The sequence below is a fragment of the Streptomyces sp. NBC_00887 genome (assembly GCF_045207585.1).
Genome location: NZ_CP108788.1, coordinates 7,205,496 through 7,436,181 on the forward strand (window position 1 = coordinate 7,205,496; position 230,686 = coordinate 7,436,181).

Genomic DNA, 230,686 nt, shown 5'->3' on the forward strand with positions numbered 1-230,686 from the left:
TTCGGCCAGGAGCCCGGCGATCCGCTCGTCCAGCCGTGTGTGCCGCGCGGCGAGGACACTGCCGCCCAGCACCACCGGCACCTCCTCGTCCAGCAGTTCCAGTCGGCCCAGTGCGACCGACGCCAGGGCGACGACCTCATCGGCCAGCCGGTCCACCAGGGCGCTCGCCACCGGATCCCCGGCCGTACTCGTCGCGAAAAGCACCGGAGTCAGCTCGTGCCTCCGCTCGTACGGGATCCGCCCCCGGTGCAGTGCCTCGATCAGCTCGTACACCGAGCCGAGCCCGAAGTGCCCCGGCAGCGTACGGACCAGCTCGGTCGGCCCACCACGGCCGTCCTCGGCCCGCGCCGCGAACCACATGGCCTCCTCGGCGAGCCCCGAACCGCCGCCCCAGTCACCGGATATCCGGCCGATGGCGGGGAAGCGCGCGGTACGCCCGTCCGGCACCATGCCCACGCAGTTGATCCCGGCGCCGCAGACCACGGCCACACCGCGTGGCTCGTCGACCCCCGCCCGCAGGATCGCGAAGGTGTCGTTGCGCACCTCCACCGTGCGGCCCCACCCACGCTCCAGCAGAGCCCGGGTGAGTTCCTCCTCCTCCACGGGGAGATCGGCGTTGGCCAGGCACGCCGACACGTGCCCGATGCTCCCGACGGGTTCGACGGCCGCAGCGAGCGCCCCGTCGAGCACCGAGGCCAGCACGTCCACCGCTGCCTCCACGCCGACCGTCGGCGGCTGGAAGCCGCCTCCGCGGGCCGTGGACAGCACCGTGCCGTCCTCGCCGATCAGTGCCACATCGGTCTTGCTGTTCCCCGCATCGATGGCGACGACCGAAGCGTTCACGCCCACGCGAGGTGCTCCCGGTTGTGCGCGACCAGCCGGTCGGTGAGCGCCTCGGCGTACTCGTACTGGCCGATGAGCGGGTGCGAGAGCAGCGCCTTGAAGACGCGGTCCCGGCCGCCCCGGAGCGCCGCTTCCAGGGCGAGGTCCTCGTACGCCGTCACATTCGCGATCAGTCCCGCGTAGAGGGGGTCGAGCGCCGGCACCGCGAGCGGCGTGGCACCCGTGCGGTCCACCCGGGCCTGCACCTCGATCACGGCGTCGTCCGGCAGGAACGGGAGCGTCCCGTTGTTGTACGTGTTGACCACCTGTACCGCGGAGCCGCCCCCGCCGAGCAGGGCGGCGGCCAGGTCCACGGCCGCCTCCGAGTAGAAGGCGCCGCCGCGCCTGCCGAGCAGCGCGGGTTTCTCGTCCAGTGCCGGATCGCCGTACATGGCCAGGAGTTCCTTCTCCATCGCGGCGACCTCGGCCGCCCGCGAGGGCTTCGTGCCGAGCTCCCGTACGACCTCGTCGTGCGCGTAGAAGTACCGCAGGTAGTACGAGGGGACGACACCGAGCCGGTCGACGATCTGCCGGGGCATGTGCAGATCGTCGGCGATCGTGTCGCCGTGCTCGGCGAGCAGCTTCGGCAGGACGTTCTCGCCGTCCGGACCGCCGAGCCGCACCCCGAGCTCCCACGACAGGTGGTTGAGCCCGACATGGTCCAGGTGCACCTCGGCCGGGGTGACGTCGAGCAGCCGCGCGAACTTCCGCTGGAAGCCGATCGCCACGTTGCACAGGCCGACGGCCTTGTGCCCGGCCTGCAGGAGCGCCCTGGTCACGATGCCGACGGGGTTGGTGAAGTCGATGATCCAGGCGTCGGGATTCGTGCGCCGGACCCGCTCGGCGATGTCGAGCACGACCGGCACCGTACGAAGGGCCTTGGCGAGGCCGCCGGCCCCGGTGGTCTCCTGTCCGACGCAGCCGCACTCCAGTGGCCACGTCTCGTCCTGGCCGCGGGCGGCCTGTCCGCCGACCCGCAGCTGGAGCAGGACCGCGTCGGCGCCGTCCACCCCGGCGTCCAGGTCGGTCGTGGTGGTGATCCTCCCGGCGTGGGCCTGCTTGGTGAAGATCCGCCGGGCGAGACCGCCGACGAGCTCCAGCCGGTCGGCCGCCGGGTCGATGAGCACCAGCTCCTCCACCGGCAGGGTGTCCCGCAACCGTGCGAATCCGTCGATCAGTTCAGGTGTGTAGGTGGACCCGCCACCCACTACTGCGAGCTTCATGTCAGCCTTTTACTCCGGTCAGTGTGACGCCCTCGACGAATGCCTTCTGGGCGAAGAAGAAGACGGCGATCACGGGGGCCATGACCAGAACGGTCGCGGCCATGGTCAGGTTCCAGTCGGTGTGGTGTGCGCCCTTGAAGGATTCCAGGCCGTAGCTGAGTGTCCAGGCGGCCGGGTTCTCGGAGGCGTAGATCTGCGGTCCGAAGTAGTCGTTCCAGGCGGCGAAGAACTGGAACAGGGCGATCGCCGCGATGCCGGGCTTGGCCATCGGCAGGACGACCCTGACCAGGGTGCGGAATTCGCCGCACCCGTCGACCTTCGCCGCGTCCAGGTACTCGTCCGGGATGGTGAGGAGGAACTGCCGCAGCAGGAAGATGGAGAACGCGTCGCCGAAGGCCATCGGAATGATCAGTGGCCAGAGCGTTCCGGACAGGTCCAGTTCCTTCGCCCAGAACAGGTACATCGGGATGATGACGACCTGCGGCGGCAGCATCATCATCGAGATGACGAGCATCAGCGAGAGCTTGCGACCGCGGAAGCGGAACTTGGCCAGCGCGTACGCGACGGGTACCGATGACACGACGGTCAGGAGGGTCCCGACCCCCGCGTACAGCAGGGTGTTGCGCCACCAGGTGAGGAAGCCGGGGGTGTCGAGGACCCGCCGGTAGTTGCCCCACTCCCAGGTGTCGGGGGTGAGGTCGCGGGTCAGCGCCTGCTGGTCGCTCATCAGCGACGTCAGGACGACGAACACGAACGGGAGCACGAAGAACAGCGCGGCCGCGATGCCCAGCGAGTGGACGGCGATCCAGTGCAGGAGTGCCCTGCGGCGGGCGGTGCGCAGGGCCGGCGTGGAGGTGCCGGTGGCCGGCACCGGGCTTGGCTTGTCGAGGAGCTGGGTCATGGCTCAGTCACCGGCCTGGATCAGGTTGTTGCGGCCCCGCATCAGCAGTGCGGTGAAGGCCATGGCCAGGGCGAACAGGACGAGGGCGACGACGCAGGCGGAGCCGTAGTCGAAGCGCTGGAAGCCGAGGTTGTAGACGAGCTGGGGAAGCGTCAGGGTCGACTTGTCCGGGTAGCCCGGTTCGAACTGCTGCCCGGAGCCGCCGATCACGCCCGAGGCGACCTTCCCCGCCACCAGCGGCTGGGTGTAGTACTGCATCGCCTGGATCACCCCGGTGACCACGGCGAACAGCACGATCGGTGAGATGTTCGGCAGCGTGACGAAGCGGAACCTCTGCCATCCGGACGCGCCGTCCAGCTCGGCCGCCTCGTACTGCTCCTTCGGCACGTCGAGCAGTGCGGCCATGAAGATCACCATCAGGTCGCCGATGCCCCACACCGCGAGCATGGTGAGCGCCGGCTTCGAGAAGGAGGCGTCGTTGAACCAGCCGGGCGTCGGCAGCCCCAGGTCGCCGAGGATCGAATTGACGGGCCCCGTCCCCGGGTTGAGCAGGAAGACGAAGGCCAGCGTCGCGGCGACCGGCGGTGCCAGGTAGGGCAGGTAGAACAAGGTGCGGAAGAGCCCCGTCCCCGTCCTGATCTTCGTGATCAGCATGCCGATACCGAGGCCGAACACCACCCGGCAGGTGACCATGACGAGCACCAGCCACAGGGTGTTGCGCAGGGACGGCCAGAACATCGGGTAGTCGCTGAAGACGTACGTCCAGTTGTCCGGCCCGTTGAAGGTGGGGGCCCCGAAGCCGTCGTACTTCATGAACGAGAAGTACACGGTGGAGACCATCGGGTACGCGAAGAAGACGGTGAACCCGATCAGCCACGGCGACATGAAGGCTGCCGTCCGCAGCGCCGACCGGCGGTGCTTGGAGCGGAGTGTGTGCGTGGTCATCGGGAGCTACTTCGCCTTGGCGATGTCGGTGTCGATCTGCGCGGCGGTCTTCTCCAGACCGGCCTTCAGGTCCTTCACCGCGCCCTTCTCGTACTGGAAGCCGAAGTCCTGGAGGGTCTGCTGGTACGCCGACCCGTTGACCGCACCGTCGGGGGTGTTGGACTTCGGGTGCTGGGCGATGTCCAGGAAGGTCTTGAACCGCGGGTCGAAATTCAGGTCGGGGGACTTCAGCGCCGCAAAGGTGGAGGGCACGTTGCGGATCCCGTTCGCGAAGTCGACCACGGCCTGCGTGTCGCTCGTCATGAACTTCACGAGCTCCCATGCCGCGTTCTGCTTCTTGCTGGCCGGGGCGATCCCCATGATCGTGCCGGAAAGGAATCCCTTGCCGTAGCTGTCGGCCTCGTCGTCGGCCACCGGCATCGGCGCCACACCGATCTCGAACGGCACCTTGGCGTCGGTGGCCATTCCCAGCCGCCACTCGCCGTCCAGCTGCATCGCGACCTGACCGGTGTGGAACGGGTGCTTGGCGCCCCACTCGTCGCCGAAGGTGCCGCGGAACTTCTCCAGCTTCGCGTAACCGCCGAGATCCTCGACCAGCTTCTTCTGGTAGGTGAACATCTTGGCGAAAGCCGGGTCCTTGGCGATGTTCGACTTGCCGTCGGCGTCGAAGTACGTGTGGTCCCACGAGGACAGGTAGTGATCGGCGACCGTCTCGTAGCCGTGGTAGGTCGGCATGAAGCCGAGCTGCTCGTAGCCGTCGCCCTTGGTGACCGTCAGCTTCTTCGCGACGGCGGCCAGCTCGGACATCGTCTTCGGCGGCGCGGTGACACCGGCCTTCTCGAAGGCGTCCTTGTTGTAGTAGAGGCCGTAGGCGTCCGCGAGCAGCGGCAGGGCGCAGCGCTTGCCCTCGAACTGGGTGTAGTCGAGCAGGACCTCGGGGAAGGTCCTCTCCAGATCCAGCTTCGACTTCTCTATGAAGGGCGTCAGATCGGCGAAGGCGCCGGACGAGCAGAACTTGCCGACGTTGGAGGTCGTGAAGGACGACACCACGTCGGGTCCGTTCGAACTTCCGGTGCGCAGCGACTGGTTGAGCTTGTCGTCGTTGATGTTGCCGACGACGTCGACCTTGATGTTCGGGTGGGTCTCCTCGAACCGGTCGACGTTGTCCTGGACGGCCTTCACCTCGGAGGGCGCGCTCCAGCCGTGCCAGAAATTGATCGTGGTCTTCGCGTTCGGGTCGTCGTTCGCACCGGACTCGGCCTGGCCCGTACAGGCGGTGGCGAGGACCGAGAGCGCGGCGACGGCGACAGCGGCGGTGGTGGTCAGTCGGTTTCTGCGCATGGCAAAGCTCCCAGGGGCAGGGGGAAGACGAGAAGGCAGGAGTGGGACAGGTTCAGCGGGAGGTGTCGAACACTTCGTCGCGGGTGTCCGCGAGGGCCCGTTCCAGGGCACCTCGCAGGACCGGGTGCCGGCTGATCCCGCCGAGTACGAGACGGGGCCGGGACGCCGCGAGCTCGGCGAGCTCGGACTGGATCAGGGAGCGCAGCAGCTCGCCCCCCGAGGCGACGAGCTGGCCGGAGAGCACGATCAGGCCGGGGTCGAGCACGGCGGTGACGGACGCGAGACCGGTGGCGAGCCGCTGGGCGTACTGGCGCAGCAGCTCCGTCAGCGCGGGGTCCTGTTCGTACGCGGCGGCGGCCCGGGCCAGCAGCCCGGCCGCGACCTCCGCGTACGGCTGGTGCGGGGTGTCGATGCCGAGCGAGGTGGCGAGCCGGGGGACCGCCTGCGCGCCGGCCAGCTCCTGGAAGCCGCCGGCGTTGGCCTTCACGACCTGGCGCACGAGAGGGGTGCCCGGCACCGGCAGGAACCCGACCTCGCCTGCGCCGCCGGTGAAACCGCGGTGCAGCCGGCCGTTGATGACGAGGGCGGCACCGAGGCCCTCCTCGTTCCACAGCAGGACGAAGTCCTCGTGGCCCCGGGCCGCTCCTAGCCGCTGCTCGGCCACCGCGACCAGGTTCACGTCGTTCTCGTACTCCACAGGCATCGGCAGGGCGGCGGCCAGCTCGTCCAGCAGCGTGGAGGAGTGCCAGCCGGGCAGGTGCGAGGCGTAACGCAGCCGTCCCGTGCCGGGATCGAAGGCGCCCGGGGTGCCGATGACGACACGGTGCACATCGGCGCGGGCCAGCCCGGCCTCCTTGACCGCGCCGTCCAGGGCGTCCGTGACCTGCCGCACCACGCTGTCGGCGCGCCGCCCGGGGGTGCGCAGCTCGTACTCGCCGACGGTCCGGCCGGTCACATCGGCGACCGCCGCGACGATCCGCCGGGCGGTCACATCGAGCCCCGCCACGTGCGCGGCCCGGGCGTTCACCGCGTACAGCTGGGCGCTGGGACCCGGCCGCCCCTCGCTCGTACCGGTGGCCACGACGAGCCCGGCCGCTTCCAGCCGGGCGAGGAGCTGGGACGCGGTGGGCTTGGACAGGCCCGTCAGGTTGCCGATCCTCGTACGGGAGAGGGGGCCGTGCTCCAGCAGCAGGTCCAGGGCGGCACGGTCGTTCATGGCGCGAAGGACGCGCGGTGTGCCCGGAGTGACTGGTGTGGTTCCCGCCATGAACGGTGCGCCTCTATCTGTTAGGAAAGTTTCCTTTTCGGTGAGAGGAAGGTAAGGCGCGCGTCACCTGGACGTCAATGGGTTCGGTCGTGCGGCTGTCGGAGTGCTGTCCGCGGATGGGGGCTCCCCTGTCGAGCGCAGGTGGTCCACCGGTGAAACGGGCATGTCCGGCGGTACTGGAACGATCCGGACCGGCTGTCAGGGGCCGGTGAGTCCGAAAGTCGCCCTTGACGGTCGAACTGGTGCCCGTTTGAATCCCCGGCAGTCTGTGATGATCGTGCTGGGGTGGAGGGCTGTGCGGTTGAGGTCAAGATTTCGGTTTGCCCGAAAGCGACTCCCGACCGAACCGGCCGATCCACCGACGCGGACCGGGACAGGCTCGGGAAGCCGAATACACGGACGGCGACTACACGTGCGGGCCCTGACCACGAGCTCGCGTTCCGCGCTCATCTCACTGGTGGCCGTCACCACGCTCTCCTCGTGCCAGCTGGCGGATGGGCCCGTGCCCATGGAGTTCGGTTACCGGATGGAGGGCGGGGAGATCGCGGTCGCCGCCCCCCTGTGTCCGACCGGGAGGATCCACGGCGCCCGGATCGAGATCGGCGTGGACGGCGAGGGCCGGGGCGACGGCTTCGAGACCTTGTGGAGCGCGAGCGGTCCGCGGTCGCCGGAGGTCCGCCTCGGTGTGTTCTTCGTGGACAGCATGAGCAGTTTCGACACGCAGGAGCAGCCACGGTCCAAGCCCTTGCCGAAGGTCTTCTACGTCAGCACGCGCACCGGATCTGCCGGAAAGGTGACGGAGGCGGATAGCGGGTCGGTCGACCTGAGCAGACTGAAGTCGGCGAAGCTGGGTGACGACGAGTTCCTGACCTACGGGGGCAAGGTCATGACGCGCAAGGAGATCAACGCGCAGCGCCGGTGCAAGAAGGACTGACCTTCCACCGTCGGACGACCGAGGGCCCCGCGATCCATCCCACGGGGTTCTCGTGCCGGTGCTACTTCGTCAGGTTCGGCGGCGCTATCGGGGTGGCCGCCAGCGACTGCGGCGACGTCGTCGACGCGTACGCCGACGGGGCGGCGACGCCCGCCGTCGGGTCCGGGGCCGACTCGCCCTCCACCTGGAGGGGGACGGCGCCGACCATGCGGATGCCGGCCGAGTCGAGTGCCTGCTTGATCCGCCAGCGCAGCTCGCGCTCCACACCCAGCGCCTTGCCCGGCATCGTCTTCGCGGTGACCCGTACGGTCATCGAGTCGAGCAGGACGGCGTCCAGACCCAGGATCTCCACCGGGCCCCACAGACGCTCCGACCAGGGGTCCTCCTTGGCCATGACCTCGGCCGCCTCGGTGATCGACGCGCGGACCCGGTCCAGGTCCTCCGTCGGGCGCACCGTGACGTCGACACCGGCCGTGGACCAGCCCTGGCTGAGGTTGCCGATCCGCTTCACCTCGCCGTTGCGGACGTACCAGATCTCGCCGTTGTCGCCGCGCAGCTTGGTGACGCGCAGACCCACCTCGATGACCTCGCCGGAGGCGACACCCGCGTCGATCTGGTCGCCGACCCCGTACTGGTCCTCGAGGATCATGAAGACGCCGGACAGGAAGTCGGTGACCAGGTTGCGGGCGCCGAAGCCCAGTGCCACACCGGCGACGCCCGCGGAGGCCAGCAAGGGCGCCAGATTGATCTGGAACGCGCCCAGGATCATCAGGGCGGCCGTGCCGAGGATCAGGAACGACGTGACCGAACGGAGTACGGAACCGATGGCTTCCGAGCGCTGACGGCGGCGTTCCGCGTTGACCAGCAGGCCGCCGAGAGCCGTGCCCTCCACCGCTTGGGCGCTGCGGTTCATCCGGTCGATGAGATTGGTCAGGGCACGCCGGATCACGTATCGCAGTACGAGCGCGATCGCCGCGATGAGCACGATGCGCAGACCGGTGTTTACCCAGGTGGACCAGTTCTGCTCGACCCAGCCGGCGGCGTTCCCGGCCCGCTCGGCGGCTTCGTCCAGCGAGCCGCCGGGCGCCGGTGACGGGGCTGCGGCCAGGAGGGCGGACAGGGACACGACAGGGACCTCCAGGTGGGGCGACAGCAGACCAACCACAGTAACGAAGCCGGGGGAGTGGTTCGTTGCCGCTGCGAGGGGAGAGACACGTCTCACCCGGGGATACAGAGGGTGTGGCCGATCGCACAGAGCGATCGGCTGCCGCGGTGAAGCGCCTGTTCCGCCGGATTCCGGCGGTGCGTCCGGCGGGTGGTGAGAAAAATCCCTCCGGCCCGTTACCCGGACGTGGTGGCGCTTCGACCAGGCATGAGGAGAGACTGAGATCGGATCGTCCCGGCGCGAGCCACGCGCCGCCGGCGTACAAGGAGGCATCCACCGTGCCGCATGTCCTGGTTCTCAACGCGTCGTACGAGCCCCTCGGCGTCGTACCGCTCCGCCGCGCGCTCGTCCTCGTCCTCGAGAACAAGGCCATCTGCCTCGAGGAGTCCGGCGCCTTCATGCACAGTGCCACCCGTGCCGTGCCGGCGCCCAGCGTCGTCCGCCTCAAGCGGTTCGTGCGGGTCCCGTACCGGGGGCCCGTTCCACTGACCCGCCGGGCGCTCTTCGCCAGGGACGGCGGACGCTGCATGTACTGCGGTGCCGCCGCGACCAGCGTCGACCACGTCATTCCGCGCAGCCGTGGCGGACAGCACGCCTGGGACAACGTCGTGGCGGCCTGCCGCCGCTGCAACCACGTCAAGGCCGACCGCCATCTGCCCGAGCTCGGCTGGCGGCTGCGCCACGCGCCCGCCCCGCCCAGCGGCCTGGCGTGGCGGATCATCGGGACCGGGCACCGCGACCCGCGCTGGCTGCCCTACTTGCAACCGTTCGGCGCGGACGACGTGATGGCCCGGATCGATGGCGTTTCCGCCTGAGAACCCGGGCCTCTGTCGTCCTGGGGCAGATGGCGGGGCGGGCCCGGAGGCCCGCCCCGCTACTCGGCCACGGCGTAGGCCTCCACCGACCAGAGCGAGTAGCCGTACTGCGTGGCCCGGCCGTCGCCCTGCACCCTGACGAAGCGGGTGTCCTCGGCGTCCATCCGGACCGATTCGCGCCCGCCGCCGCCCTCCCGCACGGTCGCCGCCGTACGCCAGGTGCGGCCGTCCGGGGAGACCTGGACGCGGTAGCGGGAGGCGTACGCGTCCTGCCAGTGCAGCACCACCTGGCCCAGCCTGACGGGCCGGGACAGCTCGGTCTGCCACCATGCGTTGTCCTCCACGGGTGAGGACCACCGCGTCCCGGGATCGCCGTCCGAGGCCGCTGAGGCCGGGAAGTCCGGAGTCTCGTCGCCGGACGAGGAAGCAGTGGCCGTACGCGCCAGATCGGGGCCGGCGGTGCGCGGGTAGGCCCGCACGGTCAGCGTGCTCTCCTCGCCTCCGAAGCTCAGCGGCACCTCGTACTCGCCGGCCGGGGTGTCCGCGGGGACGGTGATGTCCACCGGGACATCCGTACGGGATCCGCGCGGCACCGTCGTCTGCTTCGGCACCGTCACCTTGATGCCCTTGGGCGCCTTGGCGGTCAGGGACCCCTTCACCGCGGCGGGCCGTCCGCCGGCCAGCCGTGCCTCGACACGCTGCGGACCGCCGCCGATCACGGCGTCCGTCTCGCCGCGTACGAGATCGAGGCGGGCAGCCGGCTCGTCACCGAACCACGGTACGAGCGCGCGCACGGCCCCGGAGCCGGGGCCCGCACCCGGCACGACCGGGGGCGTGCCCGTGAAACCCGGGGCCAGGGGCCCGGTGAGGACGGGGCGTGCCGCCGGGACCGTGACCCGGAGCGCGTCCGCCCGCAGGTCCTTCGCCGGTGTGTGCGTCCAGCCCGCTGTCGACAGCGGGCCGAGGCCGCGCCAGCCCTCGCCCGGCACATGGGCCTCCAGGACCGCGTCCGCGGCCCCGCCGCCCGGCTCGGCCAGCGTGGTGACGGCCTGGACCGGGCGGGCACGGTCCAGGCGGACCGTATAGCTGTTCGTGTCCCGGCTCACCGTGCCCGAATCGCGGTCGGTGCCGTTCCAGCCGTCGGCCTCCTTGCGGACCCGGTCCAGGAACGGGCCGAGCACTCCCTTGCCGACCGTCGCGCCGCTCGCCTCGATCTCCTTGCGCAGCGGCTCCAGCGCCAACTGGGCCTTCCAGGCGGCCGCTCCGTCGCCGCCCGCCTGCGCCTGCAGGAGATCGACGGCGAGCTCACCCGCGCGGCCGTACCGGGCCAGCTGCTCGGTCCACGGGCGCACCTCGTCGTCCAGCCGCCCGTCCGCCGGGGTCCTCAGTTGCTGCGGGGCCCGGCGCATCACGGAGAAAGCTGCCCGCAGCTCACGCGCCGCGTCGTCACGGGCCGTCGCGTTCGTCGTCGCGCGGGATGCCCAGAACGCGGCGAACAGCGGTTGCAGATAGGCGGACTCGTCGCCCCCGAGCACCGAGGTGGCGCTGTTGCCGGCCAGCGCCCGCAGCGCCGCCCTGGTGCCGGCGTCGGCGCCCGCCAGGTCTTCTGTCGCCGCCTGCCAGGACTCCTGCGGCCGGTACCCCTTCGGGTTCCAGGCGAAGTCCGCTGCCGTGAAGAGCGGAATGCGGGAGGCCGACGACTGCTCCATCGCGTTGGCCAGCAGTGCCGCGGAGCCGATGGCCACGGCCGGGTCCCGGCCGGTGTACGGACCGAGGAAGATCCGGTCCTGTGCGTAGTCGTTGACCGGGTAGTTGTCCATGGTGACCAGCGGATGGCGGAAGGTCGCCCGCGCACCGGCCAGCTCACGCCCGGTGATGGTCCTGGGTACGACGCCGACCCCGGTCCAGGCCACCTGCACCCGGTCGTCCAGTTCGGCGGCGAGCGCGGTGCGGTAGTCGGTGGCACCGTCCTGGTAGAACTCGGTCGGCATCACCGACAGCGGCTCCGAGCCGGGGTGGCGCTCCGCCAGATGCCGGGCCACCGCGCTCGCGACCCGCGCCTGGGCCCCGGCAGCCGCCCGCGGACCGCTGCCGAACGTCTCCGCGTCCCGGTCGCAGTGCCACTCGCTGTAGCTCACGTCCTGGAACTGCAGCTGGAAGACCCGGACGCCCAGCGCCCACATCGCGTCGATCTTCCGGGTCAGTGCCTTGACGTCCGCGTCGGACGCCATGCACATCGCCTGCCCCGGGGAGACGGCCCAGCCGAGCGTCACGTGCTGCGCTCGCGCCTCCTCGGCCAGCGCCCGGAAGTCCGCTCGGCGCTCGGCGGGGTACGGGTCGCGCCAGCGGGCCTGCCGGTAGGGGTCGTCGCCGGCCGCGTAGAGATAGCGGTTCTGCTTCGTACGCCCCATGAAGCCGATCTGGGCGAGCCGCTCCTCCTGGGTCCACGGCTGTCCGTAGAACCCCTCGGCCATGCCGCGCACTGCGGTGCCCGGCCAGTCGCGGACCACGGCCGGGGCGACGGTGCCGTCGCTGATGAGCTGGCGCAGGGTCTGGACGCCGTGGAAGAGGCCGTCCTCGCCGATGCCGTCCAGGGCCACGGTGGAACGGCCCCGGAGCTCGCCCACGGCGATCCGGTAGCCGCCGGACGGAAGGTCGGCGCGCTCGGGCGCGCGGAGGTCCCGCAGCGCCTGACCGGCCCCCGTACCGCCCAGCCTGATCAGCGGGCCGCGGCCCGGCAGGGCGGCGTGCACCGTCCGCACTCCGGCGTCGCCCAGGACCTTCCTGAGCTCGGCCACGGAATGGCGGTCGGCGTCCGCGTCGGCGAGGAGGGTGACCTCCGTGCCGAGCGGCACGGCCCGGCCGGACGCCTTGATCGCCTGGGGCCGTGGCCAGACGGAGGGCAGCTGTGCTCCGTCGGCGCGGTCGGGCGTGGTCGCTGCGGGGACGACGGGGGCCGCGACAGCCGCCGGTGCGAACGGGCCGAGCAGTCCGCCGATCACGGCGACGGCGATTGCCGTCGCACGCCTTCTGCGCCCGAACTGCACGCCGTTCTCCCTTCGTCCGTCCGTGGGCCCCGAGCCCATCACCGGGGCGCGAGGGTGTCAATGCGCGTGGCCGTTGTGACGTATATGCCGGATGTGTCGCATGATGCGGTTGGCGCGCAGGGGCAGGAGATGTCGAGTGGCCGAAAACAGCCCATACCCGACGTATGCGGGAACGGTATGTGACCCACGGCACGTTGGGCTCGTTGTCATAACGCCTACGTCACGTCCACGCCTGCACCCGCGCCCGCTGGGTAGGCCTGCTGTGTCCTGTTGTCCACGGCCAGGAGGCCACCGTGCCCGCTTCCGCGCAGCTTCTGCTCTCCGCCCTCTCCAAACAGGTACCGGGCCCCACGGGTCCTGATCCGCTGGCCGGTGATCCGCTGACCAGCGAACCGCCCCTGACCGATGTCGCGCCCCTCATGATCAGCGGGCTGCCGCTCGCCGACGTCTCCCACCTCGTAGGCGAGCAAGGGTTCGCCGACGACGCCCCGCTGACCAGCGAGCCACCGCTCGCCGATGCCACCCCGCTCACGAGCGAGCCACCGCTCGCCGCCGTCGCCCCTCTGACCAGCGAGCCGACAGCACCCGGCACCGCAGGGGGCATGGAGTCCCCAGGAGTCTGAATGGGCTTGTCCCGGCTCGCCGCACTGCACGGCGTCGCCACCTCCTTCTCCCCGTCCGCGGATGTCACGGTGTCCGTCCCCGACGACACGGTCAAGGCCGTGCTTGCCGCGCTGGGCGTCGACGCCGCCACCCCCGCGGGGGTGGGGAGATCACTCGTCGCCGCCGAATCGGCAGCGGCCTCCCGACTGCTCCCGCCGACGGTGGTGACCTGGGCCGGGGAGCCGCTGCCGCCCGCCCTGGCCGCGCTGCCGCCCGGCGCGACCCTGACGATCGAGACCGAGAGCGAACCGGGAAGCACCGAGACGCCGCCACCGCTGCGGATGCAGGTCGCGGCGGCCGCCGCGACCCCCCGGGCCGGGAACGTGCCGCGCACGCCCTCCTGGTGGAGCGAACCGCCCCTGGGCGTCCACCGGCTGACCGTCCGTGCCCCGGGCCACCGCTACGCCACGGCCACGCTCGTCGTCGCACCGGACCGCGTACCCCAGCCGCCCGCCCGCACGCACGGTTTCCTCGTCCAGCTCTACTCGCTGCTCTCCGCCCGGTCCTGGGGCATGGGCGACCTGGCGGACCTGGCCGACCTGGCCGCCTGGTCCGGACGGACCCTGCAGGCCGGCTTCGTCCAGGTCAACCCGCTGCACGCCGCCGTGCCCGGCAGGCCCACCGACCCGTCCCCCTACCGCCCCTCCTCGCGGCGCTTCCCCGATCCCGTACATCTGCACATCGAGTCGGTACCGGAGTACGGGCACGTGTCGGACAGGGCAACGCTGGACGACCTGCGCCAGGACGCCGCCTCGCTCTGCGAGGCCGTCCTGAACAAGGGGGCGCTGATCGACCGCGACGCCGTCTGGGCGCTCAAGAAGCAGGCCCTGGAGCTCATCGTCCAGGTCCCGCTGCCCCCCGGCCGCCGCGCCGCCTACTGCGACTTCCTGGCCGCGCAGGGGCAGGCACTGGAGGACCACGCCCTGTGGTGCGCCCTGGCCGAGGTGCACGGCTCGAACTGGCGCGACTGGCCCGAAGGGCTCCGCGATCCGCGCTCCCCGCAGAGCGCCCGCGCCCGCACCGATCTCCTGGACCGGGTCGACTTCCACTGCCGGCTCGCCTGGCTGACGGACACCCAGCTCGCCGCGGCCCAGAGCGCCGCGCGGGACTCCGGGATGGCCGTCGGGATCGTCCACGACCTCGCGGTCGGCGTCCACCCCGACGGTGCCGACGCCTGGGCGCAGCAGGACGCCTTCGCGCACGGCATGTCCGTCGGAGCGCCCCCGGACGCCTTCAACGCGCACGGCCAGGACTGGGGGCTGCCGCCCTGGCGCCCGGACGCGCTCGCAGCGTCCGGCTACGCGCCCTACCGCGGCCTCCTGCGCGGTCTCCTCGCCCACGCGGGCGCCCTGCGCATCGACCACGTCATGGGGTTGTTCCGGCTCTGGTGGGTCCCCGAGGGCAGCCCGCCCACCGAGGGCACCTATGTCAGTCATGACGCGGAGGCGATGCTCGCCGTGCTCGTTCTGGAGGCGCACCGCGCGGGCGCCGTCGTCATAGGGGAGGACCTGGGCACCGTCGAGCCCGGCGTGCGCGAGGCGCTGGCCCGGCGCGGGGTGCTCGGCACGTCCGTGCTCTGGTTCGAGCGCGACTGGGACGGCACCAGGCGCCCCCTGCCCCCCGAGCGCTGGCGCCGGGACTGCGTGGCCACCGCCACCACCCACGACCTGCCCTCCACCGCCGCCCGGCTGACGGGTGAGCACGTGACGCTGCGCCACCGGCTGGGGCTGCTCACCCGCCCCCTGGAGCAGGAGCTGGCCGAGGACGCCACGGACACCGCCGAGTGGCTGGCCTATCTGGCCCGGCTCCGGCTGCTTCCCGAGGGCGACGGCGACGAGGAGGCCGCCGTGCGCGCCGTCCACCGCTTCCTGCTGCTCACCCCGGCCCGGATGGCCGGGGTCTGGCTCCCGGACACCGTCGGCGACCGCCGCCCGCAGAATCTTCCCGGCACCTGGGACCAGTACCCCAACTGGCGTCTGCCCATCGCCGATGCGGAGGGCCACCCGGTCACCCTGGAGGAGATCGCCGCATCGCCCCGGCTGCACAGGCTGATGGAGGTTCTGAGACCTGGCCCGGACCGGCCGTAGGGCCCGTACGGCACCCCCGGGCGCGCGCCGCCCGCAGGCGTTCGCTACGTTTGCACCGTGGACAAGAAGAACGCTATGCGCGCCGGCGCCGTCGCGGCCGGTACGACGCTGATGATGCTGCTCATGTCGTCCCCCGCGCTCGCTCTCACCCGCGACGACGGTGACGACCCGGGTCCGGGGCTGAACGTGATGGAGACCCTCGGTCTCTTCGTCGTGGCGCCCATCGTCCTGTTCCTGGCGATCGCGGGCCTCGTCATGGTCCTCGACAAGTCCGAGAAGCAGGCCTAGCACCTCTCGTCACACCGCTCTTCACGGGTGCGCCGCCGGTACGAGGTATCGCGCGGCGCACTCGCATGTCCGGATCCCGATAGGTTTCGGCCATGACCGAGTGGGACGTCAAGAAGCTCCGCATCCTGCGCACCCTGCGCGACCGGGGCACGGTGACCGCGACGGCGGAGGCCCTCCTGATGACTCCGTCGGCCGTCTCGCAGCAGCTCACGAACCTGGCCAAGCAGCTCGGTGTCCCCCTGCTGGAGGCGCAGGGCCGCCGCGTCCGGCTCACCGACGCCGCGCACCTCGTGCTGCGCCATGCCGAGGCGGTCTTCGCCCAGCTGGAGCGGGCCGACGCCGAGCTGACGGGCTATCTGCGCGGTGAGGCCGGCCAGGTGCGGGTCGGCGCCTTCTCGACGGCTGTCCCCGCCCTTGTCGTACCGGCCGTCCGGCTCCTGGACGAGGACCGCCGGCCGTCGCCCCAGGTGCGCGTACGGGAGGCGGAGGCGGCGCAGGCGTACGAGCTGCTCTCGGCGGGCGAGGTGGACCTCGCGCTCTCCCTGGCGGCGCACGCCCCCACGGCCCGCGACCCCCGCTTCACCCTCGTACCCCTCCTGGCCGACCCGCTGGACGTGGCACTGCCCGCGGACCACCCCCTCGCCCGGACCCCGGGCCTCCGCCTGGCCGACCTCGCCGCCGAACCCTGGATCTTCGGCGGCTCCGGCCCGTGGTCACAGATCACCACAGCCGCCTGCGAAGCGGCCGGCTTCGTTCCCGAGCAGGCCCACAGCGCCTCCGGCTGGACCGCCATCCTCGCCATGGTGGAGGCGGGTATGGGCGTGGCACTGATTCCCCGCATGGCGTCGGCCGCCGACCGGCCGCGCGAGGGTGTGGCCATGCGGGTCCTGGACGCCGACCGGCCGCGCCGCCATGTGGTGGCGGCGGTACGGCAGGGGGCCGAGCGGGGCCCGGCGGTGGCACGGGTGCTGACGGCGCTGGAGCAGGTTTCCGTTAAGCGGAACTGAACGAACTGTACAAAAACTTTCGATGGACCTGATGGGTCTCTCCGTACGAGAGTCGTCGCATGACCTTCGACGCGAACGAGAGCACATTCCAGGACACCGACCCCCACGCCAATGACGCGGCCCCTTACGGCGGCGGCGACCCGTACGCCGACTACCGCACCGCCACCGGCCTCGCGTTCACCGACCTCGTCGACCTCGCGGACCGCCGCCTCGGCGCGGGCGTGATCGCCGCCGACGACGAGTTCTTCGCCGAGCGCGAGAACCTCCTGATCCGTGAACCCGCCGTCTTCGACCCCGAGCGGTTCGGCCACAAGGGCAAGATCATGGACGGCTGGGAGACGCGCCGTCGCCGTGGTGCGGACGCGGACCACCCCTTTCCCGCCCCCGAGGAGCACGACTGGGCGATCGTCCGTCTGGGGGCCCCCGGCATCATCCGCGGCATCGTCGTCGACACGGCCCACTTCCGCGGCAACTACCCGCAGCGCGTCTCGGTCCAGGCGACGGCCGTCGAAGGCGCCCCGAGCCCCGAGCAGCTCCTCGCCGACGACGTGAAGTGGGAGGAGATCGTCCCGCAGACCCCCGTGCGCGGCCACGCGGCCAACGCCTTCGAGATCACCGGCGACCGGCGGTACACCCACGTCCGCCTCTGCCAGCACCCCGACGGCGGCATCGCCCGCCTCCGCGTCCACGGCGAGGTCGTCCCCGACCCGGCCTGGCTCGCCGCGCTGGGCACGGTCGACCTGCTCTCGATCCTCAACGGCGGTACGTACGAGGACGCCTCCGACCGCTTCTACTCCTCACCGGCCCAGATCATCCTGCCCGGCACCTCCCGCAAGATGGACGACGGCTGGGAGAACCGCCGACGCCGGGTCCGCGACACGAACGACTGGGTGCGCTTCCGGCTGCCCGCCCAGGGCGCCGTGCGCGCCGTCGAGATCGACACGGCCTGCCTCAAGGGCAACGCCGCGGGCTGGATCGCCCTCCACGGCAGGGACGGCGACACGGGCGAGTGGTTCGAGATCCTCCCGCGCACCCGCCTCCAGCCGGACACCCTGCACCGCTTCGTCCTGGACACCGAGGCCGTGGTCACCCACGTCCGCCTCGACACCTTCCCCGACGGCGGCGTGGCCCGGATGCGCCTGCACGGCATGCCGACGGAAGCGGGAGCGGCCGAACTGGCGCGCCGCTACCAGGAGTCGGCCGGCTGACGGCCGCACTCCCGGCCGACTCCCCCCGACCCCGCCCGGCGGACGGCTGCGCAACAGCGCCTGCCCGCCGGGCGGTTCCACCGCCTACGCGGTCGCTGCCGCCGAGTCGGCCGCCTGAGCCCTGAGCGCGCGCTCGACGCCCGCCCTGGACTCCGACATCAGCCGGCGCAGCGCAGCGCTCGGCCCGGCCGAGTCCAGCCATGCGTCCGTGGCGTCCAGCGTGGCCCCGGAGACCTGGAGGACCGGGTACAGGCCGACCGCGATCTGCTGGGCCATCTCGTGGCTGCGCGAGTCCCAGACGCCCTTCACCGCAGCGAAGAACTTCTCCGTGTACGGGGCGAGGAGCTCACGCTGGTCGGTCTGGACGAAACCGCCGATGACCGCCTCCTGGAGGGCGTTCGGCAGCGTGTCGGACTCGACGACCGAGGCCCACGCCTCGGCCTTCGCCTCCGGGGACGGCTGCGCCGCACGTGCGGTCGCCGCGTGGCGCTCGCCCGCGGCGGTCCTGTCGCGCTCGTACTCGGCGGCGATCTCCTCCTCGTCCAGGAGGCCCGTCGCGGCGAGCCGCTGCACGAACGCCCAGCGCAGCTCCGTGTCGACGGCCAGACCCTCGATCTCCTCCGTGCCGTCCAGCAGGGACTGCAGCAGGTCGAGCTGCTGGGGGTTGCGCGCCGTGGCCGCGAAGGCACGGGCCCAGGCCAGCTGGTGATCGCTGCCCGGCTCCGCCGCGCGCAGGTGCGCGAGCGTCGCCTCGGTCCACTGGGTCAGACCGGCCTCGCGCCACTCCGGCGCCGCGTACAGGTCCAGCGCCAGCTTCACCTGGCGGTGCAGCGACTGGACGACACCGATGTCCGTCTCCTTGCTGATCCCGGAGAGCACCAGCGCCAGGTAGTCACGCGTCGCCAGCTCGCCGTCCCGCGTCATGTCCCAGGCGGAGGCCCAGCTCAGAGCGCGGGGGAGGGACTCGGTGAAGTCGCCGAGGTGCTCCGTGACGAGGGCCAGCGACTCCTCGTCGAGGCGGACCTTCGCGTACGACAGGTCGTCGTCGTTGAGCAGGACGACCGCCGGGCGTGCCGTGCCCGCCGGGAACGGCACGGTCGTGCGCTCGCCGTCCACGTCCAGCTCGATCCGGTTCGTACGGACCAGCTTCCCGGCCGCGTCGAGGTCGTAGCAGCCGATCGCGATCCGGTGCGGACGCAGCGTCGGCTCGCCCTTCGCGCCGACGGGGAGGGCGGGAGCCTCCTGGAGAACGGTGAACGAGGAGACGTGGCCGTTCGCGTCCGTCTCGATCTCCGGGCGCAGGATGTTGATGCCGGCCGTCTCCAGCCATGCCTTCGACCAGGTCTTCAGGTCACGGCCGGAGGTCTCCTCCAGTGCGCCCAGCAGGTCCGACAGGCGCGTGTTCCCGAAGGCGTGCGCCTTGAAGTACGCCTGGACCCCCTTGAAGAACGCGTCCTTGCCGACGTACGCCACGAGCTGCTTCAGGACCGAGGCGCCCTTCGCGTACGTGATCCCGTCGAAGTTCACCAGGACGTCGTCGAGGTCCCGGATGTCCGCCATGATCGGGTGCGTCGAGGGCAGCTGGTCCTGCCGGTACGCCCACGTCTTCATGGAGTTGGCGAACGTGGTCCAGGAGTGCGGCCACTTCGATCCCTCGGCGTCCGCCTGGCACGCGATGGAGGTGTACGTGGCGAACGACTCGTTCAGCCAGAGGTCGTTCCACCACTCCATGGTGACCAGGTCGCCGAACCACATGTGGGCCAGCTCGTGGAGGATCGTCTCGGCGCGCGTCTCGTACGCGGCGTCCGTCACCTTCGAACGGAACACGTACTGGTCACGGATGGTGACCGCGCCCGCGTTCTCCATCGCGCCCGCGTTGAACTCCGGGACGAAGAGCTGGTCGTACTTGGCGAAGGGGTACGCGTAGTCGAACTTCTCCTGGAACCAGTCGAAGCCCTGCCGCGTGACCGCGAAGATGTCGTCCGCGTCGAGGTACTCGGCGAGCGACGGACGGCAGTAGATGCCGAGCGGCACCGACTGGCCGTCCTTCTCGTAGCTGCTGTGCACCGCGTGGTACGGGCCGGCGATCAGGGCCGTGATGTACGTGGAGATGCGCGGCGTCGGCTCGAAGGACCAGATGTCGTCCTTGGGCTCCGGCGTCGGCGAGTTGGAGATCACGGTCCAGCCGGACGGCGCCTTCACGGTGAAGGTGAAGGTCGCCTTCAGGTCGGGCTGCTCGAAGCTGGCGAACACCCGGCGGGCGTCCGGCACCTCGAACTGGGTGTAGAGGTAGGCCTGCTCGTCGACCGGGTCGACGAACCGGTGCAGTCCCTCACCGGTGTTCGTGTACGAGCAGTCGGCGACGACCTTCAGCTCGTTGGTACCCGCCCGCAGGTGCTTCAGCGCGATCCGGGAGTCGCGGAAGACGGCGGCGACGTCCAGCGCCTTGCCGTTCAGCACGACATCGTGCACGGCCGGGGCGACCAGGTCGATGAAGGTCTCCGCACCGGCCTCGGCGGAGTCGAAGCGCACAGTGGTGACGGACCGGTAGGAGCCGCCCTCCTGCGCTCCGGAGAGGTCGAGATCGATCTCGTACGCGTCCACGGTCAGCAGGCGCGCCCGCTCCTGTGCCTCTTCGCGGGTCAGATTCGTGCCAGGCACGCGGTCATCTCCTTGATATGCGATGTTTTTGGCCATCCTTCCACGTGGGGTACGCGCAGCGCGATGTCCGTTTTCCGCCGGACCGGTGAAGACGTTCGGGCCACCCTCGGAGCATGACCACCTATGAGGCACGACCGATCGCCCCCACCGCCCTCGACGAGCTCCGCAAGACGGACGACGCGGACCGTCCCTGCGTCCCGTACACGGCGACGGAGGGCGGCGAACCGCTGCGCTGCTGCCTGCGCGCCGCCGGGCCGGGGGAGCGGATCGCCCTCGTCTCGTACGCGCCGCTGAGGCGCTGGGCGGCGGAGACCTGGGCCAGGCCGGGGGCGTACGACGAGCAGGGTCCGGTCTTCATCCACGCCGAGGAGTGCGAGGGGCCGGCGGGTGACCGGGACGGCTACCCGTTCGCGCGGGCGGGCGCGCTGCGCACGGTCCGCCGCTACGACGCGGACGGTCACATCGTCGGCGGCCGCCTGCTGGAGATCCCGGCCGACGAGGCGCGCGGCTACGACGACGCCTTCGCGGAAGCCTTCGCCGACCCCGAGGTGGCGCTGGTGCATGTGCGGGCCGTGGAGTACGGGTGCTTCCACTTCGAGGTGCGACGCGGGTAGTACCCGAACCGCAGTTCGGGTGGCCAGGCTGCTCCTACTATTGGTAGCATTGGGGTCATGAAGATCAGTGTGAGCTTGCCGCAGGAGGATGTCGCCTTCGTCGACGAGTACGCCGCGAAGACCGAAGCGGATTCCCGGTCGGCGGTGATACACGCCGCCATCGAGTTGCTTCGTTCCGCCAACCTGGAGGCCGATTACGAGGCCGCCTTCGCCGAGTGGGACGCGAGCGAGGACGCCGCGTTCTGGGACCGGTTCTCGGGGGACGGAATCGCCGATGAAACGCGGTGATATCTATTTGGTCGACTACGAGCCCGTGCGTGGCGGCGAGGCCGACAAGGCCCGCCCCTCGGTGATCATCTCCAACGACGGAGCGAACGCCGTGGTGGCGCGAACGGGGCGAGGAGTGGTCACCGTCGTACCACTGACCGCGAACGTTGCTCGGATCTACCCCTTCCAGGTGCTGTTGCAGGCTGGCGAGACCGGTCTGACGAGGGACTCCAAGGTGCAGTGCGAGCAGGTACGCGCGATGGCTGAGGAGCGGTTCGTACGGCAGGTGGGTACCGTCCCCCGTCAGCGCATGGCGGATATCGACGCGGCCCTGCGGCGGCACCTCGCCCTCTGAGGCATGCGAAAGGACGGCCCCCGGACATCGGGGCCGCCCTTTCACGAGTGGAAAATCAGGAAAATCAGCCCTTCAGCTCCGCCGCCACCAGCTCCGCGATCTGCACCGCGTTCAGCGCCGCGCCCTTGCGCAGGTTGTCGTTGGAGACGAAGAGCGCGAGGCCGTGCTCGACGGTCTCGTCGACCCGGATGCGGCCCACGTACGAGGCGTCCTGGCCGGCAGCCTGGAGCGGGGTCGGGATCTCGGAGAGTTCGACACCCTCGGCGTCCTTCAGCAGCTCGTAGGCGCGCTCGACGCTGATCGGACGGGCGAAGCGGGCATTGATCTGCAGGGAGTGGCCGGAGAAGACCGGGACCCGGACGCAGGTGCCGGACACCTTGAGCTCCGGGATCTCCAGGATCTTGCGGGACTCGTTGCGGAGCTTCTGCTCCTCGTCCGTCTCGAACGAACCGTCGTCGACGATCGAGCCGGCGAGCGGCAGTACGTTGAAGGCGATCGGACGCCTGTAGACGCCCGGCTCGGGGAAGTCGACCGCGCCGCCGTCGTGCGTGAGCTTGTCCGCGTCGGCGACGACCTTGGACACCTGGCCGTGCAGCTCCGCGACACCGGCGACACCGGAACCCGACACCGCCTGGTACGTGGCGACGGTCAGGGTCTTCAGACCCGCCTCCTCGTGCAGCGGGCGCAGCACGGGCATGGCGGCCATCGTCGTGCAGTTCGGGTTGGCGATGATGCCCTTGGGGCGGTTCCCGATCGCGTGCGCGTTGACCTCGGAGACCACCAGCGGGACCTCGGGGTCCTTGCGCCAGGCGGAGGAGTTGTCGATCACGACGGCACCCTGGGCGGCGACCTTCTCGGCCAGTGCCTTCGACGTCGCACCCCCCGCGGAGAACAGCACGATGTCCAGACCCGTGTAATCGGCCGTGGAGGCGTCCTCGACGGTGATGTCGGTGCCCTCGTAGGCGATCGTGGAGCCCGCGGAACGGGCGGAGGCGAAGAGCCGCAGTTCGGCGACGGGGAACTTCCGCTCGGCCAGGATCCTGCGCATGACTGTGCCGACCTGACCGGTGGCGCCGACGATTCCGACCTTCACAGGGACTCCTTCAAACGTACGAACGGGCACGGTTGCCGCTCCATGATGCGTATGTCCCCGCCCACCTTGTCCAATCCATTGTCCGTTCCTCGGACGGCGACCGTCCACGGCGGGCGAACGTTCTGCCGCGCTCCCGCGTCAGAGGGGAAACACATACAGGGGGAGGCACTCCTTGCTGGGAAGGAAGGCGGCCGGCGCGGGGGACGACCCCCTGGGCCCGGCACTGGTGAACCGCGTCAGAGCGGTTCTTTCACTGGGCGGAGTTCCGTACTCCGACCTGCAGGACGGTGTGCAACAGATACGGCTGCGCCTCCTGGAGCGCTCGGCGAGCGGCCGGGAGGCCCCCCGCGAGATCGGCGCCTGGGCGGCCGTGGTCGCCTCGAACCTGGCCGCCGACTGGCACCGGAGCAGGAACCGACAGGCACGGGTGGGCGCCCGGCTCGCCGCGCTGAGCCCGGCCGCCCCCGGCACCGAGGGCGGTCAGGAGGCCCGCCTGCTGGCTCTCACGGTGGCCGAGGGGCTGGACGAACTGCCGGCACCGCAGCGCCAGGCCCTGGTCCTGCGGTTCTACGCGGACCTCTCGGTACGGCAGATCGCGGCGGAGCTGGGCATACCCGAGGGAACGGTCAAGAGCCGCCTGCACGCGGCGGCCCGAGCGATGCGCGAGCGGCTCGCGCGGGTTCACGCGGACGAGGTGGTGTGACGATGGACACGGACGGGTCCGACGAGCTGATGGCCGTACTGGTGGGGCAGTCCGCGCCCGACCCGGGCGACGCACCGGCCGCCGCGCGGTACGACGCCGCGAGGCGTGACATGACGGTGCTCCGCGAGCAGCTGCACCTCATCGGGGACCACCTGGCCGCCCCGGACGGCGCACCGGGCACCCTCACGTCTTCGCGTCCCCGGTGGGTGCGGAAGGGGCCACTCGCGCTCGCGGCCTCCGTGGTGATCGCCGCATGCCTGGCCGGGACCGGAATCCTCTGGTCGGTCGCCCAGCCGTCCGGGGAGCACGGCGACGCCAAACTGGGCCGGGAGGGAATGATGGCCTGCGCGCGGGTCGTCGCGGACGGCACGGTCAGCCGGACGGAACGGGTCGGCGGCCTCGTACGGGTCGTACTGACGGTCGACCGGTACCTCAAACCGGACCGGGGACCGCGGGAGACCTCGTTCGTCGTCCCGGGGGAGGAGGCGGACTACTTCCGGTCGGGCAGGCCCATGGTCGTGATCGTCTCGCGCTTCCCGGGCGAGCCGGTGAACTCCTTCACCGGTGAGGACCGGGCCACCGCCTGGCAGTGGATGTCGGCCGCGCTGCCCGCCTCGCGCACCCTGGAATGCACGGACCCCGGATGACGCACAGCGGGGCGGGAGCTCCCGGAAGAGCGCCCGCCCCGCTGCTCAGGTACTTCGGACCGTTACGGCGTGACCTTCTCGATCACGACGCTGCCGGTGCCCGCCGCGGTGCCGCGGGAGTTCACCAGGTGCACCTCGCCGAAGAACTGCCGGCCCTCGGGAGCCGCTCCGGCGACCACGACCTCGGCGCCGACCTGCGCGGACGCGCCGTTGGCCAGGGTCACGGCCTTCGACTCGTCGACGTTGATCGAGCCGAGCGACGGTGCGTAGTACACGTCGCGGTAGTCGTACTCGGTGGTCCCGGCCGGGACCGCGTAGCCGTCGATGACGACGGTGTACGTACCGGCGGCCGGCTTCACCAGGCTGACCGACTCCTCGGAACCGGCCGTCGTGGACGCACCGACCTCCGTGTCGCCGTTGTAGACGTACAGGTCGATGTCGGCATTGGCGTCCGACGTGCCACCGATGGCGAAGTCGAGCTTCTCGACACCCTCACCGATGGTGACCGTGGTCTCGTACGTCTCGCCCGTGGAGATCGACGGACGCTCGACCTTGGCCGAACCCAGCGAGCCGCCCTTGAGTGAGCCCTCGAGGTCACCGGCGTTGTTGGTGACCGTCCAGTCCACCGCGGCCGGGGTGCCGATCTTCGCCTCGGCGATGGTCTTCACCGCCGGGTCGAAGGACGCGCCGAGCAGCGAGACATCCAGCTTGTACGGGTTGTCCAGCAGCGGCGACGTACGACGGGACTCGACCTCGATCTCCCAGACGCCGGGCTGCGGGGCCTTGTAGGACCGCGTGTCCGGACGGCAGGTGTTGGCCGGGTTCTCGTAGTTCGGGTAGCAGAAGATCGTGGAGCTGTCCTCCACCGCGACCCCGTAGGGGTGGATGGAGATGAACCGCGTCTGGCTGCCCGAGCGCAGGGCGCTCATCGCGACCTCGAGCGTCTCCGCGCCCTCGGGGACGTTCACGAAGTACGACGTGGTGCCGTTGCGCTGCACCGAGCCGGTCGTCGAGAACGCGTAACCCGGCTTCACCAGGTCCTTGGAAACGATGACGGTGGCCAGGATCTGCTGGTCGACGCCGACGGTCTTGGCATCGTCCACCTGCAGGATCGCGCTGTGCACACCGGCGGTGCCGGGCTTCGCCTCGACCTTGACGGTCACGGGCTTGCCGAGCGGCAGCGAGACGGTGCTCGAACCGGTCAGCCTGAAGGTGCCGTCGTTGTTCTTCCACGACAGCTTGTGCGCGACCGCGCCGTCCGGACCCGTGGTGCGGGTGACCGTGACGTCGTACGACTTCTTCTGGCCGGCCTTGAGGCCGCCCTCACGGTCGTACAGGCCGGTGCCGAAGCCCGGGGTCTTCAGCGCGAAGTCGATCGCGGTGTCGACCGGGGCCTTCACCGAGAACTCGTGCGCCGGGGCGCCCTGCTTCTCGATCTGCTTCCAGGCACCGACGATGTTGATCAGACCGGCACCCTGGGCGTGCGCGGGCACGCCGTCGATGTGGGTGGCGGTGCTGGTCAGCGCGGTGCGCAGGTCGGCAGGCGGCAGCTCGATGTTCTTCTGCTTCGCGGCGGACAGGAGCAGCGCCGTGGCGCCGGCGGCCTGCGGCGAGGACATCGAGGTGCCCTGCAGCATGGAGTAACCGGCGGGCAGCGTGTAACCCGCCTCCTTGACCGGGCCGCCGGGGAACCAGGTCTGGGTGGTGTTGATGGACGCACCCGGAGCGGTCAGGATCGGCGCGAAGCCGCCGTCCTCACGCGGACCGCGCGAGGAGAAGGGCAGCATGTCGTACTTCTTGGTGACGTTCGAGCCGTAGTTCGCGGCCCAGGTCTCCTTGGAGATGGACGCGCCGACCGAGATGACGTGGTCGGCGAGGCCGGGGTCACCGATCGTGTTGACACCCGGGCCCTCGTTGCCGGCCGAGATGACCAGCTGGACGCCGTAGATGTCGATGAGCCGCTTGTAGAGCTCGGCGCGCGCGTTGTTGCCGTCGTTGAGCGGCGGCAGGCCGCCGATCGACATGTTGACGACGTCGACACCGCGGTTCACGACGAGGTCGATCATGCCCTCGGTCAGCGCGATGTTGGTGCAGCCGCCGGACCAGGTGCAGGCACGCGAGGAGACGACCTTGGCGCCGGGCGCCGCGCCGTTCATCTTGCCGCCGAACAGACCGTTGGCCGCGGTGATGCCCGCGACGTGCGTGCCGTGCTCGCTCTCGATGACACCGATGTTGACGTAGTCGGCCTTGGTGCCGGCCGCGTCGAAGACGACGTCCTTGCGGGTCTCGACGACGAACGGGATGCGCTCGACGATCTGCGTCGCCGGGTTGTCCGTGCCGAAGTAGCCGACCTGGTGCTTGTCCTTGTACGGCTGGAGCACGGCGTCGTTGCCGAAGTTCGCGTCGTCGTTCAGGTCGACGCGGACGGTACCGGCGGTCGGGTCGTAGAGCACGGCCCACTTGTCGGTGGTGTCGCCGTCCCGGTTCAGGTCCCCGGCCATGTCGCCGCCCAGGGTGGCGGCCTCGGAGAAGAGCTGGATCTTGTAGGACCCCTCCGGCGCCGAGTAGGTGCGGCCGCCGATGGTGAACGTCGGACCCGCCACGGTCGCGGTCATCCGCAGCCAGGTGCGGTCGCCGTCGCTCACGGGGTCGGTGGCCGTCACCCAGTCGACGATCTTGCGCTCGCCGGTGGTGGTCTTCTGCAGCGCCGGGTGCGCGATGTCGACACCGGAGTCAAGGACACCGATGGTGATACCGCGGCCGTCGGCCTTCGGGTGCTGCTGGACGAAGTCGACCGCGCCCGTCTCGAAGGACGGGTTGTACGGGTTCTTCGCCGGCGTGTTCTTGCCGGGCGCAGGGTAACTGCCCGTGGACTTCGTCTGCTTCGCACCGGCGGCCCGGTCGCCCGAGGGCGTCGGGTCGTCGAGCTTGATCTCCTGCTTGAGATCGATGCCGTGCACGGACGACAGCTTCTGGGCCGCCTTGATGGTGGCCTCGGCCGTCGCGGTCGGCACGGTCGCCCGGACGTAGCCGAGCTTGTCGTACGTCTGTCCCAGCACGGACCCCTTGACGGCGTCCAGTTGCTCGGTGACCTGCTCGGTCGCACCGGGGGCGGTGGCGACCATCATCGTGATGTTCTTCTCGCCCTTGGCCTCGGCCTTCGCCAGCACATCGGCGTCGGCCTCACCGAGCTTGTCGCCCTTGTCGCTGGTGGCGGCAGGCTTCACCGGCGTGGTCACCGGGGCGTCGGCGGCGAAGACCGGGGCGGCGCCGGAGGCGGCCAGTGCGGCCACCAGACCGGCGGCGGCAGCGATGCGCGCCGCGCGTCTCGCCCCGGGTATGGAGCTGGGGGATTCCTTGGTCATCAGCATCCCTGTAGGTGAAAGAAAGAGAGAGTCCGGAATTCGGTACCGGATGACCGCTCAGCCTTTCTTAAAAGGCAGGGGTTTGTGGAGACTTGGCGGCGGCGAGTAGTGGACATGGCGTACATTCGCCACCGGTGCTGATGCGTCATGTGGGACGAAAAGGGTGAATGTTCCGCTCATCGCGGCAGGACCACCACGTACGCTGCCGGTTCACGGTCGTCCGCCGCCATCAGCGCCGTACGCACCACCACCGTCTGCTGCGCCATCCTCTCGCGCAGCTTCTTCGCCGTGACGCGGACGACGGTCACCCCGAGCCGCTCCAGGTGCTCCCGTTCCGCGGTGTACGTGACGTGCTCCTGGCGAGGGCTGCGGGTGCCGAGTTCGAGCGCGACGGCCTGTTCCGGCCAGTACGCGTCCACCCCGCCCAGGAACGTGCCGCCCTGCAGGTACAGATCCACGTTCCACAGCGGTTCCGGCAGACCGTAGCTGCGCACCATCTCGTACAGCCGGTCCTCCGCCACCGCCCTGCCCTCCATGAGCAGCGCGTCGACGGCCTCCACCACATGGGGCCTGCCCAGCAGCTTGGCGGCACTCAACTCCCGTACGACCGTCGCCGGTTCGCAGTGCCCGCCGCGCACCGCCTCCGTCAGCATCCGGCGCACCGTGGGGGCATCCGTGAGCTCGGCCACCGCATCCGCGAGGGCCCGCTCCACCGGGGCCACGGGCACTCCGAGCCGCCGGTCGGGCGCGGGGAGCGAGGCCGCCCGCTTCACACCGACGAAGCGGGTGGAGCGCAGCCGCCTCGCGCGCGGCACCAGCACGTCGATCCGGTGGAGGGCGATCATCGGCGGTGCGGACGCGAAACCGTGCAGGGCCAGCGCCGCCAGCCCGGTGACCATCGCCTCGCCGTACCCCGGACCGGACTGGGCCGGTACGGTCCGCCGCGCGGAGACCGGTGGCCGACCGGCGTACAACAGGGCCCCGTGCAGGCGCTCCTGGCTCGTGGGCGGGCCAGGGTGCAGGAGGTACACGCCGGGCAGCAACTGCTGCCACGGCCCGCCCGGCAGGCACTGCGCGGCGGTCTGCGCGGCGGACACGCCCTGAGCGCGCAACTGCGCGGCGGACTGGACGCGTTGACGCACATCGTGAAGGGGACGGGGGGTCAGCGGGGTGTTCTGGGTCATGCCCCGGAGGTTTCCGTACCTCTCAGGAGCGCTGATCCCTGTTACGAAGCCGTCGGCATTTCAGGACAACGCCGTCCTAAAGTACGGCAGTTCGACTGCCGAAAAGAGCGGTCGCGCCGGGGATTGTGCGACGGCCTCCCCGCACAGATGTGCGGGGAGGCCGTCGCACCACATCAGGCTGCGGCGTCGCACTCCTGGCCGCGCAGCGCCCGCGCCAGGTCGTCGCGGGCCTCCAGGACCAGCCGCCGCAGCGCCGGGGCCGCGTCCGGGCGGGAGGTCAGCCACGCGTCCGTCGCCGCCAGCGTCGCGGGGTCGTCCTGCAGCCCCGGGAACAGGCCCTTGACGACGTCCATGCCGATCTGGATGGACCGCGCGGCCCACACCCGCTCGATCGCCTCGAAGTAAGAGGCGGTGTACGGCGCCAGCAGCTCGCGCTGCGAGGGCTGCACGAAGCCCGCGATCGTCGCCCCGGCGAGCGCGTTGGACAGCTTGTCCGACTCCACGACGGCCGCCCATGCCTGAGCCTTGACCGCGGCCGAGGGGCGCGAGGCCAGGCACCGTACGTGGTGGCGCTTGCCGGACGCCGTGTCGTCACGGGCCAGTTCGGCGTCGATGGCCGGCTCGTCGGCCACCCCGTGCGAGACCAGCGGCGACAGGAACGCCCAGCGCAGCTCCTGGTCGACATCCAGGCCCTCGATCACGGCCGTGTCGTCCAGCAGGGCCGTCAGCAGCTGGAAGTCCGCCTCCGAGGTGGCGACCGCCGCGAAGAACCGCGCCCAGGCCAGCTGGTGCTGACCGCCCGGCTCCGCGAGGCGCAGCTCCCGCAGCGCGCCCTCGGCCAGCGCCCGGCCGCCCTCCTCGCGCCACGCCGGAGCGGCGTAGTGCACGAGCGCGGACTGGGCCCAGGCGTGCAGCATCTGGAGCACGCCGATGTCCGACTCCCGGCCGGCGAACGCCAGGACCAGGGAGACGAAGTCGCGGGCCGGCAGCAGTGCGTCCCGGGTCAGGTTCCACAGCGCGGACCAGCACAGCGCGCGGGCCAGCGGGTCGGTGATGTCTCCCAGGTGCTCCCGCAGGGTGGTGAGGGACCTCTCGTCGAAGCGGACCTTGCAGTACGTGAGGTCGTCGTCGTTGACCAGGACGAGGTCGGGCTTCTCGGCCCCCGCCAGCTCCGTCACCACGGTGTGCGGCCCGGCGACGTCCACCTCGGCGCGGGCGTACCGCACCAGGCCACCCGCGGGGGTGCGGCGGTACAGGCCCACCGCGACCCGGTGCGGGCGCAGTTCCGGGTGGGAGGCGGCGGCCCCCTGGAGCACGACCAGCTCCGTGATCCGGTCCGCGGCGTCGTACGTCAGCGCCGGCGTCAGGACGTTGACGCCCGCCGTCTGCAGCCAGGACCGGGACCAGGACGTCATGTCGCGCCCTGACGTCTCGGCGAGCACCGAGAGCAGGTCGCCCAGCTGTGTGTTGCCGTACGCGTGCTGCTTGAAGTAGCGGCGCGCACCCTCCAGGAACGCGTCCCGTCCCACGTACGCCACCAGCTGCTTGAGCACCGAGGCGCCCTTGGCGTACGTGATGCCGTCGAAGTTGAGCTTGGCGTCCTCCAGGTCACGGATGTCGGCCGTGATCGGGTGTGTGGACGGCAGCTGGTCGGCGCGGTACGCCCAGGCCTTGCGGTAGTTGGCGAAGGTGATCCAGCCGTTGGTGAAGCGGGTGGCCTCCACCATCGAGAAGGACCCCATGAAGTCGGCGAAGGACTCCTTCAGCCACAGGTCGTCCCACCACTGCATGGTGACCAGATCGCCGAACCACATGTGCGCCATCTCGTGCAGGAGGGTGTTGGCGCGGCGCTCGTAGGACGCCGAGGTGACCTTGCCGCGGTAGATGTACTCCTCGCGGAAGGTGACACAGCCCGGGTTCTCCATGGCGCCGATGTTGTACTCGGGCACGAAGGCCTGGTCGTACTTCCCGAACGGGTACGGGTAGTCGAAGTGGTCGTGGAAGAAGTCCAGGCCCTGCTTGGTGATCAGGAAGATGTCGTCCGCGTCGAAGTGCCGCGCGAGCCCCTTGCGGCACATCGCGCCCAGGGGGATCTCCAGCTTCGAACCGTCGTCGAACGTACGGGTGTAGAGGTCGCTCTCGCAGTGGTACGGACCCGCCACGACCGTCGTGATGTACGTCGAGATGGGCTTCGTCTCCGCGAACCGCCACTCCTCGCCCTCGTGGAACTCCTCGGCGCCGTTCGACCGGACCGTCCACCCCTCGGGCGCCGTGACCTGGAAGCGGTAGGGGGCCTTCAGGTCGGGCTGTTCGAAGTTCGCGTAGACGCGCCGGGCGTCGGCCGGCTCGTAGTGCGTGTAGAGGTAGACCTCGCCGTCCTCCGGGTCGACGAAGCGGTGCATGCCCTCGCCGGTCCGGCTGTACGCGCACTGCGCGTCGACCACCAGGACGTTCTCGCCCGCGGCGAGGCCGTCCAGTGCGATCCGGCTGCCGTCGAAGACGGCCGCCGGGTCCAGGGCCCTCCCGTTCAGCGTCACCGTGGATACGGCCGGGGCCACCAGGTCGGCGAAGGTCGAGGCCCCCGCGCGCGCGGCGCGGAACCGGATCGTGGTCAGCGAGCGGAACGTGCGCGGACCGGCGCTCCCGTCGGGCTCACCGACAGCGGAACGCAGGTCGAGGGCGACCTCGTAACCGTCGACGGTCAGCAGCTCGGCCCGCTCACGGGCCTCGTCGCGGGACAGGTTCTCACCGGGCACGGAACACTCCTTTGTGTCTCATTCGAACAGCTTTGATCCTCGCACGCGGCCGGAGAACCCGGCACCCGGGAATGGCCGGAGCGCCCCGTGGCGTTCTGGAACTCAGGTGCGAGACGACCTCATGAGGAGAGACATGCCCGAGAACAGCACGTCGAACGGCAGGACCCCGGCGGACTTCTGGTTCGACCCGGTCTGCCCCTGGGCCTGGATGACCTCACGCTGGATGCTGGAAGTGGAGAAGGTCCGCGACGTAGAGGTCCGCTGGCATGTGATGAGCCTGGCCGTGCTCAACGAGGACCGGCTGGACGAGCTGCCGGAGGAGTACCGGGACATGCTGGCGAACAAGGCGTGGGGCCCGGTCCGGGTCGTCGTCGCCGCCCAGCAGAAGCACGGCGACGCTGTCGTCGGCCCCCTTTACACAGCGCTCGGTACCCGCATCCACAACAAGGGCGAGGGCCCGACCCGTGAGGCCGTCGTGGGTGCCCTCGAAGATGTCGGCCTGCCGGTGGAGCTCGCGGAGTACGCGGACTCGGACACGTACGACAAGGAGCTGCGCGCCTCCCACAAGGAGGGCATCGAGAAGGTCGGCCAGGACGTCGGCACGCCGGTCATCGCCGTGCCCGGCGCCGACGGCGAGCAGATCGCGTTCTTCGGCCCGGTCGTGACCCCCGCCCCGAAGGGCGAGGACGCGGCGAAGCTGTGGGACGGCACGCTGCTGGTCGCGTCGGTCCCCGGCTTCTACGAGATCAAGCGCACCCGTACGCAGGGCCCGTCCTTCGACTGACGTACCCGCACGACCCCGCACAGCCATGGAAGAACCCCCGCGAGTCATGTCCTCGCGGGGGGTTCTTCTTTCATCCGCCTGCCGGGTGAAGGTTGAGAAGACGATCACGAGGCAGGACGTCTGCACACCGTCAGGGAGCGAGCAGGAGCACGTCCGCGCGCTCCTTCGCGGCCGCGTACCGCTTCGCCACGTCCTGCCAGTTGACGACGCGCCACATCGCCTCGATGAAGTCGACCTTCTGGTTCTTGTACTGGAGGTAGAAGGCGTGCTCCCAGGCGTCGAAGACCAGGATCGGGACCGAGCCCTGGCCGACGTTGCCCTGGTGGTCGTAGACCTGCTCGACGATCAGCCGGCCGCTGACCGGCTCGTAGGCGAGGACGCCCCAGCCGGAGCCCTGCGTGGTGGCCGCGGCCTTCGTCAGCTGGGACGTGAAGCCGGCGTACGAGCCGAAGGACTCGGCGATCGCGTCGGCGAGGTCGCCCACACCGTCCGCCGCGAGGGGCTCGCCGCCGCCGTCGCCGGTCATGTTGTGCCAGTAGATCGAGTGCAGGATGTGGCCGGAGAGATGAAACGCGAGGTTCTTCTGGAGGCCGTTGATCGCGCCCCAGGCCTCCTTGTCGCGGGCCTCTTCCAGCTGCTCCAGGGTGTCGTTCGCGCCCTTCACGTACGCGGCGTGGTGCTTGTCGTGGTGGAGCTCGACGATCTGCGGGTTGATGACCGGTTCGAGCGCCGCGTAGTCGTACGGGAGTTCCGGAAGCGTGTACGTGGCCATGGGTTCGAACCCTCCAACTGCTGTCCTGTTGTTATTGCAAGTCATTCGCAATTGCAGGCTAGCAGGAGGAGGGTCCGAAAGTGATCAGCCCCTGGTCCCAGGACCCCGGACCGTCGCGTGCGGCCGCCGCGAGGTCCGGGAAGTCGGTGACGACCGCGTCCACGCCCTGCCCGAAGTGGAAGACGTACTCGGCGAACGCGTCCCCGAAGTCGTCGGGCGCGGTGCCCCTTCGGTACGGGGCCGGGAGGTACCGGTTCTCCGCGCGGAAGGTGTACGCGCCGACCTTCAGCCCCGCCGCGTGGGCATCGGCCAGCAGGGTCAGCGGCGGGACGAGCGAGGACTTGTCCGGGCCGATCCACTGCGCGTACGAGGCGATCTCGCGCAGCCCGGCCGGCGTCATCATCTCCTTGTACGTGGCCGGGTGGCCGTACGGGCCACCGCTGGTGCCCAGCGCCTGCCAGAGCGGGAGACCGAGCCGGGCCTCGGCGACCCGGTGCAGGCTGGACGGCTCGAAGGACTGGACGACGCAGTCGCGGGCGGTCAGACGGTTGCGCCGGATCACCCGGATCAGTTCGGGCTCCAGCGGCAGGCCGATCGAGCGGAAGTACGTCGGGTGCTTCGTCTCGGGGAAGACCGCGATCCGGCGGCGGTGCTCCCTGGACAGGGTGCGGGCCAGATCGACGACCTCCTGGAACGTCATGATCTGCTCGCGGCCGTCGAAGACCGTATTGCGGTTACGGATCAGAGGCAGCCGCTCCACGGCGCGCAGCGTCTTCAGTTCCGCCAGGGTGAAGTCCTCGGTGAACCAGCCGGTGACGGCCCTGCCGTCGACCGTCTTCGTGGTGCGGCGGCCGGCGAACTCCGGGTGCCCGGCCACATCCGTCGTGCCCGAGATCTCGTTCTCGTGGCGCACGACCAGGACGTGATCCTTCGTCGGGACGAGGTCGGGCTCGATCCAGTCGGCTCCGGCCCGCACCCCGAAGGTGTAGGCGGCGGCGGTGTGTTCGGGCCGCCAGCCGGCGGCGCCGCGATGGCCGATGACGACGGGCCCGCGGGGGCGTCCGGGGCCGGACGACGCGGCGGCGGGGGTCGCGGCGGCGGCCGACACCGCGGCCGTGGCCAGGAGGATCGAACGGCGTCTCGGGTGCTGGGACATGCGAGCTCCTCGTGCGGGCCGGATCGTGCGGAGGAACCACCAAAGCCACGAGGGGTTACAGCAGGGCGGACAGAGGCTTGCCGCCTCATGCACGGACGTGGGTAGGGGCGCCGGACGCCGACGGCGCGGAACGGGAGACGGAGCCGGGTGAAGGTACGGAAGGGCCGCCCCGAGGAAGCCGCGGCACTGACCGAGCCGGCGCTGCGGTCGAAGGGGCACTGGGGTTACGACGAGGAGTTCCTGGCCGCCTGCCGCGACGAACTCGCCGTCCGCCCCGCCGAGACGGGCCCCCGGCGGACCGAGGTCGCCGAGGAGGACGGGCGCATCCTGGGGTTCACCACCCTGGAACGGGGAGCCTCCCCGGGGAGCCAGGAGCCGCGGCGCACTGCACCTACTTGGACATGAGGCGCCGTTCCCACGGCGCGAGTTCACTGTCCGGGCGGAAATCTCTCCCAGCCGAATGAGAGGTAGAACCTACTGAGACATCGAGCACGTGAGAGGTGAGGATCAAGAAGAATCTCTCTTTTTTGATCCTTGCGCGCCCGGAGAAGATCTGTGTCAGAAATTCTTCCACGTGGCCTGCGAGCACATCCTCGAAAGTCCAGTCGTCAAGCAGCACGCGGACTGTCTTCCCTTCAGGCGAGCCTCCCATGATCCCGATGTACACATCGGAATCGGCCAGCATTCCGTCCCAGTCTGCGAACCAGCTCTGGTTTTCGACGTCACGCTGGTCAAAGGCCGCTCCCTGCACACCGAGATGTTCCAGAGCTTTCTCTGCTTGCATGACCGGGAGATATTTCTTGAGGCGCCTTGGAGGCATTACAACCACCTACCCACTCTCCAGTCCCAGTGCCGCTTCCTGAACTTCACCCTGAGAACGGTGCGGGTCCACGCCGACCCGAACGCCGAGCCGTTCCGCGTGGCCATGGGGGCGGTCCGCATCGGCGCGACCCCGTCGGGCTCGATCCCGGGGCGCGAACTGCCGTCGCTCCGCATCGAACTCGGCTGATTCCCCCGGGGGCTCAGCGGCCCGGCCGGGCGGAGCCCCCGGGTGCGGCCGCCTCCAGCTCGTCGATGCTGCCGGACATGATCGTGCGGACGTGCTCGGTGATGTGCTCGGCGGGCCAGTCCCACCACGCGACGGCGAGCAGCCGGGCGATGTCCGCGTCGTCGTACCGGGTCCGGATCAGCTTCGCCGGGTTGCCGCCGACGATCCCGTAGTCCGGGACATCGGCCGTGACCACGGCGTCCGCGGCGATGATCGCGCCGTTCCCGATCCGTACGCCCGGCATCACCGTCGCCCGGTAGCCGAACCAGACGTCGTGGCCGACCACCGTGTCGCCCCGGACCGGCAGGCCGGTCAGCAGGTCGAAATGGTCGGCCCAGGAGCCGCCGAGGGTGGGGAACGGGAACGTCGACGGGCCGTCCATACGGTGGTTGGCGCCGTTCATGATGAACCGCACCCCGGTACCCAGCGCGCAGAACCTGCCGATGACGAGCTTCTCCGGACCGTAGTGGTACAGCACGTTGCGGGTCTCGAACGCGGTCGCGTCCTCGGGGTCGTCGTAGTAGGAGTACTCGCCGACCTCGATGAGGGCCGAGGTGACCAGGGGCATCAGCTGCACCACCCGGGGCTGGCCGGGCATCGGGTGGAGCACGGCCGGATCGGCGGGGACGTGGCTCATGCGGGCACTCTCCCAGAAGACCCGTGCGGTGTGCACGGGACTTTCGGGCGCGTGATTTTCAGGCGCGCGGTTCGCGCCCCGCACGCTTCTGCCGGACGAGACCGGTCACGATCAGCACCGCGGTCAGCGCGCCGGTCGCCAGCAGTTGGTCACGGGTGTCGGGCTGACGCAGCATCAGGAAGAAGATGCCGGCCATGGCGAGCAGCGCCACGATCGTCAGGACCGGGAAGAGCCACATGCGCACGACGAGCTTCTCGGGTGCCTCGCGCTCCATCCGGCTGCGCAGGATCAGCTGGGAGACGGCGATGAAGATCCAGACGACGAGGATCACCGCGCCGATCATGTTGAGCAGCCAAGGGAAGACGTCATCGGGACGCCAGTAGCTGAGCAGCACGCACAGGAAGCCGAACACGGAGGAGACGAGCACGGCGTTGCGCGGTACACCGGACGAGATCGTGCCGATGCGCTTCGGGCCCTGGCCGCGTGCGACGAGCGAGCAGGCCATGCGCGAGGCGCCGTAGATGTTGGCGTTCATCGCGGAGAGCAGGGCGACCAGGATGACCACGTTCATGATCTCCGCGGCGCCGCTGATGCCGAGGTGGTCGAGGGCCGCGTAGAACGGGCCGACCTCGGCGACCGCCGGGTCGTCCCACGGGACGAGGGCGACGATGACCGCCATCGAGCCGACGTAGAAGACCGCGATCCGCCACATCGCCGTGCGCACGGCCTTGGCGACGCCCTGGACCGGGTTCTCCGACTCGGCCGCGGCGATGGTGACGGTCTCCAGACCGCCGTACGCGAAGACGGACGCGAGCAGTCCGATGATGAACCCGTCGGAGCCGTTCGGCAGGAGCCCGCCCTCTCCGGTGAGGTTCGAGCCGCCGGGTGCGTCCGTCCCGGGCAGCACGCCGAGGAGCGCGAGTACGCCGAGTACGAGGAAGAGCGTGATCGCGACGACCTTGAGCGCCGCGAACCAGAATTCGAACTCGCCGAAGTTCTTCACGGCGGCGAGGTTCGTGCCGAGGAAGACCAGCATGAACAGGGCGACCCAGGCCCACTCCGGCGTGCCCGGCAGCCAACCCGTGACGATCTTCGCGGCGCCGATGCCCTCCAGACCGACGGCGACACAGAGCAGCACCCAGAACGACCACCCGGCGGTGAAGCCCGCCCACGGTCCGATCGCGCGGTCGGCGTGCACGGAGAACGACCCCGACACCGGATTGGCGGCCGACATCTCGCCGAGCATCCGCATCACGAACATGACCAGCAGACCGGAGATGCCGTAGGCGATGACGATCGACGGACCGGCGGCGGCGATCCCGGCGCCGGAGCCGACGAACAGGCCGGCACCGATGACACCGCCCAGGGCGATCATCGACAGATGGCGCTGCTTGAGCCCGTGGGTGAGCGCGGAGTCGACGGTGGGGGAGGGTGGGCCAGCAGTGGGGGGAGGCGCGGAGGTCCGGGACATGGAAAAGCTCTGTTCAGTAGCCGAGACGGGGAGAGCCAACAGTCTGTGCACGCACCCCGCCTACAGGGAACGACTGTCCGCTATACGGTCACGAGGTGTGCACGAGGTGCACACTCGACTACTCGGGAGTAGGGGCGACAGGGTCGACCCCTGGCGGGTCCTGAGCGACACGGCCGGACTGGTGGCGTGTGCATGGAGTGTACGGACAACTGTTCTATGCATCCTCGTTTCGGGGGTTTGATACCAATGAGGCCACATGGCTGGATTGTAGGAATGTTAGCTTTCCGGTCATGAAGCTCGTGGTGCGGGTCAAGCTCCTGCCTACGCCTGTACAGGCGGCGGCATTTGAGGCGACCTTGCGCGCGTGCAATGAGGCGGCGACCTGGGTGTCGGCCACCGGCTTTGAGGAGCAGAGCACTGCCAACCGGGCGTTGCGGGACCGCTGCTATGCCACAGTGAAGGAGCGGTGGGGCCTGGGGGCGCAGGCCGCGCAGCACAGCATCAAGAAGACCGCCGACGCGTACACCGCCTTGCGGGCGAATCTGAAGGCCGGGAACTACGGCCACCCCGGCGGCAAGCGCTACGAGCGGACGGCGGGCAAGCCGGTCGCCTTCCGGAAGGACGCGGCGCAGCCCTACGACGACCGGATGCTGTCCTGGCAGCACGAGGCGCGGACGGTCTCGATCTGGAGCACGGCCGGGCGGCTGAAGGGCGTGGCGTTCACCGGACAGGCCGAGCAACTCGCGGTGGTAGCCGCGCGCCGCCATGGCGAGTCGGACCTGATCCGGCAGAACGGCACCTGGTACCTGCTGGCGACCTGCGAGATCGCTGAGGCGGAGCTGAACTCTTACCCGGTCGGCTTCCTCGGGGTCGACCTGGGCATTGTGAACATCGCCAGCACCTGTGACGGCGACCGCTATGCCGGACGCCGCCTCAACCGTCACCGCGCACAGGACCGCAAGCTGCGTACCAAGCTGCAGAAGAAGGGCACCAAGTCCGCCAAGCGGCGGGCGATGAGGCACGCGGGCAAGGAGAAGCGGCGTGCCCGTGACATCAACCACAAGATCAGCAAGCGCATCGTGGCGGCGGCACAACGCACCGGTCGCGGCATCGCCCTGGAGGACCTGGGCGGTATTCGCGAACGGGTACGGCTGAGGAAGCCCCAACGCGTCACTCTGCACTCCTGGTCGTTCCACCAGCTGGGCGCCTTCATCGGCTACAAGGCCAAGCGCTGCGGAGTCCCGGTCGTGTACGTGAATCCGGCCTACACTAGCCAGGAATGCTCGAAGTGCCATCACACCGAACGAGGGAACCGGCCCTCCCGGGCCGTCTTCACCTGCCGGGTCTGCGGCTTCGTTGAGCACGCGGACCTGAACTCGTCCCACAACATCGCCGCACGCGGCTGGTGGATGTGGGTTCGCGGGGCCGAGTCACAGGCCCCTGCCCTCATGCTCATCGCATAGAGGGCTGGACGCAGCCGGGAGCCCTCACCGCCAGTGATGACCCGAGCAGCAAGCCCGGGACTCCACTCCCGGGTAGTTGACATTGAGCAGTACGAGAGTGCCCACCCCGACTTAGGCCCCCCATTCCTCCTTCACCTCAGTGACGAGAGTCACCCCGATCCACGACTGCGTACGAATCTTTGTGTGAACCCCACCAATCCTCCAACCACCGCTTTGTGAGCGGCTGACGGTGATCGAGCGTTAACCCGTGGGCTAACGTCGGCCGGAGTCACCCGTCCTGTTGCCCTCACCTGCGGAGTCCCCCGATGAGCACTGCTGCCGCCCCCATCCGTTCCGGAGCGGTCCTCGCCGACCTGCTGCCCGCAGCCCGGCACCGCTACGCCGTGGACACCGCACTGGTCCTCGGCGGCGCCGCACTCACCGGTATCGCGGCCCAGATAGCCGTCCCCGTTCCGGGCTCCCCGGTTCCCGTCACCGGCCAGACCTTCGCCGCGCTGCTCATCGGCACCGCCCTCGGTGCCCGTCGCGGCTTCCTCTCCCTCGCGCTGTACGCGCTCGTCGGGATGGCCGGCATGCCGTGGTTCGCCGAGGGCGGCTCCGGAGCCGGCAGCGCCTCGTTCGGCTACGTGCTGGGCATGCTGCTCGCAGCAACGGTCGTCGGCGGCCTCGCCCGCCGCGGCGGCGACCGCTCGGTGCTGCGCACCGCGGGCACGATGGTGGTCGGTTCCGTGATCATCTACGCGGTCGGTGTGCCGTACCTGGCCCTCTCCACCGGGATGTCGATGAGCGCCGCCGTCGCGGCGGGCCTCACGCCGTTCCTGATCGGGGACGCCCTCAAGGCGGCGCTGGCCATGGGCGCGCTGCCCGCGTCCTGGAAGCTCATCGGGCGTCACGGCTGATGCCGTAGGCCCCACAGAGGCCCGCCGGTCGTACTGCCACAGCGGTACGACCGGCGGGCTTCTCCCGTGTGCCCGGGGGACCGTCGGAACCTCCGGGCAGGTCCCGGGTCCACCGTGACCCCTCGTACAGCGCCCGTACGGCCGCCACGGCCGCACCGTCGCGCGGCGGGAGCAGCCGCAGCAGGGCAACCCCCGTGTGTGCGGCAAGGAGAGAGGCCCTCCCTCCGCTCGCTGGACGCGTGCGGAGGGAGGGCCTCCCGGGGTGAATCCGACACCGGCCGTCAGGTGTCCGTGCCGACTACTCGACCGGGGCCGCCGCCTTGCGGCCGCGCGCCTCGCGTACCAGCGAGACGGCCACGACCAGCGCCGCGACCAGCAGCGACAGCAGCACCTGCTCACGCCCGGCGTCGTCGGTCAGCATGTAGACGAGGACGAACGAGATCATCGCGATCGTCGCCCAGGTCAGATACGGGAAGAGCCACATCCGTACGACGAGCTTCTCCGGCGACTCGCGCAGGATGATGCCGCGCATCCGCAGCTGGGTGAAGCAGATCACCAGCCAGACGAACAGGGCGATGGCACCCGAGGAGTTCAGCAGGAACTGGAACACCGTGTCGGGCCACTGGTAGTTGAAGAAGACGGCCACGAAACCGAACACGACGGACGAGAGGATCGCCGCCTGCGGAACACCCCGCTTGTTCACGCGGGCGAAGGCCTTCGGGGCATCGCCGCGCCGGCCGAGCGAGAAGGCCATCCGCGAGGCCGTGTAGAGGCCGGAGTTGAGGCAGGACAGCACGGCCGTCAGCACGATGACGTCCATGACCTGGCCGGCGTGCGGAATGCCGATGGCGTTCAGCGCGGCGACGTACGAGCCGTCCTTGACGATCGACGGGTCGTTCCACGGCAGCAGCGTCAGGACGATGAAGATCGAGCCCAGGTAGAAGATGGCGATACGCCAGATCACGCTGTTGGTGGCCTTGGAGACGGCGCGCTGTGGGTCCTCCGACTCACCGGCGGCCAGGGTCACGATCTCGCTGCCCATGAAGGAGAAGACGACCATCAGCACACCCGTGAGGATGGCGCCCGGCCCTTCGGGGAAGAACCCGCCGGTGTCGGTGAGGTGGGCGAGACCCGACCCGGAGCTGTCCGAGCCCGGCAGCAGGCCGAAGACGGCGAGCATGCCGACGACGACGAAGGCGCCGATCGCCACGACCTTGATCCCGGCGAACCAGAACTCGAACTCACCGTACGAGCCGACGGACACCAGGTTGGTCGCGGTGAGTACCACCATGACGATCAGGGCCCAGGCCCACTGCGGAACGCCGGGGATCCAGCTCTCCAGGATCTTGGCACCCGCCGTGGCCTCGACGGCGAGCACCACGACCCAGAAGAACCAGTACAGCCAGCCGATCGAGAAGCCCGCCCAGCGGCCCAGGGCTTGGTCCGCATAGGCGGAGAACGAGCCGGAGCTGGGCCGGGCGACGGCCATCTCGCCGAGCATCCGCATGACGAAGACGACCATCAGGCCGACGAGCGCGTACGACAGGAGAATGGCCGGTCCGGCGGCGGCGATACCGGCACCGGAGCCTACGAAGAGGCCCGCGCCGATCACGCCACCGATGGCGATCATCGAGAGATGACGGTTCTTGAGACCGGCCTGAAGCCCGTCCGTGCTGTCCGGCTTGTCCGGCCTGTCGGGCTGTTGGCCCGGCTCAACCAGAGTCGTCTGCGACGTCATGGATCGAATCCTTACGTTTTCTGATCGCGTGTGTCGGTCCTGCCTCGGCGGGGGTGGTGCGAAGGCAAGGCCACGCATTCAAGCCCGAATGACACCGGAAGGGGAACCCCCTCTTCCGGATCGTTGACCGGATCGTTGCCCGAGTGGCATTGCACACAGGTCCCGAGGCCGTACCCGGGCCCCGGACCGCCAGATGGGTCCCGACCCCGCTGACGGCTACCCCGCCCGGTCCGTGCCACACTTCGCACCATGCGCGTGTACCTCGGCTCCGACCATGCCGGCTACGAACTCAAGAACCACCTCGTCGAGTGGCTCACGGCCCAGGGCCACGAGGCCGTCGACTGTGGTCCCCACCTCTATGACGCCCAGGACGACTACCCGCCGTTCTGCCTGCGTGCCGCCGAGCGGACCGCAGCGGACAAGGGCAGCCTCGGCATCGTCATCGGCGGCTCCGGGAACGGCGAACAGATCGCCGCCAACAAGGTCAAGGGCGTCCGCGCCGCACTCGCCTGGAGCGAGCAGACCGCCGCGCTCGGCCGTGAGCACAACGACGCCAACGTGGTGGCCATCGGCGGCCGGATGCACACGACGGAGGAGTCCACGAAGTTCGTCGAGATCTTCCTGGGCACCCCGTACTCGGGCGAGGAGCGGCACACCCGCCGCATCGAGATGCTGTCGGCGTACGAGGTGACCGGCGAGCTCCCCCCGATCCCGGCCCACCACCCGCAGCAGGGCTGAACGGCCCGCACCCGCTCCACTGTGCCGCCGGGTCCCGTACCCGGCGGCACAGTCGTGTCACCGAGGAGATCCCCCGTGCCCGAGGGGCATACGATCCACCGCCTCGCTGCGGACCACCGTGAGCGGTTCGAGGGCGGTCCGGTGCGGGTGAGCAGCCCGCAGGGCACGTTCTCCGACAGCGCGGCGCTGCTGGACGGCCGGACCCTCACCGGCGTGGACGCGCACGGGAAGCACCTCTTCCTGGGCTTCGACGGTCACGGCTCCGACGGTCACGGCTCCGACGGGCAGAACTCCGACAGGCGGAGCTTCGACGGGCCCGGCTGGGTCCATATCCACCTCGGCCTCTTCGGCAAGCTCGGCTTCGGTACGACTCCTGCGCCGCCGCCCACCGGTACGGTCCGGCTCCGCCTGGTCAACGACGCCCACTACGCCGACCTGCGCGGCCCCACCACGTGCGCGCTGATCACCGAACCCGAGAAGCGGGCGATACACGACCGGCTCGGCCCGGACCCGCTGCGCACCGGTGAGGACGGCGAGCGGGCCTGGCAGCGGATCTCCCGGAGCCGCGTCACCGTCGCCGCCCTGCTGATGGACCAGAAGGTCGTCGCGGGCGTCGGCAACGTCTACCGCGCCGAGGTCCTGTTCCGGCACGGCATCGACCCGTACCGCCTCGGCAAGGACCTCACGCGCAGGGAGTGGGACGCGATCTGGTCCGACCTCGGCGAGCTGATGCGCGAGGGCGTACGGAACAACCGGATCGACACGGTCCGCCCCGAGCACCTGCCCGAGGCGATGGGCCGCCCACCGCGCGTCGACGACCACGGCGGCGAGGTCTACGTCTACCGGCGGGCCCGGCAGGCCTGCCACATCTGCGGCACCGGAATCCGCACCGCGGACCTCGCGGCCCGCAACCTCTTCTGGTGCCCGTCCTGCCAGAAGGGTGCATCCGGTCCGGGCACGACCGCATCCGGACCGTCCCGCGACTGAGGACAAAGCGGCTCCGGAGCGCTTCCGGAGTGCGCGCCCCGGACCGGGTCGGCCCGATTTCGAACGCATTGTCACAGGGGTCCCCCTGCACCGGAGGCTGTCGGGTGGATAGGGTCCCGGCAATGGCCCGTCGCAGAGGAGTAGACGCGTACCCGGCCCGGTGGCGAAGATCGGTCCACCGGGTGCGCATCGCGCTGCGCAAGTCCGGCGTCGACTACTTCCGCGGTGACGGCTCCGACTGGATAGCACTCGTCGGCCTCCTGCTCATCATTCCGGCGATCACCTGCGCCACTCTGCTGAACCCCGTGTGGTTCTCACCTGCCGCACTGGCCCTGCCCATCGTCGCCGGCGGTCTGCTGCTCCGGCCGGCCAGCCTGCTGAGCCTGTACGCGGCCGCGGCCGCCGCCCTCATCGTGGAGTCGCTCAGCCTCGGCCCGTACATGAAGGAACCGGCCGGGGTCACTCCGGGCACCGTCCTGGTCGTCGCCGCCTGCGGCTTCTTCGGGCTGGTCCTCGCCCAGTTCCGGGCGAGAGTCGGAGTGCCGTGGAGGCGCGGCGGCACGATGCTCTTCGACCTCCGCGAGAGGATCCGGGTCCAGAGCGCCCTGCCCCTGCTGCCCCAGGGCTGGCACCGCGAGATGGCGCTGCGCCCGGCCGGCGGCCAGTCCTTCTCCGGCGACTTCGTCGTCGCGGCCCGTACCAACGGCGGGCGCACCCTCGAAGCGGTCCTCACGGACGTGTCCGGCAAGGGCATGGACGCGGGCTCCCGGGCCCTGCTGCTGTCCGGCGCCTTCGGTGGCCTTCTCGGCTCACTGCCCCCGCACGGCTTCCTGCCCGCGGCCAACGGCTACCTCCTGCGCCAGGACTGGGACGAGGGCTTCGCCACGTCGATCCATCTCGTCCTGGATCTGGAGTCGGGCGACTACGAACTCCTGTCCGCCGGCCACCCGCCGGCCCTGCAACTGCACGCGGGCAGTGGCAGGTGGGAGGAGAAGGCTGCGGAGGGGCCGCTGCTGGGCGTGTACGACGGAGCCCAGTTCGACGCGGTGAAGGGCTCGTTGGCGCCCGGCGATGTGCTGATGCTCTTCACCGACGGACTGGTGGAGGCCTCCGACCGGGACCTGGCCGAAGGCATCGACCGGCTGACAGGCGAGGCCGACCGCTATGTCGCCACGGGCTTCGAGGGCGCGGCCTGGCACCTCATCGAGGCATGCGCGAAGGACGTCAACGACGACCGTGCGCTGTTGCTTCTGTCCCGCCGCGCCTGAACCGTACGAAAGCGTCCGAAAAGGTACAACCGTCAATGTGGCCACCCGCCTTCACTCGGACGTGGATCTCCGGGGGCGAGGTACGGGTACGGAGAGGCGGCTCCCCGTACCCGTGAGCGGCGGTCGGACCGGCACCGCGGTCTTCTCGGTCTCCTGGTCCTTCGCCGGTCCTCCGGGCAGGAAGCGGGCCAGCCGGTCCGAGCGGCCGGCCGCCAGCGGCGCCAGGACCGCGAGCAGGAGCACATAACCGGCGATGAACGGGGGGAGCCGTTCGTCCAGCCCCGCGCCCGCCGCCATGGTCGCGAGAATCAGGGCGAACTCGCCGCGGGCCAGCAGTGTGGTCGAGATGTTCGCGGTGGCCCGGGGGCCGAAGGTGTAGATCCTGGCGGCCGCCACTCCCGCGACCACGTTCATCGCCATGGTCACCGCGACCGCGGCGAGCACCGGCCACACGACGCTCGGCAGGTCGCCCGGGTCGATCGAGAGGCCGAACGCGAAGAAGAAGATGGCGCCGAAGGCATCCCGCAACGGATGGACGAGCTTGAGGATGCGCGGGCCCGACGTGGTGCTGCCGAGCATCAGGCCGACCATGAACGCGCCGATCGCGTCGGCCACCCCGAACCACTCGGAGACGCCTGCGACGAGGACGGCGGCGCCGAGGAAGGAGATGACGAGGAGTTCGTCGTCCTTGGTGTCGAAGAGCCGGGAGACGACTTTGGTCCCGAAGCGCGCGGCCAGTGCGAGGAGCAGCAGGAAGCCGAACGCCTTGCCCCCGTCGCGGGCCGCGGCGGAGAGGCTGTCCGCGCCGGAGAGGATGGGCTGGAGCGCGGCGAGGTAGAGGGCGAGGAAGACGTCCTCGACGACGATGATGCCCAGGATCGGTTTGGTCTCGGCGTTGCCGATGCGTCCGAGGTCCACCAGGACCTTGGTGACGATCGCCGAGGACGAGATCCCGAGCACGCCGGCGAGGACGAGCGCCTCGGACGTGCCCCAGCCCAGCACGAAGCCGAAGCCGAGCCCGGCACCGACGTTCAGTACGAGGTACGTGCCGCCGGCGAGCGCCATCTTGCGCCCGCCCGCCCTGAGGTCGTCGAGGTGGAACTCCAGGCCCAGGTAGAAGAGCAGCAGCACCAGGCCCAGCGCGGAGAGCATCTCCAGCTCGTGGGGGTCGTCGACGAGGACGACACCCGGTGTGTGCGGGCCGAGCAGGATCCCGGCCAGGATGAACAGGGGAATGGTCGGCAGTCCGATCCGGCCGCCGACGCGGGCGAGGACGGCGGCGGCCAGGAAGGCGCCGCCCATGGCGATGAGCGTGTCTGCGTGTCCGATGAGCCTGATCCTTCGTTAGGTCAAGAGAGCGTCAAGAAATCGTCAGTAATTAGTTTACCGAACGATTGACGCTGCAACTATGAACCTGTCGAACTCCGGCCCCGAGGCGTACAGTCGGGCGCATGCCGACCCCGTATCTGACCCTGGCCGAGGTCGAGTTCACAGCTCGCGAGGCCCATCGCACCCAGACGGACAAGGCGGGGCGCCCCTACGCCGAGCACCTCGCCGCGGTGGCCGAGGGCGTACGGATCCGGGGCGGGAGCGACGAGCAGATCGCCGCCGCCTGGTTGCACGACGCCGTCGAGGACGACGCGCTGTCCCGGCAGTGGCTGGACGAGGCCCCGCTCCCGCGGCAGGTCAAAGAAATGGTCCTCGCCGTCACCAAGCGGGACGGCGAGGACCTCTCCGCGTACACCGGGCGGATTCTCGCCACGCCCGGCGCGCTGCTGATCAAGGAGTCGGACCTGGCGCACAACGCCGATCCGGACCGCCTCGCGGTCCTGGATCCGGCGACCCGTACCCGGCTGACGGCGAAATATGCGCAGGTACGTGGGCTGTTGGGGCTCCCCGGCGGCGAATTGCCCACCGACCGGCCGGATCCGGCCAACCCCGCAGCGGGCTGATCCCGGACCGGCCGGCGCCGGTCCGGGGCCGGACCATGCGACGGCCGGAACCTGTCCGGGCCGGACGGGCTCAGCGCTTGGCGGCCTTCCGGCGGAAAGCCCAATGCAGATCCGGCTCGGTGGCGAACCGCAGTACGCGCCGGACCGGGGGAGTGCACATCAGGGTGACGGCGGCAGCCGCGACCACGGAGACGACCATCAGGCCGGCAGGCCCGGTGAGCCACTCGTACCGGTCGAACAGGCCGAAGTATCCGGCGCCCTTCACGAGGAAGCCGTGCAGCAGATAGCCGCAGATCGTCCCGGCTCCCAGCACGGTGAACCACATGTGACGGCGCGGCACCCAGGCCAGGAAGCCGATCGTGAGGACGAGCGCGCACCCGAACATCGCCAGGGACATCACGGCCCCCGACCACCACGGTGCGCCCAGTTCCTGTGCGGCACTGCTCCGGTAGAACCAGCCGAGCTGCATGCGCGGCGCCGCCCAGTAGGCGAACAGCAGGGCCCCGGCGAACAGAGGCAGGGCGAGCAGCCGCACCTCACGCCGCCGGACCAGCTGGAAGTGCTCAGGCTTCAACAGGAGACCCAGCACGAAGAACGGCAGGAGCTGCAGGACACGCTGCAGATCGAGATCGTCACCGATGCCCGGAGTCACCGACGCGAGCACGGCGATCGTGAGGGCGACGGGCAGCGGGTGGCGCAGTGACTGCCACAGCGGCGTGGTGACCCGCCAGATGAACAGGGCGATCAGGAACCAGGTGAGGAACAGGGGGTCGAGCAGGGTGACCGGGACGTCCTCCGAACCGCCGCCCGCGTACCGCTTGAACAGTGAGTACGCCGTCTCGAAAAGGACATAGGGCACGGCCACCCCGGTGACCAGACGCTTCACCTTGGCGGGGCTCATGTCGAACGACCGTGAGAAGTAGCCGGAGATGAGGATGAAGGCCGGCATGTGGAACGTGTACACGACCATGTACAGGGCGCGTGCGGCGCGGCTGCCGTCCATCACCGGTTCCCAGGCGTGGGCCACCGCGACGAGCACGATCGCGAGGTACTTCACATTGTCGAAGTAGGCATCGCGCTGCTTGGCCGGAGCGGGGCCCCCGGAGGCCGCGGGGGCTGCGGAGCGGGCCGGGGCGGACACCGGGGGAGTCCTGACGGCCGTTGACGTCACGCGCTCGTGTCTGGGCTCCGATTCCCGGGTCTCCGGGGGGATCGGGGCCCTCTTGAATTCGCTCGGAGCTTGGAACATCTAAAGCACCTTAGACCTGTTGATTGCCATGCGTGAAACCCTCAAGAGATTTCGCGTTTTCCCGCTCGTCCGAAAATGAAACCACCGAAAACCACCCGCTATGAGGCGGTTAATCCCGCTTAAACGGGGCGTATCGTCGCGTAGTCGGGGAGAGTGAATTTCGTCGCACGCACACACGGCAAAATGCTGTGAATGAAGTGTGGGGGTATGGAAACGATCACAGTGGCCGATATTCGAACTGCCTCGCGCGCAGTCGGCGCGCGGATTTCCGGCTGCGCCCCGGCGTGCCTGCTCCGGGCGCCCCGTGCACCGATCCGCCCCGGGGTGCGCGCGGGCGTGAGGATGGCGCGATCCGGACAGTGCCATCCGTCACCTGGCAGCAACCACAGGGGAGTTGGTGGCACGATGGAGTCAACGGAGGTGTGCTGGGCTGCACACCCTCCGGGCCGGCAAGGCGGACCGACCAAGGGTGTGATCAGTCGTGGCCATTTCACTGTCTGTGGTGCTGATGCTGGGGATCATCCTGGTGGTGCTGATCCGCGGCGGGTCCATCAAGGGCGGGCCGGCGGTCGTGGCCGTGCTCTTCGGCTTCTTCCTGGCATCGACGGGCATGGCGCCGTCGATCAACAGATTCATGAACTCGATAGCCGAGACGATCAACCAGATCAGCTTCTGATCCACGCACGCAAAGAGCCCGGTCCGACGAGTAACCGTCGGACCGGGCCCTGGCATGGAGCGGGCGACGGGAATCGAACCCGCGTAGCTAGTTTGGAAGACTAGGGCTCTACCATTGAGCTACGCCCGCAAGCGGTGCACCGCAGGTCCTGTGGACCGCGGCACGAAAAGCATCGTAGCGGGTCGGGGAAGGTGCGCGCACACCCGTATCGGTGTGACCGTCCGTGACCGCCTTCGAAAAGCGTGCTGCGCACTGCTTGTGGGCATGTACCCTACGTGTCGCACCGACGGGGTGTGGCGCAGCTTGGTAGCGCGTCCGCTTTGGGAGCGGAAGGTCGTCGGTTCGAATCCGGCCACCCCGACCACCAGCAAGATCTCCAGGCAAGATCGCGTTGTGGGAGTCATCCCGCTTGCCGTTACTATGCAAATTGCGTGCCCGTGTGTCTGATGTACCGGGCTCGATCCGCGAAGCCGCCTCTCGGCGGCCCAGCAGAACCCCAAGAAGTCAGCCACCAAGGAGACCGAACCGTGAAGAGCGCCGTGGAGACCCTGAACCCGACCCGGGTTCGGCTCAGCATTGAGGTGCCCTTCGAGGAGCTCAAGGACAGCCTCGACGCGGCGTACAAGAAGATCAACCAGCAGGTCACGGTGAAGGGCTTCCGTAAGGGCAAGATCCCCAACCGCGTCATCGACCAGCGGTTCGGCCGTGGTGCTGTGCTGGAGGAGGCCGTCAACGACGCCCTTCCGAAGTTCTACACCGAGGCTGTCAACGAGGGTGAGCTCAATGTTCTGGGCCAGCCCGAGGTTGACATCACCGAACTGAAGGACGGCGAGCTGCTGGCCTTCACCGCCGAGGTGGATGTCCGTCCCGAGATCGAGATTCCGGACTACTCCGGCATCGAGGTCACCGTGGACGCACTCGAGGTCACCGACGAGGACGTCGACAAGGCCGTGGAGCAGCTCCGCGAGCGCTTCGCCTCGACCAACCCGGTCGAGCGCGCGGCCGCCGAGGGCGACGTCGTCACGATCGACCTGGAGGCCAAGGTCGACGGAGAGGTCCTGGAGGACGGCGTGGCCGCCGGTGTCTCGTACACCATCGGTTCCGGCGAGCTCCTCGAGGGCATCGACGAGGCCGTGACCGGCCTGGAGGCCGGTGGCGAGGCCACCTTCACCTCCGAGCTGAAGGGCGGCTCCGCCGAGGGCAAGGAAGCGGAGGTCACCGTCAAGGTCACCACCGTCGCCTCCCGCGAACTGCCCGAGCTGGATGATGACTTCGCGCAGATGGCGAGCGAGTTCGACACGCTCGCCGAGCTCCGCGAGGACAGCCGCAAGCGCCTCGAGAACACCAAGCAGTACGACCAGGCCACCCAGGCCCAGGAGCGCGTCCTCGACGAGCTGCTGAAGCTGGCCGAGGTCCCGATCCCCGAGAAGCTTCTCGCGGACGAGGTCCAGACCCGCAAGCACAACCTCGAGCACCACCAGCTCGGCCAGATGGGTCTCGACCTCGAGAAGTACCTGGAGATCCAGGGCAAGACGCTCGAGGAGTTCGAGGCCGAGACCTCCGAGCAGGCCATCAAGGGCATCAAGACCCAGTTCATCCTGGACGAGCTCGTCAACAAGGAGAAGCTGAACGTCAACCAGGAGGAGCTCACCGAGCACCTCATGCGGCGCGCTGCTTCCTCCGGCATGAGCCCCGACCAGTTCGCCCAGGCCGTCGTCGAAGGCGGCCAGGTGCCGATGCTCGTCGGCGAGGTCGCCCGCGGCAAGGCGCTCGCGGTGGTCGTCGAGGCCGCCAAGGTCGTCGACACCAACGGTGAGGTCGTCGAGCTCGAGGACGACGAGGAAGAGGCCGTCGAGACGGTCGAGGCCGTCGAGGGCACCGCTGACGCGGTCGCCGCCGACGAGAAGACCGAGGCCTGATCCTCGCGCTGATCGGCTTTTCTGATCCGTACACGACGGGCTCCGGACGTACCACGTCCGGGGCCCGTCGGCGTATCGGTCCACACCCCCAGAACCCTTGTGCGGACTGCTGACCTTGCGCTCCCAGCGAACAGTTGGGGAAGCGGGATGGCGTTGTCCCACCTGCGCGTTAGGGTCCATGAAGAGGAAGGGTCGGGTTCAGTCCCGGCCCACCCGGTACGAAGACGCTGAGACGGCCGGAGCCGTCAGAGACGAGCAGGTGGATACGTGACGAATCTGATGCCCTACGCCGCCGGAGAGCCGTCCCTCGGTGGAGGCCTCGGTGACCAGGTCTACAGCCGACTGCTCGGCGAACGCATCATCTTCCTCGGTCAGCAGGTCGACGATGACATCGCCAACAAGATCACCGCACAGCTTCTGCTCCTTGCCGCAGACCCGGACAAGGACATCTACCTCTACATCAACAGCCCCGGCGGCTCGGTGACGGCGGGCATGGCGGTCTACGACACCATGCAGTACATCCCGAACGACGTGGTCACCATCGGTATGGGCATGGCGGCCTCGATGGGCCAGTTCCTGCTCACCGGTGGTACGGCGGGCAAGCGCTTCGCGCTCCCGAACACCGACATCCTCATGCACCAGGGCTCGGCCGGCATCGGCGGTACCGCCTCGGACATCAAGATCCAGGCCCAGTACCTGCTCCGCACGAAGACGCGGATGGCGGAGATCACCGCCCATCACTCCGGCCAGACCGTGGAAACGATCATCCGCGACGGCGACCGCGACCGCTGGTACACGGCGGAGGAGGCCAAGGACTACGGCCTCATCGACGAGATCATCACGGTCGCGTCGGGCATCCCGGGCGGCGGCGGCACCGGCGCCTGATCCGGCCCCCCGGACAGGCACCACGTCGCACCCTCTCGTACGCCACTCGTACGCCGAGACTCCCAGCCCACATGAACGCCACCAGGATGGTGAACACCCACATGAACAACTTCCCCGGCGCCTCCGCGAGCGGCCTCTACACCGGCCCGCAGGTGGACAACCGCTACGTCGTCCCGCGCTTCGTGGAGCGCACCTCGCAGGGTGTGCGTGAGTACGACCCGTACGCGAAGCTCTTCGAGGAGCGTGTGATCTTCCTCGGTGTGCAGATCGACGACGCCTCGGCCAACGACGTCATGGCGCAGCTGCTGTGCCTGGAGTCGATGGACCCGGACCGCGACATCTCGATCTACATCAACAGCCCCGGCGGCTCGTTCACCGCGCTCACCGCGATCTACGACACGATGCAGTTCGTGAAGCCGGACATCCAGACGGTCTGCATGGGCCAGGCGGCCTCCGCCGCCGCCGTCCTGCTCGCCGCGGGCACCCCGGGCAAGCGCATGGCGCTCCCGCACGCCCGTGTGCTGATCCACCAGCCGTCCTCGCAGACCGGCCGTGAGCAGCTCTCCGACCTGGAGATCGCGGCCAACGAGATCCTGCGGATGCGCACCCAGCTCGAGGAGATGCTGGCCAAGCACTCCACCACCCCGCTGGAGAAGATCAGCGAGGACATCGAGCGCGACAAGATCCTCACCGCCGACGACGCACTCGCGTACGGTCTGGTGGACCAGATCGTCTCCACCCGCAAGACCACAGCCGGCGCGGCCGTCTGACGTCGGTCTTTCCCCTTGGCACATTCCACCAGCACGGCCACGGCCGTGTGAACCGTGCCAAGGGGGGCCCGAACGGGGGGCCAGGCAAGGTACCGTCGGATAGAGGCACCAGGAGCCGCTGAACCAGGCTGCTCCCAGGCGAAGGGGAAGCACCTCGTGGCACGCATCGGTGATGGCGGCGACCTGCTCAAGTGCTCGTTCTGTGGAAAGAGCCAGAAGCAGGTGAAGAAGCTCATCGCAGGACCCGGTGTGTACATCTGCGACGAGTGCATCGATCTCTGCAACGAGATCATCGAGGAGGAGCTCGCGGAGACCTCCGAGGTGCGGTGGGAGGAGCTCCCCAAACCGCGCGAGATCTACGAGTTCCTCGAGGGGTACGTCGTCGGGCAGGAGCCCGCGAAGAAGGCCCTCTCGGTCGCGGTGTACAACCACTACAAGCGGGTCCAGGCCGGTGAGAACGGCGGCGGCGCGAATCGTGACGACGCCATCGAGCTCGCCAAGTCCAACATCCTGCTGCTGGGCCCCACGGGCTCCGGCAAGACGCTCCTCGCGCAGACGCTGGCCCGCATGCTCAACGTCCCGTTCGCCATCGCCGACGCGACGGCGCTGACGGAGGCCGGCTACGTCGGCGAGGACGTCGAGAACATCCTGCTGAAGCTGATCCAGGCCGCGGACTACGACGTCAAGAAGGCCGAGACCGGGATCATCTACATCGACGAGATCGACAAGGTCGCCCGCAAGAGCGAGAACCCGTCGATCACCCGCGATGTCTCCGGCGAGGGCGTCCAGCAGGCCCTGCTGAAGATCCTGGAGGGCACCACGGCCTCCGTACCGCCGCAGGGCGGCCGGAAGCACCCGCACCAGGAGTTCATCCAGATCGACACGACGAACGTGCTGTTCATCGTGGGCGGTGCCTTCTCCGGTCTGGAGAAGATCATCGAGTCGCGCGCCGGCGCCAAGGGCATCGGCTTCGGCGCGACGATCCGCTCGAAGCTGGAGATCCAGGCGAGCGACCAGTTCCAGGAGGTCATGCCGGAGGACCTGGTGAAGTTCGGGATGATCCCCGAGTTCATCGGCCGCCTCCCCGTACTGACCTCGGTCCACAACCTGGACCGCGAGGCGCTGCTCCAGATCCTGGTCGAGCCGCGTAACGCCCTGGTGAAGCAGTACCAAAGGCTGTTCGAACTCGACGGTGTGGAGCTGGACTTCGAGCGTGAGGCGCTGGAGGCCATCGCCGACCAGGCGATCCTGCGCCAGACGGGCGCACGTGGTCTGCGCGCGATCATGGAGGAAGTCCTCCAGTCCGTGATGTACGAGGTCCCGTCCCGCAAGGACGTGGCCCGCGTGGTCATCACCCCGGACGTGGTCCGCAACAACGTCAACCCGACGCTGGTCCCGCGCGAGCCGCGCACGATCGGCAAGAACGACGACGGCGGCCGCCACGAGAAGTCCGCGTAGCGGCAGCGATACGTACGCGAAGGGGCGCCCGGCCACAGGCCGGGCGCCCCTTCGGCGTTGGGTCAGATCTTGGTTCGCGAGGTGTTGTAGAGCTTGGCGGCGAGGGCCGCCACGTCCGCCTGCGGCATGGACTTGTTGGTCATCATCGCGCCGACGTCGATGCCGACGACGATGCCGACCGTGCTGTAGTCGGTCCACACGCACACGGGCGTCGTGATTTCCTTCGGGCCCTTCTCCACCGAGCCGTCAGCTTCCTCGTTGACCGTCTTGAGGCTCTGGCACTTCATCAGCGCGCCCTCGAAGCCCTCGGGCTTGACGGCCTCGGGGCTGCCGACGAGCGAGACGTCCTCGTTGTCCTCGCCCTTCGCCATCTCCAGCTCGGCGTTCTTGAAGGCGTTGTCCACCACGGCCGCCGGGTCGGTGACCTCTCCCCAGAAGCCCATGAGCATGAGTGACTTCATGGCGAGCGGGTTCTCCTTGCCGCCGCTCATGTACTGGGCGCTCACCTGGTTGGCGTTCTTGATCCCCATGGCTTCGGCCTCGGCCTTGTCCTTGCCCGTCACGGGCTTCGAGGGGGTCGCCTCGCCGGTGTCCTGCTTGTAGTCGTCCACCGAGGCGGCCGGTGTCAGCTTGTAGCCCTTGGTGGAGTCCGAGACATCGCTGTTGCTGGAGCCGCCCGACGTGAGGAAGTACACCCCGCCCGCGATGACCGCCAGCGCCACGACGGCGCCGCCGATGATCAGACCGGTCTTCTTCTTCGGGGCGCCCGGCTGCGGAGGCCCGCCGGGGTACGCCTGCTGGCCGCCGTACGGGGGCGTGGGCGGCTGCTGGCCGTACGGGCCCGGCTGCTGGCCCTGCGGGTAGCCGTAGCCCTGCGGGGGCTGCTGCGGCGGGACACCCTGGGGGGCCTGCTGCGGGTAGCCGTAACCGGGCTGGCCCTGCGGCGGGCCCTGCGGCGGCTGGCCGCCGTACGGGCCCGGCTGCTGGCCGTAGGGTCCGGGCTGGCCCTGCGGCGGCTGACCGCCGTACGGGCCCGGCTGGTTGTAGCTCATTGGGCTGTCCCCTCCAGAATGCTTATGCGTTCCGAACATCCTGGCGGATGGGGCCGTGACATGGGGCACCGGGCTGCACACCGTTACTGAACTATCCCGTTTCAGTGCACGACTGTGACGGCCCTAAACTGTGGTGCGTGACCGAGAACGCATCGCAGCAGCCAGTCAGCAACCCCGAACTGCCGACCCAGTACGCGCCGGCCGAGGTAGAGGGGAAGCTGTACGAGCGCTGGGTAGAGCGCGGTTACTTCACGGCCGACCCGGACAGCGAGAAGCCCCCGTACACCATCGTCATCCCGCCGCCCAACGTCACCGGTGCGCTCCACCTGGGACACGCCTTCCAGGTCACGCTCATGGACGCGCTGACCCGGCGCAAGCGCATGCAGGGCTTCGAGACCCTGTGGCTGCCCGGCATGGACCACGCCGGGATCGCCACCCAGAACAAGGTCGAGCAGCAGCTTGCGGAAGAGGGCAAGTCCCGTCAGGACCTCGGGCGTGAGCAGTTCACCGAGCGTGTGTGGCAGTGGAAGGACGAGTTCGGCGGCCGGATCCTCGGCCAGCTGCGCCGTCTCGGTGCCGGCCTCGACTGGTCCCGCGAGCGGTTCACCATGGACGAGGGTCTGTCCAAGGCCGTCCAGACCATCTTCAAGAAGCTGTACGACGACGAGCTGATCTACCGTGCCGAGCGCATCATCAACTGGTGTCCGCGCTGTCTGACCGCCATCTCCGACATCGAGGTCGACTACCAGGACGACGACGGCGAGCTGGTCTCGCTGACGTACGGCGAGGGCGACGAGACGCTCGTGGTCGCCACCACGCGTGTCGAGACGATGCTCGGTGACACGGCGGTCGCGGTCCACCCCGACGACGAGCGGTACGCGCACCTCATCGGCAAGCGGATCAAGCTGCCGCTGACCAACCGTACGATCCCCGTCGTCGCCGACCACCACGTCGACCCGGAGTTCGGTACCGGCGCCGTGAAGGTCACGCCCGCCCACGACCCGAACGACTTCGCGATCGGTCAGCGCCACGGCCTGGAGTCCATGACGATCATGGACGAGCGCGGTGTCATCACGGTTCACGGCCCGTTCGAGGGTCTCGACCGCTTCGAGGCGCGCTCCGCGATCGTCGCCGCCCTGCGCGAGCAGGGACGTGTCGTCGCCGAGAAGCGCCCCTACGTCCACTCCGTGGGTCACTGCTCGCGCTGCAAGACGACCGTCGAACCGCGTCTTTCGCTCCAGTGGTGGGTCAAGGTCGAGACGCTCGCCGGCGCCGCGGGCGACGCCGTCCGTGACGGCCGCGTCGAACTCCACCCGAAGGAGATGGAGCGGCGTTACTTCGACTGGGTCGACAACCTCAACGACTGGTGCATCTCGCGCCAGCTCTGGTGGGGGCACCGCATCCCGGTCTGGTACGGGCCGGCGGGCGAGGTCATCTGCGTGGGACCCGACGAGGAGCCGCCGAGCGGTGACGGCTGGACCCAGGACCCCGATGTCCTCGACACCTGGTTCTCCTCCGGACTGTGGCCCTTCTCCACGCTCGGCTGGCCCGAGGAGACTCCGGACCTCAAGAAGTTCTACTCGACCGATGTCCTGCTCACCGGACACGACATCATCTTCTTCTGGGTCGTCCGGATGATGATGTTCGGCCTGTACGCGATGGACGGCGAAGTCCCGTTCAAGACCGTCGCGCTGACCGGTCTCGTCCGTGACGAGTTCGGCAAGAAGATGTCCAAGTCCAACCCCAACGCCGTCGATCCGCTCGACTGGATGGACAACTACGGTTCCGACGCTGTCCGGTTCACCCTCGCCAAGGGTGCCAACCCGGGCGCCGACGTCCCGATCGGTGAGGACTGGGTCCAGGCCTCCCGCAACTTCGCCAACAAGATCTGGAACGCGACCCGCTTCGCGATGATGAACGGCGCGACCCTCGAGGGTCCGCTGCCTCCCGTCGAGCAGCTGTCGGCGACCGATCGCTGGATCCTGTCGCGCCTCAACGCGACCGTCGCCGAAGTCGACGCGTTCTACGACGACTTCCAGTTCGCCAAGCTCAGCGAGACGCTCTACCACTTCGCGTGGGACGAGGTCTTCGACTGGTACGTCGAGCTGTCCAAGACGACGTTCTTCGCGGGAGGCGAGCAGGCGAAGGTGTCCGCCCGGGTCCTCGGTGAGGTCCTCGACGTGACGCTGCGGGTCCTGCACCCGATCGTCCCGTTCGTCACGGAGCAGCTCTGGACGACTCTCACCGGCGGCGAGTCCCTCGTCGTCGCCGACTGGCCCGAGGACTCCGGCTTCCGCGACGACGCGGCCGAGAAGGAGATCGAGCTCGTCCAGCAGGTCGTCACCGAGGTCCGCCGGTTCCGTTCCGACCAGGGCCTCCAGCCCGGCCAGAAGGTCCCGGCCGAGCTCGCTCTGGACGGTACGGTGCTCGCCCCGCACGAGGCGGCCATCCGGCAGCTGCTGCGTCTGCAGCCCGCCGGTGACGGCTTCCACGCCACGGCCACGCTCCCGGTCGCGGGGGCCACGGTCGCCCTGGACCTCTCCGGCACGATCGACGTCGAGGCGGAGCGCAAGCGCCTGACGAAGGACCTCGGCGCAGCCGAGAAGGAGAAGGCGCAGGCCAACGGGAAGCTCAACAACGAGGCGTTCCTGGGCAAGGCACCCGACAACGTGGTCGACAAGATCCGCGGCCGGCTCGCCAAGGCCGAGGCCGACATCGAGCGGATCACCGCCCAGCTGGCGAATCTGCCGCAGAGCTGATGATCTGAGGACGAAGCCCCCGCACCCCTGACCGACCGGGGGAGCGGGGGCTTCGCCGTACCCCGGGGAAGCGGGCCAGCGGGCGCTGCGCGCGTTGTCGGTGCACATCCGTAGACTGGCCCTGTGAGTGAGCCCCGCCCTTCAGACCGGCACGACGCGTCAGACTCCGACGACACCTTCGAGGAGATCGTCGACGAAGCGACCCAGCGCGACCCCGACCTGGCGGTGATCGAGGCCGGGAGCCGCACGCTGCGCACCCAGTCGGGACCGCCCCAGGGCGATGTGGTCCCCGCCCGCCCCACCGACCCCGAGATCGACAAGGCGCTGCGCGCCGTGGAGCAGGAGCTCGCCGGACGCTGGGGCGAGACCAAGCTCGAGCCGTCGGTGACCCGCATCGCGGCCCTGATGGACGTACTCGGCGAGCCGCAGCGCGCCTACCCCTCGATCCACATCACGGGGACGAACGGCAAGACCAGCACGGCCCGCATGATCGAGGCCCTGCTCAACGCCTTCGAGCTGCGCACCGGCCGTTACACCTCCCCGCACGTCCAGTCGATCACCGAGCGGATCAGCCTGGACGGCGCCCCGATCGAGGCCGAGCGCTTCATCGAGACGTACGAGGACATCAAGCCGTACGTCGAGATGGTCGACGCCCAGCAGGAGTACCGGCTGTCGTTCTTCGAGGTGCTGACGGGCATGGCCTACGCGGCCTTCGCCGACGCGCCGGTGGACGTCGCGGTCGTCGAGGTCGGCATGGGCGGCACCTGGGACGCGACCAACGTCATCGACGCCTCGGTCGCCGTCGTCACCCCCATCTCGCTGGACCACACCGACCGCCTCGGCACGACCCCCGCGGAGATCGCCGGCGAGAAGGCCGGAGTCATCAAGCAGGGCGCGACGGTGATCCTGGCCCAGCAGCCGGTCGACGCCGCGCAGGTCATGCTGAAGAAGGCCGTCGAGGTGGACGCCACGGTGGCCCGCGAGGGCATGGAGTTCGGCGTCGTCTCCCGTGAGGTCGCGGTCGGCGGCCAGCTGCTGACGCTCCGGGGCCTCGGCGGAGAGTACGAGGACGTCTTCCTCCCGCTGTACGGCGCCCACCAGGCGCACAACGCCGCGGTGGCGCTCGCCGCCGTCGAGGGGTTCTTCGGTATCGGCGCCGAACAGGCCCGCAGCCTCGACATCGAAGCGGTCCGCAAGGCCTTCCTCGCGGTGCTCTCGCCGGGACGGCTCGAAGTCGTACGGTCCAGCCCGACCGTCGTCCTGGACGCCGCGCACAACCCGGCAGGCGCCGTTGCCGCCTCCGCGGGGATCTCCGAGGCCTTCAGCTTCTCCCGGCTCATCGGGGTCGTCGGCGCCAGTGAGGGCAAGGACGTCCGGGGGCTCCTCGAAGCCTTCGAACCGGTCTTCGCCGAGGTCGTCGTCACCCAGAACTCCAGCCCGCGCGCGATGGACGCGGACGAGCTGGCCGCGGTCGCCGTCGAGGTGTTCGGCAACGAGCGCGTGCAGGTCGAGCCCCGCCTCGACGACGCGCTGGAGGCCGCCATCACCCTCGCCGAGGAGGACGCGGAGTACGCGGGTGCCGGAGTGCTGGTGACCGGATCCGTGATCACTGTCGGCGAGGCCCGGCTGCTTCTGGGAAGGCGCTGACCTGTGCGTACGCTCTGTGCATCGACGCTGATCGGCGAGTTCTTCGTGATCGGCTTCGCCGGACTCGTTGCGATGAAGTCCGACGACATGTCCATGGCCGCCGTCTGGACGGTCTGCGGCATCGGCATGCTGCTGTCCGTCCTGCTCTGCGGTGCCATCACCCGCCCCGGCGGGATACAGCTCGGCTGGGCGCTGCAGGTCGTCCTGGTGCTGAGCGGCTTCGTCGTCCCGATGATGTTCATCCTCGGTCTCGTCTTCGGGGCGCTGTGGTGGGCCTCGGTGCACTACGGCCGCAAGATCGACGAGGCGAAGGCCCGGTGGGCGGCGCAGGCTGAGGCCCAGGAGGGCACAGAGGCTCCGGCCTGAAGATGACGCAGCGTGAGCCCGGCCGCCGGCCCGTTCCCGCATCCCTGTAATCTCGCCTCACCGCACCCGCAGTCTGCAAGGAGCCGCACATGACTCAGCGCACCCTCGTCCTTCTCAAGCCGGATGCCGTACGGCGTGGGCTGATCGGCGAGATCGTCGGCCGCATCGAACGCAAGGCCGGCTGGACGATCACCGCGCTGGAGTTGCGCACGCTCGACCACGAGACCCTGGAGCAGCACTACGGCGAGCACAAGGGCCGCCCGTTCTACGAGCCGCTCGTCGAGTTCATGGCCTCCGGCCCCGTCGTCGCTCTCGTGGCCGAGGGCGAGCGGATCATCGAGGGTGTTCGCGCCCTGGCCGGCCCCACCGACCCGATCGCCGCCGCGCCCGGCTCGATCCGTGGCGACTTCGGGACGGTCACCCGGGAGAACCTCATCCACGCCTCGGACTCCGAGGAGTCCGCGGAGCGAGAACTGAAGCTTTTCTTTCCCGGACTTTCCTGACTTCGGCTCGGCCAATCAGCGCTCATGACCTGGGGCGACCGAAGTAATTCGGTCGCCCTTCGGTATAGGGCCCCGGATCGCGGGAACGCATCCCTCCGACGTAACGTCACCATGGGTGGGACGGGCAGCCGTTCTGCTCACATTGGCGAAGGACCCTCGCGCTGTGTCCGTGCTCACGGCACTACGATGGAAGCTTCCACGCCCGCAGCGCCAACCCTCGCCTACCTAAAACAAGCCATTCTTCGCTTCTTGGGAAGGCCCGACGCATCCTCATGGGGAACAAGGGGAACTCAATGTCGTTCATCGGCCGTGACATGGCTATCGACCTCGGGACTGCCAACACGCTGGTGTACGTCAGGGGGCGCGGCATCGTCCTGAACGAGCCGTCCGTCGTGGCCATCAACACCAACACCGGTGGAATCCTGGCGGTCGGCTCCGAGGCCAAGAAGATGATCGGCCGTACGCCGGGCAACATCGTTGCCGTACGGCCCCTGAAGGACGGCGTGATCGCCGACTTCGAGATCACGGAGCGCATGCTCCGCTACTTCATCCTCAAGATCCACAAGCGCCGCTACCTGGCCCGCCCGCGGGTCGTCGTCTGTGTACCCTCCGGCATCACAGGGGTCGAGCGACGCGCCGTCATCGAGGCGTCGACGCAGGCCGGTGCCCGTCAGGTGCACATCATCGAAGAGCCCATGGCTGCGGCCATCGGCTCCGGCCTGCCGGTCCACGAGGCCACCGGCAACATGGTCGTCGACATCGGTGGCGGCACCACCGAGGTCGCGGTGATCTCGCTCGGCGGAATCGTCACTGCCCAGTCGATCCGGGTCGCCGGTGACGAGCTGGACAACGCGATCATCCAGCACATCAAGAAGGAGTACTCGCTCCTCCTCGGTGAGCGAACCGCCGAACAGATCAAGATCACGATCGGCTCGGCGTTCGACCTCGAGAAGGAGGAGCACACGGAGATCCGTGGGCGCGACCTGGTCTCGGGGCTGCCCAAGACCGTGGTCATCTCCGCCACGGAGGTCCGCAAGGCCATCGAGGAGCCGGTCAACGCGATCGTCGACGCCGTGAAGACGACGCTCGACAAGTGCCCGCCGGAGCTCTCCGGCGATGTCATGGACCGCGGCATCGTCCTCACCGGTGGCGGCGCGCTCCTGCGCGGCCTCGACGAGCGGCTGCGCCACGAGACGGGCATGCCGATCCACATCGCCGAGGACCCGCTGGACTCGGTGGCACTCGGGTCAGGCAAGTGCGTCGAGGAGTTCGAGGCGCTCCAGCAGGTGCTGGACGCCCAGCCCCGACGGTAGAACCCGACGTTCCGCCGTACGGGTGCTGCCGCTCCCGTACGGCGGAACGTTGATATACAGGCACCAATATTCCGACGAGGAAGGCACGGCCGCCGCACGTGAGGGACACACGAGAGAGCCGGCTGCTCCTGGTGCTGCTGATCGCCATCGCGTTCGCTTTGATCACGGTGGACATCCGCGGTGGCGAGGAGTCGCCGGTCGACGGCGCCCGGCAGGCCGCCGCCACGGTCTTCGGACCGGTCGAGAACGGCGTAGCAGCGGCGGTGGACCCGGTGGGCAACGCCATAGGCGCCGTACGGGACTCCGGTGAGAGGCACGACCGGATCGCGGCACTGGAGCAGGAGAACGCCGCGCTGAAGGCGAAACTGGGCAGCGACGACCGCAACAGCAGCAAGGTCCGCCAGCTCGACAGCATGCTCAAGGCCGCCGGAGCCGGCCAGTACGGCATCAAGGGCGCCGAGGTCATCGCCATAGGAGCGGCCCAGGGCTTCTCCTGGACGATCACCATCGACGCGGGATCCGACGACGGCCTCAAGCGCGACATGACCGTACTCAACGGTGAAGGGCTCGTCGGCCGCGTCACCACCGTCGGTCCGAACACCGCGACCGTCCTGCTGGCCAACGACCCCGACTTCACCGTCGGCACCCGGATGGAGAAGACCGACGAGCTCGGCTTCGCCACCGGACAGGGCTCCCGGCCGCTCTCGGTCCAGTTCCTCAACGGCAAGGCGAAGGTGAAGAAGGGCGACCGGCTGGTCACCTTCGGATCGAGCAAGGACAAGCCCTTCGTCCCCGGCGTCCCGGTCGGCGAAGTGGTCCGTGTCGACCCGTCGGGCGGCGACCTGACCAGGACCGTCTACGTCCGCCCGTACGTCGGCTTCACCAAGCTCGACATCGTCGGCATCGTCGTCCAGGCACCCCGTGAGGACCCCCGCGACATGGTGCTGCCGAAGCAGCCCAAGAAGCCGGAGAAGCCGAAGCCCACCCCGACCGTCACCGTCACGGTCCAGCCGAACGGCGACCTGGTCGACGGCAGCGGCAAGGTCGTCGGGAACATCAACGAGAAGCCCGACGCGGACGCCTCCGGGAACGCCGACGCGAACGCGTCCGGCAACGCCGACCCGAACGCCGACAACGCGGCCGACGAGCAGGAATAGAGCTGATCCCCATGCGCTTCAACCGGACTCTGCTCTCCGTCACCCTGGTCGTGGTCGCCCTCGTCGTCCAGGTCTCCGTACTCGCCCGCCTCCAGCTCCCCGGCGCCACCCCCGACCTGCTGCTGCTCGTGGTGCTCGGACTCGCCTTCGTGTACGGGCACGTCAGCGGCGCGCTCATCGGGTTCGGCGCGGGCCTCCTCGCCGACCTGGCGCCGCCCGCCGACCACGCCGCGGGTCGCTACGCCCTGGTGCTCTGCGTCATCGGATACCTCGCCGGTCTGGTCCGCCCCGAGAACGGCCAGCTCAGGTCGGCCTTCGCCCCGATGGCCGTCGTCGTCGCCGCGGCGATCGGGTCGACCCTGCTGTACGCCGGCGTCGGCGCCCTCGTCGACGACACGGCGGCCCGTCATGTGGGGCTGGGCAGCCTGCTGTTCACCGCCGCCGTGTACGACCTGCTCCTCGCGCCGTTCACCGTTCCGCTGATCATGGCACTCGCACGACGCACCGAGAGCGATCCGATCGCCGACAGTTCCGGTGGCGGCGATGTCGCCGCCGGCTGGCTGGCCTCGGGCACCGGGCTGCGGATCGGCAGCCAGCGGGGCGGACTGCGCGTCAAGGCCGCCCGTAACCGCGCCGCACGCGCAGGAAGGATCAAGGGGGTCAAGCGACTGTGAGCAACATCCCGGAGACGGGCCGGACCCAGCGGGTCCAGATCCGACTCGTCGTCATCCAGGTCCTCGTCTTCTCCCTGCTCCTGACGCTCGGCGGCCGGCTCTGGTACCTCCAGATCCGAAACGGCCAGGAGTACACCGACGAAGCCAAGAACAACCACGTCCAGCAGGTCGTCCAGCCCGCCGTCCGCGGCGCCATCCTCGACGCGCGCGGCGTACCCCTCGCCGACAACGAGACCCGCCTCGTCGTCTCCGCCAGCCGTACCGAGCTGATGAAGATGAAGGACGACGGCGTCGGCGTCCTCACCCGGCTCGCCGGCGTCCTGGACATGAAGCCCAAGGACGTCCGGGACAAGGTCCGGCTCTGCGACGCCAAGACTCCGCAGCCCTGCTGGAACGGCTCGCCCTACCAGCCGATCCCGGTCACCGACGAGGCCACCACCCAGCAGGCCCTCACGATCCGTGAGCGTGCCGAGGACTTCCCCGGCATCACCGCCGAACCCACCGCCGTACGCCGTTACGCCGCGCCCGGCAAGGCCAACACCGCCCAGGTGCTCGGCTACCTCTCGCCCGTCACCGACGAAGAGGTCACCAAGGCCCAGGACAGCGACTCGCCCTACCTCCGCTCCGACCAGGTCGGCCGCTCCGGCCTGGAGCGCACGTACGACAAGGAACTGCGCGGCAAGGCCGGCGTCACCCGCTACGAGGTCGACAACCTCGGCCGTGTCATCGGCCAGGCGCAGAACGACGAGGCCGAGCCCGGCGCCAGCGTCGTCACCTCCATCGACGCCCGGGTCCAGGCCGTCGCCGAGTACGAGCTCAACAAGGCGATGGAGACGGCCCGCAAGGAGATGGACCGCAACACCAACGAGCTCTACAAGGCGGACTCCGGTGCCGTCGTCGTCATGGAGGCCAAGACGGGCCGCATCGTCTCGATGGCCTCCCTGCCGACCTACGACCCCAACGCCTGGATCGGCGGCATCTCCGCCAAGGACTACGCGAAGCTCACCGGCAAGAAGTCCAACTTCCCGCTGCTGAACCGCGCCATCCAGGGAACCGCGGCCCCCGGGTCGATCTTCAAGGTCATCTCCTCGACCGCCGCGGTCAACGCCGGATACGAATTCGACGGCAACTACCCGTGCCCGAGCTCGTACTCCATCGGCGGCCAGGTCTTCAAGAACTTCGAGTCCCAGGGCTACGGCAGCATCAGCCTCGGCCGCGCCCTTGAGGTCTCCTGCGACACCGTCTACTACGGCCTCGCGCACAGGGAGTGGCAGAAGGACGGCGGCAACAAGCCGAAGAAGAACACCGACGACTGGTTCTACAAGACCGCGCACCAGTTCGGCCTCGGCAAGGAGACCGGCATCGACCTCCCCAACGAGGTCTCCGGCCGTGTCCCCGACCGTCAGTGGAAGCAGAACTTCTACGACGCCAACAAGACCTCCTGGTGCAAGCAGGGCAAGAAGGACGGCACGTACGTCGAGAAGATCGCGTACGAAGGCTGCCTCGAGGGCTACAAGATGCGCGCCGGTGACTCCGTCAACTACTCGATCGGCCAGGGAGACACCCTCGTCACCCCGATCCAGATGGCGACCATCTACGCCGCGATCTCCAACGGCGGCACGCTCTACGACCCGACCGTCGGCAAGGCCGTCGTGAGCGGCGACGGCAGGACGGTCCAGGAGATCAAGCCGCAGGCGCACGGCAAGCTGCCCTTCAAGGGCGACACGCGCGACAAAATAGACGAAGCCCTCGCGGGTGTCGCGACCCGGGGCAGCGCCGCCTGGCGATTCGGCGGTTGGCCCCAGGACAAGATCCCGATGCACGCCAAGACGGGCACGGCCGAGGTCTACGGCAAGCAGACGACCTCCTGGTTCGCCACGTACACCAAGGAATACTCGATCGTCATGACGATCTCCCAGGGCGGTACGGGCTCCGGCGCCTCGGGCCCCGCCGTGCGCAACATCTACAACGCGCTCTACGGACTCGACTCCGCCGGGAAGCAGGACCTCAAGAAGGCTCTGCTGCCCAAGCCCCAGAAGACCCTGCCGAAGATCCAACCGGACGGGCAGATCGAGTCGCCGAAGATCAAGCCCTACGTCCCCGAGCCCCCTGCCGAAGAGGGCACCCAGGCACTCGCACTCGCCGGAGTGCCGTGGAGGCGGGACTGATGGCCGGATTCTCCGTTTCGCGCTACGCCCCCGAGCGTTCCTCCTGGGCCAAGCTCACCGCACGCGACTCCGTCGTCCGGCGGCTGGACTGGCCCCTGCTCGGGTCGGCGCTCGCCCTGTCCTTCATCGGATCGCTCCTCGTCTGGTCGGCGACCCGCGGCCGTGACTCGCTCACCCACGGCGACCCGTACTACTTCCTGTTCCGGCACGCCCTCAACACCGGCATCGGTGTCGCCCTGATGGTCGGCACGATCTGGCTCGGCCACCGCACCCTGCGGGGAGCCGTCCCGGTCCTCTACGGCCTCTCGGTGCTACTCGTCCTGGCGGTCCTCACGCCGCTCGGCGCCACCGTCAACGGCGCGCACGCCTGGATCCTCCTTCCGGGTGGCTTCTCCCTCCAGCCTTCCGAGTTCACCAAGATCACGATCATCCTGGGCATGGCCATGCTGCTCGCCGCCCGGGTCGACGCGGGCGACCAGCTGCATCCCGACCACCGGACCGTCGCCAAGTCGCTCGGCCTGGCGCTCATCCCGATGGCCGTGGTCATGCTGATGCCCGACCTCGGGTCCGTGATGGTCATGGCCGTCATCGTGCTCGGCGTCCTGCTCGCCTCCGGCGCGTCCAACCGCTGGGTCTTCGGACTCCTTGGCGCGGGGACGACGGGCGCCGTCGCCATCTGGCAGCTCGGCCTGCTCGACGACTACCAGATCGCCCGCTTCGCGGCCTTCGCCAACCCGGCGCTGGACCCGGCCGGTGTCGGCTACAACACCAACCAGGCGCGCATCGCCATCGGCTCCGGAGGGCTCAGCGGCACCGGGCTCTTCAAGGGCTCCCAGACCACGGGCCAGTTCGTCCCCGAACAGCAGACCGACTTCGTCTTCACCGTAGCGGGTGAGGAGCTCGGCTTCCTCGGCGCCGGTCTGATCATCGTCCTGCTCGGCATCGTCCTGTGGCGCGCCTGCCGGATCGCCCGCGAGACGAGCGAGCTCTACGGGACGATCGTCGCCGCCGGCATCATCGCCTGGTTCGCCTTCCAGTCCTTCGAGAACATCGGAATGACGCTCGGGATCATGCCGGTGGCGGGACTCCCGCTGCCGTTCGTGTCCTACGGAGGATCATCGATGTTCGCCGTCTGGGTGGCGATCGGGCTGCTCCAGTCGATCAGGGTGCAGAGGCCGATAACGGCCTGAGCCGGTACCGGCCGCCCGCGGGGTCCCCTGCCCATCGGCGGGGAACACGTCTAGATTCGGTTTATGGCGGACTCGAAGCGTGAGATCGAGCGTAAGTACGAAACGACGCCCGGAACCCGGCTGCCCGACCTGACCCGTGTGGCCGGGGTGTCGGCCGTCGTCCACCGGGGCCTCAGGGAACTCGACGCCGTCTACTACGACACCGAGGACCTCCGGCTGGCCGCCGACTCGCTCACCCTCCGGCGCAGAACCGGCGGGGACGACGCAGGCTGGCATCTCAAGTTCCCGGTCTCCACCGGCATCCGCGACGAGATCCACGCCCCGCTCGCCGACACCCTGCCGCACAGCCTCGCCGCGCTGCTCCGCTCCCGGGTCAGGGACGCGGAAACGGTCCCCGTCGTCCGGCTGCTCTCCTCCCGGGACGTCCACCACCTGCTCGACGAGGACGGCGCCCTGCTCGCGGAGCTCAGCATCGACGCGGTCCGCGCCGAACGGCTCACCGTGGAGGCGCACGGCGCCGAGGCCGCCTGGACCGAGATCGAGGTCGAGCTGGCCGACGACGGCGACCCCGCCTTCCTCGACGCCGTCGAGCGGCGGCTCCACAAGGCCGGCGTACGGTCCTCCGCCTCGACGTCGAAGCTGGCCAGGGCCCTGGCCGAGACCGCCCCGAAGAAACAGCGGCGGAAGAAGAAGGACGGCGCGGCGGCCCCGCTCACGGCAGGCGACCACGTACTCGCCTACGTACGCGACCAGATCGAGGCCGTCATCGGACTCGACCCCGCCGTACGCCGCGACCTCCCCGACTCCGTACACCGGATGAGGGTCGCCACCCGACGGCTGCGCAGCGCCTTCAAGACCTACCGTAAGGTGCTGGACCGGACCGTCACCGACCCCGTCGGCGAGGAACTGAAATGGCTCGCCGCCGAGCTCGGCATCGACCGCGACCAGGAAGTGCTCGACGAGCGGCTCGGCGACCGGATCTCCGCACTGCCCCGCCCCCTCCTCCTCGGTCCCGTCCGCGGCCGCCTGCGCCTGTGGTCCGTGGCCCGGCGCGCCGGGTCGCGGCGCCGGATCCTCTCCGTACTCGACGGCAAGCGGTATCTGGCCCTGCTGGAGACCCTCGATGCCCTCCTCGCCGACCCGCCCCTGCTGCCCGGTGCCGGGAAGGAGCCGCAGAAGACCGTGCCCCGGGCCGTGCTCAAGGACTACGAGCGCCTCGCCACCCGGATCGCCCGCGCCCTGGAGCAGCCCCCGGGGGAGGAGCGGGACCTCGCCATGCACGAGGCCCGCAAGGCCGCGAAACGCGCGCGGTACGCGGGAGAGGCCGCCCGGCCCGCCCTGGGGAAACCGGCCAAGAGGTTCGCCAAGCGCATGAAGGCGGTGCAGACGGTCCTCGGGGAGCACCAGGACAGCGTGGTCGCCCGGGACGCGTTGCGCACGCTGGCGGTCCAGGCGCACGGGGCGGGGGAGTCCGCCTTCACCTGGGGTCTGCTGTACGGACAGGAGGAGGCATCGGCGGCCGACCGGGAGCGCGAACTGCCCGAGGTATGGGCCCGGGCATCGGATCCGGGACTGCGATCGGCGCTGAAGGGCTGAGCACCGGGTTACGCTTGATGGTCACCCCTGCCAGCTCACGAAGGTCCCCAGATGTCTGCCGAGTCGGTCTTCCCGCAGCTCGAAGCTCTGCTCCCGCATGTGCAGAAGCCCATCCAGTACGTCGGCGGTGAGCTGAACTCCACCGTCAAACCGTGGGAGGAATGCGACGTCCGCTGGGCACTCATGTACCCGGACGCCTACGAGGTCGGACTCCCCAACCAGGGCGTCATGATTCTTTACGAGGTGCTCAACGAGCGCGAAGGCGTCCTCGCCGAGCGCACGTACAGCGTCTGGCCGGACCTCGAGGAGCTGATGCGCGAGCATCAGGTGCCCCAGTTCACCGTGGACAGCCACCGCCCCGTCGGAGCCTTCGACGTGTTCGGGCTGAGCTTCTCCACCGAGCTCGGCTACACCAACATGCTCACGGCCCTGGACCTCGCGGGCATCCCGCTGGAGTCCAGGGACCGCACCGTCGATCACCCGATCGTGCTGGCGGGCGGCCACGCCGCGTTCAACCCCGAGCCGATCGCGGACTTCATCGACTGTGCGGTCATCGGCGACGGCGAGCAGGCCGTCCTGGAGATCACCGAGATCATCCGCGCCTGGAAGGCCGAGGGCCGGCCCGGTGGGCGAGAAGAGGTGCTCTTCCGGCTGGCGAAGACGGGCGGGGTCTACGTCCCGGGCTTCTACGACGTCGAGTACCTCCCCGACGGCCGTATCGGCCGCGTCGTGCCCAAGAAGTCCGGCGTGCCGTGGCGCGTGTCCAAGCACACGGTCATGGACCTCGACGAGTGGCCGTACCCGAAGCAGCCCCTCGTGCCCCTCGCCGAGACCGTCCACGAGCGGATGTCCGTGGAGATCTTCCGCGGCTGCACCCGCGGCTGCCGTTTCTGCCAGGCCGGCATGATCACGCGCCCCGTGCGGGAGCGAAGCATCACCGGCATCGGTGAAATGGTCGAGAAGGGACTCAAGGCCACCGGTTTCGAGGAGGTCGGCCTCCTCTCGCTCTCGTCCGCTGACCACACCGAGATCGGTGAGATCGCCAAGGGCCTGGCCGACCGGTACACCGAGGACAAGATCGGTCTCTCGCTGCCCTCCACCCGCGTCGACGCGTTCAACGTCGACCTGGCCAACGAGCTGACCCGCAACGGCCGCAGGTCCGGTCTCACCTTCGCCCCCGAGGGGGGCTCCGAGCGCATGCGCAAGGTCATCAACAAGATGGTCTCGGAAGAGGACCTGATCCGCACGGTCGCCACCGCGTACGGCAACGGCTGGCGCCAGGTGAAGCTGTACTTCATGTGCGGCCTGCCCACCGAGACCGACGAGGACGTACTCCAGATCGGCGACATGGCGGTCAACGTGATCGCCAAGGGCCGCGAGGTCTCCGGCCAGAACGACATCCGCTGCACGGTCTCCATCGGAGGCTTCGTCCCCAAGCCGCACACGCCGTTCCAGTGGGCACCGCAGCTCGGGGTCGAGGAGACCGACGCCCGGCTGAAGAAGCTCCGCGACAAGATCCGCGACGACAAGAAGTACGGGCGCTCCATCGGCTTCCGCTACCACGACGGCAAGCCCGGCATCATCGAGGGCCTGCTCTCCCGGGGCGACCGCCGGGTCGGATCCGTGATCCGCGCGGTGTACGAGGCGGGCGGCCGATTCGACGGCTGGCGCGAGCACTTCAGCTACGACCTCTGGATGAGCAGCGCCGAGAAGACGCTGCCCGCATTCGGCGTGGACGTCGACTGGTACACCACCCGCGAGCGGACGTACGAAGAGGTCCTGCCTTGGGACCACCTGGACTCCGGCCTCGACAAGGACTGGCTCTGGGAGGACTGGCAGGACTCGCTCGACGAGACCGAGGTCGAGGACTGCCGCTGGACCCCCTGCTTCGACTGCGGGGTGTGCCCCCAGCTCGACCTGGACATCCAGATCGGTCCGACGGGCAAGAAGCTCCTGCCGCTCACCGTGGTGAAGTAGCACCGAAGCAACCGTCCGGGTGACAGCCCGGTGAAGAAGGCCCGGCCGGGGAAACCCCTGGCCGGGCCTTCGCGTCATGTACTGCATGGACCACGACAAACGGCGGACGCCCGAGCCGTACGAAGGCGGGGAGGGCTGTCTGACCACCCTCATCAGGATTCCGGTACGGATCGTCGTGCTCGTCCTCGTCCTGCCCGTACGTCTGATCTGGGACGTGCTCGTCGCAGGGCTGCGGGTCCTGGAGCGCGTGCTGCTGCGTCCGCTGGGACGCGGCCTGGAGTGGCTGTACGACACCGTGCTCGCGCCTGGCGGACGGGCCCTCGCGTGGCTGGCCGTCGCCGTCCTCGTGTGGCCCTGGATCGGGTTGTGGCGGTACGTCGTCGACCCCGTCGTCCGCTACGGGATCGTCGCCCCGCTGGTGTGGCTCCACGGGACCGTCCTCACCCCGGCCGGGCACGGGCTGCGGTGGGTGTACCGCAGGCTGCTCGTCCCGGCCGTCCGTGGGGTCGGCGCCGCTGTTGCCCGGCTGTTCACCGTGCTCCTGGTATGGCCGGTGGTCGGCCTGTGGTGCTACGTCCTGAAGCCGCTCGGAATCGCCGCCGACTGGCTCGTCACGCACCTGGTGGTGATGCCCGTCGCCTGGGCGTACCGGTACGTGCTCACCCCGGTCGGGCACGGCATCGCGTGGGTGCTCACCCAGCTGGGGCACGGGATCGCCGCCACCGGGCGAGGGCTCGTGACTGCCGCCGTCCGGCTGATCATGACGCTCCTCGTCCTGCCCCTCGCCTGGACGTACCGGCATGTCCTGGCTCCCGTCGGCCGGGAGATCGCCGCCGCGGTCGGGGTTGCCTGGCGGATCGCCGGATACCTCTCCCGGGCCGTCGGCCGCGCCCTGGCGTGGCTGGCATGGCACCTGGTCGGCGCGCCGGTGACCTGGGCCTATCGCACGGTGTGCACTCCGGTAGGACACTTCGTACGCGACGCGGTGTGGGCGCCCGTCGGACAGGGCGCCCTGGAGGCGGGGCGCGCGGTCCGCAGTGCGCTCGGAGCTGCCCGCGAGAGCGTGCGCACGGCCCGCCGCGACGCATGGCGCGCACTGGTGGGACCGCCGCAGGTCGCAGAGGTGCGGGAACTCCAGGGGTCCGCTGCGCGTACCCTGGGTGGAACAACGACTGTCCCCAGCGAGGCGCTCGCGCCCGAGATCTCCCTGCTCGCCGACAAAACCGTCGAGCGGGGGTGAGCCGGAGCGGCACCCCGGGGCACCCTGTACTTCGTGGGCGGTGCGCCACCGCGTCCGCCCCGCACCGAGGAGAAGAACCACTGGGCAAGCGACAGCCCGAAGGCCCGCCGCCCGCACCGGCGGTGCAGCGCATCAGACTGCGCTACACCAAGCGGGGCCGCCTCCGGTTCACCAGCCACCGAGACTTTCAGCGCGCCTTCGAGCGGGCACTGCGCCGCTCCGAGGTGCCCATGGCCTACTCGGCGGGCTTCACCCCGCACCCGAAGGTGTCGTACGCCAACGCCGCCCCCACGGGTACGGGCAGCGAGGCCGAGTTCCTGGAGATCGCCCTCACCGAGGCGCGGGACCCCGGAACGCTCCGCGAGCTGCTCAACGCCTCGATGCCGGACGGCCTCGACATCATCGACGCGGTGGAGGCCCACACCTCGGGCCTCGCCGACCGGCTGACCGCCTCCGTGTGGGAGATGCGCCTGGACGGGGTCGACGTCGAGGACGCCCGGAAGGCCGTCGCCGCGTTCCTGGACGCCGAGACCGTCGAGGTCCAGCGGCGTGCGAAGAACGGGATGCGGAGCTTCGACGCCCGTGCGGCCGTCGCCGAACTGCAGGCCCTTGATCCACAGCCTGATAGGTCCGGGGACAGGCCCTGTGCGATACTGCGCCTGGTAGTGCGGCACGTGACACCTGCCGTGCGACCCGACGACGTCCTGTCCGGTCTCCGAGTTGTGGCCGACCTGGCGCCGCCGGTCCCCGCAGCGGTGACCAGGCTGGCGCAGGGGCTCTTCGACGAGGAGTCCGGCACGGTGACCGACCCGCTCGCGCCTGACCGCGAGGCAGCCACGGCCGTTCTTGTTCCGGCCGACCGGCCCGCCGTCGCGACGGCGCCGGATGGTGCAGGTTCCGCGTAAGGCGGTCGTTGTAGCGCAGCCCTTGGACTCGGGAGCCACCTGGGTCGGGCCGCGCACCGCCCCATAAGACTTTCGCCAGGCCGTGCGTCATCGCGTACGGAACCGGCGAGCCAGACATCAGCTCCCGTGCGGCGCCCGCGCCCCGGACGGCGGTATCGCGCACATCACGCGTACCGTGCCGGACCGGAATCAGGCGCGGCGCCCGGGAGCGTGACGGGAGAACCGCCCGCATGCTTGAGCCGATCGAACCCGGTACCGCCGGGAACACAGAGGACAACACCCCCGGGGACAAGCTGCCGCCGCGCCGCAGGCGCCGCGCGGCTTCCCGCCCCGCGGGCCCGCCGTCGGGCGCACCCGGTGCGGCCGTCGCCGAGGACGCCACGCCGGCCATACCGGCCGAGGAGGCCGCGGTGACCGGTACGACCGGAGCCGGGACGGCCGAGACCGCCGAGGCGGCGCCTCCGGCACGTGCCCGCCGTCGCGCGGTGCGCAAGGCGACCGCCCCCGCGGGTGCGCCGCAGCCCCCCGAAACCGTCGAGCCCGCCGCCGCGGCACCGGTGGAGACCCCGGCCGAGGCCGAGGAAGCCCCCGAGGTCGCAGAGCCGGCTCCGCCGGTACGTGCGCGCCGTCGCGCGGTCCGCAAGGCCACCGCCCCCGCGGGTGCGCCGCAGAGCGCCGAGGCCGCGGAGACCGTGGCCGAGCCGGTCGCGGAGTCTGCCGAGCCGGTCGCGGAAGTCACCGAGCCCGTTGCCGAGGCGCCTGTCGTCGAGGCCCCGCGCGGTCGTCGTCGTGCCACCCGTAAGGCCACCGCTCCGGCAGGTGCCCCGCAGAACGCGGAGGCCGCCGCCGAGGACATCGTCGTGGCCGAGCCCGCCGAGCCCGTTGCCGCCGAGCCCATCGAGACCCCGGAGCCCGTCGCCGCGCCGCGCGGCCGTACCCGGCGCCGTGCGTCGGCTCCGGCCGGTACGCCGCAGGGCACGCAGGCCGCCGAGGTTCCGGCCGAGGCCGTGGCCGAGCCGGTCGCGGAAGTCGCCGAGCCCGTTGCCGAGGCGCCTGTCGTCGAGGCCCCGCGCGGTCGTCGTCGTGCCACCCGTAAGGCCACCGCTCCGGCAGGTGCCCCACAGCCGGCCGAGGAGGCTGCCGAACAGGCCGCCGCCGAGACCGGTGAGAGCCTTCCCGCGGCTGTCGCCGAGGAGCTCGCCGCCGAGGCCGAAGAGGTCGAGGAAGCCGCGCCGCGAGGCCGCCAGCGCCGCCGGGCCACCGCCGCCGCGGGCAGGCCCGAGTTCACCGGCAAGGTCGAGGAGCCGGCACGCAGGAGCCGTCGTGCGACGCGCCCCGCCGTGGCCGTCTTCCAGGCACCGGTCTTCGCCGAGCCGATGTTCCAGACCCCGGAGACCGCGGCTGCCGCGGCGGCTGCCGCCGGTTCCGGATCGCAGTACGAGGACGACGACGAGTTCGAGGAGCCGAAGGCTCCCGAGCGCGCGCCGCGCAAGGCCGCGCCCGCACAGGCCGTCGAAGCCGAGCCCGAGGCGGAGACCGCCGCACCCGCGCAGGCCGCCGAGGCCGCGCCGCAGGGCGGTTCACGCCGTCGTCGCCGCCGTCGCGGTGAGGCAGTCGAGACCGAGCCGGCGGCGACGCCCATCACCCTCCCGGTGGAGGAGCCCGTCGAGGACGAGCAGGAGGCCGAGCCCGAGGCGGAAGCCGAGCACGAGGACGACTCGGACGAGTACGGCGACCGCCCCTCGCGCCGTCGCCGTCGTGGCGGCCGCCGTCGCCGTCGCGGTGAGACCAACGACGCGGACGACGCCGAGCAGCACGACGAGGCCTCCGAGGACGAGCAGGAGCAGGACGAGGACAACGACGAGGACAACGAGTCCTCGGTGTCCGGATCCAGCAGCAGCCGTCGTCGTCGCCGTCGCCGTCGCCGCAGCGGGGACGCCTCGGGCGAGGACGTCCCCTCGGGCCAGGACGACCCGGAGCGCACGGTCGTCAAGGTCCGCGAGCCGCGCAAGAAGGAAGCCGAGCGCGAGCCCGGCACCGGCTTCGACGAGGTCCAGTCCATCAAGGGCTCGACCCGCATGGAGGCCAAGAAGCAGCGTCGCCGCGAAGGCCGTGAGCAGGGCCGCCGTCGCGTCCCGATCATCACCGAGGCGGAGTTCCTGGCGCGCCGCGAGGCCGTCGAGCGCGTCATGGTCGTCCGCCAGAGCGGCGAACGCACCCAGATCGGTGTCCTCGAGGACAACGTGCTCGTCGAGCACTACGTCAACAAGGAGCAGGCCACCAGCTACGTCGGCAACGTCTACCTGGGCAAGGTGCAGAACGTCCTGCCGTCCATGGAGGCCGCGTTCGTCGACATCGGCAAGGGCCGCAACGCGGTGCTGTACGCCGGTGAGGTCAACTTCGAGGCGCTCGGCATGGCCCACGGGCCGCGCCGCATCGAGACCGCGCTGAAGTCCGGCCAGTCGGTCCTCGTGCAGGTCACGAAGGACCCGATCGGCCACAAGGGCGCCCGCCTGACCAGCCAGGTCTCGCTGCCCGGCCGTTACCTGGTCTACGTGCCCGAGGGCTCCATGACCGGCATCAGCCGCAAGCTGCCCGACACCGAGCGGGCCCGGCTGAAGACCATCCTCAAGAAGATCGTTCCCGAGGACGCGGGCGTCATCGTGCGCACCGCCGCCGAGGGCGCGAGCGAGGACGAGCTGCGCCGCGATGTCGAGCGGCTGCAGGGCCAGTGGGAAGAGATCCAGAAGAAGTCGAAGAGCAGCGGGAGCACCAACGCCCCGACGCTCCTGTACGGCGAGCCGGACATGACCGTCCGGGTCGTCCGCGACATCTTCAACGAGGACTTCTCGAAGGTCATCGTCAGCGGTGAGGACGCCTGGGAGACCATCCACGGCTACGTCTCGCACGTGGCACCGGACCTCACGGACCGTCTGTCGCGCTGGACTTCCGAGGTCGACGTCTTCGCGACGTACCGGATCGACGAGCAGCTGATGAAGGCACTGGACCGCAAGGTCTACCTGCCGAGCGGCGGCTCGCTCGTGATCGACAAGACCGAGGCGATGGTCGTCGTCGACGTCAACACCGGCAAGTTCACCGGGCAGGGCGGAAACCTCGAGGAGACCGTCACCAAGAACAACCTGGAGGCGGCCGAGGAGATCGTGCGTCAGCTGCGGCTGCGCGACCTCGGTGGCATCGTCGTCGTCGACTTCATCGACATGGTGCTGGAGTCCAACCGGGACCTCGTGCTGCGGCGACTGCTGGAGTGCCTGGGCCGGGACCGTACGAAGCACCAGGTCGCCGAGGTCACGTCGCTGGGCCTGGTCCAGATGACGCGCAAGCGCGTGGGCCAGGGTCTGCTGGAGTCCTTCTCCGAGACCTGCGTCCACTGCAACGGCCGCGGCGTGATCGTGCACATGGAGCAGCCGACGTCCGTCGGCGGCGGTGGCGGCGGCAAGCGCTCGAAGAAGCGCGGACGCGGTGGCGCCGGCCAGGAGCACGAGCACGACCACGACCAGCACGTCCAGGACCACGAGCACGACGAGCACGCGGTCGAGAGCGAGGACGAGGTGGCGGCCGAGGTCGCAGCCCCGATCGCGCTGCCCGAGCCTGAGTTCGTCGCGGACGAGGAGCTGTACAGCAGCCCGGCCGAGGCGGAGGCGGCGGCGACACGCGGTCGTGGCCGTCGGCGTGCGACCCGCAAGGTGTCGGCTCCGGCCGGCGCGCCGCAGGCCGCAGCCCCTGCTCCGGTGGCCGAGCCGGCCCCGGCCGTCGAGGCCGAGCCGCAGGCGGAGCCGGTTGCCGAGACCCCGGAGGCCGCCCCGGTCCCCGAGGCCGAGACCGCACCCGCGGGGCGTACGCGCCGCAGGGCGACCCGGAAGGCGACCTCTCCGGCCGGTTCTCCCAAGCCGGCCGACGTCGCGCCTCCGGTCACCCCGGCCGAGCCCGCCGCGGAACCCGTAGCGGTCGAGGACCCGGTCGTCGAGGCCCCCGCGGCCAAGGCTCCGGCCCCTGAGGCACCGGCAGCCGACGAGGTGTCCGCTCCGGCCGCCCCGCCGCGTGCCCGCCGCCGGGCGACCCGCAAGGCCACCGCCCCGGCAGGTTCGCCGACCGGTGCGGACGAGGCTGCGGTCGTCGTGGTCACGGGCAGCTCCGCCGCCGAGCCGGCTCCGTCCGACGCCCAGGCGGCGGACGAGTCCGGGACGGAGACGGAAGCCCCGGCCAAGAAGGCGGTCCGCAAGGCCGCCAAGAAGGCCCCGGCCAAGAAGGCGGTCACCAAGACGGCCGCGAAGAAGACGGTCGCGAAGAAGACCACCGCGAAGAAGACGACCGCGAAGAAGGCAACGGCCAAGAAGACCGTCGCCGCCGAGCAGTCGTCGCCTTCCGTGACCGCTTCCGCGCAGGCCGACGAGTCCTGACCAACGGTCGACTGAGCATTTCGTAACCGGTTGTTCATCGATCTGTGTCCCGCCCCGAAGCCTTCGGGGCGGGACACCTGCTTTGTTTCAGAACTGATGCACTGGCGGGTTAACAGGCCCGAAATCGCCTGAGAAATCCCTGATAATGTGACGGCGGTCGTCGGCCTGTTCAGGTCCCTTCGCGGGACTACGGTCGGTGACCGACCCGGTTCAGGACAGACCGGGCCCAGATTCCTCGGTAGGGCGTCGGCATTGTGCCGGTGGGGTTATGCGCGGCCTCGTAAGACGTCCCGCACCCCAGACCTCTGCCTGTAAAGAGCTCTTGCGGTGTTGTTCAAGGAGGACGTCCATGACGAGCATCAACGAGCAGCCGATTCCTGCTGCCCGCCCGGTCATCGGTGAAGAAGAGATCGAGGCTGCGGTACGCGTGCTGCGCAGTGGCCGCGTCGTACAGGGGCCGGAGGTCGCGGCGTTCGAAGAGGGCTTCTCCGAGCTGGTCGACGGCCGGCACTGCGTCGCCGTCAACTCCGGTACCTCCGCGCTGCATCTTCTGCTGCTTGCCCTCGGCGTCGGCCCGGGCGACGAGGTGATCGTTCCTTCCTTCTCCTTCGCGGCCTCCGCGAACGCGGTCCGCCTCGTCGGTGCCGATGTCGTCTTCGCCGACATCGAGCCCGGCAGCTACGGTCTGGACCCCGCCGCGGTCGAGGCGGCCATCACGCCGCGCACCGCCGCGATCATGCCGGTGCACCTGTACGGTCACCCGGCGGCGATGGACAAGCTCATGCCCATCGCGGCGAAGCACAAACTCGCCGTGGTCGAGGACGCGTGCCAGGCCCACGCCGCCGCCCTGAACGGCACGCCCGTGGGCGCGTTCGGCGAAGGCGGAACGTTCAGCTTCTACCCGACGAAGAACATGCACTCCCTCGAGGGCGGCATGGTCACCACGGCCGACGCCGAGCTCGCCCGCACCCTGCGCCTCCTGCGCAACCAGGGCATGGAGCAGCGGTACGCCAACGAGATCGTCGGCGCCAACGTGCGCATGACGGACGTGGCCGCGGCCGTCGGCCGCGTCCAGCTGACCAAGGTCGGTGGCTGGACCGAGCAGCGCCGCTCCAACGCCGCGTACCTCGACGCGCACATCACCGCGCCGAACGTGACGACGCCGCCGGTCGCCGAGGGCGCCCGCCACGTCTACCACCAGTACACGATCCGGGTGCAGGGCGACCGCGACGCCGCGATGGCGAAGCTCACCGAGGCGGGCATCGGCAACGCCGTCTACTACCCGACCCCGATCCACCGGCTGAAGCCCTACTGGGAGCCGGACCAGAAGGCCGGCCGCACCTGGGACCTGCCCGAGACCGAGCGTGCGGCCGCCGAGGTCGTCTCGCTGCCCGTCCACCCGTCGCTCAGCGAGGGTGAGCTGGAGCGCATCGCCAACGCCGTGAACGCACTGGGGGAGAGCCTGTGACCGCCGCCGTACTGAGGGCCGGGCTCATCGGCCTGGGCTCCATGGGGCGCCACCACGCCCGTGTGCTGGCCGGACTCGACGGCGTGAGCCTGGTCGGCGTCGTCGACCCGATGGGCGACAAGAACGGCTGGGCGCAGGGCGCCCCCGTCCTGTCGACCGTCGAGGAGCTCATCGCCCTCGGCGTCGACTACGCGGTCGTGGCCTGCCCGACCGCGCTGCACGAGACCGTCGGCCTGCAGCTGGCCGACGCCGGTGTCTGCGCCCTGATCGAGAAGCCGCTGGCCGACACCGTCGAGGGCGCCCGCCGCCTCGTCGAGGCCTTCGAGTCGCGCGACCTGGTCGCCGGAGTCGGCCACATCGAGCGCTGCAACCCGGCCCTGCTTTCGCTGCGCAGCCGCCTGGAGGCCGGCGAGCTCGGCGACGTCTTCCAGGTCGTCACCCGGCGCCAGGGCCCGTTCCCGCACCGGATCGCGGACGTCGGCGTGGTCAAGGACCTCGCCACGCACGACATCGACCTGACGGGCTGGGTGACCGGCCAGACGTACACGTCGATCGCGGCCCACACCGTGTCGAAGTCCGGTCGCCCGCACGAGGACATGGTCTCCGCCGTGGGCCAGCTCTCCGACGGCACCATGGTCAACCACCTGGTCAACTGGCTGAGCCCGCTCAAGGAGCGCTTCACGTCGGTCACCGGTGAGCGCGGCTGCTACATCGCCGACACCCTCACCGCCGACCTCACGTTCCACTCGAACGCCGCGGTGACCACCGAGTGGGAGGCGCTGCGCGCGTTCCGCGGTGTCTCCGAGGGTGACATGATCCGTTACGCGATCCCGAAGCGCGAGCCGTTGCTTGTCGAGCATGAGCTCTTCAGGGACGCTGTGCTGGGTGAGGACGCCGATATCTGCACCCTGCGGCAGGGTCTGCGTACCGTTGAGGTGGCTGCCGCGGTACTCGAGTCGGCCGTGAGCGGCACGACCGTGCGCCTGGACACCGACATCGCGGCGGGCTGAGGCTTTGGCAGCGGGCATATCGCTCATCTGCTCGGTCCGCTGCGCACTCCTGGGGAGTGCGCAGCAGGTGCCGGCTCGCTTGTCTTCCACCGGAGGAAGTACAGAATGAAATCCCCTGCCCGCCGACCGCGGCTCGCCGTGATCGTTGCCAACGGCATCACGGGTGACTCGCGGGTCCAGAAGACGGCTGTGGCCGCCGCCCGCGACGGCTGGGACGTCACGCTGATCGGCAGGAGTGACACCAAGCGTGTCCAGCGGTCGAGGATGGGACCGATCAAGGTGGTCCGGGTCCCCGTGTCCGCGGAGTACGTACGGTCGGTGAAGGCCCGCAGAGCTCATCCGCTGCGCGGCGCCATGACCCAGTTCCGTATCCACGACCAGGCGGCTCTGAGCCACTACCGTGCCTCCTACCGGGCCTGGGTGCGGCAGACGTCGGCTGAGACGACCTGGGCGGGCGCGCCCCGGCGGGCGTCCCTGAAGGCCGTGCTGCGCGCGCGCCGCGCCGTCTACAAGTTGCGGGTGCGAGCGTTCAAGTGGGAGCAGCGCCGGACGACGAAGGATCCGGTCCGCGACTGGCGCCGGGACTGGCCGCAGCTTGTCGATCTCGACCTGGCGTTCGGTCCGGTGATCGAGGAACTCAAGCCGGACGTCATCCACGCCAACGACGCCACCATGATCGTGACGGCCGCACGCAGTGCGGCGCGGCTCCGGGCGAGCGGTCACCGCTGCGCCTGGCTCTACGACGCGCACGAGTACATCCGCGGCGTCGAATGGCCCAATCCGCGCCAGGGCTACGCCCTTCCGGCGGCCGAGGCCGAGTACATCGGCCGCGCGGACGCGGTGGTCACCGTGTCCCCGCAGCTGGCCGAGCTGCTCAAGAACGACCACAAGCTCTCCGAGGCTCCCCTGGTCGTGGGCAACTCCCCGGTCCGCGAGGTCATCGGCTCCGGCTCGGTGCGCTCGTCCGTCCGCGAGGTGTGCGGCCTGGGCCCCGAGGTCCCGCTGATGGTGTACTCGGGCTGGCTCGGCCCGGAGCGCGGTGTGGACGCCGTCATCGACGGGCTTCCCGAACTGCCCGGCGTACACCTGGCGCTCGTCTGCAGCCGTGTGACCCCGCTGCTGGAGCAGTTGCTGGCGACTGCCGAGTCGCTCGGTGTGCGCGACCGCATCCACCTGGTGCCCTATGTGTCGCAGCACGAGGTCGCGGACTACCTGTCCTCGGCGGATGTCGGCCTGACCCCGTTCAAGCGGGTCCCCAACTGCGAGGTCTCGCTGCCGACGAAGGTGTCCGAATACCTTCAGGCGGGTCTTCCCCTGGTCACCAGCGATGTACGGGTGATCAAGGCGTACGTGGAGGAGAAGGGCCTCGGTGAGGTCTTCACCTGGGACGACCCGACCACCTTCGTGGCCGCCGCGTCCCGCGCGCTGAAGAGTCGCAGCGAGCTTGCCGCGCACATCACCGAGGACGTGCTCAAGGAGCTCTCCTGGGAGCAGCAGAGCGCCGGGCTGCTCGAGCTGTACCGCACGCTGTCGAAGAAGACGCCGCCGGTGCCCGTGGCCGAGGTGTCGTGGACCGTCCAGGAGACCCCGGAGGCCGAAGCGCTCGGTGCGAGCAGTGGCAAGTCCGGTGTACCGGTCTGGACCCCCCTCGGCTCGACACCCGTGAAGCTGGGCATCGGCCCGGCCAACTACGCAGGTCAGGGTGCCGCGTTCGCACAGGCCGTGTCGCAGGCGAATCCGGATGCGTCCGTCGAAGTGGTCATGAACCAGCGGGCGGACACCTTCGACTACCCCGCGGACGTCTACGTCGACGCCTCCAGGCTCGGCGAGCTCGACGTCCAGCTGGAACAGGTGAAGCGGGTGGTCGGGCGCTACAGCCACCTGATCGTCGACGCCTTCATGCCGGTTTTCGGACGGCTCAACGGTGACTCGATCGCCGGCGATCTGGCCGCGCTGCGCAAGGCCCGCATCAAGGTGGCACTGCTGTCGCACGGCAGCGACATCCGCAACCCTGCCCGTCACCTGGAGCGCCACGAGTTCTCGTTGTTCCGGGACGCCCCCGAGGGCATCGCCGAGAAGCTCCAGGCCAAGGCCGAGGCCAACCGGCGGATCGCGGACGAATGCCGCCTTCCGCTCTTCGTCACGACCCCCGACCTGCTGGACGACCTGCCGTCGGCGAAGTGGGCGCCGCTCGTCGTCGATGTCGCCTCGTGGGCGGCCGACCGTCCCGTGATGGAGCGCGAGCGGCCCATCGTGCTGCACGCCCCGTCCAAACGCTGGACGAAGGGCACGGACCGGATCATGCCCGTGCTCACCGAGCTGCACGACAAGGGCGTGATCGACTTCAGGCTTGCCGAGGAGATCCCCTGGGCCGAGATGCAGGCGCTGGTCAAGGAGAGCGACCTGGTCCTGGACCAGTTCACCACCGGCAGCTACGGCACTTTCGCCGTGGAGGCGATGGCGGCCGGGAAGCCGGTCGTCGGCTACATCAGCGACGCGGTGAAGGCCACGACGAACGGGGAACTGCCGATCGTCAGCGCCACTCCTGACACCCTGCGCGAGGTGCTGGGCTCCCTGATCCAGGATCGCGAGGGGACTGCGGCCATCGGCCGTGCCTCGGTGGAATTCGCGCGTACTTACCATGACGGACGCTGGACCGCCCAGGTACTGAGCGGTTTTCTCAAGTGACGCGTTCGGGCGAAAGGTTGTTGATGGAGACGCAGGAACTCGGCATCGACAGGCCCGTCAGGGGCCGGGTCGTCATGCTGGTCGACAACAAGGTCGAAGGCGATTCGCGCGTACAGAAGGCTGCCGAGTCCATGGCCGCGGCCGGCTGGGACGTGACGCTGCTGGGCCTGGTCCGCTCGGGCAGCGGGCGCAGCTGGAAGCTGGGCGACGCCGACGTGCGGCTGCTGCCACTGAAGACGCCCCTGGCGAAGCGGCATGCCGAGCGGCACCGCTCGCTGTTGCGTCGTCCCCTGGCGTATCCCCCCGGTCCGCTCGCCGCCTATCGCCGGCAGTGGGCCAAGGCGTGGCGCGCCGATGTGGCGACACGTCGTGCCGCGCTCAAGGTGGCGCCGCAGGCAGTCGGTACCCCGGGCTTCCGCCGGACGGAGCAGGCCCGCCTCCAGGTGGCCGGGCCTGCGTCGAAGGTCATGCAGCGCTGGATCGAACTCCGGTCCCGCCAGTCCACCGAGGCGCAGAAGGCCGGCCGCCGACTCCAGGGGCCGCTGGACCGGGCGTTCACCGCGGCCTGGAAGAGGGTCAAGGGAAACAGGGCCTGGCGCAGGCTCGAGCCCGCGCTGTGGGACTACGAGCTCACGTACGGCAAGGAGATCGACGCCCTCAAGCCGGACCTGATCCATGCCAACGATTTCCGGATGCTGGGTGTCGGCGCCCGCGCGGCGGTCCGCGCCAGGGCCGCCGGCCGGAAGGTCAAGCTGGTCTGGGACGCGCACGAATTCCTGCCGGGCGTCCGCCCGTGGGAGGACAACGCGCACTGGATTCCTGGCAACACGGCGCACGAGAGCGAGTTCGCCCCGTACGCGGACGCGGTGGTGACCGTATCGGAAGGCCTCGGCGATCTGCTGCGTGAGCGCCACTCCCTGGCTGAGCAGCCGACGGTCGTCCTCAACGCGCCCGACCGGCCGGTCGAGCGACTCGACGAGGACGACGCCGACCCGGTTCCGGATCTGCGTGAACTGTGCGGCATCGGCCCGGATGTTCCGCTGGTCGTCTACAGCGGCTCGCCCGGTCCGCAGCGTGGTCTCGGTGACCTGGTCGAGGCACTGCCCCATCTCGACGGCGTGCACATGGCGTTCGTCGTTCCCAGTCCGGCCGCAGGCTACATAAAGGGCCTCCTGGCCCGGGCCGAGGAGCTGGGGGCGGGCGACCGTCTGCACGCGGTTCCGTACGTACCGCACTGGCAGGTCGTGAAGTTTCTGTCCGCGGCGGACGCCGGCTGCATCCCGATCCACCACTGGCCGAACCACGAGATCGCTCTGATCACCAAGTTCTTCGAATACTCGCACGCCCGGCTGCCGCTGGTCGTCAGCGATGTGAAGACCATGTCCGAGGTGACGCGTTCGACCGGGCAGGGCGAGGTCTGCACCGCTGAGGACGTTCCCGATCTGGTCCGCGCGATCAAGCAGGTGCTGGCCGATCCCGAGCGCTACCGCGCCGCTTACGACAAGCCCGGGCTGCTGGACACCTGGACCTGGGAAGCACAGGCCGAGGTTCTCGACGGTCTGTACACCAACCTGCTCTCAGACCGCGAAAAGGCGGAAAACAGACTATGACGACGGCTCCTGACGTCAGTGTGGTTGTCGCCGTTTACAACACGATGCCCTACCTGACGGAGTGTCTGAACTCGCTCATCGGGCAGAGCATCGGTCTCGACCGGCTCGAGGTCGTCGCGGTCGACGACGGATCGACGGATGAGAGCGGCGCCGAACTCGACCGGTTCGCCGAGCTGTACCCCGGTACGGTCAAGGTCATCCACCAGGCCAACTCGGGCGGTCCCGCCGCGCCCAGCAACAGGGCGCTGGAGGTGGCCACCGGCCGGTTCGTCTACTTCATAGGTTCCGACGACTACCTGGGCGAAGAAGCCCTGGAGCGGATGGTGGCCTACGCGGACGAACACGAGTCCGACGTGGTCATCGGCAAGATGGTCGGAACCAACGGCCGGTACGTCCACCAGAAGCTGTACAAGAAGAACGACCCGGACGTCAGCCTGTTCCACTCCAGCCTGCCTTTCACGCTGGCGAACACCAAGCTCTTCCGCCGCGAGCTGGTCGAGAAGCACCGACTGCGATTCCCGGAGGACCTGCCGGTCGGCAGCGACCAGCCGTTCACCATCGAAGCGTGTTTCCGGGCCCGGAAGATCTCGGTGCTCTCGGACTACACCTTCTACTACGCGGTGAAGCGCGGTGACGCCAGCAACATCACCTACCGGGCCAATCACCTGTCCCGGCTGCGCTGCACGGCCGCGATCATGAAGCACGCGGCCTCACTGGTCGAAGCGGGTCCGGACCGGGACGCCCTCTTCCAGCGCCACTTCACCTGGGAGCTCGCCAAGCTCGTCCAGGACGACTTCCCCGCTCTCGACGCCGGGACGCGGCGCGAGGTCTGCGAAGGCATCGCGGCGCTCGCCGACGAGTACCTCACCGACGCGCTCAGGGACTCCCTGGACGTCAAGCGCCGGGTGCGGATCTGTCTTGCGCGCGCGGGTGCCGTCGACGAACTGATCCGGGCGATCACCGAGGAGGCGGAGCAGGGCGCCCCGCCCTTCCGCATCGAGGGCGACAGGGCATTCGCCCTGTACCCCGGCTTCCGCGACGAGTCCCTCGGCCTGCCCGACCGCTGCTACGAACTGGTCGGCGAGGCCGTTCCCGGGCGGCTGGCGCAGGGGACGGAACTGCTCGCTGCCGAGTGGGACCAGGCGGGCGACAACCTGTACCTCGTTCTCTCGGCACGGATCGGTGTCCTCGGCGACACCGGTTCGGTGACCGTGCGGATGGCCAAGGGGGCCATGCCCAAGAGCGCGGACAAGCCCGGCGCGCGACGCCTGCAGCCGGGCCACGAACTGCCGCCCCCGGAGGGTGAGTTCACCCTCGGCACCACCGACGACGGACGGGCGACGACGCTGCGGGGCCGGATCCCCGTCCACGCGGTGAAGTCGAAGCTCGGTGTCCGCGTGTACGTGGACCTGGCAGGCTCGACGTACGAGATCCCGGTGAAGACCGGCGGCAGGCCGCTGCCCCTGGCCCGCCGCTGGCGTCAGGCCGTCCCGTACAGGGTCGCGGCGAACCAGAATCCCAAGGGCCGTCTCGTGATCACGACGGCACCCCTGTGGGAGATCAAACCCGGTGCGGGCAAGCGGCTGCGCCACATGCTGTCCAGGCTGAAGAGGAAAGTAACCCGATGAACATCTGTGTAGTCGCGCTCGGCAAGATCGGCCTTCCGCTCGCCGTGCAGTTCGCCGCCAAGGGCCACAAGGTCATTGGCGCGGACGTCAACGAGAAGGTCGTCGAGCTGGTCAACGCGGCCACCGAGCCGTTCCCCGGCGAGCACGACCTGGACGTCAAGCTCAAGGAGACCGTGGGCGCCGGCCTGCTCTCCGCGACGACGGACACCACGGCCGCGGTGGCCGCGTCCGACGCCGTCGTGGTGGTCGTACCGCTCTTCGTCGACGCCGAGGGCACCCCCGACTTCGGCTGGATGGACGCCGCGACGAAGGCGATCGCCGCGGGCCTCAAGCCGGGCACCCTCGTCAGCTACGAGACCACGCTGCCGGTCGGCACCACGCGTACCCGCTGGGCGCCGATGCTCGCCGAGGGCTCGGGCCTCACGCCGGGCAGGGACTTCCACCTCGTCTTCTCCCCGGAGCGGGTCCTGACCGGCCGCGTCTTCGCGGACCTCCGCCGCTACCCGAAGCTCGTGGGCGGCATCGACGAGGCGTCCGCGCAGCGCGGTGTGGAGTTCTACGAGGCCGTGCTCGACTTCGACGACCGTGAGGACCTGCCCCGTGCGAACGGTGTGTGGGACCTCGGTACGGCGGAGGCCTCCGAGCTCGCCAAGCTCGCCGAGACCACCTACCGCGATGTCAACATCGGTCTGGCCAACCAGTTCGCCCGGTTCGCCGACAAGAACGACATCGACATCAAGAAGGTCATCGAGGCCTGCAACAGCCAGCCCTACAGCCACATCCACCAGCCCGGCATCGCCGTCGGCGGCCACTGCATCCCGATCTACCCGCGGATGTACCTGTGGAACGACCCGGAGGCCACCGTCGTGCGCTCGGCCCGTGAGGCCAACGCCGCGATGCCCGAGTACGCCGTCGACCTGCTGGCCGCCGCCTACGGCGACCTGAACGGTGTCGGAGTGGTGGTGCTGGGCGCCGCCTACCGCGGTGGCGTCAAGGAGACCGCGTTCTCCGGTGTCTTCGGAGTCGTGGAGGCGCTCAAGGCGCGCGGCGCGGTGCCGTTCGTCTCGGACCCGATGTACACGGCCGACGAGCTGACCGCCCACGGCCTCGTGCCGCACGAGGGCCAGGCCGTCACCGCCGCGATCCTCCAGGCCGACCACGCCGAGTACCGCGAGCTGGCCGCCGCCGACCTGCCGGACGTCCGCGTCCTGGTCGACGGCCGCCGTACGACCGACCCGGCCAACTGGGCCGGCGTCCGCCGCGTCGTCATCGGCGGCTGACCGCCTCCCCACCACGCGAGGGGCCCCACCGGGCAATGCCGGGTGGGGCCCCTCGTCCGTTCCGCAGGGATGTCAGACGGCCTCGGACCGCTCGGTGCGGGCTACCGCTTCCCGTGCCTCCCGGTCCAGCCTGGCGCGCAGCCAACGCTGTGAGGGGCGTTCCACCAGCCGGTGCAGCAGCCAGGCCGCCAGCAGGATGACTGTCGTGGTCACCAGGAGCGTGGGCCAGGCGCCCAGATGTCCGTACAGGTTCCGGATCAGGGCCCAACCGAGCTCTTCGTGCAGCAGGTACAGCGGGTAGACGAGTGCGCCCAGGGCGGCGAACCCGGTCCAGCGGATCCTGTCGAGCTTGTGGAGAGCGACGGCCAGCACGAGCAGGTAGAAGACGGTCACCAGTGCCAGCGCCACGTACGGCTGACGGTCCATGCCCCGGTCGTGGCGCAGACCGTCGGCGTGCTGGACCAAGTCGCTCTGCATGACCAGCCAACTCGCGGCGAGCAGGCCCCAGAGCTTGAGGTCCGGGCCGAAGCGGTACATCAGGTACATGGCGATGCCGCCGACGAACAGGGCGGTGTTGAGCGGCTGGGCGAAGATGCCGAGGATCGGCACCTGGTTGTTCTCCTGCTGGATCAGCACACTCGCCAGCAGCCACAACCAGCAGAAGACGCTGACGCGGCGGTAGTCGAGGCCTTTCCAGATCACCAGAAGGAAGATCAGGTAGAAGGTGAGCTCGGCCCAGAGCGTCCAGTAGGCGCCCACCAGATGCTGGGCGGACAACGGCACCTGGAGCATCGTCAGGTTCGTCAGCGACTCACTGATGCTCGGACCCGTACGTGTGCCGTCCGGCAGCGCGCGCCAGACCGCGAATGCGACGGCGGCCGAGAACCAGTAGGCAGGGAACAGCCGCAGGAACCGGGCCCGCACGAACTGGCCCGGGGTGCGGTCCCACGCGGACAGACAGATCACGAAGCCGCTGATCAGGAAGAAGAGCTGGACACCGTACGAGCCGTAGGACGTGACCGGGAAGAGCCACGGGAACAGCTCCTTGGGATTCACCCCCCAGTTGGCCTTCGTCGCGGCGTCCACCCCGGTGAAGTGGAAGGCGAGCACGGCGAGCGCGGCGACGACCCGCAGCGCGTCCAGGGCGTGCAGCCGCGGCCCGGGTGCCCTGGCGGGACTGGGCTGAACGGCAGTCGCGGTGACAGCCGGCTGGCTTGGCACCTGGACCTCGGTCTGGGGCATGGCGGCCTCGTTAGGCTTGTACTGGGCACGTGATGACGGTGCTGTGTCCGGTCATCCTAAAGAGCGTATGAACAGACCGTGACCGGGGTGCGTGCGCTCGCGGCCCGGCCGCACGTCACTCCGCCGTGGTCCGCACGGCCCTTTGGGCGGGGATCTCCGCGGACCTGGTGATCAGCAGCCGGTCGAAGTGCGGACCCACCGTCTGCCAGTCCCAGGTCGAGATCGCCTGCTCCGAGGCCTCGTGACCGGCCTTGAGCCAGGTCTCCGCGGATTCATTGACCGCGAGGATCCGCTCGGCCGCCTCGGCGGGCGAGGACACCACCCAGCCGGAGGGGAAGAGCGAGCGGGCGCCGTGCGGCTTGCCGGCGAAGAAGGGCCAGTCACGGACCACGGGCACCGCGCCGCTCGCGGCGCCCTCCATGATGCTCAGCGGCCAGCCCTCGCGGACGGATGTGCTGATGACCGTTCCGATGTCCGTCAGGGCCGTGGGCACATCGTTCGTGTGCCCGTGCACCTGCACGGCACCGGCTGCGACGAGTGGTTCCAGTTCCGTGGCGAACGTCTTCTGATAGCGATGGAGCGCCGGACTGGCGGACGGATTCAGCGCTCCTCCGATCAGGTGCAGTCGGTAGCGCTCGTCCGACTGTCGCAGGATGCGCAGCACCTGCAGCGCCCAGCGGGGGTCCTTGGCGACCTGTCCGGCGCCCACCAGACCGAGCGTGAACCGGGCGCCGGGGTTCTTCGGCAGCGCGAAACGGGTGAGTTCGACCGCGTTGTCCAGGACGTGGATGGCAGGGGCGCCGGGGTCGCGCAGTTGGGGAAGTGAGGCCACGGCCAGTTCCCGCAGGTGCTCGCTGACGAAGACCAGATCGTCGACGCGGGAGAAGTCCACGAGATGCGGCCAGTAACTGAACGCCTCGAAACTGTGCAGGCGCATCACGACCCGGGTGGTGCCGGGGTCTACGAGCGTGAGGAAAGCGGCGGCAGCCGTGCACCACTCGACGAACACGGTGTCGGCCCAGTCCAGGTGAGGTCGGAGTGCCTGCTCCGCCTGCTCCACGTATTCGTTCCGGGCCCCGAGACCGCCGGCGATCATTCGGCCCATGCCCTTGGCGAGCGGGGCCGTCGACGCGTCCTCCGCCGTGTTCAGGACACGCACTTCGACATCCGCGTGGTCTCGGTAGCGCTTCAGGATCACTGGCAGGAAATTGTCGTTGCCGCTGTGGACGAAGAGCAGACGTACGGGCCGGCCGGCCGGCGGTGCCGCCGCCGGGGCCTCGCGGCCGCGAGGTGCCCGCAGGGCTCGAAGCACACGGCTGCGGCGCAGAGGTGCGGTGTACCCGGCCGGGTCGGTGGCGAGCGGAGAGGTGAGGCCGTCCAGGTGGGCGACCCGGTGGAAGGCGAGGATCAGCGCCTTGGCGGCCGATGCCGCGGCAGCCCTGCGACGGCCTGCCTTGTGGTGCTGATCGGCGCACACCAGTTCTGCGGCATATGCCTGCGCCAGATGCCTGGGTACGTATCCGAGGTCCAGCCTGACTTCAGCGGCCGCTATGAGGACGTCGGCCCGGGTCCGCGGATCCTGGATGCGGTGACCGGCCACGCCGAGCACACGCTCCGCCAGGACCGGGTTCTTGACGCGTGCCATCCGGTCGGTGGCCCAGCGTGCGAGACCGACGAGGCGTTCGTCGGAGAGGCGAGGTGGTGTCAGCACAGCGAAGCTCCACGTTCGAGTCAGGAACTCGGACCGTACGGGCTTCGCGTGGGTAACGGAAGAGTGGCTGCTGACCAAACGTGTGGCAGACGTCCGGTGGCTCGACTGCAACCCGCCCCGATGCCCGTCGGGGCATCGGGGCGGGGTCGCGCGACACCCTCGGGTCAGAGCGCCCGGGCGCCACGCTCCGTGAGTACGCCGTCGCTCTCGTCGTGCAGGGTGCCCGTCTGCGGGCACTCCCAGACACCGGGCTCGTCCGCACGCTCGACGAGCTTCACACCGGTGCGGCCCACCCAGCCGATCCGGCGGGCGGGCACGCCCACGACCAGGCCGAAGTCCGGCACGTCCTTGGTGACCACGGCACCCGCGGCGACCATGGCCCAGCGCCCGATCTGCAGCGGCGCGACACACACGGACCTGGCACCGAGCGAAGCGCCCTCGGCGACCTTCACGCCGACGGCCTCCCAGTCGCCGCCGCGCTTCTGCTTGCCGTCGGGGTCGACGGAGCGCGGGTTGTGGTCGTTGGTGAGAACGACGGCGGGGCCGACGAAGACCCCGTCGCCGAGCTCCGCCGGCTCGTACACCAGGGCGTAGTTCTGGAGCTTGACGTTGTTGCCGATCTGCACACCCGTACCCACATAGGCGCCGCGGCCGACCACACAGCCCTCGCCGAGCCTGGCTCCCTCACGGATCTGAGCGAGCTCCCAGACACTGCTGCCGTCGCCGATCTCGGCAGTCTCGGCGACCTGGGCGGTGGGCTGGACCCTGTAGTTCACGTGTTGCGCCTTCCGGAGAGTGGACCTTCCCGGCGAGCATACGATTTCCCGTGAACCGCGGGCGTGGGCGCGGGTGGAATGCACGCGTGTTCGCCCTCCGGGGCGACTGCGGCTTCGGTCACAGCAGTACCGGGTTCGTCCTTCGGCTTCTGCCGCCTTCCGGACACCGACAGAGTCAGCCGCGATTGAAAGCGATGCCGTTGGTGAGTGAGGTCGCTCCGTTCCGGAGGCCGTCGACCTTCACGGTCTGGCCCGACACATGCTTGATGTAGACACGCATGATGAAGGTCCGGGTGCCGCACGCGGCCTCGACACTCATGCTCGGCAGCGAGAAGTAGGCGACGTAGTGGTGCCCGTCATCGCCGATCGTCTTCCGTGATGCGGTGCTGTGCGCGCGACACACATGACCGGTTGTATCGAGCTGGACGAATTCGAAACGGGTGTCCACGACCGCGTTCGTGCCGCGTTCGTACTCGTCCATCCCGTCTGCGCAGGAGGCAGTTCCCTTGTAGCAGGTCGTCAATTCGACATTGGCCTGAGCCGTCACGTCGGTGGCAGAGGGATCTGCCTTCCACCGGTGGACCGGAGTCCCGTCGTCGTAGAAGACCCAGGCATCGGGGTCGGCCGCACCATCGCCGACATAAGTGCACGAGCCCGTGGTGTCAGCACTTTCACAAGCGGGGTTCTGCCACCATGGGGCGCCCTTCTGGTCGGAGTCGCTGACCTCCAGCCATGTGCTGTCGGCGACAGCGCCGTACGGTCGGAGCGCTGCCCTTCGGTCGGCGGGAGACGGGCGGCATTCGCTCCGTCCGCTCGTCGCACGCCGGACATGCCGGGCTCTGGCCGGCACGGGACGATGGACCGCGGTCCGGCCCCGGCGGCCCGGTTTGACCCCCCGCGCCCCGCCCCGTAGCCTTGACCTTCGGCGTGTTTCCGTGCGCCTACCCCTGAGCACATCCCTCGCGGTGGATTCGTCCCCGTGAGAGGCCGCTCATCCTTCCGGACTGTCGTGGGCCCCGGCCTGCGCGAACGGCTGGCTTCAGGGGGATCCGTTCCGAGTGAGAGAGAGATCCGCGTGTACGCCATCGTGCGCAGCGGTGGTCGCCAGCACAAGGTTGCTGTCGGCGACATCGTTGAGGTTGACAAGATTCCCACCGCCAAGGTTGGCGACACGGTCGAGCTCTCGACCCTGCTCGTTGTCGACGGCGACGCCGTGACCAGCGACCCCTGGGTCCTGGACGGCATCAAGGTCCAGGCCGAGATCGTGGACCACCACAAGGGCGCGAAGATCGACATCCTTCGCTACAAGAACAAGACCGGCTACCGCCGTCGCCAGGGTCACCGCCAGCAGTACACGGCGATCAAGGTCACCGGTATCCCCGCGGCTGCGAAGTAAGGGACTGAGGAGACATGGCACATAAGAAGGGCGCATCGTCCACTCGGAACGGGCGCGACTCAAATTCCCAGCGGCTCGGCGTGAAGCGCTTCGGCGGTCAGGCCGTGAACGCCGGTGAGATCCTGGTCCGCCAGCGCGGTACCCACTTCCACCCGGGCACGGGCGTCGGCCGTGGCGGCGACGACACGCTGTTCGCGCTGACCGCCGGTGCGGTGGAGTTCGGTACGCACCGTGGCCGCAAGGTCGTGAACATCGTTCCCGTCGCTGCCTGATTTCAGGTTTCGGCTGAACGACACAGCACCTTCCGAGGGCGGATCTCAGCTTTCCCGATAAATCGGGGAAGCGGGTCCGCCCTCGGCGCGTTACGTCTAAAGACATTCCTGTATGTATCCGCATTACCTGGAGGCACCAACCATGACCACCTTCGTGGACCGCGTCGAGCTGCATGCCGCCGCAGGTAACGGAGGCCACGGCTGCGCCTCCGTCCACCGTGAGAAGTTCAAGCCGCTGGGTGGCCCCGACGGGGGCAACGGCGGACGCGGAGGCGACGTGATCCTCGTCGTCGAGCAGGCCGTCACCACGTTGCTGGACTACCACCACAGCCCCCACCGCAAGGCCACGAACGGCCAGCCCGGTGCGGGCGACAACCGCTCCGGCAAGGACGGCCAGGACCTGGTGCTGCCCGTCCCGGACGGCACGGTCGTCCTCGACGGCGACGGCAACGTGCTGGCGGACATGGTCGGCCAGGGCACCACCTTCGTGGCGGGCCAGGGCGGCCGCGGCGGCCTCGGCAACGCGGCGCTGGCCTCGGCGCGCCGCAAGGCGCCCGGTTTCGCGCTGCTCGGCGAGCCGGGAACGAGCCGGGACATCGTCCTGGAGCTCAAGACCGTCGCCGACGTCGCTCTCGTCGGCTACCCGAGCGCCGGCAAGTCCTCGCTGATCTCGGTGCTCTCCGCGGCCAAGCCGAAGATCGCGGACTACCCGTTCACGACCCTCGTACCCAACCTGGGCGTCGTCACCGCCGGCTCGACCGTCTACACCATCGCGGACGTCCCCGGGCTCATCCCGGGCGCCAGCCAGGGCAAGGGCCTCGGCCTGGAGTTCCTGCGGCACGTCGAGCGCTGCTCCGTGCTCGTGCACGTCCTGGACACCGCGACGCTCGAGTCGGACCGTGACCCCGTCTCCGACCTCGACATGATCGAGGAGGAGCTGCGGCTGTACGGCGGCCTCGAGAACCGCCCGCGCATCGTCGCCCTCAACAAGGTCGACATCCCTGACGGCCAGGACCTCGCCGACATGATCCGCCCGGACCTGGAAGCGCGCGGCTACCGCGTGTTCGAGGTCTCGGCCATCGCGCACAAGGGCCTCAACGAACTCAGTTACGCCCTCGCGGGCATCATCGCCGAGGCGCGCGCCACCAAGCCGAAGGAGGAGTCGACCCGGGTCGTCATCCGTCCCAAGGCCGTCGACGACGCGGGCTTCACGGTGAAGAAGGACGACGAGGGCATCTACCGCGTGCGCGGCGAGAAGCCCGAGCGGTGGATCAGCCAGACCGACTTCAACAACGACGAGGCCGTCGGCTACCTCGCGGACCGCCTCAACCGCCTCGGTGTCGAGGACGCGCTGCGCAAGGCGGGTGCCCAGGCCGGTGACGGTGTGGCCATCGGGGCCGAGGAGAACGCGGTCGTCTTCGACTGGGAGCCGAGCCTGACGGCGGGCGCCGAGATGCTGGGCCGCCGTGGCGAGGACCACCGTCTCGAGGCACCGCGGCCCGCCGAGCAGCGCCGCCGCGAGCGGGAGACCGAGCGCGACGAGGCACAGCGCGAGTACGACGACTTCAAGCCCTTCTAGGCACCCCCGCCGGGCGCCTTCCGCACGGAGGGCGCCCGGTTCTCACAGGAAACTGCCAGGTGGCGGCCGTTCCGTGGCCAACGATGTGCGGATTGCGGAACACGTCTGTGGAGTCCGTCACTCCGCGTATGGGACCGGCAGGGCCCAACCTCCCTGGCCAGGCAGTGAACTGCGGGTTTCGCGGAGGCGAGCAGCGGTGGACGTCCGCCTTGCGAGACGGTCACGGAGAGTGCGACCATCACACTGTTCCCCCCTGTCATCGCAAGGTAGGTCGTCTGTGTCTTTGCCGCATGAAGCCAAGCCCCGGACCACAGCGGTCGTGCTCGCCGGTGGTACCGGTCAGCGCGTGGGACTGGCGATCCCCAAGCAGCTGCTGAAGATCGCCGGTAAGGCAGTCATCGAGCACACGCTGTCCATCTTCGAGAACGCCGAGGACATCGACGATGTCATCGTGCTGATGGCGCCGGGCTTCGTGCCCGACGTCGAGAAGATCGTCGCCAAGGCCGGGCTGACCAAGGTCACCAAGATCATCGAAGGCGGCAACACCCGCAACGAGACCACCGAGCGTGCCATCGCGGCACTCGGCGAGGGGCTCGCGGAGGGCGAGGACCGCAACGTCCTCTTCCATGACGCCGTCCGTCCGCTTCTGTCACAGCGCGTCATCAAGGACTGCGTCGACGCCCTCGACCGCTACCAGGCCGTCGACGTCGCCATCCCGTCCGCGGACACGATCATCGTGACCCGTACGCACGGCGAGGACGGGGAATTCATCACCGAAGTCCCGGACCGGTCCCGGCTGCGCCGCGGCCAGACCCCGCAGGCCTTCAAACTCTCCACGATCCGCAAGGCGTACGCGATCGCGGCGGGTGACCCGAACTTCCAGGCCACCGACGACTGTTCGGTGGTCCTGCGGTACCTCCCCGACGTGCCGATCTACGTGGTCGCGGGCGACGAGTACAACATGAAGGTGACCCAGCCGGTCGACGTCTTCATCACCGACAAGCTCTTCCAGCTGGCCTCCACCGCGGCCCCGCGCCAGGCCGACGAGGCCGCCTACCGGGAGCTGCTGTCGGGCAAGACCCTTGTCGTCTTCGGCGGTTCGTACGGCATCGGCGCGGACATCGCCACACTGGCCGAGCAGTACGGCGCCACCGTGTACGCGCTGGGTCGTTCGACCACCGGTACCCACGTCGAGAACCCGGAGCACGTGGACGACGCGCTCTCCAAGGCGTACGCGGAGACCGGTCGCGTCGACTACGTCATCAACACCGCGGGCGTGCTGCGCATCGGCAAGCTCGCCGAGACCGACAACACGACGATCCAGGAAGCGCTGAACGTCAACTACCTGGCGCCCGTCCAGATCGCCCGCGCCTCCTACAAGTACCTGGCGGAGACCCGGGGCCAGTTGCTGCTCTACACCTCCAGCAGCTACACCCGCGGCCGCGCCGAGTACAGCCTCTACTCCTCCACCAAGGCCGCGATGGTGAACCTCACCCAGGCCCTGGCGGACGAGTGGGCCGGCGACGGGATCCGGGTCAACTGTGTGAACCCGGAGCGCACCGCGACCCCGATGCGGACCAAGGCGTTCGGCCAGGAGCCGGACGGGTCGCTGCTCTCCTCCGAGGCAGTGGCACGCACCTCGCTGGACGTCCTGCTCTCGGCGATGACGGGCCACGTCATCGACGTGCGCCAGCAGGACCCGACCCGTGACGTCGCCGAATCCTCCGGATTCGAGCAGGCACTCGCCTCGGTGCTGGACCGTCAGGAAGATGTGTAATAATTCTTGACAAATGTACTTTAACGGGCCTCTGCTTTCGCTGAAACGCGACTGCAGAGGCCCGAGTGCGTGAAGCCGCATCTTCACATTTCCCTCAATACGTGAAACAACCGGCACCCCCCTTGGAGCAGGTTCTTCGTGATTTCGACAGCCATTCGCCTGGCCCGTGTGGGCAGTCGGTCAGAACTGGCGGCAGCCGTACTGATGACGCTGGGATACCCCTGCGTCATGATTGCCGCCCTTCTCCCCGACATCTGGTTCTTCGCGGCGGCCACGGCTGTCACGTACATCACGGACTGGTTCCTGCACCAGCGTGGCAGTTATCTGGTCAACCGGCTCGGCAAGGTGCGGGCGGGACTCTCGATCCGGTTCCTGCTCCGCCAGTTGATGATCATCCTGCTGCTGGCGCGGCTCGATCTCGCCGAGGAACCGCTCTTCTACGCGGCGGTCGCCTGCTTCCTCGCCTTCTACGGTCTCCAGGCACCGCACGGCGCCCTGACGACGCTCATCCGGCTCCGCCGCACGATGCCGATCGTCACCCGCAACGTGGACCTGCACGCCGTCCGCATCGCCGACGCCCCGCCGCGCGCGCTTCTGCACCGCTCCGCCGAGAAGATGCTGCACCTGGACATCCCCGCGGTGGCCGGCATCCTGATCGCCGCCGGAACGGGGCAGGAGATCATCGGGTTCGTCGGAGCCGGAGTGACGGTTCTGCTGGCCGTCGTCTACAACGCCCTGCTCGTCCCGTACCTGCGCCGGGCCCGCCGGGTGCCGACGGCCCCCGCCGTGCTCAAGGCCCTGGACACCTGGCTGACCGAGTACCAGCCGACCGTCGTCCTGTACTTCTCCGGCTCCAACGAGTCGGCGTACCAGGTCAACATGTGGCTGGACACCATGGCCGGCATAGAGGGCCGGCCGCTGATCGTCATGCGGGAGCGCCCGCTGGTGTCCATGCTCGCCGAGACCTCCGTACCGGTGGTCTGTATCCCCGGGGGCACGCACCTGATGAATCTGAACCTCTCCACCGTGCGGGTCTGCCTGTATCCGGCCAATGTCGGCAAGAACATCCACATGCTCCGCGTCCCGACGATGAAGCACGTCTTCGTCGGGCACGGCGACAGCGACAAGCTGGCCAGCGTCAACCCGTACTCCAAGGTGTACGACGAGGTGTGGACGGCCGGCCGCGCGGGTCGCGACCGCTACGCGCTGGCCGACGTCGGCATCCGCGACGAGGACATCGTCGAGGTCGGACGTCCGCAGCTGGCGCCCATCACGCGCTGGAGCGGCACCGCGAAGAACCCCATTCCGACGGTGCTGTACGCCCCGACCTGGGAAGGCTGGGACGACAACCCCGGCAACACCTCCCTGCTGCTGGCCGGCGAGAACATCGTCCGCAGGCTGCTCGACGCGGACGAGCCCGTCCGGGTCATCTACAAGCCGCACCCCTTCACCGGCATCCGCAGTGCCAAGGCCAAGGCCGTGAACGCGCGGATCGCTGCCCGGGTGGCCAAGGCGGCCCAGGCGCGCGCCGCCGACCCCCGTTGGGCCGGGGAAGCCGGCACGGCCGCCGCGGATCAGCGTGCGGCGCAGGCCGAGCTGGCGCGGATCGGGGCACGGCTGGACGTACTGGCCCGGCCCGGCCGGGCCGGTGGGGACGAGTCGGAGGAGTCGCGGGTCTCGCTCGCCGACCCGGCACGCCAGGCCGAGATGGCCACCCTGCGGGCCGAGTGGAACGACGCGTACTGGCGTTCCTTCGGCTGGTGGGAGCACCGGACGGTGACCGGCTCGCAGCCCAAGCTGTACGACTGCTTCAACCAGGCCGATGCCATGGTTTCGGACATCTCCAGTGTGGTGTCCGACTTCATCGCGAGCGGCAAGCCGTACGCCGTCACGGACTCGGCGGAGCTCGGCGCGGATGAGTTCAAGCGCCAGAACACCGCCGTACGGGCCGCCGTCGTCCTCTCCAACAGCGCCGAGGAGATCGGCGAGTTGCTGAGCGCGGTCCGCGACCCGAAGACGGACCCGCTGGCCGATGCCCGCCGTGAGCTGAAGAGCTATCTGCTGGGCCCGGACGAGCCGACGTCCCTGGAGCGGTTCGACGCGGCCGTGCGGGCGCTCTCGGCCAAGGCCGAGGCGCGCAACGCGGGCGTCGCCCAGCGCATCGGGGAGCAGCCCGCCCCCCTGGTCGACCCCGAGGCCTCCTCCAGCGGCGTCGGCGACGGTGCGGCCGCGGTGACCGCGGAGGCAGTGGCAGCGGCCGACCCCGATGAGACAGCCGCTTCGCAGGCCGACGCGAGCATCGGTGCAGGTCCCACCATGTCTCGTTGATGGCCTGATCGATATCGGCCAACAGATGTAATCCAGCCGTCATCCAGATGTTCGAAAGTCGTCCGGATGACGATGCAACCCCCTCGACGGCCCGTCCGTCTCCTCCTTCGGGAGGGGAACGTACGGGCCGTTCGGCGTGCCCGTACACAGAGCAGGTGATCGAACGGCGCTCTATCGTTTCTCCTGATTGATGCGTAAATGTACAGACCGGGGAGAGATGAGCAGCAGCACGCCAGATGTCAGCGTCATAATCGGGGCCTATGAGGCGATGCCCTATCTGATCCGCTGCCTGGAATCCGTCGAAGCGCAGACGCTTCCCGCCGGGCGCATGGAGATCGTCGCCGTCGACGACGGCTCCACCGACGGGACGGGGGAGTACCTGGAGGAATTCGCCGCCAGGACCGCGATCGACATGCGTGTCGTCCGCCAGGAGAACTCCGGCGGGCCCAGCGGCCCGCGCAATGTCGGCCTCGGACTCGCCCGTGGCCGGTACGTCTTCTTCCTCGACGCGGACGACTACTTCGGCGAGGAGGCCCTGGAGCGGATGGTCGCGATGGGCGACCGGGCCGGCACGGATGTGGTGCTGGGCAAGGTCGTCGGAGTCAACCGCGGTGCAGCGAAGTCGATGTGGAAGGAAACGGTCGAACGGACCGACGTCCACTCCTCCAACATCAAATTCACGCTGAGTGCCCAGAAGCTGTTCCGGCGGGAACTCCTCGTACGGTTCGGAATGGCCTTCGACGAGGGACTGAAGACCGGCGAGGACGCGCTCTTCACCATGGAGGCGTACCTGCGGGGCAACGGCGTATCCGTCGTCGCCGACCACGTCTGCTATTACCTGGTCGGCAGGGAGGACGGCAAACACGTGACGAAGAGCGGCAGTTACCTGCTGCGCTTCGATTCGGCCCGCGCGTTGATGGGGCTCATCGCCGAACACGTCCCGCCCGGGCCCAAGCGGGACGCCCTGATGGTCAGGCCGTTCGTCGTCACGCTGCTCCCGCAGTTCGGCCCGGTGCTCCTCAAGCAGTCCGAGGCCGTGCGGGCCAAGAAGATGGAACTGGGCGCCCCGTTGCTGGAGACCTACTGGTCGGCGGGGCTGGCCGGACGCCTCAGGGTCCAGGAGCGGTTGCGCATGCTCTGCGTGTCCAAGGGCCGGCTCGATCTGCTCCTGGACATCCTGCGGTTCATCAGGGACAAGCACGAGCCGAAGGCCGTCCGGAAGGGGCTCAGGGGTCGGCTGTACCTGGCCTATCCGCACTTCGGGGAGGGCGCGGGGCTGCCCGACTCGGCCTACGAGGTGACCGTGACCGAACGGTTCGCCGGCGGGCGGACCGAGGCGCCGCCGGTCACGCAGTCCACTGCCGTCTTCGTGCGGCGCCTGGCACGCAAGGCCCGCAGGGTGGCCCGGACCACCCTGCGCATGCCGCAGCGGGCGCACAAGGTCTGAGCCCGCGCAGGCGTGGGGCCCCGCGTGCCCGCCGCGACAGTGGACTTCCTTCCGTTACTGCTCGGGGCGCAGCAGCTTCCTGACGGGACGGCCCACCACGCGTCGGGCGCGCCGGTAGGCCGACGGCCGGGCGGCCGCACCGTCACCCGCCTGCACCTTGATGCTGACGGGGCCGCTCTTCCTGTCGAGCTGGCTCCTCAACATGGTGTTCTGCGCGGTGAGTTCCTCCATGCGGCTCTGCATCCAGCTGAACCGGCCGCTCAGCGACTCCGGATCACTGTCGATCCAGGGGCGCACGGCAGGCGGGAAGGAGAGCTTGCCCAGCTGCGCGTCGAATGCCGCGCCGCCGTCGCCGTGGGTGAAGGTGTTCTCCAGGCCGTTCCTCTCCATGAATCCGGTGAAGCGGAGGAAGCGTTCCTTGTGACCGTTCACGAGCTCACCGAAATCGGCCGCCGCGTACAGATCGGCGGGGTCGATGTCCTTGGGGGTGTCGGTGATCTTGCGGTGCGGGATGCCGAAGTACCTGCACAGCTCGAGGGTGCGGGAGTCGCTGCAGAGCACGGTGCTCGGCACGCCGGCCAGCAGCGCAGAGATGTTCCCGTGGATGCGGGAGCCGAACGAGAAGTCGTACGCGCGCAGTTCGTCGATCCAGGTGACCGGGTCGACGTAGAGCCTGACCTTGCCCTCGCGGTACATGGGGTGGGACGGGTGGGTCGGCATCGAGGTCTGGGCGCCGATGGGGTTCGACGTCTCCCGCCAGTGCAGCAGTTGGGCCTCGAGCAGGTTCTGCCCGATGAACCGCAGGTGCGGATAGCGCTCGTGCGCCTGCCGGATGATGGCGTCCAGGCCGTGCGCGCGTACGGCGCTGTGCGAGCCGTTCACCGAGATCAGGGAATCCGCGGTCAGCGCCTCGGTCTTCTTCTCGACCCGGAACGTGTCGCCGTTCAGGAACATGGAGGGGCAGCCGATGACTTCGACGTCCCGGAATCCCATGTCCTTGAGGTACTGCTCGGTGAACTCGCCGCGCACACCGATGGACGCGCTGCGGTTGAGTACTTCTGTGACGAATTCCCTGACGGTCGGCTCCATCGGCTTCAGCCGGGACGCGTCGTAGGTGAGGGAGGCCTGCGCCCCGACACCCAGAACGACGACGGGAATGCGCAGCTTCTTGATCAGCTGCGTCATCCGCTTCAGCGGCCGCTCGAAGGTCGGGCGGAAGGCATTGGCGAGAGGCACGACGAATGCGTCGTACTCCTCGTTTATGCGCTCGGCCGCCGACGGGTCCGTACGGATTCCGTTGGAGAACACCTCTGCCCGCGGAGTCGTCAGAATCTTGTGCGCCGCGTCGCTGAAGATCAAGTTGCCCGCGTTGGTCGCGAAGACATCTCTGTGGAGGGATTGTTCGAGCGAGGCCACATCGAAGGGGCTTTTGCCCGATCTGAGAAGAATGCGCCTCTTGCGGGAAGGTTCATCTGTCACGTGTAAAGCGTAGCCCGATGAATGACCGGTGGAGATTACGTAAATGGCTCACTTCGGTGGCATGTCACAGGGCGTCACCGAGAGGTCCGTCGGCCCTGAGACGGCACAGCGCCACTCAGGCCTCCTCGCGTAGATTGTGGTCACCGAGCAGGACGACGTGATGGGGACGGGCGTACGTGTCAGGGGCAAGGGATACCGAAGGCGCACTCCGCACACCCTCCGGGGACGGCGCGGGGCGGAGGCCGGGCGTGACCGACGCCCGCAGGATCGTGGTCAAGGTCGGATCCTCCTCGCTCACCACGGCGTCCGGCGGTCTCGACGCCGACCGGGTCGATGCCCTCGTCGACGTACTCGCCAAGGTCAGGAGCGGCGGGGAGCGCGAGATCGTCCTGGTCTCCAGCGGAGCCATCGCGGCCGGACTCGCCCCCCTCGGACTCGTCCGCAGACCCAAGGACCTGGCCCGCCAGCAGGCCGCGGCCAGCGTAGGGCAGGGCCTGCTCGTCGCCCGCTACACGGCGTCCTTCGCCCGCTACGGCGTACGCGTCGGCCAGGTGCTCCTCACCGCCGACGACACGAGCCGGCGCGCCCACTACCGCAACGCGTACAGCACGCTCGACCAGCTCCTGGAGATGGGCGCGTTCCCCGTCGTCAACGAGAACGACACCGTGGCCACCGACGAGATCCGGTTCGGCGACAACGACAGGCTCGCCGCGCTCGTCGCCCATCTCGTCCATGCCGACCTCCTCGTCCTCCTCTCCGACGTGGACGGCCTCTACGACGGGGACCCCAGTACCCCCGGCACCTCCCGCATCGCCGAGGTGAGCGGTCCCGCGGATCTGGAAGGCGTCACGATCGGCAGCGCGGGCAAGGCCGGCGTCGGCACCGGCGGCATGGTCACCAAGGTCGAGGCCGCGCAGATCGCCACCGCCGCCGGGGTCCCCGTCGTCCTCACCTCCGCGAGCCGGGTCGCGGACGCCCTCGCCGGCCGCGACACCGGCACGTACTTCCACCGCACCGGACGCCGCTCGGCCGACCGGCTTCTCTGGCTGGCCCACGCGTCCACCCCGCTGGGCGCGCTGACCCTGGACGACGGAGCCGTCGAGGCCGTCGTGGAGCGCCGCACTTCTCTGCTGCCGGCCGGCATCTCCGCGGTGGAGGGCGAGTTCTCCGCAGGGGATCCGGTGGAGCTGCGGGATTCCGGCGGCCGCGCCGTCGCCCGGGGGCTCGTCAACTTCGACGCCAAGGAGATCCCCCAGCTGCTCGGCCGCTCCACCCGCGACCTGGCACGGGAGCTCGGCCCCTCGTACGAGCGCGAGGTCGTACACAGGGACGATCTCGTCGTCCTCGCGCCCCGCCTCACCCCCTGAAACGGCTGAAAGTCCAGCCTTCGGGCAGAGACCTTCACCAAAACCGCCCCACACCCGGCCCCGGGCTGGTCAACTTTGTCACGGGGATACAAGGGGTCAGCACAGCTACACATTCACAGGAGGCCGCCGGTGAGACGAGCGCGCCCGGGGGCGCTGCCCCGCGGAACGGGCAGCCGCGCCCTGACCAGCGTCGGAGCGGGGGCCGATTTCGGCGGTCCGCGCAGCGACCAGACCCTCGAGCAGGAACCGGCGGTGACGGAGGAGGAGCGGACCCAGTCGAAGCTGTGGCACATCACCCTCAGCGTCTCCGGCAGCGAGACCCCGCTGAAGGAGGTCAGACGCGGCCTGGAGCAGCTGGCCCACGACCACCCGTTTCTGCTGACCAGCCGGTACGCCAACGACCATGCGGAGATCCGCTACTGGGAAGAGGCGCGCGACCTGCACGACGCGGCGGCGGTCGCGCTGCGCCTGTGGGGTGAACACCGATCGAGCGCCAGGCTTCCGCCATGGGAGATCGTCGGCCTGGAGGTCATCGACCGGGAGACGTACCACCAGCGCATCGCCGAGGGCTACGGCCCGCCACCGGCGGCCCCGGTCGGGGTGCACCCGTACTGACCGGGCGTACGTTGCAGGGTGCACAGGTACCGGCGTGCTTGTCTCGCATCACGGGATACGTGACGGATGCCCGCAGTGTGCGCACTACCCTGCGGGCATGACCACGCTTTCGCCGTACGACAACATGTCCCCGGTCGCCAAGGCCGCCTACCGGGCACGCGCCGCCGCCGCCGACATCGCCCCGCTGCCGCGCTCGGCGAAGGACGATGCCCTGCTGGCGATCGCGGACGCGCTCGAGGTGCGTACCAGCGAGATCGTCGCGGCCAACGCCGAGGACGTCGAGCGCGCACGCGAGGCCGGTACGAGCGAGTCGATCGTCGACCGGCTCAGCCTCACCCCTGAGCGGATCCGCGCGATCGCCGCCGATGTGCGCGATGTGGCGGCCCTGCCCGACCCGGTCGGCGAAGTGGTACGCGGATCCACCCTCCCCAACGGCATCGACCTCCGCCAGGTGCGGGTACCGCTCGGCGTCGTCGGCATCATCTACGAGGCCCGGCCCAATGTGACGGTCGACGCCGCCGCCCTCTGCCTGAAGTCCGGGAACGCCGTGCTGCTGCGCGGATCGTCCTCCGCGTACGCCTCCAACACCGCCCTCGTACGGGTACTGCGCGACGCCGTGGGCGGGTCGGGCCTCCCGGCCGACGCGGTGCAGCTGGTTCCCGGGGAGAACCGCGATTCGGTCCGCGAGCTGATGCGCGCCCGCGGCCTGGTCGACGTGCTGATCCCGCGGGGCGGCGCCTCTCTGATCCGTACGGTCGTGGAGGAGTCCACCGTCCCCGTCATCGAGACCGGCACAGGCAACTGCCACGTGTACGTGGACGCGCAGACGGACCTCGACATGGCCGTCGACATTCTGATCAACTCCAAGGCTCAGCGCCCCAGCGTCTGCAACTCCGCGGAGACGCTCCTGGTCCACCAGGACGTCGCCGCGGACTTCCTGCCGCGGGCCCTGGAGGCGCTGGCCGAGTCCGGGGTCACCGTGCACGGTGACGAACGGGTGCTGGAGTACGCGGAAGGTTCCAAGGCCACCGTCGTCGCGGCGACGCCGGAGGACTGGGAGACCGAGTACCTCTCGTACGACATCGCGGCGGCCGTCGTGGACTCGCTGGAGGCGGCAGTGGCGCACATCCGGCTCTGGTCCTCGGGCCACACCGAGGCCATCGTGACCACGTCACAGGCAGCGGCCCGCCGGTTCACCCAGTTGGTGGATTCCACGACGGTCGCCGTGAACGCCTCCACGCGCTTCACGGACGGCGGGCAGTTCGGTTTCGGCGCGGAGATCGGCATCTCCACGCAGAAGCTGCACGCCCGCGGGCCGATGGGGCTGCCGGAGCTGACCTCGACGAAGTACATCGTCACCGGCGACGGCCACATCCGGTAACCCGGTACACCCCGGGCGGGGCGGTCGAATGTGTGGGCTCTCTGCCCAAAACGCCCCGCCGGGGCTACGCTGAAGCTGTGCCGGACGACGTGGGGGGCAGGCCGTTCCCGGACGGTTGGGAGCCCGACGACGACCGCGGGGGCGCGGACGAGGACTTCGCCTCCGTGGTGTTCGACGAGGACTTCGTCCAGTCCGCCGAGATCCACGAACCCACTGCCGTGGAGCGTCTGCTCGCCGCCGCGGAGGCCCGTGCCGAGGCCGAGGCGGCCGGGTGGCGTTCGCGCGGCGGCACCATGGACGACGACCTCCATGACGACGGCTACGGGCCGGACGGCCTGTACAGCCGTGAGCGGGCCTTCGGGGAGTCGCGTGACCTGGACGGCCCCGACGGTGATTACGAGGACGAGAGCGGCCCCTACGGGCGTCACGGCGGGGCTCTGCGCCCCTACCGGGGTGCGGCGCGCTGGCACCGGCCGGTCGCGTGGATGCTGGCCGTGCTGATGGGGATCGGCATGGTCGCACTGGCCTTGAGTGCCGTCTACCGTGGTGCTGCGGGCAACCGTCAGGACCAGATCCCGCCGCCGGTGACGAGCGGGGTCGACAAGCCCGGCGTCGGCCCCTCCGCCTCGGCCGACTACTCCCGCCCGGCGGTCTCCGCGATCCCACGCACGCCGTGATGTAGGTCGTTGCGCCCACCTATATGCCCGCCGTCGCACACAGGCGTGACGTACGGGCGTGACGCACGCCGTTGCACACGGGCGGGAGCAGTCAGCCGCGGATGCGCGTCATGAGCGGACGACGGCGCCGAGCGGTGGCGGATGGGCGTGGGCACCGGGCGATGGGGCGGGCCGGCGAGCAGGCCCGAGGCGGACCGCGGGGCAGACCGCGCGGCCTCCGGCGCATCGGCTCCCGCGACACGGTCTCCGGGGCGCAGCGGCCGGCGTCACGCGGGTGGGGTAATCCGGTGGGGCCGCCGAAGGCGTAACCCGGTGGCGTAACCGCGGGTCTCCCCGACTGCGCTCCCACCTGCACGGCGTTTACCTTGATGACGATCGACCCAATCTGAAGGTATGACCCCGTGATCCCTCCCCCTCCCCCGTCCCCGTCCCCGGGGAGAGGGCCCCTCGCTCATCCCTGCGTCGAACCCGTGACGGACAGGTCGGCCCGGTGCCTATCGGCTGAGGTGGGCCCCAGCGCCCGCCCTCGCCGGTGGCGTGGAGATCGGGAGAAGTCATGACAGGCCGCGGAGAACCGCCGGAAGGTCCGCCCGAGAACTCCTCGAGCGGCGAGGACGAGTACCGCTCCCTCGTCTTCGACGAATCGTTTGTCCGTGCTGCCCGTCTGCAGGAGTTCTCCGCCCAGGAACGGATGGGCGAACACGCCCGCGCCGTGCGTTCCCTGCCCGGCCGCGCCGGCCGCCGGCACTCCAGGGCCGCTGTCGCCCTCGTCGTGCTCATCGCGCTTGCTTTCGCCGCCGCGGTCTACGTCGGCTTCCGCGACCCCTATCCGACGCCCGCGGGCAGGCATGCCGAGCCGTTGCGGACGACTCTGATCCCTCTCGCTCCCCGGGGCGCCGTGCCCGGCGGGACCCCTGACACGCTCTTCGCCACCGGTCCGGCAGTGGGATTCCGGAGCGGCGCGGCCGGCATCAACCTGCCGGCGGTCCGGCGGACGAAGAACTTCTCGGACAGCCAGGTGACGACAGCCCTGATCACGGTCAAGGACTACCTGGTGGAATCCTCGCTCGACCCCGATGTGCTGACCGGTGGAATCGTGCGGCCGGTCGGACGGCTGATCGACCCGGACCAGACGCCCCAGTTCGACAGGAGCATGAACGCACCCGACGGGGACGGCCAGCACATGGCGACGGGCTGGCTCGTGCGCTTCGACCCGGCAGAGGTGGAGCTCGCGGACCCGGAGATACGGGTCCAGGGCACGCTCTCCTACGCGGAGGCGGGGTCGGACACCCTGGAGGTGGTGTCCGACCACACCTTCACGTACGCCCTGCGCCCGGCCGTATCCGGCCGCCACCGAGCGGACGGCGCGTCACTGTTCACCGTGCGGCGCGAGATGCACTTCTTCGTGGACCGGGAAGACCTCCGGCTGCACCGGCTGGAGGTGCGGAGCGCCTACGTCCAGGCCGGCCCGCAGGCGTGTTCCGCCGATGCGGCAGGCGCATTGCGTCCGCTGTTCGCCGGCCAGCGTGCCGACACCCGGGGCCCGGCCGGTACGGACCCGTATGCCACGGGCCTGCCCACCGCGGCGCTGTGCGGCACCCTGGAGGTCAGCTCCCCGCCGGCTCCGAGCCCTCTTCCGGGTCCGGACGCCTCCAAGTCCCACCGGAGCCGTCCGTAGAGTCCGAGGACGGGGCTCCGCCCTTGCCCGCGGCCCCACTGCCGTTGCTCCCGCCACTCGCCCCGGTGAACTTGTCCCGAAGCTTGCCCCCCAGGTCACCCGCACCGCCCGCGATGTCACCGACGAGCTTCATCAGCGGGTCCTTGCTGGTGCGCACCGTGTCCGCGTAGTGCGATGCGGACTCCCGGAAGGAATCCGTCACCGAGGTGTCCTTGTCCTCTTCGCGCTTGGGGTAGTGGCCGTCCATGATCCGCTGGTACTCGCGGGTCTCCGACCACTTCTTCAGCTCGGCCGCCCGCACCGTGGTGAAGGGGTGCGAGCGGGGCAGCACATTGAGGATCTTGAGCACGGAGTCGCGCAGATCGCCGCCCTTCTCGTACTCGTCGGCCTGGGCGAGGAAGGCATCCACGTTCATCTCGTGGAGGTGATTGCCGCCCGCGATCTTCATCAGGCCGCGCATCGACGCCTGCTGGTCCTGCCCGACCAGAAGTCCGGCCCGGTCCGCGGACAGCTCCGACTTGCGGAACCACTCGCGCAGCGCCGTCACGATCGCCATGATCGCGACGTTGCCGAGCGGGATCCAGGCCACCTTGAGAGCAAGGCCGGTCAGGAAGAGAAGTATCGTCCGGTACACCGCGTGACCGGAGAGCGCGTGGCCCACCTCGTGGCCCACGACCGCCCGCATCTCCTCCTCGTCGAGCAGCTCCACCAGGCCCGTCGTCACGACGATGATCGGCTCGTCGAGACCGATGCACATGGCGTTCGGCTGCGGGTCCTGATTGACGTACATGGGCGGGACCTTCTCCAGGTCCAGGATGTAACAGGCGTCCCGCAGCATGTCGTTGAGGTGGGTGAACTGTGCGTCGCTCACCCGGACGGAGTCCGACAGGAAGAGCAGCCGCAGACTGCGCTCCGGGAGCAGTCCGCTGAGCGCCTTGAACACGGTGTCGAAACCGCTCAGCTTGCGCAGGGCCACCAGGGCCGAGCGGTCCGCCGGGTGTTCGTACGCCCGGGAGGAGATACCCGGGAATCGCCTGCGCTGCCTGCTCGGCACGCTCTCGTGACTGTTGTCGGTCATGGATTCCCCCTGCTTAGTACGAGACGTCGCTCGTCCCCCTGACAAAACCCAGCGTAGGCGCTGGCGCTACGGTGTGCGGGGGGCTGTGGATAACTTTGAGGAGCGCCCGAAATGCCGTACACCGTCGCAGTGCTCGCTGCCGCATCCGAGGACCAGGGACCCGGCAATACGCTCCGCGTCGTGCTGCTCGTCTCGCTCGTCGGAGCTGCCCTGCTCGCCTGGTTCCTGCTGCGCGGATACCGCAACGACGACAACAACGACTGAGTCGGCGTGAGCGTGCCCGTGGCGCCCGCATACGATGTCCGCGACGTCTTCCTTCCGACTCCCGATCGATAGGTCCTGCCGAAGATGAGCCTCACGAGCACCGCGCACCAGCTGGTCACCCTCGCCTCCGAAGGTGGCGAGCAGGGTGGCAACCACGAAAGCCTCAGCCCGTACCTCACCGGCGGCGGTGCGTTCGTCGCGCTCATGCTGCTTCTGTGGATCACGACCCGCTTCAACCGAGACCGCTGAGGCAGAGGCGAACAGCTGTGCCAGTAGGGTCTGCACGCATGGGAGAGCAGGAAGTGCCTACCGGCCGCGGCAAGCGCCGACTCGGCGTGATGGGCGGGACGTTTGACCCGATCCACCACGGACACCTGGTGGCGGCCAGTGAAGTGGCCGCCCATTTCCACCTCGACGAGGTGATCTTCGTCCCGACGGGGCAGCCGTGGCAGAAGAGCCACAAGAACGTGTCCCCGGCAGAGGACCGCTACCTGATGACGGTCATCGCCACGGCGTCCAACCCGCAGTTCTCGGTCAGCCGCAGTGACATCGACCGTGGCGGACCGACGTACACCATCGATACGCTTCGGGACCTGCGTGCGGTCCACGGCGACGCGGACCTCTTCTTCATCACCGGCGCCGACGCGCTGTCCCAGATCCTCACCTGGCGTGACGCGGAAGAGCTCTTCTCGCTCTCCCACTTCATCGGTGTGACCCGGCCGGGTCATGTCCTCACGGACGACGGACTGCCCGAGGGTGGCGTCTCGCTCGTGGAGGTACCCGCGCTGGCGATCTCGTCCACAGACTGCCGAGCGAGGGTCCAGCAGGGGGATCCTGTCTGGTACCTGGTGCCGGACGGTGTGGTCCGCTACATCGACAAGCGCCAGCTGTACCGCGGCGAATGAGCCACGGAGAGGGGCACCGGTGAACGACCGACAGAACCCGTACGACCCGTACTACCAACAGCAGCCGCAGATCATCGGCTACGACGAGTACGGGCAGCCGGTCTACCAGCAGCAGGGGCAGCAGCCGTACGACCCGTATGCCCAGCAGGCCCAGCAAGCCCAGCAGGACGGGCAGACGCAGCAGGCCCAGACGCAGCAGGCTTACGGGGCCGGCCAGGGTTACGGCTACGACCCGTACGCGGGTACGCAGGAGTACGACCCGTATGCCCAGCAGCCCCAGCAGCCCCAGCAGCAGGGCTACGACTACGAGGGCGGCTACGGGAGCTACGGCTACGACACCGGCCGGCAGCCCGCCGTCGACGACTCCACCCAGCAGTGGAACGCCCCGCAGCCCCAGAGCGCCCCGATGGCCGCACCACCGGAGCCCGAGCCCCGGCGTGCGCCCGAGCCGGCGCCCGAGCCCGTCGTGCCCGAGCAGCGCCGCGCCGACCGCGACTACCGCACCGAGCAGTTCTCGTTCATCGAGGAGCCCGACGAGGACTCCGAAGACGTCATCGACTGGCTGAAATTCACCGAGAGCCGCAGCGAACGGCGCGAGGAAGCACGTCGCCGCGGGCGCAAGAGGATCGTCGCGCTGATAGTCGTCATGGTCCTCGTGGGCGTCGGCGGGGTCGGCTACCTCTGGTACGCCGGCAAGATCCCAGGCCTCTCGGACCAGGACAAGCAGAACACCACGGCGACGGGCCCGCAGCAGCGGGACGTCATCGTCGTCCATCTGCACAACACCAAGAAGGGCGGCACCTCCACGGCGCTGCTCGTCGACAACGTCACCACCAAGCAGGGCACCACGGTCCTGCTTCCCAACTCGCTCTCCGTAGCCACCGACGACGGGTCCACGACCACGCTCGGCAAGTCCGTCGACGACGACGGGTCCACCGGCACGCGCGAGGCGATCGACACCCTGCTCGGCACCAAGATCAGTGGCACCTGGCGGCTCGACACCCCGTACCTGGAGAACCTCGTCGAGCTCGTGGGCAACATCGAGGTCGATACCGACATCGACGTACCCGATGTGAAGAAGGGCGCGTCGCCGCTCGTGCGGAAGGGCGAGGCGCAGACGCTGAGCGGCCAGATGGCCGTCGTGTACGCCACCTACCGGGGTCCCGGTGAGCCGGAGGCGAAGCAGCTGCTGCGGTTCGGACAGGTCATGCGCAGTGTTCTGCGCAAGATGTCCGAGGACCCCAAGGCCGCCACGGTCACCGTGGAGACCCTCGCGCAGATCCTCGACCCGTCGCTGCCCGAGCAGGACCTGGGCGCCTCGCTGGCGAAACTCGCGGGGCACGCCAAGGTGGGCGACTACAAGACTGCGCTGCTCCCGGTCCAGGACGACGGCACCCTCACGGACAAGGCGACGGAGAGCGTCGTCAAGGACATCCTGGGCGGCACCGTGAAGGCCCCGGACCAGGGCGCGGCGGTACGGGTCGGAGTCAAGAACGCCACGGGCAACGCGGACGGCACGGAATTCGCCAGAGTCCAGCTGGTCAACGGCGGATACGCGTTCGTCGACGGCGGGAAGGCAGGCGCCGCGGCGTCGTCCCAGGTCGTCTACCGGGCCGCCGAGGACAAGGCGAAGGCGGTCGAGGTCGCCAAGACCCTGGGTCTGCCGACGAGCTCGGTGAAGCAGGGCAAGCCCGCGGCGAATGCCGACGTGTCCGTCGTGCTCGGCCAGAACTACAAGATCAAGTAGCACCCGGCGTAAACGTCGTAAGGGCTGTCGGCGGTCCGTGAGACCCTAGAGGTTGATCTGACCGCCGACGAAAGCCTGCATGTGACCGCCACGGACCGCTCCATCGAGCTCATCAACGCTGCCGCCCAGGCGGCAGCCGACCGGCTCGCGCACGACATCATCGCCTACGACGTCAGCGACGTGCTGTCGATCACCGACGCCTTCCTGCTGGCCTCGGCTCCCAACGACCGCCAGGTCAAGTCGATCGTCGACGAGATCGAGGAGCGACTGCAGAAGGAGCTCGGCGCCAAGCCGGTACGCCGCGAGGGCGACCGCGACGCCCGCTGGATCCTCCTCGACTACGTCGACATCGTGATCCATGTCCAGCACAGCGAGGAGCGCGTCTTCTACGCGCTCGAGCGTCTGTGGAAGGACTGCCCCGAGATCGCCCTCCCCGAGGACGCCCTCAAGACCCGAGGTAAGGCCGAGGAGCACGCCCAGCTCCACGGTGTCACGGAAGGTGAGCAGAGCTGAACGGCAGCACGGGCGGCAGAGGCCGCAGGATCGTCCTTTGGCGGCACGGCCAGACGGCGTGGAACCTGGAGCGCCGTTTCCAGGGCTCCACGGACATCGAGCTCACCGAGGTCGGCGTCGGACAGGCCCATAGGGCCGCCCGGCTGCTCGCCTCGCTGAAGCCTGACGCCATCGTGGCCTCGGACCTGCAGCGGGCAGCGGCCACGGCTGCCGAGCTGGCCTCGATCACCGGCCTCGAAGTCGCACACGATTCCGCACTGCGCGAGACGTATGCGGGCGCCTGGCAGGGTCTCACCCATGAGGAGATCGTCGGCCGGAACGGCGAGCAGTACGCCGCCTGGAAGCGCGGGGAACCCGTGCGCCGGGGCGGTGGCGAACTGGAGACCGAGGTCGCCGACCGGGCTGCTCCGGTCGTCCTGGAGCACGCCGCCAAGCTGCCTGATGGTGGCACGCTCGTCGTGGTGAGCCACGGGGGCACGATCCGGACGACGATCGGCAGGCTGCTCGGTCTGGAGGCGTACCACTGGGAAGGGCTCGGCGGGCTCTCCAACTGTTGCTGGTCCGTGCTCGGCGAAGGTGCGAGGGGCTGGCGACTGCTTGAGCACAACGCCGGGACACTCCCCGAACCGGTGCTCGGCGACGACGATTAGCGGGTGTCCGGAGGGTGTCTCCGGGCCGCGCCGGAGGGTGTCTCCGGCCCGCGGGGGCCGGATTTCACTTTCCGGCTGGTCGCAGGCTAAAGTTCTTCTTGTTCGCAGCGCGGAAACGCAGGGAAACACAGCGAACAGCGGGGCTATAGCTCAGTTGGTAGAGCGCCTGCATGGCATGCAGGAGGTCAGGAGTTCAATTCTCCTTAGCTCCACAATCACAGGATCCCGTCCCCAGTAGGGGACGGGATCCTTTGTCGTGCCGTCGGTCGTGCGGTCGGTCGGGCGGGTCCGGGGCGTGGCAGAGCTGCCGTCCTGAGGGCCGGAGCGCCCTCCCCATCCCTCCTTCTCCCCGCGGGAACGTATTCAAGCCTTCTTCGCGGGCGCGATGGCCGGTTCCGTACGGCTTATACAGGCAGTCCGGCGGTCGGCGGGCTGACCCCCTTGCGGGGCCATGGCAGAATCGGACCGCCGGAGGGGGCGATGGACCGATCGGGAGGGAGCGCGATGCCTGCGAGCCGCGTACAGGTCCCGGACCTGCCCCTTACCTCCAAGGCGCCCCCCGGCCCGGAGGCCCCGCAAGAGGCCCCCCACGCGCGCACGGCCTGCGGCCACAGTCGGAGCTGACCGATGGGTGCACACAGGCGGAAGTGCGACTGGTGCGGCAGCGGTACGCCCATCGTCAGGGACATGGATCCGGTCAATTCGGAGTTCCAGTACTGGTGCGAGGAGTGCGCGCGGGCGCTGATCATAAAAGGCGACCCCATCGAGACGTACCGGGAGCTGGAGGGGGAGCCCATCTACGGACGGCTCCTGGAGGAGCACTGCACCCTCAAGCGGTTCTACTCCTTCGCCACTGCCTGACGAGGTCCGAGTGGCCGGACCTCTCGCTGGTCAGGGCCTCCCCGGTCGGGCAAATCGGGGCAGACCGGAAACGATTTGGTGAAGGGCCGGGGGGACCGTGTAATGTTCTCGATGTCGCCGGGGGAACCGGGCGATAAGCGAGGGGCTATAGCTCAGTTGGTAGAGCGCCTGCATGGCATGCAGGAGGTCAGGAGTTCAATTCTCCTTAGCTCCACAGTGAAGAAGCGGTCCATCCGAATCGGATGGACCGCTTCTTGTTGTGCGCCGCAAGCGGTGGGGTGGGGCTCCGGATCAACTGCGTCCGCTGCCCAGGGCCTTCCGCTGGGCGCTCGGGAGCGCCGGACGTTCGGCAGGGGCCTGCTCGATGCGGAGGGCGAGCTCCGGGCATCGCCGTACGGCGCGCTGGGCGCGGCCCCGCAGATGCATGGGAACGGCCGTGTCCGCGAGCGCGGGGTAGCCGTCGGGACCGAGTCTGATCAGTTCGGGCACGATGTCCGCACACAGTCCGTGGCCACGGCAGAGCGTCCAGTCGACCGCCAGCTTCTCGCCGCTCGGAATCGACTCCTCCAGGTCCTCGTAACCGGGAGCGGGCAGGGGCAACACCCCGAGCGTCTCGCGTCCGCAGCCGCCGCCGAGGACATGCGCCGCGAGGTCGTCCGTGAACGCGGACAGGGTTGACGCCAGGAAGCGCGCCGAGCCGTCCGGATGCTTGCACGCCCCCCGGCCCTTCACTGCCTGAGTCACCTCCCGCAGCGCCTCGAGGGCGGCAGGTCCACCGCCGTTGAGCACGTCGGAGAGTCCGCCGGCAGCGGCCGGCAGCCCCAGCTTGCACGGCCCGCACTGGCCCGCCGTTTCGGCCGCCAGCCAGTTCGCGATGCGCAGCGACTCGCCGATAGGGCAGGTCTCCGGGCCGATCGGCAGGATGGCCCCCGCGCCGAGCGCACCCCCCGCCGCAGCCAGGGACGCCCGGGAGACGACGGCGTCGTGCGAGGCGTTCGCATCGATCCAGTTGCCGTGATAGCCACCGGTGAGCACGCCCTGGGGCAGCGGCGGCGCACCGGCCAGCTGCAGGACGTACCGCAGGGGCACTCCGGTGGGCACCTCGATGACCATGGGGCGCGCCACGGCCCCGGAGACGGTGAGCAGGACCGTGCCGGGCTCGTCGGGCAGGCCGGTGTGCCCGTAGCGGCGGGAGCCTATCCGGGCCGCGACTGCGAGCTGTGCGTACGTCTCCGCGTTCGAGAGCAGGGTCGGGGCGCCGGCCACTCCGGACTCCGCCGCGCGCTCCCGGCGGCCCGGCGGCAGTGCGGGGCCACCGTTCACCGCCCGGATGACCGCGGAGGCCTCACCCGAGACCATGCGCTCCGGGGTGCGAACGACCCGGGCGCGCAGGTGCTGTCCCCGCCGGTCCGACAGCCCGCGCTCCGCCAGGGCGGCGCGGATGGAGATCTCCGTGGAGTTGCGGGTGACGGCGACGACCAGGGTGCGCGCGCCGAGTGCCTCCGCCGCGAGGAGGGCGCCGTCGAGGATGAGATGCGGTGCGCGGTTGAGCAGGACGGTGTCCTTGCGGCAGGCGGGCTCGCCCTCACTGCCGTTGATCACGACGACAGGCCGCACTCCACGCCGGATGGAGGCCTTCGCCACGGCGCGGAGCTTCTTGCCGAACGGGAAACCTGCGCCGCCACGGCCGCGCAGGGAGATGGCCTCGGCCAGTTCGGCAAGGCGCTCGCCGTTCATCGGTTCGAGCGGGCCGTGCACCTTCAGGTGCATGGCGAGATCGATCCGCTCGACCAGGTCGAAGCCGGTCGTCAGCTGGGGAAGGCCGACTACACGGACCTCGGGTACATCGGGGAGGGGGACATTCACGGTCGGTCTCCTGCGGGTGCGTGCCAGGGCTCTCCTGCGGGAGGCGGATAGAGCCCTGGCAGCTGTTCGGTGTCAGCGTTGCCCCGGGCGCCACTGCCGTCGTATCCGGACGGGTCGACCGTGGGGACGTAGCCGGTCGAAGTGGCATCGGGGTAGGCGTAGGCGGTTTCGGTGTACAAGGGTGTGGCGTAGGCGGTTTCGGTGTACGAGGGCGTGGCGTAGGCGGTTTCGGTGGGCGAGGGTGTGACGTACTCCGTGGACTCCTGGGTGCGCGCGTAGGCGTGCTCGGGATCGTAAGAGGGGTCGGGGCCGTAGGGAGGCCTGAGCGCCTGCGCGGGGGGCGCGGGGGACGGTGCGGGCCAGAGGCCGTCGGCCGCACGTTCCTGCGAGGGCTCGGGCGGCCGGGAGACGGCGCGATAGGCGGCGGAGATGCCCGGCCCGGGTCCCGGTCCCGCTGTCGCCCCTGCCGCCGTTGTGGCGTCGAGGCCCGGACCGAGCCGCTCGGAGCTGCGCGGCGGGGCTTCGTACAAAAGGGTCTCGTCCGGCGTAGCCCCGTACTGCGGTGCCTCGTACAGGGGCGGGGAGGGGGCGGCGAGCGTACGGGGACGGACGGGGGTGCCGCGCACCTCGCGGTCGTCCCCCCACCCGGGCGCCTCGGGCGGCAGCCCCTGTCGCCGCTGTCCCTCGCGCGACTGCCGAGGCAGGTTCTCCGCGCCGGGGAGCGGGGAATTGCGTATCACCGGGTCGGGTTCCTGGGGAGGGCCGTCGGGGCTGATCAGGGTGGTGACCAGATTGGTGATCAGACGTTTGGTCGGGGCGGGCAGCAGCCGTAGGCACAGTGCGGCGGCCACAGCGAGCAGGCAGAGGCTGTACATGACGACGACCCAGGTCGCAGCCTGACGACCGGCGTACAGACCGTGCAACAGTGCGGAGCACCAGGCCGGATAGGCGAGCGCGTGCAGCGCACGCCAGCGGCCGGCGATCTTCCCTGGGGTGGCGAAGGCGCTGCGCATGGCACCGGTTGCCGCTGCGACGATCATCAGCAGGCCGGCCAGCGAGCCGAAGCCGATGAGTCCGGCCGTGCCGCTCACGCCGAGGCCGAAGGGTATGAGGGCACCGATCAGTTCCACATGCCCGAGCGAGACCTTCACGGTGCCGTGGAGCAGGAGGAAGCCGAGCGAGGTGACAGCGGCGGCCCGGTGGATGCCCTGGCCGATCAGCCGCTGACGGGTCGAGAGGAAAATCCGGTCGGTGGCCAGCAGGCCCCAGGCGACCGCAGCAGTGAGCGACACCAGCGTCAGGACACCGGTCGTGAAGTCGAGTCCGGCGCGGAAGCCGTCGCTCCCTGCGACGGCGAGCAGAGGGAGGAGCACCAGCGCGGCGACGGTCAGTCCGCCCTGCACCGGGCGGCTCAGTCCTGGGCTGCTGCTCATTGAGGGTGATGAGCGGATCCTGCGATGAGGCTTCATGGGGGCGACTCCGAATGGTTCGGCAAAGCGGTCCCGTTGCCGCATGCTAAGTCGCTGCATACCGGCCAGTACGAGGTTTGAGTTGTTGCCCCGATAGAGGGCAGTACGCGGAGTAACCCCCGGAGTGTGTGGGTACTGCGCAGAGATCGTGGTGAAGTCGTGGGGCCTCGGCCTGTGTGCGCGACGCCCCCGCGGGTCCCCTGTGACGGGTATGTGCCCGGCGGCGTTCCGGGGCTGTGCGGTACCCTGACGCCATGCGTGCCGTACGCCTTCTGCTCAGCGAGCCGCGCTGATCACTCCCGACCGGTGAGAATGCCTGGTCGGACTCGGCGCGGCGTCCCCTCCTGTGCGAGGGGATTTTTCGTTTCCGTAGACGTGTGTCCGTAGACGTGGGCGCCGGCAGATGACGATCGATGGAGCTTTGAGGATCATGAGCGAGACGAATTCCGCAGTCGAGGTGGCTGCGCCGCACCGCTACACGGCAGCGATGGCCGCCGACATCGAAGCACGCTGGCAGGACTTCTGGGACGCCGAGGGGACGTACGAGGCACCGAACCCCACCGGTGACCTGGCGGACAATCCGGAACTGGCCGCCAAGCCGAAGAAGTTCATCATGGACATGTTCCCGTACCCCTCGGGCGCGGGTCTGCACGTCGGCCACCCGCTGGGCTACATCGCCACCGATGTCTACGCCCGCCACCAGCGGATGACCGGGCACAACGTCCTGCACACCCTGGGCTTCGACGCTTTCGGGCTGCCCGCGGAGCAGTACGCCGTGCAGACCGGTACGCACCCCCGGGCCTCCACCGAGGCCAACATGGAGAACATGAAGGTCCAGCTGCGCCGGCTGGGCCTGGGACACGACAAGCGCCGCTCCTTCGCGACGATCGACGCGGACTACTACAAGTGGACCCAGTGGATCTTCTTGCAGATCTTCAATTCCTGGTACGACACCGAGGCCGACCGGGCCCGCCCGATCGCCGAACTGGTCGCCCAGTTCGAGAGCGGTGAGCGCCCGGCGCCGGACGGCCGCGAGTGGAGCGCGCTGAGCACGGCCGAGCGCGCCGATGTCCTGGGGCAGTACCGCCTGGCGTACGCCTCCGACGCACCCGTCAACTGGGCGCCGGGGCTGGGCACCGTACTGGCCAACGAAGAGGTAACGGCCGACGGCCGTTCCGAGCGGGGCAACTTCCCCGTCTTCAAGGCCAAGCTGCGCCAGTGGAACATGCGCATCACGGCCTACGCGGACCGGCTGCTGGACGACCTGGACGGGCTGGACTGGCCCGAGGCCATCAAGCTGCAGCAGCGCAACTGGATCGGTCGCTCCGAAGGTGCGCGCGTCGACTTCCCGGTCGACGGAGCCGGTGACATCACCGTATTCACCACCCGTCAGGACACCCTGTTCGGTGCCACCTACATGGTGCTGGCACCCGAGCACGAGCTGGCTGAGCGGATCATCCCTGCGGCCTGGCCCGAGGGCACCCACCCGGTGTGGACCGGTGGTCACGCGAGCCCCGCCGAGGCCGTGACGGCGTACCGCAAGCAGGCCGCCGCCAAGTCCGACGTGGAGCGCCAGGCCGAGGCCAAGGACAAGACCGGCGTCTTCACCGGCGCGTACGCGACCAACCCCGTCAGCGGTGCGAAGGTCCCTGTCTTCATCGCCGACTACGTCCTGATGGGCTACGGCACCGGCGCGATCATGGCCGTACCCGCGCACGACGCGCGGGACTTCGCCTTCGCGCGCGCTTTCGAGCTGCCGATGCGCTGCGTCGTCGAACCGTCGGACGACCGCGGCACCGACCCGTCGACCTGGGAGAACGCCTTCGCCTCGTACGAGGCGAAGCTGGTCAACTCGGCGAACGACGAGATCTCGCTGGACGGTCTGGGAGTCGTCGACGCGAAGGCGAAGATCACCGAGTGGCTGCAGGAGCACGGCGTCGGAGAGGGCACCGTCAACTTCCGGCTGCGTGACTGGCTGTTCAGCCGGCAGCGCTACTGGGGTGAGCCCTTCCCGATCGTGTACGACGAGGAGGGCATCGCCCACCCGCTGCCCGAGTCGATGCTGCCGCTGGAGCTGCCCGAGGTCGAGGACTACTCGCCGCGCACCTTCGACCCGGAGGACGCCGACACCCAGCCCGAGACCCCGCTGTCCCGGAACGCCGACTGGGTCAACGTCACGCTCGACCTGGGCGACGGCCCGAAGAAGTACCGCCGCGAGACCAACACCATGCCGAACTGGGCGGGTTCCTGCTGGTACGAGCTGCGCTACCTGGACCCGAACAACGACCGGCAGCTGGTCGACCCGGCGATCGAGCAGTACTGGATGGGACCGCAGGAGGGCCAGCCGACCGGTGGTGTCGACCTGTACGTCGGCGGCGCCGAGCACGCCGTGCTGCACCTGCTGTACGCGCGTTTCTGGTCCAAGGTGCTGCACGACCTGGGACACGTCTCGTCCGCCGAGCCGTTCCACAAGCTGTACAACCAGGGCATGATCCAGGCCTTCGTGTACCGGGACAGCCGTGGGATCGCCGTCCCGGCCACCGAGGTCGAGGAGCGCGACGGGGCGTACTACCACCAGGGCGAGAAGGTCAGCCGTGTCCTGGGCAAGATGGGCAAGTCCCTGAAGAACGCCGTGACGCCCGACGAGATCTGCGGCGAGTACGGGGCGGACACGCTGCGCCTGTACGAGATGGCCATGGGCCCGCTGGACGTCTCGCGGCCGTGGGACACACGGGCCGTGGTGGGCCAGTACCGGCTGCTGCAGCGGCTGTGGCGCAATATCGTCGACGAGGAGACCGGTGAGGTCACCGTGGTCGCCACGGAGCCCGACGAGGACACGCTGAGGGCGCTGCACAAGGCCATCGACGGTGTCGGCCGGGACATGGCCGCGATGCGCTTCAACACCGCCATCGCCAAGGTCACCGAGCTGAACAACCACCTGACGAAGTCGGGCGGCCCGCTGTCGCGGTCGGTCGCCGAGCGACTGGTGCTGCTGGTCGCACCGCTGGCTCCGCACGTGGCGGAGGAGCTGTGGCGCCGGCTGGGCCACAGCGAGTCCGTCGTGCACCAGGACTTCCCGGTCGCCGACCCGGCATACGTCGTGGACGAGACCGTGACCTGCGTGGTGCAGATCAAGGGCAAGGTCAGGGCACGCCTGGAGATCTCCCCGTCGATCACGGACGAGGAGCTGGAGGCGCTGGCGCTGGCCGACGAGAGCGTCGTGGCCGCGCTGGGCGGAGCCGGCATCCGCAAGGTGATCGTGAGGGCTCCGAAGCTGGTCAACATCGTCCCCGCATGACGGCCGGGGCCCGTTGACCCGGTCCGGTACGGCTCAGGGACCGCTTCCGGCGGTCGCGGCGCCGTACCGGACCGGCCTTGGGGCTTTCCCCTACGGGCAGGTTGGGGGTTCCGATGGAACCCCTGGCCTGCCCGTTCCGTTTACCGTAGAAGGGGCGGCCGCACACCGGCAGCCGAATCGAGACCGAGGGGCGTTCATGCAAGCCGTGATCCTGATCTTGACGCTGCTCTTCGTCGCGTTCATGGCGCTCGGGGTGTACGCCGGAGTGAAGGCCGTCCGCGCCGCCAAGCGCGGCGTGGACCGCACGATCACGCAGGCGCGCCGCTCCGTCGAGGACACCGCGCTGCGGGCCAAGAGCTACGGCCAGCCGGGCGTCCAGGGGGAGCTTGCGCAGCTGCGGCTCGCTCTGCGGACGTCGATGCGGGCCACCCAGGACGCACTCGGTGCGGGGGTGGCCGAGGATTCCTCGCTCTCGGAGTCGATAGGACTCTTCCAGCGGCTCAGCGCGCACGGACGAGAGCTCGACAACGAAATGAAGAGGCTGGAGCGCGAGCCCGACCGGGCGACGGTCGCCACGCTGCTGCCGAGCCTGAAGGAGCGCACGGAGCGCATCACGCACTCGGCGGAGTCGCTGCGCTGGGCGGCGCGTGACCGGGCGCTGCGGTTCGCCGACGACGACCTGGCGGCGCTGAACGCCCAGATCGACGTGGAGGCGGGTGCCCTGCGGCATTGGACGACGGAGGAGCCGTCGACGCAGGACGGTGCGACGGCGCAGAGCTGGAGCGGCCCGGCAGACGAGGAGGCACCGCCGGCGCTCACGCCGCCGGACCCGCGACTGCAGACCGGGTACCCGTGGCAGAAGTCAGCCAGGCCGGAGACCAGGAACTGACCCGGAACGCCAGTGACACGCCAGTGACCGGGACCGGCAGGAATCTTTCCGGACCGACTGGGAATGATCGGCAGTCCGGGCGCGAGCTGCCGTGCCCCCGTCCCGGAAGGTACCCTCCGGCTCATGTCCCGCCATGTCGCGATCGTCACCGATTCAACGGCCTACCTGCCGCGCCAGACGATGGAACGGCACGGCATCACCGCAGTGCCCCTGACCGTTGTCCTGGGTGACCAGGCTCTGGAGGAGGGCACGGAGATCTCGGCCAGGTCGCTGGCTCTGGCCCTGCAGAAGCGCCGCTCCGTGACCACGTCCCGGCCCAGCCCCGAGGTCTTCGCCGCCACCTACCGTGCCGCGGCCGAGGCCGGAGCCACGGGCATCGTCTCCCTCCACCTGTCGGCCGAGTTCTCGGGCACGTACGACGCCGCACTGCTCGCCGCGAAGGATGCGCCGGTGCCGGTACGGGTGGTGGACACCGGCATGGTCGCCATGGCGCTCGGATTCTGTGCGCTGGCCGCGGCGGAGACGGTCGGGGCGGGCGGTGACCTGGACGCGGCGGTGGCGGCGGCGGAGAAGCGGGCGGCCGGAACATCGGCCTACTTCTACGTCGACACACTGGACTACCTGCGCCGGGGTGGGCGTATAGGCGCCGCCCAGGCGCTGCTCGGCTCCGCGCTCGCGGTGAAACCGCTGCTCACGCTGGACGGCGGACGTATCGAGCTGCTGGAGAAGGTGCGGACGGCGTCCAAGGCGATCGCACGGCTCGAGGAACTCGTCGCCGAGCGGGCCGGTTCGGGGGCGGTGGACATCGCCGTGCACCACCTGGCCGCGCCTGAGCGGGCGGATCGGCTGGCGGAGCGGCTGCGCGAGCGGGTTCCGGGGCTGGTCGAGCTGCATGTCAGCGAGGTGGGCGCGGTGATCGGGGCACATACCGGACCCGGGCTGTTGGGGGCAGTGGTTTCGCCCCGTTGATCCCGCCGTTGGTCGCACCCGTCGAACCAGCCCGTTGATCCTGTCCTTTTTGATCCCGTCTTTTGGTCCCAGCCGTGGAGTCCTCCAGTTGGTTCTGGTGATCCTGCCCTGCGTCCGGCCGTCGATCTCACTCCAGCGAGTGAGGGACATATTCACAACCGGTAAGTTATCCACCGGAATTGAGGCTTCCGAACAGAATTCGCCGGAAGTGTCTAGCGTCGTGACACATGGCCCTCCGATCACTTCACGTAGCCAGCCGTGCAACCATCCGACCGACCAGCCGCGCCACACACCGCGCCACACGTGGGCCAGGGCACGGGTACGGGCATGTGCCCGGATCGCCCCCTGGCCCTGGCCCGATTCCGGGCTCTGCCGAACATGCCCGGCACGGGCCTGGCAGTGGTGCTCCCCGTGCGGGCACTGGTCCCGGCGTCCGGCCCGGGGGAGGGGCGGGTACCGGACCAGGCGCCCGCCGTGGTCATCGGCGCAGGGCGGGGCGCGAACGCGATGCTGAGGTCGCGACGGCTTCGCGTCGTCGCGCGGACGCGCTGATGGGAGCGTACGGAGCAGTCGGCGGCCGGCACGCGCGGCGAACGGCCGCCCCTGCTGCCGTCCCTGCCCCCACTGGGGCGATGACCTCTGTGACGATCCCTGCGACGATCCCTGCGACGATCGAAACCGGTGCTCCGGTGGTAGTCCGTCCACCCGTCGCAGCCCGTACTCCGATCGTTCCCCGCACTCCCGCCGCACCCCCTGCCCCTGCCATGGCCTTCCCACGGGACTCGGCCCACTTCGGGGGGCCTCCGGCGCCGTCCGTATCGGCTCAGCAGCCCGCTCGCGTTCCCGGCCCCGCCTCCGCTCGTGTGCGTGGCGCCAGGAAGATTCCCTCCTGGGCATCGGCCTCCACGCCGACCGTAAGCCCCGCAAGCCGTGTCGCGACCCGGGCGACCGCGGCGCCGGAACAGGTTCGCGGCGTACCGCCCGTGAGCGGAGGCACCACAGCGGTGTCGCGGTGGTGGCGTGCTGTCGGGCCCGCTCTGCGGGAGCGGTTACCGCTGTGGGTGCAGCTCCGGTGCGGTCTGGAACCAAAAGCGCTCGCAGCGCTCGCCGTTGTCCTCGCAGGGGCCGCGGCCCTGGCCGCCACGCACTTCTGGTCGGTGCGCCCCCAGCCCGTACACGCTCCCGAGCAGGTGAAGGAGGCCGCAGCGGCGCACCCGGTCGCGCCGGGATCCTTCGACCCGCAAGGCGGCCCCGGCCTGATGCCCGGGTCCTCTGCCGGGCCGCCGCCCACCGCAGCGATGGGCGGACAGATCGTCGTCGATGTGAGCGGCAAGGTGCGGCGGCCGGGAATCCAGCGTCTGCCCGCTGGTTCGCGCGTTGCCGACGCACTGCGCGCAGCGGGAGGAGTGCGCGAGGGCACGGACGTCACCGCGCTCAACCGGGCGCGGGTTCTGACGGACGGCGAGCAGGTCGTGGTGGGCGTGCCCGCTGTGCAGCCCGCCGGGGGCGGATCGGCCGGCGGCGGAGACGGGAGGGGCGGGCAGGCGGGACCCCCGACGCCGGTCAGCCTGACGACCGCCACCGTCGAGCAGTTGGAGACACTTCCCGGCGTCGGACCGGTACTCGCCCAGCACATCGTCGACTACCGCACCGAGCACGGGGGTTACCGGTCCGTCGACGAACTCCGCGAGGTGAACGGGATCGGTGACCGCCGGTTCGAGGATTTACGGCCGCTGGTCAGGCCATGAACAGCGGCGACGTCCATACGGTCACGGGTGGCCGACTGGGTGCCGCCGATCCGCGGCAGGAAGGTCCTGCCGATCTCCGGCTCGTCCCGCCCGCCCTGGCGGCATGGGCCGCGGCCGCGCTCGCCCTCGTGGTGCCGGGGAGATGGGCGGCAGCGGGGGCTGTCGTCTGCACCTGCATCGCCCTGGGGCTCCTGGCGGTGCCTCGGCTGTCGGCCTGGGCGGGACGGGCCGGGGCCGGTGGGAGCGCCGGTGATGATCCGCCCACCTGGGGAGCCGGCGGGGTGTGGCGGCCCGGGGCCAGGGCGACAGCCGCTGCCGCGGCACTGCTCTGTGCTGCGGCCGGGGCCGCGGCGGCGGGGCTCCACGCGGCGGATGTGCGAAGCGGCCCCGTTCCCGGCCTGGCGCGGGACCACACCCGGGTCGAGGCGGAGGTGACGGTCACGTCCGATCCGCGGCAGACCCGGCCGCAGGTCCGGGGCGATCACAGCACCCCCGTGTCCCTGCTCCTCGACGCCGAGATCGACCGGCTGACGGCTCCCGGGGGTGCCGTCACCAGGCTCCGCACCCCGGTCCTCGTCATGGTCGCGCCCGGTGACGCGGCAGCGCGGTGGCGTCGGCTGCTGCCGTCGACCAGGCTCCGTCTGAGCGGACGTCTCGCACCACCGCGCCACGAAGGGGAGCGCCTCGCCGCGGTGCTGGGCACCGACGCCGACGAGGCGCCGCGGATCATCGGCCGGCCGACACTCCTCCAACGCACGGCGGGAGAGCTGCGCGCCGGACTGCGGAAGGCGACGGACGGCCTCGAACCCGATGCGCGGGCGCTCCTGCCCGGGCTGGTCGTCGGCGATACCTCCCGGGTCCCGCCCGAGCTGCACGACGCCTTCAAGGCCACCGACCTCACCCACCTGCTCGCCGTATCGGGCGCCAACCTGTCGATCCTGCTCTTCCTGCTGATCGGTCCACCGGGCACGGCCCTTCGCAGCGAACGCGGAGGTCTGGCACCCCGGTTGGGGATTTCCCTGCGGATGACCGCACTGGCCGGCGGTGGGATCGCACTCGCCTTCGTCCTCGTCTGCCGCCCCGAACCGAGTGTTCTGCGTGCGGCGGCCTGCGGCCTGATCACGCTGCTCGCCATCGGCACGGGGCGTCGCAGATCGCTCCTTCCCATGCTGGCCGCCGCTGTTCTGCTGCTGGTGCTGTACAACCCGTGGCTGGCCCGCAGTTACGGATTCCTGCTGTCCGTGCTGGCCACCGGGGCTCTGCTGACGCTTGCGCCGCGTTGGAGCAGCGCCCTGCAGCGGCATCGTGTTCCGCCGCGGCTCGCCGAGGCGCTGGCTGCCGCAGGTGCCGCTCAGGCGGTGTGTGCCCCCGTGGTCGTGGTCCTCGCCTCACGGATCAGCCTGGTGGCGATCCCCTGCAATCTGCTGGCCGAGTTCGCGGTGGCGCCCGCGACCGTTCTGGGGTTCGCTGCGCTCGCCGTAGCGCCGGTGGCCATGCCCGTGGCCGAACTGCTCGCCGGGGCCGCCGGGTGGCCGGTCGGATGGATCGCGTCGGTGGCCCGCTACGGAGCGGGCCTCTCGGGAGCGGAGGCCGACTGGCCGGGAGGCTGGCCGGGGGCGGCACTCCTGGCCGGTCTCACCGTCGTCGTCGTGCTGTCCGCCCGCCGCCTCGCCCGCCATCCCTGGGTCTGTTCGGCCGCAGGCCTCCTTCTGATCCTCGCCGTACTGCGACCGGTGCCGCTCACCCGGATCATGACCGGATGGCCGCCTCCGGGCTGGGCGTTCGCGATGTGCGACGTGGGGCAGGGAGACGCCATGGTGCTCGCCGCGGGCGAAGGCACGGGGGTCGTCGTCGACACCGGTCCCGATCCCCGCCTCGTCGACCGGTGCCTGCGCGATCTCGGCATCACGCGCGTACCGCTCCTCGTACTCACCCACTTCCACGCCGACCATGTGCGGGGCCTGCCGGGTGCGTTGCGTGGAAGGCAGGTCGGAGCGATCCAGACGACGAGCCTCGGCGAACCGGCGGAACAGGCCTCGTTCGTGCGGCGAACGGCGGCTGCGGCGCACATTCCCGTGGTGCCGGCGCTTCCCGGGGAGCGCCGACGGATCGGTCCGCTCGACTGGCGGGTCCTCTGGCCGCCGGCAGATCCGCGAGGTAGGGCGCCCGCCCTAGTCACCGAGGAGCCGAACGACTCCAGCGTCACCCTCTTCGTGCGGTCCGGCGGGCTGACCCTCCTGCTCCTCGGTGATCTCGAACCCCCGGCCCAGCATGGGGTGTTGCGCGGCTACCCGGCGCTGCCCAGGGTGGACGTGCTCAAGGTGGCGCACCACGGCTCCGCCTACCAGGACCCCGCCCTCCTGAGCAGCGCTCGTCCCAGGCTCGCCCTCATCTCGTGCGGGGCGGACAATCCGTACGGACATCCGGCGGCCCGTACGGTCGAGGCGCTCGGAGCGGCGGGAGCGAAGGTTCTGCGCACCGACACCGACGGTGCGATCGCGGTGACGGGCGCCGGGGCGGAACTGCGCGCGGCAGGTCGCTCATGAGCGCGCGGCCCATGCGGTGCGGCGGCCACCCGTCAGACCAGCCAGCTCCCCTCGGTCATCAGCTCGCGCCCGGTCAGCTCGTTCTGCTCCCGCCACGCCTTGACGGTGTCCGGGGTGATGCGCAAGTACACCCATGCGGCTCGGCCTCGGGGGTCCCACTGGAGCTTCGAGGTGAACGCGTCACCGGACTCGGCGGGGAGCTCCGCCCCCTCCACGATCTCGGCCGTCCCCTCGATGAGCACCACATCACGGGTGTGCCCCAGGGTGACCCTGGCCTGTCCGGACGGCGTCACGTCGACCGCTGTCGGATTGGTCCGCCGGGTGGCCGGCAGCAGCGTCCCTCGGTCCCACACGAAGGACAGCGGCACCAAGCAAGGCACGCCGTCCGTCGAGGCCGTGGCAACCCAGGCGTCTTCGTCCTTCTCCAGGTGATCGAGCACGTCCTGCTTGCGCTGCTCCGGACCGCGTGCCGGCTCTCGCTTCGTCATGGCCCACACGCTAGCGATCAGTGTCCACGACCTCCGTCGGCGGTCCTAGGATCCGTGGCTGATGGCGCAGTACCCCGAACCGGGACAGAATTCCGATATGAACGAGGAATCGCTGGAGCTCCGGGAGACCGCCGGCCTCTCCCCCCGCACATGGGTCGATGCCTATCTGGAGCGCATCGGCGCCGCACGCCCCACTCGCTCCGACGCGGAGGCCCTGCGCGAGCTGCAGCTCCGCCACCTGATGACAGTGCCCTTCGAGAACCTGGCGATCCACCACGGCGAGGACATCGTCCTGGAGGACGAGAGGCTCATCGAGAAGGTCGTGACCGACCGGAGAGGCGGTTTCTGCTACGAGTTGAACGGCGCCTTCGCCGCGTTGCTGAGTGCGCTCGGCTTCCGCGTCACGCTGCTCCAGGCGCGGATCTTCGGCGACGGCGGGCGGCTCGGTATTCCTTACGACCACATGGCGTTGCGCGTGGAGACCGACGACGACACGGGCCCCTGGCTGGCCGACGTGGGGTTCGGCGACCACGCCGTACAGCCGCTGGCGCTGGACGACCGTACCGAACAGGAGGATCCCATCGGCGTGTTCCGGTTCAGGCCCGCTCCGCACGGGGACCTCGACCTGCTGCGCGGCGGATCGCGGCAGTTCCGTCTCGATCTCCGCCCACGGGCCCTGACGGACTTCCGGGCAGGGTGCTGGTATCACCGGACCTCGCCGGACTCCTACTTCAGACGTTCCCTCGTCTGCTCCCGGCGCACAGGAACCGGGCGTGTGACGCTCAGTGGCCGCACCCTGATCACGACCGTTCGGGGTGAGCGGAAGGAGACGGAGCTGGACACCGACGCGGAGGTACTGGACGCCTACGAAGACCACTTCGGGCTGCGTCTCACCTACCTGCCCGAGGTGCGCCGGATCCCGAACGCGTGACTTGTGCGGCACGCACAAGCGGAGCGATCAATTCGGACCTTCGGTAACACCTCGCCACAACCCCCTCCGAGCTCCCGCGTTCGCCTCGAACATCGCATCAGTGATCGAATGTTCTTTCGTCGGCGGGTCGCTGTTCCGACAACGACGTCCAGCTGTCAGGGGTCCGAGGTGAGAACCGCCCTTGGGAGTACGCGCGCGAGTTCGGCCGTTGGCTGGGCAACAAGGCGAAGTCCGGCAGCACACTCAGCAGCGCCGTCGCCGGACTCACAGTCCCGCGCACGGCCGGTCTGCTCAGCTGCCGGGTGCTCGACCCTGTCAACGAACCAGTGCGCAAAGCAGAGTTCGTCGTCACCGACAGCGCGGGCCGCAAGACCGTCGGCGGGGAGACGGACCCCTTCGGGAGTGTTGTCGCCGCCGTTCCGGCGGGTGACTACCGACTCGCTGTGACGGCCGAGGGTTTCACCCCGTTCCACGGCCCGGTCACAGTCGCCGAGAGCGGTCACGCGAGCGTCGGCGACGTGACCCTCCAGGTGTACCCGCCTCCGCAGCTTCCCGACCCGGGCGACCGGGGCATCGAACCGACGTACTCCCAGATCGGTTTCACGACACGTCATACCGGCATGGCCCGCATCCACGGCAGGTTCAACACCTTCGCCGGTGCCGTCCGGATCGCCGACCGCATGGAGGACTCCGCCATGCACGTCGTCATCGACGCCTCGTCGATCGACACGAACGTCCAGATGCGCGACGACCACCTGCGCTCCAGTGACTTCCTCGACGTCGGGCGCTACCCGACCCTCGAGTTCTACGACGAGCGCTTCATCCACCGCGGTGGAAGCCGCTGGGGCGTCAGCGGCGCGCTCACCCTGCACGGTGTGAGCCCCACCGTCACCCTGGACACCCAGTACCTCGGGCTTGGCAACGGTCTCGAGGGTGAGACCCGTGCCGCCTGCCGGGCCACCACCGAACTGCACCGCGAGGACTTCACGCTCACCTGGCAGACGATGCTGCCCGCGGCATCGCGGCGGTCGGCTCGAGCATCGAGATCGGCATGGACATCCAGATCGTGTCCAAGAGCTGATCCGCCCCGGGAACTGCCCCCGGGCCCGGCCAGCTCCCGAGAACCGGGACCCTGCCCGCCCCGTATGGCGGCCCGTTCCCGGGCCCCGGCCCGGGGTGCGGGCAGCCGCTACGGCGCCTCCAGCCACCCCTCGTACTCCGCGGCGAACGCGTCCAGCGCCGCGGAGTCCAGCCGCCCGGCCGGATCCTCCACGACCACGAGCCACTGGGCGTCCTCGGCATCGTCCTCGCCGGCGAGGGCGTCGCGTACGAGCTGAGGCTCCTCGGTGACGCCGAACCGGTCGGCGAGTTCCTCGGCCGCGTCCTCGGCCGTGTCGCGGTCGGGCAGCACCAGCACATGTCTCACATCGCTCACCCGGTCATTCTCCGGTACGCCCGGGCGGGCAGCCCCGCCGCCCTGTCACAGGGGCGTGGGATGCTGGACCGCGATGGCCACCAGAAGTAGTTCCACCGACAATCCGCTCGCCCCCGTGACGCTCGCCGTGGGCCAGGAGGACCTGCTCCTGGACCGTGCCGTGCAACACGTGGTGGCAGCGGCACGCGCTTCCGACGCCGACACGGACGTCCGCGACCTCTCCTCCGACCAGCTGCAGCCCGGCACGCTCGCGGAGCTGACCAGCCCGTCGCTCTTCGCCGAGCGCAAAGTCGTGATCGTGCGCAACGCACACGACCTCTCCGCCGACACGGTCAAGGACGTCAAGGCCTACCTGGCCGCGCCCGCAGAGGAGATCACCCTCGTCCTCCTCCACGCGGGTGGCGCCAAGGGCAAGGGGCTGCTGGACGCGGTACGTAAGGCCGGAGCCCGCGAGGTCGCCTGCCCCAGGACGACCAAGCCTGCCGAGCGGCTCTCCTTCGTACGGTCGGAATTCCGGGCCCTGGGGCGCTCCGCGACCCCCGAGGCGTGCCAGGCCCTGGTGGACTCCATCGGCAGCGATCTGCGGGAGCTGGCCGCCGCCGTCTCGCAGCTGACCGCGGATGTCGAGGGCACCGTCGACGAGGCGATCGTCGCCCGCTACTACACGGGCCGGGCGGAGGCGTCCTCCTTCACCGTCGCCGACCGCGCGGTCGAGGGCAGGGCGGCGGAGGCGCTCGAGGCGCTGCGCTGGTCGCTCTCCACCGGGGTCGCCCCCGTTCTGATCACCAGCGCGCTCGCGCAGGGCGTGCGGGCGATCGGCAAGCTGTCGTCGGCCCGGGGCGGACGGCCCGCGGACCTCGCCCGCGAGCTCGGTATGCCGCCGTGGAAGATCGACCGGGTGCGCCAGCAGATGCGCGGATGGACGCCGGACGGTGTGGCAGCGGCCCTGATCGCGGTCGCGGCGGCCGATGCCGGGGTCAAGGGCGGCGGGGACGACCCTGCGTACGCCCTGGAGAAGGCCGTCGTGGCTGTCGCGCAAGCGGCCCGCCCCGGGCGCTAGGGGCACCAGGCCGGCCGACGCGCTCTCGACCGCACGTCACGAAGCGCACACACCGAAGGCCCCGGTCGCCGTCCTGGGGAGGACGGCGACCGGGGCCTTCGGTTCACGCTTTGGTGTGCCGCACCCGCGTGGCGAACGCAGGTTCGGTGTGCGGCACGGAGTGCCGGTCAGGAGCGGGAGAGAGGGCCCGCGGAGTCCGTTCCGACGATCACATCAGTGCTCAGCCCTGGAGGGCGGCAACCTTGAGCGCCAGCGCCGACTTCTTGTTGGCGGCGGCGTTCTTGTGGATGACACCCTTCGAGACAGCCTTGTCGAGCTGGCGGGACGCGTCACGGACGGCCACAGTGGCCTTCTCGACGTCACCGGCAGCGGCAGCCTCACGGGCCTTGCGGATCGAGGTCTTGAGCGACGACTTGACGGCCTTGTTGCGCAGGCGCGCCTTCTCGTTCGTCTTGTTCCGCTTGATCTGGGACTTGATGTTCGCCACGAAAGAGCCTTTTCAGGTTCGTTGGATCTTCTATGTGCGCCACGCCGCTTCTGAGGGCCACGAGGCACAGCTGCCGACGGTACCAGTCGCCCACGGACCGGCCCAAACCGGTCCCAGCCCCGCAGGCGTGGGACGATGGAAGCTGCGTATAGATCCGTCCGACCCGACATCGACCCGAGACACGGCGTTCGGCGTCTCAAGAATCAGGACCCTGCGTGCCCGCGACTCCTACCAACGTGCCCGAGCCGAGCCGTACCGACCCGGCACTGATCCGCAACTTCTGCATCATCGCGCACATCGACCACGGCAAGTCGACGCTTGCCGACCGGATGCTCCAGCTGACGGGCGTGGTCGACGTGCGGCAGATGCGCGCTCAGTACCTCGACCGGATGGATATCGAGCGCGAGCGCGGCATCACGATCAAGTCCCAGGCGGTACGTCTGCCGTGGGCACCGACCACGGGCGGGGACACGGGCACCACCCATGTCCTCAACATGATCGACACCCCGGGGCACGTGGACTTCACCTACGAGGTCTCCCGCTCGCTCGCCGCATGCGAGGGCACGGTCCTCCTGGTGGACGCGGCGCAGGGCATCGAGGCCCAGACGCTCGCCAACCTCTACCTCGCGATGGAGAACGACCTCACCATCGTCCCGGTGCTCAACAAGATCGACCTGCCGGCCGCGCAGCCTGAGAAGTTCTCCGAGGAGCTGGCCAACCTCATCGGCTGCCAGCCCGAGGACGTACTGAAGGTGTCCGCCAAGACCGGTGTCGGCGTGGACGCCCTGCTCGACCGGGTGGTCAGGGACGTCCCCGCCCCCGTCGGCCAGGCGGACGAGGCCGCCCGCGCGATGATCTTCGACTCGGTCTACGACCCCTACCGGGGTGTCGTCACCTACGTCCGTGTCATCGACGGTCAGCTCAACAAGCGCGAGCGCATCCGGATGATGTCCACGGGCGCCACCCACGAGCTGCTGGAGATCGGTGTCTCGTCCCCGGAGATGACCCCGGCCGACGGCATCGGTGTGGGCGAGGTGGGCTACATCATCACCGGGGTGAAGGACGTCCGGCAGTCCAAGGTCGGTGACACGATCACCTCCCTGCACAACGGGGCGACCGTGGCGCTGGGCGGCTACAAGGACCCCAAGCCGATGGTGTTCTCGGGTCTGTATCCCCTCGACGGTTCCGACTACCCGGACCTGCGCGAGGCCCTCGACAAGCTCCAGCTCAACGACGCCGCCCTGGTGTACGAGCCGGAGACCTCCGCGGCACTCGGCTTCGGCTTCCGTGTCGGCTTCCTCGGCCTGCTCCACCTCGACGTGGTCCGCGAGCGGCTCGAGCGCGAGTTCGGCCTGGAGCTCATCGCCACCGCCCCCAACGTGGTCTACCGCGTCGAGATGGAGGACGGCACTGAGCACATCGTCACCAACCCGAGCGAATTCCCCGAGGGCAAGATCGACAAGGTGCACGAGCCGGTCGTCCGGGCCACGGTCCTGGCGCCCAGCGAGTTCATCGGCGCGATCATGGAGCTGTGCCAGCAGCGCCGCGGCACCCTCCTCGGCATGGACTACCTCTCCGAGGACCGGGTCGAGATCCGCTACACCCTCCCGCTCGCCGAGATCGTCTTCGACTTCTTCGACCAGCTGAAGTCCAAGACCAGGGGCTACGCCTCCCTCGACTACGAGCCCACCGGCGAGCAGTCCGCCCAGCTCGTCAAGGTCGACATCCTGCTGCACGGCGACAAGGTCGACGCGTTCTCCGCGGTCACGCACAAGGACAAGGCGTACGCGTACGGCGTCCGGCTCGTCGCCAAGCTGCAGAAGCTCATTCCCCGGCAGAACTTCGAGGTGCCGATCCAGGCGGCCATCGGTTCCCGGGTCATCGCCCGCGAGACCGTCCGCGCCATCCGCAAGGACGTTCTCGCCAAGTGCTACGGCGGTGACATCTCCCGTAAGCGGAAGCTGCTGGAGAAGCAGAAGGAAGGCAAGAAGCGGATGAAGATGGTCGGCAACGTGGAGGTGCCGCAGGACGCGTTCATCTCCGTCCTGTCGACCGACGAGTCGGCCGGCGAGGGCAAGGCCAAGAAGTAGCCCTCCGCTCCCGGTATCTACCCGGGAGTAGATACGACGGGCCCCCGTGCCGCAGACGCCTGCGGCACGGGGGCCCGTTCGTTATGAAGCGGCGGCCTGTTGCCCCTTACGCCGCGGACCTGCGCGCTCTACTCTGATCACCACCCGTTAGTTACTCGCCAGTTAAACAAGCAGGCCGAGCGGGAACGAGAAGCAGGAACAGCAGGCAGCAGCCCCCCAGCACCCAGCACCATTACCCAGCAGCCGGTCGTAGCAATGCCGCAGGCCCGGAGGACGTCGTGAGCGACACACAGACCTTGATCGATAACCGACCGCCCTCCGTGGCGGCTCTCTTCATCGACCGCGTGGCGGCCACCCCGGACGGTGAGGCGTACCGCTACCCGGTGCCGTCGGCCTCCGGCCAGGGACCGGACGACTGGAAGTCGCTGACCTGGGCGCAGGCCGCGACCAGGGTCCACGCCATCGCGGCCGGGCTGATCGGACTCGGTGTCCGGCCCGAGGAGCGCGTCGCGCTCGCCTCCGCCACCCGTGTCGAGTGGATCCTCGCCGACCTCGGCGTGATGTGTGCCGGCGCCGCGACCACGACGGTCTACCCGTCCACGAACACCGAGGAGTCCGCCTTCATCCTGGCCGACTCCGAGAGCCGTGTACTGATCGCCGAGGACGCCGCCCAGCTGGCGAAGGCCCGTGAGAACCGGGACGCGCTGCCCCACCTGGCCCACGTGGTCGTCGTCGACCCGATCGGCGCGGAGCCCGTGGAGGGCGACCCCGAGGGCTGGATCCTCACGCTTGCCGAGCTCGAGGCCCGTGGCGCCGAGTACCTGGCCAAGAACCCGGACGCGGTCACGGACCGGGTCTCCGCGATCACCGCCGACCAGCTCGCGACCCTGATCTACACCTCGGGCACCACCGGCCGCCCCAAGGGCGTACGGCTGCCCCACGACAACTGGTCGTACATGGCCAAGGCCACCGTGGCGACCGGCCTGATCAACGCCGACGACGTCCAGTACCTGTGGCTGCCGCTCGCCCACGTCTTCGGCAAGGTCCTCACCTCCGGCCAGATCGAGGTCGGTCACGTCACGGCCGTCGACGGCCGCGTCGACAAGATCATCGAGAACCTTCCGGTGGTCCAGCCGACCTACATGGCAGCCGTGCCCCGGATCTTCGAGAAGGTCTACAACGGGGTCGCGGCCAAGGCGCGGGCCGGCGGTGGCGCCAAGTACAAGATCTTCCAGTGGGCGGCCGGCGTGGGCCGCGAGTACGCGAAGGTGTCGCAGGACAACTTCCGCCGTACCGGAAAGGCCTCCGTGCCGTTCGCGCTCGGCGCCAAGCACAAGGTCGCCGACACCCTCGTCTTCGCGAAGATCCGTGAGGCCTTCGGCGGCCGGCTCCGTGCCTGCGTCTCCGGCTCCGCCGCACTCGCCCCGGACATCGGCTTCTTCTTCGCGGGCGCCGGGATCCACATCCTGGAGGGCTACGGCCTCACCGAGTCCAGCGCCGCCTCCTTCGTCAACCCCGGCGAGGCCTACCGCACCGGCACCGTCGGCAAGCCGCTCCCCGGCACCGAGGTCCGGATCGCGGACGACGGCGAGATCCTGCTGCGCGGCCCCGGCCTGATGGAGGGCTACCACCAGCTGCCCGAGAAGACCGCCGAGGTGCTGGAGTCCGACGGCTGGTTCCACACCGGTGACATCGGCGAGCTGTCCGAGGACGGCTACCTGCGGATCACCGACCGCAAGAAGGACCTGATCAAGACGTCCGGCGGCAAGTACATCGCCCCGGCCGAGGTCGAGGGACAGTTCAAGGCGGTGTGCCCGTTCGTCTCCAACATCCTGGTGCACGGCGCGGACCGTAACTTCTGCACCGCCCTCATCTCGCTCGACGAGCCGACCATCCTCGGCTGGGCGGAGGAGAACGGGCTGGGCGGCAAGCCGTACGCCGACGTGGTGGCCTCCCCGCAGGCCGTGGAGCTCGTCGAGGGCTATGTGAAGCGGCTCAACGAGGGTCTGCAGCGCTGGCAGACCATCAAGAAGTTCCGGCTGCTGCCCCGTGACCTCGACATCGAGCACGGCGAGCTGACCCCCAGCCTCAAGCTGAAGCGGCCGGTCGTCGAGCGCGAGTACAAGTACCTCATCGACGACATGTACGCGGGCTCCCGCGAGGCGTAACGGCCGGGGAGCGGCTCGGGGCGGGGCCGGTGGGCGCCGGCCCCCGGGCAGGCCCGGACGGGGCCGGCGGGTGCGGAAGCACCCGCCGGCCCCGTTCCGCTGTCCAGCCTGTTTCTGTTCGGCACAGCCCACTTCGGTCACTCGGTGCTTATGGACACGGTCGGTCTGTCACTCTGTCGTACACGTCAGCGGTGTAACGCGAGAACTGTCAGGAGCCGCACCGTGGGGCCCATTCCCTTGCAGCGGGACATTGTTCACCGTCCCGGTACCGTCGTCGCCGGTCAGGGCGGTGACCCCCGCATGGTTGCCCGTACCAGCCTGCCCGGAATCCCGCTGGCCCCCTCGGCGGCCCGCAGGTTCGTCCGTGCCGCCCTCGCCGACTGGACCGGGCTCGGGCTGCCCGCCGCCGGAGGATTCAGCGACCGGGTCACCGACGACGCCGTGACCGTGGCCAACGAGCTCGTCACCAACGCGGTCGTGCACGCCGGTACGGCGGTCGAGCTGCTCTTCAGGCTGGAGGACGCGGCCGGGGCCGAGCCGGCCGGCCTGGTGCTGGAGATCACCGACCACCATCCCGCCCGCTCGGTGCGCGACGGCGAGACGGAACGGCCCGATCCGTCCGAGTACGGCAGGGGACTGCAGCTGGTCGCCACCCTCGCCGAATCCTGGGGCATCACCTACCGCACCGGCATCAAGACCGTGTGGGCGCGGCTGACCGCGGACGACTGGGACGCGCTGCCCGAGCACTCGCCGCCCGACGAGGCCGCCCGCCGTCGCGGGCTGCGCGCCGGAGAGATCCTCACCCCCGCGCCCCGGTGGACCGAACGCGACGACGCGGGCTGGGCCGGACGCGGCGCGCTCTCCTTCCTCGCCGAAGCCTCCGACCTGCTCGCGGGCCAGCTCGACGAGGACCTCGTGGCATCGACAGCGGGGCAGCTGCTCGTGCCCAGGCTCGCCGACTGGTGTGCGATCTGGCTGGAGAGCGAGGGTGGCGGGCACGCGGCCGTCCCGCGGCTCGCCGGGGTCTGGCACAGCGACGAGGGCGGGACCGAGCTGCTGCGCCACATGCTGGAGAAGGAGCCCCTGCGGTTATCCGGCAGCGTCGGCACCGGCCCCGTGCCCATCCCGTGGCCCGGCGACCCGGCGGGGGAGGGCGGGGCCGCGCTCGCCCACCGCATCACCGCGGGCGGCCGCACGCTCGGCGCCGTACTCGTGGGCCGGAAGGGCGTCGCGCAGGTACCCGACGAGGTCGCCGGGCTCATCGCGGACTTCGTACGCCGTGTCGGCCTCGCCGTGGGCGCCGCCCGCGCCTACACCCGGCAGGCCAACATCAGCCGCATCCTGCAGCGCGGCCTGCTCCCCAGCAAGGTCGCGGAGATACCCGGTGTCTCCAGCGCACTGGTCTACGAGCCCAGTGACGACGGCGTGGTCGGCGGCGACTTCTACGACCTGTTCCCCTGCCCCGGCGGGCGCTGGTGCTTCGTACTCGGGGACGTGCAGGGCAGCGGCCCCGAGGCCGCCGTCGTCACGGGTCTCGCCCGGCCCTGGCTGCGGCTGCTGTCCAGAGAGGGCTTCCGCGTCGGCGAGGTCCTCGACCGGCTCAACCGGCTCCTCCTCGACGACGCCATGGAGGCGGCCGAGGCGGCCGCCCTGATGGTCGCGGCGGCGGGTGGGCAGCAGATCCAGGGCGGCACCCAGTCCCGCTTCCTCTCCCTGCTGTACGGCGACATCGTGCCCCTCCCGGACGGTGGCGTGCGCTGCACCGTGGCCAGTGCCGGACATCCCCTCCCGCTGCTGCTCCGCCCGGACGGATCCGTCACCACGGCCGCCGAGTCGCAGGTCCTGCTCGGGGTCGTCGAGGACGTGGCGTACGAGAGCCAGGGATTCGACCTGGAACCGGGTGACAGCCTCCTCTGCGTCACCGACGGGGTGACCGAGAGGCGTTCCGGGCGGCTGATGTTCGACGACGGCGACGGGCTCGCCCACGCCCTGGCCGGCTGTGCCGGACTGCCGGCCGACAGGATCGCCGACCGGATAAAGCACGCAGTCCACGCCTTCGCCGAGCGTCCGCCGGACGACGACCTGGCCCTGCTCGTCCTCCAGGTCGGCTGAGGAGCAGCGTGGACGGGGAACGTCCGGCGGCGAGCGACAATGGACGGTATGCCTTCCGTACTGCCCGATGGTGAGCCCGTGCCCGACGACGGAGCGCTGCCCCGTCATGCCCTGGAAGGCGCCGCCGACCGGCCGCTCGGCTTCTACCTGCATGTGCCCTACTGCGCCACCCGCTGCGGCTACTGCGACTTCAACACCTACACCGTGACCGAGCTGCGCGGCTCCGGAGGGGCACTGGCCTCCCGGGACAACTACGCGGCGCACCTGATCGAGGAGGTGCGCCAGGCCCGCAAGGTGCTCGGCGACGACCCCCGCCCGGTCCGTACGGTCTTCGTCGGCGGCGGCACGCCCACCCTGCTGCCCGCCGCGGACCTCGTGCGGATGCTCGGGGCGATCCGCGAGGAGTTCGGGCTCGCGGACGACGCCGAGATCACCACGGAGGCCAATCCGGAGTCCGTCGATCCGGCGTACCTGGCGGCGCTCCGGGAAGGCGGCTTCAACCGCGTCTCCTTCGGGATGCAGAGCGCCCGGCAGCACGTCCTGAAGATCCTGGACCGCACCCACACGCCCGGCAGGCCCGAGGCCTGTGTCGCCGAGGCGCGCGAGGCCGGCTTCGAGCACGTCAACCTCGACCTCATCTACGGCACCCCGGGGGAGTCCGACGACGACTGGCGGGCGTCCCTGGACGCGGCGATCGGCGCGGGCCCCGACCATGTGTCGGCCTACGCGCTCATCGTCGAGGAGGGCACCCAGCTGGCCCGCCGCATCAAGCGCGGCGAGATCCCGATGACCGACGACGACGCCCACGCCGACCGCTACCTGATCGCCGACGAGGCGATGGCGGCCGCGGGCTTCTCCTGGTACGAGGTGTCGAACTGGTCCAGGACGCCCGAGGGCCGCTGCCTGCACAACGAGCTGTACTGGCGCGGCGCCGACTGGTGGGGCGCCGGACCCGGAGCGCACAGCCACGTCGGCGGGGTGCGCTGGTGGAACGTCAAGCACCCCGGGGCGTACGCGCAGGCCCTGGCCGAGGGCCGCTCGCCCGGTGCCGGGCGTGAGGTCCTGGCCGACGAGGACCGGCGGGTCGAACGCATCCTGCTCGAGTTGAGGCTCGTCGAGGGATGCCCGCTGTCCCTGCTGGCGCCCGCCGGGCTCGCCGCGGCCGGCCGGGCCGTCGCGGACGGGCTGCTGGAGCCCGCCCCGTACCGGGAGGGCCGGGCGGTCCTCACACTGCGGGGGCGCCTGCTGGCGGACGCCGTGGTGCGGGACCTGGTGGACTGAGCTCCCGCGCCCCGGTCACCTCACCCGGCAGTCCTTGCGGGTGAGGACCATCGGGTCACCGGCTGCACGGCCGCACACGACGCGGATCTCGGCATCCGGCCCCGGACGCGTGACCTTCATGATGTTCAGGCCGTGCACCTTCTGAGCGGCGTAGGGAATCGTCCCGCGGAAGGTGACGGTCCCGGTCGGCATGTCGTGGAGTGCGACCGAGTAGAGCGTCGCCCACGTCTCCGCCGCGCTCCGCGGGTGGTCGCTGCGGGCCGCGGCGGCGTAGAGGGCCGCCGTCGCCTGGTAGGAGATGACGGTCTGGCCGCTGGCGAACAGCTTGTCCTCGTACGGCGGGCGCCCCTTCGGCAGCGGTTCCAGCCGCTTCCCTTCGGGGAGCAGCGATTCCAGGGACCTGCGGGAGTCTTCGTAGAACGTCCGGCCACCGCCCCGGCTCATGGGCGCCGGCGAGCCGTAGTAGAGCGTGACCCTCTCCGCGAGCTTCGTCGCGTCGTCGAAGCGCGCCTTGGTCAGATCGTCCCCGGTGAAGACCGTGATGGCCTTCTCCGAGCAGCCGCTGGTCTGCCCGAGTCCGGACATCAGGGTGTTGACGTCCTCGACCCGGCCGGCGAAGTACAGGGCGTCCGGGACCCGCTCCCCGCCGCAGATGCGTTGCAGGGGGCCGTCGAGGTTCGCCGAGCCGCCGTCCTTGGAGAGGGAGTACTGGGTGCCGTCGTCGTCGCTGTCCGGCGGGAGCGTGAAGCCGGACGCCTCCAGCATCTCCTTGCCCACCCTGCGCTGCTCGGTCGTGTACCGGTCCTTGTCCTCGTTGCCCACCCTTCGGGACAGGACGACCGCCCGCGGATCCCGCAGCCCGGCCGCCAGCTGGCCGGCGAGCAGGCCGAGCGCGTCCGCCTGCTCCTCGTCGGTCGCGGCGAGGCCGAAGTAGTTCGGGTACTCGCGGGCCAGATCACTGTCGGAGTTGGTGGTGTTCACCACGGGCAGACCGGCGCGCTGCAGCAACCCGGTGGCCGCCGCGCTCTCGGTGGTGTTGCGGCCCAGGCCGACCACTCCGACGACGGAGCGGTCCCGCCGGGCGACCTCGACGATCTTCCGTGCGGCCGTCGTCTGCCGCAGCATGTCCTGGCCGCCGTTGGCCGTCAGGACCCGGAGCTTGACGGAACGGTCCGCCGTCTCGTTGACGAACCGCTGGTGGAGAAAGACACCGGTCAGCTCCTCCAGCCCTTTGCGGGTGTCCTCCTTGTTCCTGTCGGTGCCGGTGAGAGGGCCCGCGTAGACGATGGTGACATGCGGTTCGCCGGGCTTTATGTCGGCGTTCTGGTCCCGTATCGCCCGCTCGATCCGCTCGAAGGTGACGCCCTCGCCCACACCGCTCAGCTCCAGGCCGTTGCCGTCGGCGAACAGCACCTCGGGAGCCGTCGCCACCCCGACGCACTCCTTGGTGCCCTCGGGACCCGGCAGTCTGACCGTGTCCGTGTTGCGGCCGACGAGAGGGCCGTAGCAGTACGTCTCCTTCCAGTGCTCGCTCCACAGGAAGGCCCCCAGCAGCGCGCCGACCAGGACGAGGGCGACGGATGTCCGCGACATCACCCACCACGCCCAGGTCCGGCGCACGCGCTCGGTGACGAGCTGGGCGTGGGCGTGCTCGTGGGTCAGCTGGCCGGTGGACAGGGGCAGCCGCAGCACCCAGGCCAGCCTCACGGCCTCCGCGGGGGCCTGGCCCACGCTCAGGTCGTCCACCCAGCTCTCGTACCGCGCACGGGCCCCCGACCTGGCGGCGCCGCTGTTCGCGGCGGGCTCCGGGGGCAGCGGCGGGGTGTGCCGCATGATCTGCGCGGCCGGCAGGGAGGCCAGGAGCAGCAGAGGGTCCACCTCGCTGCGCCGGGAGCGGACGTTGTTGATCGCGTTGATCAGCAGGACGCCGCCGTTGTCATGGGTGGCCGTCGGCAGGAACACGACGGGCGGGACGGTGCGCTTGCCGCGCCGCCAGTCCGGGGCGTGGGGCCGGTAGTTGTCCAGCAGGTCCTCCAGCAGCGCCTGGACCCGCAGCTCCAGATGGAACTGGCGCGCGTGCTCGACGCCCGCCCCCGCGTCTGCCACCCGCTCGGCGACGGCGGCCGCCCTGGCCCGGATCACCCGCCACGAACGGCTCGGCGAGAACCACGACCAGCCGTCGGACGGATACGCGGTGCTGGACGCGGCGAGCGAGGAGGTGGTCGCCAGCCACCGGCTGGCCCGGCGCAGCCACAGCAGCGGCGGCGCCGCCGTGGTCACCAGCCGCACGACCGCGAGGCCGAGCAGGGCGGCGGCGGCGACCAGGGCGGTCAGCAGCCAGCCGATCTCGCCGAGCAGCACACTCAGTACGGCGATGAAGACGGCGCCGAGGAAGGTCTCCGGCCGGATCGACGCGCGCAGCGAGTCCCACCAGTTGTTCCGCCCCGACCGGCTCGCCCGCCAGCGCAGGCTGCCCAGCTGCTCCAGGATCCGTTCGTCGCGGTCGTCGCGGGCGGGAACACGGTCGGGCTGCCGTTCGAGGACCGTCGCGGTGGCCTGCTCGATGGCGTCGAGGAGACGTGAGCGGGGAAAGGCGAAGGGCTTGTACTGCGAGGTGCCCCGGGTCTCCCAGGGCCGCTCGGTCAGTGCGCGCACCATGGACAGCGCCGATTCGTACGGGGTGGCGCCGTGGTTGTCCAGCAGCCTCACGGGGACGCGCCGCAGCTGGTTCGCCCGGTGGACCTGCCGGACGATCTGCTCGACCCTGCTGTCGATGTCGGGTCCGGCGCCGGCGTCCTCTGCCTGCGCGACCACGAGGGGCATCACCGGGCGGTTGACCCGGTACTGGTCGATCAGCTGCTGCATCAGGTGGAAGACAGCGGAGGCCGCCTCGTTCTCCGCACTGTCCCGCCACACCTCGCGCGCCATCCGCCCCCGGCCTTCCCCGTTTTGCCTGCTGGGCCCGGCCGGCAGCTCCGGACCGTCGGGCCCCTCACCTCTCAATAACCGATGGTGCGTGTGTGGCGCAGGCATTCATGGGGATCGGTACCGGATCCTCTTCAACGGTCCCGGGACATCAGGCAGGAAGGGTGACGAAGTCGATCAATTCCTCGACGCGGCCCAGGAGCTGTGGTTCCAGGTCCTTGTAGGAGCGCACCTTGGAAAGAATGTGCTGCCAGGCCGCGCCCGTGTTCTCCGGCCACCCCAGCGAACGGCAGACGCCCGTCTTCCAGTCCTGGCCCCGCGGCACGACCGGCCACCCCGGGATCCCCACGGACGACGGCTTCACCGCCTCCCAGACGTCGATGTACGGGTGCCCCACGATCAGCACGTCCCCGTCGGTGACCTCCGCGGCGATACGGGACTCCTTCGAGCCCGGCACCAGATGGTCGACCAGGACGCCGAGCCGCGCACCGGGGCCCGGACCGAACTCGCGCACGATCGCCGGGAGGTCGTCGATGCCCTCCAGGTACTCCACGACCACGCCCTCGATGCGCAGGTCGTCCCCCCAGACCCGCTCGACCAGCTCGGCGTCGTGCCGGCCCTCCACATAGATCCGGCCGACCCGCGCCACCCGCGCCCGCGCCCCGGGGACCGCGACCGAGCCGGAAGCCGTACGGGCCTGCCCGGCCGGCCCCGCGGCCGCCGGTCGTACGAGGGTGACCACCCGGCCCTCCAGCAGGAAGCCGCGTGGCCCCATCGGGAACACCCGGTGCTTGCCGAAGCGGTCCTCCAGAGTGACCGTCGGCCCCTGGGCCGTCCTCTCGCACCGGATCACCGCACCGCAGAAACCGGTGGCAACCTCCTCCACGACCAGATCGGGCTCGGCGGGCACCTCGGGGACGGGAGCGGACCGCTTCCACGGCGGGGTCAGGTCCGGCTGGTAGCTGCGCATGGCACGACGATAGATCGCCGGCCCCTCAGGACACGCCGAACCGAGCAGCCAGCCGATCGCGCTGCGCCCGTACGAACGCGGCGTCCACGACGGCCCCGTGCCCCGGTACGTACAGCGCCTCCTCGCCGCCCAGGGCGAGCAGCCGGTCCAGCGCGGCGGGCCAGCGGGCCGGGACCGCGTCCGGACCCGCCTGCGGTTCGCCGGACTCCTCGACCAGGTCGCCGCAGAGCACCACCACGGGAGAGCCCGGCACCAGCACCGCGAGGTCGTGACCGCTGTGGCCGGGCCCCACGTTGGCCAGCAGCACCTGGAGGCCACCGCCCAGGTCGAGCGTCCACTCACCGCTCACCTCGTGCCGGGGGGCCACCAGGACGTCCGTCGCCACGGTGGCGTCGTGCTCGTGCATTCCGTGGCGCACCGCGTCCGCGCGGAGCTCCTCCGCGCAGCGCCCCAGCATTTCCCTCGTGCCGACCGCCCCGTAGACCTCCGCCCCGGCGAAGGCAGCGGTGCCGAGCACATGGTCGAAGTGCGGGTGGCTCAGTGCGATATGCGTCACCCTCCGGCCGAGCAGCCCCTCGGCCCGGGTCCGCAGTTCGGCGCCCTCCCGGAGCGTCGAGCCGGTGTCGTAGAGCAGCGCGCCCCCGGTCCCGGCCACCAGTGCGGCCGTCGCGTCCCAGACGGGAAGGCGCCGGCGCCCCGCGACGTTGCCCAACCGCTCCCAGCCGTACTCTTCCCAAGAGGCGTCCATGCGGCGACGCTATCGGCAACGACCTGCGCAGTCCCGCGACGGCGTGGCCGGTCGCCCTTGCCCTCCGCCCACTCCGCCCCCGTACACTGACCGGGGGGATTGCTGGCACTCGAATGCACAGAGTGCCAGGCAGGCACCGGAGAACCACAGCTGGAGGTGTGCGCGATGCTCAGCGAACGCAGACTCGAAGTGCTGCGCGCCATCGTCCAGGACTATGTCGGCACCGAGGAGCCCGTCGGCTCCAAGGCGCTCACGGAGCGGCACAAGCTCGGGGTCTCCCCGGCAACCGTCCGCAACGACATGGCGGTGCTGGAGGACGAGGGCTTCATCGCCCAGCCGCACACGAGTGCGGGGCGTATCCCGACGGACAAGGGATACCGGCTCTTCGTCGACAAGCTCGCGGGCGTCAAGCCCCTGTCGTCGCCGGAGCGCCGGGCCATTCAGAACTTCCTCGCCGGGGCGGTCGACCTCGACGACGTCGTGGGCCGTACGGTGCGGCTGCTCGCGCAGCTGACCCGACAGGTCGCCGTCGTGCAGTACCCCTCGCTGACCCGCTCGACGGTGCGGCACGTCGAACTGCTGTCGCTCGCCCCCGCCCGGTTGATGCTCGTACTGATCACGGACACCGGCCGGGTCGAACAGCGTATGATCGACTGTCCTGCTCCATTCGGTGAGACCTCTCTCGCCGATCTGCGGGCCCGGCTCAACAGCCGGGTCGTCGGACGCCGCTTCGCGGACGTCCCGCAACTGGTGCAGGATCTGCCGGAGTCCTTCGAGAACGAGGACAGGGGGACCGTTTCGACGGTGCTCTCCGTACTTCTCGAGACTCTGGTCGAAGAGACGGAGGAGCGGCTGATGATCGGCGGCACCTCCAACCTCACCCGCTTCGGGCACGACTTCCCCGTGATGATCCGGCCGGTGCTGGAGGCATTGGAGGAACAGGTCGTGCTGCTGAAGCTGCTCGGTGAGGCCAAGGACTCAGGCATGACCGTACGTATCGGGCACGAGAACGCCCACGAGGGCCTCAACTCCACGTCCGTCGTCGCGGTCGGCTACGGTTCGGGCGACGAGGCAGTCGCCAAACTCGGCGTGGTCGGACCGACCCGCATGGACTACCCCGGAACGATGGGAGCGGTACGCGCAGTGGCACGTTACGTCGGACAGATCCTGGCGGAGTCGTAAGTGGCCACGGACTACTACGCCGTACTCGGCGTGCGCCGCGACGCATCTCAGGACGAGATCAAGAAGGCATTCCGCAGGCTCGCCCGCGAGCTGCACCCGGATGTCAACCCGGATCCGAAGACCCAGGAGCGGTTCAAGGAGATCAACGCCGCTTACGAGGTGCTGTCGGACCCGCAGAAGAAGCAGGTCTACGACCTCGGCGGCGACCCGCTGTCCGCCTCCGGAGGCGGTGGCGCGGGCGGATTCGGACAGGGTGGCTTCGGCAACTTCTCCGACATCATGGACGCGTTCTTCGGCACGGCGTCGCAGCGCGGACCCCGTTCGCGCACCCGGCGCGGCCAGGACGCGATGATCCGGCTGGAGATCGACCTCTCCGAGGCGGCCTTCGGCACGACCAAGGACATTCAGGTCGACACGGCGGTCGTCTGTACGACCTGCAGTGGTGAGGGCGCCGCACCCGGCACCTCCGCCCAGACCTGTGACATGTGCCGCGGCCGTGGCGAGGTCTCCCAGGTCACCCGGTCCTTCCTCGGCCAGGTCATGACCTCGCGACCCTGCCCCCAGTGCCAGGGCTTCGGCACGGTCGTGCCGACGCCGTGTCCCGAGTGCGCCGGTGACGGCCGCATCCGCTCGCGGCGCACCCTCACCGTGAAGATCCCGGCAGGTGTCGACAACGGCACCCGGATCCAGCTCGCGGGCGAGGGAGAGGTCGGCCCCGGCGGAGGTCCGGCCGGCGATCTGTACGTCGAGATCCACGAGCTGTCGCACGCGGTGTTCCAGCGGCGCGGCGACGACCTGCACTGCACGGTCACCATCCCGATGACGGCCGCGGCGCTCGGCACCCAGGTGCCGCTGGAGACGCTGGACGGCCTGGAGGAGATCGACATCAGGCCGGGCACCCAGTCCGGCCAGTCGGTTCCGCTGCACGGGCGTGGCATCACGCATCTGCGCGGTGGCGGGCGCGGCGACCTGATCGTGCACGTCGAGGTCATGACCCCGACGAAGATGGACCCCGAGCAGGAGCGCCTCCTGCGGGAGCTGTCGAAGCTGCGCGGCGAGGAGCGGCCCACCGGTCAGTTCCAGCCGGGGCAGCAGGGGCTGTTCTCCCGGCTGAAGGACGCCTTCAACGGCCGCTGAGCCGGATTCCGAGCTTCACCCGCACCGCCCGCCGGTTCTCCGACGGGCGGTGCGGCGTTCGGCGGCGGGCCGTACGCCCGGCGGGAAATGGCTGATTCGGCACGCCGCACGGGACGTGGCACGATGCCGTCATGTCCTTGGCGCTGACCGATCTCTGCCGGTATCCGATCGTGCAGGCCCCGATGGCGGGCGGCGTCTCCTGCCCGCAGCTCGTCGGGGCCGTCGCCGAGGCCGGGGGGCTCGGATTCCTCGCCGCCGGCTACAAGACGGCGGACGGGATGTACAACGAGGTCAAACAGCTGCGAGGGCTGACCGGACAGCCGTTCGGCGTCAACCTCTTCATGCCGCAGCAGGCGCTCGCCGACCCCAGCGCCGTCGAGGTGTACCGCCACCAGCTCGCGGGTGAGGCCGCCTGGTACGAGACTCCGCTCGGCGACCCGGACTCCAGCGGCGACGACGGCTACGAGGCCAAGGTCGCGATACTGCTGGAGGATCCGGTACCCGTGGTCTCCTTCACGTTCGGCTGCCCCGCCCGCGACACCCTCGACGCGTTCGCCGGCGCCGGCACGTTCACCGTCGTGACGGTCACCTCCCCGCAGGAGGCGCGGAACGCGCAGTGGGCGGGCGCCGACGCCGTCTGCGTACAGGGCGTCGAGGCGGGCGGCCACCAGTCCACGCACCACGACGACGCACAGGCGGGCCTCACCGGCACCGGGCTGCTCTCCCTCGTCGCCCAGGTCCGCGAGACCGTACAGCTGCCGATCGTCGCGGCCGGCGGGCTGATGCGCGGCTCCCAGATCGCGGCCGTGCTCGCCGCGGGCGCCGACGCGGCACAGCTCGGCACGGCGTTCCTGGCCTGCCCCGAGTCCGGGGCGCACCTGCTGCACAAGCAGGCCCTGACCAACCCGCTGTTCGTCACTACGGCTCTCACCCGGGCGTTCTCCGGCCGCCCCGCGCGCGGGCTGGCCAACCGTTTCGTCCGTGAGCACGGCCCGTACGCCCCCGCCGCCTACCCGCAGGTGCACCACCTGACCAGTGGGCTGCGCAAGGCGGCGGCCAAGGCCGGCGACGCCCAGGGCATGGCGCTGTGGGCGGGCCAGGGCCACCGGATGGCACGCGAGCTGCCCGCCGGGGAACTCGTGGAACTGCTCGCCACCGAAACGGACGCCGCATGGGCGGCAGTGAGCGGGAGGAGTGCACAGTGACGGCACCGGTCTTCGTTGTCGAACGCATGCCCAGCGGGCCGGAGTTCGTCCTGGAAGGATCCGAGGGACGGCACGCCGTGTCCGTGAAGCGCCTGCACGCCGGTGAGGACGTCGTCCTGACCGACGGGCGCGGCCGCTGGGCGGAAGGCGTCGTGCGTGCGGCCGAGGGCAAGGACCGGCTCGTCGTCACGGACCTCGCCACGGTGAACGAGGAACCCGCACCCACGCCCCGCATCACGGTCGTCCAGGCACTTCCCAAGGGCGACCGCGGTGAGGTCGCCGTCGAGACGATGACGGAGACGGGAGTCGACGCGATCGTGCCGTGGCAGGCCTCGCGCTGCATCACGCAGTGGAAGGGCGAACGCGGCCTCAAGTCCCTGGCCAAGTGGCGCAACACGGCTCGGGAGGCGGGGAAGCAGTCCCGCCGGGTGCTGTTCCCCGAGGTGGCCGAGGCCATGACGACCAAGCAGGTCGCCGCGCTGCTGGCCGCCGCGGACTTCGCGGGAGTCCTGCACGAGGACCGGGACAGCGGCAGCGAGCCGCTCGCCACCGCGCAACTCCCCGCCGGCGGCTCGATCGTGCTCGTCGTGGGACCGGAGGGCGGGGTCTCCCCCGAGGAGCTCGCCGCGTTCGCCGCCGCCGGCGCGCCACCGTACCGGCTCGGTCCCAGTGTGCTGCGGACCTCGACCGCCGGGACGGCCGCTGCAGCCCTGCTGATGGGACGCACCGGGCGCTGGAGCTGAGGTCCGGCCGCCCGGCTGGTCCGGACGGATAGCATGCCGGTGTACCGATCACGATCACCAGCGACCGAGGAGGCCGGGCCATGGCGGGAGAGCCGCAGACCGACTGCCTGTTCTGCAAGATCGTTACGGGGGACATCCCGGCGACCATCGTCCGCGAGAGCGACACGACCGTCGCCTTCCGCGACATAAACCCTCAGGCCCCCACGCACGTTCTCGTCATTCCGAAGGCGCACTACCCGGACGCCGCCGCCCTCGTCGCGGCCGAGCCGGAGATCGCCGCCGACGTGCTGCGCGAGGCCGGGCTGGTCGCCGCCGACGAGAAGATCACCGAGACCGGCTACCGCATCGTCCTCAACACGGGTGCCGGTGCGGGACAGACCGTCTTCCACGCGCACGCCCACGTCCTGGGCGGACGCGGGATGCAGTGGCCCCCCGGCTAGGGTCTTTCGTCGCATGATCCGAACGAGAGGCCCTAGGAGCCGCACACCGTGTCCGTACGAGAGCTGGTGGTCCTCGGCACCGCAAGCCAGGTCCCGACGCGCCACCGCAACCACAACGGCTACCTGCTGCGCTGGGACGGCGAGGGCATCCTCTTCGACCCGGGGGAGGGCACGCAGCGCCAGATGCTGCGGGCGGGCGTCGCCGCGCACGACATCAACCGGATCTGCGTCACGCACTTCCACGGCGACCACTCGCTGGGCCTGGCCGGGGTGATCCAGCGGATCAACCTGGACCAGGTCCCGCACCCCGTCACCGCCCACTTCCCGGCGAGCGGACAGCACTTCTTCGACCGCCTGCGGTACGCGACCGCCTACCGCGAGTCCGTCGAGCTCACCGAGGTGCCGGTCGCCGCCGACGGCGTCCTCGCCACCACGGACGCGTACACGCTGGACAGCCACCGGCTCTCGCACCCGGTCGAGTCCTACGGCTACCGCCTGACCGAACCCGACCGTAGGCGCATGCTGCCCGAGAAGCTCGCCGAGCACGACATCGGCGGGCCGGACGTCGGACGGATCCAGCGCGACGGCGTCCTGCGCGGCATCCCGCTCGACGAGGTCTCCGAGCGCCGGCGCGGCCAGCGGTTCGCGTTCATCATGGACACGCGGCTCTGCGACGGTGTGTACGCCCTCGCCGAGGGCTGCGACATGCTGGTCATCGAGTCGACCTTCCTCGACGAGGACAGCCGCCTCGCCGCCGACCACGGCCACCTCACCGCCGGGCAGGCCGGCCGGGCGGCGAAGGACGCAGACGTACGGCACCTCGTGCTGACCCACTTCTCGCAGCGCTACAACGACTCCGAGGCCTTCGAGCACCAGGCCAGGGCAGCCGGCTTCGAAGGCGAACTGACCATCGCCCAGGACCTGATCAGGGTCCCCCTACCCACCCGCCACCAGTAGCGAGAACACTGTGCACCTCCCCAAAGCCGAACTCCACCTCCACATCGAAGGGACCCTCGAACCGGAACTGGCCTTCGCGCTCGCCGCACGCAACGGGGTGGACCTGCCCTTCGCGGACACCGAAGCGCTGCGCACCGCCTACCTGTTCGAGGACCTGCAGAGCTTCCTCGACCTCTACTACGCGCTCATGGCGGTGCTGCGCACCGAGGACGACTTCGCCGAACTGGCCGACGCCTACCTCGCCCGCGCCGCCGCCCAGGGTGTCCGCCACGCGGAGATCTTCTTCGACCCACAGGCCCACACCGACCGCGGAGTCCCGATCGGCACCGTCATCGAGGGGCTCGGCAGGGCCCTGGAGCGCAGCGAGGAGACGCACGGCATCTCCACCCAGCTGATCATGTGCTTCCTGCGCGACCTGTCCGCGGAATCGGCGCTGGAGACCCTTCAGGCCGCGAAGCCGTACCTCCACCGCATCACCGCCGTCGGGCTCGACTCCGCGGAGGCCGGCCACCCGCCCGCGAAGTTCCGCGAGGTGTACGCGGCGGCCACCGCCCTCGGCCTGCGCAAGGTCGCCCACGCCGGCGAGGAGGGCCCGCCGGAGTACATCCGCGAGGCCCTGGACGTCCTGGGCGTCGAGCGCATCGACCACGGGCTGCGCTGCATGGAGGACCCGGAGCTGGTGGACCGGCTGGTCTCCGAGCGGATCCCGCTCACGCTCTGCCCGCTGTCCAACGTCAGGCTGCGCGCCGTCGACACCCTGGAGGACCACCCGCTGCCCGCCATGATGGCCGCCGGGCTGCTCTGCACGGTGAACTCCGACGACCCCGCCTACTTCGGCGGATACGTCGGAGACACCTTCCACGCCGTCCACGAGGCGCTGGGCCTGGACCGCGAGCAGCTGCGCACCCTGGCCCGCAACTCCTTCGAGGCGGCCTTCCTCGACCACGACGAGGAGCGCAGGGCGCGCTACCTCGGCGAGGTCGAGGCGTACGCGTTCGACTGACCGGACCCGCCCGCGGGGCCGGCCGTCCGGAACGCGCTCCTGACCAGCCGCCTCCGGCGCAGCGCGGGAACGCTGATCTCCGTGACGGCCTGCTCCGGCGCGCCCAGCTTGGGCACAGCGCCGGACAGGCTGCCGGTCGTCGCTGCGAGGAGCGCGGCCGGGGCACCGCCCCTGCGCCTGACCGAACCCGGCACCAGTGGGCGCCCGCCGGTGTGCAGCGCGACAGCCGTGACGGGGGCCGCGACCAGCAGTGTGGCCGCCCCCAGGATCACGCCCATCACCGCGTAGCCGGCCTGCGCGGAGAGCACACTGCCGAGGACGGGACCGCAGGCCACGCCGACGGACGACGCCGATCCGGCGAGGACCGCCCAGCGGCCGCGCACATCGAGCGAGGCGGCCAGGCCGATCAGATACGACAGGACCACCGGGTAGAAGGTGTTCCACACGATCTCGCCGGTCGCGAAGGCCCCGAGGTCCCGGGCCGACGAGCTGAGCACGATGCTCGCGGCGATGATCATCGTCCCGAGGCCGATCGGTACGGCGCGGCCGATCCGTGCGCCCAGCATCCCGGCGCCCATGACACCGAGCAGCCCGGCTCCCAGCGCGGCGGCGAACACCGCGCCGACGGTCACCTCGGAGAGCCCGACCTGGACGACGCCGATCCGGCTGCTCACGCCCCACAGCGCGTTCTGCGCCATGGACCAGACGAGCATTCCGCCCGCCAGCACCAGCCCCGACCGCCGGTGCGGCAGCCGGCCGGAGACCGGCGCGCCGCCACCCGCGGGCACGGAGCCGCCCAGCCTGGAGGTGGCGGGCCACACGAGGAGCGCGACCAGGGCGATCGAGGCGAAGGGGAGCCGGTGCCCGCCGCCGAGGTGAGGGATCGTCAGGTAGAGCGCACCGGCCGTCGCCGAGACGCTGAGCAGCCCCAGGGACGAGGTCCGGTGCGGATCGCTCTGGGCGGCGATGCCGGACGCGGCGACCGCGGTCGCCGCGCCCGATCCGAAGCCGCCGACGACGACACCCGCGACCACCAGCGGCACAGAACCCGTCAGCGCCGCGCAGCCGTAGCCCAGCACGGCCAGTACGAGCCCGATGCGCGCCGGTCTGCGTGCCCCGTATCTGTCGACGCGCCCCGCCAGGGCGAAACCGGCGGAGGCCGAGCTCAGCAGGAGGGCGCTGCCGACCAGTCCGGCCTGGGCGGAGCTCAGCCCCAGATAGGCGCTGAGGCGGCCGACGATGGTGGGGAGCAGATAGGCGGCGAGGTAACCGGCGGTGAACACGGCGACCAGGGGCCACGCGGCGCGAGGGCGCGAGGGCATGGGCGTTCCTGAAGACATGCCAGAAGAGGCAGAAGAAGGCAGGGGAGGGCAATGCGAGGAGTGGCGCAGGGGAGGGTAAAGCGAGGAAAAGCGGGAGATGCGACACTCGTCGTCAACTGTCGTGAACGGTGCTCGCGGGCCAATTTGTATCAAGCGCGCACAGCGGACGGAAAGTCGCCATGATGTGATCTGGATCACTTTTGAGTTTATTCAATTCTTGACCGGGTAGCGGTGCATGTTTATGCAGGTCAGGGTCACTGCGTGCGAGATGGCGTGGACTCCCGGACCGGGGGAGCGGATCGGGCAAACTGGCCGGATCTCGCACTGTCCAGATCTGCCACGGCCGGGGAGCGCACGGTGAGCACAGGTAATCCAGGCATCGACCCGCTGCTCGGGCTGCGCGCCCCGCAGGACCCGCCCTGCGACGTCTTCCTGACGGGCACGGTCTTCCTGGACATCATCTTCACCGGCCTGGACAGCGCACCTGTGCGCGGCACCGAGTCCTGGGCCAGGGGGATGGGCTCCAGCCCCGGCGGCGTCGCCAACATGGCCACCGCTCTCGCCAGGCTCGGACTGCGTACGTCGCTTGCCGCCGCGTTCGGCGACGACCACTACGGGGAGTACTGCTGGGACGCCCTCGAACAGGGCGAACACATCGACCTGTCGATGTCGCGCACGGTTCCCGGCTGGCACTCGCCGGTCACCGTCTCCATGGCGTACGAGGGCGAGCGCACGATGGTCTCCCACGGCCACGAGGCGCCGGCCCCCGACACCCCGGGCCCCGGCCGGACGTTCCCGCACTGCCCGCCGCGCGCCCGCGCGGCCATCGCCTCGCTCACCCCCGGCCGCAGCGAGCCGTGGGTGGCCGGGGCGGCCCGTGACGGGGCCCTGGTCTTCGCCGACGTCGGCTGGGACGAGACCGGCCGCTGGGACCTGGACGCCCTCCCCGACCTGCGGCACTGCCTGGCCTTCCTGCCCAACGCCGAGGAAGCCATGCGCTACACCCGCACCGACTGCCCGCGCGCCGCCGCACACGCCCTGACCGAACGGGTGCCCCTCGTCGTGGTCACCCTGGGCGCTGAAGGCGCGTACGCGGTGGACCGGGAGACCGGCACCGCCGCGGAGGTGCCCGCCATCGAGGTGGAGGCCCTGGACCCCACCGGGGCGGGCGATGTGTTCGTCGCCGGGTTCGTCACCGGCACCCTGGCCGGCTGGCCGCTCGCCGACCGCCTCGCCTTCGCCGGACTGACCGCCGCCCTCTCGGTGCAGGAGTTCGGCGGATCGCTGTCCGCGCCCGGCTGGGCGGAGATCGCCGCATGGTGGCAGCAGGTGCGCGCCTGCGCCGACCAGGACCCGGCGGCCCTGGAGCGGTACGCGTTCCTCCAGGAGCTGCTGCCCGCCGCCAGCCGGGCCTGGCCGCTGCGCCGTGCCGTCCCGACCATCGGCTTCCGGCAGTGAAGGGCTGATGATCGCGCGGTAAAACCTCTCGGTGTTGTCAGCACGGAGTCGTACGCTGGTACTCCAGAGGCCGTCGAGCAGCGACTGCCCTGCAACGGGAGGTATGTGCAGGCCCGAGGGCCGGCCCATGACTCAGTCACCTACACAGCCGCAGGCGCGTGCCCAGATCAGGATTCCGGCCGCACACCCCATGGTGATGCTCCTGGGATCGGGTGACTCCCTGCTGCGCGTGATCGAAACGGCGTTCCCGGCTGCCGACATCCATGTCCGGGGCAATGAGATAAGCGCGACTGGAAGCGCGGCGGACGTCGCCCTGATCCAGCGCCTGTTCGACGAGATGGTGCTGGTGCTCCGCACCGGGCTGCCGATGACGGAGGACGCTGTGGAACGCTCGATCGCCATGCTCAGGGCGAGCGGGAACGGCAACGGGGACGGCGTGGAGACCCCCGCCGAGGTGCTCACCCAGAACATCCTCTCCAGCCGCGGCCGCACGATCCGCCCCAAGACGCTCAACCAGAAGCGGTACGTCGACGCCATCGACAAGCACACCATCGTCTTCGGTATCGGCCCGGCAGGCACCGGCAAGACCTATCTCGCGATGGCCAAGGCGGTCCAGGCCCTGCAGTCCAAGCAGGTCAGCCGGATCATCCTGACCCGGCCTGCCGTCGAGGCGGGCGAGCGGCTCGGCTTCCTGCCGGGCACGCTGTTCGACAAGATCGACCCGTATCTGCGCCCGCTGTACGACGCACTGCACGACATGCTCGACCCCGACTCGATCCCGCGGCTGATGGCGGCGGGCACGATCGAGGTGGCGCCGCTGGCGTATATGCGTGGCAGGACCTTGAATGATGCTTTCATCATCCTGGACGAGGCGCAGAACACCAGTGCCGAGCAGATGAAGATGTTCCTGACCCGGCTCGGCTTCGACTCGAAGATCGTCGTCACGGGTGACGTCACCCAGGTCGACCTCCCGACCGGGACGAAGAGCGGTCTGCGCCAGGTGCAGGAGATCCTGGAGGGTGTCCCGGACGTGCACTTCTCCCGGCTCACGTCCCAGGATGTCGTCCGGCACAAGCTGGTCGGCCGTATCGTCGACGCGTACGAGAAGTACGACAACGCAGAGGGCCGAGACGGCCGCAACGGGAAGTAGTCGCACCGCACCATGTCGATCGACGTCAACAACGAGTCCGGAACCGAGGTCGACGAGCAGGCGATCCTCGACATCGCCCGCTACGCGCTCGCCCGGATGCGGATCCACCCGCTGTCCGAACTCTCGGTGATCGTGGTCGACACCGCGGCCATGGAGCAGCTCCACATCCAGTGGATGGACCTCCCGGGACCGACGGATGTCATGTCCTTCCCGATGGACGAGCTCCGTCCGCCGGCCAAGGACGACGAGGAGCCCCCGCAGGGGCTCCTCGGTGACATCGTGCTCTGCCCCGAGGTCGCGAAGAAGCAGGGCGAAGAGGCGGACACCGGGCACTCCATGGACGAGGAACTGCAGCTCCTCACCGTCCACGGAGTGCTGCACCTCCTCGGTTACGACCACGAGGAGCCGAACGAGAAGGCCGAGATGTTCGGCCTGCAGGCGGCGATCGTCGACGGCTGGCGCGATGAGCGCGGGCTGACCGGGCCGTCGCCCGCCCCCACCGTCTCGTGAGCGTCCCCCTCGTCACGGGCGTCGTCCTGCTGCTCGTCGTCGGATGGCTGGCGGCCTGTGCCGAGGCCGGGATCGCCCGGACGTCCAGCTTCCGGGCAGCGGGCGCCGTCCGGGCCGGCCGGCGCGGCAGCGACAAGCTGTCGCAGGTCGCCGCCGACCCCACCCGCTACCTCAACGTGGCGCTGCTCGTACGGGTCGCCTGCGAGATGTCGGCCGGGGTGCTCGTCACGTACGCCTGCCTGAGCGAGTTGCCGGAGACCTGGGAGGCGCTGGCCGTCGCCATGGGCGTGATGGTCCTCGTCAGCTACGTCGCCATCGGGGTCTCGCCGCGCACCATCGGCCGCCAGCACCCGCTGAACACGGCCACGGCGGCGGCGTACGTCCTGCTGCCGCTGGCCAGGATCATGGGCCCGATCCCGCAGCTGCTGATCCTCATCGGCAACGCGCTGACCCCGGGCAAGGGCTTCCGCAAGGGCCCCTTCGCCAGTGAGGCCGAACTGCGCGCGATGGTCGACCTCGCCGAGCAGGAGTCGCTCATCGAGGACGAGGAACGCCGCATGGTGCACTCGGTCTTCGAGCTCGGCGACACCCTCGTCCGCGAGGTGATGGTGCCCCGCACCGACCTGGTCTGCATAGAGCGCTACAAGACGGTCCGCCAGGCACTGACCCTCGCCCTGCGCTCCGGCTTCTCGCGGATCCCGGTCACCGGGGAGAACGAGGACGACATCGTCGGCGTCGTCTACCTCAAGGACCTTGTCCGCAAGACGCACGTCAACCGGGACGCGGAGTCCGACCTGGTCTCCACGGCGATGCGCCCCGCCGCGTTCGTACCCGACACGAAGAACGCCGGTGACCTGCTGCGCGAGATGCAGCAGGACCGCAGCCACGTCGCGGTCGTCATCGACGAGTACGGCGGCACGGCGGGCATCGTCACCATCGAGGACATCCTCGAGGAGATCGTCGGCGAGATCACCGACGAGTACGACCGTGAACTCCCGCCGGTCCAGGAGCTGGAGAACGGCTGCTACCGGGTGACCGCGCGGCTCGACATCGGCGACCTCGGGGACCTGTTCGACCTCGACGAGTACGACGACGAGGACGTGGAGACGGTCGGCGGTCTGCTGGCGAAGGCGCTCGGGCGGGTCCCGATCGCCGGAGCCTCCTCGGCGGTCGACCTGCCCGACGGCCGTCGGCTCCGGCTCACCGCTGAGTCCCCGGCGGGCCGCCGGAACAAGATCGTCACGGTGCTGGTGGAACCGGAGGGAACGGAATCGGGATGACTCCCCAGGAGTTGCGGGCGTTCTGCCTGGAGTTCAACGCGAGTGCCGAGGAGTTCCCCTTCGGCCCCGAGACCTCCGTCTTCAAGGTCCTCGGGAAGATGTTCGCCCTCAGCGCGCTGGACGCACGGCCGCTGACGGTCAACCTCAAGTGCGACCCGGACGACGCCGTACGCCTCCGGGAGAAGTACGCCGCGATCGTCCCCGGCTGGCACATGAACAAGCGGCACTGGAACACGGTGACGGTCTCCGGGCTCCCGGGCCGGACGGTCCGGGAGCTCATCGAGGACAGTTACGACCTGGTGGTGGCCGGTCTCCCCAAGGCGGAACGCCTGAAGCTGGACCGGCCGTAGGACGGCGCTCAGCCCGCGCGCCGCAGACCCGCACCCGCCGCCGCACCCGCAGCCACCAGGATCACCGCGGCGGCAGCCACCACCAGCCGCACGCCGTCGAACAGCGTGCCCTGCGTCGTGGCGAGCACGCCCAGCAGCGGGATGCCGACCGTGATCCCGACCTGCTGGGTCGTGGTGACCAGACCGGTCGCCAGGCCCTGCTCCTCGTCCGGGACGCCGGACGTCACCGTCACCCCGTACGCGATGATCGCGCCCAGGTGGAACATGCTGGCCAGCGAGACGGCCACCGTCGCGAGCAGGACACCCGAGTTCTCACCCAGACCGAGCAGCGCCCCTATGAACAGGCCCTGACCGAGCAGCGAGACGACCAGGGTCGGGCGGGCTCCGAAGCGGCCGATGACCCTCGACGCGTACATCCCCGCCGCCACCGAGGCGATGCCCTGCACGCCGAAGACCAGCCCCGTCCCGAAGGCGGAGAGCCCCAGCACCTCCTGGAGGTACAGGGTCAGGACGAAGACGACGGTGCTCATCATCGAGAAGGTCGCCAGACCGCCCAGGTTGCCGAACGCCACCGTGCGGCGGCGCAGCATCGGAAGAGAGACCAGCGGGGCCGCCGAACGGGACTCGACGATCCCGAAGGCCGCCAGGAGCGCCACCCCCACGGCGAGCGTGACCAGGACGTCCGCATCGCCGAAGCCGCGCTGGGCCGCCGTCGACAGCGAGTAGATCAGCGCGAGCAGACCGCCGGTGACGGTCACGGCACCCGGCACGTCCAGCTTCGGCCGGTCCGGCGTACGCGACTCGGCGAGCACCTTCGGTGCCAGGACGAGCACGATCACCGAGGCGAGGGCCAGGAGCCCCATCGTGGAGCGCCAGCCGAGCGTGTCGGTGAGCACACCGCCCGCCACCATGCCGACGGTGAAGCCCAGAGAGAGCAGTGTGCCGCTGATGCCCAGGGCCCGGTCCCGCAGCGGGCCCTCAGGGAACGTCGTCGTCAGCAGCGACATCCCGGTCGGCACGATCACGGCCGCGCCGAGCCCCTGCAGCGCCCGTCCCGCGAGGAAGGACGCGGGGTCCCAGGCCAGCGTCGCCAGCAGTGAGGACGCCCCGAACAGGGCGAGTCCGGTGAGGAACAGCCTGCGCCTGCCGTAGAGGTCGGCGATCCGGCCGAAGAGCAGCAGGAAGCCGCCGGACGGCAGGGCGAACGCCGTGACGGCCCACTGGAGCCCCGACGTGCTGAGCCCCAGATCCTTGCCGAGGACGGGCAGCGCCACGTTCAGGACGGAGAAGTCGAGCGCCACCATGAACTGGGCGGCGCACAGCACGAAGAGCACGAGACGGGCCCGCCCCGAGAGCCGGGGCGGTTCGGGGTTCACGGCGTCAGCGGTGCCGACGGGTGCGGTGGTTGGGGTTTCGATCGCCATGTGCGACAGCCTGGCGTCGCAGGAATATCCGTGGGGAGCGGGAACTTATCCTGTTGGCCGCACCACCAGGCAGGCGCACGCACGCACGGACACCAGGGGGAGTACGTGGCCTCACCGGCCCGGAACAGCACCACGGCCCGCGGTACCGCCGACGACAAGGCGCACCGCCTTGCCGAGCTGCGGGAGTTCCTGATGAGCCGCAGGGCCAGGGTCACCCCGGCCGAGGCCGGACTGCCGGACGGCGGGGCGCGCAGGCGTACCCCCGGGCTGCGCCGCGAGGAGGTCGCCGTCCTCGCGGGCGTCGGCGTCTCCTGGTACCAGTGGCTGGAGCAGGGCCGCGACATCACCGTGTCGCCCCAGGTCCTGGACTCCGTGGCCCGGGTGCTGCGGCTCAACAGCGCGGAACGCCGCCACCTCTACGTCCTGGCAGGCCTCAACCCGCCCGCGCCCGAGGTCGATCCGGCCGACCGCGACATGTGCGCGGGTCTCACCCGGCTCATCGACGCCTGGATGCCCTTCCCGGCCCACATCATGGACCGGTACTGGAACACCGTGCTCTACAACGACGCGGCTTCGGCGGTGCTCGGCATGCGTCCCGGCATCGTGCAGAACTGCATGATCGCCTTCTTCACCGACCCGGTGTACCGGGCGAGGTCGACACAGTGGGAGCTGATCGCCTCCCAGGTCGTGGCGCAGTTCCGGGCCGCCTGCTCGGACCACCCCGAGGACGACGGGTTCCGTGCCGTCGTCGCGGAGGCGAGGAGGCTCAGCACCGAATTCGCCGCGCTCTGGGACCAGCGCGACGTCGCCCCCGGCGGCCAGGTCCGCAAGGAACTGCAGCATCCGCTCGTCGGCACACTCAGCGTGGAGTCCACGCAGCTGCGGGTCCCGGCCCGCCCGGACCTGGTGATCGTGCTGCACACTCCGCTGCCCGACACGGGTACGGAGGCCAAGCTCCAGTGGCTGGCCTCGCCCGAGGGGCGGCGCGGCGCGATGTACCCCGTAGCCGGGTGACCGGACCCCGTTGCGGAGCGGGTGCCCTCCCGCTTCGTATGCTCAGCACATGACCGACAGCACCGACCTCGGACCCGAGGACCGCAAGATCGTCACGCTGGCCCGCAGCGTCCGCGCCCGCAACGGAGTGCCGGAGGGCGCCGCGGTACGGGACGAGACGGGACGCACCTACGCCGCGGGCACCGTCGCCCTGGACTCGCTGAAGCTCAGTGCGCTGCAGACCGCCGTCGCGATGGCGGTGGCCGGCGGGGCAACCTCCCTGGAGGCCGCCGCGATCGTCTCCTCGGCGGAAGCACCCTCGGCCGAGGACCGGGCCGCCGTCCGTGACCTGGGCGGACCCGACACGCCCGTGCTGCTCGCCGGGCCGGACGGCACGCTGCGGACCACGGTCGCCGCGGGCTGAACAGGGGCCGATGCGCCCTGCTGTGCAACGCCGCCGCCGGGATCGGGGAGAATGGGCGCCATGAGCGCTCGACCGAACACAGAAGCTGCTGCGCAGCAGGCTGAGAACAACGCCCCCCACCGGGCCGGCTTCGCCTGCTTCGTGGGCCGCCCCAACGCGGGCAAGTCCACCCTCACGAACGCTCTGGTCGGTCAGAAGGTGGCGATCACTTCCAACCGCCCCCAGACCACCCGGCACACGGTGCGAGGCATCGTGCACCGTGCGGACGCGCAGCTGATCCTGGTGGACACGCCGGGTCTCCACAAGCCGCGCACACTGCTCGGGGAGCGGCTGAACGACGTCGTACGGACCACCTGGGCCGAGGTCGACGTCATCGGCTTCTGCCTGCCCGCCGACCAGAAGCTCGGCCCCGGCGACAAGTTCATCATCAAGGAACTCGCCGGGATCAAGAAGACCCCGAAGATCGCGATCATCACCAAGACCGACCTGGTCGGGTCCAAGGCGCTCGCCGAGCAGCTGCTGGCCGTCTCCCGCGCGGGCGAGGAGTACGGCTTCGAGTGGGCGGAGATCATCCCGGTCTCCGCGGTCAAGGACCAGCAGGTCGGCCTGCTGGCCGACCTGATCGCCCCGCTGCTCCCCGAGAGCCCCCCGCTCTACCCGGAGGGCGACCTCACCGACGAGCCCGAGATGGTCATGGTCGCGGAACTGATCCGGGAGGCCGCGCTCGAAGGCGTACGGGACGAGCTGCCGCACTCCATCGCGGTCGTCGTCGAGGAGATGCTGCCCCGCGAGGACCGCCCCGCGGACAGGCCGCTGCTCGACATCCACGCGAACGTCTACATCGAGCGCCCCAGCCAGAAGGGCATCATCATCGGCCCCAAGGGCCAGCGGCTGAAGGACGTCGGCACGAAGTCGCGCAAGCACATCGAGGCACTGCTGGGCACGCCGGTCTTCCTGGACCTGCACGTGAAGGTCGCCAAGGACTGGCAGCGGGATCCCAAGCAGCTGCGCAAGCTCGGTTTCTGAGCAGCACGGGCGGGCGGGCCGCCCGTGCCGGCGCTCTCCGGGGCGCCCGGCCTACGCGCCTTCCCTGAGGATCCGCGCGATCAGCGTGCGCTGCGCCTCGGTCAGGCGGGGGTCCGCGCAGTGGACGGTCCGGTCGCCGACCGTGATCCGGTAGCGGAAGCCGTCCGGCACGCCTGCGGGCGGACCGTCCCGGCCCGCGGCCAGCGCGGCCTCGGCGAGGGTCTCCCACTCCGCGGCGTCGGGCCGCCCCGAGGTGTCGACCTCGCCCCGGCGTGCGATGCCGGCGAACCCGCCGGTCCGGCTCACCTGAATCCGCATCGCGCACCGGCTCCTGTCTGATCCGCTCGTACCTGCCCGGCTCCTACCCGCTCATCTGGTCGGAACGCCGACCTCCGACCACGCCTTGAGCACCGCCTCCGCCTCGTCGCCCTCCCCGAAGCGGCTCCGCGCCGCGGTGACCGTCAGCCGGGCGAAGTCCGCGAACTCCGCGTCCTGGGCCAGAGCGCCCCCGGTCAGGACGTCGAACCAGATCTGGCCGGCCCGCTCCCACGCGTTGCCGCCGAGCGCCGTGGCCAGCAGGTAGAACGCGCGGTTCGGGATGCCGGAGTTGAGATGCACCCCGCCGTTGTCCTCGTCCGTCACGATGTAGTCGTCCATCGACGCGGGCTGCGGGTCCTTGCCGAGGACGTCGTCGTCGTACGCCGTGCCCGGAGCCTTCATCGAGCGCAGCGCGACCCCGCTGACACGGGGCGCGAGCAGTCCCGCGCCGATCAGCCAGTCACCCTGTTCCGCGCTCTGGCCGAGCGAGTACTGCTTGACCAGGGAGCCGAACACGTCGGACACCGATTCGTTGAGCGCGCCCGACTGGCCCTGGTAGGCCAGGTTGGCCGTGTGCTGGGTCAGCCCGTGCGCCAGCTCGTGGGCGATCACGTCGATGGCGACGGTGAAGTCGAGGAAGATCTCGCCGTCCCCGTCGCCGAAGACCATCTGCTCGCCGTCGAAGAACGCGTTGTTGTACTTGTCGTCGTAGTGCACGGAGCCGATCAGTGGCAGCCCCTTGCCGTCGATCGAGCTGCGGCCGTACGCCATGAGGAGCAGCTCGAAGGTGGCGCCGAGGCCCGCGTACGCACGGTTGACGCCGGCGTCCTGAGTGGCCTCGTCGCCCTCGTCACGGACCAGGTGGCCCGGCAGGTCCGTGCCGTGGCGGCAGTCGTACAGGGTCCGGTGCGGCTTGGAGGGGACCGGGTCCGACGTGCTCGGGACCTCGGGTGTGTAGGCCAACGCGGTCATCCGGCGACGGTCGCGCCGGGCCGCGTCGGCCCGCAGGGTGCGGCGTGCGGGGCCGGCCAGGCGCGGGTCGTCGGCCTGGGACAGCTTGTCGAGGAGATGGGGCGGCACGATGGTGCAGAAGACGGGGTGGAACCCGTTGTTCGGTCGAGGCTGCATGCGAATGACTGTGGCACTCCGTGACAGCACTGTCACTGGTTGCGATGGTGATTGACGAAATGGAGTGATGAGTCACTGTTTTGCCCTCACGGTGATCCGATCCCGCATACTGATACGGACCCACGCATCAGGCGCCTCTCGGTTAGTCTTGCCGCATCATGCGTTTCGGGCTGCTCCTTCTTAGCTGCCGCGGCGAGGGCCTGTAGTCGTAGGCCGGCTCCCTCCCCGCGGAGTTCGCTGTTGCAGCGACACAGTCGGCCGCCCCTGCTGGACCTCCGAGGAGCCCTACGCGATGACTGCCGTAAATCCCGCTGTGAACGCCGCTGATTCCGTGGACGCCGACGACGCGGCCGCCCCCGTCAACGGCCCCACTCCGGTCACCAACGCGACGCAGCTCCAGAAGCCGTCCGGGATGCCGGTCCACAAGTACCGCGGGTACGAGGCGGTGGACATCTCCGACCGCACGTGGCCGGACAACCGAATCACCCGGGCGCCCCGCTGGCTGTCCACCGATCTGCGCGACGGCAATCAGGCGCTGATCGACCCGATGTCCCCGGCCCGCAAGCGCGAGATGTTCGACCTGCTCGTACGCATGGGCTACAAGGAGATCGAGGTCGGCTTCCCGTCCTCCGGCGAGACCGACTTCGCGTTCGTGCGCTCCATCATCGAAGAGGGCGCGATCCCCGAGGACGTGACGATCTCCGTCCTGACGCAGGCCCGCGAGGAACTGATCGAGCGGACCGTCGAGTCGCTGGTCGGCGCCCGCCGCGCCACCGTCCACCTGTACAACGCCACCGCGCCCACCTTCCGCCGTGTGGTCTTCCGCGGCTCGAAGGAGCAGGTCAAGCAGATCGCCGTGGACGGCACCCGGCTGGTCATGGAGTACGCGGACAAGATCCTGGGCGACGAGACGATCTTCGGCTACCAGTACAGCCCGGAGATCTTCACCGACACCGAGCTGGACTTCGCCCTGGAGGTCTGCGAGGCCGTCTGTGACGTCTGGCAGCCGGAGGAGGGCCGCGAGATCATCCTGAACCTGCCCGCCACCGTGGAGCGTTCGACGCCGTCCACGCACGCGGACCGGTTCGAGTGGATGTCCCGCAACCTGAGCCGCCGCGAGCACGTCTGCCTGTCGGTCCACCCGCACAACGACCGCGGTACCGCCGTCGCCGCCGCCGAGCTGGCCGTCATGGCGGGCGCGGACCGCATCGAGGGCTGCCTGTTCGGCCAGGGCGAGCGCACCGGGAACGTCGACCTGGTCACGCTGGGCATGAACCTGTTCTCCCAGGGTGTGGACCCGCAGATCGACTTCTCGCAGATCGACGAGATCCGCCGCACGTCCGAGTACTGCAACCAGATGGAGGTCCACCCGCGCCACCCCTACGCGGGCGACCTGGTCTACACCGCCTTCTCCGGCTCCCACCAGGACGCCATCAAGAAGGGCTTCGACGCCATGGAGGCCGACGCGGCCGCCCAGGGCAGGACGGTGGACGACATCGAGTGGGCCGTGCCGTACCTGCCGATCGACCCGAAGGACGTCGGCCGCTCGTACGAGGCCGTCATCCGGGTCAACTCGCAGTCCGGCAAGGGCGGAATCGCCTACGTCCTGAAGAACGACCACAAGCTGGACCTGCCCCGCCGGATGCAGATCGAGTTCTCCCGGATCATTCAGGCCAAGACCGACGCCGAGGGCGGCGAGGTCACACCGAACCAGATCTGGTCGACGTTCCGGGACGAGTACCTGCCCAACCCGGACAACGCCTGGGGCCGCGTACAGATCCGCTCCGGCCAGACGACGACCGACACGGACGGCAAGGACACGCTCACCGTCCAGGCGACCGTCGACGGCTCGGACACCGTGCTGACCGGTACCGGCAACGGTCCGATCTCCGCGTTCTTCGAAGCGCTGCAGGCCATCGGCATCGACGCGCGTCTGCTGGACTACACCGAGCACACGATGAGCGAGGGCGCGAGCGCCCAGGCGGCCTCCTACATCGAGTGCGCGATCGACGGCAAGGTGCTGTGGGGCATCGGTATCGACGCCAACACCACGCGCGCCTCGCTCAAGGCGGTCGTCTCCGCGGTCAACCGCGCGACGCGCTGACGGCTCCGACGACCCTTCGGAGATACGTCCGAGAAGTAGGGGAACCACCCGGTTCAGGAGCCCCGCCCACCCGCCGAGGGTGGGCGGGGTTCGGCCATCTCCGGGTGTTGTGACATCCGGGATGCTGACGCCACATCACGCATGTGGCTAACATCACGTCCAACGCGGCAATGTTGCCGGAGCGTTACGGAGGTGTGCGACGTGCGGTCGGTCAAAGGACAACGCGCCATAAGACTGCGTATCTACGGCATCCGCACCGTATGGGACACCACGGGTGACGGTGAGTTCTTCTGCCCCGGCTGCGGAGGCGACCGCAACTACCGGCGTCTGAGCGGCCGGAACCGCTTCACCGTGCTCGGCCTGCCGCTGCTGCGGCGCGGCGGCACCGGCCCCGTGATCGAATGCGCCGCCTGCCGGGCCCACTTCCCGACCGACACCCTCGAGCACCCCACCACCACCCGGTTCTCCGCCATGCTCCGCGAAGCCGTGCACACCGTCACGCTCGCCGTGCTCGCCGCGGGCGGAACCACTTCCCGTACGGTCCTGGAGGCCGCGGCGGCCACCGTCCGCGACGCCGGACTCGACGACTGCACCCAGGAACAGCTCTTCACCATCGTCGAGGTGCTCGCGGCGGACACCGGGCAGGGCGACGGCACCGATCCCGCGGCCGAGGCCTGCGGCGCCGCCCTCGCCATCGAACTGCACGAGGTGCTGAAGCCGCTCGCCCCGCATCTGGCCGTGGCCGGACGCGAGACGGTCCTGCTGCAGGGCGCCAGGATCGCGCTCGCCGACGGCCCGTACAGCCCGGCCGAACGCGAGGTGCTGACGACGGTGGGCGGCGCGCTCCAGCTCTGCCCCGGCGACACCGCCGAACTGCTCGCGGCAGCCGCGCGTACGCCTTCGTAGGCCCCGGATCCGCGCGTACGCCCTGTACCGCCGGCTGCCGCGCGTGCGCCCCTCGGCGGACCTCTGAGCTCCGGTACTCCCCAGGGAGTACCGGAGGCTGTGGGCCACCCCCGGCAGTAGCGGTGATGTCCCTCCCGCGTGCGACGAATCGGCCTTCCCCGGACGGGAGTCTGGACAGGACCGACACCGTCCAGGAGGGGAGGGCCCCGTCATGAGGGCCGAAACGGAAATGAGCGCCGGGCGACCGCGGCCCGCGCGCGGATCACGGCTGCGCCAGGCGGTGCCCTGGGTGATCGTCGCCTTCTGGGTCGCGCTGATGGCCGTCGTGGGGCCGTTCGCGGGCAGCCTCGGCGACGTACAGCGTGACCGCGCCGTCGACTATCTGCCGGCGGGCGCGGACTCCACCCAGGTCGCGAAGATCCAGGACACGCTGCCCGGCGGAGAGTCCACCGACCTCGTCCTCGTCTACCACCGGGACGGCGGACTCACCGCGGCCGACCGGGACACGGCGAGCGAACAGACCGCCGCGGTCGCACGCGACCACACACTCACCGCCACCCCGCGCGGCGTACCGTCCGAGGACGGCACGACCCTGATGTTCCCGGTCTCCTCGACCGAACCGGGCCAGGACGAGGAAGCCAGGGCCGCGTTCGTCGACGCGGTGCGCGGGACCGCCGAGGGAGGCGGTGGGCTGAGCGTCGAGGTCGGCGGCCCGGGGGCGCTGATCACCGACGCCCAGGAGGTCTACACGTCCCTGGACGGTCCGCTGCTCTACACGACCGTCGCCGTTGTCGCGATCCTGCTGATCGTGATCTACCGCAGCCCGTTCCTGTGGCTGGTGCCCCTGGTCGTCGCAGGGATCGCCGACGTCCTGTCGATGGCGGTGGTGTACGGGCTCAACCGGGGCTTCGACATCACCGTCAGCGGTCAGAGCTCGGGGGTGATGACCATCCTGGTCTTCGGCGCGGGCACCGACTACGCCCTGCTGCTCGTGGCCCGCTACCGCGAGGAACTGGGCCGTCGGGCACGGCCCCACGACGCCATGGCCGCCGCCCTGCGCGGCTGCGGGCCCGCTGTCGTCGCCTCCTCGGGCACCGTCGCCGCGGGGCTCCTGTGCCTGCTCGCCGCCGACCTCAACAGCAGCCGGGGCATGGGCCCCATCGCGGCCGTCGGGGTGCTGTGCGCCCTCTTCGCCATGATGACCCTGCTGCCGGCGATCCTCGTGCTCCTGGGCCGCCGCGTCTTCTGGCCGCTCGTTCCCGCGTACGGCGGCACGCCCAAGCAGCGCCGGTCGCTCTTCGCCGCGATGGGCAGCTCCGCCGGACGCAGGCCGATCGCCGTGCTCGCCTCCGGAGGAGTGCTGCTAGGCGCACTCGCGCTCGGCGTGTTCAGCATGCCGGGCGACCTCAAACAGGAGGACTCCTTCACCAGCAAGCCCGAGTCGATCACCGCGATGGAGACCCTCTCCGCCGCCTATCCCGAGCGCTCCACCCAGCCGATCACCGTGATCGCCCCCTCCGGCCGGGCGGACGACATGCTGGCGACGGCCCGTACGACCGACGGCGTCGCGGCCGCCGAGCGCGGCCGCAGCGGCGGCGGCTGGACGGAGCTGTCCGTCACCGCACAGGACCCGCCCGAATCGGCGGGGGAGCAGGCCACCATCGCTGCCCTGCGCGGCGCTCTGGAGGGCAGCCATGTGGGCGGGCCCAGCGCCCAGCAGATGGACCTGGAGAGGACCAGCGCCCGCGACCTGAAGCTCGTCGTACCGTTCGTCATCCTCTGCGTCCTGCTGATCCTGGTCGTGCTGCTGCGGAGCCTCGTCGCCCCGCTGCTGCTCGTCGCCGCCGTCGTCGCGGTCTGGGGAGCCTCGCTCGGTATCGCGGGACTTCTCTTCGAGCCGCTCCTCGGCCTCGAGGGCACCGACCCCGGGCTCCCCCTGCTGTCCTTCGTCTTCCTGGTGGCGCTCGGCGTCGACTACGGGATCTTCCTCCTGCACCGGATGCGGGAGGAATGCCTCTCCGGAGCCGAACCGACGGCCGCCGCGCTCACCGCCCTGCGCACGACCGGCGGGGTCATCGCCTCGGCGGGGCTGGTGCTCGCGGCCACCTTCGGTGTGCTCACGAGCATGCCGATGACGGCCCTGGTCGAGATGGGCTTCGTCATCGCGGTCGGTGTGCTCCTGGACACCTTCCTCGTACGCACCTACCTGGTGACCTCGGCGAGCGTGGCCCTGGGACACCGGGTGTGGTGGCCGGGCGCCCTCGGCCGCAGGCCCGCCGCGGACCGCCCCCGCACACCGGAACTCACAGCGACCCGCTGACGGGAACCGCGCAACTGACCGAGGATGGCAGCGTGTCCGCAACCCGAACCACGCGCCGCGGCGAGCGCGTCCTGGCCGTCGTCAACCGCGACCCCATGGACGCGCCGCACAAGCTGCGCACCGACGCCCTCATCGCGGGGGGCGCCGGTGCGCTGTCCGTCGTGCTCGCCCTCGTCACCGACGACGGACGGGTCCCCGACGCGCTCGGCTGGGTCCTGCTCCTGGCCGGTGCCGTCCCGCTGGTGTGGCGCCGCAGCAACCCCGTCGTCGTCCTGCTCGCGATGATCCCGGTCCTCATGGCCTACCACGGGATGGACAACGCCCACACGGCACCGATGCCGCAGACCTTCATCGCGCTCTACACCGTGGCGGTGACCGGCCGTCCCCTGCGCACCCTGCTCACCGGCGGCGTCGTGCTCGGCGCGATGGTGTCCGTCGTGTCGGCCATCGACGCCCACCAGGGGCTCGAACTGCTGCGGATCTCCGGCTGGATCATCGCCGTGCTGTTCTTCGGCGTGGACGTGCGGTTCTACCGCAGGTACGTCGCCTCCATGGTGGAGCGCGCGGAACGGGCCGAGCGCACCAGGGAGGAGGAGGCCCGGCGCAGAGTCACCGAGGAACGGCTGCGCATCGCACGCGACCTGCACGATCTCCTGGCCCACAGCATCACCGTCATCGGGGTGCAGACCTCCGTGGCCTCGCACATCCTGACCGTCGACCCGGAGCGCCTGGACCGCGAAGCCGTCGCGCGGGCCCTCGACGACATCGCGGGGACCTGCCGGGAGGCCCGCGCCGAACTGCGCACCACCCTCCAGGTCCTGCGCGCGGACTCCCACGAGAGCGACGGGCCGCTGCCCGGCCTGGTCGCCCTGCCCGGTCTCGTACGGGCTGCCGAGGCGGCAGGAGCGACGGTGGAGCTCTCCGTACGGGATCCGGCGGAGGGGATCGCCCCGGCGACCGGCGCCGCCACGTACCGGATCGTGCAGGAGTCCCTGACGAACGCCGTGCGGCACGCGGGGCCGGGGGTGCGGATCAGGGTCGCCGTGGAACCGGATCCCGGCAGTCCGGCCCTGCGGGTCACGGTCACCGACGACGGCGCGGGGCGGGAGAGCTCCGGTACGGGCGGCTCCGGGCCCGGGTTCGGCGTCGTGGGGATGCGGGAACGCGCACGCAGTTCGGGCGGCACACTGACCGTGGGACCCCTTCCCGGGGGCGGCTTCGAAGTCGCTGCGGTGCTGCCGCTGCCCGGACCACGGGACGGCTCGCCGTCCGGACCCCGCGACGCGGGGCGTGCGACCGTCAACGCCGTCACCGGGGGGACCGCGCGATGATCCGGGTCCTGCTCGCCGACGACCAGACCCTCGTCAGGGCCGCCTTCGCGATGCTCGTCGGGTCCGACCCCGGCATGACCGTCGTCGCCGAGGCCGGCACCGGCCTCGAAGCGGTCGAGAAGGCCCGCTCGGCACGGGCCGACCTCGTCGTCATGGACATCCGCATGCCCGAACTCGACGGCATCGAGGCCACCCGCCGCATCGCCGCCGACGAGGACCTCGCCGGGGTCAAGGTCCTCGTGCTGACGACGTACGACACCGACGACCACGTCGTGGAGGCCCTGCGCGCGGGCGCGTCCGGCTTCCTGGTCAAGGACACCCGGCCCGCCGAGCTCCTCGCCGCCATCAGGACGGTGGCCGCGGGCGAGGCCCTGCTCTCCCCGGGCCCGACCGCACGGCTCATCGCCCGGGTGCTCAGCGCCCCCCGCGCGCCCGACACCGCGGTGACCGGCGGCCCGGACCGTCTCTCGGACCGCGAGCGCCAGGTCCTCGGCCTCGTCGCGCGCGGACTGAACAACACGGAGATCGCCGAGACCCTGGGGCTCAGCCCGCTCACCGCGAAGACACATGTGAGCAGGATCATGGGCAGGCTGGGCGCCCGGGACCGGGCACAACTCGTGATCATCGCCTATGAGTCCGGCCTCGTCGTACCCGCGAGCAACCAGGAATGAGGACCGCCGACGGACGGTCGTCCCGGTGGGCGACAATGGGCGCATGAGCTTGTTCCGGGACGACGGCGTCGTGCTGCGTACGCAGAAGCTGGGCGAGGCCGACCGGATCATCACGATCCTGACCCGCGGCCACGGCCGGGTGCGCGCCGTCGCGCGCGGGGTGCGGCGCACCAAGTCCAAGTTCGGGGCGCGGCTCGAACCCTTCTCCCATGTGGACGTGCAGTTCTTCGCACGCGGCAGCGAGCTGATCGGCCGCGGTCTTCCCCTGTGCACCCAGAGCGAGACGATCGCCCCGTACGGCGGCGGAATCGTCTCCGACTACGGCCGCTACACCGCGGGCACCGCGATGCTGGAGACCGCAGAGCGCTTCACCGACCACGAGGGCGAGCCCGCGGTCCAGCAGTACCTGCTGCTGGTGGGCGGGCTGCGCACCCTCTCGCGCGCCGAGCACGCGCCGAACCTCATCCTCGACGCGTTCCTGCTGCGTTCCCTCGCCGTCAACGGCTACGCCCCCAGCTTCGACGACTGCGCCAAGTGCGGAATGCCCGGTCCGAACCGGTTCTTCTCCGTCGCGGCGGGCGGCGTCATATGCGGCGACTGCCGGGTACCCGGCAGCGTCGTACCCTCAGCGGAGGCCCTCGAGCTGCTGAGCGCACTGCTCACCGGTGACTGGGAGACGGCGGACGCGTCCGAGGCGCGTCATGTCAGGGAGGGCAGCGGACTGGTGTCCGCCTACCTGCACTGGCATCTGGAGCGCGGGCTGCGCTCGCTGCGGTACGTGGAAAAGTGACACAGGGAGACGAGAGAGCTCATGGCAGTACGCGGGATTCTCGGTGGCCGTAGCCGGCGCGAGTACAAGACCCCCGAGCCGCACCCCTCCGGTGCCACCCCGCCGAAGATCCCCGGCGAGCTGGTTCCCAAGCACGTCGCGGTCGTGATGGACGGCAACGGCCGCTGGGCCAAGGAGCGGGGCCTCCCGCGCACCGAGGGCCACAAGGTCGGCGAGGGCGTCGTCATGGACGTCCTCAAGGGCTGCATCGAGATGGGCGTCAAGAACCTCTCGCTGTACGCCTTCTCCACCGAGAACTGGAAGCGCTCGCCGGACGAGGTGAAGTTCCTGATGAACTTCAACCGCGACGTCATCCGCCGCCGCCGCGACGAGATGGACGAGCTCGGCATCCGGATCCGCTGGGTCGGCCGCATGCCGAAGCTGTGGAAGTCCGTCGTCCAGGAGCTCCAGGTCGCCCAGGAGCAGACGAAGGACAACGACAGGATGACGCTGTACTTCTGCGTCAACTACGGTGGCCGCGCCGAGATCGCCGACGCCGCGCAGCGCATCGCGCAGGACGTCGCGGCAGGGAAGCTCGACCCGTCGAAGGTCAACGAGAAGACGTTCGCGAAGTACATCTACTACCCGGACATGCCGGACGTCGACCTCTTCGTACGTCCCAGCGGCGAGCAGCGCACGTCCAACTACCTGATCTGGCAGAGCGCGTACGCCGAGATGGTCTTCCAGGACGTCCTGTGGCCGGACTTCGACCGCCGGGACCTGTGGCGCGCCTGCCTGGAGTTCGCCCGGCGCGACCGCCGTTTCGGCGGCGCCGAGGAAGAGGCGGCGACGGGGCAGGGACCGGCCGTCTGACCGGCCTGTACGATCATGGCCCGTCGAGCAGGGGAGGGGCCGTGCCGCAGGAACCGGACGTCGTGGAGCGGGGGGCGGTCGAGCTGAGGTTCCGGCTGACCGCCCGGGACTGCACGAACGCGCTGCGGGCCCGCAGCAGGGTCAGCGCGGATGGCAGGCGCAGCCGGCTGCTCGGAGTGCTGCTGCTGGTGCTGGCGGCCGTGCTGGTGGCGCTGGAGGCGGGGCTAGGGGTCGACTTCCCGCTGCCGATGTACGCGCTGGCGGGAATCACGGGCCCGTTGATGTTCCTGACCCCGTGGCTGATGGCCCGTCAGGTGTGGGGTTACGTCAAGCGGCAGGGTGAGGCCCGCGTCCGGGTGGACGAGGACGGTGTGACCGTGACCATGGACCACTCCAGCGGTTCCTCGGGCTGGGCCGCACAGCCCCGGTACCTGGAGACCGACGAGCTCTTCGTCCTGCTCAGTGACGATCGCAACGCCACCGCGGTGACCCTGCTCGCCAAGCGCGGGGCCGACGGCCCGACCGCGGTCGACCGGCTGCGCGGAATACTCGACCGCCACCTGACGAGAGTCTGAGCCCTCCGGGGAGAGCCCCGGAGGACCTCCGGGGCGGACGGCCTACTCGGTGGGTGACGCGCACTCCGCGCAGGTCCCGAAGATCTCCACCGTGTGGGCCACGTTCACGTAGCCGTGCTGCGAGGCGATCGTCTCGGCCCACTGCTCCACCGCAGGCCCCTCGACCTCGACGGCCTTGCCGCAGATCCGGCACACCAGATGGTGGTGGTGGTCCCCCGTCGAGCAGCGCCGGTAGACGGCCTCGCCGTCCGTCGTCCGCAGGACGTCGACCTCGCCCGCGTCGGCGAGGGACTGCAGGGTGCGGTAGACCGTCGTCAGCCCGACGGAATCGCCCCGGTGCTTGAGCACATCGTGCAGGTCCTGGGCGCTGCGGAACTCGTCCACCTCGTCCAGCGCCGCGGCGACCGCCGCCCGCTGCTTGGTGGACCGGCCGCGTACCGGGGCCGCGTTCGTGCCACTGATCGGCGCCGTGGCCACAGGTTCCTCCTCATGTCGCCCGTACGTATGTCGGGCCATTGTGCCAGCCCGTACCGGCGGCACGGTCGACACGTCAGACATGGACGTCGTCCGTGGCCGTGCGGGCCTTCGGTACCTCCAGGGTGCACTGGGACCCGTCCGCTCCGCGTTCACGGGCGCGCCTGCGGGCCAGTGGTGCGGCGAGTGCGGTCAGCGCGATGAACACGGCGATGGCCAGCAGCACGATCGTCGCGCCGGGCGGTACGTCCTGGTAGTACGAGGTCACGGTGCCGGTCAGGGTCACGGCCGTACCGATGACGACGGCCAGGACGAACGTCACCTTGAAGGACTTCGAGATCTGCTGCGCCGCCGCGACCGGGACCACCATCAGCGCGCTGACCAGCAGCAGACCGACGACCCGCATCGCCACGGTGACCGTCACGGCGGCCGTCACGGCGACCAGCAGATTGAGCGCCCGCACCGGAAGGCCGGTGACCCGGGCGAACTCCTCGTCCTGGCTGACCGCGAACAGCTGTCGCCGCAGCCCCACCGTCACCAGCACCACGAAGGCGGCCAGCACGACGATCGCGCGGACGTCCTCCTCGGAGACCGTCGACAGGGAGCCGAAGAGGAACGAGGTGAGGTTGGCGTTGGAGCCGGTGTCGGAGAGGTTGATCAGCATCACCCCGCCCGCCATGCCGCCGTAGAACAGCATGGCCAGGGCGATGTCGCCGCGGGTGCGTCCGTACCAGCGGATCAGCTCCATGACGACCGAGCCCGCGACGGCGACGAGCGTGGCCATCCAGACGGGGTTGGTGGAGAGCAGGAAGCCGAGACCGACACCGGTCATCGCGATGTGCCCGATGCCGTCGCCCATCAGGGCCTGACGGCGCTGGACCAGGAAGATGCCGATGGCGGGGGCGGTGATCCCGACCAGGACGGCCGCGATCAGGGCCCGCTGCATGAAGGGGGGTGTGAGGAATTCCATGATCAGGTCAGCAGTCCCGTCCGGACGGGCTCGGAGGCCGCGTGGGGGTGTACGTGGTCGTGGCCGGGCAGCGCGTGCTGGCCCAGGGCCTCGGGGGGCGGTCCGTCGTGCGTCACGCAGCCGTCGCGCAGCACGATCGCCCGGTCGATCAGCGGTTCCAGCGCGCCGAGCTCGTGCAGGACGAGCAGCACCGTCGTACCGGCGGCGACCTGTTCGCGCAGCGTGTCGGCGAGGACCTCCTGGCTGGCCAGGTCGACGCCGGCCATCGGTTCGTCCATGATCAGCAGTTCCGGCTCGGAGGCCAGCGCCCGGGCGATCAGGACCCGCTGGTGCTGCCCGCCGGAGAGGGCGTTCACGGAGTCCTTGGCCCGGTCGGCGAGTCCGACGAGCTTGATGGCACGGTCGACGGCCGCCCGGTCCGCCTTGCCCGGCAGCCTCAGCTTCGTACGCGACAGACGCCCGGATGAGACGACCTCGCGGACCGTGGCGGGGACGCCGCCGGCGGCCGTGGTGCGCTGCGGTACGTAGCCGACGCGGGCCCACGTGCGGAAGCGGCGCAGCGGGGTGCCGAACAGTTCGACGGTGCCGCCGGTGAGCGGGACCTGGCCGATGGCGGAGCGCACGGCCGTGGACTTGCCCGATCCGTTGGCGCCGAGCAGCGCGGCGACCTCACCGCGGTGGACGGTGAGATCGACGCCGCGCAGCACCGGGCGCGCCCCGAGCGTCGCCGTGGCTCCGCGCATGCTGATCACGGGTTCGGGCTTGCTGGGCTCGGGCATGAGCGCCTCCGGTGCTGCTGGTACGGGCGGGGTGGGGGTCACTTCGCGCCGAGAGCCTTCTGCAGCGCGGCCAGGTTGGACTTCATGACCTCGAGGTAGTCAGCGCCCTTGGAGGAGTCCGTGATTCCCTCCAGCGGGTCCAGGACGTCGGTCTTCAGCCCGAGATCCTTGGCCAGCGTCTTGGCGGTCCTGTCGCTGGCGAGCGTCTCGAAGAACACGGTGGTGGCCTTGTTCTTCGACGCCACGGCGTGGATCTCGTTGATCCGGGCGGGGCTGGGCTCGGCCTCGGGGTCGATGCCGGCGATTCCCTCCTGGGTCAGGCCGTAGCGCTCGGCGAGGTACCCGAAGGCGGAGTGGGTGGTGATGAAGGTCTTGGTGGCGGTGTTCCTCAGCCCGGTTTCGTACGTCGTGTTCAGCGCGTTCAGCTCGTTGACCAGGGCGTCCGTGTTCTTGCGGTAATCCGCGGCGTGGTCGGGGTCCGCCTTCTCCAGGGACTTGCCGACGCCCTTCGCGACCTCCGCGTACTTCACCGGGTCCAGCCAGATGTGCGGGTCGGTGCCCGCCTCCTCGCCCTCGTGCGCGTGCTCCTCGCCCTCCTCGTGCCCGTGGTCGTGACCCTCGACCTCGGCGCCGTGGTTCTCGAGCGTGGTGAGCTTGGCCGCGTCCACGGTGTTCTCGACCCCGGCCTGGCCGACCGCGTCGTCGACGGCCGGCTGGACGCCCTTGAGGAACAGGATGTAGTCGGCTTCGCTCAGGCCGCCGATCTGGCGCGGGGTGAGGTCCAGGTCGTGCGGCTCGACGCCCGGCTTGGTCAGCTGCGTGACCGAGACGTGCGTTCCGCCGATCCTCTCGGCCAGGAACTGCATCGGGTAGAAGGACGCCACCACGTTCAGCTTGTCGCCGCCCGCGCTGTCGGCCGCGTCGGAGGAGGAGCATGCGGAGAGCGCGGTGAGGCCGAGGGCGACTGCTCCGGCGACGGCGGTCGTGGGTATGAGGCGGCGTACGTTCATGACAGTCATTTTCAACAAAACTGGAAACGATTGTCAACAAGGCCGATGAGATGCCCGGATCACAGTCCGGATCCCGTTAACCCCCCGCCGATTTGATCCAAGGGGTGCGCCCGCCGGTAATCTGAAGCATTCACCCGCCCGTCACCCGACCACCGCCCCCCCATCGAGGCGCTTTGCGCCGCCCCTGTCCCATTTCGCCGTCGCAATGAAGAGAGCACCGTGGCCGCCGACAAGATCGACACCATCGTCAGCCTGAGCAAGCGCCGTGGCTTCGTCTACCCCTGCAGTGAGATCTACGGGGGCCAGAAGGCCGCCTGGGACTACGGGCCGCTGGGCGTCGAGCTGAAGGAGAACCTCAAGCGCCAGTGGTGGCGCTACATGGTCACTTCGCGCGAGGACGTCGTCGGCATTGACTCCTCGGTCATCCTGGCCCCCGAGGTCTGGGTCGCCTCCGGCCATGTCGCCACCTTCTCCGACCCGCTCACCGAGTGCACCTCCTGTCACAAGCGCTACCGGGCCGACCACCTGGAGGAGACGTACGAGGAGAAGCACGGCAAGCCGCCCGTCAACGGCCTCGCCGACCTCAACTGCCCCAACTGCGGCAACAAGGGCACGTTCACCGAGCCCAAGCAGTTCTCCGGCCTCCTCTCCACGCACCTCGGCCCGACCCAGGACTCCGGCTCCGTCGCCTACCTGCGTCCCGAGACCGCCCAGGGCATCTTCACCAACTTCGGTCAGGTGCAGCAGACTTCGCGCAAGAAGCCGCCGTTCGGCATCGCGCAGATGGGCAAGTCCTTCCGGAACGAGATCACTCCGGGCAACTTCATCTTCCGCACGCGCGAGTTCGAGCAGATGGAGATGGAGTTCTTCGTCAAGCCGGGCGAGGACGAGCAGTGGCAGGAGTACTGGATGGAGCAGCGCTGGAACTGGTACACCGGCCTGGGCCTGCGCGAGGAGAACATGCGGTGGTTCGAGCACCCGCAGGAGAAGCTCTCCCACTACTCCAAGCGCACAGCTGACATCGAGTACCGCTTCCGCTTCGGCGGCAGCGAGTGGGGCGAGCTCGAGGGCGTCGCCAACCGCACGGACTACGACCTCAAGGCGCACTCCAAGGCCTCCGGCACGGACCTGTCGTACTTCGACCAGGAAAAGGGCGAGCGCTACACGCCGTACGTCATCGAGCCGGCGGCCGGTGTCGGCCGTTCGCTGCTCGCCTTCCTCCTCGACGCCTACAACGAGGACGAGGCCCCCAACGCCAAGGGCGTCATGGAGAAGCGCGCCGTGATGCGTCTCGACCCGCGTCTGGCGCCGGTCAAGGTCGCGGTCCTGCCGCTGTCCCGCAACCCGCAGCTGTCGCCCAAGGCCAAGGGCCTCGCCGCGGACCTGCGGAAGAACTGGAACATCGAGTTCGACGACGCGGGCGCCATCGGCCGCCGCTACCGGCGTCAGGACGAGATCGGTACGCCGTTCTGCGTCACCGTCGACTTCGACACCCTCGACGACAACGCGGTGACCGTGCGCGAGCGCGACACCATGAAGCAGGAGCGCGTCTCCCTGGACCAGATCCAGGGCTACCTCGGCTCCCGCCTGCTGGGCTGCTGAGCACGCGCAGCTTGATAACGAAGCCCCCGGTTCCCGCGCAGGGAGCCGGGGGCTTCGTGCACACTGGGCGCACTCGTCCACAGGAGGCCAGGATGCCGTCCATGACCACGAGCAAGGTCAGCAGATGGGACCAGCACGGACGTGAACACGTCGTCCACGTCCGGAAGTCGGGGATGCAGAGGCAGCTGACCTGCGACACCTGCGGGTGGCGCAAGGGCGCGCAGTTCCTGCCGTGGCTGAAGGCCGAGGAGCACCTCGCCGGGTCCCACCAGGCGACGGTCGACCCGAGCGCCTGAGACACTCCCCGTCCCGCGGCCGGAAATCGGGTGATGAGTCGCTCCGGGCCGAGGTACCTTTTTCGGTATGTCTTCGTTCTTCCAGATCTACGAGTGAGAGCGCGACGGGCCCGCGGGCCCGTCGCCCACCGAATCGATCCCTGAGATCCCTGATCTCTTCAGACTCACTTCTCACCACGAATGGGAGAACCCCGTGGCCAAGAGCCGCAACAACCTCCTCGGTGTGGGCGGACAGCGCAAGAAGCTGTCCCGCGCCGAGCAGCAGGGCGCGGGCCCCGCGCGCGACGCCGACCGCCGGACCGCCGCCGAGCAGAAGCAGGAGCTGGTGCGCAAGATGCGTGAGCGCGCCGAGGGCTCCGGCTCCGCCCAGGCGGACGCCTCCTCGGACGCCTCCTCGGAGCAGGACGGCCAGGCGGCACAGAGCTGACGTACCGGTACGACAGTGGGCCCGGATCACCACGGTGATCCGGGCCCACCTCGTTCCTCACCCGACGGCACGGGGCAGCCGCAGGCTCAGCAGGGTCGTCAGCACGACCGCCGCCAGCTGCACCAGCAGCGTCACCACGAGCGCGTCCCGCATTCCCGCACCCGGCGCCAGCGCGAGGAACGGCGTCCCGGGCGTCGCCACCCCCAGCGCCAGGGCGGCCTGCTGCGTCGTCGTCATCACTCCGCCGCCCACCCCGGCCCGCTCCGCGGGTACGTCGGACAGCACGATGCGGAACAGGACGGGCAGCTGCAGCCCCTGCCCCAGCCCGGCGATCGCGACACCCGGCAGCAGCCCCAGGGGCCCGAGGTCCGGCCGGCCCCGCCACACGGCGAGAGCCAGCACCACGACGCCCACGCCCTGGATGATCCCGCCGGCCGTCACGACCCGGCTGCCGAACCGGCGTACCAGCCGGGGACCGGCCAGCGAGGCCGCGAAGAAGGCCGCGGCCATGGGCGCCAGCGACAGCCCCGCCGCTGCCGGGCTCATCCTCAGCCCCTGCTGGAGGGCCACGGCGATGACGAACATGAAGCCGCCGAAGCCGATCGAGAACGGCACCACCAGCGCCGGACCGCGCCGCAGGGACTCCAGCCGCAGCAGGCTCGGCGGCACCAGCGGGGTCGGCCCGCGCGCGTCGGCCCGCCGCTCCACCCGGTAGAAGGCGTACGCGGTGAAGGGGAACAGCCCCAGCGAGACCCAGGTCCGCAGCGGCCGGCCCGCCGCACGCCCCTCGGTCAGCAGGCCCGTGACATCCACGTGTCCCCGCAGGTCCTCGACGCGCTGGCCCGCGCGCTCCTGCTGGACCCCGGCGAGCGCTCCCACCTCTTCGCCCTCGCCGGCGCCGTCGACCCCGCGCCCGGCTCCCGCTGCGCCGGAGTCACCCCGGCCCTCGAAGCACTGCTCACGCAACTTGAGCCCTACCCGGCCTGCATCCAGAACAGCAGGTACGACATCCTCGCCTGCAACCGCGCCTACGGGCGGCTGCTGTGCGACCTGGACGCCGTCGCTCCCGAGGACCGCAACTGCATGCTCCTCGCCTACACCGACGAGGACTGGCGCGCCTCCGTGGTCGACCTGGCGGAGATGCGCCGGGTGATGGCGGCCAAGTTCCGCGGTGCCATGGCGGAGCACCTGGCCGAACCGGCCTGGAAGACGCTGCTGAGCCGCCTGGAGGCCGCCTCCCCGGAGTTCGGTGAGATCTGGGCCCGGCACGAGGTCATGGGCCCCGGAGGGCGGGCCAAGCTGTTCCGCAACGCCCGGGTGGGGCTGCTCCGTCTCGACCACACCGACCTCTGGCTCGGCCCGTCGGCGGGTCCCCGCCTCGTGACGTACGTCCCCGCCGACGAGGAGTCCCGGCGGGGGCTCGAACGCCTGCCGGCCCTGTCTCCGGCGCGAGCCTGAACCGACGGCATCCCGAGCCCCGTCCCGCGTACGCGACAATGGATGGATGACCACGCTCGCCCCCGCCCTCCCGCTGCTCCGGATCGGCCCGCACACCGTGCAGCCGCCGGTCGTGCTCGCACCCATGGCCGGCATCACCAACGCCCCGTTCCGCACCCTGTGCCGTGAGTTCTCCGGCGGCAAGGGGCTGTTCGTCAGCGAGATGATCACCACCCGGGCGCTGGTCGAGCGCAACGAGAAGACCATGCAGCTCATCCACTTCGACGCGAGCGAGACCCCGCGCTCCATCCAGCTGTACGGAGTCGACCCGGTCACCGTCGGCAAGGCGGTCCGCATGATCGTCGAGGAGAACCTCGCCGATCACATCGACCTCAACTTCGGCTGCCCCGTCCCCAAGGTCACCCGCAAGGGCGGCGGCTCAGCGCTCCCGTACAAGCGGCCCCTGCTGCGGGCGATCCTCCGCGAGGCCGTGGCCGGCGCGGGCGACCTGCCGGTCACCATCAAGATGCGCAAGGGCATCGACGAGGACCACATGACCTACCTCGACGCGGGCCGCATCGCCGTCGAGGAGGGCATCACGGCCGTCGCCCTGCACGGCAGGACCACCGCCCAGCACTACGGCGGCACCGCGGACTGGGACGCGATCGCGCGCCTCAAGGAGCACGTCCCCGAGATCCCCGTCCTCGGCAACGGGGACATCTGGTGCGCGGACGACGCCCTGCGGATGATGCGCGAGACGGGCTGCGACGGCGTGGTCGTCGGCCGCGGCTGCCTGGGGCGTCCCTGGCTCTTCGGTGACCTCGTCAGTGCCTTCGAGGGTACGCGGACCAGGCAGGCGCCGGCCCTGCGCGAGGTCGCGGACGTCATGCTGCGCCACGCGACGCTGCTGGGGGAGTGGATCGGCGACGAGACCCGGGGCGTGATCGACTTCCGTAAGCACGTCGCCTGGTACCTCAAGGGCTTCGCGGTCGGCTCGGAGATGCGCAGGAAGCTGGCGGTCACCTCCTCGCTGGAGGAGCTGGGAGGGCAGCTGCAGGAGCTGGAGCTGGACCAGCCGTGGCCGGACGGCGCGGACGGCCCTCGCGGGCGTACGTCCGGCAACAACCGGGTGGCGCTGCCCGACGGATGGCTCAAGGACCCCTACGACTGCGCGGGCGTGAGCGCCGATGCGGAGCTGGACACCTCCGGGGGCTGAGCTCCGCAGCACGGGGCACGGAGTGCCCAACTTCTGGCTCGCTCGTTTGAGCGGGCTTTTGGGTGTGATTCGACGCGAGGTGAGCATGTGTGTGGCCCTTCGGAGGTCCACACTCACGTTCTGTGCTCTAAAAGTGATCACTGGGTGACCATTCGCCGTCTCTGCGGCGTCCGGATGATGACATCTGAGCGGGCTCGAGGGCGTGATTCTCGCCACCCTTGAGGGAGGGATGGCTCAGATGAGCACTCCGTTACCGGCTGTACTTCTCAAATGATGGCACTGGGTGCCAGGCGACTTTACTTTGATCGATCGACGCAACCGCTACGCTCTGTTGGTGAAGGAGTGTTTTCCGGGTGCTCTAGGTAGTCATTGATTCAAGAAGTGAACGAGAGTCATGGTCCGGTCGGCCTCGCGCACCACTTTCGATCTGCTGGCGGACGGGTGGTTGAGACCTCATGACGCGCAAGTGGACGTACCCAGACACCTTCGATCTGGGTATGTTCCTCGCCGTCAGGGCAGCCACCGCGTCCTCGAGGAGTCGAGACCCGTGTCGGAAAACAAAGATCCCCAGAAGTTCGTCTACGACTTCACCGAGGGCAACAAGGAGCTCAAGGACCTTCTGGGCGGCAAGGGTGCGAACCTCGCCGAGATGACCAATCTCGGGCTGCCGGTCCCTCCCGGCTTCACCATCACCACCGAGGCGTGCAAGGTCTACCTCGACAGTGGTGACGAGCCGGCCGAGCTGCGCGACGAGGTCAGTGCGCACCTCACGGCGCTCGAGGAGCGGATGGGCAAGAAGCTCGGCCAGGCCGACGATCCGCTGCTGGTCTCCGTGCGCTCCGGGGCCAAGTTCTCGATGCCGGGCATGATGGACACGGTCCTCAACATCGGCCTCTCCGACGCCTCGGTCGTCGGGCTCACCGCCCAGTCCGGTGACGAGCGCTTCGCCTGGGACTCGTACCGCCGCCTCATCCAGATGTTCGGCAAGACGGTCCTCGGGGTCGACGGCGACCTCTTCGAGGAGGCGCTGGAGGCGGCGAAGGAGGCCAAGGGCGTCACCGTCGACGTGGACCTCGACGCGGCCGACCTCAAGAAGCTCGTCAAGCAGTTCAAGAAGATCGTCGACCGGGATGCCGGACGCGACTTCCCGCAGGACCCCCGCGAGCAGATGGACCTGGCCATAAAGGCCGTCTTCGACTCGTGGAACACGGACCGGGCGAAGCTCTACCGCCGCCAGGAGCGCATCCCCGGCGACCTCGGCACGGCCGTCAACATCTGCTCGATGGTCTTCGGCAACCTGGGTCCCGACTCGGGTACGGGCGTCGCCTTCACCCGTGACCCGGCCAGCGGCCACCAGGGCGTGTACGGCGACTACCTGCAGAACGCGCAGGGCGAGGACGTCGTGGCGGGCATCCGCAACACGGTGCCGCTCGCGGACCTGGAGTCGATCGACAAGGCGTCGTACGACCAGCTGATGAAGATCATGGAGACGCTGGAGACCCACTACAAGGATCTCTGCGACATCGAGTTCACCATCGAGCGCGGTCAGCTCTGGATGCTCCAGACCCGGGTCGGCAAGCGCACCGCCGGTGCCGCCTTCCGGATCGCCACCCAGCTCGTCGACCAGGGCCTCATCGACGAGGCCGAGGCGCTCCAGCGCGTCAACGGCGCCCAGCTCGCGCAGCTGATGTTCCCGCGCTTCGACGACGCGGCCAGCACCGTGCTCCTGGGCCGTGGCATCGCCGCGTCGCCGGGTGCGGCCGTCGGAAAGGCCGTCTTCGACTCGTACACCGCGGTCAAGTGGTCGCGGTCCGGCGAGAAGGTCATCCTCATCCGCCGGGAGACCAACCCGGACGACCTCGACGGCATGATCGCCGCCGAAGGCATCCTCACCTCGCGCGGCGGCAAGACCTCGCACGCCGCCGTCGTCGCACGCGGCATGGGCAAGACCTGTGTCTGCGGCGCCGAGGACATCGAGGTCGACACCAAGCGCCGCAGGCTCACCGTAGGCGACACGGTCGTCGAGGAGGGCGACCTCGTCTCGGTCGACGGCTCCACCGGCAAGGTCTACCTCGGTGAGGTCCCCGTCGTGCCGTCCCCGGTCGTCGAGTACTTCGAGGGCCGGATGCACGCGGGTGCCGACGACGCCGACGAGCTGGTCGCCGCCGTGCACCGGATCATGGCGTACGCGGACCGGGTGCGCCGTCTGCGCGTGCGGGCGAACGCGGACAACGCCGAGGACGCCTCACGGGCCCGTCGCTTCGGCGCCCAGGGCATCGGCCTGTGCCGCACCGAGCACATGTTCCTCGGCGAGCGCCGCGAGATGGTCGAGAAGCTGATCCTCGCGGACACCGACGACGAGCGCGAGGACGCCCTGGCCGCGCTCCTGCCGCTCCAGAAGGCCGACTTCATCGAGCTGTTCGAGTCGATGGACGGGCTGCCCGTCACCGTCCGGCTGCTCGACCCGCCGCTGCACGAGTTCCTGCCCGACATCACCGAGCTCTCCGTACGGGTCGCGCTCGCCGAGTCCCGCAAGGACGCCAACGAGAACGACCTGCGCCTGCTGCAGGCCGTGCACAAGCTGCACGAGCAGAACCCGATGCTGGGGCTGCGCGGCGTCCGGCTCGGCCTGGTCATCCCGGGTCTGTTCGCGATGCAGGTCCGCGCGATCGCGGAAGCGGCGGCGCAGCGCAAGAACGCGAAGGGCGACCCGCGCCCCGAAATCATGATTCCGCTCGTCGGCACGGTCCAGGAGCTTGAGATCGTCCGCGAGGAGGCCGACCAGGTGATCGCCGAGGTCGAGGCGGCCACCGGTACGGAGCTGAAGCTGACCATCGGCACGATGATCGAGCTGCCGCGCGCCGCGCTGACCGCCGGTCAGATCGCCGAGGCCGCGCAGTTCTTCTCCTTCGGCACGAACGACCTCACCCAGACGGTGTGGGGATTCTCCCGCGACGACGTGGAGGCCTCGTTCTTCACCGCGTACCTGGAGAAGGGCATCTTCGGTGTGTCGCCGTTCGAGACGATCGACAAGGACGGCGTCGGCGCGCTCGTGCGCAGCGCCGTGGAGGCCGGCCTGGCCACCCGCCCGGACCTCAAACTCGGTGTCTGCGGTGAGCACGGCGGTGATCCGGAGTCGGTGCACTTCTTCCACGAGGTGGGCCTGGACTACGTCTCCTGCTCGCCGTTCCGCATCCCGGTGGCGAGGCTCGAGGCGGGCCGCGCCGCTGCCGGTTCGCAGGGCAGCGACAGCCGCTGAGCGCACGACCGGCCGACTGACACCTGCGACCACGACTCCGTGGCCGCCGTCGGATCATCCGTACCCTCAACGATCCGACGGCGGCTCCGGAGAACCCGGAAGCGGCGGCACCCTGTGCGGGGGTGCCGCCGCTTCGTCATGTGAATTACGAACCATTGAAGGTTGTTGAGGGTTGTTGCTTTTCTTCGTTCGGTGAGCAAATTCCTGCCGAACGGACCGGGGTGCGGTCCATGGATCCCCACCCATGGACCGCACCCGGCTTACCCCCGTCGGGTACGGAGCCGCACCGTCGCACACCGCCGCCGAGCGAGCAAAGCCCCCCACGGCCCTCACCCGCTCATTCGGTGGCGCCGGATGCGTACCCGACGTCGTACAGCTTTTCGGTTGACGAGGGTGCGGGCGAGACGTTTCAACTGTGGCCGAAACCCCGTGGTGACGTCCTGTGACGATATGCATACCCTTCGATGGGGGCGATTGCGGTTGCAACAGTGGGGGTTCGGTGCTTCGTATCCATGTGTCCGGAGAGGACCTTTCCCGAGTGCGGATGGCCGCCAGGCCGGACGCAATGTGGGAAACCATTCTCAGTTTTCACCGACTGAGGGACAGGAGGGGTTCCACGGTCTTCGGGAAATGGCGCAGTGAATCCCGGACCCGGTTGAACGGTGAAACGCATCTGCTCTCCGCGGTCGTTCCGCCCCGCGGCTATTTCCCCGACTTCCTGACGCCGACGCAGGAAGTCGCCGAGCCTTTCGGTCTGGACGCGGGAATGGAGGCAATGCGCGACACCCCCGTGGAACGCCTCCACGGCGAACTGGCCCTGCTGGCCGGAAACCGCCCCCGCCCGCAGCGGTCGCCGGGCGGCGGCAGAACCCCCGCGGCACTGCTGGACGCGCTCGCCGAGGGGCGTACGGAACCGCTGGGACGCCTCATAGCCGCCCTGCGCAGCTACCACCGCGCCGCCGTCGAGCCGTACTGGCAGCACGTCCGGGCGAGCGTCGAGGCGGACCGGGCCGTCCGGGGCCGCGCGCTGCTGGACGGCGGCACGGACGAGCTCCTGTCGACCCTGCCGCCCATGATCCGCTGGCGGGAGCCGGTGCTGGAGGCGGACTATCCGGTGGACCGCGAGTTGCACCTGGACGGGCGGGGCCTGCTCCTGCAGCCCTCGTTCTTCTGTCGTGGCACCCCGGTCGTCTACCGGGACCCGCACCTCCCGCCGGTCCTCGTCTACCCGGTCACCCACCGGGCCGCCCCGGCCTTCGCCGAGCCGGGCCCCTGGCTGGGACGGCTCGTCGGGCACACCCGCTCCGCCGTACTGCGGGCCATAGGCAACGGCTGCACGACGAGCGAGCTGGCCCGCAGGACCGGGGTGTCCCTGGCCTCGGCGAGCCAGCACGCCTGCGTGCTGCGCGAGGCCGGCCTGGTCCTGACCCTGCGCCACGGCAGCTCGGTCCTGCACACCCTCACCCCGCTGGGCGACTCACTGCTCAGGGGCGGTGCCCCGCTCGCGATGTCCTGACGGGTCGGGCGTCCCGGGAGCCGTCACGGACCGGTGCGGACGCTCGCCCGGGGATGAAATCCGCCGTGGGCGATGAGTTCTGCCGGGCGCTGCCGTCCACCTCTCGAAAGCGCGCGAAACGAGCGCCACGGAGCACGCGAAGTGCGGGGACGGAAGAGCGGAATCATGCCTCAGTCTCAGATGATCTTCGTGAACCTGCCGGTCAAGGACCTGGAGACGAAGAAGAAATTCTTCGGGAAACTCGGCTTCGGCTTCAACCCGCAGTTCAGCGACGAGACGACCGCCTGTCTGGTCATCAGCGACGCGATCTTCGCCATGCTCATCAGCGAGCCCCGCTTCAAGGAGTTCACCAAGAAGGAGATCGCCGACGCGTCGAAGACGACGGAGGTCCTCATCGCCCTGAGCGCGGACAGCAGGGCCGAGGTCGACGAGATGGCGGACGCCGCCCTCGCCGTGGGCGGGTCCCCGGCCAACGAGCCCATGGACATGGGCTTCATGTACGGCCGTTCCTTCCAGGACCCGGACCACCACATCTGGGAGGTCGTGTGGATGGACCCGGCGGCGGCCGGAAGCGGCGGCCAGGCCTGATGGCCGACGGCCGGGAGAACAGCCCCACGGCGCCTGAAGGGCGACGTGGGGCCGCGGTTCCGCTCAGCTGCGGAACGGCCCCGTGACCTCGTAGGTGATGCCGCCGGAGGAGCTCCCGCTCGTCCCGCGCTGCGAGGAGAAGTAGAGCCGCCTGCCGTCCGGGGAGAAGGCGGGGCCGGTGATCTCCGAGCCGGACTGCCCACCGACCCGCAGGAACGGCGCGACGGTGTCGTCCGGGGTGATCAGGCAGATCTCCAGGTTCCCACCGTCCTCGGCGACGTACAGGTCGCCCGAGACGGACCGGGTGACGTTGTCCACCCCGGTCAGCGGGGCGCTGCCGCCGGTGACGAGCGAGTCGTCGTAGGCGAGCGAGATGCTGGACGCGTCGGCGTCGTACGCCCACACCCGGTTGTCGCCCTTCGTGGTGAACCAGCAGGTGCCCGCCGCGTAGAAGCAGCCCTCACCGCCGTTGAACACCTTGGCGCCGGAGACCTGGTACCGGGTCAGGGTCGGCGAGCCGTCCGGGTCGGGGACCGTGGTCCAGGTCACCGGGCCCGAGGTGCCGGAGCCCGCCACCAGGACCTGCAGGGTGCCGGCGGACAGATTGCCCCAGGTGGTGGGGCGGAAGCGGTAGAAGCGGCCGTCCGTCTCGTCCTCGGTGAGGTAGACGTACCCGTGGTCGGGGTCGGCGGCAGCCGCCTCGTGCTTGAAACGGCCCAGGGCGGGCCGCTGGACGGCCGCGTTCACACCCCAGGGGTCCGTCTCGTAGACGAAGCCGCGGCTGACCTCCTCGCAGGACAGCCAGGTGTTCCACGGGGTCCGGCCGCCCGCGCAGTTGTTGTTCGTACCGGACAGGATCCGGTAGGCGCCGGTGACGGTCCCGGAGGAGTTGAAGCGGACCGCGCTCGCCCCGCCGCCGCTGCCCGAGGAGACCTCGGCGTTGGAGACGTAGATCCAGCCGCTGCCGTCGGTGAACGTGGCACCGCCGTCGGGCGCGCTGTGCCAGGCGTACGAGGTGCCGGGGACGGTCTGCCCCGAACGGGCGATGATCCTGCTGGTGAAACCGCTCGGCAGCAGGATGCCGTTGCTGTTGGCGGCCTGCAGCGCGCCGTAGGGTCCTGCGGCCGGCTGGGCGGGGTCGGCGAAGGCGGCACCCCGCCACAGGGTGCCGCCGAAGGCCGCCGCCGACGTACCGATCACCGCTGTGCGCAAGAAGGTCCGACGTTCCACGATCACTCCACGGGTGACGTGAGGGCCCGCCGGTCCGGTCGGCCCGGCGGGGCGAACGTCAGGACAGTAGAGGGACGCAGTTGACGGAGCGTCAACAGGCGGTGAACGGATCGGGATCAGTCCGCGCGGACCGCGAAGACCGGCACGCTGACCTCGTCGTCGTCCAGGCACGAGCCCGTCTCCAGGTCGAAGCGCTGCTTCAGCAGCGGCGACGCCACGAACGGCCGCCCCGCCGCGGAGCCGATCAGGCCCCGGGAGAGGACGTACGCGCCGGTGAACGGGTCGCGGTTGTCGATCGCGTACGCCCGCCCCGACCGGTCCACGAACAGCGCGACCTGCCGGCCGTCCGGAAGGAGGGCCGCCACACCGCGCCCCGGGGTCAGCAGGTCGCGGTCGCAGACCGTGAGCCAGCCGTCCCCGTCCGCGAGCTGGATCGTCCGGGTGTCCTGCGCCGTGTCCAGAGTCTGGGTCGTCATCAGGAGGGAGTCCCTTCGAGAGTGCGGATGGCGAGTACGGGGCCCGCGAGGATGTCCAGGTCGGGCTTGACCTGGTCGCGCTCGGGGACGAACTTCACCGAGGGGTCGGGTGCGTCGGGGGCGTTGACGAAGGTCACGAAGCGGCGCAGCCGCTCCGGGTCGTTGATGGTCTCGGCCCACTCGTCGCGGTAGCCGCGGACGTGGTCGGCCATCAGCCGCTCCAGCTCGTCGCAGAGGCCCAGCGAGTCGTGGACGACGACGTCCCGTACGTGTTCCAGGCCGCCCTCGATCCGGTCCAGCCAGGTCGAGGTGCGCTCCAGCCGGTCCGCCGTACGGATGTAGAACATCAGGAACCGGTCGATGAGACGGACCAGTTCGGCGTCGGACAGGTCCTGGGCCAGCAGGTCGGCGTGGCGCGGTGTGGCGCCGCCGTTGCCTCCGACGTAGAGGTTCCAGCCCTGCGCCGTGGCGATGATCCCGAAGTCCTTGCCGCGGGCCTCCGCGCACTCGCGGGCGCAGCCGGAGACCGCCGACTTCAGCTTGTGCGGCGAGCGCAGGCCCCGGTAGCGCAGCTCCAGGTCGATGGCCATCTTCACCGAGTCCTGCACGCCGTAGCGGCACCAGGTCTGCCCCACACAGGACTTCACCGTGCGCAGCGACTTCCCGTACGCGTGCCCCGACTCGAAGCCGGCGTCCACCAGGCGGGTCCAGATCAGCGGGAGCTGGTCGACGCGGGCGCCGAACAGGTCGATCCGCTGGCCACCGGTGATCTTCGTGTAGAGGCCGAAGTCCCGGGCCACCTCGCCGATCACGATCAGCTTCTCCGGGGTGATCTCACCGCCCGGGATGCGCGGCACGATCGAGTAGGAGCCGTTGCGCTGGAGGTTGGCGAGGAAGTGGTCGTTGGTGTCCTGCAGGGCCGCCTGCTCGCCGTCCAGGACGTAGCCGCTCGCACCGACCGTCGGCGCCAGCGAGGCGATGATCGAACCGACCGTCGGCTTGCAGACCTCGCAGCCGTCACCGCCCTTGGCCTCGTCGCGGCCGTGCGAGTCCAGCAGACCGGCGTACGTCGTGACACCCAGGGTGCGGACGATCTCGTACAGCTCGCTGCGGGTGTACGCGAAGCAGCCGCACAGGCCCTGGTCCTCGGGCTGCGGCAGCAGCTGTCCGATGACCTTGACGCAGCTTCCGCAGCCCGTGCCCGCCTTGGTGCACTTCTTCACCTCGGGCAGCGTGGTGTGCTCGCAGATCGCGCCCTTGGTCACGTTGTGGCAGGAGCAGATCACGGCCTCGTCGGGCAGTGAGGACGGGCCGAGCGTGACCGGGCCGCCCGCGCCGGCCGGCAGCACCAGCTGCTCCGGGGCGACCGGCAGGACCGTGCCCGTCATCGGCCGCAGCGTGCCGTACTGGTCGGCGTCCCCGACCAGGACCCCGCCGAGCAGCGTGCCGTCCCGGCCGATCACCAGCTTCTTGTAGACGCCCGAGCGGGAGTCCGAATAGACCACGTCGAGGCAGCCCTCGGCCGCGCCGTGCGCGTCACCGAACGAGGCGACGTCCACACCGAGCAGCTTCAACTTGGTCGACAGGTCGGCGCCGGTGAACGAGGCCGCGTTGCCCGCGATCACCTCGGCGACCGCCAGCGCCATCTCGTAGCCCGGCGCCACCAGCCCGTACACCCGGCCGTCCGAGGCCAGCGCGCACTCACCGATCGCGAACACGGAACTGTCCGAGGTGCGGCACTCCTCGTCGATGATGACGCCGCCGCGCGGGCCGACCGCCAGGCCGCAGTCGCGGGCCAGCTGGTCCCGGGGGCGTACACCGGCGGAGAAGACGACGAGGTCGGTGGCGAGCGAGGAGCCGTCGGAGAGCGACATGCCGTTGACCCGGCCGTCCTCGCCCGCGGTGACCTCCTGGGTCCCGACGCCCGTGTGGACGGAGAGCCCCATGTCCTCGATCGTGCGCAGCAGGGCCGCGCCGCCGCCGTCGTCCACCTGGACCGGCATCAGCCGGGGCGCGAACTCCACGACGTGCGTGCTGAGTCCGAGGCCCTTCAGGGCGCCCGCGGCCTCCAGGCCGAGCAGCCCGCCGCCGACCACCGCGCCGGTCGTCGCGGTCTTCGCGTACTCCTCGATCGCGAGGAGGTCCTCGATGGTGCGGTAGACGAAACAGCCCTCGGTGTCCTTGCCGGGAACCGGCGGCACGAAGGGGTACGAGCCGGTGGCCAGCACCAGCGTGTCGTACGAGAACGTCTGCCCGGAGCGCGCGGTGACCGTGCGCGCCTCGCGGTCGACGCTCTCCGCCGGGTCGCCGACGTGCAGCTCCATTCCGTGCCGCGCCATGAAGTCCGGCTCGACGAGCGAGAGGTCCTCCGGCGTCTTCCCGGAGAAGTAGGAGGTCAGCTGCACCCGGTCGTAGGCGGGGCGGGGCTCCTCGCAGAGGACGACGACCCGGGCGGTACCCGCGGCGGCCGTCAGCCCGCGGTCGGCGAGCGCTTCCAGGAACCGCTGGCCGACCATGCCGTGCCCGACGACCACGATCGTCGGCACGCCTGCGGTGGGGGCGGTCGGGGGAGTGGACACCGGCATCAGAAGCCTCCGTCGTTGGTGAGCAGGTGGAGCAGGGACATGTCGGCGGGGAGGGGCTCGTCGTCCTGCCAGGTCCGGGCGAGGGTGCCGACCGCGGCGAGATCGCCGAACAGCACCCCGCCGGCCAGCCGGTCGCCCCGGACGACGACCGTGCGGTACGCGCCCCGGGTGGCGTCGGCCAGCCGGATCACGTCGTCGCCGGGCATCGGACGGGAGTCACCGAAGGCCGCCAGGTCGAGACCGCCCGGAGCACCGGCGACACCGGCGGCGACAGGGACGGCGGCGGGGGAGCGCAGGGTGAGCCGGGTCAGGGCCCTGGTGCCCTCGTAGCGGGCGGAGCCGCCGGCCAGCACCCCGGCCAGCACGTCCGCCTGTTCCAGCGCGGCGCCCGCCAGCCCGTACACGGTGCCGCGGTGCTCGGCACAGTCGCCGACCGCGTGGATGTACGGGTCCGAGGTGCGCAGTTCGTCGTCGACGACGACGCCCTTGCGGACGTCGAGCCCGGCAGCCTGCGCCAGCCCCGTCCTGGGGCGGACCCCGCAGGCCAGCACCGTGATCTCGGCCTCCAGCTCGTAGCCGTCGGCGAGCTCCACGGCGCGGACCGCGGGGGTGGCCCCGTCGGTGCAGCGCAGACCGCGCACCCGGCACTCGGTGTGCACCTCGACGCCGAGGGCCTCCAGGTGGCGCCGCAGCAGTCCGGCCGACTCGGCGTCCAGCTGCCGCTCCATGAGGTGCTCGCCCTGCTGGGCCAGCACCACCTGGGCGCCGCACTCGGCCAGCGCACGGGCCGCGGAGACTCCGAGGAGCCCGCCGCCGATGACGACGGCGCGCACTCCGGGGCGTACGGCGGCGCGCAGGGCCAGGCAGTCGTCGAGGGTGCGGAAGGGATGCACCCCGTCCGGCAGCATGTGGCCGAGGCCCCGCAGCGGCGGCAGCACCGGGTTGGAGCCGGTGGCAAGCACCAGGCGCTCGTACCCGATGACGCTTCCGTCGTCGCAGTGCACCAGCCGGTCCGCCCGGTCGATCCGTACGACCCGCACCCCGCGCCGCACCTCGGCGGGCGGCAGCGCGATGACGTCGGGCTCGTACCGTCCGGCGAGCACCTCGGCGAGCAGCACCCTGTTGTACGGTGCGTGCTCCTCCTCGCCGATGACGGTGACACCGGGGACCCGGGCGGCGAGCCGTGCGCCCGCCATCCCGGCGCCGATCACCACCACACGCGCCGTGTTCCCGCTCTGTGTCCTCATGACAAAGAGACTGCGGGGCCGGTGTTACCCGACCGCATCCCTCCTGTTTCCCGGGAGGAACCTTGCGCTCAGCGCGCACGGACTCCCTCTGTGAGGGCCGGGGCAACTGGTTGGACTGGGCACCTATCGCTTGCCTAAGGTCACGGACATGCCCGAGATGACGCTGACCACCCTCGTCCTGCTCTGCCTGGCCGCCGCCGCGGCGGGCTGGATCGACGCCGTGGTCGGCGGCGGAGGGCTCCTCCTCCTGCCCGCTCTGCTGCTGGGCCTGCCGAACGTTCCCGCCGCGCACATCCTCGGCACCAACAAGGCGGTCGCCATCGTCGGCACCTCGGGGGCCGCGGTGACCTACGTACGCAAGGCGCCGGTGCAGGTGGGGACCGCCGTACGGATCGGGCTCATGGCGCTCGCCGGGTCGATGACCGGCGCCTTCTTCGCCGCGGGGATCAGCAGCGACGTGCTGCGCCCGGTGATCATGGTGGTGCTGCTCGGTGTCGCGGCCTTCGTCATGCTGCGGCCCTCCTTCGGCAGTGCCGCGGCCGGCGACGGCACGGGCAGGAAGGTCACCCGGGCCCGTGCCGTCACCGCGATCGTGCTGGTCGGCGGCGGTATCGGCTTCTACGACGGGCTGTTCGGGCCGGGCACGGGAACCTTCCTCGTGCTGGCCCTGACCGCCGTGCTCCACCTCGACCTGGTGACGGCGTCCGCCACCGCCAAGATCGTGAACGTCTGCACCAACGCCGGTGCGCTGGCGATGTTCGCCTACCAGGGCACCGTGCTGTGGCAGCTGGCCGCGCTGATGGCCGTATTCAATCTGGCGGGCGGCATGTTCGGAGCGCGCATGGCACTCAGGAAGGGCAGCGACTTCGTCCGCGGGGTCCTGCTGGTCGTGGTGTTCTCACTGGTCGCCAAGCTCGGCTTCGACCAGTGGTCGGCCTGACCGCCTGGTCTGCCTGGCCGTCCTGAACACCTGGTCGGCCTGATCACCGCACTTCGGTGAGATGGGCGTAGGCCACGACGTTGCCCAGGTAGCCGGTCTGAGGCGAGAAGCCGCCGCCGCAGGTGATCAGCCGCAGGGACGCGTGCGGCGAGGCGCCGTAGACCCGCTGGTCGGGGAAGTCCTCGTTGTCGTACACCTCGATCGCGTCGACCGAGAAGACGGCGGTACGGCCGTCCTTGCGGTCGATCTCGACCCCGGTCCCCTTCTTCATCGACCCGAGCCCGTAGAAGACCGACGGCCCCTGGGCGTTGTCGACATGACCGGCGACGATCGCGGTGCCCTTCGCGCCGGGCGGGGCGCCGCCCTTGAACCAGCCCGCGATGTTGCGGTTCCCGGCCGGCGGTACGGCGAGGCTGCCGTCCGGGCCCAGGCCCAGCCGCATCATGGGTGCGTCCACACCGATGCCCGGGATGCGGATCCGGACCGGTTCGGAGGGACGCAGCGGCTCGGCGACCGCCGACCCCGGCCGGAGTTCGGGACCCGCGGCGAAGGCCTCGGCCGTGGACGGCTGGGGCGCGGCGGTCCGGGTGGCCGCACCGTTCTGGACGAGCCAGACACCGCACAGCGCGGTGATGCCCACCAGCCATGCCCTGGACCTCAGGGTCGTCCTGTCCACGTCGTCGTCCTCGCCGTGTCGCCGTCAGCCGTCCTGCGCGCCGTCCGTGCGACGCCGGCGCAGGAGCCAGGCACCGCCGACGGCCGCCGCGCCGAGGACTCCGGCGCCCGCGGCGAGCTGGACGGTGTCGGGTCCGGCACTGCCGCCGACACCGGTCCTGACGTGCCCGGAGGGACGCTCGGGCCAGGCCCGGGGCGGGGACACGGGCGGTTTGACGGGCGCGGGCTTCGTCCCGGGCGGCGGCTTGACGGGCTCGGGCCGCGGGCTCGTTCCGGGCCGCACCACCGCCCCCAGCTCGGTCTCCGTCAGCTCGGTCTCCGTCAGTTCCGTCTCGGTGAGCTCGGTCTCGGTGAGCTCGGTCTCCGTCAGCTCCGTCTCCGTACCGGGGTCCGTGTCCGCCCCGGGTTCCGTCTGCGCCTTCGGGTCGGTCTCCGCTCCGGTGCCGGCCTCGGAATCCGTCCCCGGGTTCGTCCGGGGTGCCGGCCAGGCGGGCGACTCCGGCCTCGCAACCGCGCTTTCGGCGTACGCGGACGGGGTGGTGGCGAGGCCGAGCGCGACGGCGGTGAGGGCCGCGGCGGCGGTACCGGTCACGAGGCGGGCAGGGCTGCGCATGGGAATCCTCCGGGAAGGCGGGTGTGTCCTGCCTCCGAGACAACGGGCGGCGCCCGCCTTCCGCCAGCTGACGTGCAGTCAGTTCTCACCCGTCCGGACCCGTCGGGCGCGCCCGCCCGTCCGGCCCGGCGCAGGTCGTGGCGGTGGTGCCGGCTGCTGGGGCCGCCGGGTGCCGATCGAGTGACGCCGCGAAACGTGACATGTGACGCACCTCACATGTATGGTCCTGGAAGACCCGGGCACAAGGTTCACACCCCCCACGGGACGGCGCCCCCCGCCGCCCCCACGGCAACCGCCCTCACCGACCCAATCCCCCCCCTGGGACCGGTGGGGGCGGTGTCATGCGCCGTCTGTGGCGGACCAGGTGATGTCCGGAGGGCGTACGCGGGCGCACCGCGGCTGCCCCTTGTCGTCGGTCAGACGCAGCCGCGCGATCAGGTGCCCGGTCCGGGCGGCGGCGTCCAGGACACCCCCGTCGACATCGGCGAGCATCAGTTTGGCGCGCCGGAACATGGTGAAGACGCCGGACTCGTCCACGGTGCCCCAGGACAGGTAGACGAAGCGCCCGCCGAGCCGGTTCTGGATGTACGGCCCCGTGATCTCGACGCCGTCGGCGGTCGGGGTGGCGGTGCAGTCCAGTGTCCAGGTGGCGGAGGGGGCGTCGCCGGGATGCAGTCCCAGCAGCTCGTCGGGCCTGTCCTTGCGCTGCACGCCTACGTGGATGTTGTCGAAACCGGCGAAGTCGGTGCCCGGGGGGCAGGTGCGGCCGGGGAGTCCTGAGGCTTCGATACGGATCTGCATGTCCCCATGCTCGTGCACCCGCCCTCCGGCGGTGCACGGAGCGCCCCCTCACGGTTCAGACGGTGTCCCAGGGGGCGTCCTCGTAGACCTGCCCCAGCTGCTTCATCAGCTCCTCGTCGACCGTGAAGGGCGTGTCGTCGATCCGGAGGACCGGCGCGATGCCCTGCGAGTTGGTGACGAAGGCGGCCCGGTAGGCGCCCAGGTCCTCCAGCGTCACCGGGCGCCGCTCCGGCGGCCGGCCGGCCTGTGCGAGGCCGCTCTCCAGGAGGGCCATGGTGATGCCGGTCAGTACGGGAGCGTCCGGCCAGACCACCGAAGCGCCGTCCCAGAAACCGATGTTGGTCATCGACCCCTCGGTCACCACACCGCCCGGCGCGGTCAGCAGCGCCTCGTCGAAGCCCGCCCGCCCGGCCAGCAGCCCGTAATAGGTCTGGCCGAAGTCGCCCGGGCGCTTGATGTGGGGTGCGGTGCGCGCGTACGGCACGGACATCAGGCTCTTCGGCGCGGTGGGCATCTGCGCGGGCGGCCGCACCGTCACCATCGGGGTCGTCGCCGTATCGCCCGGCGGGAGGAAGCCGTGCACCCGCACCGACGCGTCCCGTACCCCGGCACCTTCGAGCGCGTGCCGGATCAGCCCACGCACGTGTTCCCCGGTCAGGGGCTGGTCGAACAGCTCCCGGCTCGCCGAGTCCAGCCGGGCCAGGTGCAGAGCGAGTCCCCGCACCTTTCCGTCCCTGACCTGCATCGCCGTGAAGTGGCCGTAGCCGGCGAACGCCGGGATCCGAAGGTCGTCCTCGGTGGCCCGGTGGCCGTTGATCTCGACGTACGGCACGGATGCGGGAGTTGTCATGCGCTCCACCGTAGCCGTGGCGTGCCGGACTTGACCTCAATCATGGTTGAGGTGTGAGGCTGCGGTGCATGGACATCGACACACCCGTTCCCGCCGCATCCACCGCCCCGCTGAAGGTGGCCGTCATCCTCGGCAGCAACCGCGAGGGCCGCTTCGGGCCCGTCGTCGCCGAGTGGTTCCTCGACCGGGCCGCAGGCCACCCGGACATCGAGACCGACTTCATCGACGTCGCCGAGTCGGAGACCCCCTCCCGCCGCCCCGGTGCCCGACTCCAGGACGTCGCACCCCGGTTGGCGCATGCCGACGCCTTCGTCGTCCTCACCCCCGAGTACAACCACTCCTACCCGGCCCCGCTGAAGAACCTCATCGACCGGCACTACGCCGAATGGCAGGCCAAACCCGTCGCCTTCGTCAGCTACGGAGGAATCTCCGGCGGCCTGAGGGCCGTTGAACACCTCCGCCAGGTCTTCGCCGAACTGCACGCCGTCTCCGTACGCGACACCGTCTCCTTCCACAACGCCGGTGCGCTCTTCGACGACCGGGGCAGGCCCAAGGACCCGGACCCGTCCGACGCCGCGGCCAAGACGATGCTCGACCAGCTGTTCTGGTGGGGCCGCGCCCTGCGCGAGGCCAGGGAACGGCATCCGTACGGCGCCTGACCGTTGTGGGGACGACAATCGAGGGGTAAACAAATGTTCCTATTTCTTTCGGTAGTTGTACGGCATTTTCTGTGAATATGCTGATGTGGTGAAGCTACGAAGCTGTTGTCGTCGCCCCGGTGGGGTGGGTGCGTGAAGAAGTTCACGCCGCAACAGGGCTTTGCGGTCTCCGCGTACAGGCTTGCCCTGGACCCGAATGCCACGGTGGTGGGGCGCCTGCATTCGCATGCGGGTGCGGCGCGTGCCGCGTACAACTGGGCTGTTGCCCATGTCACCGCTGTGTGGTGGCAGCGCAAGGCCGAGCAGTCGTACGGGATTTCTGAGGATGAGCTGACTCCGTGGCGGTCGTGGTCGCTGCCCTCGCTGCGAAAGGCGTTCAACGAGGGCAAGCGGACCGATCCGCGGTTCGCCGGGTGGTGGGAGGAGAACTCGAAGGAGGCCTACAGCACCGGTCTGGCCAATGCTTCGGCGGCGTTCGACAACTACGCGAAGTCCAAGAGCGGTAAGCGCAAGGGCGCGCGGGTGGGTGTTCCCCGCTTCAAGCGGAAGCGGAGGGCGCGTCTGACGTGCCGGTTCACGACCGGCACGATCCGTATCGAGGCGGATGGCAGGCATGTGACCCTGCCCAGGATCGGCACGGTCCGCCTCCACGAGCGCCGCCCTGACTTGCGCGCACGTATCGACGCGGGCACCATGCGGATCCTGTCCGCGACGGTGCGCCTGGACCGGGGGCGCTGGTTCGCCTCCTTCCAGGTCGAGGAGAAACAACCGCTTGTGAAGGTCGCACGCCCGGATGCCGCCGTCGGGATCGACCTGGGTATCAAAACCCTGGCGGTCCTCGCCGACAGCGACGGCACCGTGACCAAGGAACCCAACCTCCGCCACCTCGACCGCGCACAGAAACAGCTACGCCGTGCCAGTCGTGTTGTCTCCCGTCGCCGGGGTCCCGACCGGCGCACGGGCCAGCAGCCCTCGCGTCGGTGGGAGAAGGCGAACCGGTTTCGGAACAAGGTGCATCACCGGGTGGCGAATCTTCGCGAGGACACCCTGCACAAGCTGACGACGCGCCTGGCCCGCGAGTACGGAACCATCGTGGTCGAGGACCTCAACGTGGCCGGGATGGGCCGCAACCGGCGGTTGTCGCGCCGGATCGCGGATGCGGCGTTCGGTGAGATCCGGCGTCAGCTGACGTACAAGACCCGCCGGCACGGGACACGGCTTGTTGTTGCCGACCGGTGGTTTCCTTCCTCGAAGACGTGCTCGCGCTGTGGTGCGGTGAAAGCCAAGCTGCCCCTGAGCGTGCGTGTCTTCGAGTGCGACAACTGTGGTCTCGTCCTGGACCGGGACGAGAACGCGGGACACAACCTGGTCGCCCTCGCGACCCGCACCAGCACCACCAGCAATACAGGTACCGGAGTGGCCGGAGACCTGGACCCCGCCGTTGTGGTGGGGTCGAAGCCCCGTGGAGCCGACCGCAAGACCCGCATCACCCGCCCGCGCCGCAAGGCCGGGACGGGGCGGGCAGGTGGCACAATCCCCGGCCCCAGGGCCGGGACAGAAACGGGAGACCGTCAACAGGACACCAAGATGCAACTCGCGCTCTGGTGACACCGTTACGGACCATTCCGGCAGAAAAGCCGGGATTGCTGAGATCTGCTGATACTCAAAGCAACGGCCCGTACGCCGACGAGACCGAACCGAGGAGCCCCGGGGATGACCGAGCCGGCATGGCTGACCGTACTGACCACGACGGACAGCGAAGAGAAGGCCCACCTCCTGGCCCGGGGCGCCGTGGAGGCACGCCTCGCCGCCTGTGCCCAGATCTCCGCACCCGTCACCTCCGTCTACCGCTGGCAGAACGCCATCGAGACCACCGAGGAATGGCAGGTGCTGCTCAAGACGAAGGCCGAGCGGTACGACGAGCTGGAGGCGCACCTCGTCGCGGCGCACGACTACGACACCCCGGAGATCATCGCCACGCCCGTGGTGCGCGGCAACGCCCGCTACCTCGCCTGGGTGACGGCGGAGACGGCATCCGCGGCGGCCCTGTGACCGACGCGGTACTGCCGTTCTTCGTGTACGGCACGCTGCTCCCCGGCGAGCGCAACCACGACCTGCTCCTGCGGGGCCGTACGAGCGCGGAGCGGCCGGCGGTACTGCCGGGTGCCCTCCTCTACGAAGGCCCCGGATATCCGTACGCCGTCGAAGGCAACGGCACGGTCCACGGCGCGCTCGTGACCGCCGCGCCCGGATCGTACGGGGAACTGCTTGAGCTCCTGGACCACCTGGAGGAGTACCTGGGCCCGGACCACCCGCGCAACCTGTACGAACGGGTCGTGCGGCAGGTGACCCCCGGGCCGGAACCGGCCGAGCCGGTCCGTGCCTGGGTCTACTTCGCCGCCCCCGCCGTCACCCGCACCCTGCGCACGGGCGGGACACCCATCCCCTCCGGCGCCTGGCTCACCCGGCGGCCTCCACCCGCACCGCGCACACCTTGAACTCCGGCATGCGCGACACCGGGTCCAGGGCCGGGTTCGTCAGGGTGTTGGCCCGGCCCTCGCCCGGCCAGTGGAACGGCATGAACACGGTGTCCTGCCGGATCCCCACCGTGATCCGGGCCGGCGCGACCGCCCGCCCGCGCCGTGAGGTGACGGCGACCGATTCGCCCTCGGCCACCCCGATCCGCTCGGCTAGCCGCGGATGCAGCTCCACGAAGGGGCCCGGCGCGGCCGCGTTCAGCTCGTCCACCCGGCGGGTCTGCGCCCCCGACTGGTACTGGGACACGACCCGCCCCGTCGTCAGCACGACCGGGTACTCGGCATCCGTCTCCTCCGCGGCCGGCCGGTGGGTGACCGGCACGAACCGGGCCCGCCCGTCGTCCGTCGCGAACCGCTCGAGGAACAGCCGGGGCGTCCCGGCGTGCTCCTCGTCCGGGCATGGCCAGAACACCCCGTCCTCCGCCGCGATCCTGGCGTAGGTGATGCCCGCGTAGTCGGCGGGTCCGCCCGCCGAAGCCCGCCGCAGCTCGTCGAAGACCTCCTCCGGATCGGCCGGGAAGCCCTTCCCGTGCCCCAGGAGCCCGGCCAGGGCGTTCAGCACCTCCAGATCGCTGCGCACCCCCGGCGGCGCCGTGACCGCCCGCTGCCGCAGCAGCACCCTGCCCTCCAGATTGGTCGTGGTGCCGCTCTCCTCCGCCCACTGCGTCACCGGCAGCACCACATCGGCCAGGGCCGCCGTCTCCGACAGCACCACATCCGCGACCGCCAGGAAGTCCAGAGACCGCAGCCGCTCCTCGATGTGCCCGGCGCGCGGGGCGGAGACGACCGGGTTGGAACCCATCACCAGCAAGGACTTCACGTCCTGCCCCAGCGCGTCCAGCAGCTCGTACGCGCTGCGCCCCGGTCCCGGCAGCGAGTCGGGGTCGACGCCCCAGACCCCGGCCACATGGCGGCGCGCGGCCGGATCGGTGAGCTTGCGGTAGCCCGGCAGCTGATCGGCCTTCTGGCCGTGTTCCCGGCCGCCCTGGCCGTTGCCCTGGCCGGTCAGGCAGCCGTACCCGGACAGCGGACGGCCCGCCCTGCCGGTGGCCAGACAGAAGTTGATCCACGCGCCGACCGTGTCCGTCCCCTTCGACTGCTGCTCGGGACCCCGCGCGGTGAGCACCATCCCGGTCTCCGCACCGCAGAACATCTCCACGGCCTCGCGCAGTTGCGGCACGGGCACCCCGGTGATGCGCTCCACCAGCTCCGGCCAGTGCGCCATCGCACCCGCCCTGGCCTCGTCCCAGCCGTTCGTGCGGGTACGGACGAACTCCCCGTCCACCCGCCCCTCCGCCACGACCAGATGCAGCATTCCGAGGGCGAGCGCCAGATCCGTGCCCGGCCGGGGCGTCAGATGCAGATCGGCCTGCTCGGCGGTCCTCGTGCGGCGCGGATCGATGACGATCAGCCGGCCGCCGTTCTCCCGCAGCTCCGTCAGATAGCGCAGCGCCGGCGGCATCGTCTCGGCGAGGTTCGAGCCGACCAGGATCACGCACCCGGTCCGCGGAATGTCCTCCAGCGGGAACGGCAGCCCCCGGTCGAGCCCGAACGCCCGCTGGTGCGCCGCCGCAGCCGACGACATGCAGAAGCGCCCGTTGTAGTCGATCTGGGACGTGCCGAGGACGACCCGGGCGAACTTCCCCAGCGCGTACGCCTTCTCGTTGGTGAGCCCGCCGCCGCCGAAGACGCCCACCGCGTCCGCCCCGTGCCCGGCCCGCGTCCCGCGCAGCGCGCCGGCGATCCGGTCCAGTGCCTCGTCCCAGCCGGCCGGCACCAGCTCACCGCTCACCTCGTCGCGCACGAGGGGCTCGGTCAGCCGTACACCGGCGGCGAGCACGGCGGGGGCGGTGCGCCCCTTGCCGCACAGGGCACCCCGGTTGACGGGGAAGGCGGTGTGCTCCACGACCTCGGGCACCGCACCATCGGTACCCGGTCGCAGTTTCATCCCGCACTGCAGCGCGCAGTACGGGCAATGGGTGGACGTCTCGGTGCGGGCCATGCGTCCAGCGTGCGAGCCGGGTATTACGGGCGCCGATGCGTCCGGTTACGCCCCCGGTACGCACACCTCAGCCCCGGCCGTCCCCGGCCGTGAGATCGGCGGCGAGCGCGTCGGTCACTCCGGGCTCGCGCGGCCCCAGGAAGTGGGGGTCCGGCTCGAACACGGCGTCCAGGGCGGCCTTGCCCGCCGCGAACACCTCCCGTGTCCCGCCGTAGTACCAGGTCGCATCGTGTACGGCGTCGACCCCCACCCCGTACGCGTCGATCCCGGCGTCCCGGCACAGGGCGATCGCGCGGCGGATGTGGAAGCCCTGGCTCACCAGGACCGCCCGGTCGACCCCGAAGATCTTCTTGGCCCGGACACAGGAGTCCCAGGTGTCGAATCCGGCGTAGTCACTGACGATCCGCCCGTCCGGCACCCCGCGCCCGGTGAGATACGTGCGCATGGCATCCGGCTCGTCGTACTCCACCCGGCTGTTGTCCCCGGTGACCAGTACGACCTTCACCTTGCCGCTCCGGTACAGCTCGGCCGCCGCATCCAGTCTGTGCGCGAGATACTGCGTCGGTCTGCCCTTCCACAGTCCGGCCCCGAACACGACGGCGACCTGCTGCGAAGGGGCGTCGGCCGTGGTCCGCACCCGGGCGTCCGCCGTGGCGTGCAGCCAGGTCGAGGGCGCCAGGGCCACCACGCAGAGGGTCATCAGCCCCTGCACCAGCCGCCGCTGCCCGCGCCGTGAGCGCGGCAGCCGCGGCCGTACCGCCGCGAGCCCGGCCGGAGCCGTCGGCAGCTTCAGTGCCCTCAGCCTCATGCATCCCCCTGTGTCGGTACCGGTTCCTCGTGTAACGGGACGAACAGAAGAGGCAAAGGGTTCGCCGGACGGGCCGGCCGATCGCGAAACCCCTGTCCTGACACCGCCCGCACCCGGTCCGTGAGGCAGCGGCAAACACCCGTCACCGGTGCGAAACGGCCCGGCAACGTCCGCCCGGCACCATCGGTCCATGACGGAGACGGCACCGGAACACCCTCGTGAGCCCCTGCCCCTCGACAGCACGGCGCAACTTCTGACCCGCATCACCTCACAGCTCGGAACCCAGCTCAGCCTCGTCTCCCTGAACGGAACCCGCAGGCCCATGCACCGCATCCGGAACGACGCCCACCGCGGCAACGAGAGGCCCTCGGCCCCCACCCTGGTCGCCGTCGCGCACGGCAGCCGGGACCCACAGGCCCTGCACACCGTCCAGGAGCTCCTGCAACGGGTACGGGAGCTGCGCCCCGGCCTCGACGTACGGCTCGGGCACATCGAACTGAACGAACCGCTGCTTCCTGCGACGCTGGACGGCATCCCGGCGGGCGACGCCGTACTCGTGCCGCTGCTGCTCGGCCGCGGTCACCACGTCAGGCACGACCTGCCGCAGGCCGCATCGGCGGCCGGCCACCTGCGCACCCGGATCGCCGCACCCCTCGGGCCGCACCCGATGCTGGTCGAGACGCTCCACGAGCGGCTCGTCGACGCGGGCTGGCAGGACGAGGACGACAGGAGCCGCAACGCCGCCGTCGTGCTCGCAGCCGCCGGATCGCGCGACCCGGACTCCGCCGTCGACACCCGCCGCACCGCCCGCATGCTCAGCGACCGTCTCGGCGGAGTGCCCGTCGTACCCGCCTACGCGTCGGCTGCCACGCCCACCGTCCCGGTGGCCCTGCGCGCCCTCGCCGCACGCGGCCGGCACCGGGTCGCCGTGGCCTCGTACTTCACCGCACCCGGACGCTTCGCCACGGCGGCAGCCGCCGCGGCACCCTGGATCGCCTCCGCACCGCTCGGCGCGCACCCGTCCATGGCACGGCTGCTGCTGCACCGGTACGACCAGGTGATGGCGGAAGGATCCCTCGAGGGCGAGCGACTGCTGGCGTCGGCCTGAGCCGTCCTGTCGGCCCGGCCGTTTAGTGTCGAGGTCATGGACGGTACGCACGACATCGGGGACACACAGGAGTACGCCGCCACGCCCTACGGCACGGCCGACACCGAGCGCTGGGACACCGAGCCCGACAAAAGGCCCGGCCGCACCGCCTTCCAGCGAGACCGCGCCCGGGTACTGCACTCCGCCGCCCTGCGCAGACTCGCCGGGAAGACCCAGGTGGTCACCCCGGGCACGCGGGGCCACGCCTGGGACGCCAGCCCCCGGACCCGGCTCACGCACTCCCTGGAATGCGCCCAGGTCGGCCGCGAGCTGGGCGCCGCGCTCGGCTGCGACCCCGATCTCGTCGAGACGGCCTGCCTCGCGCACGACATGGGCCACCCGCCCTTCGGCCACAACGGCGAACAGGCACTCAACGACTTCGCCTCGGACTGCGGCGGCTTCGAGGGCAACGCCCAGTCGCTGCGATTGCTGACCCGGCTGGAGCCCAAACGGTTCGTCCGCGACACCCGGAGCGGCGAGCTCGTCAGCGTCGGACTCAACCTGAGCCGTGCAGCCCTGGACGCCGCCACCAAGTACCCCTGGCCACGCGGCGGGCACCCGACCGACCCCGGCTCGCCGAAATTCGGGGTGTACGAGGACGACCTGCCGGTCTTCGAGTGGGTCCGCAAGGGCGCACCGCAGGACCGCAAGTGCTTCGAGGCCCAGGTCATGGACTGGTCCGACGACGTCGCGTACTCCGTGCACGACTTCGAGGACGGACTGCACGCCGGGCACATCGACCCCAGCTGCCTCTTCGCCGAACCGGAGCGCCGGGACATCTGGGAGGTCGCCATCGGCCGTTACGTCCCCGCGGACACCGAACCGCAGGAGCTCGCCGACGCCCTCGACCGGCTCGTCGCCCAGGACTGGTGGCCGCACGGCTACGACGGATCCGCCGTCGCGCAGGCCCGGCTCAAGGATGCGACGAGCCAGCTCATCGGGCGGTTCTGCCTCGCCGCCGAGTCCGCCACGCACGGCGCGTACGGCCCCGGACGGCTCGGCAGGTACGGCGCCGAACTCGTCGTCCCGCCCGAGGTCCGCAACGAGTGCGCGGTGCTCAAGGCCGTCGCCGACCGCTACGTCATGCAGCGCGCCGAGCAGGAGGCCATCCGCGCCGACCAGCGGATCGTCATCGCGGAGCTCGCCGCCGCGCTCACCGCCCGCGCCCCGGAGGGCCTCGAACCGCAGTTCCGTGCCCTGTACGGGGCGGCGCCCGACGACCGGGCCCGCAAGCGCGTCCTCGTCGACCAGATCGCCGCCCTCACGGACGCCTCGGCCCGCTCCTTGCACGGGACTCTCACCGGGGTTCGGCAGACTGGTCCACGCCAGGGCACATGACACCTGGATGTGACCGATCGGGGTACACCCTCTTTCGTCATCACGCTGCGTGCGGGACGCTCGCAGGTGGTGGCGCCGCGCAGCACAGCACCGAGGAGGCATCAAGTGGTCGACGCAAACCGGACGTTCGTCATCGTCGGCGGAGGACTTGCAGGAGCCAAGGCGGCCGAGACACTCCGGGCGGAGGGCTTCACCGGCCGGGTGATCCTGATCGGCGATGAGCGCGACCATCCGTACGAACGGCCTCCCCTGTCCAAGGGGTACCTGGCCGGGAAGGAGGACCGGGACAGCGTCTTCGTCCACGAGACGGCCTGGTACGCCCGTGCGGACATCGAACTCCACCTGGGCCAGGTGGTCACGTCGATCGACCGGGACGGCCGCTCCGTACAGCTCGGTGACAACACCGTCGTCCACTACGACAAGCTGCTGCTCGCCACCGGCGCCGAACCCCGCCGCCTCGACATCCCGGGCACCGACCTGGTCGGGGTCCACCACCTGCGCCGCCTCGCCCACGCCGACCGGCTGCGCAACGTGCTCGCCGCCCTCGGCCGGGACAACGGCCACCTGGTCATCGCCGGGGGAGGCTGGATCGGTCTGGAGGTCGCTGCGGCCGCCCGGGGCTACGGCGCGGAGGTCACCGTCGTCGAACCCTCCGCGACCCCTCTGCACCACGTCATCGGCCCTGAGGTGGGCCAGATCTTCACCGATCTGCACACCGAGCACGGCGTCCGCTTCCACTTCGGTGCCCGCCTCACCGAGATCACCGGGCAGGACGGCCTGGTCCTCGCCGCCCGTACCGACGACGGTGAGGAGCACCCCGCCCACGACGTGCTCGCCGCGATCGGCGCGGCACCGCGCACCGCGATCGCCGAGGCGGCCGGGCTGGACATGGCCGACCGGGCGCACGGCGGCGGGGTCGCCGTGGACGCCTCCCTGCGCACCTCGGACCCGCACATCTTCGCCGCCGGGGACATCGCCGCGGTGGACCACCCGCTGCTCGGCACCCGGCTGCGGGTGGAGCACTGGGCGAACGCGCTGAACAGCGGCCCGGCCGCCGCCCGCGCCATGCTCGGCCAGGAGGTGTCCTACGACCGGGTCCCGTACTTCTTCTCCGACCAGTACGACCTCGGCCTGGAGTACTCGGGCTGGGCGCCGCCGGGCTCGTACGACCAGGTCGTCATCCGCGGGGACGCGGGCAAGCGGGAGTTCATCGCCTTCTGGCTCAAGGACCGCAGGGTGCTCGCCGGGATGAACGTCAATGTGTGGGATGTCACCGAAAGCATCCAGGAGCTGATCCGGGCCGGGCAGCAGACCGACCCGGACGCCCTGGGCGACCCGTCGGTGCCGCTGGCGTCCCTGCTCTGACCCTGCGGACATCCGGGACGGTCGACGGGCGTGCGCCCAGGCCCGCCGCCGGCCGGTCCCGGATGTCCGACCCCACCCGTAGACTTCACTCGTGGCAGGCAGGATCAATGACGACGACGTGAAGGCGGTCCGGGACGCGGTCCCGATCGACGCCGTCGTCTCCGAGTACCTCCAACTGCGCAACGCGGGCGGCGGAAACCTCAAGGGCCTGTGCCCCTTCCACGACGAGAAGTCCCCCTCCTTCCAGGTGAGCCCGAGCAAGGGCCTCTTCCACTGCTTCGGCTGCCAGGAGGGCGGCGACACGATCGCCTTCGTGATGAAGATCGACCACCTCACCTTCTCCGAGACGGTCGAGCGCCTCGCTGCCAAGGCGGGCATCACCCTGCGGTACGAGGAGGGCGGCTACAACCCCTCCCACCAGCGCGGCGAACGCATCCGGCTGGTCGAGGCGCACAAGATCGCCGCCGATTTCTACCGCGAGCAGCTGGACGGCCCCGAGGCGGAGATCGGCCGCAAGTTCCTCGCCGGGCGCGGCTTCGACCAGGACGCCGCGGCCCACTTCGGCGTCGGATACAGCCCCGCCGGCTGGGACCACCTCACCCGCTTTCTGCGCGGCAAGGGCTTCAGCGACAAGGAGCTCATCAGCTCGGGCCTCTCCCAGGACGGCCGCCGCGGCCCCATCGACCGCTTCCGCGGCCGGCTCATGTGGCCCATCAGCGACACCTCCGGAGAGATCGTCGGCTTCGGCGCCCGCAAGCTCCGCGACGACGACAACGGCCCGAAGTACCTCAACACCCCCGAGACCTCGATCTACAAGAAGTCCCAGGTGCTGTACGGCATCGACCTGGCCAAGAAGGACATCGCCAAGGTCAGCCGGGCCGTCGTCGTCGAGGGCTACACCGACGTCATGGCCTGCCACCTCGCCGGGATCACCACCGCGATCGCCACCTGCGGCACGTCGTTCGGCAACGACCACATCAAGATCCTCCGACGGCTCCTGATGGACAACGGCAGCGCCCGCGTCATCTTCACCTTCGACGGGGACGCCGCCGGTCAGAAGGCGGCCCTCCGCGCCTTCGAGGACGACCAGAAGTTCGCCGCCGAGACCTACATCGCGATCGCCCCGGACAACATGGACCCGTGCGACCTGCGTTTGGCCAAGGGCGACGACGCCGTCCGCGACCTGGTCGAACCCCGCACCCCGCTCTTCGAGTTCGCGCTGCGCCAGATCGTCGGACGCTACGACCTGGAGACCCCGGCCGGCCGCGCGGCCGCGCTCGACGAGGCGGCACCCGTCGTCGCCCGGATCAAGAACAGCTCCTCGCAGCACGAGGTCGCCGTCCAGCTGGCCGGTCTGCTCGGCATCCTCGACACCCAGTTCGTGGTCAAGCGCGTCGGCCAGATCGCCCGGTGGGCCCGTGACCGGGGCGGCGACCGCGGCCCCGGACAGGGCGGCGGCCCCTCCCGCGGCGGCCCCCAGCAGCAGACCCAGGCCCTCTCGGCGCCCTCCGGACCCGCGCTCAACCTCCGCAGCCCCGCCCACCGCACCGAGCGCGAACTGCTCAAGCTCGCCCTGCAGAAGCCCGCCCTGGTCTCCCCGGCCTTCGACGCCTACGGCATCGACGAGTTCACCGCCCCGCCCTACGCGGCGGTGCGCCAGTGCATCGCGGAGGCGGGCGGCGCCGAGCAGGGACTGGCCGAGACCCGCGACTACCTGGTCAACGTCCTGGACGTGGCGCCCAACGACACCGTGCGCAACCTCGTGACCGAGCTCGCCGTCGAGGTGTTCCACGGCAAGTCCATCGACGAGACGTACGCGGGCATGCAGCTCGTCCAGGTCCGCCTGCGCGCGGTCGACCGCAGGATCGACGACGTCCAGGGCAGCCTCGCCCGCCTGGGGAGCAACGTGGCCCCCGACCATCTGGCCGCCGCGCAGAACGAGGTCTGGGTCCTCCAGCAGTACGCCCAGTCGCTGCGGAGCAACGGCGCCGACGCGCTCTGATCCGTACCGCTGCCGGCCCCACCCGGTAATCACCCCGTCACGGACCGGACTCAGAAAGTCACCGCACGCCCCTCGTGGCAGCGATGTGTCGTACCCCACACTGGGTGCCGGTGCCTGAGTCATCGGAGCGCGGACGGTCCACCGAAGGCGCGGACCCCCATCGCCGCGATCCGGCAGCGATCACCTGGAGGTCGCCCCCGTGCAGACCCGGACCGTGACGACCACGACCGAGCATGTCCCGGCGATTCCCGCGCAGAACCGGGCCACGCGCCACCCCGAGGCGGCAGGTCCGCCCGGGGGTGCACCCGACCCGGTGATGGAGGAACCGGTGGAGGTTCCCGAACCCCCGGAGCCACGGAGCCGCACGGAAGCCGGCGTTCCGTCGTCCGATCTCTTCCGCCAGTACCTGCGGGAGATCGGACGGATACCCCTGCTCTCCGCCGCCGAGGAGGTGGAACTGGCGCGACGCGTCGAAGCGGGACTGTTCGCCGAGGAACGCCTCGCCGGCACCCCTGACCCGGACACCCGGCTCGCGGTCGATCTGGACCGGCTCGTGGTGATGGGACGCATGGCGAAGCGGCGGCTCATCGAAGCCAACCTCCGCCTCGTCGTCTCCGTCGCCAAGCGCTACGTCGGCCGCGGACTGACCATGCTCGATCTCGTCCAGGAGGGAAACCTCGGGCTGATCAGGGCCGTCGAGAAGTTCGACTACGCCCGGGGCTACAAGTTCTCCACGTACGCGACCTGGTGGATCCGCCAGGCGATGTCCCGTGCCCTCGCCGACCAGGCCCGGACCATAAGGGTCCCGGTGCATGTCGTCGAGCTGATCAACCGGGTCGTACGCGTCCAGCGCAGGATGCTCCAGGAGCGCGGCTACGAGCCGACCGCCGAAGAGGTGGCGGCCCAGCTCGACCTGACGCCCGAACGGGTCGGCGAAGTCCTGCGTCTCGCCCAGGAACCGGTCTCGCTCCACGCCCCCGTCGGTGAGGAGGACGACGTCGCCTTCGGCGACCTCATCGAGGACGGCGACGCCACGTCCCCCGTCGAGTCCGCCGCGTTCCTCCTGCTGCGCCAACACCTGGAGGCGGTGCTCTCCACCCTCGGGGAGCGGGAGAGGAAGGTGGTCCAGCTCCGCTACGGGCTGGACGACGGGCGGCCCCGCACGCTCGAGGAAATAGGCCGGATCTTCGGCGTGACCCGCGAACGCATCCGGCAGATCGAGTCCAAGACCCTGAACAAGCTGCGGGACCACGCCTTCGCCGACCAGCTCCGTGGCTACCTGGACTGACCGGCCGCCGACCGGCAGCAGATGCCGACGGGCCGCCCGGCAGGCAGCCGGACGGCCCGTCAGCACGCCCCCGCTAGTCCACCTCGGCCAGCGCCTGCGCGAACTGCGCCGCGTACAGCCGGGCGTAGGCGCCCTTGGCCGCCAGCAGCTCGTCGTGCGTGCCCTGTTCGACGATCGAGCCGTTCTCCATCACCAGGATCACGTCGGCATCCCGGATCGTCGAGAGCCGGTGCGCGATCACGAAGCTCGTCCGGCCGTGCGCGAGACGGGCCATCGCCTTCTGGATCAGCACCTCGGTACGCGTGTCCACCGAGCTGGTGGCCTCGTCCAGCACCAGGATCACCGGATCCGACAGGAACGCCCGCGCAATGGTGATCAGCTGCTTCTCGCCCGCGCTGACCCCGGAGCCCTCGTCGTCGATCACCGTGTCGTAGCCGTCCGGCAGGGTACGGACGAAGCGGTCGGCGTGGGCCGCCCGTGCCGCCTCCTCGATCTCCTCCCGGGTGACCTCGCGCGAAGCACCGTACGCGATGTTCTCCGCGATCGTGCCGCCGAACAGCCAGGTGTCCTGGAGCACCATCCCTATGCCCGACCGCAGTTCGTCGCGTGACATCCTCGCCACGTCGACGCCGTCGAGCGTGATCCGGCCGCCCGTCACGTCGTAGAACCGCATCAGCAGATTGACCAGCGTGGTCTTGCCGGCGCCGGTCGGACCGACGATCGCGACGGTGTGACCGGGTTCCACGCTCAGCGAGAGGTCCTCGATGAGCGGCTTCTCCGGGTCGTACCTGAAGGAAACCCCCTCCAGCGAGACGTTGCCGCGCAGCTCCCCGGGCCGCTCGGCCTCCTCCGGGTCGGGATCCTGCTCCTCGGCGTCCAGCAGCTCGAATATCCGCTCGGCCGAGGCGACACCCGACTGCACCAGGTTCGCCATGGAGGCGACCTGTGTCAGCGGCATCGAGAACTGGCGCGAGTACTGGATGAACGCCTGCACATCACCGATCGACAGCGCACCCGACGCCACCCGCAGCCCGCCGACGACGGCGACCAGCACGTAGTTCAGGTTCGAGACGAACATCATCAGCGGCTGCATGATCCCGCTGTTGAACTGGGCCCTGAAGCCGGCCTCGTACAGTGCGTCGTTCTGCTCGGCGAAGTCCTTCGCGGACTCGTTCTGCCGCCCGAAGACCTTCACCAGGGTGTGCCCGGTGTACATCTCCTCGATATGGGCGTTGAGCTTGCCCGTCACCTTCCACTGCGCCACGAACTGCGGCTGCGACCGCTTGCCGACCCGGGCCGCGATGAACACCGACAGCGGGATCGTCACCAGCGCCACCAGGGCGAGCAGCGGCGAGATCCAGAACATCATGATCAGTACGCCCACGATGGTCAGCAGGGAGTTGATGAGCTGGCCCATCGTCTGCTGCATCGTCTGCGCGATGTTGTCGATGTCGTTCGTCGCCCGGCTCAGCACCTCGCCGCGCTTCTGCCGGTCGAAGTAGGACAGCGGCAGCCGTGCCAGCTTCGTCTGGAGGTCCTCGCGGAGCTGGAACACGACCCGGTTGATCACCCGGATCGACAGCCGGGTCGCAACGAGCATCAGCAGCCCCGCGCCGACGTAGATCACCAGAGCCGCCAGCAGGACGTTCCCCACCGCGCTGAAGTCGATGCCTTCACCGGGGGTGAAGTCCACTCCCGACAGCATGTCGGCCAGCCCGTCGCTGCCCTGCTCCCGCAGGCCGTCGACGGCCTGCTCCTTCGTCGTACCCTCCGGCATCTGCCGGCCGACGACCCCCGCGAAGATGAGGTCCGTGGCCCCGCCGAGGATCTTCGGCCCGACCACCGAGAGCGCCACGCTCAGCGTGCAGGCGCCCAGCATCAGGTACAGCGAGGCCTTCTCCCTGCTGAACCTTCCGAGAAGCCGCTTCCCTGACCCCTTGAAGTCCATGGACCGCTCGGTGGGCCCTCCGGCCATCATCCGCCCGCCCGGCCCTGCCATCAGGCGGCCTCCGCTTCCGTCAGCTGGGAGAGCACGATCTCCCGGTAGGTTTCATTGCCGTCCATCAGCTCGTGATGGCTGCCCGTCCCGACGACCCGGCCCTCGTCCAGGACCAGGATCCGGTCAGCGTCACGGATGGTGGACACCCGCTGTGCCACGATCACGACGGTCGCTCCCGCCGTCTCCTGGGACAGCGCCCGGCGCAGCGCGGCGTCCGTCGCGTAGTCCAGCGCCGAGAAGGAGTCGTCGAAGAGGTATATCTCCGGCTGCTGCACCAGCGTCCTGGCGATCGCGAGGCGCTGCCGCTGACCACCGGAGACATTGGTGCCGCCCTGCGAGATCGGCGCGTCCAGACCGTGTTCCAGCTGCCCCACGAACTCCTTGGCCTGGGCGACCTCCAGCGCGTGCCACAGCTCCTCGTCGGTCGCGTCGGGGTTTCCGTACCGCAGATTCGTCGCGACCGTGCCCGAGAAGAGATACGGCTTCTGGGGGACGAGGCTCACGGTCTTCGCCAGCAGGACCGGATCCAGTGTCCGCACGTCCGTGCCGTCGACCAGCACGGCGCCGTCCGTCACATCGAACAGTCGCGGTACGAGCCCGAGCAGCGTCGACTTCCCGCTGCCCGTCGACCCGATGATCGCGGTCGTCTCGCCGGGCTTCGCCACGAGGTCGACCGCGCGCAGCACGGGCTCCTCGGCTCCGGGGTAGCGGAACTCCGCGCCCCGCACCTCCAGATGGCCGTGCCTGCGCAGCTCCGTGACCGGGGCCGTCGGCGGCACCACACTCGAGTCGGTCTCCAGGACCTCCTGGATGCGCTCTGCGCAGACCTCGGCACGCGGCACCATCATGAACATGAACGTGGCCATCATCACCGACATGACGATCTGCATCAGATACGCGAGGAACGCGGTCAGCGCACCGATCTGCATGCCGCCGCTGTCGATGCGGTGCGCACCGAACCAGACCACGGCGATGGACGACAGGTTCACCACCGTCATGACGACCGGGAACATCAGGGCCATCAGCCGGCCCGTGGACACGGCCACATCCGTCAGCTCGGTGTTGGCACCCCGGAAGCGCCGCTCCTCGTAGCCGTCACGGACGAAGGCGCGGATCACACGGTTACCGGTGATCTGCTCGCGCAGCACCCGGTTCACCGTGTCGAGACGCTCCTGCATCATGCGGAACAGCGGCCGCATCTTCTTCACGATGAGGCTGACCGAGACGCCGAGGACCGGGACCACGGCCAGCAGCACGGCCGACAGCGGGACGTCCTGCCCGAGCGCCATGATGATGCCGCCGACGCACATGATGGGCGCCGAGACCATCAGCGTGAACGCCATCAGGACGAGCATCTGGACCTGCTGCACGTCATTGGTCGTGCGGGTGATCAGCGAGGGAGCACCGAAGCGCCCGAACTCGCGCGCTGAGAACGACTGCACCCGGTCGAAGACGGAGGCCCGGACGTCCCGCCCGAGCGCGGACGCCGTCCGCGCCCCGTAGTAGACGGCGCCGATGTTGCAGAGGACCTGGGCGATGCTGACGGCGATCATCACGCCGCCGAACTCCAGGATGTAGCCCGTGTCCCCCGCGACGACACCGTTGTCAATGATGTCCGCGTTGAGGCTGGGCAGATAGAGAGTGGCGCAGGTCTGCAGGAGCTGGAGCAGCACCAGCAGCACGATCGGGGTTCTGTACGGGCGCAGGTAGGCCCGCAGGAGTTTTATGAGCACGCGTGTCTCTCGGAGTCGGCGAACGGCAAAGGCCGCTCCATCCTCCGGTACGCCGACCCACGACTTCCAACACTTTTGCTCAAGCCCAGGTCAAATCAGACCGGCTCCCGCGCACCTCACACGGCGCCGCCGAAAGCCCCCGGATGCACCTGGTCCCGGGTCGCCCGGTACTGCTGGCGCACGGCCCGGCCGACCGCCAGCTCCTCGCCCGGCTCCAGCACCTGCGCCGCGGCACCCTGCCATGCCGGGGGAGTGCGCGGGTCGAGGGACCCCCGGGAGGCCCCGAGCGCCCACGCCGCCTGCCGGGCCGCACCCAGCGCCGCGTACTGGGCGGGCTGCGGCACGACGACCTGCGTACCGAACACCGCGGGGGCCAGCGCCTGCACGGCCGGCAGCTCCGCCGCCGCACCCAGCAGGAACACCCGCCGCACCTCCACGCCCCGGCCGCGCAGCACATCCAGCGCGTCGGCCAGGGAGCACAGCATCCCCTCGAAGGCCGCCCGCGCCAGATGCTCCGGCTTCATCGACTCGCGCCGCAACCCGCTCAGCGTTCCCGCGGTGTGCGGCAGCTGCGGGGTGCGCTCGCCCTCCAGATACGGCAGGAGTACGAGCCCCGAGGAACCGGGTGTCGACTTCAGGGCCAGCGCGGACAGCTCGTCCAGATCGTCCACGCCCAGCATCTCGGCGGTGCCGCGCAGCGCACGTACAGCGTTCGACGTGTGGACCACCGGCAGATGCATACCGGTCGCGTCGGCGAACGAGGTGATCATTCCGCTCGGGTCGGCCAGCGCCTCGTGGTGCACGGCCATCACCGAACCCGAGGCGCCCAGCGACACCACCGCGTCACCGGCCGCGACCCCGAGCCCGAAGGCGGCGCCCATCGTCTCGCCCGTGCCCGCCGAGATGAGCAGCCCCTCGGGTGTCGTACCTGCGGCGTCCGACGGACCGAGCACCTCGGGCAGCGCGGCCTGGTGGCCGAGCGCCAGCTCCACGAGATCGGGTCGGTAGGAGCCGGAACCCGCCGACCAGTAGCCCGTGCCGGACGCGGCACCGCGGTCGGTGGTCCGGCGGTTGGGCCTGCCGAGCAACTGCCACACCAGCCAGTCGTGCGGCTGCATCACGACGGCGACGCGCTGCGCGTTCTCCGGCTCGGTCCGGGCCAGCCAGCGCAGCTTCGCCACGGGCTGCGCGGCCTGCGGGACGGACCCGACGGCCTCGGCCCAGGCCTGCCGGCCGCCCAGCCCGTCGATCAGATCGGCCGCGGCGACCTGCGCCCGCCGGTCGTTCCCGAGCAGCGCCGGACGTACGAGGTTGCCCTGGCGGTCCAGCGGCACCAGACCGTGCTGCTGTGCGCATACGCCGATGGCCTGCACGCCCTCGAGCAGACCGCCGGAAGCCGCCTCACCGAGTGAGAGCAGCCATGCCTGTGGATCCACCTCGGAAGCCTTGGCCTCGATGGGGTGCGCGGCATACCCCTGCCGCAGCACCGCACCCGAGTCCGCGTCGCAGACGACGATGTGGGTGAAGGCGGATGAACTGTCCAAGCCGGCGACTATGCCCATACACAGATTCTGCCGCACCGGCGGAGCTTTGCCCTACCGGGCGCCACCCGGCCCCCGGTAGTGGGCCGGGTCAGGTGTTCGTCGTGCCCCAGTCGTCGCTGCCGCTGTGACCGTTGTGGCCACTGCGCTCCCGCAGCGAACGCACCCGGTCGGAGACGGAGACCGGCACCTTGTCCCCCACCTTCTCGCTCACCGAGTGGTACGCCTTGCCCGCGAACTCGCGGCCGCCGGTCGCGGCGGACTCCGCCGCGTTGCGCACGGCCGGATTCTCGGTGAACCGCTGTGCGGACTTCTTCAGCTGCTCGTAGCGCTCGCGGCCGGCTCGCGTGCCGAGCACGTAACCGAGGGCCACTCCGGCGATGAACGTGAGCCGGTACCGCATGGCTGCCACCCTTCCTTCGCTCTGTGGGACGTGTGCTGGCCGCCTACCCGCGCGCACCCGAGATCACCCCGGGCGATACCGATTGGCGGAGCACCCCCCTGCTTGCGCTAATGTATGTGTCGCAGCGAACGCGCGCCGCTCGGCAGCCGCCAGGTAGGTACGATTCGATGCAACGCAGCAATCCCCTGTAGCTCAATTGGCAGAGCAGCCGGCTGTTAACCGGCAGGTTACTGGTTCGAGTCCAGTCGGGGGAGCGCGATCCCCTGTAGCTCAATTGGCAGAGCATTCGGCTGTTAACCGGAGGGTTACTGGTTCGAGTCCAGTCGGGGGAGCGGTAAGGAAGAGGACCCTTCGGGGTCCTCTTTCGTATGCCCGCCGAAGCCCTGCCGACGACTCTTTCGGGGCGATTTCGCACCGGCCGGAACCGGGCAGCACGCAGCGCGGTCTTCATGGTCATGCGAAGCCGACCATCCGCAGCAGGAGATCGTATGACCGGCTATGCTGCGGCAGACGGTGCGCACACATGTACGCGCCACGCCGAAACGGGGCGGTAGCTCAGCCGGTTAGAGCAGCGGACTCATAATCCGTCGGCCGTGGGTTCGAGTCCCACCCGCCCCACCACAGCAGAAACGTCGTGACCTGCAGGTTCACCCGATTGATGAGCCGTCGGGCAGGCGCGGTACCGCACGAGTACCGCACGGGGCCCTCGTACGCTTGTCTTCATGGCCTACATCAAGACAAAGAATCTGAGCTCCGGAGGGGCCTCGCACATCGTCTATTGGCGGGCCGGAGGCGGCCGCGCTGGCGCGTGGTGCAACGAGACCTTCGATGATCCCGACCCGGCGGAACGCTTTCGAGACTTGGTGAACGGTCACGGACAGCAATGGCCTCCGGGGTGGATCAAGGGCAAGGGCTTCGTCAAGCCTGACGAACCGGCGGTGCCTGATGCCGAGATGTTCGCCGTGTATGCACACGCCTACGTAGGTCTGCTCACCGATATATCGGACCACACGCGTACGAACTACACCAGATTCATCGATAACCACCTGATTCCGTGGTTCGCGGAGTTGTCGGTCTCCGACCGGGGCCCGCGGTTCACCCGCGCCCACATCAGTCAGTGGATCCTCGACCTGCAAGGTGGCAAGCCTGGTCCGCTGCATCCTGCCGGAACCGAACGCCGACCGTATGCCGCGAAGACGATCGCGAACCTGCACGGCCTGCTGTTCAGCATTCTCCAGTCGGCCGTGACCTCCGATCCGCCGCTGCGCGACTCGAATCCCTGCGCGCACACCCGGCTGCCCAAGGGAAACGACACGGAGGACGACGAGGTCTTCCTTGAACCCGACGAGTACGCCGTCCTTCGGCAGCATGTACGGGCGGACGCTCTGGACATCGTCGATGCTCTGGTGAGTACCGGGCTCCGCTGGGGCGAGATCACGGCGCTCCAGCCCCGCGACTTCACGCTGGTGGGGAAGAGGCCGACGCTCCGCGTGCAGCGGGCCTGGAAGAGGCGCGGCGAGGGCGGAACGTTCCTCGGCGCCCCCAAGACGAAGAAGTCACGGCGTACCCTCGTGCTGACGCCAGAGCAGGTGGAACTGTTCCAGCGGCGCTGCCTGGGCAAGAAGCCGACCGACCTGATCTTCACGGCCCCCGAAGGGGGAGCCTGGCACTCAGGCGTGTTCCACGCGCACCGCTGGAAGCCCGCCCTCGACGCAGCCAACACCGCCGGCCTCACCAAGAGGCCGAGGATCCACGACCTCCGGCACACGCACGCTTCTTGGCTCATCGCCGGCAAGGTCCCGCTGCCGGTGATCCAGGCCCGACTCGGGCACGAGTCGATCACCACGACGGTGGACCGGTACGGGCACCTGCTGGAGGCGTCGGACGACGAGGTCGTGGCAGCCGTCGAGTGGGCGATGAGTGCTGCCGCAGCCTGATGCGCCGCCCGTGGGCCTACATGGGCGCTCGGGTGGAGGTGCTTGGGCGGCCATGTAGGCCCACGGGCGGGGCCTGCGGTCATCGACGTGACACAGTTCGCGAGCGCCCCGCGGAGGCTGGGGTGCTGACGGGGAAACTCCGTAAGTGGGGGCGGTCACGGACGCCAACTGTTGCGATAGTCCGGATGGTCGGCGTACGGCAGAGCGAGCGTGCGTAGGACCGGGTCGAGGATGCGCAGTACCGCACGCGATGGGTCTCTGATGAGCCAGTCGTCCGAGGCCGCGCCAGCCGCAACCTCGTCGTGCTCAGCAAGGATGCGACGCTTGGCGTCGACTTCGCGCAGGACACGGACCGGGTCGTGGCGGGCGATGTGCTCCATCTCCGCGTCGGTGAGGCTGCTTACTCGGTCAAGGTGGTTCGTGCCGAGATCCACGTACGAGGCGCCGTCCACCTCGCCGAACCGCCATTCAGCAGTCGCCCACGTCACATGGGTTGGCGCCTTGGCTATGGCCTCGTCTTCGTCGATCCGTGCGCGAAGGAACTTCACAAAATCGTCCATGCCCGCCATGGTGTCAGCACCTCCGTGAGGGACACAGCTGCCTTAACGACGCCGGTTGCCCCGACCCGAGTTGCACCGTCGGGGTGCGGCCCTGTTGCTGGGCCGAGGAGGTTGCCACCCTTGCACAGGGGGCGAGGTGGTAGAGCGTGAAGTTCATCGGGTGGCATGGCGTGCCGTCGACGTTGTGGTCGTAGAACAGCGGGGCTCCTGCGGACTTCATGTGGTCGACGAGGCTGCGGTAGGGGCGCCCGGTGCGGAAATTGTCGGCCAGGGCGCCCCCTCCTGTTACTCGGCGGGCACGGTCCACTCCAGGGGTTCGTCCATCGCTTGCGGAGCGTAGACGATCCGCTCGGGCCGCTTGCTAGCTGTGACGGGGTAAGGAATCCTTCCGCGCACGCAGTCGCCGGCCTTCACCGACACGTCGTCGGTGGGGAACTCGGGCTTGGGAAGGTCGCCGCCGTTGAGGCCGGTAACTTCCATGCGGGTGCCGTCTTTGTAAGCGAGGGACCAGGGGAACTGGCTGACGGCGAACGTCTGGCCCTTGAGGTTGCAGACCTTGATCTCAGCGGTGGCCCAGGCGTCGCCTCCGAGGTCAGGGGTGGGAGGCTGCGGGCCCTTCACCGGCTGGGTGTAGGCGATGACCGTTGCGCTGAACGAGACGTCATTGGCGGTGTCGTTGACGTCTGCAGTCTCGCCGATGGCGAAGGTGGTCTGTTGCGTGGGTGTGGGTTCGGGCGTGGCACTGGTGGGTGCAGGCTCAGGTGTGGCCGTGCTCTTGGTTACCTTGGCGTCGTCACTGCTACTGCCGCATGCGGTGAGTGTGGCGAGTAGGCCAACCGTGATGAGGGCGGCGGTTGTGCGGGTGCGCATGGTCCCCCCTGGGACTGAGTGTTGAGGGGGTCACGCTGTCATATACGGAGACGGGGTGAAGCTGTGTGGTCGTCCGTTGCGACCGCGCCACCACCACAGGTAGTTCGTCACCAGAGGCTGAGTGGGCGGCCCTCTGCGATGGCCGCCCGGATGCGTGTCGTGATCTGTGCTTCAGGCTCACCTCTTTCTCGGCCGCCTCGGATAGCGGCACCGATAGCGCGGGAACGTCCAGCTGGCCCACGGACGTCTGCGAGGGGGCTACCCGGGTCTCTGCGGCGGGCCAGCCATTCGGCCCGGTTCTCCGCCGCTGTCCCCAGTCGCAGGTGCGTCGGCTGCTGGCAGGAGTGGTTGTCACAGGTGTGGCAGACGGTCGGGCTGTCGGTGCCCCAGCCGAGCCGAGGGATGGCACCGTGCGCGAGCTGGTACCCGTAGAGGTGGCCTGGCACCGTGCCGCGTCGCGTCCTGCCCGGCCGCGAGGCGGCCCTGAAGCTGGCGTGGCCGGTGCTGGAGATCCCGCCGAAGAAGAACCAGCAGTCCTCGGTAGACCCTGTTCGGTAGACCTTTGCCCAGTACCGGGCTCGAACGGACTCGTTGGCAAGCCAGGCCGACCACTCAACAGTCGGTATGCGCAAGGGCGTTGGTTCATCGATGAGGGCAAGTTGCTCATCAACGGGAACGGGCCCGGACTCGTTCACCGCCGCGAATGGGAAGAGTCCGGGCCCAAGGTCGTTTTCAGGAGGCATCAGCCCGGCTACCGTCCGCTGTGACGACCGGGGCCGGGATGCCCGAGGCCGAAGAAGCCGCTTCCGCCGCAACGGCCCGGGGCTTTCGGACCCGGGTGGGGCGGGGACGCTCGGCACGGGCCCGCAGCGATTCGATGATCTCCTTCGCACGAGCGGCGGTAACAGGTTTCGCCTCGCGTTCCAGCTCCTCCGCCGGCACGCCCAGCAGCTCCGAGACCAACTCGGCATCGTTGCCGAACAGCCGCAGAACTACAGCAGTAGCTTCCCGAGCCGTGGCGTCGGCCTCCTCCTTTGCCTTGGCTGCGGTCACCGCGGCCTCACGTGCGCTCAGCGTGTTCGTAGCTGCCATCTCCCGCGTCTTCGCCTTCAGCGCTTCAGCAGCGCGAACCCGTCGCCGCAGGTCCGCCGCGCTCACCGGTCCTGCCGAAGTGGTGCTCACCCGTGCCCCCAGTCCTGTTCGACATCAGTTCTCGTCGCGCGCACCGTAGGCACAGGTCCGCGGACATCTCGAACCAGGGGTGGTGCGGTGACCCATCGGTTCAGCGGCGGGACATCAGCATCTGCTTGCGCGTTGACCTGATCTCGCGGCTCATGCGGCTCGGGGCAGGGACGACCTGAGGTGTCAGTGGCGGACTGTCAGTGGCGGCTGAGAGACTTCGCGGGTAAGCAACGGGCCCTCAACGTATGGATGCAGTGGCCCTCAGATCGCTGGTCTTGCCGTCAAATCCCTTACCAGCGAGACGGTTTGTGTCGGTACCTTGATCTAAGTGGTCCTTGTGAAGTGAGGCGACCGTTGTGAAGCACTCTGATCCCATCGCCGCATGGCAGTCCCAGTTTGCGACTTACGCCAGAGGCCTTGAAGCATCGCGGCTACGCGTTCTCCGCCTTGACGAGAGCACCATTGTTGTAGCTGAGGTGATTGTATCGATCTGCAAGTTGATCTCCGACGAAAGTAATCCCCAACACTGGATTGACAGAATTAAGGCATATTTCGACGATTTGGAGAGTTCTCCTCTAGAAAGCCTCATTGAGAAGATGATGAAAGACTTTCAGGAGGACGAGTCGAAGACGTGGTTGGGTAAGGCCCTGGCGGACATGCAAGATGGTCACGCACAATCCTGGGTGGATAAATATCGGGCCGGAGGGTATAGGAAATTTGCCCTGCGTCTACTTGGGTCGGCGCAATATCGAATTCTTGTGCGTGCATTGAATGAAGATGCCGCTATCGTAGCCTTGGCGATCAGGCGAATTGTTCGTTCCCTGATGCCCTTCGCTATTGCGTGGGGTGATTCTGTGGGAATGCTCACGAAGGATCAGCTCAGAGCGGCTGGGAAAATTGAACTCGCGGGCGTGAATGCAGTGCACTTGATCATCGAAGTGGACAAGTTCTTCGGCGAGAAAGTTCTGTCTAGGCTCCCAATGGAGGTCACTGCTGCGAACGGGACGGACCTAGTGGCCTGGACTCCGGATAGCACGGCAGGTCTCATGGGGCAGTTCCGGGCCCTCGTCAGGGAGGCCTCTGCGCAGCGTGTCGAGCGCGCTAACACCCCACTGCTCAGGAAGATTCAGGGGGCGCGAGCCGCGCTTCAGTACTCAGAAGACGGGACTTCGCAGGCGGCGAATTCGCTCATTGAGCTGATTGACAGGATCATGCGTGAAGCCTTTTCTCCGCACGAGGTGCTCGCTTGGATTGATGTGAATATTCCCGAGTATCCGGATGTCATTTATTTGGACAAGGGATGCAGGAAGCCAACCAAGCTAGGCGAAGCTCTCTGCTTTATTTACGGTGGAGGGCCCACCGCTCGCGCCGCGAATCAATATGACGACGGTGAAGGACCGTTGGTGATTCACGAGCTGGTCGCTAGGGCATTTGTCCTGACTCGCAACAGGCTTCAGAAAATCAAGCACGCAGACATCGGCACCCCGGAGGAGCGTGAGCAGCTTCTTACCCTCTTCTCTGCACTGGAAGGAGCGCTCATGCTCGGGCTGTCTATTGCGAAATATTCCGCAGCGAGCGAGCGTCCTGCTGCATAGTGTCGGGCCACTCGTCCCACGGTGCCGGCCGGAAAGGCTTCTTGCCTCCGGCGGGTCCTCCTCGGAGGGGGTGGGGGCTGGTTGGTCGGGTGCGGGAGCGTTGTGGTGCGGGTGAAGGCGGGGTTCCCTCCTCGGCCGGACACCCCAAGGGGCGTACCAGGAACCCGGACGCGGCGTCCAGGCCGAGCCGCTGCGCGGTCGCTGCGCGAGCCAGGACACCGCGCCCGGAACCCTGGTACGGCGGAGCTGTCCGACCGAGGAGGGAACCCCGCCCAGGCCCGTTGTGGCCGGGCCCGGCCGGGCGGGTGCGGGCCGTGGATGGTGAGAAAAGGCCAGGTCAGAGCCCTTATCGGGGTTGACCCAACCCCTGGAACATGGTTTAATTAGTCATGTCGGAAGGGGAGGGCAACCCCCGACCGGCACACGGCAGGCCGACCGGCCGCCGACAACCTCTCTCACCAGGAGAACGAACGTGAGCACCACGAAGGCACCCGCGAAGCTCGAAACCATCCGCGCCCTTCTCGCCAAGGCGGAGGACCCCCGTACTCCGGAGGCGGAGGCGGAGTTGGCCCGGAAGCGGGCGTTCGAAATGATGGCGAAGTACGGTGTCGAACAGGCGATGCTCAACGACGCCAACCCGGCCAGCGACGCCCCGACGGACCGCAAGATCGTTCTGGACAATCCGTGGGCGATGGAGCGTGTCCGCCTCATCAACCGCATCGCGCTCGCCCTCGGCTGTGAGCTGATCCACCTCGGCCGGGACGGCAGTGGCCCGGCCCGCCGAGTGCACATCTTCGGGTACGCGAGTGACCTTCAGCGTGTCGAACTGCTCTACACCTCCCTTCTCCTCCAGATGAACAGCGGACTGGCCGCTCAGTCGGTCCCGCCGGGCCAGGGTGCGCGTGCCTGGCGTCGGTCCTGGCTTCTCGGCTTCATCAACCGGGTGGGCGACCGCATCGAGGAGGCCGAGCGCGGCGCACGCGACGAGGCCAGGGGCGAGACCACCGCCACCGGCCGCAGCGCGGCCCTCGTACTCGCGGACCGCAAGGCCGTCGTCTCGCGCAGCTACCAGCAGGCGTACCCCCGGGCACGGAAGGGTGGCACCACCACCATGACCGGCAACGGGTACGGAGCCGGATGGACGGCGGGAAGCCGCGCCGACATCGGCGGTAAGCGGATCGGCCGCACCACGGCCGGGTCCATAGCCGCGTAACCCCGTCAAGGCCGGGGGGCGGCCATCCGCCGCCCCCCGGCCGCCGAGCCCGCGACCTACCCCAGGAGGCATGACCGTGCCCGCTCGAAAGCCACCGGCCACCCCCGCCCGCATCCTCACCGCCGCCGCCGACCACATCGAACGCGTCGGCCTCTACCAGGGTGACCACCTCTGGCAGCCCGGCCGGATGGGCGACACCGCCCCGTGCACCGTGCTGCACGCATGGGAACGCGGCGTGCGCTCCGTCCGGCCCCGCTGGTCCGTACGCGGTGAACCGTGGGACATCTTCCAACGCGCCCTGTTCGACTCCCTTGTGGTGCTCAGCAACCACATCAACGGCCGCCCCGTATCCGGCGTCCGGTGGCGAAAGCTGAAGCTCACCGAGGACGCCTACCGGCGCACCCTCCTGTGGTGCTGGGGAGACGAGCCCGAGCGGACCACCGCCGAGGCCGCCGCGATGATCCGCGCCACCGCCGCCCTGCACCCGAGTGACGGCGATCACGGCATCCCCGGTTGCCCCACTCTCAAGAACATGGTTTAATTAATGGTGTCGGAAGGGGGAGGGCAACCCCCCGACCGGCACCGGGCCGAACGGCCCGACGAACTCTCACCGGGAAGAGAAGGAACGATGACGAACACCAAGACCCAGGCCGGCGTCCAGACTGCCCCCGCCCCGTGGCCGACCCTCACGGTCTCCGAACTCGCCGCGCACCCCGGCAACGTCCGCGACGTCGAGGCCCCGGCCGATCTGCTGGCCGACGTGAAGGACAACGGCGTCGTGGAGCCGCTGTACGTCGTGCGCACCCACGGCGACGTGCCGCAGGTCATCGACGGATTCCAGCGGCTGGTCGCCGCCGTCGCCGCAGGGCTGGAGACCGTGCCGGTCACGCCCCGCCCCGTCATCCGAATTGACGCGCTCACCCCGCACTCGAAGAACGCCCGTGAAGATCTCGACCTCAACGCGCCGTTCGTGGACTCGCTCCGCACCGAGGGGTGCCGCATCCCCGTCAAGATCCAGCGGCTCGACGGCGGAGTCCTCCAGGTCAACGACGGAAACCGCCGCTACCACGCAGCGACGGACGCGGGTCTCACCCACCTGCCGTACGAGTGGGAGGACGACGACCGCGACGCGGCCGGGCAGTTCCTCGACATGATCACGACCGCTCAGCACCGTAAGAGCCTCAGCCCGTCCGAGATGAACCAGGCCATGTTCAGCGCCGCCGAGGCGGGCGCGCAGGTCGGCCGCATCGCCAAGGCCGCAGGCGTGCGGCAGAAGGACGTCAAGACGCTGGTCAAGGTCAGGTCTGACGAGAAGCTGAGCGCCGCCGTCAGCGGCGCGGGCAGCTACGAGTGGACTTTCGAGCACCTGGCCGCGCTTTCGGAGTTCGCCGACGACGCCGAAGCACTCGCCGCGATCACCGAGGCCGCCGCCGAGGACGACGCCGACGAGGGAGACGTTGACTGGGCCATCGCCATCGAGCGGACCAAGCGCGACAAGCGGAACAAGGCGGAGGCGCACCGCGCCGAGCTGGAGACGGCCGGGCAGAAGATCAGGGACGCCGAGGAACTGTCCGAGCGGGCTATGCCCGTGTGGCGACTGCGCGGCATCAGCACCGAGGAGCACGCCGAGTGCAAGGGGCTTGTCTGGGTGTTCGATGAGCGGCGGGGGGACCGGTACGAGCCTTACTGCTCCGCCCCCGGCCTGTACGGGCACACGGTGCCCGAGGGTGCCAGCGCCAGCGGCGGCACGATGACCGCCGCCGACAAGGAGGCCGAGCGCGCCGCCCGCGCTGCCGTCAAGAAGGGGAACATCGACTGGGACGCGGCCGAGGCCCTGCGCCGGAAGTGGATCACGGACCTGATCAAGCGGCGCAACCTCCCGAAGAACACCACCAACACCCTGATCGGGCACGTCAATAACGCTCTGCTGAACGGCAGTTGGGGAATCTCTGACGACCTGAACAAGGAGGGCACCACCGAGATCCTGGCCGGATTCCTGGGGCTGAACGCCGAGCAGGCCAAGGACCGGGGCAGCTTCGCCGGGCACGTCGCCAAGGACCCACGCCGGGCCCCTCAGCTCCAGTTCGCCGCCATCGCCGCCGTCCGGGAGAAGTGCGCGAACCGGTCGGCATGGCGGACGGACAGCCAGCACGCCCCGTGGACGCGGAAGCCCACCGGCCGGTGGTTCCAGGTGCTCGCGTCCCTCGGGTACCCGCTCACGCTCATTGAGCAGTCGGTCGTGGACGAGGAGCCCTACGACCCGTCGAAGAAGAAGCCCCGCGCCGCGATCACGTCCGGCAGCGAGCCGGAGACCGAGCAGGAGCCCGGCACCGACGAGGAGGCGAGCGAGCCGGAGGCCGAGGAGGGCGACGACCCTGCCAGCGACGACGAAGCCGCCGCCTAACCACCTCAGCCGCCCGACGCCGGGGGCGGAAACCGCCCGCCCCGGCACCCCAGGAGCCCCACAGTGACCCGTACAGCTCTGTTTGAGACCCACGCCGACGACCACGGTTGCGGATGCGTCCCCGCTCCCGCCGAGCCCGACCCCAGCACCACCGCCGACATCATGCAGGCCCGCGCCATCGCGTCCGGTCTCGCGGAGTTCGGCATCGGGGCCGCCCGCTGGTCTGCCGCCTACGACCACGAGGCCGCCGCCGTTGTCCTGCGCGTGGACACCCCGCGCGGACTGTACGCGCTCGCCATCCCGTCCCCCGGCCAGCCGTTCCCCGTCCACCACCGGGGCGAACGCATCGGCGCGCTGGACTGCCGCCGCACGTACGGCACCGCCGACAGCTACTACGCCGCCCTGTTCGCCGCGTTCCTGCGCGAGCGCGCCGCACTCGACATCCCCGGTCGGGATGCTTGCCCCACCTCTCAAAACATGGTTTAATTAATGGTGCCGGAGGGGGAGGGCAACACCCCCTCCGACACCACGGGCCGCCATCCGGCCCGACCCCGGCCGCACGCGGAGGGCAACCCGCCCGGCCGGGCCCTCGATTCCTCTCTCACCAGCAGGAGCACTCACGATGACCAGCGCAGCCATGCGGTTTTCCATCCCCGCCACGGCCCAGTCCCGCGTCCGTCAGCTTGTCGAGGCCACCAACGTCCGCGCCGCCGTCCACCACCTCACCGCTTACACGCTCGACATCTCCGCGCCGTTCCTGGCCGACTACCACGACACTGACGGCCGCCTGATCGGCAAGCGCCCCACCGTCACCGTGACGATCTCCGGTGACATCCCCCGTCACCACGGCTGGATCGTCATCGCCCGCCTGGACCACGACGAGGAGGGCGAGACGATCACCAGCCTGTTCCCCGGTCTGCCCGAGCAGGACGCCGAGGCCGCACGCCAGTACCGCGCCATCGAGAACTTCTGCCACGGGTGCGCCGTCGCCCGCCACCGCACCGCCACCTATCTCGCCCGCCACGAGAACGGTGAGATGCGCCAGTTGGGCACCACGTGCGTGGAGCCGTACACCGGTCTGCCGATCAAGGGCCTTGAGGCCCTGTGGAGGTTCGGCACGTTGAAGGACTCCGATTGGGATGGCGAAGAGGGCGGCATCCCGGCCGATCTCCGCGTCCCGGTGATCGAGGTCCTGCGGGTGACCGCTGCGATCGTGAAGACCGAAGGCCGCTTCTACAGCCGGTCCGAGCAGTGGAAGAACACCCAGCCGACCGCCGACGGCGTCGAGGCGTATTTCTTCGACCGCAAGGCCCCGATGGAGTGGCGGGCCGACATCGACGGCGACCCCGACGCGCCGACCACCGCCGCCGCCATTCGGGCATGGGCCGTCCAGGGATACGGCAGCCTCTCCGATTACCGCCACAAGGTGGGCCAGTTGGCGAAGGGCGAGACCGCCGACCCGCGCCACCTGCCGACGCTCGTGTCCGCCATCGCGGGTTGGTACCGCGACCAGGAGAAGGAGGCCACCGAGCAGGCCGCCCAGAACAGCAAGCCGCAGGGCTCCGTGGGCGAGCGCATCACCACGAACGCCACCGTCACCACCGTGATCGAGCTGGAGGGCCGGACGTACGGCTACCACACCCAGCGCCGCCGACTGGTGAAGTTCCAGGACCCGAGCGGCAACGTGTTCGTCTGGTTCAGCTCCGCCGCCGACGTCCCCGACCAGGGCGACGAGGTCGAGCTGACCGGCACGGTCAAGGACCACAGCATCTACGGCGAGACCGCACAGACGGTGCTCACCCGGTGCCGCGTCGCCGCACGCGAACCGGTCGCCGCGTAGCAGTCCCGGCCGGACCCCGGCCGCCGGGCCGTGGGGTGGGCGGCATCGAGCCGCCCACCCCACGCTCCGCCCACCGCCGTCCGGGCCCGCCCGCGTCGGCGGCCGGCCCCGTTCACCGGCCCCCGCACGAAGGGCGTCCCTCTGGGACGGCTCAGTCTGGCCCGGCTCGAAGCCGGCCGGAGCGTCCGGGCCGCGGGCGGCCCTCCCACTCCGTCCGGACGCCGGGCCGAAGGGCGTGCCCTACGGGCACGACGGCACTGTCCGTCACGGGCGGCACCTCCCCGACATAGGCATCGTCCGCCGCCGACTGCACCGCCGAGCCCCCGAGGAACACCCCATGCCCGAGACCGCGTGCGCCATCCAATGTCAGGCCGCCCCGGCAGGAGACCCCGCGGCCCACAAGGAAGCCGTCGAGGTCGAGAAGTGGGCCGAATGCCTGCACGGGGACCTGCTGCCCCAGGCTAGTCACAACCTGGTGATCGGCTCCGGCGATGGCGGTGGCTTCGTAACGGAGAATCGACAGCTGCCCAGAAGGCTGATCCACCTGTCAGTGACCGTGCTGTTCTAACCGCACTGGCGAGGACAGCGGTCGGTCAGCGCAGCAAGTGGAAGTTGTGTAGTACCGCTCTGCGCTTCGAGATGCCCGCATCGCTGGGCCCCCTTGCTCCCGTCGGCGATGCGCCAGCCGTGCTTCTTGTCCGGCAGGACCCAGCGAAAGCGTTCTGCGGACAGAGCGGCTCGATGAAGGCTGGATCCAGGAGGTCGATCTCCTCTATCGAGACAAGGGCAAGAAAGTACCTCCAGCTCTGGGGCCGTGAGGCTAAGGTGGGTGTGCCTGCAAAGTCAGTCCGTATCGCGCTTCGTTTGCGAGGGGTCTCGGGGGCGTCGGAAGACAAGGTCTTTCGGCCCGTCGCGGCGACGAACCCTCGGAGGGGATATGGAAGTTGCTGGCTGGGCGGCAGTTGCTGTCGGCTCGATCGCTGGCGGCGTAACCGTTCTTGGTTACCTCGCTGATCAGGTCCCAGGGCTGTCGAACAAAACGATCAAGGCTGTGCGTGCGATCCGTGCCGTGAGGGACGAGTTGCAACGCACGAAGAAGCCCTGATCAGGGCCGCGTCGTTTGCCCCCGTTACGACGCGGCCCTTTCGCATGCCGACGCCGAGCGCCTTCCTGTGTTCAGCGATGGTGACCATGGCAGCAGCATCTGATCACCCTCTGGCTGTGGCGTTACCGAGGCTGCGCGGCTTGTCGTCTTCATTGTTCGGTGCGGGCCGCGCGCGGGTACCCACCGATTGCACTCCCTTCGGCGTAGCAACTACGTGATAATGCCGTCGTATGAACGAAGTTGTGGTGGGTGGCCTGGCAGCTATCTCGGCTGGAGTGGTCGGCTACTTCGGGCATGTCGCTCAGGCCGCGAACTCGCGCAAGCATGAGCGTCACGCCGAGGATGTAGCGCTCATGAAGGACCTGCATCGAAAGCTCGTCGATCTGAGGGATACCGACCGCGAGCCGATGGAAGTCGAAACGCTCGCCTCCGCACTGGAGACCGAGGTGGCCATGGTGCGTCATGCCAAGCTTCGGTCGCGTGTGATTGAAGACCTGCGCAGCACACATACCCTCTGGATGGTGCAGGGGCGCGACGGGTGGCCACGTAAGAGGCAAAACGTATGGATTCAGGATGCCGTTGATGCCCTCGCGGCCGTTGCACGAGGCGAGCGACTACCCGAGCAAAGCCAGGAGTGCGAGACTCAACTCTTCCTTGTGGCACGTGCTACACAGGCCATGTCCGCCCAACTGGCCCCGACGATGGCGGCTTTCTTTAGCAGCCCTCACATAGTGGAACTGCGCGAAGAGCGAGCGCGGTGGGAGGCCGAGCGACGCGCCAAGCGGGGATGGCGCCGCTTCATCCTCCGACGCAAGCCGAGGTCAGAAGTGGCCGCCGGCTAGGAAGTGCACGGACAGCCGGGCCATGAACGCTAGCAAGGCGGATCGCCGCAGGTCCGTCGAGCCGTCCGCCCTGGCGCCCCTTTCCGTATAGAAGAAGCTCGGAGAGGGCATCGCCTTGAGCCTTGTGTTTTAGAGCCTTGTCCTCGATAACCATGAAGGCCGCGAGCCATCCGACCTGCAGCCAGAACCAGGTGGTCACCGCGGCGGGGTGGGTGTCGCTGCATGGCGCACGCCACGACCGATTCACCCCCTGGGTTGCCCCGAATCCGGAACGCCTGCGATGGGTTGGTTGGGTGCCGGCGAGGGCGAAAGGCTGCCTCCGGCGGGTCCTCCTCGGAGGGGGTGGGGGCTGGTTGGTCGGGTGCGGGAGCGTTGTGGTGCGGGTGAAGGCGGGGTTCCCTCCTCGGCCGGACACCCCAAGGGGCGTACCAGGAACCCGGACACGGCGTCCAGGCCGAGCCGCTACGCGGTCGCTGCGCGAGCCAGGACACCGCGCCCGGAACCCTGATACGGCGGAGCTGTCCGACCGAGGAGGGAACCCCGCCCGGGTCCGTTGTGGCCGGGCCCGGCCGGGCGGGTGCGGGCCGTGGATTGTGAGAAAAGGCCAGGTCAGGGCATGCATTCGGGTTGACCCTACCCCCGAAACGTGGTTTAATTAGTGATGTCGGAAGGGGGCAACCCCCGACCGGCACACGGCAGGCCGACCGGCCACCGACAACATCTCTCACCAGGAGGATCGCGACATGCCCCGTAAGCCGAAGATGACCGACGAAGAGCGTCGGGCCTACTCCGCCAAGATGCGCGGTGAACTCGAAGCCGTCATGGATCGCGCGTACGGCGCGATGGTCGGCAGCGAAGAATCCTGGGCCGCCGTCATGCGCACGGCCGCGAAACTGACCCACCCGGACCGCGACGACCGCAGCCCCACCAACTGCATCGCCATCGCCGCCCAGTGCCCGAACGCCACCCACGTACTCAGCTCCGGAGACTGGCGAAAGGCCGGACGCTTCCCGGCCAAGGGGTCCACCTCCCTCCGTATCTGGACGCCGATCAAGCGCCGGACCGAGGATGCCCAGGAGGCCACTGCCGCAGCTGCCGACGGCGGGCAGCGAGAGGCCACCGGCGAGGCCGCCGAGAGTCAGGGGCGCAAAGTGTCCGGCTTCAAGGCCGGGCCGGTTTTCGATATCAGCCAGACCGACGGCGACGCCTACGAGCCGCCCGCTGCCGCCCCGCTCGCCGCCGAGGTCATCCGCGATGTCCTGGTGAACCAGTACCGCGACCAGTACCACGAGGACCCCGAGCAGGCCGGAGGGTTCGACTTCACCCAGGACGCCCCCGACAACGCCGTCCGCATCCTGCTGTACGGCCACGCGTGGCGACGCATCACCGAGGCAGATGCCCCCCTTCCCGGCCAGCACGCCGCCGAAGTCGCCTCAGCCGCCCACGTCGCCGCGCTCATCCTGAACATCGCCCCGGGCCCCGCCGTCATGCCGCCGCTCGCGGGCATCATCACCCAGGACAAGAAGCCCCCGGTGCATGAGTCCGCCGTCCGGGCCATCGAGATCGGCCGGGCCATCGCCCGCGCCGTCACCACGGCCGCCGAGCGCCGCCGCGAACTTGCCGTGACCGGTTGACCCAGACCCAAGAACATGGTTTAATTAATGGTGTCGGAAGGGGGAGGGCAACCCCCCGACCGCGACACCGCCGCCGGGGCCGACCGGCCCCGGCGGAATCTCTCACCAGACAGGACACGACATGCTCACGACCGACAAGAAGCCCACCGTCCAGGACTTCCCCACCGCGACGCTCGTGATCGGTGGCCCCTGGTTCCGGGGCCACCAGCTCGACACCCGCCCCGCCGTCGTCGTCGGCCCGTTCGGCGGGCCGGAGTTCGCGGACGAGGCCACCATGTCCGTGGTCTGGTTCTTCACCCTCGGTGCCCCGCAGCCGGGCGACAGCGTCCAGGCGATGTTCCCGAACGAGCTGACCCCGCTTGACGACACGCTGACCACGATGCACCAGGACACGTTCCGCGACATCGTTCGCAGCCTTCGCCGGGGACGGTTCGCCTACGACGACGGAGACGCGCTCCGCGCCGCCGTCCGCCAGGCATGGCGCGAGCGGGCCGGACTGGCCGACGCAGACCCGGCCGCCCGGCACACGCTCCACCGCAGCTGACCAAGGCCCCGCCGGTCCGGGGGAGGGCAACCCTCCGGACCGGCAGGCCCCCCAGCACTCCAGCGGACACCCCTTCGGGGCGGCAGGACAGGTCCGGTGCGTTCACCGCCGCCGGCCGACTCCGCCGCAGGCCGACTCCGCCGCCGGCCGACTCCGCCGCCGGCCGACTCCGCCGCAGGCGGCTCCGCCGACCGACGACGGGCAACGGACCGCGAAGGACGCGCCCCGCGGGGGCGCGACAGCCCCTGTCGTCGCGCAGGCGCGACGACCCGCGAGCCGATCGTCCCTCACGGCCCGCGCCGGTGGTGCAGCGCCGCTGCCAACGCACGGTCCGCCCTGCGGACGGACCAAACTCTCACCAGGAAAAGCCAGTTCAGTGACTATCGAGATCACCCACACCCGCCGAGAAGGAACCCTGATCGAGGGTACGAGCCGTGGCGACGGGTCGGCCGAGATCCTGCGACTTCGCGAGTACGGCCGGACCCAGAGCCAGCCCTTCCGCTGGAGCAGGAACATTGACTGCTGGTACCTCCCGCACAGCCGTGACCACGCCACCTACACCCCCTCGCTCGAACTCCTCGCGCAGCGACTCCGAGACGCGGGCTTCGAGGTCACGCTGACCATCGACAACGCCGACCGCCGATCGTTCTCCGACGCCGAGAAGGAGCGGGAGGAGAAGGCCGAAGGCCGGGCGGAGAGGTTCGGCGGATACGCCGCCAGCGCCGCCCAGAATTCCGAGGCCGCGTGGAAGTCGAGCCACGAGATATCCGAGCGGTTCGCCTTCGGTCAGCCCATCCTCGTCGGACACCACTCCGAGCGCCGCGCCCGCCGTGATCACGCGCGGATGGACAATGCGATGCGCAAGAGCATCGGCGAGAGCGACCGCGCCGCCCACTGGACCGGCCGGGCACAGGCCGCCGCGAACTACGAGCGGTTCAAGAAGGACCCCGGCCGCACGCTACGCCGTCTCGACAAGCTGCGGGCAGACCTCCGCGCGGTCGAGAAGTGGCAGCGCGGCGAGTCCGCCAAGGGGTTTTTCCGGAGTCCGGCAGACCCCGAGCTGGAGACCGAGCACCAGGAGCTGACGGAAGAGATCCAGCACTGGGAGCAGGTCATCAAGGACGCCGAGGCCGAGGGCTTCAAGATGTGGTCGAAAGCCGACTTCACGCGCGGTGACTTCGTTCTCTACCGAGGCACCTGGTACGAGGTTCTGCGGGTCAACTCGAAGTCGGTGACGATCCCGCACATTCACAACGGCGTCGGTCAGCGCGTCGTTCGCGCGGTGGACAATCGTCACGACGGCTGGACCTGGACCGCTCCCTACGACGACGTGTCCGGGCGCAAGAGCGCCGACGAGATGCAGCAGTCGACTCGGGCCGAGGCCGCCGAGCACCAGGAGCAGGCCCAGCAGGCCCCGCCGATCAAGGAGCCGGTACCGGCGGCTGAGACGTGCCCTACCAGTCACCCCCGCCCATGGCACGCGAAAGCGCGCCGCTGGGCTCTCTGTCAACACGCCCCTGAAGGGAGGTCGTCCCCGGCAACGGCCCCCACCGAAAGGGCAAACGGGCGGGAGGACATGGCACTGGTGCTCATCACCTCGAAGAACTCCCGCCGCCCCCGCAAGCGCGCCTTGTGGGCGATGACCCGCCGCGAGGCACAGGCGGTGTGCGGCGACCCCCGCACCTCCGGCCGCTCCTACATGCTCACCTGGACCGACCGGCCCGGCACCGAACGCGCCGACTGGGAATGGGTCCCGGACAACGGCAGCCAAGCCCCGGTCCTAGACGAGCTGGGCATCACTCCGCGCCGTGAATGGACCGCCGCCCCGCAGGCCCCGGCCGAGGCCGCGTAACCACGCCCCTACCCATCCCCCCGGCGGCCGACTACGCCGGGGGGACGGGCCCCTCTCTCACCAGAACAGGGCACCACCATGACCACGCAACTCCTCGAACGACCCGCGACCATCACCGTCCCCGACACCGAAGCGGGCAGGCTCATCGTCCCCGCGACCGAGGGCAGCACCACCGTCCCGACGTACCGCGTCGGCGCCCCCGACATCCAGTGCCGCTACCCCGTGATCGTTGGCGAAGACCAGGTCATCGGCAGCGCCTACAGGTGGCACCGGGATTGGCTCGTCCTCACCACCGAGGGCGAACGCAACCTCCGCCGCCCGTCCAAGGGGACCCCCGGCACCGATATGGCCGCTGCCCATCTCGCGGAGGAGTACGCCGCCGGTCGGATCGGCGCCGTCCCCCTGGACCAGGTGCTCGCCGAGGCCCCCACGCCGTTGCGCGGGCCGGTGCCTCTCCTGCACCCGCGGATGCCGGTCAACGATCGCAACACCGAGGGCGCGCAGATCGCGTTCGCGGGACTCCGGGCCCACCACTGGCGGCCAGTGCTCACCGGGTTCCCCGGCAGCGATAACCACTGGTTCCTCAGCTGCGAATTGTGTGACTGGCAAGGCCCGAAGTTCTGGAGCCACTTGCGCGGACGCAACGGAGAGCCGCCGAGCGCGCGCCGTCACAAGGGCGGGTGCATCGGAGAGGAAAAGGTCCGCCGACTGATCCCCGCCTACCACTAGCAGCCGACCGAGGGGGGCGGCAGCGCGCCGCCGCCCCCGCTCTCCCGAAGGACAGCACCGTGCCGACCCGCCACACCCCCGAAAGCATCGTCATCGCCGACACCCCGGCCGCGATCTTGGAATGGGCCGCCCGCCACATCGAACACGTCGGCATCCACCAGGGCACACGCCTGTTCGCCGGCCCGGGCCGTACGGCCACGTTGCCGTGCTGGCCGCGCGGCGCCCTCGAAGTCGCCGCCGGCCACGGGCGGGGAGCCGCCGACCGGACGTATGACTGGGACCGCATCGGCCTTGCCCGTGACCAGGCGTTCGCCATCCTCGCGGAAACCCTCACCGGTCACGCAGTCGACGCCGACGACCCCGCCGCCAAGGCCCTGCACCGCGAGGCCATCGACCGGTGGAGCAGCGAGCCCGGCCGTACCGCCGCCGCCGCCCACGCGTTCCGCACCGCCGCCGCCCGCGCCGAACACGCCCTGTTCTAACCCCCGCCGCCCGCCAGCATCCCGAGTCATGGAAGGTCCACACGATGGACGAGACGACAGAAGACCGCAGCACCACCAGGACGCCGAGCCGCCGAGGAGCCGCCACCCCCAGTCGGGACGGCGTCCACCGGCTCTGCGTCCCCCTCCACCCCCGGCTCAGCGCGACCGAGCTGATCCGCGTACTCCTCGCGGCCCCGGGGGAAACCGACCTCGCCGCCCTCGACCCAGTACAGGTCCGGTCGCTCATCGCCGACGTGCTCACCCAGCACGGCTATGACGTGCTCGACCGGTCGCCGTACTACCCGGAGCTCGACCGTCACCGGGACGCCCGCCGCGCGGTGCGCCGCGCGTACGGAACCCGGTTCCTCGACGCGCCCGACGAACAGGCCGCGCTCGCGGACCCGCTCCGCGAAGTCCTTGCCGCCGGAAGCAGGAAGCCGTGACCGCCACCGTCGCCGAGCTGACTGGAGCACGGGCACGGCAGACGTATTACTGGCGAGTGCGCAACGCGCGGACGCGCCACCGCCCGGAGAGCGCCGGGCAGGCGTGGCACATCCAGGCCGGACACCCCGGCGGTGCGTACTGCGACCTCGGCCACGGGCTGGACCCGCCCTCACACCACGCGCCGACCCTGCTCGCCCGCAGCCGGCCGACCGGCCGCCGGGGGGACGAGCAGGAGTTCCGCGGCGGGTGCCTCGCGTGCGAGTGGGAAGGCCCCGTGCACTCCGGCAACGGGTTCGGGGACGGTGACAACGAGGCGGTGGTACCCGCCGGGCTGGATCAACCAGTGCGCCCCCGTCCTGGCCTGGAGCCGGTACCGCCGTGAAGCCCACGCTCCGCCGCACGCGGGACGCCCCCGCTACGAACTCCGCGTCAGCCGGCCACCGAGCAACCTGGGCCACCACCCCGCAGACCAACGGGCCCTCTTCTGATGACCGCCGTCCTCCGGATCAGGGCCCCGCCCCACTTAACCCAAAGGTGGTTTAATTACTCCGCCATCAGCGGAGCGGGCAACCTCCGACCGGCCGAGCGTCCCACGGGGCGCCACGCACCCCAGACAACAAATGACGGCCAGCGCACAAGGGCAACAAGGCGCTGGCCGTCGGTGTCTCTCACCAGAAAGACCACACCATGCTATGTGACCGACACCCCGATTGTCCCCAGCCCGGCGACATCGCCCAGCTCACGAGGGGTAACAGCATCGGCGCCGATCAGGCCGACACCTTCGTCATCGTCGAGGACTTCCCCCCGACCGGCCGACACCTCGTGCTCAACCTCCCCGTCGACCACCCCGACCGCGCCGACTGGGCCGCCGCCGTCCCCCT

The 230,686-nt window shown here is 69.9% G+C and carries 190 protein-coding genes, 7 tRNA genes and 5 pseudogenes (2 of these 202 only partly in view); 139 read left to right on the top strand and 63 right to left on the bottom strand.

Annotated elements, in window-relative coordinates; genetic code table 11:
* The 6 genes in view from OG844_RS32865 to OG844_RS32890 are tightly spaced (at most 52 nt apart) and all read right to left on the bottom strand, a layout consistent with a single transcriptional unit that may run on beyond the window.
* Positions 1–849, bottom strand: partial view of an N-acetylglucosamine kinase gene (locus tag OG844_RS32865; RefSeq protein ID WP_406395271.1) — the 5' portion only. The gene continues 126 nt to the left of window position 1, outside the view; only the first 849 of its 975 coding nucleotides appear in the window; it begins with the start codon at positions 847–849; the stop codon falls past the left edge of the window.
* Positions 840–2,105, bottom strand: coding sequence for a 6-phospho-beta-glucosidase (locus OG844_RS32870; RefSeq protein ID WP_406395273.1), 1,266 nt, complete (start codon positions 2,103–2,105; stop codon positions 840–842). Before OG844_RS32870 ends, OG844_RS32865 begins: the two co-directional genes overlap by 10 nt.
* Before the next feature lies 1 nt (position 2,106).
* The gene (locus OG844_RS32875) at positions 2,107–3,006 is read right to left on the bottom strand and encodes a carbohydrate ABC transporter permease (protein ID WP_406395275.1); all 900 of its coding nucleotides are present in this window, start codon (positions 3,004–3,006) and stop codon (positions 2,107–2,109) included.
* Positions 3,007–3,009: 3 nt separating this feature from the next.
* Positions 3,010–3,951, bottom strand: coding sequence for a carbohydrate ABC transporter permease (locus OG844_RS32880; protein WP_406395277.1), 942 nt, complete (start codon positions 3,949–3,951; stop codon positions 3,010–3,012).
* Positions 3,952–3,957: 6 nt separating this feature from the next.
* Positions 3,958–5,292 (bottom strand): ABC transporter substrate-binding protein, encoded by a 1,335-nt coding sequence (locus OG844_RS32885; protein WP_406395279.1) that lies wholly within the window; start codon positions 5,290–5,292, stop codon positions 3,958–3,960.
* Between the two features lie 52 nt (positions 5,293–5,344).
* Complete coding sequence (locus OG844_RS32890) at positions 5,345–6,559, bottom strand: ROK family protein (protein ID WP_406395281.1); 1,215 nt, start codon at positions 6,557–6,559, stop codon at positions 5,345–5,347.
* 412 nt (positions 6,560–6,971) lie between these two features.
* On the opposite strand from OG844_RS32890, the gene OG844_RS32895 reads away from it, so the two are divergent.
* Positions 6,972–7,493, top strand: a complete 522-nt coding sequence (locus OG844_RS32895; RefSeq protein WP_406395283.1) for a hypothetical protein — start codon at positions 6,972–6,974, stop codon at positions 7,491–7,493.
* 61 nt (positions 7,494–7,554) lie between these two features.
* Here OG844_RS32895 and OG844_RS32900 read toward each other — a convergent pair whose 3' ends face one another.
* Positions 7,555–8,619 carry a mechanosensitive ion channel family protein gene (locus tag OG844_RS32900; RefSeq protein ID WP_406395285.1) on the bottom strand — a complete coding sequence of 355 codons (1,065 nt, stop codon included), beginning with the start codon at positions 8,617–8,619 and terminating at the stop codon, positions 7,555–7,557.
* A 317-nt stretch (positions 8,620–8,936) separates the two neighbouring features.
* Here OG844_RS32900 and OG844_RS32905 point away from each other — a divergent pair, with 317 nt between their 5' ends.
* On the top strand, positions 8,937–9,473 hold the full coding sequence (locus OG844_RS32905) for an HNH endonuclease (protein ID WP_329211031.1): 537 nt from the start codon (positions 8,937–8,939) through the stop codon (positions 9,471–9,473).
* Between the two features lie 59 nt (positions 9,474–9,532).
* On the opposite strand, the gene OG844_RS32910 is transcribed toward OG844_RS32905, so the two are convergent.
* Positions 9,533–12,520: a beta-N-acetylglucosaminidase domain-containing protein gene (locus OG844_RS32910; RefSeq protein WP_406395287.1), complete on the bottom strand. Its 2,988-nt coding sequence runs from the start codon at positions 12,518–12,520 to the stop codon at positions 9,533–9,535.
* Positions 12,521–12,813: 293 nt separating this feature from the next.
* Here OG844_RS32910 and OG844_RS32915 point away from each other — a divergent pair, with 293 nt between their 5' ends.
* From OG844_RS32915 to alc, 5 genes and pseudogenes are all read left to right on the top strand, one after another.
* Complete coding sequence (locus OG844_RS32915) at positions 12,814–13,143, top strand: hypothetical protein (protein ID WP_406395289.1); 330 nt, start codon at positions 12,814–12,816, stop codon at positions 13,141–13,143.
* A pseudogene (gene malQ / locus OG844_RS32920) lies at positions 13,144–15,382 on the top strand (4-alpha-glucanotransferase).
* Entirely contained in the window at positions 15,346–15,558 is a 213-nt protein-coding gene (locus tag OG844_RS32925) for a hypothetical protein (RefSeq protein WP_406396344.1), read from the top strand. The pseudogene malQ and the gene OG844_RS32925 overlap by 37 nt, the downstream one beginning before the upstream one ends.
* 92 nt (positions 15,559–15,650) lie before the next feature.
* Complete coding sequence (locus OG844_RS32930; RefSeq protein ID WP_406395291.1) at positions 15,651–16,565, top strand: LysR family transcriptional regulator; 915 nt, start codon at positions 15,651–15,653, stop codon at positions 16,563–16,565.
* 59 nt (positions 16,566–16,624) lie between these two features.
* Complete coding sequence (gene alc, locus OG844_RS32935; protein ID WP_406395293.1) at positions 16,625–17,773, top strand: allantoicase; 1,149 nt, start codon at positions 16,625–16,627, stop codon at positions 17,771–17,773.
* Between the two features lie 84 nt (positions 17,774–17,857).
* Here the strand turns inward: alc and pepN (OG844_RS32940) are convergent, their stop codons facing one another.
* Positions 17,858–20,434, bottom strand: a complete 2,577-nt coding sequence (gene pepN, locus OG844_RS32940) for an aminopeptidase N (protein ID WP_406395295.1) — start codon at positions 20,432–20,434, stop codon at positions 17,858–17,860.
* Between the two features lie 113 nt (positions 20,435–20,547).
* Between pepN (OG844_RS32940) and OG844_RS32945 the strand changes: the two genes are divergently transcribed.
* From OG844_RS32945 to OG844_RS32955, 3 genes are read left to right on the top strand one after another with little or no spacing between them, the layout of a single operon-like run.
* Entirely contained in the window at positions 20,548–21,048 is a 501-nt protein-coding gene (locus OG844_RS32945) for a DUF1203 domain-containing protein (protein WP_406395297.1), read from the top strand.
* A 57-nt stretch (positions 21,049–21,105) separates the two neighbouring features.
* Positions 21,106–21,336, top strand: a complete 231-nt coding sequence (locus OG844_RS32950) for a type II toxin-antitoxin system ParD family antitoxin (RefSeq protein ID WP_383182361.1) — start codon at positions 21,106–21,108, stop codon at positions 21,334–21,336.
* Positions 21,323–21,670: a type II toxin-antitoxin system PemK/MazF family toxin gene (locus tag OG844_RS32955; RefSeq protein ID WP_406395299.1), complete on the top strand. Its 348-nt coding sequence runs from the start codon at positions 21,323–21,325 to the stop codon at positions 21,668–21,670. The genes OG844_RS32950 and OG844_RS32955 overlap by 14 nt, the downstream gene beginning before the upstream one ends.
* Positions 21,671–21,734: 64 nt before the next feature.
* Here the strand turns inward: OG844_RS32955 and OG844_RS32960 are convergent, their stop codons facing one another.
* Entirely contained in the window at positions 21,735–22,763 is a 1,029-nt protein-coding gene (locus tag OG844_RS32960) for an aspartate-semialdehyde dehydrogenase (RefSeq protein ID WP_406395300.1), read from the bottom strand.
* A gap of 172 nt (positions 22,764–22,935) precedes the next feature.
* Here OG844_RS32960 and OG844_RS32965 point away from each other — a divergent pair, with 172 nt between their 5' ends.
* Together OG844_RS32965 and OG844_RS32970 are read left to right on the top strand one after the other, a co-directional pair.
* Positions 22,936–23,466: an RNA polymerase sigma factor gene (locus OG844_RS32965; RefSeq protein WP_406395302.1), complete on the top strand. Its 531-nt coding sequence runs from the start codon at positions 22,936–22,938 to the stop codon at positions 23,464–23,466.
* Between the two features lie 2 nt (positions 23,467–23,468).
* A complete protein-coding gene (locus OG844_RS32970) occupies positions 23,469–24,113 on the top strand; it encodes a hypothetical protein (protein ID WP_406395304.1) in 645 nt (214 codons plus the stop codon).
* A 62-nt stretch (positions 24,114–24,175) separates the two neighbouring features.
* Here the strand turns inward: OG844_RS32970 and OG844_RS32975 are convergent, their stop codons facing one another.
* The 3 genes from OG844_RS32975 to pepN (OG844_RS32985) form a co-directional block, all read right to left on the bottom strand.
* Positions 24,176–27,484, bottom strand: coding sequence for a S8 family serine peptidase (locus OG844_RS32975; RefSeq protein WP_406395305.1), 3,309 nt, complete (start codon positions 27,482–27,484; stop codon positions 24,176–24,178).
* A gap of 170 nt (positions 27,485–27,654) precedes the next feature.
* Positions 27,655–28,662 carry a hypothetical protein gene (locus tag OG844_RS32980; protein ID WP_406395307.1) on the bottom strand — a complete coding sequence of 336 codons (1,008 nt, stop codon included), beginning with the start codon at positions 28,660–28,662 and terminating at the stop codon, positions 27,655–27,657.
* 173 nt (positions 28,663–28,835) lie between these two features.
* On the bottom strand, positions 28,836–31,418 hold the full coding sequence (pepN, locus tag OG844_RS32985; protein WP_406395309.1) for an aminopeptidase N: 2,583 nt from the start codon (positions 31,416–31,418) through the stop codon (positions 28,836–28,838).
* Positions 31,419–31,551: 133 nt separating this feature from the next.
* Between pepN (OG844_RS32985) and OG844_RS32990 the strand changes: the two genes are divergently transcribed.
* On the top strand, positions 31,552–32,202 hold the full coding sequence (locus tag OG844_RS32990; RefSeq protein ID WP_406395311.1) for a DsbA family protein: 651 nt from the start codon (positions 31,552–31,554) through the stop codon (positions 32,200–32,202).
* A gap of 130 nt (positions 32,203–32,332) precedes the next feature.
* Here OG844_RS32990 and OG844_RS32995 read toward each other — a convergent pair whose 3' ends face one another.
* The 3 genes from OG844_RS32995 to OG844_RS33005 form a co-directional block, all read right to left on the bottom strand.
* Positions 32,333–32,974 (bottom strand): superoxide dismutase, encoded by a 642-nt coding sequence (locus tag OG844_RS32995; protein ID WP_406395313.1) that lies wholly within the window; start codon positions 32,972–32,974, stop codon positions 32,333–32,335.
* Positions 32,975–33,032: 58 nt separating this feature from the next.
* Positions 33,033–34,130 carry a glycerophosphodiester phosphodiesterase family protein gene (locus tag OG844_RS33000; RefSeq protein ID WP_406395314.1) on the bottom strand — a complete coding sequence of 366 codons (1,098 nt, stop codon included), beginning with the start codon at positions 34,128–34,130 and terminating at the stop codon, positions 33,033–33,035.
* Positions 34,131–34,521: 391 nt separating this feature from the next.
* Positions 34,522–34,914, bottom strand: a complete 393-nt coding sequence (locus OG844_RS33005; RefSeq protein WP_406395315.1) for a hypothetical protein — start codon at positions 34,912–34,914, stop codon at positions 34,522–34,524.
* A 69-nt stretch (positions 34,915–34,983) separates the two neighbouring features.
* On the opposite strand from OG844_RS33005, the pseudogene OG844_RS33010 reads away from it, so the two are divergent.
* A pseudogene (locus OG844_RS33010) lies at positions 34,984–35,139 on the top strand (GNAT family N-acetyltransferase); the annotation flags it as partial.
* Positions 35,140–35,152: 13 nt separating this feature from the next.
* Here OG844_RS33010 and OG844_RS33015 read toward each other — a convergent pair.
* Both OG844_RS33015 and OG844_RS33020 read right to left on the bottom strand, forming a co-directional pair.
* On the bottom strand, positions 35,153–35,815 hold the full coding sequence (locus OG844_RS33015; RefSeq protein WP_406395317.1) for a CatB-related O-acetyltransferase: 663 nt from the start codon (positions 35,813–35,815) through the stop codon (positions 35,153–35,155).
* Between the two features lie 58 nt (positions 35,816–35,873).
* Positions 35,874–37,286, bottom strand: coding sequence for an amino acid permease (locus OG844_RS33020; RefSeq protein ID WP_406395318.1), 1,413 nt, complete (start codon positions 37,284–37,286; stop codon positions 35,874–35,876).
* 290 nt (positions 37,287–37,576) lie between these two features.
* Between OG844_RS33020 and OG844_RS33025 the strand changes: the two genes are divergently transcribed.
* Together OG844_RS33025 and OG844_RS33030 are read left to right on the top strand one after the other, a co-directional pair.
* Positions 37,577–38,749, top strand: a complete 1,173-nt coding sequence (locus OG844_RS33025) for an RNA-guided endonuclease InsQ/TnpB family protein (protein WP_406395320.1) — start codon at positions 37,577–37,579, stop codon at positions 38,747–38,749.
* A 305-nt stretch (positions 38,750–39,054) separates the two neighbouring features.
* Positions 39,055–39,648 carry a biotin transporter BioY gene (locus tag OG844_RS33030; protein WP_406395322.1) on the top strand — a complete coding sequence of 198 codons (594 nt, stop codon included), beginning with the start codon at positions 39,055–39,057 and terminating at the stop codon, positions 39,646–39,648.
* A 298-nt stretch (positions 39,649–39,946) separates the two neighbouring features.
* Here the strand turns inward: OG844_RS33030 and OG844_RS33035 are convergent, their stop codons facing one another.
* On the bottom strand, positions 39,947–41,386 hold the full coding sequence (locus OG844_RS33035) for an amino acid permease (RefSeq protein ID WP_406395324.1): 1,440 nt from the start codon (positions 41,384–41,386) through the stop codon (positions 39,947–39,949).
* 249 nt (positions 41,387–41,635) lie between these two features.
* On the opposite strand from OG844_RS33035, the gene OG844_RS33040 reads away from it, so the two are divergent.
* From OG844_RS33040 to OG844_RS33050, 3 genes are all read left to right on the top strand, one after another.
* The gene (locus OG844_RS33040; RefSeq protein ID WP_406395325.1) at positions 41,636–42,124 is read left to right on the top strand and encodes a ribose-5-phosphate isomerase; all 489 of its coding nucleotides are present in this window, start codon (positions 41,636–41,638) and stop codon (positions 42,122–42,124) included.
* A gap of 75 nt (positions 42,125–42,199) precedes the next feature.
* Entirely contained in the window at positions 42,200–43,111 is a 912-nt protein-coding gene (locus OG844_RS33045; RefSeq protein ID WP_406395326.1) for an Fpg/Nei family DNA glycosylase, read from the top strand.
* 122 nt (positions 43,112–43,233) lie between these two features.
* A complete protein-coding gene (locus OG844_RS33050) occupies positions 43,234–44,379 on the top strand; it encodes a PP2C family protein-serine/threonine phosphatase (protein WP_406395328.1) in 1,146 nt (381 codons plus the stop codon).
* 51 nt (positions 44,380–44,430) lie between these two features.
* Here the strand turns inward: OG844_RS33050 and OG844_RS33055 are convergent, their stop codons facing one another.
* Positions 44,431–45,681 carry a cation:proton antiporter gene (locus OG844_RS33055; RefSeq protein WP_406395329.1) on the bottom strand — a complete coding sequence of 417 codons (1,251 nt, stop codon included), beginning with the start codon at positions 45,679–45,681 and terminating at the stop codon, positions 44,431–44,433.
* A gap of 149 nt (positions 45,682–45,830) precedes the next feature.
* On the opposite strand from OG844_RS33055, the gene OG844_RS33060 reads away from it, so the two are divergent.
* On the top strand, positions 45,831–46,331 hold the full coding sequence (locus tag OG844_RS33060) for an HD domain-containing protein (RefSeq protein WP_406395330.1): 501 nt from the start codon (positions 45,831–45,833) through the stop codon (positions 46,329–46,331).
* Between the two features lie 70 nt (positions 46,332–46,401).
* On the opposite strand, the gene OG844_RS33065 is transcribed toward OG844_RS33060, so the two are convergent.
* On the bottom strand, positions 46,402–47,580 hold the full coding sequence (locus OG844_RS33065) for an acyltransferase family protein (protein ID WP_406395332.1): 1,179 nt from the start codon (positions 47,578–47,580) through the stop codon (positions 46,402–46,404).
* A gap of 481 nt (positions 47,581–48,061) precedes the next feature.
* Here OG844_RS33065 and OG844_RS33070 point away from each other — a divergent pair, with 481 nt between their 5' ends.
* Positions 48,062–48,256, top strand: a complete 195-nt coding sequence (locus OG844_RS33070; protein ID WP_329211088.1) for a hypothetical protein — start codon at positions 48,062–48,064, stop codon at positions 48,254–48,256.
* 55 nt (positions 48,257–48,311) lie between these two features.
* Here OG844_RS33070 and OG844_RS33075 read toward each other — a convergent pair.
* Positions 48,312–48,385 (bottom strand) — tRNA-Gly (locus tag OG844_RS33075).
* 158 nt (positions 48,386–48,543) lie between these two features.
* On the opposite strand from OG844_RS33075, the gene OG844_RS33080 reads away from it, so the two are divergent.
* The 5 genes from OG844_RS33080 (at position 48,544) to clpX (ending at position 53,288) form a co-directional block, all read left to right on the top strand.
* Positions 48,544–48,620, top strand: a tRNA-Pro gene (locus OG844_RS33080).
* Positions 48,621–48,783: 163 nt separating this feature from the next.
* A complete protein-coding gene (gene tig / locus OG844_RS33085; RefSeq protein WP_406395334.1) occupies positions 48,784–50,175 on the top strand; it encodes a trigger factor in 1,392 nt (463 codons plus the stop codon).
* 279 nt (positions 50,176–50,454) lie between these two features.
* Entirely contained in the window at positions 50,455–51,060 is a 606-nt protein-coding gene (locus OG844_RS33090; RefSeq protein WP_164494208.1) for an ATP-dependent Clp protease proteolytic subunit, read from the top strand.
* Positions 51,061–51,146: 86 nt separating this feature from the next.
* On the top strand, positions 51,147–51,830 hold the full coding sequence (locus OG844_RS33095) for an ATP-dependent Clp protease proteolytic subunit (protein ID WP_351179963.1): 684 nt from the start codon (positions 51,147–51,149) through the stop codon (positions 51,828–51,830).
* 156 nt (positions 51,831–51,986) lie between these two features.
* Positions 51,987–53,288, top strand: a complete 1,302-nt coding sequence (gene clpX / locus OG844_RS33100) for an ATP-dependent Clp protease ATP-binding subunit ClpX (protein ID WP_056785577.1) — start codon at positions 51,987–51,989, stop codon at positions 53,286–53,288.
* A gap of 62 nt (positions 53,289–53,350) precedes the next feature.
* Here the strand turns inward: clpX and OG844_RS33105 are convergent, their stop codons facing one another.
* Positions 53,351–54,340 carry a hypothetical protein gene (locus OG844_RS33105; protein WP_406395336.1) on the bottom strand — a complete coding sequence of 330 codons (990 nt, stop codon included), beginning with the start codon at positions 54,338–54,340 and terminating at the stop codon, positions 53,351–53,353.
* A gap of 137 nt (positions 54,341–54,477) precedes the next feature.
* On the opposite strand from OG844_RS33105, the gene OG844_RS33110 reads away from it, so the two are divergent.
* From OG844_RS33110 to OG844_RS33205, 20 genes are all read left to right on the top strand, one after another.
* A complete protein-coding gene (locus OG844_RS33110; RefSeq protein WP_406395337.1) occupies positions 54,478–57,099 on the top strand; it encodes a valine--tRNA ligase in 2,622 nt (873 codons plus the stop codon).
* Between the two features lie 123 nt (positions 57,100–57,222).
* On the top strand, positions 57,223–58,746 hold the full coding sequence (folC, locus tag OG844_RS33115; protein ID WP_406395338.1) for a bifunctional tetrahydrofolate synthase/dihydrofolate synthase: 1,524 nt from the start codon (positions 57,223–57,225) through the stop codon (positions 58,744–58,746).
* A 3-nt stretch (positions 58,747–58,749) separates the two neighbouring features.
* Positions 58,750–59,112: a DUF4233 domain-containing protein gene (locus OG844_RS33120; RefSeq protein ID WP_406395340.1), complete on the top strand. Its 363-nt coding sequence runs from the start codon at positions 58,750–58,752 to the stop codon at positions 59,110–59,112.
* Positions 59,113–59,201: 89 nt separating this feature from the next.
* Complete coding sequence (gene ndk, locus OG844_RS33125) at positions 59,202–59,615, top strand: nucleoside-diphosphate kinase (RefSeq protein ID WP_406395341.1); 414 nt, start codon at positions 59,202–59,204, stop codon at positions 59,613–59,615.
* Between the two features lie 293 nt (positions 59,616–59,908).
* Positions 59,909–60,928: a rod shape-determining protein gene (locus OG844_RS33130; RefSeq protein ID WP_329211103.1), complete on the top strand. Its 1,020-nt coding sequence runs from the start codon at positions 59,909–59,911 to the stop codon at positions 60,926–60,928.
* A gap of 98 nt (positions 60,929–61,026) precedes the next feature.
* A complete protein-coding gene (mreC, locus tag OG844_RS33135) occupies positions 61,027–62,085 on the top strand; it encodes a rod shape-determining protein MreC (protein WP_406395342.1) in 1,059 nt (352 codons plus the stop codon).
* Between the two features lie 11 nt (positions 62,086–62,096).
* Positions 62,097–62,759 carry a rod shape-determining protein MreD gene (gene mreD, locus OG844_RS33140; protein WP_406395344.1) on the top strand — a complete coding sequence of 221 codons (663 nt, stop codon included), beginning with the start codon at positions 62,097–62,099 and terminating at the stop codon, positions 62,757–62,759.
* On the top strand, positions 62,756–64,927 hold the full coding sequence (gene mrdA, locus OG844_RS33145) for a penicillin-binding protein 2 (RefSeq protein ID WP_406395345.1): 2,172 nt from the start codon (positions 62,756–62,758) through the stop codon (positions 64,925–64,927). The genes mreD and mrdA overlap by 4 nt, the downstream gene beginning before the upstream one ends.
* Positions 64,927–66,117, top strand: a complete 1,191-nt coding sequence (rodA, locus tag OG844_RS33150; protein ID WP_351175581.1) for a rod shape-determining protein RodA — start codon at positions 64,927–64,929, stop codon at positions 66,115–66,117. The genes mrdA and rodA overlap by 1 nt, the downstream gene beginning before the upstream one ends.
* Positions 66,118–66,180: 63 nt before the next feature.
* Positions 66,181–67,713: a CHAD domain-containing protein gene (locus tag OG844_RS33155; protein ID WP_406395347.1), complete on the top strand. Its 1,533-nt coding sequence runs from the start codon at positions 66,181–66,183 to the stop codon at positions 67,711–67,713.
* 51 nt (positions 67,714–67,764) lie between these two features.
* Positions 67,765–69,690 (top strand): TIGR03960 family B12-binding radical SAM protein, encoded by a 1,926-nt coding sequence (locus tag OG844_RS33160; RefSeq protein ID WP_406395349.1) that lies wholly within the window; start codon positions 67,765–67,767, stop codon positions 69,688–69,690.
* Positions 69,691–69,775: 85 nt separating this feature from the next.
* Entirely contained in the window at positions 69,776–70,930 is a 1,155-nt protein-coding gene (locus tag OG844_RS33165) for a hypothetical protein (RefSeq protein WP_406395350.1), read from the top strand.
* A gap of 122 nt (positions 70,931–71,052) precedes the next feature.
* Positions 71,053–71,835 (top strand): TIGR03936 family radical SAM-associated protein, encoded by a 783-nt coding sequence (locus OG844_RS33170; protein ID WP_406395351.1) that lies wholly within the window; start codon positions 71,053–71,055, stop codon positions 71,833–71,835.
* 230 nt (positions 71,836–72,065) lie between these two features.
* Complete coding sequence (locus OG844_RS33175; protein ID WP_406395352.1) at positions 72,066–76,253, top strand: Rne/Rng family ribonuclease; 4,188 nt, start codon at positions 72,066–72,068, stop codon at positions 76,251–76,253.
* 349 nt (positions 76,254–76,602) lie between these two features.
* A complete protein-coding gene (locus OG844_RS33180) occupies positions 76,603–77,721 on the top strand; it encodes a DegT/DnrJ/EryC1/StrS family aminotransferase (RefSeq protein WP_351175593.1) in 1,119 nt (372 codons plus the stop codon).
* Entirely contained in the window at positions 77,718–78,731 is a 1,014-nt protein-coding gene (locus OG844_RS33185; protein ID WP_406395354.1) for a Gfo/Idh/MocA family protein, read from the top strand. The genes OG844_RS33180 and OG844_RS33185 overlap by 4 nt, the downstream gene beginning before the upstream one ends.
* A gap of 105 nt (positions 78,732–78,836) precedes the next feature.
* Positions 78,837–81,419 (top strand): glycosyltransferase family 4 protein, encoded by a 2,583-nt coding sequence (locus tag OG844_RS33190; protein WP_406395355.1) that lies wholly within the window; start codon positions 78,837–78,839, stop codon positions 81,417–81,419.
* Between the two features lie 23 nt (positions 81,420–81,442).
* The gene (locus OG844_RS33195) at positions 81,443–83,029 is read left to right on the top strand and encodes a glycosyltransferase family 4 protein (protein ID WP_406395356.1); all 1,587 of its coding nucleotides are present in this window, start codon (positions 81,443–81,445) and stop codon (positions 83,027–83,029) included.
* Positions 83,026–84,657, top strand: a complete 1,632-nt coding sequence (locus OG844_RS33200; RefSeq protein WP_406395357.1) for a glycosyltransferase family 2 protein — start codon at positions 83,026–83,028, stop codon at positions 84,655–84,657. Before OG844_RS33195 ends, OG844_RS33200 begins: the two co-directional genes overlap by 4 nt.
* Positions 84,654–85,937: a nucleotide sugar dehydrogenase gene (locus tag OG844_RS33205; RefSeq protein WP_406395358.1), complete on the top strand. Its 1,284-nt coding sequence runs from the start codon at positions 84,654–84,656 to the stop codon at positions 85,935–85,937. The genes OG844_RS33200 and OG844_RS33205 overlap by 4 nt, the downstream gene beginning before the upstream one ends.
* Positions 85,938–86,009: 72 nt before the next feature.
* On the opposite strand, the gene OG844_RS33210 is transcribed toward OG844_RS33205, so the two are convergent.
* The 4 genes from OG844_RS33210 to OG844_RS33225 form a co-directional block, all read right to left on the bottom strand.
* A complete protein-coding gene (locus tag OG844_RS33210) occupies positions 86,010–87,179 on the bottom strand; it encodes an acyltransferase family protein (protein WP_406395360.1) in 1,170 nt (389 codons plus the stop codon).
* Between the two features lie 115 nt (positions 87,180–87,294).
* On the bottom strand, positions 87,295–88,890 hold the full coding sequence (locus OG844_RS33215; RefSeq protein WP_406395361.1) for a glycosyltransferase: 1,596 nt from the start codon (positions 88,888–88,890) through the stop codon (positions 87,295–87,297).
* Between the two features lie 164 nt (positions 88,891–89,054).
* A complete protein-coding gene (locus OG844_RS33220) occupies positions 89,055–89,666 on the bottom strand; it encodes an acyltransferase (protein WP_406395363.1) in 612 nt (203 codons plus the stop codon).
* Positions 89,667–89,841: 175 nt separating this feature from the next.
* Entirely contained in the window at positions 89,842–90,516 is a 675-nt protein-coding gene (locus OG844_RS33225) for a hypothetical protein (RefSeq protein ID WP_406395364.1), read from the bottom strand.
* Between the two features lie 225 nt (positions 90,517–90,741).
* Between OG844_RS33225 and rplU the strand changes: the two genes are divergently transcribed.
* The 6 genes from rplU to OG844_RS33255 all read left to right on the top strand — a co-directional run bounded on the left by rplU (position 90,742) and on the right by OG844_RS33255 (position 98,465).
* Positions 90,742–91,062 carry a 50S ribosomal protein L21 gene (rplU, locus tag OG844_RS33230; RefSeq protein WP_018551604.1) on the top strand — a complete coding sequence of 107 codons (321 nt, stop codon included), beginning with the start codon at positions 90,742–90,744 and terminating at the stop codon, positions 91,060–91,062.
* Positions 91,063–91,076: 14 nt separating this feature from the next.
* Positions 91,077–91,334 carry a 50S ribosomal protein L27 gene (rpmA, locus tag OG844_RS33235; RefSeq protein ID WP_056785490.1) on the top strand — a complete coding sequence of 86 codons (258 nt, stop codon included), beginning with the start codon at positions 91,077–91,079 and terminating at the stop codon, positions 91,332–91,334.
* A gap of 142 nt (positions 91,335–91,476) precedes the next feature.
* Positions 91,477–92,913, top strand: a complete 1,437-nt coding sequence (gene obgE, locus OG844_RS33240) for a GTPase ObgE (RefSeq protein WP_406395366.1) — start codon at positions 91,477–91,479, stop codon at positions 92,911–92,913.
* A gap of 277 nt (positions 92,914–93,190) precedes the next feature.
* Positions 93,191–94,690, top strand: a complete 1,500-nt coding sequence (locus OG844_RS33245; protein WP_406395368.1) for an SDR family NAD(P)-dependent oxidoreductase — start codon at positions 93,191–93,193, stop codon at positions 94,688–94,690.
* Positions 94,691–94,918: 228 nt separating this feature from the next.
* Complete coding sequence (locus tag OG844_RS33250; protein ID WP_406395369.1) at positions 94,919–97,018, top strand: hypothetical protein; 2,100 nt, start codon at positions 94,919–94,921, stop codon at positions 97,016–97,018.
* A gap of 217 nt (positions 97,019–97,235) precedes the next feature.
* Entirely contained in the window at positions 97,236–98,465 is a 1,230-nt protein-coding gene (locus OG844_RS33255) for a glycosyltransferase family 2 protein (protein ID WP_406395370.1), read from the top strand.
* A gap of 54 nt (positions 98,466–98,519) precedes the next feature.
* On the opposite strand, the gene OG844_RS33260 is transcribed toward OG844_RS33255, so the two are convergent.
* Positions 98,520–99,944: a polysaccharide pyruvyl transferase family protein gene (locus OG844_RS33260; protein WP_406395372.1), complete on the bottom strand. Its 1,425-nt coding sequence runs from the start codon at positions 99,942–99,944 to the stop codon at positions 98,520–98,522.
* A 248-nt stretch (positions 99,945–100,192) separates the two neighbouring features.
* Between OG844_RS33260 and proB the strand changes: the two genes are divergently transcribed.
* The 5 genes from proB to OG844_RS33285 all read left to right on the top strand — a co-directional run bounded on the left by proB (position 100,193) and on the right by OG844_RS33285 (position 105,662).
* Complete coding sequence (gene proB / locus OG844_RS33265; protein ID WP_406395373.1) at positions 100,193–101,311, top strand: glutamate 5-kinase; 1,119 nt, start codon at positions 100,193–100,195, stop codon at positions 101,309–101,311.
* Between the two features lie 129 nt (positions 101,312–101,440).
* Complete coding sequence (locus OG844_RS33270; RefSeq protein WP_406395375.1) at positions 101,441–101,926, top strand: hypothetical protein; 486 nt, start codon at positions 101,441–101,443, stop codon at positions 101,924–101,926.
* A 97-nt stretch (positions 101,927–102,023) separates the two neighbouring features.
* Positions 102,024–103,307 carry a glutamate-5-semialdehyde dehydrogenase gene (locus OG844_RS33275; RefSeq protein WP_406395377.1) on the top strand — a complete coding sequence of 428 codons (1,284 nt, stop codon included), beginning with the start codon at positions 102,024–102,026 and terminating at the stop codon, positions 103,305–103,307.
* Positions 103,308–103,384: 77 nt separating this feature from the next.
* A complete protein-coding gene (locus OG844_RS33280) occupies positions 103,385–103,984 on the top strand; it encodes a hypothetical protein (protein WP_406395378.1) in 600 nt (199 codons plus the stop codon).
* Positions 103,985–104,540: 556 nt separating this feature from the next.
* Complete coding sequence (locus tag OG844_RS33285; protein WP_406395379.1) at positions 104,541–105,662, top strand: hypothetical protein; 1,122 nt, start codon at positions 104,541–104,543, stop codon at positions 105,660–105,662.
* Here OG844_RS33285 and OG844_RS33290 read toward each other — a convergent pair.
* Entirely contained in the window at positions 105,592–106,740 is a 1,149-nt protein-coding gene (locus OG844_RS33290; RefSeq protein ID WP_406395381.1) for a M48 family metallopeptidase, read from the bottom strand. The genes OG844_RS33285 and OG844_RS33290 overlap by 71 nt on opposite strands.
* 111 nt (positions 106,741–106,851) lie before the next feature.
* Here OG844_RS33290 and OG844_RS33295 point away from each other — a divergent pair, with 111 nt between their 5' ends.
* The 9 genes from OG844_RS33295 to OG844_RS33335 all read left to right on the top strand — a co-directional run bounded on the left by OG844_RS33295 (position 106,852) and on the right by OG844_RS33335 (position 111,894).
* A complete protein-coding gene (locus OG844_RS33295) occupies positions 106,852–107,004 on the top strand; it encodes a hypothetical protein (protein WP_351178289.1) in 153 nt (50 codons plus the stop codon).
* 84 nt (positions 107,005–107,088) lie between these two features.
* Positions 107,089–107,253: a hypothetical protein gene (locus tag OG844_RS33300; RefSeq protein WP_189541543.1), complete on the top strand. Its 165-nt coding sequence runs from the start codon at positions 107,089–107,091 to the stop codon at positions 107,251–107,253.
* Between the two features lie 38 nt (positions 107,254–107,291).
* Positions 107,292–107,909, top strand: a complete 618-nt coding sequence (gene nadD, locus OG844_RS33305; protein ID WP_329211163.1) for a nicotinate-nucleotide adenylyltransferase — start codon at positions 107,292–107,294, stop codon at positions 107,907–107,909.
* A 19-nt stretch (positions 107,910–107,928) separates the two neighbouring features.
* Positions 107,929–109,656 (top strand): LCP family protein, encoded by a 1,728-nt coding sequence (locus OG844_RS33310; RefSeq protein ID WP_406395384.1) that lies wholly within the window; start codon positions 107,929–107,931, stop codon positions 109,654–109,656.
* 81 nt (positions 109,657–109,737) lie between these two features.
* Positions 109,738–110,169: a ribosome silencing factor gene (rsfS, locus tag OG844_RS33315; RefSeq protein ID WP_056785448.1), complete on the top strand. Its 432-nt coding sequence runs from the start codon at positions 109,738–109,740 to the stop codon at positions 110,167–110,169.
* Positions 110,166–110,819 carry a histidine phosphatase family protein gene (locus tag OG844_RS33320; RefSeq protein ID WP_406396346.1) on the top strand — a complete coding sequence of 218 codons (654 nt, stop codon included), beginning with the start codon at positions 110,166–110,168 and terminating at the stop codon, positions 110,817–110,819. Before rsfS ends, OG844_RS33320 begins: the two co-directional genes overlap by 4 nt.
* A 139-nt stretch (positions 110,820–110,958) precedes the next feature.
* Positions 110,959–111,031 (top strand) — tRNA-Ala (locus tag OG844_RS33325).
* 415 nt (positions 111,032–111,446) lie between these two features.
* Positions 111,447–111,680, top strand: a complete 234-nt coding sequence (locus tag OG844_RS33330) for a hypothetical protein (RefSeq protein ID WP_329211167.1) — start codon at positions 111,447–111,449, stop codon at positions 111,678–111,680.
* Positions 111,681–111,821: 141 nt separating this feature from the next.
* A tRNA-Ala gene (locus OG844_RS33335) sits at positions 111,822–111,894 on the top strand.
* Positions 111,895–111,971: 77 nt separating this feature from the next.
* On the opposite strand, the gene OG844_RS33340 is transcribed toward OG844_RS33335, so the two are convergent.
* Positions 111,972–113,546, bottom strand: a complete 1,575-nt coding sequence (locus OG844_RS33340) for an NADH-ubiquinone oxidoreductase-F iron-sulfur binding region domain-containing protein (RefSeq protein ID WP_406395387.1) — start codon at positions 113,544–113,546, stop codon at positions 111,972–111,974.
* Positions 113,543–114,979, bottom strand: a complete 1,437-nt coding sequence (locus OG844_RS33345; protein ID WP_406395389.1) for a hypothetical protein — start codon at positions 114,977–114,979, stop codon at positions 113,543–113,545. The genes OG844_RS33340 and OG844_RS33345 overlap by 4 nt, the downstream gene beginning before the upstream one ends.
* Before the next feature lie 466 nt (positions 114,980–115,445).
* Here OG844_RS33345 and leuS point away from each other — a divergent pair, with 466 nt between their 5' ends.
* From leuS to OG844_RS33370, 5 genes are all read left to right on the top strand, one after another.
* Positions 115,446–118,313 (top strand): leucine--tRNA ligase, encoded by a 2,868-nt coding sequence (leuS, locus tag OG844_RS33350; protein WP_406395390.1) that lies wholly within the window; start codon positions 115,446–115,448, stop codon positions 118,311–118,313.
* 196 nt (positions 118,314–118,509) lie between these two features.
* On the top strand, positions 118,510–119,202 hold the full coding sequence (locus OG844_RS33355; RefSeq protein ID WP_406395392.1) for a hypothetical protein: 693 nt from the start codon (positions 118,510–118,512) through the stop codon (positions 119,200–119,202).
* 123 nt (positions 119,203–119,325) lie between these two features.
* The gene (locus tag OG844_RS33360) at positions 119,326–120,171 is read left to right on the top strand and encodes a DegV family protein (protein WP_406395394.1); all 846 of its coding nucleotides are present in this window, start codon (positions 119,326–119,328) and stop codon (positions 120,169–120,171) included.
* Between the two features lie 983 nt (positions 120,172–121,154).
* On the top strand, positions 121,155–121,919 hold the full coding sequence (locus OG844_RS33365; protein WP_406395396.1) for a helix-hairpin-helix domain-containing protein: 765 nt from the start codon (positions 121,155–121,157) through the stop codon (positions 121,917–121,919).
* On the top strand, positions 121,916–124,465 hold the full coding sequence (locus OG844_RS33370; RefSeq protein ID WP_406395398.1) for a ComEC/Rec2 family competence protein: 2,550 nt from the start codon (positions 121,916–121,918) through the stop codon (positions 124,463–124,465). Before OG844_RS33365 ends, OG844_RS33370 begins: the two co-directional genes overlap by 4 nt.
* Positions 124,466–124,497: 32 nt before the next feature.
* Here OG844_RS33370 and OG844_RS33375 read toward each other — a convergent pair whose 3' ends face one another.
* Entirely contained in the window at positions 124,498–124,953 is a 456-nt protein-coding gene (locus OG844_RS33375; protein WP_406395400.1) for a pyridoxamine 5'-phosphate oxidase family protein, read from the bottom strand.
* A gap of 97 nt (positions 124,954–125,050) precedes the next feature.
* On the opposite strand from OG844_RS33375, the gene OG844_RS33380 reads away from it, so the two are divergent.
* A complete protein-coding gene (locus tag OG844_RS33380) occupies positions 125,051–125,884 on the top strand; it encodes an arylamine N-acetyltransferase (RefSeq protein ID WP_406395401.1) in 834 nt (277 codons plus the stop codon).
* Between the two features lie 212 nt (positions 125,885–126,096).
* Positions 126,097–126,965 (top strand): annotated as a pseudogene (locus OG844_RS33385) (YceI family protein).
* A 108-nt stretch (positions 126,966–127,073) separates the two neighbouring features.
* Here OG844_RS33385 and OG844_RS33390 read toward each other — a convergent pair.
* The gene (locus tag OG844_RS33390; RefSeq protein ID WP_351173344.1) at positions 127,074–127,319 is read right to left on the bottom strand and encodes a hypothetical protein; all 246 of its coding nucleotides are present in this window, start codon (positions 127,317–127,319) and stop codon (positions 127,074–127,076) included.
* 73 nt (positions 127,320–127,392) lie between these two features.
* Here OG844_RS33390 and holA point away from each other — a divergent pair, with 73 nt between their 5' ends.
* Positions 127,393–128,379, top strand: coding sequence for a DNA polymerase III subunit delta (gene holA / locus OG844_RS33395; RefSeq protein ID WP_406395403.1), 987 nt, complete (start codon positions 127,393–127,395; stop codon positions 128,377–128,379).
* A gap of 220 nt (positions 128,380–128,599) precedes the next feature.
* Here holA and rpsT read toward each other — a convergent pair whose 3' ends face one another.
* Entirely contained in the window at positions 128,600–128,866 is a 267-nt protein-coding gene (rpsT, locus tag OG844_RS33400) for a 30S ribosomal protein S20 (RefSeq protein ID WP_014156344.1), read from the bottom strand.
* Between the two features lie 215 nt (positions 128,867–129,081).
* Here rpsT and lepA point away from each other — a divergent pair, with 215 nt between their 5' ends.
* From lepA to hemW, 4 genes are all read left to right on the top strand, one after another.
* Positions 129,082–130,956, top strand: coding sequence for a translation elongation factor 4 (gene lepA, locus OG844_RS33405; protein ID WP_406395405.1), 1,875 nt, complete (start codon positions 129,082–129,084; stop codon positions 130,954–130,956).
* Positions 130,957–131,234: 278 nt separating this feature from the next.
* A complete protein-coding gene (locus tag OG844_RS33410) occupies positions 131,235–133,124 on the top strand; it encodes an AMP-dependent synthetase/ligase (RefSeq protein ID WP_406395407.1) in 1,890 nt (629 codons plus the stop codon).
* A gap of 222 nt (positions 133,125–133,346) precedes the next feature.
* Positions 133,347–135,236 carry a SpoIIE family protein phosphatase gene (locus OG844_RS33415; protein ID WP_406395409.1) on the top strand — a complete coding sequence of 630 codons (1,890 nt, stop codon included), beginning with the start codon at positions 133,347–133,349 and terminating at the stop codon, positions 135,234–135,236.
* A 39-nt stretch (positions 135,237–135,275) separates the two neighbouring features.
* Positions 135,276–136,517 carry a radical SAM family heme chaperone HemW gene (gene hemW, locus OG844_RS33420; protein ID WP_406395410.1) on the top strand — a complete coding sequence of 414 codons (1,242 nt, stop codon included), beginning with the start codon at positions 135,276–135,278 and terminating at the stop codon, positions 136,515–136,517.
* Positions 136,518–136,532: 15 nt separating this feature from the next.
* Here the strand turns inward: hemW and OG844_RS33425 are convergent, their stop codons facing one another.
* From OG844_RS33425 to OG844_RS33435, 3 genes are all read right to left on the bottom strand, one after another.
* Positions 136,533–139,445 carry a hypothetical protein gene (locus OG844_RS33425; RefSeq protein ID WP_406395412.1) on the bottom strand — a complete coding sequence of 971 codons (2,913 nt, stop codon included), beginning with the start codon at positions 139,443–139,445 and terminating at the stop codon, positions 136,533–136,535.
* A gap of 148 nt (positions 139,446–139,593) precedes the next feature.
* Positions 139,594–140,412 carry a DUF3097 domain-containing protein gene (locus tag OG844_RS33430; RefSeq protein WP_406395413.1) on the bottom strand — a complete coding sequence of 273 codons (819 nt, stop codon included), beginning with the start codon at positions 140,410–140,412 and terminating at the stop codon, positions 139,594–139,596.
* Between the two features lie 25 nt (positions 140,413–140,437).
* Positions 140,438–141,160: an MBL fold metallo-hydrolase gene (locus OG844_RS33435; protein ID WP_406395414.1), complete on the bottom strand. Its 723-nt coding sequence runs from the start codon at positions 141,158–141,160 to the stop codon at positions 140,438–140,440.
* 165 nt (positions 141,161–141,325) lie between these two features.
* Between OG844_RS33435 and hrcA the strand changes: the two genes are divergently transcribed.
* The 7 genes from hrcA to OG844_RS33470 all read left to right on the top strand — a co-directional run bounded on the left by hrcA (position 141,326) and on the right by OG844_RS33470 (position 147,827).
* On the top strand, positions 141,326–142,342 hold the full coding sequence (hrcA, locus tag OG844_RS33440; protein ID WP_351173319.1) for a heat-inducible transcriptional repressor HrcA: 1,017 nt from the start codon (positions 141,326–141,328) through the stop codon (positions 142,340–142,342).
* Positions 142,343–143,479, top strand: coding sequence for a molecular chaperone DnaJ (gene dnaJ / locus OG844_RS33445; protein ID WP_329211207.1), 1,137 nt, complete (start codon positions 142,343–142,345; stop codon positions 143,477–143,479).
* 131 nt (positions 143,480–143,610) lie between these two features.
* Positions 143,611–144,684: a nitronate monooxygenase gene (locus OG844_RS33450; RefSeq protein ID WP_406395416.1), complete on the top strand. Its 1,074-nt coding sequence runs from the start codon at positions 143,611–143,613 to the stop codon at positions 144,682–144,684.
* On the top strand, positions 144,681–145,427 hold the full coding sequence (locus OG844_RS33455; RefSeq protein ID WP_406395418.1) for a 16S rRNA (uracil(1498)-N(3))-methyltransferase: 747 nt from the start codon (positions 144,681–144,683) through the stop codon (positions 145,425–145,427). The genes OG844_RS33450 and OG844_RS33455 overlap by 4 nt, the downstream gene beginning before the upstream one ends.
* 80 nt (positions 145,428–145,507) lie before the next feature.
* Positions 145,508–145,867 carry a histidine triad nucleotide-binding protein gene (locus OG844_RS33460; RefSeq protein WP_406395419.1) on the top strand — a complete coding sequence of 120 codons (360 nt, stop codon included), beginning with the start codon at positions 145,508–145,510 and terminating at the stop codon, positions 145,865–145,867.
* Between the two features lie 48 nt (positions 145,868–145,915).
* Positions 145,916–146,824, top strand: a complete 909-nt coding sequence (locus OG844_RS33465; RefSeq protein WP_406395420.1) for a ribonuclease Z — start codon at positions 145,916–145,918, stop codon at positions 146,822–146,824.
* A gap of 10 nt (positions 146,825–146,834) precedes the next feature.
* A complete protein-coding gene (locus OG844_RS33470) occupies positions 146,835–147,827 on the top strand; it encodes an adenosine deaminase (RefSeq protein ID WP_406395421.1) in 993 nt (330 codons plus the stop codon).
* On the opposite strand, the gene OG844_RS33475 is transcribed toward OG844_RS33470, so the two are convergent.
* Positions 147,791–149,149, bottom strand: coding sequence for an MFS transporter (locus OG844_RS33475; protein ID WP_406395423.1), 1,359 nt, complete (start codon positions 149,147–149,149; stop codon positions 147,791–147,793). The genes OG844_RS33470 and OG844_RS33475 overlap by 37 nt on opposite strands.
* 357 nt (positions 149,150–149,506) lie before the next feature.
* Here OG844_RS33475 and OG844_RS33480 point away from each other — a divergent pair, with 357 nt between their 5' ends.
* From OG844_RS33480 to OG844_RS33500, 5 genes are all read left to right on the top strand, one after another.
* Positions 149,507–150,607 (top strand): carbohydrate kinase family protein, encoded by a 1,101-nt coding sequence (locus tag OG844_RS33480; protein ID WP_406395425.1) that lies wholly within the window; start codon positions 149,507–149,509, stop codon positions 150,605–150,607.
* A gap of 127 nt (positions 150,608–150,734) precedes the next feature.
* On the top strand, positions 150,735–151,757 hold the full coding sequence (locus OG844_RS33485; RefSeq protein WP_356414735.1) for a PhoH family protein: 1,023 nt from the start codon (positions 150,735–150,737) through the stop codon (positions 151,755–151,757).
* Between the two features lie 12 nt (positions 151,758–151,769).
* Positions 151,770–152,267, top strand: a complete 498-nt coding sequence (gene ybeY / locus OG844_RS33490) for an rRNA maturation RNase YbeY (protein ID WP_406395428.1) — start codon at positions 151,770–151,772, stop codon at positions 152,265–152,267.
* A complete protein-coding gene (locus OG844_RS33495) occupies positions 152,264–153,547 on the top strand; it encodes a hemolysin family protein (protein ID WP_384606862.1) in 1,284 nt (427 codons plus the stop codon). Before ybeY ends, OG844_RS33495 begins: the two co-directional genes overlap by 4 nt.
* Positions 153,544–153,897 (top strand): MmcQ/YjbR family DNA-binding protein, encoded by a 354-nt coding sequence (locus tag OG844_RS33500; RefSeq protein ID WP_406395430.1) that lies wholly within the window; start codon positions 153,544–153,546, stop codon positions 153,895–153,897. Before OG844_RS33495 ends, OG844_RS33500 begins: the two co-directional genes overlap by 4 nt.
* An 8-nt stretch (positions 153,898–153,905) precedes the next feature.
* On the opposite strand, the gene OG844_RS33505 is transcribed toward OG844_RS33500, so the two are convergent.
* A complete protein-coding gene (locus OG844_RS33505) occupies positions 153,906–155,321 on the bottom strand; it encodes an MFS transporter (RefSeq protein WP_406395432.1) in 1,416 nt (471 codons plus the stop codon).
* Between the two features lie 105 nt (positions 155,322–155,426).
* Between OG844_RS33505 and OG844_RS33510 the strand changes: the two genes are divergently transcribed.
* From OG844_RS33510 to era, 3 genes are read left to right on the top strand one after another with little or no spacing between them, the layout of a single operon-like run.
* Complete coding sequence (locus tag OG844_RS33510) at positions 155,427–156,335, top strand: helix-turn-helix transcriptional regulator (protein ID WP_406395433.1); 909 nt, start codon at positions 155,427–155,429, stop codon at positions 156,333–156,335.
* A gap of 49 nt (positions 156,336–156,384) precedes the next feature.
* Positions 156,385–156,738, top strand: a complete 354-nt coding sequence (locus OG844_RS33515; protein ID WP_406395434.1) for a cytidine deaminase — start codon at positions 156,385–156,387, stop codon at positions 156,736–156,738.
* A 51-nt stretch (positions 156,739–156,789) separates the two neighbouring features.
* The gene (gene era, locus OG844_RS33520) at positions 156,790–157,764 is read left to right on the top strand and encodes a GTPase Era (RefSeq protein ID WP_406395436.1); all 975 of its coding nucleotides are present in this window, start codon (positions 156,790–156,792) and stop codon (positions 157,762–157,764) included.
* A gap of 51 nt (positions 157,765–157,815) precedes the next feature.
* Here era and OG844_RS33525 read toward each other — a convergent pair whose 3' ends face one another.
* Positions 157,816–158,082 (bottom strand): protealysin inhibitor emfourin, encoded by a 267-nt coding sequence (locus tag OG844_RS33525; protein ID WP_406395437.1) that lies wholly within the window; start codon positions 158,080–158,082, stop codon positions 157,816–157,818.
* Between the two features lie 51 nt (positions 158,083–158,133).
* A complete protein-coding gene (locus OG844_RS33530; RefSeq protein ID WP_406395439.1) occupies positions 158,134–159,210 on the bottom strand; it encodes a M4 family metallopeptidase in 1,077 nt (358 codons plus the stop codon).
* 292 nt (positions 159,211–159,502) lie between these two features.
* Here OG844_RS33530 and leuA point away from each other — a divergent pair, with 292 nt between their 5' ends.
* The 8 genes from leuA (at position 159,503) to OG844_RS33570 (ending at position 168,759) form a co-directional block, all read left to right on the top strand.
* Positions 159,503–161,314, top strand: coding sequence for a 2-isopropylmalate synthase (leuA, locus tag OG844_RS33535; protein WP_406395441.1), 1,812 nt, complete (start codon positions 159,503–159,505; stop codon positions 161,312–161,314).
* Between the two features lie 201 nt (positions 161,315–161,515).
* Positions 161,516–162,220 carry a TerB family tellurite resistance protein gene (locus tag OG844_RS33540; RefSeq protein ID WP_406395442.1) on the top strand — a complete coding sequence of 235 codons (705 nt, stop codon included), beginning with the start codon at positions 161,516–161,518 and terminating at the stop codon, positions 162,218–162,220.
* A gap of 316 nt (positions 162,221–162,536) precedes the next feature.
* Positions 162,537–164,540 (top strand): MMPL family transporter, encoded by a 2,004-nt coding sequence (locus tag OG844_RS33545; RefSeq protein ID WP_406396348.1) that lies wholly within the window; start codon positions 162,537–162,539, stop codon positions 164,538–164,540.
* A gap of 95 nt (positions 164,541–164,635) precedes the next feature.
* A complete protein-coding gene (locus tag OG844_RS33550; RefSeq protein WP_406396350.1) occupies positions 164,636–165,871 on the top strand; it encodes a sensor histidine kinase in 1,236 nt (411 codons plus the stop codon).
* Positions 165,868–166,542, top strand: coding sequence for a response regulator (locus OG844_RS33555; protein WP_406395444.1), 675 nt, complete (start codon positions 165,868–165,870; stop codon positions 166,540–166,542). Before OG844_RS33550 ends, OG844_RS33555 begins: the two co-directional genes overlap by 4 nt.
* A gap of 43 nt (positions 166,543–166,585) precedes the next feature.
* On the top strand, positions 166,586–167,332 hold the full coding sequence (gene recO, locus OG844_RS33560) for a DNA repair protein RecO (protein ID WP_329211245.1): 747 nt from the start codon (positions 166,586–166,588) through the stop codon (positions 167,330–167,332).
* A gap of 21 nt (positions 167,333–167,353) precedes the next feature.
* Positions 167,354–168,184: an isoprenyl transferase gene (locus OG844_RS33565; RefSeq protein WP_406395445.1), complete on the top strand. Its 831-nt coding sequence runs from the start codon at positions 167,354–167,356 to the stop codon at positions 168,182–168,184.
* 41 nt (positions 168,185–168,225) lie between these two features.
* Positions 168,226–168,759 (top strand): hypothetical protein, encoded by a 534-nt coding sequence (locus OG844_RS33570; RefSeq protein WP_406395447.1) that lies wholly within the window; start codon positions 168,226–168,228, stop codon positions 168,757–168,759.
* 42 nt (positions 168,760–168,801) lie between these two features.
* Here the strand turns inward: OG844_RS33570 and OG844_RS33575 are convergent, their stop codons facing one another.
* From OG844_RS33575 to OG844_RS33590, 4 genes are all read right to left on the bottom strand, one after another.
* Positions 168,802–169,236, bottom strand: coding sequence for a transcriptional repressor (locus OG844_RS33575; protein ID WP_329211248.1), 435 nt, complete (start codon positions 169,234–169,236; stop codon positions 168,802–168,804).
* A 73-nt stretch (positions 169,237–169,309) separates the two neighbouring features.
* Positions 169,310–170,203 carry a metal ABC transporter permease gene (locus tag OG844_RS33580; protein ID WP_406395449.1) on the bottom strand — a complete coding sequence of 298 codons (894 nt, stop codon included), beginning with the start codon at positions 170,201–170,203 and terminating at the stop codon, positions 169,310–169,312.
* Positions 170,204–170,205: 2 nt separating this feature from the next.
* Positions 170,206–170,982 carry a metal ABC transporter ATP-binding protein gene (locus tag OG844_RS33585; RefSeq protein ID WP_406395451.1) on the bottom strand — a complete coding sequence of 259 codons (777 nt, stop codon included), beginning with the start codon at positions 170,980–170,982 and terminating at the stop codon, positions 170,206–170,208.
* Positions 170,983–171,020: 38 nt separating this feature from the next.
* Positions 171,021–171,992, bottom strand: a complete 972-nt coding sequence (locus tag OG844_RS33590; protein WP_406395452.1) for a metal ABC transporter substrate-binding protein — start codon at positions 171,990–171,992, stop codon at positions 171,021–171,023.
* Between the two features lie 219 nt (positions 171,993–172,211).
* Between OG844_RS33590 and OG844_RS33595 the strand changes: the two genes are divergently transcribed.
* The 3 genes from OG844_RS33595 to OG844_RS33605 all read left to right on the top strand — a co-directional run bounded on the left by OG844_RS33595 (position 172,212) and on the right by OG844_RS33605 (position 174,317).
* A complete protein-coding gene (locus tag OG844_RS33595; RefSeq protein WP_406395453.1) occupies positions 172,212–173,594 on the top strand; it encodes a glycine--tRNA ligase in 1,383 nt (460 codons plus the stop codon).
* 92 nt (positions 173,595–173,686) lie between these two features.
* Entirely contained in the window at positions 173,687–173,890 is a 204-nt protein-coding gene (locus OG844_RS33600; protein ID WP_406395455.1) for a hypothetical protein, read from the top strand.
* Positions 173,891–174,083: 193 nt separating this feature from the next.
* Entirely contained in the window at positions 174,084–174,317 is a 234-nt protein-coding gene (locus OG844_RS33605; protein ID WP_406395456.1) for a DUF6243 family protein, read from the top strand.
* Positions 174,318–174,374: 57 nt separating this feature from the next.
* On the opposite strand, the gene OG844_RS33610 is transcribed toward OG844_RS33605, so the two are convergent.
* On the bottom strand, positions 174,375–175,196 hold the full coding sequence (locus OG844_RS33610; RefSeq protein ID WP_406396352.1) for an MFS transporter: 822 nt from the start codon (positions 175,194–175,196) through the stop codon (positions 174,375–174,377).
* On the opposite strand from OG844_RS33610, the pseudogene OG844_RS33615 reads away from it, so the two are divergent.
* From OG844_RS33615 to OG844_RS33635, 5 genes and pseudogenes are all read left to right on the top strand, one after another.
* Positions 175,110–175,775: pseudogene (locus OG844_RS33615) on the top strand (XRE family transcriptional regulator); the annotation flags it as partial. The gene OG844_RS33610 and the pseudogene OG844_RS33615 sit on opposite strands and share 87 nt — an antisense overlap.
* 46 nt (positions 175,776–175,821) lie before the next feature.
* Complete coding sequence (dusB, locus tag OG844_RS33620) at positions 175,822–176,970, top strand: tRNA dihydrouridine synthase DusB (RefSeq protein WP_406395458.1); 1,149 nt, start codon at positions 175,822–175,824, stop codon at positions 176,968–176,970.
* Between the two features lie 547 nt (positions 176,971–177,517).
* Positions 177,518–180,229 (top strand): pyruvate, phosphate dikinase, encoded by a 2,712-nt coding sequence (gene ppdK, locus OG844_RS33625; protein WP_406395459.1) that lies wholly within the window; start codon positions 177,518–177,520, stop codon positions 180,227–180,229.
* 499 nt (positions 180,230–180,728) lie between these two features.
* Complete coding sequence (locus OG844_RS33630; RefSeq protein ID WP_406395460.1) at positions 180,729–181,745, top strand: ArsR/SmtB family transcription factor; 1,017 nt, start codon at positions 180,729–180,731, stop codon at positions 181,743–181,745.
* Between the two features lie 165 nt (positions 181,746–181,910).
* Positions 181,911–182,333 (top strand): VOC family protein, encoded by a 423-nt coding sequence (locus OG844_RS33635; RefSeq protein ID WP_406395461.1) that lies wholly within the window; start codon positions 181,911–181,913, stop codon positions 182,331–182,333.
* Between the two features lie 63 nt (positions 182,334–182,396).
* Here the strand turns inward: OG844_RS33635 and OG844_RS33640 are convergent, their stop codons facing one another.
* From OG844_RS33640 to OG844_RS33655, 4 genes are all read right to left on the bottom strand, one after another.
* Entirely contained in the window at positions 182,397–183,563 is a 1,167-nt protein-coding gene (locus tag OG844_RS33640) for an alkaline phosphatase PhoX (protein ID WP_406395463.1), read from the bottom strand.
* Between the two features lie 116 nt (positions 183,564–183,679).
* Entirely contained in the window at positions 183,680–184,039 is a 360-nt protein-coding gene (gene nirD / locus OG844_RS33645) for a nitrite reductase small subunit NirD (protein WP_406395464.1), read from the bottom strand.
* The gene (gene nirB / locus OG844_RS33650; RefSeq protein WP_406395466.1) at positions 184,039–186,624 is read right to left on the bottom strand and encodes a nitrite reductase large subunit NirB; all 2,586 of its coding nucleotides are present in this window, start codon (positions 186,622–186,624) and stop codon (positions 184,039–184,041) included. Before nirB ends, nirD begins: the two co-directional genes overlap by 1 nt.
* Positions 186,624–187,871 carry an NAD(P)/FAD-dependent oxidoreductase gene (locus OG844_RS33655; RefSeq protein ID WP_406395468.1) on the bottom strand — a complete coding sequence of 416 codons (1,248 nt, stop codon included), beginning with the start codon at positions 187,869–187,871 and terminating at the stop codon, positions 186,624–186,626. The genes nirB and OG844_RS33655 overlap by 1 nt, the downstream gene beginning before the upstream one ends.
* A gap of 148 nt (positions 187,872–188,019) precedes the next feature.
* On the opposite strand from OG844_RS33655, the gene OG844_RS33660 reads away from it, so the two are divergent.
* Positions 188,020–188,811 carry a sulfite exporter TauE/SafE family protein gene (locus OG844_RS33660; RefSeq protein ID WP_406395470.1) on the top strand — a complete coding sequence of 264 codons (792 nt, stop codon included), beginning with the start codon at positions 188,020–188,022 and terminating at the stop codon, positions 188,809–188,811.
* Positions 188,812–188,854: 43 nt separating this feature from the next.
* On the opposite strand, the gene OG844_RS33665 is transcribed toward OG844_RS33660, so the two are convergent.
* The 4 genes from OG844_RS33665 to OG844_RS33680 all read right to left on the bottom strand — a co-directional run bounded on the left by OG844_RS33665 (position 188,855) and on the right by OG844_RS33680 (position 191,750).
* On the bottom strand, positions 188,855–189,487 hold the full coding sequence (locus tag OG844_RS33665) for a class F sortase (RefSeq protein ID WP_406395471.1): 633 nt from the start codon (positions 189,485–189,487) through the stop codon (positions 188,855–188,857).
* Positions 189,488–189,511: 24 nt separating this feature from the next.
* Positions 189,512–190,099 carry a hypothetical protein gene (locus tag OG844_RS33670; RefSeq protein ID WP_406395472.1) on the bottom strand — a complete coding sequence of 196 codons (588 nt, stop codon included), beginning with the start codon at positions 190,097–190,099 and terminating at the stop codon, positions 189,512–189,514.
* Between the two features lie 339 nt (positions 190,100–190,438).
* Positions 190,439–190,900 (bottom strand): DUF5990 family protein, encoded by a 462-nt coding sequence (locus tag OG844_RS33675; protein ID WP_406395473.1) that lies wholly within the window; start codon positions 190,898–190,900, stop codon positions 190,439–190,441.
* A 55-nt stretch (positions 190,901–190,955) separates the two neighbouring features.
* Entirely contained in the window at positions 190,956–191,750 is a 795-nt protein-coding gene (locus tag OG844_RS33680) for an aminotransferase class IV family protein (RefSeq protein ID WP_406395474.1), read from the bottom strand.
* 68 nt (positions 191,751–191,818) lie between these two features.
* Here OG844_RS33680 and OG844_RS33685 point away from each other — a divergent pair, with 68 nt between their 5' ends.
* From OG844_RS33685 to OG844_RS33700, 4 genes are all read left to right on the top strand, one after another.
* Positions 191,819–192,409 (top strand): NADPH-dependent FMN reductase, encoded by a 591-nt coding sequence (locus OG844_RS33685; protein ID WP_406395475.1) that lies wholly within the window; start codon positions 191,819–191,821, stop codon positions 192,407–192,409.
* A gap of 132 nt (positions 192,410–192,541) precedes the next feature.
* The gene (tnpB, locus tag OG844_RS33690) at positions 192,542–194,017 is read left to right on the top strand and encodes an IS607 family element RNA-guided endonuclease TnpB (RefSeq protein ID WP_406395477.1); all 1,476 of its coding nucleotides are present in this window, start codon (positions 192,542–192,544) and stop codon (positions 194,015–194,017) included.
* A gap of 105 nt (positions 194,018–194,122) precedes the next feature.
* Positions 194,123–194,461, top strand: a complete 339-nt coding sequence (gene cutA, locus OG844_RS33695) for a divalent-cation tolerance protein CutA (protein WP_406395478.1) — start codon at positions 194,123–194,125, stop codon at positions 194,459–194,461.
* On the top strand, positions 194,458–194,907 hold the full coding sequence (locus OG844_RS33700; protein WP_406395479.1) for a gamma-glutamylcyclotransferase: 450 nt from the start codon (positions 194,458–194,460) through the stop codon (positions 194,905–194,907). The genes cutA and OG844_RS33700 overlap by 4 nt, the downstream gene beginning before the upstream one ends.
* On the opposite strand, the gene OG844_RS33705 is transcribed toward OG844_RS33700, so the two are convergent.
* Together OG844_RS33705 and OG844_RS33710 are read right to left on the bottom strand one after the other, a co-directional pair.
* Complete coding sequence (locus OG844_RS33705; RefSeq protein WP_406395481.1) at positions 194,870–196,948, bottom strand: molybdopterin oxidoreductase family protein; 2,079 nt, start codon at positions 196,946–196,948, stop codon at positions 194,870–194,872. The two genes, OG844_RS33700 and OG844_RS33705, sit on opposite strands and share 38 nt — an antisense overlap.
* A gap of 67 nt (positions 196,949–197,015) precedes the next feature.
* Positions 197,016–197,756, bottom strand: coding sequence for a vancomycin high temperature exclusion protein (locus OG844_RS33710; RefSeq protein WP_406395482.1), 741 nt, complete (start codon positions 197,754–197,756; stop codon positions 197,016–197,018).
* A gap of 190 nt (positions 197,757–197,946) precedes the next feature.
* On the opposite strand from OG844_RS33710, the gene OG844_RS33715 reads away from it, so the two are divergent.
* The 5 genes from OG844_RS33715 (at position 197,947) to OG844_RS33735 (ending at position 204,896) form a co-directional block, all read left to right on the top strand.
* The gene (locus OG844_RS33715; protein WP_406395483.1) at positions 197,947–198,864 is read left to right on the top strand and encodes a sirohydrochlorin chelatase; all 918 of its coding nucleotides are present in this window, start codon (positions 197,947–197,949) and stop codon (positions 198,862–198,864) included.
* Between the two features lie 36 nt (positions 198,865–198,900).
* On the top strand, positions 198,901–200,241 hold the full coding sequence (locus OG844_RS33720; RefSeq protein WP_406395485.1) for a deoxyguanosinetriphosphate triphosphohydrolase: 1,341 nt from the start codon (positions 198,901–198,903) through the stop codon (positions 200,239–200,241).
* 105 nt (positions 200,242–200,346) lie between these two features.
* Positions 200,347–201,606 carry an NAD(P)/FAD-dependent oxidoreductase gene (locus OG844_RS33725; protein WP_406395487.1) on the top strand — a complete coding sequence of 420 codons (1,260 nt, stop codon included), beginning with the start codon at positions 200,347–200,349 and terminating at the stop codon, positions 201,604–201,606.
* Between the two features lie 91 nt (positions 201,607–201,697).
* The gene (gene dnaG / locus OG844_RS33730; protein WP_406395488.1) at positions 201,698–203,608 is read left to right on the top strand and encodes a DNA primase; all 1,911 of its coding nucleotides are present in this window, start codon (positions 201,698–201,700) and stop codon (positions 203,606–203,608) included.
* A gap of 199 nt (positions 203,609–203,807) precedes the next feature.
* Positions 203,808–204,896: an RNA polymerase sigma factor gene (locus tag OG844_RS33735; RefSeq protein ID WP_406395490.1), complete on the top strand. Its 1,089-nt coding sequence runs from the start codon at positions 203,808–203,810 to the stop codon at positions 204,894–204,896.
* Positions 204,897–204,969: 73 nt separating this feature from the next.
* Here OG844_RS33735 and OG844_RS33740 read toward each other — a convergent pair whose 3' ends face one another.
* The 4 genes from OG844_RS33740 to OG844_RS33755 form a co-directional block, all read right to left on the bottom strand.
* Positions 204,970–206,895 (bottom strand): ABC transporter ATP-binding protein, encoded by a 1,926-nt coding sequence (locus tag OG844_RS33740; RefSeq protein WP_406395491.1) that lies wholly within the window; start codon positions 206,893–206,895, stop codon positions 204,970–204,972.
* Entirely contained in the window at positions 206,895–208,628 is a 1,734-nt protein-coding gene (locus OG844_RS33745; RefSeq protein ID WP_406395493.1) for an ABC transporter ATP-binding protein, read from the bottom strand. Before OG844_RS33745 ends, OG844_RS33740 begins: the two co-directional genes overlap by 1 nt.
* 116 nt (positions 208,629–208,744) lie before the next feature.
* The gene (locus OG844_RS33750) at positions 208,745–210,190 is read right to left on the bottom strand and encodes an FGGY family carbohydrate kinase (RefSeq protein WP_406395494.1); all 1,446 of its coding nucleotides are present in this window, start codon (positions 210,188–210,190) and stop codon (positions 208,745–208,747) included.
* A gap of 70 nt (positions 210,191–210,260) precedes the next feature.
* Entirely contained in the window at positions 210,261–210,572 is a 312-nt protein-coding gene (locus OG844_RS33755) for a YtxH domain-containing protein (RefSeq protein ID WP_406395496.1), read from the bottom strand.
* A 181-nt stretch (positions 210,573–210,753) separates the two neighbouring features.
* On the opposite strand from OG844_RS33755, the gene OG844_RS33760 reads away from it, so the two are divergent.
* From OG844_RS33760 to OG844_RS33775, 4 genes are all read left to right on the top strand, one after another.
* Positions 210,754–210,826, top strand: a tRNA-Asn gene (locus OG844_RS33760).
* Positions 210,827–210,831: 5 nt separating this feature from the next.
* Positions 210,832–210,904, top strand: a tRNA-Asn gene (locus OG844_RS33765).
* A gap of 212 nt (positions 210,905–211,116) precedes the next feature.
* Positions 211,117–211,193, top strand: a tRNA-Ile gene (locus OG844_RS33770).
* 101 nt (positions 211,194–211,294) lie between these two features.
* On the top strand, positions 211,295–212,509 hold the full coding sequence (locus OG844_RS33775; protein WP_406395497.1) for a tyrosine-type recombinase/integrase: 1,215 nt from the start codon (positions 211,295–211,297) through the stop codon (positions 212,507–212,509).
* A gap of 155 nt (positions 212,510–212,664) precedes the next feature.
* Here the strand turns inward: OG844_RS33775 and OG844_RS33780 are convergent, their stop codons facing one another.
* The 3 genes from OG844_RS33780 to OG844_RS33790 form a co-directional block, all read right to left on the bottom strand.
* On the bottom strand, positions 212,665–213,069 hold the full coding sequence (locus tag OG844_RS33780) for a DUF6221 family protein (RefSeq protein WP_406395499.1): 405 nt from the start codon (positions 213,067–213,069) through the stop codon (positions 212,665–212,667).
* A gap of 285 nt (positions 213,070–213,354) precedes the next feature.
* Positions 213,355–213,939, bottom strand: coding sequence for a DUF4352 domain-containing protein (locus OG844_RS33785; RefSeq protein ID WP_406395500.1), 585 nt, complete (start codon positions 213,937–213,939; stop codon positions 213,355–213,357).
* Positions 213,940–214,671: 732 nt separating this feature from the next.
* On the bottom strand, positions 214,672–215,097 hold the full coding sequence (locus OG844_RS33790; protein WP_406395502.1) for a hypothetical protein: 426 nt from the start codon (positions 215,095–215,097) through the stop codon (positions 214,672–214,674).
* Between the two features lie 380 nt (positions 215,098–215,477).
* Here OG844_RS33790 and OG844_RS33795 point away from each other — a divergent pair, with 380 nt between their 5' ends.
* The 16 genes and pseudogenes from OG844_RS33795 to OG844_RS33870 all read left to right on the top strand — a co-directional run.
* Entirely contained in the window at positions 215,478–216,716 is a 1,239-nt protein-coding gene (locus OG844_RS33795; protein WP_389857114.1) for a hypothetical protein, read from the top strand.
* Positions 216,717–217,188: 472 nt separating this feature from the next.
* Entirely contained in the window at positions 217,189–217,929 is a 741-nt protein-coding gene (locus tag OG844_RS33800) for a DUF2786 domain-containing protein (RefSeq protein WP_406395504.1), read from the top strand.
* A gap of 76 nt (positions 217,930–218,005) precedes the next feature.
* Complete coding sequence (locus OG844_RS33805; RefSeq protein WP_389857109.1) at positions 218,006–218,470, top strand: DUF6197 family protein; 465 nt, start codon at positions 218,006–218,008, stop codon at positions 218,468–218,470.
* An 87-nt stretch (positions 218,471–218,557) separates the two neighbouring features.
* Positions 218,558–220,333 (top strand): ParB/RepB/Spo0J family partition protein, encoded by a 1,776-nt coding sequence (locus OG844_RS33810; RefSeq protein WP_406395505.1) that lies wholly within the window; start codon positions 218,558–218,560, stop codon positions 220,331–220,333.
* A 63-nt stretch (positions 220,334–220,396) separates the two neighbouring features.
* Positions 220,397–220,819, top strand: a complete 423-nt coding sequence (locus OG844_RS33815; protein ID WP_406395507.1) for a hypothetical protein — start codon at positions 220,397–220,399, stop codon at positions 220,817–220,819.
* Between the two features lie 136 nt (positions 220,820–220,955).
* Positions 220,956–222,173, top strand: a complete 1,218-nt coding sequence (locus tag OG844_RS33820; protein ID WP_406395509.1) for a hypothetical protein — start codon at positions 220,956–220,958, stop codon at positions 222,171–222,173.
* A 337-nt stretch (positions 222,174–222,510) separates the two neighbouring features.
* A complete protein-coding gene (locus tag OG844_RS33825) occupies positions 222,511–222,741 on the top strand; it encodes a hypothetical protein (protein WP_406395511.1) in 231 nt (76 codons plus the stop codon).
* A gap of 767 nt (positions 222,742–223,508) precedes the next feature.
* Positions 223,509–224,120, top strand: coding sequence for a hypothetical protein (locus OG844_RS33830; protein WP_327436042.1), 612 nt, complete (start codon positions 223,509–223,511; stop codon positions 224,118–224,120).
* Positions 224,121–224,863: 743 nt separating this feature from the next.
* Positions 224,864–225,754 carry a hypothetical protein gene (locus tag OG844_RS33835; RefSeq protein WP_406395514.1) on the top strand — a complete coding sequence of 297 codons (891 nt, stop codon included), beginning with the start codon at positions 224,864–224,866 and terminating at the stop codon, positions 225,752–225,754.
* A gap of 121 nt (positions 225,755–225,875) precedes the next feature.
* Positions 225,876–226,298, top strand: a complete 423-nt coding sequence (locus tag OG844_RS33840) for a DUF6409 family protein (protein WP_406395516.1) — start codon at positions 225,876–225,878, stop codon at positions 226,296–226,298.
* Between the two features lie 376 nt (positions 226,299–226,674).
* Positions 226,675–228,150: a DUF3560 domain-containing protein gene (locus OG844_RS33845; RefSeq protein ID WP_406395518.1), complete on the top strand. Its 1,476-nt coding sequence runs from the start codon at positions 226,675–226,677 to the stop codon at positions 228,148–228,150.
* Between the two features lie 78 nt (positions 228,151–228,228).
* A complete protein-coding gene (locus OG844_RS33850) occupies positions 228,229–228,879 on the top strand; it encodes a hypothetical protein (protein ID WP_406395519.1) in 651 nt (216 codons plus the stop codon).
* A gap of 59 nt (positions 228,880–228,938) precedes the next feature.
* Positions 228,939–229,361, top strand: a complete 423-nt coding sequence (locus OG844_RS33855) for a DUF6197 family protein (RefSeq protein WP_406395521.1) — start codon at positions 228,939–228,941, stop codon at positions 229,359–229,361.
* A 44-nt stretch (positions 229,362–229,405) separates the two neighbouring features.
* Positions 229,406–229,804, top strand: a complete 399-nt coding sequence (locus OG844_RS33860) for a DUF6181 family protein (RefSeq protein WP_406395523.1) — start codon at positions 229,406–229,408, stop codon at positions 229,802–229,804.
* Between the two features lie 56 nt (positions 229,805–229,860).
* A pseudogene (locus OG844_RS33865) lies at positions 229,861–230,293 on the top strand (DUF6349 family protein).
* Positions 230,294–230,492: 199 nt separating this feature from the next.
* A protein-coding gene (locus tag OG844_RS33870; RefSeq protein WP_327436048.1) for a DUF6211 family protein crosses the window boundary here: on the top strand, positions 230,493–230,686 show its 5' portion. Its footprint extends 85 nt past the window's final position; the window shows 194 of its 279 coding nt (coding positions 1–194); it begins with the start codon at positions 230,493–230,495; its stop codon lies beyond the right edge, outside the window.

Bases quoted from the DNA above. Each gene is read 5' to 3' on its own strand.
- OG844_RS32870 (WP_406395273.1), bottom strand. From the start codon at position 2,105: ATGAAGCTCGCAGTAGTGGGTGGCGGGTCCACCTACACACCTGAACTG.
- OG844_RS32875 (WP_406395275.1), bottom strand. From the start codon at position 3,006: ATGACCCAGCTCCTCGACAAGCCAAGCCCGGTGCCGGCCACCGGCACC.
- OG844_RS32880 (WP_406395277.1), bottom strand. From the start codon at position 3,951: ATGACCACGCACACACTCCGCTCCAAGCACCGCCGGTCGGCGCTGCGG.
- OG844_RS32885 (WP_406395279.1), bottom strand. From the start codon at position 5,292: ATGCGCAGAAACCGACTGACCACCACCGCCGCTGTCGCCGTCGCCGCG.
- OG844_RS32890 (WP_406395281.1), bottom strand. From the start codon at position 6,559: ATGGCGGGAACCACACCAGTCACTCCGGGCACACCGCGCGTCCTTCGC.
- OG844_RS32925 (WP_406396344.1), top strand. From the start codon at position 15,346: ATGCGCGCCGGCGCCGTCGCGGCCGGTACGACGCTGATGATGCTGCTC.
- OG844_RS32930 (WP_406395291.1), top strand. From the start codon at position 15,651: ATGACCGAGTGGGACGTCAAGAAGCTCCGCATCCTGCGCACCCTGCGC.
- alc (WP_406395293.1), top strand. From the start codon at position 16,625: ATGACCTTCGACGCGAACGAGAGCACATTCCAGGACACCGACCCCCAC.
- OG844_RS32945 (WP_406395297.1), top strand. From the start codon at position 20,548: ATGACCACCTATGAGGCACGACCGATCGCCCCCACCGCCCTCGACGAG.
- OG844_RS32950 (WP_383182361.1), top strand. From the start codon at position 21,106: ATGAAGATCAGTGTGAGCTTGCCGCAGGAGGATGTCGCCTTCGTCGAC.
- OG844_RS32955 (WP_406395299.1), top strand. From the start codon at position 21,323: ATGAAACGCGGTGATATCTATTTGGTCGACTACGAGCCCGTGCGTGGC.
- OG844_RS32970 (WP_406395304.1), top strand. From the start codon at position 23,469: ATGGACACGGACGGGTCCGACGAGCTGATGGCCGTACTGGTGGGGCAG.
- OG844_RS32975 (WP_406395305.1), bottom strand. From the start codon at position 27,484: ATGCTGATGACCAAGGAATCCCCCAGCTCCATACCCGGGGCGAGACGC.
- OG844_RS32980 (WP_406395307.1), bottom strand. From the start codon at position 28,662: ATGACCCAGAACACCCCGCTGACCCCCCGTCCCCTTCACGATGTGCGT.
- OG844_RS32990 (WP_406395311.1), top strand. From the start codon at position 31,552: ATGCCCGAGAACAGCACGTCGAACGGCAGGACCCCGGCGGACTTCTGG.
- OG844_RS32995 (WP_406395313.1), bottom strand. From the start codon at position 32,974: ATGGCCACGTACACGCTTCCGGAACTCCCGTACGACTACGCGGCGCTC.
- OG844_RS33000 (WP_406395314.1), bottom strand. From the start codon at position 34,130: ATGTCCCAGCACCCGAGACGCCGTTCGATCCTCCTGGCCACGGCCGCG.
- OG844_RS33005 (WP_406395315.1), bottom strand. From the start codon at position 34,914: ATGCAAGCAGAGAAAGCTCTGGAACATCTCGGTGTGCAGGGAGCGGCC.
- OG844_RS33015 (WP_406395317.1), bottom strand. From the start codon at position 35,815: ATGAGCCACGTCCCCGCCGATCCGGCCGTGCTCCACCCGATGCCCGGC.
- OG844_RS33020 (WP_406395318.1), bottom strand. From the start codon at position 37,286: ATGTCCCGGACCTCCGCGCCTCCCCCCACTGCTGGCCCACCCTCCCCC.
- OG844_RS33025 (WP_406395320.1), top strand. From the start codon at position 37,577: ATGAAGCTCGTGGTGCGGGTCAAGCTCCTGCCTACGCCTGTACAGGCG.
- OG844_RS33030 (WP_406395322.1), top strand. From the start codon at position 39,055: ATGAGCACTGCTGCCGCCCCCATCCGTTCCGGAGCGGTCCTCGCCGAC.
- OG844_RS33035 (WP_406395324.1), bottom strand. From the start codon at position 41,386: ATGACGTCGCAGACGACTCTGGTTGAGCCGGGCCAACAGCCCGACAGG.
- OG844_RS33040 (WP_406395325.1), top strand. From the start codon at position 41,636: ATGCGCGTGTACCTCGGCTCCGACCATGCCGGCTACGAACTCAAGAAC.
- OG844_RS33050 (WP_406395328.1), top strand. From the start codon at position 43,234: ATGGCCCGTCGCAGAGGAGTAGACGCGTACCCGGCCCGGTGGCGAAGA.
- OG844_RS33055 (WP_406395329.1), bottom strand. From the start codon at position 45,681: ATGGGCGGCGCCTTCCTGGCCGCCGCCGTCCTCGCCCGCGTCGGCGGC.
- OG844_RS33060 (WP_406395330.1), top strand. From the start codon at position 45,831: ATGCCGACCCCGTATCTGACCCTGGCCGAGGTCGAGTTCACAGCTCGC.
- OG844_RS33065 (WP_406395332.1), bottom strand. From the start codon at position 47,580: ATGTTCCAAGCTCCGAGCGAATTCAAGAGGGCCCCGATCCCCCCGGAG.
- OG844_RS33090 (WP_164494208.1), top strand. From the start codon at position 50,455: ATGCCCTACGCCGCCGGAGAGCCGTCCCTCGGTGGAGGCCTCGGTGAC.
- OG844_RS33095 (WP_351179963.1), top strand. From the start codon at position 51,147: ATGGTGAACACCCACATGAACAACTTCCCCGGCGCCTCCGCGAGCGGC.
- OG844_RS33105 (WP_406395336.1), bottom strand. From the start codon at position 54,340: ATGAGCTACAACCAGCCGGGCCCGTACGGCGGTCAGCCGCCGCAGGGC.
- ndk (WP_406395341.1), top strand. From the start codon at position 59,202: ATGACTCAGCGCACCCTCGTCCTTCTCAAGCCGGATGCCGTACGGCGT.
- OG844_RS33130 (WP_329211103.1), top strand. From the start codon at position 59,909: ATGTCGTTCATCGGCCGTGACATGGCTATCGACCTCGGGACTGCCAAC.
- mreD (WP_406395344.1), top strand. From the start codon at position 62,097: ATGCGCTTCAACCGGACTCTGCTCTCCGTCACCCTGGTCGTGGTCGCC.
- rodA (WP_351175581.1), top strand. From the start codon at position 64,927: ATGGCCGGATTCTCCGTTTCGCGCTACGCCCCCGAGCGTTCCTCCTGG.
- OG844_RS33155 (WP_406395347.1), top strand. From the start codon at position 66,181: ATGGCGGACTCGAAGCGTGAGATCGAGCGTAAGTACGAAACGACGCCC.
- OG844_RS33160 (WP_406395349.1), top strand. From the start codon at position 67,765: ATGTCTGCCGAGTCGGTCTTCCCGCAGCTCGAAGCTCTGCTCCCGCAT.
- OG844_RS33165 (WP_406395350.1), top strand. From the start codon at position 69,776: ATGGACCACGACAAACGGCGGACGCCCGAGCCGTACGAAGGCGGGGAG.
- OG844_RS33175 (WP_406395352.1), top strand. From the start codon at position 72,066: ATGCTTGAGCCGATCGAACCCGGTACCGCCGGGAACACAGAGGACAAC.
- OG844_RS33180 (WP_351175593.1), top strand. From the start codon at position 76,603: ATGACGAGCATCAACGAGCAGCCGATTCCTGCTGCCCGCCCGGTCATC.
- OG844_RS33190 (WP_406395355.1), top strand. From the start codon at position 78,837: ATGAAATCCCCTGCCCGCCGACCGCGGCTCGCCGTGATCGTTGCCAAC.
- OG844_RS33195 (WP_406395356.1), top strand. From the start codon at position 81,443: ATGGAGACGCAGGAACTCGGCATCGACAGGCCCGTCAGGGGCCGGGTC.
- OG844_RS33200 (WP_406395357.1), top strand. From the start codon at position 83,026: ATGACGACGGCTCCTGACGTCAGTGTGGTTGTCGCCGTTTACAACACG.
- OG844_RS33205 (WP_406395358.1), top strand. From the start codon at position 84,654: ATGAACATCTGTGTAGTCGCGCTCGGCAAGATCGGCCTTCCGCTCGCC.
- OG844_RS33210 (WP_406395360.1), bottom strand. From the start codon at position 87,179: ATGCCCCAGACCGAGGTCCAGGTGCCAAGCCAGCCGGCTGTCACCGCG.
- rpmA (WP_056785490.1), top strand. From the start codon at position 91,077: ATGGCACATAAGAAGGGCGCATCGTCCACTCGGAACGGGCGCGACTCA.
- obgE (WP_406395366.1), top strand. From the start codon at position 91,477: ATGACCACCTTCGTGGACCGCGTCGAGCTGCATGCCGCCGCAGGTAAC.
- OG844_RS33250 (WP_406395369.1), top strand. From the start codon at position 94,919: ATGATTGCCGCCCTTCTCCCCGACATCTGGTTCTTCGCGGCGGCCACG.
- OG844_RS33255 (WP_406395370.1), top strand. From the start codon at position 97,236: ATGAGCAGCAGCACGCCAGATGTCAGCGTCATAATCGGGGCCTATGAG.
- OG844_RS33275 (WP_406395377.1), top strand. From the start codon at position 102,024: ATGACCACGCTTTCGCCGTACGACAACATGTCCCCGGTCGCCAAGGCC.
- OG844_RS33285 (WP_406395379.1), top strand. From the start codon at position 104,541: ATGACAGGCCGCGGAGAACCGCCGGAAGGTCCGCCCGAGAACTCCTCG.
- OG844_RS33290 (WP_406395381.1), bottom strand. From the start codon at position 106,740: ATGACCGACAACAGTCACGAGAGCGTGCCGAGCAGGCAGCGCAGGCGA.
- OG844_RS33295 (WP_351178289.1), top strand. From the start codon at position 106,852: ATGCCGTACACCGTCGCAGTGCTCGCTGCCGCATCCGAGGACCAGGGA.
- OG844_RS33300 (WP_189541543.1), top strand. From the start codon at position 107,089: ATGAGCCTCACGAGCACCGCGCACCAGCTGGTCACCCTCGCCTCCGAA.
- nadD (WP_329211163.1), top strand. From the start codon at position 107,292: ATGGGAGAGCAGGAAGTGCCTACCGGCCGCGGCAAGCGCCGACTCGGC.
- OG844_RS33330 (WP_329211167.1), top strand. From the start codon at position 111,447: ATGGGTGCACACAGGCGGAAGTGCGACTGGTGCGGCAGCGGTACGCCC.
- OG844_RS33345 (WP_406395389.1), bottom strand. From the start codon at position 114,979: ATGAGCAGCAGCCCAGGACTGAGCCGCCCGGTGCAGGGCGGACTGACC.
- leuS (WP_406395390.1), top strand. From the start codon at position 115,446: ATGAGCGAGACGAATTCCGCAGTCGAGGTGGCTGCGCCGCACCGCTAC.
- OG844_RS33355 (WP_406395392.1), top strand. From the start codon at position 118,510: ATGCAAGCCGTGATCCTGATCTTGACGCTGCTCTTCGTCGCGTTCATG.
- OG844_RS33360 (WP_406395394.1), top strand. From the start codon at position 119,326: ATGTCCCGCCATGTCGCGATCGTCACCGATTCAACGGCCTACCTGCCG.
- OG844_RS33370 (WP_406395398.1), top strand. From the start codon at position 121,916: ATGAACAGCGGCGACGTCCATACGGTCACGGGTGGCCGACTGGGTGCC.
- OG844_RS33375 (WP_406395400.1), bottom strand. From the start codon at position 124,953: ATGACGAAGCGAGAGCCGGCACGCGGTCCGGAGCAGCGCAAGCAGGAC.
- OG844_RS33380 (WP_406395401.1), top strand. From the start codon at position 125,051: ATGAACGAGGAATCGCTGGAGCTCCGGGAGACCGCCGGCCTCTCCCCC.
- holA (WP_406395403.1), top strand. From the start codon at position 127,393: ATGGCCACCAGAAGTAGTTCCACCGACAATCCGCTCGCCCCCGTGACG.
- hemW (WP_406395410.1), top strand. From the start codon at position 135,276: ATGGACGGTATGCCTTCCGTACTGCCCGATGGTGAGCCCGTGCCCGAC.
- OG844_RS33425 (WP_406395412.1), bottom strand. From the start codon at position 139,445: ATGGCGCGCGAGGTGTGGCGGGACAGTGCGGAGAACGAGGCGGCCTCC.
- OG844_RS33430 (WP_406395413.1), bottom strand. From the start codon at position 140,412: ATGCGCAGCTACCAGCCGGACCTGACCCCGCCGTGGAAGCGGTCCGCT.
- OG844_RS33435 (WP_406395414.1), bottom strand. From the start codon at position 141,160: ATGGACGCCTCTTGGGAAGAGTACGGCTGGGAGCGGTTGGGCAACGTC.
- hrcA (WP_351173319.1), top strand. From the start codon at position 141,326: ATGCTCAGCGAACGCAGACTCGAAGTGCTGCGCGCCATCGTCCAGGAC.
- OG844_RS33450 (WP_406395416.1), top strand. From the start codon at position 143,611: ATGTCCTTGGCGCTGACCGATCTCTGCCGGTATCCGATCGTGCAGGCC.
- OG844_RS33460 (WP_406395419.1), top strand. From the start codon at position 145,508: ATGGCGGGAGAGCCGCAGACCGACTGCCTGTTCTGCAAGATCGTTACG.
- OG844_RS33475 (WP_406395423.1), bottom strand. From the start codon at position 149,149: ATGCCCTCGCGCCCTCGCGCCGCGTGGCCCCTGGTCGCCGTGTTCACC.
- OG844_RS33485 (WP_356414735.1), top strand. From the start codon at position 150,735: ATGACTCAGTCACCTACACAGCCGCAGGCGCGTGCCCAGATCAGGATT.
- ybeY (WP_406395428.1), top strand. From the start codon at position 151,770: ATGTCGATCGACGTCAACAACGAGTCCGGAACCGAGGTCGACGAGCAG.
- OG844_RS33500 (WP_406395430.1), top strand. From the start codon at position 153,544: ATGACTCCCCAGGAGTTGCGGGCGTTCTGCCTGGAGTTCAACGCGAGT.
- OG844_RS33505 (WP_406395432.1), bottom strand. From the start codon at position 155,321: ATGGCGATCGAAACCCCAACCACCGCACCCGTCGGCACCGCTGACGCC.
- OG844_RS33515 (WP_406395434.1), top strand. From the start codon at position 156,385: ATGACCGACAGCACCGACCTCGGACCCGAGGACCGCAAGATCGTCACG.
- era (WP_406395436.1), top strand. From the start codon at position 156,790: ATGGGCGCCATGAGCGCTCGACCGAACACAGAAGCTGCTGCGCAGCAG.
- OG844_RS33525 (WP_406395437.1), bottom strand. From the start codon at position 158,082: ATGCGGATTCAGGTGAGCCGGACCGGCGGGTTCGCCGGCATCGCACGC.
- OG844_RS33530 (WP_406395439.1), bottom strand. From the start codon at position 159,210: ATGCAGCCTCGACCGAACAACGGGTTCCACCCCGTCTTCTGCACCATC.
- leuA (WP_406395441.1), top strand. From the start codon at position 159,503: ATGACTGCCGTAAATCCCGCTGTGAACGCCGCTGATTCCGTGGACGCC.
- OG844_RS33545 (WP_406396348.1), top strand. From the start codon at position 162,537: ATGGCCGTCGTGGGGCCGTTCGCGGGCAGCCTCGGCGACGTACAGCGT.
- OG844_RS33550 (WP_406396350.1), top strand. From the start codon at position 164,636: ATGGACGCGCCGCACAAGCTGCGCACCGACGCCCTCATCGCGGGGGGC.
- OG844_RS33555 (WP_406395444.1), top strand. From the start codon at position 165,868: ATGATCCGGGTCCTGCTCGCCGACGACCAGACCCTCGTCAGGGCCGCC.
- recO (WP_329211245.1), top strand. From the start codon at position 166,586: ATGAGCTTGTTCCGGGACGACGGCGTCGTGCTGCGTACGCAGAAGCTG.
- OG844_RS33565 (WP_406395445.1), top strand. From the start codon at position 167,354: ATGGCAGTACGCGGGATTCTCGGTGGCCGTAGCCGGCGCGAGTACAAG.
- OG844_RS33580 (WP_406395449.1), bottom strand. From the start codon at position 170,203: ATGGAATTCCTCACACCCCCCTTCATGCAGCGGGCCCTGATCGCGGCC.
- OG844_RS33585 (WP_406395451.1), bottom strand. From the start codon at position 170,982: ATGCCCGAGCCCAGCAAGCCCGAACCCGTGATCAGCATGCGCGGAGCC.
- OG844_RS33590 (WP_406395452.1), bottom strand. From the start codon at position 171,992: ATGAACGTACGCCGCCTCATACCCACGACCGCCGTCGCCGGAGCAGTC.
- OG844_RS33600 (WP_406395455.1), top strand. From the start codon at position 173,687: ATGCCGTCCATGACCACGAGCAAGGTCAGCAGATGGGACCAGCACGGA.
- dusB (WP_406395458.1), top strand. From the start codon at position 175,822: ATGACCACGCTCGCCCCCGCCCTCCCGCTGCTCCGGATCGGCCCGCAC.
- OG844_RS33635 (WP_406395461.1), top strand. From the start codon at position 181,911: ATGCCTCAGTCTCAGATGATCTTCGTGAACCTGCCGGTCAAGGACCTG.
- nirD (WP_406395464.1), bottom strand. From the start codon at position 184,039: ATGACGACCCAGACTCTGGACACGGCGCAGGACACCCGGACGATCCAG.
- nirB (WP_406395466.1), bottom strand. From the start codon at position 186,624: ATGCCGGTGTCCACTCCCCCGACCGCCCCCACCGCAGGCGTGCCGACG.
- OG844_RS33655 (WP_406395468.1), bottom strand. From the start codon at position 187,871: ATGAGGACACAGAGCGGGAACACGGCGCGTGTGGTGGTGATCGGCGCC.
- OG844_RS33660 (WP_406395470.1), top strand. From the start codon at position 188,020: ATGCCCGAGATGACGCTGACCACCCTCGTCCTGCTCTGCCTGGCCGCC.
- OG844_RS33670 (WP_406395472.1), bottom strand. From the start codon at position 190,099: ATGCGCAGCCCTGCCCGCCTCGTGACCGGTACCGCCGCCGCGGCCCTC.
- OG844_RS33675 (WP_406395473.1), bottom strand. From the start codon at position 190,900: ATGCAGATCCGTATCGAAGCCTCAGGACTCCCCGGCCGCACCTGCCCC.
- OG844_RS33680 (WP_406395474.1), bottom strand. From the start codon at position 191,750: ATGACAACTCCCGCATCCGTGCCGTACGTCGAGATCAACGGCCACCGG.
- OG844_RS33685 (WP_406395475.1), top strand. From the start codon at position 191,819: ATGGACATCGACACACCCGTTCCCGCCGCATCCACCGCCCCGCTGAAG.
- cutA (WP_406395478.1), top strand. From the start codon at position 194,123: ATGACCGAGCCGGCATGGCTGACCGTACTGACCACGACGGACAGCGAA.
- OG844_RS33705 (WP_406395481.1), bottom strand. From the start codon at position 196,948: ATGGCCCGCACCGAGACGTCCACCCATTGCCCGTACTGCGCGCTGCAG.
- OG844_RS33710 (WP_406395482.1), bottom strand. From the start codon at position 197,756: ATGAGGCTGAGGGCACTGAAGCTGCCGACGGCTCCGGCCGGGCTCGCG.
- OG844_RS33715 (WP_406395483.1), top strand. From the start codon at position 197,947: ATGACGGAGACGGCACCGGAACACCCTCGTGAGCCCCTGCCCCTCGAC.
- OG844_RS33720 (WP_406395485.1), top strand. From the start codon at position 198,901: ATGGACGGTACGCACGACATCGGGGACACACAGGAGTACGCCGCCACG.
- OG844_RS33740 (WP_406395491.1), bottom strand. From the start codon at position 206,895: ATGGCAGGGCCGGGCGGGCGGATGATGGCCGGAGGGCCCACCGAGCGG.
- OG844_RS33750 (WP_406395494.1), bottom strand. From the start codon at position 210,190: ATGGGCATAGTCGCCGGCTTGGACAGTTCATCCGCCTTCACCCACATC.
- OG844_RS33755 (WP_406395496.1), bottom strand. From the start codon at position 210,572: ATGCGGTACCGGCTCACGTTCATCGCCGGAGTGGCCCTCGGTTACGTG.
- OG844_RS33775 (WP_406395497.1), top strand. From the start codon at position 211,295: ATGGCCTACATCAAGACAAAGAATCTGAGCTCCGGAGGGGCCTCGCAC.
- OG844_RS33780 (WP_406395499.1), bottom strand. From the start codon at position 213,069: ATGGACGATTTTGTGAAGTTCCTTCGCGCACGGATCGACGAAGACGAG.
- OG844_RS33785 (WP_406395500.1), bottom strand. From the start codon at position 213,939: ATGCGCACCCGCACAACCGCCGCCCTCATCACGGTTGGCCTACTCGCC.
- OG844_RS33810 (WP_406395505.1), top strand. From the start codon at position 218,558: ATGACGAACACCAAGACCCAGGCCGGCGTCCAGACTGCCCCCGCCCCG.
- OG844_RS33820 (WP_406395509.1), top strand. From the start codon at position 220,956: ATGACCAGCGCAGCCATGCGGTTTTCCATCCCCGCCACGGCCCAGTCC.
- OG844_RS33825 (WP_406395511.1), top strand. From the start codon at position 222,511: ATGCCCGAGACCGCGTGCGCCATCCAATGTCAGGCCGCCCCGGCAGGA.
- OG844_RS33830 (WP_327436042.1), top strand. From the start codon at position 223,509: ATGAACGAAGTTGTGGTGGGTGGCCTGGCAGCTATCTCGGCTGGAGTG.
- OG844_RS33835 (WP_406395514.1), top strand. From the start codon at position 224,864: ATGCCCCGTAAGCCGAAGATGACCGACGAAGAGCGTCGGGCCTACTCC.
- OG844_RS33840 (WP_406395516.1), top strand. From the start codon at position 225,876: ATGCTCACGACCGACAAGAAGCCCACCGTCCAGGACTTCCCCACCGCG.
- OG844_RS33850 (WP_406395519.1), top strand. From the start codon at position 228,229: ATGACCACGCAACTCCTCGAACGACCCGCGACCATCACCGTCCCCGAC.
- OG844_RS33860 (WP_406395523.1), top strand. From the start codon at position 229,406: ATGGACGAGACGACAGAAGACCGCAGCACCACCAGGACGCCGAGCCGC.